This window comes from Mesorhizobium sp. M1142 (assembly GCF_040318565.1).
Taxonomy (GTDB): domain Bacteria; phylum Pseudomonadota; class Alphaproteobacteria; order Rhizobiales; family Rhizobiaceae; genus Mesorhizobium.
In genome coordinates this window covers 1-162,606 of sequence record NZ_JAMYMK010000013.1, presented here as the reverse complement: position 1 = coordinate 162,606, position 162,606 = coordinate 1, and the positions used below count along the sequence as shown (strand labels likewise).

The window sequence follows — 162,606 nt, the reverse complement described above, 5'->3', positions numbered from 1 at the left end:
AGCGCCCGTCGCTTCACCCGCCCAGCAGGGCACAACCCACGCCGGAAACGAACTCAAAACTGGATAGAAACTGGGGGCAACGTCAGCTGTACTGCCCCAACTGCGGGAATTCGCGCCTGACGCAGTTTCCGGCAAATCTCCCTGTGCCGATTTTTACTGCGATAAGTGCGATGATCAATACGAACTAAAAAGCGCAAAGAAACCGTTCGGCAGAAAACTCGCCAATGGTGCGTATAGCAGAAAAATCGAGCGGCTGAATTCGTCAACGAACCCCAACTTTTTTCTACTCAAATACGATTTTAACCAGCGACTGGTGGAGTCCGTCTGCGTTATCCCAAAACATTTTTTCACGCCAGCAATCGTAGAACGCAGGACGCCGCTCTCCCAAGCAGCACGCCGCGCCGGCTGGATTGGTTCGAATATCCTTCTTAGCCGGGTCCCTGAAGCGGGAAGAATCCACCTTGTCAGAAACGGTGTGATCACCTCGAAAGAAGAGGTTTTGGCAGCTTGGAAGCGAACTGTGTTCCTACGCGATGCGCCCCATGACACCAGGGGATGGCTCGTTGAGGTCATGCGATGTATCGAGTCGATCGGCACAGACGAATTTGACATCGACCAGGCCTACGCATTTGAGCCACAGTTGGCTCTCCTTTACCCGAACAACCAGAATATTAGACCTAAAATCCGTCAACAACTTCAGTTTCTTCGCGACAAGGGATATCTTAGGTTCCTGTCCCGTGGTCGATATCAGGTAGCGCGATAACGCAGGTGATCTACGTCAGATCGTTTTTGGTCAGGTCTAACAATGGCTTGGTATCTCAACAACTACAGATGTTATAAATGTCACAGGTATTGGGCTACTGATTGGTCCTGCGCCTGTGACGACGAGTGTCCATATTGCCAAGCGCGCAATGCGACAGCCATCGATAGCGTCGATCTGACCAACATTGTGGTTCAAGAGAACGACGCGTTTATAGTCCTTAACTCGCCACCGACGGCAGAACACCACCCCGACTACCGGGAAGTTGCGCGGTTCTCTTCAGCCAAACTCGCCGAGGACTTCATAGAGACACTCGACAGAGAATTCTAAACGAGGCGCACGGACTATCTTGTCAGCCGCTTATACGTCATGCGGTGCGGGTTGACGGCTTCCGGCCCGAGTCTACGGATCTTGTCCTGCTCGTAATCCTCGAAATTGCCTTCGAACCATTCGACATGGCTGTCGCCCTCGAAGGCGAGGATGTGCGTTGCCAGGCGGTCGAGGAACATGCGGTCGTGCGAGATGATGACGGCGCAGCCGGCGAAGTTTTCTAGCGCGTCTTCGAGTGCGGCCAGCGTTTCGGTATCGAGATCGTTGGTCGGTTCGTCGAGCAGCAGCACATTGCCGCCGGTCTTCAGCATCTTGGCCAGATGCACGCGGTTGCGCTGGCCGCCGGACAGGTTGCCCACCTTCTGCTGCTGATCGCCGCCGCGAAAGTTGAACGACGCACAATAGGCGCGCGTGTTGGCCTCGAACTTGCCGAGCTTGACCACTTCGGCGCCGCCCGAGATTTCTTCCCAGACGGTCTTGGTCGGGTCGAGCGCGTCGCGGCTCTGGTCGACATAACCGAGCTTGACCGTCTCGCCGACGCGAATGGTGCCGGCGTCCGGCTTTTCCTGGCCGGTGATCATGCGGAACAGCGTCGTCTTGCCGGCGCCGTTCGGGCCGATGACGCCGACGATGCCGCCCGGCGGCAGCTTGAATTCGAGGTCTTCGATCAAAAGCGTGTCGCCAAAGCCCTTCGACAGGCCCTCGACCTCGATCACTACATTGCCGAGCCGCTCGCCATGCGGAATGACGATCTGCGTGTCGCTCGGACGCCGCTTGTCGGCTGCATCCAGCAGATCCTGGAAGGCCTGGATACGGGCCTTCGACTTGGTCTGCCGGGCTTTCGGGCTGGACTGTATCCACTCGCGCTCGCGGCCGATCGCCCGCTGGCGGGCATCGTCCTCGCGGCCTTCCTGCTTGAGCCGCTTGGCCTTGGCTTCGAGATATTTGGTGTAGTTGCCTTCGTACGGGATACCGCGGCCGCGATCGAGCTCGAGGATCCAGCCGGTGACATTGTCGAGGAAGTAGCGGTCGTGGGTGATGATCATCACCGCGCCTGGATAGGCACGCAGATGCTTTTCCAGCCACGCCGTCGTCTCGGCGTCGAGATGGTTGGTCGGCTCGTCGAGCAGCAGCAAATCGGGCTGGCGCAGCAAGAGCTGGCAGAGCGCGACACGGCGGCGCTCGCCGCCCGACAGCTTGGTGACATCGGCCTCCTTGGGCGGACAGCCGAGCGCTTCCATCGCCATCTCGACCTGCTGTTCGAGATCCCAGAGGTTGAGCCGGTCCATCTCGTCCTGCAGCTTGGCCGACTCGTCCGCCGTCTCGTCGGAATAGTTCATCATCAATTCGTTGTAGCGCTCGATGATGGCGGTCTTGGCCGCGACGCCTTCCATGACGTTTTCGAACACGTTCTTGTTCGGATCGAGCGCCGGCTCCTGCGCCAGGTAACCGACGGTAGCACCCTCGGCCAGCCAGGCCTCGCCGCTCCACTCCTTGTCGATGCCGGCCATGATCTTGAGGATCGTCGACTTGCCGGCGCCGTTGGGGCCGAGGATGCCGATCTTGGCGTCCGGGTAGAAGGACAGATGGATGTTCTCGAGCACCTTCTTGGTGCCGTAGGCCTTGTTGAGGCCGGCCATGTGATAGATGAACTGGCGTGCCACGCGCGCTTTCCCTGAAAAGTCGACTGATGTCGGATTGAATGGAAGTTGGGGGCTATGTAAGCGATGCGGCCCCGAACGGCAAACAGTTTTGGCCCCAAGCGGATTTGGTCGCACCCACAAACGCTTAGCCGCTTCATTTCGTGCCGGCACCCAGGCGAAAGCTCCGGTTAACCATTCCGCGTCAAACAATGTTGGATAGGAAATCGCTGGCAGCCGCGATTTCGGGGAGAGAGATCGGGCCGTGTTGAACAGTTTCCTGCTTTTTGCCGAAGCGGTTCTCTATTTCGGCATCATGGTCACGCTTTTCCGGTTCAGGGGCCGCATCGGCCTCGGCGTCTTTGTTTGCGCCCTTGGCGTCATGCATTTCCTGGAAACCTATCTCGCCAGCGTCTTCTACGTCGCGCTGCCGTTCGGCATGGTATCGCCGGGCTCGGCTGTGCTGTTTTCCGGCAAGCTGGTCATGCTTCTGTTGCTCTACATCAAGGAGGACGCGGCGACCGTCCGCCAGCCGATCTACGGCCTGCTGCTCGGCAATGGCCTGATGATCGGGCTCGTGCTGATCCTGCGCCTGCACGACATCGCACCGCTGCCCGACGGCAAGCTTCCCGACATCGGCTTCATCGACGAGATGGGCTGGCTGATGGTGTGGGGCACGACGCTGCTGTTCGTCGACGCCATCCTGATCATCCTGCTCTATGAAAAGCTCGGCAAATATCTGCGCAAGGCGCTTTTCACCCGCATCCTGGTCTCCGTTGCGTGCGTGCTCACCTTCGACCAGGCAGGTTTTTTCACGGCGCTGCATTTCGTCACCGGTGCGCCGGTCGCCGTGTTTTTCGGCGGCTGGTTCGCCAAGATGGCAGCGGCCTTGGTCTACAGCACCATGCTGGTCGCCTATATCAGGTGGTTCGAGGCGCGGCAGGTGCCGGCGCCGCGCGGGCTTTCCGACATTTTCGACACGCTGACCTATCGCGAGCGCTATGAGGCGCTGGTCGAGCATGTCGGTCGCGACGGCCTCACCGGCCTGCTCCACAGGGGGCGCTTCGACAGCGACGGCGAGGCCGCCGTGGCCACCAGCCTGCGGACCGCCAGGCCGCTCAGCCTGCTGATCATCGATGTCGACCACTTCAAATCGATCAACGACCGCTTCGGCCACGCCGAGGGCGACAGGGTGCTGAAAGCCCTGGCAATTTTGCTTGGCGAACTTGTCGGGACCGACGATCAATTGTTCAGGATCGGCGGCGAGGAATTCGCCATCCTCGGCTGGCGTCCGCAGCCGCTCGCCAGACTGCTGGGCGAGACCGTCAGGCAAGCGGTCAAGACGTCCGCGAGCACCAGCCGGTTCGACATTACCGTCAGCGCCGGCATCTCGACGGTCAGCGAGACGACCCGTTGCCTTGCCGATCTCTTCGCGCTGGCCGACCAGCGTCTCTACAAGGCCAAATCCACGGGACGCGATCGCGTTGTCGGCGAACCGGGCGGCAACGAAGCAGACGGGCGCAACACATGGACCAGGCCGGAGCGCAGCGCCGGCGCGTAACGCTACCCTGGCCTGCGATTGGCTCAATCAGGGTTGTTTGCGCCGCTGCCATGCGCCGATCGCAACCGAAACCGCCATCAGCGCGATCGCCAGCCATTTCAACGCGGTAATAATCGGGCCGGCTTCGATGTCGTAGGCAATGAACAGAAGAATGCCCGGTACCAGCAGGCCGCAGAGCACGAGCGTGATCCGGTTGATCTGCCATGACACTTTTGCCGCAAGCGCCTGATCGCCGGGCACGGCGACAAGTGCGGCCCGCATTGCCTTCGGCGCCACCAGCGCGGTCGAAAGACGCAGCGAGATAGGCAGGCCGATGCCGATGATCAGCAAGGCGCATGCCGCCAGGAGCAGCGAAAACTTGAGCGCATTGGTTTCGGCCGGTAGCGGGAACAGCAGCGCCGCCAGCGGCAGGAAGATACAGAATATCCCGAACGCGGCGATGGCGATGAAGATCGCCGCGTTGACCAGCGTGAACAATTGGTACGTGCCGCCGTCGACGGGTTTGGCGAGCGTGGCCATGCGCGCCCACTCCACTTCGGTGTAGGAAAAGCCCGGCCACTCCATATGGCCGTCGCGGGTCGCCGTCATGCCCTTGGCCCAGAACGCCAACCGCGCCAGCGCGCCGCTCGTCACGCCACTCATCGCCACCCCCTGCGAATGATACCCCCCGGGATCATACCATCCCCGGTGCAAAGCGACAGTCGCGTACGGCCTGTTTACTGGAACCCGACGGCATCGACCGCGCCCTTCGGGCAGCCGGCCTTGGCTGTAGGCGCCGAGGCAAGCAGCAGGGCACCGAGCGAAGCGTTGGAAGCGATCGGGCCGGTCAGGCCGAGCGTCAGCTCGCCGATCAGCCGCCTGCCGTTCGAGGGATCGACCACGCAGGAAACGCGGACCCGGTCGCCCGCGCCTTTGCGGAAGGTAACGTCGAAGGTGCTGCGGATCTGATCGGATGTCAGTTGCTTGCCGATGTTCTTGATGAAGAGATCGCGCACCGGCGAAGCGTTCACCGCGCGCATCAGGTTCAAGGCGTCGGAGAAATACTCCTGCTGGCTCTTGCCGTAGCAGGTGCCGTGCTTGATCCACTCGTGCCTTTCGAGTGCGGACGCGGTGCCGGGCATCACCTGGTCGAGTTCCGATCGCGTTTTCGGGTCGAGGGTGACCGGCGGCAAATCCCGCCAGTGTGCCGGATCGTCGTTCGCCTTGTCGCTTGCCGCGACCTGGCAATAGAAATTTCCGTTCGGCTGCGGCCACAATCCATGCAAGGTGAAGTGGGTCGCATCGAAACCGGCGGCGGTCTGCGCCCGGCATTCGGTCTTGCTGGATTTGGTCTCGCAGAAAGCCGGCTGCCAGCTCAGCGCGAAGACATATTCCGGCTTTCCGGACGCCGATGGCTTGTTCGGCTCGGCAGGCGCCGGTGCAGCCGGCATCGTCGACGCGCTGTCGCCCGAAACATGACCGCAGCTGATCTTGACCCAGCGGCGCTCCGGATCGGCGCCCGGCACGCGAATGAGATAGTGCGTGGGCGCGTCCTTGTTGCCGGCCAGCAGATCATAACTCTGACCAGCCGCGGTCGAGACATTGCCGGGATTCTTGGCGCTCTTGATCGCCTGCGTTGCCGGACAGGCGGCATCGGCGACGAAAGAGCCGGTCATCTTCACATCGGCCCGCGCCGCGCTTGCGCCAGCAAACGCAAGAAACACCGTCCCCCATATCGCCCAAATCCGCATTCCGGCACTCCTCGTGATTCACGCCGCAAGCTAGAAACTTGCGACATGTCAGAATTACGATTTCTTTCGCCGGCCGTAAAAACAATCGCCAGCGCATTGAGAGGCTCCCGCGTGGTCGATCAGGATCCGCCCGCCTCCACCCGTTCCGTCAGGGTGCGCAGCAGATCAAGCGAGGCTTTCAGCGCGTCGGCGTCCATACCCTCCGAAATGCGGTTCGCCCAAACATGCTGGCGTGTGCCGATATTCTTGACCGCTGCCCGGCCGGCATCGGTTATCGACAACAGCTTGGCGCGGCGATGCGCCGGGTTGTCGGCGTAGACGGCAAGCCCCTCCGCAGCCAGTATGTCGGCCAGCCGCTGTACACTCTGACGGGCGAGACCCATGTCGCGGGCGATGTCGGCCACAGATTTCGGCTCCTTCAAAACTGCACCCAAAACCTGCCAGCGCGCTGCCGTCAGCCCGGTTGGAGCGGCCAGCCGGTCGGCCGCGTCCAGAAGACTGCCGTTCATCCTGAACACGGCAAGCACCAGTTCGGTGAGCACATTTGCCGCTTCGGTCCTGGTCGTCATTTCTGGCCGGCCTCGATGGTCGCGACGAAATTATTAACGGCTTCGGCTACGACCTCGGGCTTGTCAAGCATCACCCAATGGCCGCTGCCCGCCACGATCTGGCGCGGAATGTCCGTGCGCAGCCGGTGGAGCGCGGCTGGAGTGTCACTGGCCTCGGTAGCCAAAACGAACATAGGCCCGCGATACGCATCGAGTGCCGGCTCCGGGTTCCATTCGGCCAGCGCCTTGCCGACACCTGCCCTCGCCGCCGGATCGACCACTGCCGCATCGGCCAGAACACGCTGGCGAACAGCCGCGTTAGGGCCGGCAATCGACGTGTAATAGGCGTTCAGGACATCACGGCCTTGCGGACCGGCCAGATCGCGGACAAAGCCGTCACGAATCGCCTGCGGCAGCGCACGAGGATCGGTCGCCGGGTCGACGAGCAAGACACCGGCGACCCGGTCGGCATGGCTGGCGGCATAAGCGAGCGCCACGCCACCGCCGCCGCTGTGCGCGACAATGAGAAACCGCTTCAGGCCAAACGCGTCGGCCACGGCACCGACATCCATTGCACGACCGTCATAACCGTAGTCACCGTCCTGCGCCGGCGCGGAGGCGCCATGACCGCGAAAATCGAAGGCTACCGCCTCGCGGCCTTCGACGGAGAGCTGCATCACGCGGTCCCAGTGGGAAGCGCGGCTGCAATCTCCATGCAGGAACATGATCGGCAGGCCATTGCCGGCCTTGATCCTGTAAGTGGCAAGCTGGCCTTGCGGGCCTGGAACAGTGGACGTCATCATGGTCATCTCCCTGGTTTCCTGACTGAAAGCAGCAATCCCTGACAACAGGGTGGCCGTCGTGAAGGCGAAGCCCGCCAGCAAGATTGCACGCCGCGAAATGGCCCCGGTGGTTTTCACAGTCATACCGCCAATCTGCCGCTGACCATTTGACAGTATGCTGTCATGCAATCACATTGACAGCATGCTGTCAATTACGTCGAATGGGCACCTACGTCCCTTGACGTCGATCGCTGCGTCGCCCAACAGTCGCCGACGGGAGCGAGACATGCCATTTGACAAGCAGAGGATGCTGGCATCGCCGACGGGCGCCGAGCTCAACCTTTATGTGAAACACGCCAGCGGCCAACCGCACGCCATTGTCCAGATCAATCACGGGCTGGCCGAGCACGCGGCGCGCTATGCCCGCTTCGCCGATTTCCTCGGCGAGCGCGGCTACCAGGTCTACGCGCACGACCACCGTGGCCACGGCGCCACCAAGGCGCCCGATGCGCCACCGGGCAGGTTCGCCGATGCGGATGGCGGTGCCAAGGTCATCGCCGATGTCGCCGCCGTCCATGATCTCATCGCCAGGGAACAACCTGGCCTGCCGGTCATCGTCTTCGGTCACTCCTTGGGCGCGTCGGTCGCGCTGAACTTTGTCCTCCGCCACTCGCCACGCATCCATGCCGCCGCGATCTGGAACGGCAATTTCTCGGCCGGACTGCTCGGCCAAATCGCGCTGGGCGTGCTTGCCTGGGAAAGGTTCCGGCTTGGCTCAGACGTCCCGTCGCGCATGCTGCCCCGGCTGACGTTCCGGGCCTGGGGCAAGGCAGTGCCCGATCGCCGGACGCCATTCGACTGGCTGTCGCGCGATGCCGCCGAAGTCGAGAAATACATCGCCGACCCGCTCTGCGGCTGGGACGCATCGGTGTCGATGTGGCAGGACATCGTCAAGATGACGCTGCATTGCGGCAGCGACCGCAATTTTTCCGGCGTGCGGCGCGACCTGTTCGTCAATCTGGTCGGAGGCGAGCAAGATCGGGCCTCGGACAGCGGCAAGGCGGTCAGCCATCTTGCCGGCCGGATGCACATGATGGGTTTTTCGAATCTCGTTTCAAAGGTTTACGCCAAAACTCGCCATGAAAGCCTGAACGAGATCAACCGAGACGTCATCATGGAGGATTTTGCCGCCTGGGCCGACCGCGTGCTGAGGGCACAGTGATACTGGCCCATTGCAAGGGCCGTGACAGCGGCGCGCGGGATTGATAGAGGCTGCGCTTTCGACCAACCATGGTGATCCATGACTGAGCCGCCGCTCAAAGGCATCCGCGTCATCGAACTCGCACGCATCCTTGCCGGGCCATGGGCCGGGCAGCTGCTTGCCGACCTCGGCGCCGACGTGATCAAGGTCGAGAGCCCGGACGGCGGCGACGACACCCGCAAATGGGGACCGCCCTTCGTCATCGGCCATGACGGCGAGAACCTTTCAGCCGCTTATTACCATTCCTGCAACCGCGGCAAGCGCTCCATCGCTATTGACTTCTCGACGCCCGAGGGTGCCGAGACGGTGCGCCGGCTGGTCGCGACATCGGATGTGCTGATCGAAAACTTCAAGGTCGGCGGACTGAAGAAATACGGCCTCGATTATGACAGCCTGAGGAAAATCAACCCACGGCTGATCTATTGCTCGATCACCGGTTTTGGCCAGTCGGGGCCGTACGCGCCGCGCGCCGGCTATGATTTCATCATCCAGGGCATGGCCGGCATGATGTCGATCACCGGCGAAGCCGGGCGCGAACCGCAAAAGGCGGGCGTCGCTATATCGGATGTTTTCACCGGGCTTTATTCGGTCATCGCCATCCAGGCGGCGCTTCGCCATGCCGAGAAGACGGGCGAAGGCCAGCATATCGACATGGCGCTCTACGACACCCAGATCTCGACGCTCGGCAACCAGAACCTCAACTACCTCGTCTCCGGACAGTCGCCGGTGCAGATGGGCAATGCGCATATGAACATCGCGCCCTACGAAGTGGTGCCGGTGAAAAATGGCCACATCATCCTGGCGGTCGGCAATGACGGCCAGTTCGCAAAGTTCTGCGCTGCCGTCGGCCTCGACGAGCTGGCGTCGAATCCTGACTTCGCCACCAATCCCGCCCGCGTCGCCAACCGGGCAAAGCTGCGCGAGCACATGATAGAGGCGCTGAAGGCCTTCGATCGCGATCCGCTGCTGGCCAGGCTCGAAGCCGCTGGGGTTCCTGCCAGCCCGATCAATAACATCGGCCAGATGTTTGCCGACCCGCAGACCATAGCGCGCGGCATGCGGCTCGACCTCGATGACGGCCATGGCAATCTCTTGCCCTCGGTGCGGGCGCCGATGGTCATGTCCGGCACGCCGCTGGTCTATGAACGTCCGTCACCGCGTCTCGGCGAACACACCGAAGAAATCCTTGCCGAACTGGAGAGGTCAGGAAAATGAAGACCGGCGGACAACTCATCGTCGATGCGCTCGAAGCCAACGGAACGGACCGTATCTATTGCGTGCCCGGCGAATCCTATCTGGCGGTGCTCGACGCGCTGCACGACTCGCCGATCCGCACCATCGTCTGCCGCCAGGAGGGCGGTGCCGCGATGATGGCCGACTGCCACGGCCGCCTGACCGGCAAGCCCGGCATCTGCTTCGTCACCCGCGGCCCAGGCGCCACCAATGCCTCGGCCGGCATCCACATCGCGATGCAGGATTCGGTCCCCCTGATCCTGTTCATTGGCCAGGTCGCCAGCCACGCCAAGGGGCGCGAGGCTTTTCAGGAAGTCGACTACGTCAGGTTCTTCGGTGATATCGCCAAATGGGTGGTCGAGATCGACGACGCCGCACGCATCCCCGAATTTGTCACGCGGGCCTTTTCGGTGGCGACCTCCGGCCGGCCCGGCCCGGTCGTCATCTCGCTGCCCGAGGACATGCTGACCAGCCTCGCCGAGGCACCGCAAGCCCGGCATTACACCCCTGTCGAGACGCGGCCCGGCGAAGTCGAGCTCGACGCGCTGGAAGTGTTGCTCAACAAGGCAAAGCAGCCCTTCGTCATCCTTGGCGGTACGCGCTGGGATGCGCAGGCTGTTGCCCAGATGCGGACGATAGCCGAAGCCTGGTCGCTGCCGGTTGGCTGCTCCTTCCGCCGCCAGATGCTGTTCGACCATCTCCACCCGAATTATGCCGGCGATGTCGGCATCGGCATCAACCCCAAGGTAGCAACCGCCATCAAGCAGGCCGACCTCGTGCTGCTCATCGGCGGCCGTATGGGCGAGATGCCGTCATCCGACTACACGCTGCTGAAGAGCCCCTACCCCGACCAGACGCTGGTCCATGTCCATGCCGACGCGGGCGAGCTCGGCCGCGTCTACCGGCCGGCGCTGGCGATCAATGCCTCGCCTGCTGCTTTCGTCGAAGCCTTTGCCCGACGCAAGCCGGCTGCAACGCCGGTGTGGGCGGCTGAGGCAGCGAAGCTGCATTCCGCCTATCTCGACTGGTCGACGCCTCCGGAGAGCGGCCCCGGCGCCGTCCAGATGGGGCCGATCATGAATTATCTCGAAACGATACTGCCGGACGACGCCATCCTCACCAACGGCGCCGGCAACTACGCCACCTGGGTGCATCGTTACCATCGCTTCCGGCGTTTCGGCACGCAGGCAGCACCCACATCCGGCTCGATGGGCTACGGCACGCCGGCGGCGGTCGCCGCCAAGCAGCTCTATCCCGACCGCGACGTGATCGCCTTCGCCGGCGACGGTTGTTTCCTGATGAACGGCCAGGAATTCGCCACCGCCGTGCAATACGCACTGCCGATCATCGTCGTTGTCGTCAACAACGGCATCTACGGCACGATCCGCATGCACCAGGAGCGCGAATATCCCGGCCGTGTCGTCGCCACGGATTTGAAGAATCCCGACTTCGCGGCGCTCGCGCGTGCCTATGGTGGTCATGGCGAAACAGTCGAGAAGACCGCCGACTTCGCGCCGGCCTTCGAACGCGCCCGCGCCAGCGGCAAACCGTCGATCGTCGAGATCAGGCTCGATCCCGAGGCAATCACGCCGACGCGGACCATGACCCAGATACGGGACAGGGCCTGAGCGCCAACGGGAGGTCGAATCCCTTCCCAAGCTTCAACAGGTTGATCGCAGCGCTATGATCGCTGCGCTACATCGTCGACGGCGCCTTTTCTATCTGCCCGCGGATCTCGCCATCCGCGTGGGCCGCGGTGTGGATGTTGACGTAGTACTTGCCCGCCTCCAAATCGGTCGCCTGGGCATCGGTCAACGTCGCCGAGCCCTTGATCGGGCTCCTCAGCTTGCCTTCGAACGGTATCACCGGGTCGGCGTTTTCGCCCTTTGCCGCCGGGCCGTGAATGTGTGCGGCCTTCGCCGGCCCGCTGAGGCCGGAATATCTCACTGTCCAGCTGAGTTTCTTGGTTGTGGTGTTGAACCTGAGCGTGGCGGTGCCCTTGCCCTTCGTTGTGACGGGCGGGCTCTGCTGAGCACCATCGAGCGTCGCAGTCATCTTTATGGTTTCGGCCAGGGCCGGTGAAGCAGAGAAGATGGCTGCAGAAATGGCCAGCGCCGAAAGCATCGGCGTGAAGGACTGGATGCGCATGGAAACCTCCGTTGTGACACCCTTGAGGCGGATGCACCGGCACAACGATTTTGCAAGCGGATGTTTCCGCCGGTAACGTTCATTTTACATCCCACTAAAAAGGGGCGGTCGCCCGCCCCTTTTCCGCTACAAGCCAGTTTGACAGCCCTATTTGATGGCCTTGTCGGTGATCGCCGTCGTGTAGGCGCCGGTAGGCTCCTTGCTGATGATCTTCTGGTCGAGCAGCGCCTTGGCGGTGCGCTCGTAGGTCGCCGGATCGAGCTTGCCATCGGCATTGTCGATCAGCTTGGCGACTTCGCCCATCATGCGTTTCTGGTGATTCTCGTCCTGGCCGCCATTGTCCATGACGATGCCGGCCGCTTCGTCGGAATTGTCGACGGCGTATTTCCAACCCTTCATCGAAGCGCGCACGAAACGCACCATCTTGTCCTCGAAGGCCGGATCCTTGAGCTTGTCCTCCAGGGCATAGAGCCCGTCTTCGAGCAGATCGTTGCCCATGGCGGAATAGTTGAAGACGGTCAGCTCTTCCGGCTTGTAGCCGGCGTCGATGAGCTGCCAGTACTCGTTATAGGTCATCACCGAAATGCAATCCGCCTGCTTCTGGATCAGCGGCTGCACGTCAAAGCTCTGCTTGAGCACGGTGACGCCGTCCGGCCCGCCATCGGTCTTGAGGCCAAGCTTGTTCATCCAAGCATAGAATGGATACTCGTTGCCGAAGAACCAGACGCCGAGCGTGTGGCCCTTGAAGTCGGCTTCTGTCTTGACCGGCCCGTCCTTCGGGCAGACCAGCTCCATACCGGCTTTCTTGAACGGCTGGGCGATGTTGACCAGCGGCACGCCCTTTTCGCGGGCAGCCAGCGCGCCGCCCATCCAGTCGACGATGACGTCGGCGCCGCCGCCGGCGATGACCTGCTCCGGCGCAATATCAGGACCGCCGGGCTTGATCTCGACGTCGAGGCCTTCGGCCTCATAGAAGCCCTTGTCCTTGGCGACATAATAGCCGGCAAACTGGGCCTGCGTGACCCATTTCAGCTGCAGCGTCACCTTGTCCGCGGCCATCGCCTGGAACGCGGCAAGCGACATCGCGCCGGCCAGCATCGAAACAACTAGTCTTTTCATGTTTTTACCCTCTGAAGTTAGCGCCCTAAACCCACCGCCCCTATCCACCACGGACAGAGGGATGCCAAAACGTGATTGCTCTCTCGAAAAAAGCGACCACGCCATAAAAGACCGAACCCGCAAGTGCTGCAACTGCGATTTCGGCCCACACCATGTCGATGTTCATCCGGCCGACTTCCGTCGAAATGCGGAACCCCATGCCGACCACCGGGGTGCCGAAGAACTCGGCGACGATGGCGCCGATCAGCGCCAGCGTCGAATTGATCTTCAACGCATTGAAGATGAAGGGCGCGGCCGCCGGCAGCCGCAGCTTGAACAGCGTCTGCCAATAGCTCGAGGCATAGGTGCGCATCAGGTCGCGCTCCATATGGCCGGAGGCGGCAAGCCCGGCGACGGTGTTCACCAGCATCGGGAAGAAGGTCATGATGATGACCACCGCTGCCTTCGACTGCCAGTCGAAGCCGAACCACATGACCATGATCGGCGCGACGCCGATGATCGGCAGCGCCGATACCATATTGCCGATCGGCAAAAGCCCGCGCCGCAGGAACGGCACGCGGTCGGCGGCGATGGCAACGAGGAAGCCGGCGCTGCTCCCCACCACATAGCCGAAGATGACCGCCTTGAAGATGGTCTGCCTGACATCGGCCCCCAGCACCGGCAGCGAGCCGACGATGCGGGCACCGATGGCGCTTGGCGGCGGCAGCAGGATGAAGGGAATGCCGGCACCACGCGTCACCGCTTCCCAGATGATCAGGATCCAGGCGCCGAAGATGGCCGGAATGATCAAGCGCAGGGCGGTTGACGCCCAGCGCGATATCGGGCGAAACGACGACAAGACCGTGACGCAGCGCCAGGCCAAAAACCACGCGGCGGCGAGCAGCAGATAGAAGGATGCGCGAGCGCTGCCCTCATTGCCGGTTATGCCGGCGAGCAGCATCCACGCCGCGCCATGCGCGCCAAGGAACAGCAACACCACCCCGATCATCGGTGGAAAGTTGTCGGCCTCGATTGCCACGAGCAGCAGAATGAAAATCGAAACCGTAGTCGCCATGCCGTAACCGGGCGTAGCACTGACGAGCGGCAAAACAAGCAGCGCGCCGACAAACAGGACAAGCGCGGCATACCCCTGCCAGGATCGAGGCGTGATTGAGGAAAGGCTCAGGATGGAGCTCATGCCGGCCTCCCGCCCATGGCGCGGTCGACAAGGCGCCCGGCAATGCCGACCAGCATAACCAGCAGCGCCGCCACCACCGACCCGGCAACCAGCGCCGACCAGATGTCGATGGTCTGGCTGTAATAGGCGCCGGCGAGCAGTTTGGCGCCAATGCCGGCGACGGCGCCGGTCGGCAGCTCGCCGACGATGGCGCCGACCAGGCTGGCGGCCACCGCCACCTTCATCGAGGTGAACAGGAACGGCACCGAGGCCGGCACCCGCAATTTCCAGAAGGTCTGCGAAGGACTGGCATTATAGGTGTGCATCAAGTCGAGATGGGTAAGCTCGGGCGAGCGAAGCCCCTTCACCATGCCGACCGCCACCGGGAAGAACGACAGATAGGTCGAGATCAGCGCCTTCGGGATCAGCCCGGTGATGCCGACAGCGGCCAGCACAACGATGATCATCGGTGCCACCGCCAGGATCGGAATGGTCTGCGAGGCGATGATCCACGGCATCAGGCTGCGGTCGAGCGTCGCCACATGCACGATGCCGACGGCGATGACGATGCCGAGCGCCGTGCCGAAGGCAAAGCCGAGCAGCGTCGACGACAGCGTCACCCAGGCATTGTAGACAAGGCTGCGGTTCGAGGTGATGCTGCGCAGAAAGGTGTTTTCGAAAAAATTCACTGCCACCTGATGCGGCGCCGGCAGCGTCGGCTTCGGCTGCGCCAGCGTCTTGCCGATGAATTCCACAATACCCGGTGTCTGATTGGCGCGGCGGTCGAGATCGCGCTGGAACGGCGTGTTGAGGATGACAGCCATGACGTACCAGACGACGACAACGCCCAGAAGGATCGAGGTCACCGGAACGATCTTGTCGCGAAACGAGTCCATTCTAGCAGGCCTCGCCGGGTAAGCGCCCTCCTCTCCCCAACGGGGAGAGGGTGGCTGGAGCGAAGCGGAGGCCGGGTGAGGATGACCTCGCTTTCGTCATCCTAGGGCGCAGCAAGGAGCGAAGCGACGCGGCGCAGACCCTAGGATCCATGCCGTTACCTTCCCGCTCCGAAGCGGTGCTGAAAATAGCTCCCTCTCTGGAAGGAACGGCGCTTGCGGTGGCTTGCCCGGCGCTTATTCTCGACCGCTTGCGCGTTTCGGCCGACGTCACGGCATGGATCCTAGGGTCTGCGCACGCCGCTTCGCGGCGGCTCCGCCCTAGGATGACGAATGCACGGTTAGCGCCTCCCTCGCGAGGGCGATGCACCTCCTGTGTCGAACGCGCAAGCCCGTTCCGCGCCGCCTCAATCATCATAGCTGTGCCCCGCCCTCAGCCCGTCCCGCACCCGCGCGGCGATGGCCAGGAACTCCGGCGTCTCGCGGATATCGAGCGGCCGCTTTTTCGGCAGCGTCGATTCTATGACGTCGCTGACACGCCCCGGGCGCGGCGACATGACGACGATGCGCGTCGACAGATACACCGCCTCGGGGATCGAATGCGTTACGAAGCAGATGGTCTTGTTGGTTCGTTCCCAAAGCTCCAGCAACTGTTCGTTGAAGTGATCGCGCACGATCTCGTCGAGCGCGCCGAACGGCTCGTCCATCAACAAAAGGTCGGCATCGAAGGCGAGCGCCCGCGCGATCGAGGCGCGCTGCTGCATGCCGCCCGAGAGCTGCCAGGGGTATTTCTTCTCGAAGCCGCTGAGGTTGACGAGGTCGAGGGTTCGCTTGATACGCGCCGCCTGCTCCGCCCTAGACAGGCCCATGATCTCGAGCGGCAGCGCCACATTGCGCTCGATCGTGCGCCACGGATAAAGTGCGGCCGCCTGGAAGACATAGCCATAGGCGCGGCTCTGGCGCGCCTGCTCGGGCGTCATGCCGTTGACGGAGATGGCTCCCGATGTCGGCTTCTCCAGATCGGCGATCACGCGCAGCAAGGTCGTCTTGCCGCAACCGGACGGCCCGATGAAGGACACGAATTCGCCCTTGCCGATGGTCAGGTCGACATTCGACAGCGCCTGCACCGGACCATCGTTGGTCTGGAAGGTCAGGCCAAGCTTGCTTGCCGAAACAACGGCTGGCGATACTCCCGTCATCGGCCGTAGCCTGTCGCTTCCGGCCACTGCGGCGCCGGCCGGAATCCCATTGATTTTATCCCGATGTTGCTTTCCACTCGCCCAGTCCTACTCGCCCCAGTTTTACTCGCCTCAGTTCGACGCGCCCTTGTCCCATCACATAGACGCCCGGAGTTGCCCCGATGTCGCCCAAACCGACGTGCCATCTTATCCGCCCTGAAAGCTCTTATGAAGGCAAACAGGGCCTGAGTTATTTCGCCGGCATCGCCGCCGAAACAGTCGGCTCGTCCGGCATCTGCATGCATCTGCTGACCATGCCGCCGGGTGCCCGCGCCAAGGCGCATTTGCACGAAAACCATGAAACCGCGATCTATGTGCTCTCCGGCGAAGTCCATACCTGGTATGGCGACCGGCTTGAACAGCATATCGTGGTCAAGGCCGGCGATCTTTTCTACATTCCGGCCGGCGTGCCGCATCTGCCGGCCAATCTGAGCGACAGCCCCGCCTCGGCGGTCATTGCCCGCACCGATCCCAACGAACAGGAAAGCGTCGTCCTGCTGCCGGAACTGGACGGGTTGGTCGCCTGAAGCCGGCATCGAGGCGGCGGCCGTCATCGGCACCGTCACGAACATGATTTCAGCGGCCCTATCTCCTCAAGGCCGGGAATGGTCACGAAGAAACCGTCCCCTCCTTTGTTGACGACCTTGACGACATCCGTGGTCGTCCCGTCCTCGCCCTCGGCGAAACAGGTGGAGTTCAACAACTGGGTGCCAGGCATCGCCGTCAATCGCTGTGCGAACTCGCAGCCGCTGCCATAGGTTTCGACGCCGTCGGCGGTCAGCACGACATAATCGTCGCTGTCCTGATAACCGAGCCGTACGCCAGTGCAACCGACCTCATTGCCATAGGAACCGGCAAGGACGTCAGCCGCCGCCGGCCCGGCGGCAAGGATCACCGCGGCCAGTGAGATAATCGCACCGTGGCTCGCCAAGCTCAAACGCCCGTCGCCGGGATGCCTGTACGTTCCACCTTGCGCGGCGCGGAAATCTCCTTCCAGGTCGACAGTGCCCGGTTGACCGCCGCGTTGGGCTCGCGAGCGACGAACTCGCCATGGCCGGGCTTTGCCTTGACTTCGTTTTCCTCGATCGACAGTTCGCCGCGCGAAAAGACGAAGCGCGGCAGGCCGGTCACCTCGAAACCTTCGAAGACGTTGTAGTCGATCACCGACTGCTGCTTCTTGGCCGTGATCTTCTTCTTGCGCTTCGGGTCCCAGACGAGGATGTCGGCGTCCGCGCCTTCGACGATGGCGCCCTTCTTCGGGTACATGTTGAGTATCTTGGCGATGTTGGTCGAGGTCACCGCGACGAACTCGTTCATCGTCAGCCGGCCGGTGTTGACGCCGGTCGTCCACAGCACCGGCAAACGATCCTCGAGCCCGCCGGTGCCATTCGGAATCTTGGTGAAGTCGCCGACGCCGTTGCGCTTCTGTTTGGTGGTGAAGGCACAATGGTCGGTCGCCACCACTTGCAGCGACCCGGCCTGCAGGCCGGCCCACAGCGAATCCTGGTGCCATTTGTTGCGGAAGGGCGGGCTCATGACGCGGCGTGCCGCATGGTCCCAGTCCTTGTTGAAATACTCGCTCTCGTCCAGCGTAAGATGCTGGATCAGCGGCTCGCCGAACACTCGCATGCCTTTCTGCCGCGCGCGGCGGATGGCCTCGTGCGCTTGCTCGCAGGAGACATGCACGACATACAGCGGCACGCCAGCCATGTCGGCTATCATGATGGCGCGGTTGGTCGCCTCGCCTTCCACTTCCGGCGGGCGCGAATAGGCGTGCCCCTCCGGGCCGTTGTTGCCCGCCGCCAGCAGCTTCTGCGACAGGGCGGCCACCACGTCGCCATTCTCAGCATGGACCAGCGGCAGCGCGCCAAGATCGGCGCAGCGCTGGAACGACGAATAGAGCTCGTCGTCGTCGACCATCAGCGCGCCCTTGTAGGCCATGAAATGCTTGAACGAGGTAATGCCCCTGTCGACGACGGTGGCCATTTCGTCGAACACCTGCTTGCCCCACCAGGTGATCGCCATGTGGAAGGAATAATCGCAGGACGCCTTCGAGGTCTTGTTGTCCCACATCTGCAGGGCCTCGAGCAGCGATTGCTGCGGCGATGGCAGGCAGAAATCGACGACCATCGTCGTGCCGCCGGCAAGGGCCGCGCGGGTGCCGGATTCGAAGTCATCGGCCGAATAGGTGCCCATGAACGGCATTTCGAGATGGGTATGCGGGTCGATGCCGCCTGGCATCACATAGCAGCCGCTGGCGTCGAACTCATGGTCGCCATGCAGATCCGGTCCGATGCCGATGATCTTGCCGTGCTTGAACAGCACATCGGCCTTCCACGTCCGGTCGGCGGTGACGATGGTGCCATTCTTGATGACTTTGGTCATTTTCTTGTTCCCTTGTTCTCTCGCGCTTCTTGTGAGCGTCTTGTCGGTGTTACAGGTTGGGTCAGGACCAACGGGGCTGTAAATGGCCTCTACATGACTCCAACTTCCCGCAGTATCTCTTCGATACACCCGTCGAAAGATTCCGCCAGATCTCCGGTCGAAAACCGCAGCACACGATAGCCCTGCCGGCCAAACCATGCATCGCGTACTCGATCCTTGTCCATTTGCTCCGGCGTGAAGTGATGCTCTCCGTCTACTTCGATGACGAGGTTCTTCTCATGCAGAACGAAGTCCGCAATGTAAGGCCCGATCGGCGCCTGCTTCCTGGCATGCAGGCCGTAGAGATGACGGAACTCTTTCAATTCCGACCAGAGCTTGCGTTCGCCATCCGTCATGTTTCGGCGTAATGCCCTGGCACGTTTGATGGCGGCGGGGTCGATACCGGTCGGTGCCAAAACGAGTACCCCCACCCTCAATCTCTTCCCGCAAAGGCAGAGAAATCGCGTACGAATTTTTTGCGAAGAGGGACCCCCACCCTAACCCTCCCCACAAGGAGGAGGGAATGCTGCCGCGCAATCCGACTTACGACCTTGGCGTTGGAAACGTTGGTAATTTGCCGCAAATCGGCGCTGACAGGAGTTCCCTCCCCCTTGTGCGGAGGGTTAGGGTGGGGGTCCCTCTTCGCAAGAATCCGTCTGCTCCAGCCCAAACCTCTCACCCTACGATCGCCGCCGTGTCGACCACCGCATGGAACAGCACATCGGCGCCGGCCGCTGCCCATTCCTTGGTGATTTCCTCGGCCTCGTTGTGGCTGAGACCGTCGACGCAAGGGCACATCACCATTGCGGTGGGCGCAACGCGGTTGATCCAGCAAGCGTCATGGCCGGCGCCCGAGACGATATTGCGATGCGTATATCCCAAGCGCTCCGCCGCATCCCGCACAGCCTTGACGCAGCCCGCGTCGAAGGTGACCGGGTCGAAATGGCCGACCTGCTCGATTTGATATTTGATGTCGAGCGCGTCGCAGATCGTGTCGATGCCTTCGCGGATGCGCCCGTCCATGGCGTCCAGCACCTCCTTTTCCGGCGAGCGGATGTCGATGGTGAAGACGGTGCGCCCGGCAATGATGTTGCGCGAGTTTGGATAGACCTCCATATGGCCGACCGCGCCGACGGCGTCGGGTTGGTAGTCCATGGCGATCTCGTGCACCAATTCGATCACCCGCGCCATGCCGAGCCCGGCATTGCGCCGCTTCGGCATCGGCGTCGAGCCGGTATGCGCCTCCTTGCCGGTCAGCGTCACCTGCAGCCATTTCAACCCTTGCCCATGGGTGACGACGCCGATGTCGATGCCTTCATCCTCGAGGATCGGGCCTTGCTCGATATGCAGCTCGAAGAAAGCGTGGATCTTGCGCTCACCGACTTTCTCGGTGCCCTTCCAGCCTATGCGTTCGAGCTCCTCGCCAAATTGCTTGCCGTCCTTGTCGACATGTGAATAGACGTCGGCCTGGTCGAGCACGCCGGCGAATACCCCGGACGCCATCATTGCCGGCGCAAAGCGGGCACCTTCCTCGTTGGTCCAGTTGGTGACGACGATCGGGTGCTTGGTCTTGATGCCGAGATCGTTGAGCGAGCGCACGACCTCCAGGCCGCCGAGCACGCCGAGCACGCCGTCATACTTGCCGCCGGTCGGCTGCGTGTCGAGATGGCTGCCGACATAGACCGGCGGCAGGCTTGGGTCGGTGCCCTCGCGGCGGGCAAACATCGTGCCCATCTCGTCGACGCCCATTTCGAGCCCCGCCTCATCGCACCAGCGCTTGAACAGGTGCCGCCCTTCGCCGTCCTCGTCGGTAACGGTCTGGCGATTGTTGCCGCCGGCGATGCCGGGGCCGATCTTCGCCATCTCCATTATCGAATCCCACAAACGGTCTGAATTGATTCGCAGATTCTCGCCGGGGGCGGCCATTCAAGTTCCTCTCATTTACTCTCATATTAGGACGACGGTTCCCGTCGTCGCCCCTACATGTTGGGGAGTATCTAGTCCACCGCCCTCAACACTTCGCGCACATGGTCGATCAATTCGTTGATCTGGCCTTTGGTGATGATCAGCGGCGGTGACAGCGCGATGATGTCGCCGGTGGTGCGGATCAATGCACCGCGCTCGAACGCCTTCACAAAAGCCGAGAAGGCGCGTTTCGTCGGCTGGCCGGCGATCGGCGCCAGTTCGATCGCACCGATCAGGCCGATATTGCGGATGTCGATGACATTCGGCTCGCCCTTCAGCGAATGCAGCGCGTCCTCCCAGTACGGCGCCAGTTCCTCGCCGCGCGTCAGCAGCCCCTCTTCCTTGTAGGTGTCGAGCGTGCCCAGCGCCGCGGCGCAGGCGATCGGATTGCCCGAATAGGTGTAGCCGTGGAAGAACTCGATCATGTGCTCGGGCCCGGTCATGAAGGCGTCGTGGATTTCCTTCTTCACGAACACCGCGCCCATCGGGATGACGCCGTTGGAGACGCCTTTGGCGGTGGTCATGATATCGGGCGTGACGCCGAAATAGTCGGCGGCAAACGGCGTGCCGAGACGGCCGAAGCCGGTGATGACCTCATCGAAAATCAGCAAGATGCCGTGCTTGGTGCAGATCTCGCGAAGCTTCTGCAAATAGCCCTTCGGCGGCAGGATGACGCCGGTGGAACCGGCAACCGGCTCAACGATGACGGCGGCGATTGTCGAGGCGTCGTGCAGGGCAACGATACGCTCTAATTCGTTCGCCAGTTCGGCGCCATGTTCGGGCACGCCCTTGGTGAAGGAGTTCTTTTCCGGCAGATGGGTGTGTGGCATGTGATCGACGCCGCCGAGCAGCGTGCCGAACATCTTGCGGTTTGTAACGATGCCGCCAACCGAAATGCCGCCGAAATTGACGCCGTGATAGCCGCGTTCGCGGCCGATCAGGCGGGTGCGCGAGCCCTCGCCTTTTGCGCGGTGATAGGCGATGGCCATCTTCAGCGCGGTCTCGACCGATTCCGATCCAGAATTGGTGAAGAACACATGGTCCATGCCCTTCGGCGCGATATCGACCAGCCGATTTGCAAGCTCGAACACGATCGGGTGACCCATCTGGAACGCCGGCGCATAATCGAGCTCTGCCGCCTGGCTCTGGATCGCCTCGGTGATTTTCGGACGGCAGTGGCCGGCATTGACGCACCACAGACCGGCGGTGCCGTCGAGAACCTTGCGCCCGTCGCTGGTCGTGTAATGCATGTCCTTGGCGGACACGAACATGCGCGGCGCCTGCTTGAACTGCCGGTTTGCCGTGAACGGCATCCAGAATGCGCTGAGATCGTTCGGCGTGACTTTCAGCCGGTTGGACATGACCAAGACTTCCCCTTGTAACCCGTTTCGGTGCGGCTAACGCCTGGTCTTTCCAACACTTGGTCTTTGCTGCGTTTTCGTGCTACGCAAATTTTTGACCGGTTGGACAAACGTTAGCACCGCCTTATCAGCGGTCAAGGGATTACTAGCGGAAATGCGGCTTTCGAAGTGCGCTCCACAGGGCGGAGAAAAACTGGTCCAGAGAATTGGTCCAGACACGCCTCGCGGCGAGGGTTTTTCGAGGTGACGGGGGCGGTCGAAAGCTCCGCTCCTCGCCGCACCCGCATCCAGCTGGAAAAGCGCGAGCTCATCCTAGAGGCGGCGCTCGAAGTCTTCTCCACCAACGGTTTTCGCGGCTCGACCATCGACCAGATCGCCGAAGCCGCCGGCATGTCGAAGCCGAACTTGCTCTATTATTTCCGCCGCAAGGAGGACATCCACGAGACGCTGATGCAGCGGCTTCTCGACACCTGGCTCGCGCCGCTGCGCGAACTCGACGACATTGGCGATCCCTTGACCGAACTGCGCAGCTATATCAGGCGCAAGCTCGAAATGGCGCGCGATTTCCCGCGCGAGAGCCGGCTGTTCGCCAACGAGATCCTGCAGGGCGCGCCGCGCATCATGCCGATGCTGGAGGGCGAATTGAAGACACTGGTCGACGAGAAGGCCAACGTCATCAAGGGCTGGATGCGCGCCGGCAAGATTGCCCGCACCGACCCCTGGCACCTGATCTTCTCGATCTGGGCGACGACGCAGCACTATGCCGATTTCGACGTCCAGGTCCGCGCCGTGCTCGGCCCCGATCGCGGCGGCGACGGCCGCTTCGAGGATGCCGCAAGGTTTCTCGAGCAACTGTTCATTGACGGGCTGAAGCCGAAGGGCTGAGGCTTCAGCGAAGCGATGGGCATCACGCGCTGCGCCGCTCGGCCGGAAGCGTCTCCAGCAGTTGTTCGAGCTTGGCGATCGAGTTTTGCTCGGCGAGCGGCGTGTAGACGATCAGCTTCATGTCCGAGCCGTCGTCGATCGACAGGCTCATATGCTCGAACGCCATGGCGCCCGCTATCGGGTGCCGGACATGCTTCACACCCGATAGGTTGCGGGCCACGTCGCGTAGCGGCCACCAGGCGCGAAACTCCGGGCTCGAGCGCGTCATCAGCGCGATCAGCCGCTCGAAATCCGGATCGCCGACATATCTGGCGCTTTCTGCCCGGAATGACGCCAGCACGGCACGCGCCAGTTCCTCCCAGTCGACGAGCAGGCGCCGGTGCTGCGGGCTGGTGAAAACCATATGGACGATGTTGCGGGCATCGCCCTCCAGCAGACCATAGTCCCCGAACACGGCTGCCGCGGCAGAGTTCCAGGCCAGCACGTCCCAGCGCCGCCCAAGGACATAGGCCGGCTGCAGGACCAGGCTCTGCAGCATGTGCAGTAACGGGCTATCGACTTTTTCCGGCGCGTCGACGCGACGCTCCGGCTGCGGTCGGCCGGCAAGGATGAACAGATGCCGTTGCTCGGCCGTGTCCAGGCGCAGCGCCCGGCTGAGCGCCGTCAGCACCTCTGCCGATGGCCGAACGTCGCGGCCCTGCTCCAGCCAGGTGTACCAGGTCGTGCCGACGCCGGCGATCATCGCCACTTCCTCACGCCGCAGCCCGGGCGTGCGCCGGCGCAATCCGGTCGATATGCCGGTGGCCGAAGGCGTCAGCCTTTCGCGCCGCGAGCGCAGGAAGGCGCCAAGCTCGCGGCGGCGGCTGTCTTCGGCGGAATGCGTGGTGGAATCCATCGGCGCTATTATAGCAGTACCGATACCAGGATAAAGTTTGAACTGTTTGGCAAGTGGCTGGTGCCCCATCTTTCCGCTCAGAGCTACGAGATGGAGGCTCCGAACATGGAACTGAAAAACAAGACAATCCTCATCACAGGGTCTACCGACGGCGTCGGCCGCGTCGTCGCGCAAAGGCTCGGCGCCGGCGGTGCGCGCATCCTGGTGCATGGCCGCGACGCGACAAGGGGCAAGGCGATCGGGGCCGAAATCGAAGCCGCCGGCGGCAAGGCCGAGCTGCTGGTCGCCGATCTCTCCTCCCTGGCGGAAGTTCGCCGCCTCGCCGAGGCCGTGCGCGCAAGGACCAAGCGGCTCGATGTCCTCATCAACAATGCCGGCGTCGGCACCGCCGGCCCAAACGCGAAACGGCAGGTCAGCGCCGACGGCTACGAGTTGCGCTTTGCCGTCAACTATCTCGCCGGTTTCCTGCTCACCACGGAGCTGCTGCCGCTGCTCAAGTCCAGCGTGCCGGCGCGCATCGTCAACGTCGCCTCGGCCGGCCAGCAGGCGATCGACTTCGACGACGTCATGCTGACCCGCTCCTATGGCGGCGTCCGTGCCTACTGCCAGAGCAAGCTGGCGCAGATCATGTTCACCATCGATCTGGCGGAGCAGCTGAACGGCACCGGTGTCACGGTCAACAGCCTGCATCCGGCAAGCTACATGAACACTACGATGGTGCGGCAGGCGGGCATCACACCCTGGAGCTCCGTCGAAACCGGCGCCGAGGCCATCATCAACCTCGCCACATCGCCGGCGCTTGAGGGGCGAAGCGGCCTCTATTTCGACGGCCAAAGAAAATCCCGCGCCGATGCGCAAGCCTATGACGCTAAGGCGAGGCAGCAGTTGCGCGAATTGAGCCTCGGCCTTGTCGGGCTCGCACCCGCTTCCGCAACATCGAAGAAAGAAAATTCATGATCGAGAAAACGCAGCACGCCGTGATCGTCGGCGGCTCCTCCGGCATCGGCCTCGCCACCGCGACAAAGCTGCTCGGCCCGGGGATGAAGGTGACGATCACCGGGCGCAGCAGGGAAAAGCTCGACAACGCATGGCAAAGCCTTGGCGGCACAGTCGAAAAAGCTGCCTTCGACGCCGCGAAGCCGGACGAGGTTCGCCGGTTCTTCAGCGATCTCGGCCCTTTCGATCACCTGGTGCTGGCCGCCAGCGGCGGCAAGGGCCTCGGCGCGTTCGAAACGCTTGACCTGACCGACATCGGCGGCGGCGTCGACGAGAAAGTCCGGCCACAGCTCTCCTGCCTGCAGGCCGCCTTGCCGACGCTGAACAAGAGCGGCTCGGTGACTTTCATCTCGGCGGTGTCGGCGCAATTGTCGGCGCCGGGTGTCGCCGGCATCGCCGCCGTCAACGGCATGCTGCTGACCGTGGTGCCGATCCTGGCAATGGAGCTGAAGCCGTTACGCGTCAATGTCGTGGCGCCAGGTGTCATCGACACGCCCTGGTGGGACTTTTTACCCGATGAACAGCGCCATGCGGTGTTTGCCGATTATGCCGGCAGGACGCCGGTCGGCCGCATCGGCCGCGCCGAGGACGTCGCCGAGGCGATCGCGTTCCTGGTTTCGAACAGCTTCGTCACCGGCCAGATCCTGACCTGCGACGGCGGCTTGCGGTATGCGGCGTGAGCGGCTGCCTCCAAGAGGCATCAGTCGTTGTCAAAGCGACTGCGCGATCAGCGCCAGAAATCCTCCGGCCAGCGCGACGTTGCCGACAAAGCCATTGATGCGGGACGCGCGCTCCGGGCCCTGATGATCCCAGAAGTTATGGAACATCGGCGTGGCGACGATCAGGAACAGGATCAGGCATGCCGCCGCCGGAGCGGTCCAGATGCCCGCGATCACCAGTGCTCCGGCGATGATCTGCAGGACGATCCCCAGCCACAGCACCGGCCGTGCCTGCGGCACGCCGCGCGTCGTCATCAATTGGCTCACCAACGCCGCATTCTGGATGTTGCGCAGGCCGGCAAAGACAAAGGCGCCGCCAAGCAGCAGGCGGGCGGCGAATAGGATCTCACTATCAAAGTTTAAAAACATGCTGTCGGGGGTCCTTGGGCAGAAAAGAGGCGCGCGGCGCAAGGCCGCGCACCTTGTCCTCAGGCGGCCAAGACCGCTGGCATCGGATGGATTGCATGGAACGGAACGCAAAGCCGGTTCCAGGTGTTGATCATGCCGAGCGCCACCGAGAGCTTGACCAGCTCCTCTTCCGAGAAATATTCGAGCGTCCTTGCATAGAGTTCGTCCGACACACCGTTGTCGGCAATCCTGGTCAGCGCGTCGGTCCAGGCCAAGGCCGCGCGTTCGCGCTCTGAAAACAGCGGCGATTCCTTCCAGGCGGAGACGAGATAGAGCCGCTGCTCGCTTTCGCCGTCGCGGCGCGCTTCGCGGCTATGCATCTCGACGCAATACGAGCAGCCGTTGATCTGCGACGCCCTGAGCTTGATCAGATGCAACAGGCTTTTTTCGAGCCCGCATTCGTCGACTGCCTTGTTGAGCGCCGACACCGCCTTCATGATCTCCGGCGCCGCGCCGAAAAATTGCAGCCTCTGTTTCATCGTCTGTAGCCTTTCATGCTTGCTTGGTTGAACTTGATTTCTGCGGCCGCCGATGGCGCTCGACGAAGGCGCAGTTCGCGGCGACCGAACGGGGATCGGCATCGGCCGTGTATTCTGCAACGATGTCGGACAGCCGGGCGTCGGCGAGCGCGGCGCGATAGGCACGCTCGGCCTTCAGCATGGCTACGTTGATGCCGCAGGGTTTGACATAGACCGAGGCATCGAGCTTCGCTGGGCCGCGCTGGCGGATTTCGGCGCAGCGGAACGCCGGTTCACGCCCCTCGACGGCCAGCACGATATCGAGCAGCGTTATGCGCTCCGCCGGCCGCGCCAGCCGGTAGCCGCCGGACGGCCCCGGCACTGAATCCAGAATGCCGGACGCAGTCAGCGCGTTGAGATGCTTAAGCAGATAGCTCGGCGACAGCCCGAACGCTTCGGCCATGGCAGCACCTGGCAAGGTCGCGGCGCCATCAACGCCGGCAAGCATAGCGGCGCAATGAATAGCCGCCTCGACCCCTTCGCCCAGCTTCATTTCGCTCTCCTGTTCATGGATATAGATTATCGTGGATAACTTTTATCTGCAATAGGAAAGTTAAAAAGCGGCGCCCATGAACGCCGTTTTTTTTCCGCAATGCTACTCCGCCGCCACCTTGGCCATCGGATTGTTCGGATGCGTCGTCCAGTTGGCATAGATCGGCGACACCGGCCTGCCGGTGCGCTGGTCGATCACGCCGGCCGCCAGCGGCTCCATGGTGATGCAATTCTCGACCGGACAGACATTGACACAGAGATTGCAGCCGACGCATTCGGCCTCGATCACCTCGAAATGCCTGACGCCGTCGACCATGCTGGTGATCGCCTGGTGCGAGGTGTCCTCGCAGGCGATGTGGCAGCGGCCGCATTTGATGCAGGCGTCCTGGTCGATATGCGCCTTGGCGACGTAGTTGAGGTTGAGATACTGCCAGTCGATGACGTTGGGCGTGGCGCGGCCGACGATGTCGTCCAGCGAGGCATGGCCCTTCTCGTCCATCCAGTTTTCCAGGCCGGCGATCATCTCCTGCACGATCTTGAAGCCATAGGTCATCGCCGCCGTGCACACCTGCACATTGCCGGCGCCGAGCGCCATGAACTCGGCGGCGTCGCGCCAGGTGGTAATGCCGCCGATACCGGAGATCGGCAGGCCATGCGTTTCCGGATCGCGCGCGATCTCGGCCACCATGTTCATGGCGATCGGCTTCACCGCCGGGCCGCAATAGCCGCCATGCGAACCCTTGCCGTCGATCGTCGGCTCCGGTGCGAAACTATCGAGATTGACGCCGGTGATCGAATTGATGGTGTTGATCAGCGATACCGCGTCGGTGCCGCCGGCAAGGGCAGCGCGTGCCGGCTTGCGTATGTCGGTGATGTTGGGCGTCAGCTTGGTGATGACAGGCATGCGGGTGTTGGCCTTGCACCAGCGCACCACCATTTCGATGTACTCCGGCACCTGGCCGACTGCCGCACCCATGCCGCGTTCCGACATGCCGTGCGGGCAGCCGAAATTGAGTTCGATGCCGTCGGCGCCTGTCTCCTCGACTACCGGCAAGATCGCCTTCCAGGCATGCTCCTCGCAAGGCACCATCAGCGAGACGACGATCGCCCGGTCGGGCCAGTCCATCTTGACCTGCTTGATCTCGCGCAGATTGACCTGCAGGTCGCGGTCGGTGATCAGCTCGATGTTGTTGAGGCCGAGCAGACGACGGTCGGCGCCCCAGATCGCGCCGTAGCGCGGACCGTTGACGTTGACCACCGGCGGGCCCTCTTCGCCGAGCGTCTTCCATACCACGCCGCCCCAGCCCGCCTTGAAGGCGCGGATGACGTTATAGGCCTTGTCGGTCGGCGGCGCCGAAGCCAGCCAGAACGGGTTCGGCGACTTGATGCCGACGAAATTGTTGCGGATGTCTGCCATGCTCATGCCCTCCCGTTCGAGGTCAGTGCCCGATGAATGCTCTCCGCCGCATCGCGGCCTTGCGCGACAGCTGAAACAGTCAAGTCATCGCCGCCGAAAATGCAGTCGCCGCCGGCCCAGACGTTTGGCAGCGAGGTGCGCCCTTCCGCATCGACCTTGATGCGGCCGGCTTCCAGCGCGACCTCCGCACCGCTGCCGTTGAGCGCAGCCGGGACAAAACTCTGGCCGATCGCCTTGAACACCTGGTCGGCGGTCAACGTCAGCCGCTCGCCGGTGCCGACGAGCCGGTCGCCGTCCATCGCGGTGTATTCGAGCTCGATCGCCGACACCTTGCCAGCGTCGGCAATGACCCGCTTCGGCTGCAACCAGTGCCGGATGATGACGCCGTTGGCTGCAGCCAGATCCTGCTCGAATTCGGAGGCATTCATGTGCTCCGGGCCGCGCCGATAGCAGATCGTCACCTCTTCGGCTCCGAGCAGCTTCGATTGCACCGCCGCGTCGATCGCCGTCATGCCGCCGCCGATGACGACAACACGCCGGCCGACCGGCAGGCTGGCCAGATCACTGGCCTGACGAAGCTCGGCAATGAACTCGACAGCATTGCTGACGCCCGGGGCCTCCTCGCCATCCGCTCGCAAGGCATTGACGCCGGCAAGCCCCATGCCGAGGAACACCGCATCGTAATTCCTGGTCAGGTCCGACAGCTGGTAATCACGGCCGAGCGCCTTGCCGTTCTGGATGTCGATGCCGCCGATCGACGTGACATAGTCGACTTCGGCCTGGGCAAAATTGTCGACGCTTTTATAGGCGGCTATACCGTACTCATTGAGGCCGCCGGGCTTCGGGCGGGCTTCCAGGATGGTCACGTCGTGGCCATGACGGGCAAGCCGATGCGCGGCCGCAAGCCCGGCCGGTCCGGCGCCGACCACGGCGACCGTTTTGCCGGTCGGTTCGGAGCGCTTGTAGAACTGCTTGTTTTCGGCCATGGCGACATCGGTGGCGTAGCGCTGAAGGCGACCAATCTGCACCGGCTTGCCTTCGGCCACCTCGCGCACGCAGACTTCTTCGCATAGCGTCTCGGTCGGGCAGACGCGGGCGCACATGCCGCCCAAAATGTTTTGGTCAAAAATAGTCTTGGCCGAGCCGATCGGATTGCCCGTCGAAATCTGGCGAATGAACAGCGGGATGTCGATCGAGGTCGGGCATGCATTCATGCACGGCGCATCATAGCAGAAATAGCAGCGGTCGGACTCGACCAGCGCCTCGTGATGATCGAGCGGCGGGTGCAGGTCGGCGAAATTGTCGGCATATTGGTCCGGCGAGAGCCGCCCGCCGGCAATGCCTTGCTTGAACTGGCCTTCTGGCATCGTCAGTTCCCCATGTTCTTGTTTTGGGGAAGGCTAGCACGTTTTATTTTTTTATCAATTGGTCAATTTTCGGCGCAACTCGCTGAAACCTCTCGATAAAAACATGATAAATGCACTCATGTTTTTGAGCACCGTCCGTTGCGCCTCAATGGATGCGGCGCCCAGAATTGGCTACCAGTGGCGACAAGCTGTTCGAAAGCGCTTACGGGGCGGTAGGCGCTTGAGCATCGTGCGCGATTTTCAAACATTGGAGAAGGTGATGGACATTGTTCAGGAGGCGGTTCAGCGGTGGGAGCCTGTGGAAGATTTACCGCTGGCTGCCTGTCAGGTGTGACGTCTGAAATCCGACAACTACTTTGAATTGGCCGTCGAAGGCGACTTCTTCGTCGGGGCATCCGAACGAACCCTCAAGATCAACTTCCACGGAGTGCTAGCACTTTCGGCTCATGACGACATGTTGGGAGTGACCCATGTCAGCGCTAGCAGCTCAATCCCATTGATTGGCTCTGGCGGGCAAGCCTCCTATAGATGGCCCCTCCTCCGAGTCGAGAACTCGCACTGGTTGCGATCAATACCCGGGCCGACAGACGACTGTTCGCATTTCCTATTGCTCAGTCTCGAATGCACGGTAGAGGTGATTGCTCGTGAAGCCATAGCTGCTTGGATCTGACCCCTCGCTTCGCACCACGCCTTCCACAACCATTCCGGGCAGCGGGATAGGCCTTAGACTGGTGATGGTCCGCTCTGGTCAGGGAATGAGCGACATCCGGCGCATGGATCAACAACCCCTCGTTGACTGAGAGCAAAGTCGAAAACCGCAGGGCGCGCAACCCGGTAACATTTCCAATTTGCCGTCATCTTTTTTGGCCGCTGTCGGATTTTCGTCGTGAAGATCGTCCTAGAATGGATCGCGCATGATCGATGTACAAACCGCAAGGAGCACGACAATGCCACAGTCCCCCATGCCCTTCTTCTGGTACGAGCTGATGACCACCGATCTCGACGCCGCCGAGGCGTTTTACACCTCCGTGGTGGGCTGGAGGGGGCAGCCTTTCGAAGGGGCCCAGGGCATGCCGCGCTATATCGTCATGAATGTCGGCGAGCGCGGCGTCGGCGGGTTGATGACGCTGCCCGATGACGCGCGCAAGATGGGCATGCCGCCGGCCTGGGTCGGTTATATCCTCACCAGGGACGTCGATGCCGCAACGACCTCCCTCAAGAAGGCTGGTGGCGCGGTTCACCGCGAACCCGACGACATTCCTGGCGTCGGCCGCTTCGCCGTCGTTGCAGACCCGCAAGGCGCGATGTTCAACTTCCTGCAGCCCAGCGGCCCCGACCAGCCGCCGCTACCGTTGGCGACCCCCGGCAACATCGGCTGGCATGAGCTCTACACGTCAGACTGGAAGGCGGCGTTCGATTTCTATTCCAGCCAGTTCGGCTGGGAGAAGGGCGACGCCATGGACATGGGTCCGATGGGCGTCTACCAGCTTTTCGCCTTCGGCGGCGAGCCCGTTGGCGGCATGATGAACAAGCCCGAGCAGATCCCGGCGCCGGTCTGGCAGTTCTATTTCAACGTGCCCGGCATCGACGCGGCAGCCAAGCGCGTCACCGACAATGGCGGCAAGATCCTGATGGGTCCGATGGAGGTCCCCGGCGGCAGCTGGATCGTACAGTGCACAGACCCGCAAGGTGCCCATTTCGCGCTGATGGCGCCGGTGCGGTAGGCGTCCTGACCAACCGAGTGCTGCTGCTGGATCATTCCAGCATCAGCACCGCAACTTTGAGACCGGCCTTTTTGGCGCCGCTGAGTTGGACGGTCGCCGCACCCGCCGCAAGCGTGAAACGCACGCTTTTGCGAATGCCAGGACAGGGTTTCACGCCGCTGAAATCGACCGAGCGACGGCATAGCCGTCCTGAACGACATCGACCCAGCCCTCGCCGGACAGGCTGATCTGGAGCTCGCCTCCGGCGGCACTGTCACGCTTGCCGTCGCGCCGAACGTGCCGGCTGCGGGCGTATGTTCCGGCGGCACGGCAAAGCTGATCGTATTAACCGGCACGAGTGCCAGTGACCTGCCACTGAACTGTCATCCAGTGGCGATTAGAGCCTTGGCCGTTCTGTTACGCCTCTTGGCGCGGCGTGCGCGGCCGCAAACAGCGCCTGCTCACGCGCAACCTGCCATTTAAAGGTGGCGCAGCATCATCGGCCATAGCAAAGCTGGTGCTTGCAAGGATTGCGAATAGGCTGATGACGATTTGTGAAATAAATCAACCCTAACCAATGAGCTTTGGCCTGATCGGCCAAGGTTTTTTCCTTGTGCTTTTTGTTAACGTGTCCCAAATCGGTTACGGTTCGTTCGGCGCTTCGTATATTGTTGCGCCTGAGGTTTTGGGCGAGGCATTGAAGTTATGCTTGAATTCAAATTGGCGCGAAAGCTTGTGCTCGGCGCTTGCAACATTTTGGCCTCGCTAGGCCATTCTGAGTTTGATCAACTCATATTGGAGATTGGGCTCGACGGTATAGATGCTGGGCGAGACAAGGGAGGCCGTCTCGCGCGTGCAATGGCGCTGGCAAGATTTGCGGTAGCTAACTCATCCGAATTGACTTTGGACGGGGAGCGGTTGGATATTTTTCTTGTCCAGAAAGCGGGGAACTTGGACAGGAACTATCCCAACGGAATTTTGAACGACGTCAGTGCTCAAAACCGCATGGATTTTTGGATCGCGTTGGACACCGAAGGTTTGAAGATGCTCGACGGCAAACTGGTGCCAAAGAATGCGGTAAGCACAGGACTGGGCACGAGAATTCTTTTTGGCGACCCGGTGCGAAGTGTTCGCAACGTTCACCCAGCGCTATTTGACAAAGCCGTTGGTCAACTCACCGCTGATCAGGTGCGCGATTTGGGCGCGGCTCTCGGCTCATCTACAGCGATGCCCGTTAAGGAGCCACCAGAAGTGCCACAACCTAAATCGCGGAAGGTGTTTGTCGTTCATGGACGCGACAAAAGTTCGCTGAACGAAGTCGAGGTGTTCTTGCGACGCCTCAAGCTTGAACCGATTATCCTTCACCGGAGTGCTAATGCGGGCAGATCGCTCCTGACGAAGTTCCAAGAGGTAGCCGAGGGTGCTTCGTTCGCCGTCGTTCTCATGATGCCGGAAGACGTTGGTGGCTTGGCGGGTGCAACCCCAGGAAAGCGAGCCCGACAAAACGTAGTGTTCGAGCTAGGATTTTTCATCGGCAAGCTCGAATCAAAGAACGTCTGCGCACTCATGGGCGAGGGTGTTGAGAGACCTTCAGACTTTGATGGCATCGGCTATGTGTCGTTCGGCGACGGCAAGAATTGGGAGCGCGAGTTAGCGAAAGAGCTTCGGGGAGCCGGAGTACCATTCGATCCGGGTGACGTTCTTTAGGCGAAATCTATCGTGCCCATGGCGGCGGTTCGCCCGCATTTCGCGCTGATCGCGCCGGGACGCTGAACCAGCCCGATACCTATCAAAATTGAACAGCCGCACCGCACCGTTGGTGCGATGCGAGCAAATGAATTGTCTCAGGGCGCAAAGTCATTCCGGCGCCAGCACCGCAACCTTGAGGGTCTCTTTCTTGGCGCCGCTGAGCTGGATAGTCGCCGGGCCGGCGGCCAGCTTAAAGCGCACGCTCTTGCGGATCCCCGGACGGGTCTTCATACCACTGAACCCCGCCGACTTCACGGCTTTGCCGTCCTGAACGACATCGATCCAGGCCTCATTAGACAGGCTGATCTGGAGCTCTCCCTCCAGGGGCACGGCCACGCTTGCCGTCGCGCCGAATGTACCGGCTGCAGGCGCACGTTCCGGCGGAACAGCAAAGCCGATCGTATCGACCGCTGCGAGCGTGAAATCCACCGCCTGCCCGATCGTCAGGGCACCGCCGGACTGTGCGGAGGGCAATGCCGGAAACAATGCCTGCTCGCGTGTCACCGGCCATTTGAAGGCATCACAGCCGGCGTCCCCGGCCATGGCGAAGCTGGTACCTGCAAGGATTGCGAATAGGCTGATGACGACTTTTTTCGTGGCGAAGTGAACCCACGTGTCTGGAGTATCTATGCATCAATACAACCATAGATATGTAAATGCAACCATAGAGAGAGCACATATGAAAGTCAGACTGGGGAATCATTTTCAATCACCGATTGTTGATGGCAGGCCATGGGAAGTGAGTAGTCCATTTCCGGGCGATAATTTATGGCCGGTCCGGGAGGGGTAAAATGGAGTTTTAGATGAAGCTTTTTGACGGTCTTGCCAGATATCAGCCGCAGGCTTTGGCCGCATTGCGCATCATGACGGCGCTGCAGTTCATCGAGCATGGTACCCAGAAACTGTTCAATTTTCCCGTCAGCGATCACGCGGGCGCTCTGACCGGGCTGACGCTGACCGCTGCCCTACTTGAATTCGCCGGTGGCATCCTGCTGGCATTGGGGCTTTTGACCAGGCCGGTGGCGTTCCTTCTCTGCGGCGAAATGGCGATCGCCTATTTCATGGCGCACATGCCGCAGGGTTTCTTCCCGGTCAACAATGGCGGCGATTCGGCGATCTCGTTCTGCTTCATCTTCCTCTATCTGGTGTTTGCCGGCGCCGGCGCCCTGGCGCTGGACAACCGCCGCGGTGCCTGAAACGTCACCCTCTCATCCGTTCGAAATTCGCGTCGAACAGCGGGGTCGGCTGCATGCGCGCGGCGTGGCGTTTGCCCAGAAGCTCAATCTCGAAACCGTAGGCCTCGTCGGCGATCTCTTTCGGCACATAACCGATGGCGACAGATTTTTTGGAATGATGTGCGTAGCCGCCGGACGTGACCCAGCCGCGCACGGCGCCGCCATACCAGATTGGCTCGTCGCCGATGACGTCGGCATCGGCAGCATCGACGACAAAGGCCCGCAGCCGCAGTCTGCCGCCTTGCTTGCGCTCGGCCAGCGCCGCCTGCTTGCCGATGAAATCGGCCTGCTTGCCGTAGGCGACGAAGCGGTCGAGGCCGGCCTCCAGCGGCCCATAGATCGGCCGGTATTCGCGCGCCCATGAGCCGTAATTCTTCTCGAGCCGCAGCGCATTGAGCGCGCGCGAGCCGAACAGGCCGATGCCGAATTCCTCGCCCGCCGCCATCAGCGCCTGATAGGCGGCACGCTGATATTCCGGCGCCACCCAGATTTCGTAGCCGAGGTCGCCGGTGTAGCTGACGCGCCCGACCAGGCACGGCGCCATGCCGATATCCATCCTGCTGATGGCCATGAATGGAAAGGCCGTATTCGACACGTCAGATCGTGTGACCTTTTCAAGAAGCTTCCGCGCGCTCGGCCCGGCGATCGATAAGCCGGTGAGTTTTGCTCCCAGCGCCTCGATGCTGACAGAGCCGTCCTCCGGCAGATGCGCTTCGAACCAGCGCATATGGTACTGCTCGGCGACGCCGGAGCCTGCCAGGAACCAATCGTCACTTTTAGAATTGCCGAGATTGGCCAGCGTGAAATCGCCGATCAGCCTGCCGTCTTCCTTCAGCATCGGCGCCAGCGTCATGCGGCCGGATTTCGGCAGCTTGCAGGCAAGCAAGCGGTCGAGCCAGGCCGCAGCGCCCTCGCCGGTTACCCTGTATTTGGCGAATGACGAGATTTCCGACAGACCAACGCCTTGCCGAACCGTCTCCACTTCTTTCGCGACATGCTCGAAATCACTCGAGCGGCGCCAGGAGAATTCGTCCTTGACCCCTTCGGGCGCGTACCACAGCGGCACCTCCAGCCCATAGGCGACCCCCCATTGCGAGCCCTTCGCCGACAACAGATCGTAGACCGGTGTCGTCTTGAGCGGCCGGCCGGCCGGTAATTCCTCGTTTGGGAAGCGGATCGAAAACCGCCGCGAATAGTTTTCGCGCACCTTGGCGTTGGTGTAGGCCATTGTGGCCCAGTCGCCGTAGCGCGAAACGTCCATCGCCCAGATATCCGCGCCGGGATCGCCTTCGATCATCCAGTTCGACAGCGCCAGCCCGACGCCGCCGCCCTGCGAGAACCCCGCCATGACACCACAGGCCACCCAGAACCCCGGCAGGCCGCGCACCGGCCCGACCAGCGGATTGCCGTCCGGCGCAAAGGTGAAGGGTCCGTTGATGATCTGCTTGATGCCGGTGTTCTGGAACGCCGGGAAATGCCGGAACCCGACCTCCAGCGACGGTGCGATGCGGTCGATGTCGGGTTCGAGCAGTTCGTGGCCGAAACTCCATGGCGTCTGGAACTCGGACCATGGCTTGTTGGCCTTTTCGTAAGTGCCCATCAGCATGCCGCCGCGCTCCTGGCGCAGATACAGCTCGCCGTCGAAATCGACTGCATGGATGATCTCCGTACCAGTCTTCTGGTTCCAGGCGGCGACTTCCGGCATGTCCTCGGTGATCAGGTACATGTGCTCCATCGCCAGCACCGGCAGCTCCAGCCCGACCATGCGGCCGACCTCACGCGCCCACAGGCCGCCGGCGTTGACGACATGCTCGGCCACCACCTCACCCTTGTTGGTGATGACACGCCACAACCCGTCGGCGCGCCGCACGATGTCCTCGACCTTGGTGAAACGCTCGACCTCGGCACCAAGCTTCCTCGCGGCCTTGGCGTAGGCGTGGGTGACGCCGGAGGGGTCGAGATGACCGTCCTCCTTGTTGCGAACGGCGCCGACGAACTGCTTGGGGTCGAGCAACGGCATCAGCTCGGCCGCCTCATCAGGCGATATCTCCTCGAGCTCGATGCCGAGATAGCGGCCCTTGGCGACGACGCCGCGCAGCCAGTCGAGGCGCGCCTCGGTCGCCGCCAGCAAGACGCCGCCAGTCAGATGCACGCCGGTCGCCTGGCCGGACAGTTCCTCGATCTCCTTGTAGAGCGAGATTGTGTATTTCTGCAGCTTGGCGACATTGGGATCGCCATTGATGGTGTGCATGCCGCCGGCGGCGTGCCAGGTCGAGCCGGAGGTCAATTCATTGCGCTCCAGGAGCACGATGTCGGTCCAGCCGTGACGGGCCAGATGGAACAGCACGGAGCACCCGACAACGCCACCGCCGATAACCACGACCTTTGCATGCGATTTCATGGGATTCTCTCTGACGTCAACGAGTTGGATGGGAACGATGAATTCGGGGAGGAGCCCCACGAGCGCGAGCCTTCGATCATCACGGCTCGCTTTGCCCGATCGCTTCCTTGCGCTTGGCCACGTATGCCTCCAGCGCTTCGCGCCTGGAGATTTCCATCACCGGCTCGACATAGTCCTCCAGCGCCTTCTTCCACAGCCGCGTCGCCCGCGCCGTGGCATCGAGCCCGCCAGCCTCCTGCCAGGCCTCGAAATTTTGCCAGTTGGACAGCATCGGCTGGTAGAAGGCTGTGGCGTAGCGCTCCAGCGTGTGCGGCTCGCCGAAGAAGTGGCCGCCGGTCGGAACCGCACCCAGAGCCTCGACAGCAAGCTCGGCCTCGTTGACCTCGATCGGGCGCAAAAACTCCATCATGTGCTGGATCATCTCGACATCGATGATGAACTTTTCGAACGACGCTGTCAGTCCGCCCTCTTGCCAGCCGGCGGCATGGTAGACGAGGTTGCCATGGCCGAGCACCGCGCCCCACAGCGCCATCAGCGTCTCATAGGCGCCTTGCGCGTCGGCGGCATTGGAAGCCGAGCCCGGCGTTGTGCGATAAGGCAGGTTGTAACGCCGCGCCAACTGTCCGGACGCGATATTCGCCTTGGTGTTTTCAGGCGTGCCGAACGCCGGCGCTCCCGATTTCATATCGACATTGGAGGTGAAGGCGCCATACATCACCGGCGCGCCGGGGCGGACGAGCTGCGTCAGCACCACGCCGAACAGCGCCTCGGCATTCTGCTGGGCGAGCGCGCCGGCAAGCGTCACCGGGCTCATCGCCCCCATCAGTGTGAACGGTGTTACCGCGACCGACTGGCCGAACTCGGCCATGGTCATCAGCCCCTCGGCCATCATCTCGTCGAAGCGGCGCGGCGAATTGACCGAGATGATGGTGGTGACGCCGGGATCGTCGCGCATCTCGTCAAGCGTCAGTCCGCGCGCGATTGCCATCATCTCGATGCCGTCGAGCGCCCTGCCGCGGCCGATGGCCGAGACGTGAAAGCTTTTGTCGGTCAGTGTCAGATTGGCGAAATAGGTGTCGAGATGACGGGAATTCGCCGGCAGTTCTACCGGCGCGCAGACCTGGTTGCCTAGCATGTGGATGCAGTTGAAATGCTGCGCCAGCCGGACGAGGTCGGAATAATCGCGCAAATTGCCGGCACGGCGGCCGCGCTCCATGTCGTGCACATTCGGCGGCCCGGCGACGAGGGTGAAGTTGATGGTGTTGCCGCCGAGGTGGACGGCATGGGCGGGATTGCGCGGCGTAAGCATATAGCTGGACTGTGTCGTCTTCAGCGCTTCCTCGACCATGCCGCGATCGATGCGGACGTTCATCGTGGCATGATCGACCTTGGCCCCGGCCTTCTCGAACAGCGACAGCGCCCGCGGGCTCATCACCTCGATGCCGAAATTCTCCAAGATATGCATCGACGCCTGGTGGATCGCCTCGATCTGGTCGGCCGAGAGCATCGCCATCGGCGGATAAGGGTTTGTCACCCGCCTGAGCGGCAGTTGCGGGATGGCGGTCGGTCCCCTGTTGCTGGTTCGCTCGGCGCCGCGCTTGCGTCTTGGTTCGATCATGCGGCGCATCAAAGCGCCGGCACGAGGATCGAGCTGTCAGAAATCCGCCATTTGCGGGCGTGATTTTAGCCAAGGCGGCATTCTTGGCAGTCATCCACTATGAAAGCGACGAAACAGGTCGAAATATCGACAATTGATCCGCTGGCTGGCAGAGATGGCGAGCGTTAAGAAACGCCGCAAGATTCCTTTTATGTTTTCGGCCTAATGCTCTTCCGATGCGTAGGTCGAGTTTTAGTAAAATTGTAGCGATTGCCGTGCCGCTGACGCTTTCGGCCTGCGCGACGCCGCCGAACCACATCAACGATGTCTGCGCCGTTTTCGACCAGAATGACGGCTGGTTCGACAATTGGCAGGCGGCGGCACAACGCGCCGAGCAGAAATACGGTGTGCCGGTTCCCGTGCTGATGGCGACGGTGCGCAAGGAGTCCGGCTTCAAGAGCAACGCCAGGCCGCCGCGCACCAAGCTGCTGGGCTTCATTCCCTGGAAACATATCTCCAGCGCCACCGGCTTCTCGCAGGCGCTCGACGGCACCTGGGCGCAATACCAGAACGAGACCGGCAGCTGGGCGGCGCGCCGCACCCGCTTTGCCGATGCCGTCGATTTCGTCGGCTGGTACCATTCCAAGACCGCCGAGACCCTCGGCGTCGCCCGCAACGACACCTACAATCTGTATCTCGCCTACTATCTCGGCTGGAATGCCTATAAGCGCGGCAATCGCGGCGACGCCGACGTGCAGCGCTATGCGCATGCCACCGAACAGATGGCGCAGGACTACGCCGCGCAGCTACGGCAATGCGCGCCCTAGCCTATTAACGGCTCTCAGCCGCCCTTGGGTTTGCGCGGCTTGCGCGTGGCGTCCTCGGCCTGGCGGCCGTCGCCGACAGTCGGCGGCATGATTGGTGCCACCGGGCTGTCGGCAGAGCTTGAGGTGCCGGTCTCTGAAACCTCGTCGCGAACCTCGTGACGGCGGGCTTTGGCGACCGCTTCGGCATTCTCCACTGCCTGGCCCTCGGCATCGGCTTCAACGCTGCCAGTCTTGCCATGCGGGCGCTTGGGCGGATCTCCGGCAAAGCCCGGGCCAACACCGTGGTTTGCATCATCCGGCACGCCCTCATTCGCGGCGTGCTCCTTGTCGAATTTGATCACCGGCTCCATTTTCGCCAGCACGTCGTCGGACAGCCAGCACAAGCTCATATGGCCGTCGCCGAGATTTTTGACTGGCGGCACCGTGGTTTCGCAAAGGTTGTCCGGCACCAGTTTCTTGTAGCCGCAGCGCGTCTGGAACGGACAGCCGGACGGCGGGTTCATCGCCGAAGGGATGTCGCCCTCCAGCACGATGTGCTTCTTGACCACGCTTGTGTCGGCGATCGGGATCGCCGACAGCAATGCCTCGGTATAGGGGTGATAGGGCGGCGCGAATATCTGGTCGGTCGTGCCTTGCTCAACGATATAGCCGAGATACATGACGACGACGCGGTCGGCGATGTAGCGCACCACCGACAGATCGTGGCTGATGAACAGCATCGTCGTCCTGTTCTTGCGCTGGATGTCCATCAAGAGCTCGGTCACCGCGGCCTGGACCGACACATCCAGTGCCGAGACCGGCTCGTCGGCCACCACCACCTTGGCGTCGCCGGCAAAGGCACGCGCAACGCCGATGCGCTGTTTCTGGCCGCCTGAAAGCTGGCGCGGCTTGCGCGACTCGAACGCCCTCGGCAGCTTCACCAGGTCGAGCAATTCCAGCATCCGCTTGCGGCGGTCGGCCACCGTGTCGCCGACATTGAACTTTTCCAGCGTACGGATGATCTGCGAACCGACCGAATGGCTGGGATTGAGCGTGTCGAACGGATTTTGGAACACCATCTGGATCGATGACACCGTGTCGACGCTGCGCTTCTCGATCCCGGTCGACTGGATCTCCTTATTGCCGAGCTTGACGCGGCCGGAGCTTGCCGTTTCGAGGCCGAGCAGCACCTTGGCCAGGGTCGATTTTCCGCAGCCGGATTCGCCGACGATAGCGACGGTCTCGGATTCGCGCGCCATGAACGAGATCGTCTCATTGGCCTTGACGACACGGCCCTCGCTCGAGCCGAACACTTCGCTGCCGCCGACCTTGTAGTACTTCCGGAGGTCTTCGATCTGGAGCACCGGCGCACCGGGCACCACCCGCTCGTTGACCTTCTTGGCGCCGGGTGGCAGCGCCTCCCAGTCGATCTCGTTGAAGCGCACACAGCGCGAGAAATGCCCGTCATGGCCTTCGACCGCGATCATCGGAATTTCGGCGGCGTTGCAGACGCCCTCGACGAAATGGTGGCAGCGCGGGCCGAAATTGCAGCCCTTCGGCCGCTCGTGCGGCAGCGGCAACTGCCCCGGGATCGAGATCAGCGGCCGCGAATTCTTGTCGGCGCCGGGCAGCGGGATCGAGCGGAACAGGCCTTGCGTGTAGGGATGGCGCATCCGGTCGAAGACGTCCTTGATCTTGCCGGTCTCCACCGCTTCGCCCGAATACATCACCGTAATGCGGTCGCAGGTCTCCAGGATCAGCCCGAGATTGTGCGATACGAAGATCATCGAGGTGCCGAACTTCTCGCCCAGCCCCTTGACCAGGTCGACGATGCCGGCTTCCACCGTCACGTCGAGCGCTGTCGTCGGCTCGTCGAGCAGGAGCAGCGCCGGCTTCGACAGCAGCGCCATGGCAATGACGATGCGCTGCTGCTGGCCGCCCGAAAGCTGGTGCGGATAGGAACGCATCATGCGTTCGGGATCCGGCAGCTTCACCGCGCGCACCATTTCCAAGGCGCGTTTATAAGCTTCGTCCTTCGACACCTTGTCGTGGATCAGTGGCACTTCCATCAGCTGCTGGCCGACCTTCATTGCCGGGTTCAGACTGGCCATCGGCTCCTGGTAGATCATCGCGATCTTGTTGCCGCGGATGGCGCGCAGTTCCTCGTCGGACAGTTCTCCCATGTCCTTGCCCTGGAACTTGATCTTTCCGCCGACGATCTTTCCGATGTTGGAGAGGTCGCGCATGATGCCGAGCGACACGGTCGACTTGCCGCAACCGGATTCGCCGACAATGCCCATTGCCTCGCCGGGCATGACCGTGCAGGAAAAATCCATGACCGCCGGGATCTCGCCCTTGCGGGTGAAGAAGGAGATCGACAGGTTCTCGATCTCGATGATCGGCCCATTGGTCGGGCCATTGGTCGGCTTGGCGGGATTTCGAACTGCCTCATTCATGGGTCGCTCCAATCCTTGTTCTTCAGGCACGTCGGGCCGAACCCGGCATCGGTCTTCCCAGCGTCAATCTTTCCCGGCATCAATCTTTCCCGGCATCAATCTTTCATAGACTGTTCGCGCAGCGAATCCGCCAGGAGGTTGAGGCCGAGCACGAACGACATCAACGCGATCGTCGGCGGCAGCGCCGGGTGGATGAAGGAGCGCAGCAGCCGGCTTGCATCCTTGATCGCCGTGCCCCAGTCCGGGCTTTCCGGCGCTAGTCCCAGCCCGAAATAGCCGAGCGTGCCGAGCAGGATCGTAGTGTAGCCGATGCGCAGGCAGGCGTCGACGATCAGCGGCCCGCGCGCATTGGGCAATATCTCCCACAGCATGATGTACCAGGGCGATTCACCGCGCGTTTGAGCCGCCGCAACATAGTCGCGCGTTTTGATGTCCATGACCAGGCCGCGCACGATGCGGAACACGCCCGGGCTGGAGGCGAACACCACCGCCACGAAGATGTTGAGCTGGTTGGGATCGATGTGGATGATTTTGAACGGATCGGCATCGAAGACAAGGCCGGCATAGATCCAGCCGCCAAGCACCAACGTCAGGCCAAGCAGGATATAGAGGCGGTCGGGACGGTTCTTGTAGCGCGTCCAGAACAACACACTGAAGAAGATGATCGGAAACAGGAAGAACAGCCCTGCCATCGCGTAGGGGATCGGCGTGTCCATGATGCCCGGCGTCACCAGCAGGTAGAACAGCAGGATCACCGGGAAGGCCAGCACAAGGTTTGCGAGGAAGGACAGCACCGTATCGATCCTGCCGCCATAATAGCCGGCCGGCAGGCCGAGCGTAATACCGACCATCAGCGCAAAACCGGTCGCCGCCGGCGCGATGATCAGCACGATCTGGCTGCCATAGACCATGCGGGAGAACACGTCGCGGGCGAGCTTGTCGCCGCCGAAATAGTATATAAGTTTCGACGCCGGCTCGATCGCGCCCGGCAGCGCGTCCTTCATGATCGGCACCTGGGCAAGCGGATCGAAGGGCGAGATGGTCGACGCGAAGATCGCCGTAAACAGCCAGAACAGGCAGATGCCAACGCCGACGATGCCGACGCCGCTGTCGAAAAGCTGGCCGTAAAGGCCTAGTTTCTTCTTGTAGCCGAAGCTCGCTCCCATCACCAGGGCGAGAGCGATCCAGACCGGCCAGAAGCGGGCAAGCACGCCGAGTACGACGTTGAGGGCGCTGAGATATTCGACCTGCATCCGCCCGGTCTCCTATTGAACTCTGATGCGCGGATTGAGGAACGCGTAGCCGACATCGGAGATGAGCTGTGTGATCAGGACGATAAACACCGAGACCAGTGAACAGCCGAGCAGAAGATCGATGTCGTTGTTGCCGGCAGCCTCGACCAGCGTGTAGCCGAAACCCTGGTAGCGGAACATCACCTCGACGATAACGACACCGGTGAGCAGCCAGGGAAACTGCAGCATGATGACCGTGAACGGTGCGATCAGCGCATTGCGCAGAGCGTGCTTTATCACCACGCTGCCGAAGGAGAGGCCCTTCAGCCGGGCGGTTCGGATATATTGCTGTGTCATCACCTCCACCATCGAGGCGCGGGTCATGCGGGCGATGTAGCCGATGCCGTAGATCGCCAGCGTCATTACCGGCAAGGTGAAATTGTAGAAGGTGATGCCCTGGCTGGCCGAGGCCGCCGAACCGTTCAGCACGCCGAGCCAGGAGGCGAAGATCACGGTGAAGATGACGCCCGAAACGTATTCGGGCGTCGCCGTCGAGGCGATCGAAGCCACCGACAATGTACGGTCGGTGCGTGAGCCCTCGCGCATGCCGGCGAGAATGCCGATCAAAAGCGAGACCGGCACCATCACGGCCAGCACGCAGAGCATCAGGATGCCGGTGGCGCTGAGCGCCGGGAAGAGTTTCGAAGCGACCGTCGTCTTGAACTTCGTCGAGCAACCGAAATCGCCTTGCAGGATGCCGGAGAATGTCGGCACGACCGGATCGTTGCAGAAGGAGAAACGCTGTGCGGGCTTGCCGGTCGCCGGGTCGGTCACCGGCTGCTTTGGCATGATGCCCAGCCATTGGCCGTAGCGGACAAAGAAATTCTGCCGATAGCCATGGTTGACCAGCCAGGCCTCAAGCTGCTCGGCGGATGTGTGCATTTCGGTCTGGCTGATCGCCAGCTTCTTCAGATTGGGCCCGAGATTGACCAGGAAGAAGACGATCATCGTCAGGCACAGCATCGTCAATGCCATGGTGCCGAGACGCCTGATAACGAAAGAAAGCATGGCGGTCCCCTGCCGGTCGGGTTGGGGGTTGGAACCGGTTTGCAAGCCGCCCTGCCGCCACGGCAGAACAAGCCTTCAGACCAGTCCCAGATGCAATACCCTTTTTATTGCAGACCCCGGCCGAAGAGTCCGCAACTTTTTGCTGCGCCGACTTCCGGTCCATGGATCATGCAAAGAGCGACGGAAAGGGGCGAGACGCCCCTTTCCGGATCGTCCGGTCAGGCCTGCTCGAGCCAGACCTTGCCATAGTCGCGCTCGAAGGTCGGGTGCATCTTGTAGTTCTGCACCGCCTTGACCGAATGGCTGTAGAGCTTGCGCCAATAAGGCTGGATGATAATGCCGGAATCCTGCAGGATCTGCTCGATGTCCTTCATCATTTCCTTGCGCTTGGCGGCGTCGGCGACTGCGAGCGCAGCATTGAGCTTGGCATCCCACTCCGGATTCGACCAGGCCGTCTCGTTCCAGGCTTCACCTGTGCGATAGCCGATCGCCAGAACCTGGACGCCGAGCGGCCGCATGTTCCAGTTGGTCATCGACAGCGGATACTTCGTCCAGTCGTTCCAGAAGGTCGAACCCGGCAGCACGGTACGCTTCACCTTGATGCCGGCGTCGCGCATCTGCGCGGCGATCGCATCGCCTGTATTCTTGTGCCAGTCCTCGTCGACCGTGATCAGCTCGTGCTCGAAATCGGCCTGGCCGGCTTCCGCCATCAGCGCCTTCGCCTTTGCCGGGTCGCGAGCAATCTTCGGCAGTTCGTAGTATTCCGGATGGATCGGGGCGACATGGTGGTTTTCGGCAACCGTGCCGGCATTGCCGTAGCCGAGCTGGAGGACGACATTGTTGTCGACCGCGAGTTGCAGGGCGTTGCGAACCTTCTGGTCGCCATAAGGCTTGTTGGTTACATTGGTGCGGCAGACGATCGTCGAGGCGGTGACGATCTCCGACTTCACCAGGTCCATGCCGTCGAGGATCGACACATAGTCGGCCGACGTCTCGAAATTGGTGTGTACCTCGCCTGCTTCGAAGGCGCTGACCATGGCCGCCGGATCGGTGCCGTAGTCGATGAACTCGATGCCGTCGAGGAAGACGTCACCATCCCACCATTTGTTATCTTCGCGGCGCTTGTAGACCACTTTCTGGCCGACATCGTAGGAGACCAGCTCGAACGGCCCAGTGCCGATCGGGCAAGACTTGAAGTCGCCGCCTTTTTCATCGAACGTCTTGTGGACGATGAGGCCGGGATAGTCGCACACGTTGGGAATGAGGGCGATATCCGGCTTGCTGAGCGTCAGCTTGATCGTGTGGTCGTCGACCTTGGTCACGGCGCTCTCATCCAGCTTGTCGTCCTTGACCAGCGAACCGAGGCGACCCGGCATGGAATTGCCTTCTGCCTTCTTGTCGGCCCAACGCTTGAGGTTGAAGATGACGTCGTCTGCGGTGAACGGATCGCCGTTGTTCCAGGTGACGCCTTTGCGCACATGCAGCGTGTATTCGGTAGCGTCGTCATTCACGTCCCAGCTCTCCAGCAGATAGGGGCGGAATGTGTATTCGGTGGTATATTTGACCAGCGGCTCGAGCGCCTGGCGCTCGGCATTGGCGATTTCCGACCAGTCGGCCTTGCGCGGATCCTTCGGATCCTTGATCCATTGCGCGACCTTCAACACGCCGCCTTTCTTGCCCTGGACCTCTTCCGCCTTGGCCGGCGTCGGGTCTGCAAGGCCAAGCATGCCATAGGCCATCGCCGTCGAAGCTCCGAAGACGCTGGCGAGAGCCAGAAATTCGCGACGATCCATCTTGCCTGCCTTGGCGTCTTCGGCCATGGCCAGGATGTGATCGGGAACGCGGTCGCCGTTACTCTTGTAGATCGTCATGACTAACTCCCATTGTTGGCTTTCTGCCTTTTAACATTCCGCATCCGCGCCATGATGTCAAAGACGGCACGGATTGGGAACATGCCAAGGAATGTGCAACTTTGAAAGCAGGCCGGTTCGCGCGATAGCGACAGTCTTGGCGCAAATTTGCTACTGCGCCAGGGATTTCGCCCGAAATCTCCACGGGCAATTAAACCGGGACATTCGCTGCTACGCCGCTCGTTCTTCGGGCGACCAGTTGTTCTGCGCGAACGCCCGGTTTCAATATTCACGTTCGTAGAAAACACCGCCTTTGGCTTCGCCGGCGTCGGTTGCCTCGCCACGCAGCTTGACGCCGCGCCCAACGTCGAGATCGACGGTTGCCTTGCCCGAGCCCGGCCTGTCGCCCTTCTGGATCGTCACGTAAGTGCGGTCGTTGAGATATTTGCCCGCCGAGACGGCGGTGCCGCCCTCTTCGTCGGTGATCACGTCGAGGTCGTCGACGCCGATCGCGCTGCGCAGGTTCTGCAGCAGGGAGGTCGAGCCGCCGATGCCGGCCAGTTGTCCGGCAGCCTCGGCAAGCTGAGCGATCTGCAGCGGCGACAGGTTCGACATCGAACGGCCGAAGATCAGCTGCGCCAGCACCTCGTCCTCCGGCAGCGCCGGTACCGAGGAGAAGGTGAATTTCGGGTTGGTCGCCTCGCCCGACACCACGGTGGTCACGGTGGCGCTGGTCGTCTTCGATTGCGCAGTGAGATTGAGGTAGGGCACCAGAGAGCCGGAAAAACCGACCGTGCCTTCGGTGAAGGTCAGCCGCTTGGCAAGGATCGTCAGCCGCCCTCGCCGCAAGGTGAAGGTGCCGACCGCCTGGGGTGACGATGCCGGGCCGGTCAGCCGCAGCGACCCGCCGAGTTCGGCGTCGACGCCCCTGCCCTGGATGAAGATCTGGCTCGGCGCATTGACCGTGACGTCGAGAATGAGGCCGCTGCCGCCGCCACCGCTGCTTGCAGCGGCCGGGCGCAACGCCTTGTCCTGCGCACGCACGGCGGCCGGCGCATTCTTGTGCTTTACGTTGAGCTCGGCCAGCGAGCCGGGCAGCTTTTCGGGTACGGTGATGACGGTCTTGGCCAGGTTGATGGTACCGGAAATCACCGGCGCGGAGGTGAGTGGTCCCTTGACGGTCAGGTTGCCGCCAAGATTGGCGGTGACCACCTTGCCGTCGGTATAGCGGCCGTCGACGAGCTTGATCGACAGATCGGCCGGAAAACCCTTAGCCGGATCGATGCCGACGGTGCCGCTGGCCGAAAGGCTGCCGCGCGTCGACAGCGTGCCGGTCAGGCGATTGATCCTTGCCACGCCGCCACCGACGGCGACATCGGCAGTGATGTCGTTGATCGCAAGCCCCGAACGCGCGTCGAGCAGGCGGGCGCCTGACGTGCGGACTGTGCCTGAGATCACCGGCGACGTCGCCGGGCCGCGCACCTGTATATCGACGTCGGCCGTGCCGCTCAGGGACAAGCCTTGTGCGGCGAGTGTCCTGGTGAGGAAGGCGAACGGCACCTTGCCGGAAAAGTTGAGATCAAGGGTGGGCGCGCCTGATGTCGTCATCGTGCCGCCGCCCTTGAGGCCGAGGCCGGCGGCATCGCTCATGTTGGCGTCGAAGGTCAGTCTGTTGCCCGAATACGTACCTGAGGATAAAACGCCCATGGCGCCGAAGCCTGCACCACGGGTCTGCGACGTCTGAACGCCTGCTGCATCGATCTTGAAAGCAACGGCCGGATTGGCCGGCGCACCCGTCACCTTCACCGTGCCCGAGATGGAACCGGCGGCATCGAGGCCCGGCGAAAAACTGTTGGCTATCGAGATCGGGACGCGGGCCAGCGTCGCGTTGAGGTCGAGCGCCTGCCCAGCTTTGCCCGTGACCGTCGCCGTGCCGCCGCCGAGGTTGAGCACCAGCCTGTCGAGGCTGGGCACTCCATTGGCGATGTTGATGGTCGAGGCCTGGGCGATAGCCGCCTTGATGCCGCGGATGGTCGCCTCGCCGGAGGCAAGTTCGACCGTCGTCGTGCCGTTGACCGCCTTGACCCGCCCACCGGCTTTCAGCGGAATATCCTTGACGGTGGCGCCACCGGAAAAACCGGTCCATTCGCCGTCGCGCTTGAGATCGACGTCGACGCCACGGATAACCGTGCCGCCGGAGGTCACGCTGTCGGCACGGATTTTGCCCGAGATCACCGGTGCCGCCAGATAGTTGGCGATCAGCGCATCGATGCTCACGGCCTTGGCCGAGACATCGCCGCGCGAGATCGAGCCCGTCATCGCCTTGACGGCGACCTGCGGCACGGCGCCCGCCTTGGAGAAGGCGATCGTGCCGCGCACATCGCCGTCGGCCTTTTCCAGTGCCAGGGCAGCAAGCGGACCGATATCGGGCAGGTCGAGCGCTACCGTGCCGACCGGGACGAAGGCATCGTCGAGCGCCAGGTCGCCGGAAATACGGTTCTTGCCCAGCGACAGCAAAAGCCCATTGATGGCGCGTTTGCCGTCCGATGTCGCCAGCACGGCGCTGCCCTGCAGCGGTTGACCCGCGACGTTTCCGGTGAGTTGCACATTCGCAGCCGGGTTGGCGGCATCAGCCTTGCCGGTGGCAGTGAGCTTCAGGCCAGTGATCTCGCGCGCCGCGACCGAAAGCCTGTCGCTGTTGACAGTCAGGGACAGATCCGGCGCAGTGCTGGCGCCTTGCGCATTCAGCGCGAAAGAGATGGCGCCTTTGGCGTCCTTGGATACCAGCGAGACGTCGCCCAGCGCGCCTTTGACGTCGGCGCTGAGCTTGTTGGCGGCAAGGCTCGCCTGCCCGTCTGCCGTTAGCGAACCGGACGACAGCCTGACGGCGTTGGCGGTGACATTGCCGTTGGCGTCTCGCTTCAGCGCGGCACTGAGTTGTGTTCGCGCGGCGAGCACGCCACGTACCGCCGCCGGCAGCGCCGCCGACGCGGCATCCGCCTTGAGATTTAGATCGATGGCGCCGTCGGCCAGCGAGACCCGCCCGTTGAAGCCGCTGTTCAACGCGTCGCTGGTCACTGTGCCGCTATCGATGATGACAGCGTCGGCGGCAAGGCTGCCGGCGAGTTTGGCAGTGACCTTGCCGGCGATCAGCGGTGCGACTGTCGGATTGTCGATGCCGATTTTTTCAGCGGTCACGGTGCCGGAGATCGGCCCGCTCCGGGCTTTCACGTCGAAGCGATCGGAGTGCAGCGCCAGCGTGATGCCCTCGACCTTAGCCAGATTGGTGGCGGCCGATGGCAGCGTCGCGGAGATGTCGAGCTTCGGCTGCGTGCCCTGCCCGGCCGCCTTTAGCGATATCGCCTGCAGCTCGAGCTTGATCGGACTTGCCTTGCTGCCGAACGACAGCGGCAGGCTCGGACCGGTCGAGGCGAGGTCGAGCGAGAAATCGCTGGCGCCGTTCGGATTGATGGTGCCGGCTGCCTTGCCGGAGATTTTCTCGCCGGCAAGCGTCGCCTGCTCGATGGCCAGGCCGCTGACCGAGGAGAAGCGGCCTGCCGCATCGAGATCGAGCGGCCCGAGCCCGGCCCGCCGGGTCTGGTTGGTTTCGGCGCCGCTGAGCCGGGCGTTGAAACGGACGTCGGGGGCAGCCGACGATCCCGTGACCTGCGCGGTGCCGCTGAGCGCGCCCACGGCATCGAGACCCGGTGAAAAATCATTGGCAAGCGCTGCCGGCACCGCCGACAAGGTGGCAGCGAGATCGAGCGTCTGGCCAGCCGTACCCGACACGGCAACCGAACCGCCGCCGACACCGAGCGCCAGGTTCTCAATGCTCACCATGCCATTGGCGATTGTCAGCGCCGACGGCTGTGCGATCGCTGCCTTGATGCCGCGGATGATTGCCTCGCCCGAGGCAAGCTCGATGCTGGTGATGCCGTTCGCGATCCTGACCCGCCCGGCCGCGCTGGCCGGAATGCCGGCGACCGTGGCGCCGCCGCTAAAGCCGGTCCAGTCGCCGTTGCGCTTCAGGTCGACATCGATGCCGCTGATCACCGTGGTTCCGGAAGTGATCATGTCGGCCTTGACTTTGCCGGCGATCGCCGGGGCTTTGAGATAATTGGCGACCAGCGCGTTGACGGCGATTGTCTTGGCCGCCAGTTCGCCGCGCGAAATCGCGGTGCTCGTCGCATCGATCGCGACCGTCGGTGCTCCATTGTCGTTGGCGAAGCGGATCGTGCCACGCACGTCGCCGGCTAGCGTTTGGCCGGCAAGTCTGGCCAGCGGGGCAATATCGGCGGCATCGAGGGCCAACGTGCCGAGCGGCAGCAGGTTGTCGTCGAGCCCGAGGTCGCCGGAGACCTTGTTGTCGGCCAGCGAGACGGCAAGTCCATTGATGGAGCGCTTTCCGTCGGTCGTGACCAGCGATGCCTTGAGGTCGAGCGGCTGGTCGTCGACCGAGCCGGTCAGCGAGACATCGGCGGCGGGACTGGCGATATCGGCCTTGCCGCGCGCGCTCAGCTTGATCTGCTTCACCGCATGGCCGGACGCCGTCAGGCTGTCGCTGCTGGCCGAAACCGAGAAGTCCGGCGCGGTGCGCGCACCGCTTGCGGTCAGCGCGAAATCGACTGCGCCGCCGACCTTCGCGCCAACCAGCGGCGACAGCACCGACACGTCGCCGAGCGTTCCTTTGATATCGGCTCGGATATCGGTGCCCTGCGCGCTGGCGGTGCCGCTGGCGTTGAGCGTGCCGGAGGTGAGCTGCAGTGCATTGGCGGCAAACGCACCGTCCGGGTCGCGGGTCGCGGTTGCGGAAAACTGCACGCGCTGGCCGAGAACCGAACTGATCTGCGGCGGCAGCGCCGTCGAAGCCGCGTCGGCATTCATCTTGAGCGTCATCGACAGATCGGCCAGCACCACGGTGGCCGTTACGGACGCATTGAGCGCGTCGCTGCGCAGCGTGCCTTGGTCGACGACGACCTGGTCCTTGCTGACGGAGCCGGCGAGACCGGCGCTGACCCTGCCCGTTATCAGCGGCGCCAACGTCGCAACGTCGGTGTTCAGGCCGGCCGCCGTCAGCTTGATGGTGACAGGCCCGCTACGGTTCTGGATGTCGAAACCATCCGAATGCACTTGCCCGATCAGGTCGTCCACCCGCGTGCCGCCCGCCACCACCGAGACCAGCGACGCGCCGATATCGACCATCGGCGCCTTGCCATCGCCGAAAGCGCGGGCCGTGGCGTCCTTGATCGCCACGGTTATCGGCTGCGCCTCGCTGCCGAGACTAAGCACGATCGGCGGCCCCTTTGCGGCGAGCTTAACGGAAAGATCGCTGGCACCGTTCGGATCGACAGTGCCGGCGGCCGTCGCGTGCACGGCATCGCTGTCGATATTGGCGCGCTCCACGTCGACGCCGCCGGCCGCGGTCGCTGTGCCGGCGAGGTCGAAGCTGGTCTTGCCGGCAAACAGCGGCTTCAGATTTTCGGGCAGGAAGCGCTCGAACTCGCCGTCACCCTTGGCCTCGACATAATGACCCTTGTTCGTGAGCTGATGACGACCGGTAAGCTGGGTGACGATCCGGCGATCGACGACAAAGGTCCCGATGCCATTCCAGTTGGCGAGCGGTCCGGTGCCGGAAACGACAATCTCGACCGGCGGCGCGCCCGGCAGCTTGAGCAGGTTGGCGATGATGCCGCCGGCCGGCTCGGATGCCCTCAAGTCGAGGTCGAGCTTGTTGTCGGCCGGCGCGAATTGGGCTTTGGCGTCGACCGTGCCTTGCTTGCCGTCATGGCGAACGATGTTGAGATTGGTCTCGATAGCCAACGGCGAGGCATCCGCCTTGAGCGCTCCCTTGGCTGCGAGCTCGGCAACACCGCTGCCGGCCAGAGCCTGCCCGAGTGCGATTTCGGGAAGGTCGAGCTGCTTGACATCGATGGAAACCGGCAGCGTGGTCGCCCCGCTTTGGCGCGGCTGTGTATTGGCCATCGGCAGCCTTGCCAACTCGATACGCTCGGCCCCAATGCGATCGGCGCTGAAGCTCTTCGACAGGAGTGCCAGCGGCGACCAGTCGACGGCCACCTTGCGCGCCACCATCCAGGCGCCTTCGCGATCCTCCAGAACGACATGATCGACCCTCAGCGCGCCCGACCAGATACCGTCGATGCCGACGACAGTGACCTTGCGATCACTGGTCGAGGCCATGGTCGAGATGATGCCGGCAAGGTTTTCGCGGCCGCGCTCGGTCTTGGTCAGCACGACGAGCGCCCCCACCGCCGCTGCCACGACGATGAGCAGCGTGTAGAAAAGGATACGAAGGATGCGCCTGAATATTGCCATCAGAATGCCTGGCCGATGCCGGCATAAATGCCGAAATGAGGATCGTCGGGGCCGCGGTTGAGCGGCACTGCCGCGTCGATGCGGAGCGGCCCGAACGCCGTCAGATAGCGCAAGCCTACACCCGCGCCGACCTTCATGTCCGAAAAATCGGGAACCTGCCTCGTCGACACCGTGCCGGCATCGACGAACGGCACAACGCCGATCTTGTCGGTGACGGCGATGCGCATCTCGACCGAGGTCTCGAAGAAGGAAAGCCCTCCGATCGGCTCTCCATTGCTGTCCTTCGGGCCGATGCCTTGATAAGCATAGCCGCGCACCGAACCGCCGCCGCCTGAGTAGAAGCGGCGATCTGCCGGAACATCTTGAAGACTGGCGCCGATGATAGAGCCGATGGCGACACGTTCGGCGAAAACGAATTTCGAGGCCGAATCGAGCGACTGGTAGGCCGACCCCTCGCCCTTCAGCTTGACGAAGGCAGCCCCGCTCAAAATGTCGTAGCTCGGCTCGGCATAGGCCAGCACCCTGAAGCCCCGGGTCGGATTGAGCTTGCTGTCGCGATTGTCGTAGACATATTGCAGTGGAATGCTGGCGATCAGATAGGTGTGCTTGCCGAAAGCGTCGTGGATCCTCGAATAATCCAGCGCGACTTGCGCGGAAACCGTCTGCTTCTTGTCGAGTTCGTAGGATAGGCCGGTACTGCCCTTGACCGAGAAATGGTCATAGGCGTCGGGGTGCTCCAGCACAGCATTGACGCTGGCAATGAATTTCGACGCCGGCCCGACCACGCCCGGCTTTTCGAACATGACGCCGGCATTGTAATTGAGCTGGGTCAAGTCGTTGCTGCCGATGCCGCTGATCTTGCCGTCGATGCGCAGCTTTTCGGCGCGGCCAAACAGATTGCGATGCCCCCAATAGCCTTCGAGGCCCAGCCCTTCGGTGTTTGAGAAGCTGCCGCCAATGCCGAAATAGCGCGGCTTGCGTTCGCTGACCTGGACACCGATCGGGACATTGCCCTCGGCGTCGAGGGCGTCGGCTTCCTTCACCGTCACGCTGTTGAAGACCTCGAGGCCGAGCAGCCGGTCGCGTGCATCGTCGATCTCATCGGGCGAATACTGGCGGCCACGCTTCAGACCGGTCATATATTCGGTGAAGTCGCGGTCGACCTTTTCGGTACCCTCGACAGTGGTGTCGCCATAGCCGGCGACCGGGCCGGCCGCGACGGTGAGCGTCACGTCGAGCGTCGAACCGGTGTGCTCGGCGACGATCTCGCGGCCCGTCACCTTGGCCAGCGGCCTGCCTTCTTGCTTGAGTGCCCGCACGATCGCCGCCTCGGCCTTGAGCACGGCGCCCGAACTGGCGTCACCGCCGGCGATCAGACCGAAATCGGCACTTGCCAGCCCCGCTGCATCGCCTTTCAGTCTGATGTTGCCAAGCGTGAATTTCGGCCCGGCCGCTATGCTTATCACCACCGGAATCGGCTGCGGGCCGGAAAACTCGGCATCGGGCGGCAGATCGTCGAGCGGCTTGCCCTGAATAGTGATGGTGACGACCCCCTCGTAGCGGGCGTCCGCGTAGAGCGCGGCGACAAGTTGCTCACGGTCGCTGCGCGCCTTGGCCAAAAGACCCAGCGAACCTGATACCGGGTGTTCCTCGTCGGCTTTCAGCGCCGAGGCGTTTTCGAGCTTCTCGGCGAGATCCTTGTCGGCGTCGGGCGTCTCGATCGTCACGGCATAACGCAGCGGGTCAACGATGTCGGCATCTTCGTCCTTCGACGATCCCCATAGCTTGATGCCGAAAATCTCGAAGGCTGCCGCATTTCCGGTCTCGACAATAAGTACCGCCGAGCACAGCAAGGCGAAAAGCAGGGCGCGCGAAAGCGCGCGCCGTTGCGCGGTTCCTCCCGACATCTGCCTTTCATACGCCGGCATTACGCTCCTAGCCTAGCTCGCAAACCTAAAATTGGAATGAAGTTCTGAAGCACTCGTAAAGGGGCCACAATCCAATTGCTGAAATAGACAGGGCTTGGAACTCACACCTTCTGCGTCGCCGCAAGAAAGCGTGATCCCCTGTCCTATGGAGCTACTACCGGTCATCGGCCGGAAAGCAAACCGTTGGCAGGCGGATCCTGCCGCGTCCTGATGTTGACAAGCGCCACTGAAGCTTGAAGATTTCTGGACGTCAGCACTTGTCTGGAGGGGTTTATGGCAATGCGCGCGGCTCGTGGTCTATCGATTCTTTTCCTTCTCTTTTTTGCCTGGAGCGGTGTCGCGCAAGCGGCCGAAGCCCGGCGGGTGGTGACATCGGACAATTCCGACTATTTCGGTTTCGATCTCAGATCCGACCAGAATGTCAGCCTCGACCAGTGCAAGACCACCTGCCTCGGCGACCCGGCCTGCCGCGCCTTCACCTACAACCTCGAGGCCAAATGGTGCTTTCTTAAATCCGATTACAACTCGTTGAAACCCTTCAGCGGCGCCGTCGCCGGCAAGGTCGTCAACATCGATGGCGATCCCGACATCGGCGCGCCACCCGAACTCGCCTTCTTCCCGAACTGGATGGCAGACCAGGCCCAGCAATACCGCAACAAGCTCACTGGCCCGACCTACACCAAGCCGACCGAGGGGCTGACGGCGCTGAGGGCCGCCGCCGAACAGTCGGCGCTGACGGGCGATCATCGCGCGGCCATGCACAAATACGAGGCGGCGGTTTCGGCGTTGCCTGATGACGGCCAGCTCTGGCTCGAGCTGGCGCGCGAAACGCTTGCCGTCCATCCGACCGCCAACAGTTCGGAGCCGTCGACGCTGCCGGCGAACGCCACTTCCGCCGCCTTCAATGCCTACAAATTGCTGCGCACCACCAGGACGCGCGCCGACGTGCTGGCGCTGCTCGGGGACGGCCTTGATCGCCGCGATCTCTACAGGCCGGCCCTGCAGGCCTACGAGGCGAGCCTCGCTCTCGTCAATTCGCCGGCAGTCAGGGCCGCCTACCAGGATCTCAAGGCCCGCAAGGGCTTCCGCGTCATCGATCATACCGTCGATGCCGACACCAGCGCGCCACGCATCTGCGCGCAGTTCTCCGAGGAGCTGGTCAAGACCGGCGTCGACTACTCGCAGTTCGTTACTGTCGACAACGCCGCTCCCAAGGGCGTCGAAGCCAAGGACAAGCAGATCTGCGTCGAAGGGCTCGAGCACGGCCAACATTATGACGTGACCTTCCGCGCCGGCCTGCCGGCCGCCATTGGCGAGGTCACCGCGGCACCGGTGGTTCTATCGATATATGTGCAGGACCGCGCGCCTTCGGCCCGCTTCACCGGCGACAGCTTCGTGCTGCCCGCCGGCGCACGCCGCGGCATACCGGTCGTCACCGTCAACATGAATGCCGCCGAAATGAAGCTCTTCCGCATCGGCGACCGCTCGCTGGCCCAACTTCTGTCGGGATATCAGTTCCTGCGCCAGCTTGACGGCTACGACATTTCGAACATCTCCGAACAGATGGGCGAGCCGGTCTGGCAGGGCCAGCTCGACATCGCCAACGACCTCAACAAGGAAGTCACCACCTCCTTCCCAATCGATGAGGCGTTGCCGAAGCGCAAGCCCGGCGTCTATGTGCTGACCGCACAAGCCGTCGACGATCGCAGCGACGACTATGATTCGCACGCCACGCAATGGTTCGTCGTCTCCGATATCGGCCTGTCGACCTATACCGGACAGGATGGACTGAACGTCTTTGCGCGTTCGCTCGCAACCGCCAAGCCGATTGCCGGCGCCGAGCTGACGCTGCTGGCCAGGAACAATGAAATCCTCGGCACCGCGACCACCGACGCGGAAGGGCGGGCGGTGTTCAATCCCGGCCTGACGCGCGGCGACAGCGGCATGGCGCCGGCCGTGCTGATGGCCAAACAGGGCGACGACGATTTCGTCTTCCTCGATATGGGCCGCGCCGGCTTCGACCTGTCCGACCGTGGCGTCGCCGGACGGCCGGCACCTGGCGCGCTCGACGTCTATGCCTGGACCGAGCGCGGCATCTACCGCGCCGGCGAAGATGTCCATGTCGCGGCTCTTGCCCGCGACAGTGCCGCCAAGGCGGTCGAGAACCTGCCGCTGACCTTCATCTTCTCGCGGCCCGACGGCGTCGAGGACCGCCGCATCGTCAGCGACGGCGCGTCGGCCGGTGGTCACGCGGTCGACCTGCCGCTGGAACCCAACGCCATGCGCGGCACCTGGACGGTGGCGATCCATACCGATCCCAAGCAGGCGGCGGTTGCCAGCCAGATGTTCCTGGTCGAGGACTTCGTACCGGACCGCATCGAGTTCGACCTGTCCTCCGACAAGCAGGAGATCGCCCAGGGCGAGACCGCCAACATTACCGTCGACGGCCGCTTTCTCTACGGCGCGCCGGCCGCGGGCCTCGCGCTCGAAGGCGAATTGACGCTGTCGACCGCCCGCGATTGGGACCGCTTCAAAGGCTATTCCTTCGGTCTCGCCGACGAACAGTCGGCTGAACCGACAGTGACGCCCTTCACTGGCCTGCCGGTGGTCGGCGAGGACGGCAAGGCGACCTTCCCGGTCTCCGTCGATCAATTGCCATCCACCACCAAGCTGGTCGATGCCAAGATCACGGTCAGGATGCGTGAAACCGGCGGCCGTGCCGTCGAGCGCTCGCTGAATATCGGCATCCGCCCGCAGGGCCACATGATCGGCATCCGCCCGGATTTCGACGGAGACGAGGTGCCGCAAGGCGGCACGGCCAAGTTCAGCCTGGTCGCCGTCGACCCAGACGGCAAGCGTGAGGCGCTGAAGGGCGCACAGTGGTCGTTGGTCAAGGTCGAGCGCAGCTACCAGTGGTATCGCTCGAGCAACTCCTGGAACTATGAGCCGGTCACCTTCACCAAGGCGGTGGCCAACGGCCAGGTCGACCTGAGCGCCGATGGCGAGGCTACGGTGTCGCTGCCGGTCGACTGGGGCCGCTACCGGCTCGAGATCGAGACAGCGGATCCGGAAGGCCCGGCCACCAGCTATGAGTTCGACGCCGGCTGGTATGTCAGTTCCACCACCACCGAAACGCCCGACGGCCTCGAGATCGCCCTCGACAAGGATACCTATGCGGCGGGTGAAGTGGCCAAGCTCAAAGTGTCGCCGCACTTTGCCGGCGAGTTGCTCGTCACCATCGGCGCCGACAAGCTCCTGAAGACCGTCACCGCCAGCGTGCCGGCCGGCGGCAGCACTGTCGACATCCCGGTCGGCGACGACTGGGGCGCCGGCGCCTACGTCACGGCAACGCTATTCAGGCCGGGCGATGCGCAAGAGACACGCATGCCGGCGCGCGCCATCGGCGTCAAATGGCTGAAGCTCGATCCCGGCTCGCGGAAGCTTGCGGTCAGCTTGGCGACGCCGGGCAAGACCATGCCGCGCCAGCAGCTGTCGATCCCGGTCGCCGTTGCCGGCGTGCAGCCCGGCACCAACGCCTATGTCATGGTCGCGGCCGTCGACGTCGGCATCCTCAACCTGACCAACTACAAGGTACCGGATCCGGAGAACTGGTTCTTCGGGCAGCGCATGCTCGGTCTCGAGGTTCGCGACATCTATGGCCGGCTGATCGACGGCTCGCTGGGCACAACCGGTAAGCTGCGCACCGGCGGCGACGGCGCCAACATGCAATCGCAAGGCAGTCCGCCGACCGAAAAGCTGGTCGCCTTCTTCTCCGGCCCGGTCCAGCTTGACGCCGACGGCAAGGCGCAGATCGACTTCGACATTCCGCAGTTCAACGGCACCGTGCGCGTCATGGCCGTCGCCTGGACCAAGGAAGCGGTTGGCCATGCCCAGTCCGACGTCATCGTGCGTGATCCGGTGGTAATCACCGCAGGCCTGCCGCGCTTTCTGGCGCCCGGCGATTCCGCCGTCATGCGGCTCGACGTCGCCGACACCGACGGCCCCGCAGGGGACTACAAGCTGACCGTCAACACGACAGGCGACCTGTCAACCGGCAATGCCGCCTTGCCTGAAAAGCTGACGCTCGCCAAAGGCAAGCGGCAGACACTGACCGTGCCGTTGATTGCGCAGACCGCAGGCAACGCCTCGATCACCATCAGGCTTGCGCATGCCGACGGCACCGCCGTCGAGCAGACGCTCTATGTGCCGGTGCGCCCGGCGCAACTGCCGGTGACCACCCGCATGGTCGTTGACCTCAAGGGCAATGGCGGCGCGCTGCGCGTCGACAAGGAACTGCTGGCGGCAAGCCTGCTCGATGGCGCTTCGGTCAGCGTCGGCGTTTCGCAGGCGGCTGCCTTCGACGTGCCGTCGCTGCTGATGACGCTCGACCGCTATCCCTATGGTTGCGCTGAACAGACCACCAGCCGCGCCATGCCGCTTCTCTACGTCAACGACATGGCTTCCGGCATCGGCATGGCCAGCGACCCCGATCTGCATGGCCGCGTCCAGGACGCCATCTACAAGGTGCTGAGCTACCAGGCATCGGCCGGCAGCTTCGGCCTGTGGGGTCCGGGTTCCGGCGATCTGTGGCTCGACGCCTATGTCACCGATTTCCTGACCCGGGCGCGCGAGCAGAAGTACGACGTGCCGGCCTTGGCGATGAACCAGGCGCTGAGCAATCTGCAGAACGCGATCGGCTACGATCAGGACGTCCAGGATCGTGGCAGCGAGATCGCCTACGCGCTCTATGTGCTTGCCCGCAACAAGAAGGCCTCGGCCGGCGATCTGCGTTATTATGCCGACACCCAGCTCGAGGCCTTTACCAGCCCGATGGCCGTCGCCCAGCTGGCGGCGTCTCTCGCGCTCTACGGTGACACGCAGCGCTCGGAGGCAACCTTCCAGGCCGCGCTGCAACTGGCCAAGTCGACACCCGAATATGACTATTACCGATCCGACTATGGCTCGCCGCTGCGTGACGGCGCGGCGATCCTGGCGCTTGCCGCGGAAAGCAAGCCGGTGCCGACCATCGTGCCGGCGCTGATCCAGTTGGTGACCAGGGAACGCGCCGACGCTAGGTGGACCAGCACGCAGGACGAGTCCTGGATGCTGCTGGCGGCCCGGGCGCTGAAGGCCGGCAATGATTCGATCGCGCTGACCGTCAACGGCGCACCGCATGCCGGCGGCTATTCGGACCAGATCGCCGGTGGCGACCTGGCCGACAGTCCGCTGACCATCGTTAATACCGGCAGAAATCCGCTGCAGGCGGTCGTCACCACTGTGGCCTCGCCGATCCAGCCTCTGCCGGCCGGCGGCAACGGCTTTACCATCAGCCGTACCTACTACAAGCTCGACGGCACAGAGGCCAACGTGACGGAGGTCAAGCAGAACGAACGCTATGTCGTCGTGCTCAAGGTTTACGAGCAGAACACCTGGCCTTCGCGGCTGCTGATCACCGACCTGCTGCCGGCCGGCTTCGAGATCGACAATCCGGGCCTGGTCTCCAGCGCTCAGTTGACGAACTTCTCCTGGCTGGCTCAGACCGATGCCGCCCATCTCGAATTCCGCGACGACCGTTTCGTCGCGGCGTTCAATCCCAACGACGGCGACGGCGACCGCAACATCACGCTCGCCTACGTCGTGCGCGCGGTGACGCCGGGCACCTATGCCCACCCGGCGGCAACGATCGAGGACATGTACCGGCCGCAATATTCGGCCCGCACCGCCACCGGCATGATGGAGGTCAAGGCGCCGTAAGGCAAAAAAGGCGGATAGGAATATGGCGATGGCGCTGCCCCTCATTGCCCTGCCGGGCATTTCTTCCCATATAGAGACGGGGAGGAAGAGCCATGCGCCGAAGTTTTCGCCGAACTTTGACGCCGCAGAAAAGGCGCCAAGGGTCGCGACAGCCCCCTTCTCCCCATCACTAAACGGGGAGAAGGTGCCAGCAGGCGGATGAGAGGCGGCGCCATGCTCTCCAGAAAGTTCCTGCGCCGAGCGGCCATCACGGGCATTTCCTTGGCCGGTCTCGCTGCAATCACCGCCATCGCCCTCTGGCAGCTCGACCGCGCATTTCCGCCGCCGCTGCCGGCTGCTTTGACGGTCTCGACCGAGGTGCAGGACCGAGACGGCCAACTGCTGCGCGCCTTCGCTACGCCGGACGGCTACTGGCGGCTCGCTACCAGCCTGGACCAGGTCGACAAGCAGTTCGTCGACATGCTGGTCACCTATGAGGACAAGCGTTTCTGGGGTCATCAAGGCATCGACGTGCTGGCACTGGCGCGTGCCGCCGGCCAGTTCGCGACCAGCGGCCATATCGTCTCCGGCGGTTCGACGCTCTCGATGCAGCTCGCCCGCCTGATCGAGCCACGCGACAGCCGCAGCCTCGGCTCGAAGATCAAGCAGATGCTGCGCGCCCTGCAAATCGAACGGCGGCTTTCCAAGCGCGAGATCCTCGAACGCTATCTGACGCTGGCGCCCTATGGCGGCAATCTCGAAAGTGTGCGCGCCGCTTCGCTCGCCTATTTCGGCAAGGAGCCGAAACGGCTGACGGTCTCGGAGGCCGCCCTGCTCGTCGCCTTGCCGCAATTGCCGGAAAAGCGACGCCCTGATCGCAATCTCGAGATTGCCCACGCTGCCCGCGACAGGGTGCTGACCCGCATGGTCTCGGCAGGCCTGCTCGGCGAACGTGAGGCCGCGCGTGCCGCGCTCGACGATGTGTCGGGGCTGCGGCGCACTTTGCCGGCGCTCGCTGCCCATGCGGCCTATGCAATGCTGCCCAAGGCCATCCCCGGCCAGAAGCTGCAACTGACGATCCGCAAGAGTGTCCAGGAAGGGCTGGAGGAGGTGGCGAAAGATGCAGCCGCCAGGCTCGGCCCTCGCCTCTCGGTGGCCATGGTGCTGGCCGATGCCCGCACCGGCGATATCCTTGGCGAGGTCGGCTCTGCCGATTTCTTCGATGCCACTCGTTCGGGCTGGATCGACATGACCAAAGTCGTTCGCTCGCCTGGCTCGACGCTGAAGCCGTTCATCTATGGTCTCGCCTTCGAACAAGGCCTGGTGGCGCAGGAGATGCTGATCGAGGACAGCCCAGCCGATTTCTCCGGCTACCGGCCGAAGAACTTCGACATGGGCTATCAGGGCGATGTCAGCATCAGGCAGGCGCTGCAATTGTCGCTCAACGTTCCGGCGATCCGCGTGCTCGACGCGGTCGGCCCGGCCCGGCTGATGGCGCGCTTTCGCCAGGCCGATGTGACCCCTGTACTGCCCGTCAACGAGGCGCCTGGCCTGGCAATCGGCCTCGGTGGCGTCGGGATGACACTGCGCGACCTGGTTCAGCTCTATGCAGGCCTTGCCAATGGCGGCAAGGCACACACGCTGCGTGACGGCACCGAGCCGGAGAATGCCGAACGCTCGACCACCACCATCCTCGACGGACAGGCGACCTGGCAGATCACCGACATCCTGTCAGGCGTCAAGCCGCCTCCGGGTGCCGCCCAACGCGGCATCGCTTACAAGACCGGCACCTCCTACGGCTATCGCGACGCCTGGTCGGTCGGCTTTGACGGCCGCTATGTGCTCGGCGTATGGGTCGGCCGCCCCGACGCCGGCGCGGTGCCCGGCCTGTCCGGCTACATCTCGGCGGCGCCCATCTTGTTCGAAGGCTTTGTCCGTTCCGGCCTGGCCGCCGTACCACTGCCAAGCCAGCCGTCCGGCGTCCGGCGTCCCAAACGCGAGGAGCTGCCGGTGACGCTGACGCGCTTCGGCGCCGGCACCGATGGGCTGGTGCAGGCGACGCCGACCGAACCTGCGCCAACCATCATCTTTCCGCCCGACGGCGCCCGCGTCGATCTCGGCACTTCCTCGGCCGACGCCTCGCCGCTGGTCCTCAAGCTGCAGGGCGGCCGCGCACCATTCCGCTGGCTGGCCAACGGCAAGCCGCTGGTCGGCATCGACCGGCGGCGCACCGCAACCTGGCAGCCGGACGGCGCCGGCTATTCGACCCTGACCGTGATCGACGCGGCGGGACGCGCGGCTAGCGTAAAGGTTTTTGTCGAGTGAAAATTTCCCTTGAATAGATTTCGGCAGGTGATTCAGGAGATTGGGTTTTACGCCTTGCTTTCGGCCGCCGGTATTTCCTCGGCCTTTGCTGACACCCTCCCCGCCGGCTTTGTTCGGCTGGCCGACATCGATCCCAGTATCCGGCAGGATATCCGCTATGCCGGCCTCGAAAATTTCCTGCATCGCAAGGTAAGCGGCTACGATGCGCCGGTATGCGTCCTCACCAGGCAAGCGGCGCAAGCGCTTTCGGCAGTGCAGAAAGCGATTGCTGCCGAAGGGCTGACGCTGGTCGTGTTCGACTGCTACCGCCCTGCGCGGGCTGTCTCCGACATGAGTGAATGGACAAAAACGGGCGGGCCACCGGACCCGCAATGGTATCCAAAGGTCAAGCGCAAGGATCTCATCGCCAAGGGTTATATCGGCGAACTGTCCACCCATTCGCGCGGATCGACGGTCGATGTCGCGATCGCCGGGGTCAACCATAAAAAACAGGCCGGCCGCACGAGCGCTCCGAAACCGGCCTGCGGCGCGACCGATGCCGACACGCTCGATTTCGGCACCGGTTTCGACTGTTTCGATCCGGCGAGCGAAACGGCTCACCGAGCGATAGACGATGAAGCCGCGGCTAACCGCAAAAGACTTGTCGAGGCGATGCGCGCCGGCGGCTTCAAGAATTACCCACGCGAATGGTGGCACTTCACGCTGGAAAACGAGCCGTTTCCAAGAGAGCGCTTCAACTTTCCCGTTACCGGCGAATAAGCTGCCGAAACCTCGTTCAGACGACACGCAGCCATTGCCGAAGAGCTGGCCGTCTCTAGTTAATCGCGTCGGGAGCGCGATCATGGTCCATGCGGGAAAATAGTTCCTCGCATCGCCCAAACCAGGCGAAAAATTGCTTCAATGAGCCAAAAAAGGCAACATTGATTGCATCTAAATTCTATCAATTCGGTAGATTTGGCGCGAGTTCAACGGAGGCGGAAATGACCAAACCTCATTTCAGGAAACTGCTCGGCGCACTGGTCGCCACATCCGTCCAGTTCGGCACGCTCGGTTTCGCGTTTGCCGACACCACCATTCTCAACGTGTCCTATGATCCGACGCGTGAGCTCTATAAGCAATTCGATGAGGCCTTCATTGCCCACTGGAAGGCAGAGACAGGCGAGACGGTCACCGTCCAGCAGTCACATGGCGGATCCGGCGCGCAGGCTCGCGCCGTGATCGACGGCCTCGACGCCGACGTGGTGACGCTGGCGCTCGAAGGCGATATCAACGCCATCGTTTCGAAAGCGAAGAAGATCAATCCAGACTGGCGGACGAAATTCGAAAACAATTCGGCGCCCTACACCTCGACCATCATCTTTCTCGTCCGCAAGGGAAACCCCAAGGGCATCCATGACTGGGGCGATCTGGTCAAGGAGGACGTCCAGGTGATCACGCCGAATCCCAAGACCTCCGGTGGCGCGCGCTGGAACTATCTCGCCGCCTGGGCCTATGCCAGCTCCAAGGATGGCGGCGACGAGGCCAAGACCAAGGAATTCGTCGGCAATCTCTATGCGCATGTCCCGGTTCTCGACACCGGTGCGCGCGGCGCCACCGTGACCTTCGCGCAAAAAGGGCTGGGCGACGTGCTGCTCGCCTGGGAAAACGAGGCTTATCTGGCGCTCGATGAGTTCGGCGCCGACAATTTCGATATCGTCTACCCGCCGACCTCGATCCTGGCCGAGCCGCCGGTCGCCGTGGTCGACGCCAATGTCGACGCCAAAGGTACACGCAAAGTTGCCGAAGCCTATCTGAGCTATCTCTATTCCAAGGAGGGCCAGACGATCATCGCCAAGAACCATTATCGCCCTTCGAAACCCGACCTGGTGCCGGCGGAGGACCTTGCCAAGCTGCCTGAGATCAAGCTGATCACCATCGACGACCCGCTTTTTGGCGGCTGGAAGAAGGCACAGCCTTATCATTTCGGCGATGGTGGTATATTCGACCAGATCTACAAGCCGGCCCAGTAGCATTTAGATCAGGACGACATGACCACAGCACCCGCCAAGGCGGGGTGGCGGTTCAGACAGCCGAGCGTCATTCCGGGTTTCGGATTGACGCTCGGCTTCTCGCTTGCCTACCTCACCCTCATCATCCTCATTCCCCTGTCCGGGCTGATCTGGCGCTCGGCGGCGCTCGGCTGGACCGACTTTTGGGCGATCGTCACCGACCGCCGCACCATCAACGCGCTTGAGATCAGCTTCGGCACCGCCTTCATTGCCGCCGCTGTCAACGTCGTCTTCGGCACGATCGTCGCGTGGGTACTGGTGCGCTACAGCTTTCCCGGCCGCCGCATCGTCGATGCCATGGTCGACCTGCCCTTCGCGCTGCCGACAGCGGTCGCCGGCATTGCGCTGACCACGCTCTACGCACCGAACGGCTGGATCGGAAGCCTTCTGACGCCGCTCGGCATTAAGGTCGCCTACACGCCGCTTGGCATCGTAATTGCGCTGATCTTCATCGGCCTGCCCTTCGTCGTACGCACCGTCCAGCCGATCATGGAGGAGATCGACAAGGAGGTAGAGGAAGTGGCCGCCACGCTCGGCGCCAATCGCTTCCAGATCATCAGCCGCGTTCTGCTTCCCGGACTGGCGCCGGCCATCGTCACCGGTTTCGCGCTGGCCTTCGCGCGCGGCGTCGGCGAGTACGGTTCCGTCATCTTCATCGCCGGCAATCTGCCCTATAAATCCGAAATCGCACCGCTTCTGATCGTCATCCGGCTGGAGGAATATAATTATGCGGCGGCGACCGCGATCGCGGCGATCATGCTGGCGCTGTCCTTCGTGATGCTGCTGGTCATCAACCTGGTGCAGACCTGGAGCCGCAAGCGCTATGGCTGACCCGGAGATCAAATCCTACGCGCCGCACCATGAAAGCCAGTCGCCGGCGGTGACGGAAAGCCGCACGGCGAGAACCGTGCTGATGGCCCTAACGTTTGCGTTCCTTGCCATCTTCCTGCTCTTGCCGCTGATCATCGTCTTCAAGGAAGCTTTCGCCAAGGGCATCGAGGCCTACACACAGGCGCTAGGCGAACCGGATACGCGCTCGGCGATCCGCCTGACGCTTCTGGTCGCGGCGATCTCGGTGCCGCTCAACATCGTCTTCGGCATTTCCGCCGCCTGGGCCATCGCCAAGTTCGAATTCAAGGGCAAGGCGTTCCTGACCACGCTGATCGACCTGCCCTTTTCCGTCTCGCCGGTCATTTCGGGGCTTGTCTACGTGCTCTTGTTCGGCGCGCAAGGCCTGCTCGGCGCCTGGCTCAGGGCGCATGGCATCGTCATCCTGTTTGCGGTGCCAGGCATCGTGCTGGCCACGATCTTCGTCACCTTCCCCTTCGTCGCCCGAGAATTGATCCCGCTGATGCAGGAACAGGGCAATGGCGATGAGGAGGCGGCCCTGTCGCTCGGGGCCAATGGCTGGCAGGCGTTCTGGTACGTGACGTTGCCCAACGTCAAATGGGGATTGCTCTACGGCGTGCTGCTGTGCAATGCCCGCGCCATGGGCGAGTTCGGCGCGGTCTCGGTGGTGTCCGGCCACATACGCGGATTGACCAACACCATGCCGCTGCATGTCGAAATCCTTTATAACGAGTACAATGCCGCCGCCGCCTTTGCCGTCGCTTCGCTGCTTGCCGGCCTGGCGCTCGTCACGCTGGTCTTGAAAACACTTCTCGAGATGCGCTACGGCGCCGAGATCGCCGCGACGCGCGGACACTGACAAAATGCATGTCGCCCAAAAGTGGGAACCGGTTTTGGGATAACGACATGCATCAACTACAAAAGGGATTTGCATGGAAGTTCGCGTTGCCAACGTGCGCAAGGAGTTTGAGCGGTTTCCGGCCCTCCGCGACGTTTCGCTCGACATCAAGTCGGGAGAACTGATCGCTCTGCTGGGACCGTCCGGTTCCGGCAAGACGACGCTGCTCAGGCTGATTGCCGGATTGGAGCGGCCGACCCGCGGAAAGATCTTCTTCGGCGAAGAGGATGCCTCGCAAAAGTCGATCCAGGAGCGCAATGTCGGCTTCGTCTTCCAGCACTATGCGCTGTTTCGCCATATGACGGTCGCCGACAATATCGGCTTCGGACTCAAGGTCCGGCACGGGCCGTCGCGCCCGTCGGCAAAGGAAATCCGCCGCCGCGCCTCGGAACTCCTCAACCTCGTTCAGCTCTCCGGTCTGGAAAAACGCTATCCGGCACAGCTTTCGGGCGGCCAGCGCCAGCGCGTGGCGCTGGCCCGCGCCATGGCGATCGAACCGGCCGTGCTTTTGCTCGACGAGCCGTTCGGCGCGCTCGATGCCCAGGTGCGCCGCGAACTGCGCCGCTGGCTGCGCGACATCCACGACGCCACCGGCCACACCACGGTCTTCGTCACCCATGACCAGGAAGAGGCGCTGGAGCTTGCCGACCGCGTCGTGGTGATGAGCCAGGGCCGCATCGAGCAGGTCGGCACCGCCGACGAGATCTACGACACGCCGAACTCGCCCTTCGTCTACGGCTTCATCGGCGAATCGAGCTCGATTCCGGTCAAGGTCGAGGACGGCCAGGTCTGGATCGCCGACCGGCCGATCGGGCTTTCCGCGCCGCACGCACCGCAAGGCGAAGCGACGCTGTTCTTCCGCCCGCACGACGTCGATCTGGTGGAAGAATGCAACGGATGCATCGCCGGCACGGTCGCCGCCAGCCGCCGCGTCGCCGGCACCCGAAGGGTAGAACTCGAAATCGGCGGCGAGCGCCAGCGGGTCGAGATCGAATTGCCCGTCGACCATCCTGCGGCGCAGAAAAGTCGCGTGGCTTTTCGGCCGCGGCGCTGGAAGCTTTTTCCGGCTGCTTGATCTTCTATCAGGCGTTACACCAGCCAGTTCTCGACCTTCAGGCCTTTGATCCGGTTGAACTCCCCGGTGTTGGCCGTCACCAGGGTAGTTCCCAGCGCACGGGCGTGAGCAGCAATAAAAAGGTCGTTTTGGCCGATGGTCTGGCCCCTGCCTTCCAGTTCTGCGCGAATCGCGCCGTACTCGGCATCCACCGGCACATCGAGCGGCAAGACGGGAATCTCAGCCAGCAATTCCTCGACCTTCTTGTGCAACTTGGCCGATCTGTTCTTGACGCAGCCATATCGCAGTTCCGACGCGACCACGACGCTGGTACACACGGCGGCATCTCCCACGCGCAGGACAGCGCTTGCGGCTTTCCCGGCCGGATTTCGGATCATGTCGCTGACAATGTTCGTGTCCAGCATGAACCGCATCAAAAAAATTCCTCGGATTTGACAGGCATATCCTCGACATCGGGAAAGTCTTCCTCGACACCGGGCGGTGGCTCTTTCGCCCATTGCGCGAGCAGTGCGGTGAGGCCAGGCTTGCGGACCGGCTCGATGATCAGGCGGTCGCCTTCACGGCTGATCAAGACCTTTTCGCCGGGAAGTTCGAACTCGACAGGAATGCGCACCGCCTGGCTGCGATTGTTACGAAACAGCTTTGCCTCTTTCGGCGGGGTTGTTGAATGGCGGTGTTGAGGCATGACAACAGCTCCTTGTATATACTATTTGTATATGCCAGACAGCGGGGCGATGCAATCGCATTGCGCCGCGTTGGCCGGCCGGGAACCATCGTACACGCCGACGGCATCGGCACCCTGCCAAGCTGTCCTGAGACTCTGCTTGAAAGAAAAAACTAGAAATCGCCCACAGCGGGACTACTTTTTCTCGCGATAACGTCGAGGGGCCGCTCTGCGTGCCTCGTCGCGCACGAGGCCTTGCCGCTATGGTCCGGCAATAAGCGTACCGCATTGGAGCCCTGTTTTCATGAAGCGATTTTTGCTTGGCGTCGCCACATTGGCCGGCCTGGTCCTCGCATCCTCCCAAGCCTGGTCGGCCGACAGATTGCTGAACGCCTCTTACGATGTCGGTCGCGAACTGTTTGCGCAGGTCAACAAGGCGTTCGTTGCCGGCCACCCCGGCGTCACCATCGATCAGTCGCATGCCGGAACCTCGGCGCAGGCGCGCGCCATCGCCGAAGGCCTCGGCGCCGACGTGGTCACGTTCAACCAGGTCATCGACATCGACTTCCTGGTCAAGAAGGGCCTCATCTCCGCCGACTGGCAGAAGGACTTTCCGGATAACGCCTCGCCCTTCTATTCGCTGCCCTCCTTCCTGGTGCGCGCCGGCAATCCGAAGCACATCAAGGATTGGAACGATCTCGTCCGCGACGACGTCCAGGTGATCTTCCCCAATCCGAAAACCTCCGGCAATGCGCGCTATACCTATCTCGCGGCCACCGCCTACGCCAAGGAAGCCTTCAAGGGCGACGATGCCAAGGTGAAGGAGTTTGTGACAAAGCTGTTCAACAACGTGCCGATCTTCGACACCGGCGGACGCGCCGCGACCACCACCTTCGTGCAGCGCGAAATCGGCGACGTGCTGATCACCTTCGAGTCGGAAACGCGCGGCGTCCGCAAGGAGTACGGCGAGGACAAGTTCGAGCAGGTGACGCCTTCGGTCAGCCTGTTGGCGGAATTTCCGGTGGCGATCGTCGACACGGTCGCCGACGAGCATGGCACGCGCGATCTTGCCAAGACTTATCTCGACTTCCTCTATACGCCGGAGGGCCAGGACATCGCCGCCCGCAACGGCTTGCGGGCCCGCGACCCGGCGGTCGCCGCCAAATACAAGGCTGAGTTTCCCGACGTCCGGCTGCTGACGGTGGAGGAGGTCTTCGGCGGCTGGGCCAAGGTCCAGGCCGAGCATTTTGCAGCGGGCGGCCTGCTCGACCAGACTTACGGCAGCCGCTGACGTCGCCAACGATTGAAAGCCGGCGCTTGCCGGCCTTTCCTTCATTTTGCCCACCGAAATTGCAGCTTCCGCACGTTCCGGACCGCCCGCCCGCCAAAGCGTTACGAAGAATCAACGCGTTTGCGCGCAATATGTCGTCGGGCGGCCTGTCTGAGCGAACTGCATCGCACGGCCAAACCGTCATTATTTGCACACAAACAGCCGCCAGATGCGGGTGGTTGGGGCTTTATGGGTTGGTTCGGGCATGCTTACCAAAAAAGGCAAATATGGCCTCAAGGCCCTCGTGCATCTGTCGGGCCTGCCGGTCGGCCAGCTCGCATTCGTCAATGACATCGCGGTCGCCAACAACATCCCGAAGAAATTCCTCGATGCCATCCTGGGCGAGTTGCGCAACGCCGGCTTCGTCCAGAGCCGCAAGGGCAAGGAAGGCGGCTATCGCCTCGCCCGGCCGGCTTCCGAGATCAAGATCGGCCATGTCGTGCGCGTCCTCGACGGGCCGCTGGCGCCGATCCCCTGCGCCAGCCGCACGCAATACCAGCGTTGCGAGGATTGCGACGAGGCGACCTGCCAGGTCCGGCACATGATGCTGGAGGTGCGTCAGGCGATCGCCGAGGTGCTCGACAACCGTAGCCTCGCCGCCATGCGCGATGCCGACAATGACGATTTCCCGGTCGAACTGACGTCGCAGATCTAGCGCGCGAGCAGGCTCAAGGCGGTCGCCACGGTATCGGCGACCGGACGCGTGCCATCCAAGGTCATTGCCGCCTCGTCCGCCGCTGGCGCCTCAAGCGTGGCGAACTGGCTGTCAACCAGGCTTGCCGGCATGAAATGACCCTTGCGACTGCCTACGCGCTGTTTGGCCGTTGCCGGGTCGATCTCCAGGTAAACGAAAACGATATCCGCGCAAAAGCCGCGCAGGCGATCACGATAACTGCGCTTCAGCGCCGAGCAGGCGGCGACGACACCTCGCCCGCTTGCGACCGATGCTGCCATGCGCTGGCCGATCGCGTCGAGCCAGCCCTCGCGCAGCACGTCGGTAAGCGGCTGCCCGCTCGCCATGCGCGCGACGTTTTCGGGCGGATGCAGCCTGTCGCCCTCGATAAAGAGGGCGCCCAATGCCGCTGCAAGCGCTTCACCGACGACCGACTTGCCGCAGCCGGCAACGCCCATCACCACGATGGCGGGTGTCGCTCGTCCAGTGCTCGCCGGCTTATATGCCACATCCTTCCCGGTCATGCAGGTCAGCGGCTTGCCGGCGCGCGGCCATAGAGCAGCAGCATGGCGACGATGACGACGCCATAGATGATCTGCCGTCCCGCCTCCGGCATCTGCATGACGGAAAGAATGGATTGCAAAAGCGTGATCAGGATCACGCCAGCGACGGTGCCGAGATAGGAACCGCGCCCACCGAGGATCGAGGTGCCGCCGAGCACCACCGCTGCTATCGACGGCAGAAGATAGGCGTCGCCCATCGACTGTGCCGCCTTGGAGGCATAGCCGGCCAAAAGCACGCCGCCGAAGGCGGAGAGCCCGCCCGAAACCGCAAAGGCGATCATCACCACGCGCCTTGTGTCGATGCCGGAAAGATAGGCGGCACGCTCGCGGTTGCCGATGCCATAGACGGTGCGGCCGAAGCCGGTGCGGGTCAGCACGAACACCATTGCGGCGCCGATCAGTGCCCAGATGAGAACGGCGTTAGGCACGCCAGGAACAGCAAAGCCGGTCGCCAGATAGCGCATCGCACCGGTCGCCGAATCCTGCGGCGAGAAACCGCCCGTGTAGACCACCATCAGCCCCTGCGCGACGGCGTTGGTGGCAAGCGTGATGATCATCGAGGGAATGCGCAAATAGGCGACGCCGATGCCGTTGACGACGCCGATCAGAACACCGCAGAAGATGCCGAACGGAATGGCAAGCGCCACACCGACCGGCCCATAAGCGGCCGCGGCGCAGGCCATCATCGCGCCGGCCGCCACCGACCAGGGTACCGACAGGTCGATCTGGCCGAGCAGGATGACCAGCATCATGCCGGTGGCGATGACGCCGAGAAACGACGCCACCTTGAGCTGCTGCAAAAGGTATTCAGGCGACAGGAAGCTGCGCGAATAGAGGCTGCCGAGGAACAGCAGCAGCACGATACAGGCGAACGCCGTCAGTACCGCAGGGTCGGCGCGGCGGAGGAATTTCGGCATGCGGCCGGCGAGACCGCTCACAGTCGTTTCGCTCACAGGAACCACTCCAGCCGGTTGCGGACCCGAAACAGGGCGAAGGCGCCGAGGCTGACCGCGATCAGCAGGATGACGCCCTGGAATAGAGGCTGCCAGAGCGGATCGAAATCGAAGACGAACAGCAGGTCGCCGATGGTGCGGAAGGCAAGAGCGCCGAAGATCGCGCCGATGGCGCTGCCCTTGCCGCCGAACAGCGACACGCCGCCAAGCACGACCGCAGCGATCGAAAACAGCGTATAGGCGTTGCCGCTGGCGTAGGCCGCATCGCCGGTATAGGTGAAGAACGTCAGGAACAGCCCGCCGATCGCGGCAAGCAGCCCGGCAAGCGTATAGGCGGCGAACTTTCCACGCCGGATCGGCACGCCGGACATGTAGGCCGCCATCTCCGAGGAGCCGGCTGCATAAGCGGCGCGGCCGAGCACCGACCGGCTGAACGGCACCCAGACAACGAGCACGACCGCCAGCAGCGTCACCAGGCTCGCCGGCACAATACCAAACAGGCGCCCGGTCAGCGCATCGGCGAGCCCTTCATTGACCGAGCCGCCCGGAAACGGCCGAAGCAGCAGGGCGATGCCGAAATAGACCGCACCGGTGGCAATGGTGGCGACGATCGGCTGCAGGCGTCCATAGATGACGATGGCGCCGTTGATTGCCCCGCACAGCAGCCCGGTGCCGAGCACGGCGATGACGCCGAAGGCGGTCTCGAGGCCGGTGCCGACGACCAGCCACGAGGCCAGGCAATTGGTCAGGGTGAAGATCATGCCGACGGAGAGGTCGATGCCGGCGGTGATCACCACCAGCGTCTGCGCCATCGCAACGAAGGCGAGCAGCACGCCCTTGTTCGACGCCGTCTGCACGACATTGGCGGTGAAGCCCGCCGGATGGTTCGAGGTGTAAATGATGAACATGACAACGAAGATGCCGAACGCCAGCAGCGTTCCGCGCTGTTCGGCGAGCCAATAGCGCCAATCCTTCACGCGTCCGCTCCTTGCCTTGGCATCTCTTCGTGAATGTTGAGCGCGCTGGCAATCAGCGCCCTCTCGGTGATTTCGGCGCCGACCAGTTCGCGCTTGACCGCGCCGTCATAGAGCACCAGCACTCGGTCGCAGCAGCCGATCAGCTCGTCATAGTCGGTCGAATAGAACAGGATCGCCGCACCCTGGTCGGCAAGCTTGCGCAACAACTGGTACAGCTCCTGCTTGGTGCCGACATCGATGCCGCGCGTCGGGTCGTTGAGCAGGATGATGCGCGGCTGCCGCATCAGCCATTTGGCGATGACGACTTTCTGCTGGTTGCCGCCGGATAGCGCGCCGACCGGAATATCGAGGCCGGCCGTCTTGATCGCCAGAAGACCGACCATGTCGTCGATCAGCCGCTGCTCGGCGGCGCGATCGATGATGCCGGCCCTGGACAACCGGTCGAGGGCGGCGAAGGAGAGATTTTCGCGCACCGTCATCGGCAGCATCAACCCTTCCGTCTTGCGATCCTCCGGGATCAGCGCCATGCCGATCCGGTCGTCACGCGCCGCGGCCGGACTGGCGATCGCCACCGGCGTGCAGTCGATCAGGATCTGGCCCGACAGGCCACGCAGCACACCGAAGAAGGCGAGCAGCAATTCGCGCTGGCCCTGGCCGTCGAGGCCGCCGAGCCCGACCACCTCGCCCGCCCCGACCGATAGCGAGACATCGTGCAGCCGATCCGTCCAGGACAGGTTGCGCGCCTCTAGAACCGGCGTGGCTGCGGCAGCCGCCCGCGCGGGTTTGGGCGGAAAGATGTGGCTGTATTCGCGCCCGATCATCAGTTCGACGACCTCGTTGTCGCTCTTGGTGCCGGCCGCGTAGCTGGCGACATTGCGGCCATTGCGGAACACCGTGCACTGGTCGGCCAGCTCGGCGATCTCGTTCATGCGGTGCGAGATGTAGAGCAGCGCCAGCCCTTCCGAACGCAGCCGCTTCAACACGGCGAAAACCCTGGCGACGTCGGCCGCGGTCAGCGCCGAGGTCGCCTCGTCGAGGATCAGGATGCGTGGCTTGCGCGCCAGTGCCTTGGCGATCTCGACCATCTGCCTTCGTGAAAGAGGAAGATCCTTGACCAGCGCCAGCGGATGGATATCGGAAGCGCCGGCGCGAGCCAGGGCTTCTTCGGCGATGCGGCGCTGCGCCTTGCGGTCGATCATGCCGAAACGCTTCGGCGGATCGGAAATGACGATGTTGTCGGCAACGCTGAGTTCGGGGACGAGCGACAGTTCCTGGAAGATGCAGACGATGCCGGCCTGGTTGGCAGCGGCCGGCGAAGCGAAGCTCACTTCGTTCCCGTCCAGCATCATGCGGCCCTCGTCGGGCGCGACGACCCCCGCCATGACCTTGATCAGCGTCGATTTGCCGGCGCCGTTCTCGCCGAGGATGGCGTGGATGCTGCCTGGAGTGACCGACAGTTCGGCCTTCTCCAGCGCGCGCACGCCGCCATAGCGCTTGGATATGCCTTCCATGCGGAAGAGCGGAACCGCACCGTCCATCGGCCCTCCCCAGGCGCTTGGCAATCAGGATGTCGAGCGCCGGCGCCGCGGGATCGCCCGCGGCGTCGGGCTGTCGGAGTTTACTGGTTTTCCTTGCTCTGGCCCATGATTTCCTGCGCCGTGAAATTGATGCCGCAGGTCGGGAAGGAATTGCCGACGAAGAAATTGTCGGACTGGTCGGGGAAGTAGTCCTGGCCTTCCTTGAAGTTCGGATCCTCGACGATCGCCAGCGGCAGCTTGATCGATTGCGGCACGACCTGCCCTTCAAGTGCTGCAATCGCCGTCTTGATGGCAACCGCCACCTGAGCCGGGCCGGTGCCGGCCGACGAGCATTTCAGGCCATCAGCGGCGAACTTGGCGCAGAATTTGCGGAAGCCGTTCTCCGTCTCGCCGCCGAACGGCACGAACGGATGCTTGGCATCGATCATCGCCTGCACGATGCCGGTATCGCCGCCCTGTCCGGTAATGCCGTCGAAGGGGCCGTTGGTGGCAATAGCATCGGCCGTAGCCTTTTGCGCAACGCCGTCATCCCACTTGCCGACGACCTCGGTGACATCCCATTTCTTGCCGGAGGCGTCGAGAACCTCGTGGATGCCGTTATGACGGTCGGTATCGACGGATGTGCCGGCTACGCCACGCACTTCCAGCACCTTGCCGCCGTTCGGCACGTGCTTGACCAGCCAGTTGCCCCACAATTCGCCAAGGCCTTTCTGGTCGACATTGACGTTGATGGCATCCTTGGTGTCGAGGATGTTGTCGAAGGCGACCAGCACCACGCCGGCTTCCTTGGCCCGCTTGATGACAGGACCGAATGCGGTCGGGTTCTGGGCGTTGACGACAATCGCGTCATAGCCGGAATCGATGAAATTGTTGATTGCCGAAATCTGGGCCGGCACGTCTTCGCCGGTCGAGACCACCTTGAATTCCTTGAGCTTGGCCGCGACCTCCGGCTGCGCTGCATAGGCCTTTGCCGTCTGCACCATCTGGATGCGCCATGTGTTGGCGATATAGCCGTTGGCCAGAGCGATGCGGTACGGGCCGTCTTTCTTGGGGAACTTGAAGAACTGCGTATCGGCCGACCAGGGCGCGAAGCAGTCAGGCTCGGCCGATGGCCCCTTGACGATTTCAGGATCGGCGATCGCCGACGAGCTCAGCATGACGAAAGCAGTGGCGGCAACGATACCGCCAACGAGTGACTTGATCATCGATATTCCTCCCAGTTGCAGTTTTGTTTGTTGTTACGCCGATGAATTTGCGCTTTTCCGGCCCGGCACCTCCCGCCGTACCCGTCGCGCGTTCAGGTGGCCGAATGCCGACCCGATCCCCTCCTTTGTTGCCCGGCTAGTCCCGCAAAAACTATCATATTATACATAATAAACAAGCATGAGCTGTCGCTTATGTATAATAAACAGCCCCCCATCTTCTGAGCGAAGTACCGCCCGGCGATAATTGGTAGCGCTACCATGACGTAGTGTAAAGCGCCATTGCGTTGAAGCGCGCTTCAGCGCGCCGTGCTTTCACGCCGCTTGAGTTCGAAGCCGAGGTCGACGACCCGCTGTTCCGGCCTGTTGCCTTCGATCGCCGCAAGCGCCATGGCGACCGCCCGCCGGCCGATCTCGTAGCGATACGTCCGAACGCTGGTGACCGACGGAAAAGCCACCTCCATCATGTCGAGATCGTTGAAGCCGACGATGCCGATCGTCTTCGGTACGGCGATCGAAGCGCGGTGGCATTCGAACAGCACCCCGAGTGCTATATCGTCATTGTTGCAGAACACGCCGTCGAGGCTCGGCACCTTGGCCAGCGCGTCGCGGAACAATTCGCGGCCGAGGGTGACGCTGGAGGGCACCGGCGTGGTGGTGGTAAGCCGCGCATCGAACAGGCCGGCCGCCTCCATCGCCGCGCGATAGCCGGCCAAGCGCCGCTGCGAGCGCGGATCCATGCGCGCGCCGATGAAGCCTATCCGGCGATAGCCTGCCTCGATCAGATGTTCCGCAGCCGCCCTGCCGCCCTCGAAATGTGAGAAACCAACCATCATGTCGACCGGATCGGGCCCGGTCTCCATCACCTGCACCACCGGACAGCCCGCCGTTTCCAGCAGTTTTCGCGAGGCCGGCGTCTGGTCGATGCCGGCCACGATCAGCGCCGCCGGGCGTTGCGGGCCAAACACCTGCAGCAGCCGCTCTTCCTCAAGGCCGGAATAGTGGGTGTTGCCGAGCTGAATCCGGAAAGGGCCGTCCGACAGGCTGTCGTAGATGCCGCGCACCACTTCGGCAAAGACGTTGTTGGTAAGCGACGGCACCAGAACGCCAAAGACCTCGGCGCGCGCCGAAGCCAGCGCCCGCGCATTCGGGTCGGGCACATAGCCGAGCTCGTTCACGGCCGACTCGATCTGGCGGCGCAGATCTTCCGAGACACGCCCCGGCTCACGCAGGGCGCGCGATACGGTAATGGCGCCGACGCCGGCCTTGCGGGCGACGTCGGCGATGGTCGGGCGGCCGCCGCCGCGGCGTGAGCGCGGCTTGATCACCGTACTCGTCCGGACGCCGGGCAACCGCCCACACGCGACCGTGAAACGATGTTCAGCGTTTTTGAAACTGCTGCCATGCCAAACTGGCCCGTTGCCACACCTTGTCTGGCGTCGCGCAGCCTTCGGCTGTTGTCAAGCGACGGCCGGAGAGACTGTATCCGTACCGCTGTGCTTCAGGCCGCCACAGCAGCGCTGCGCCGGGCCTTCCACAGCAGCAGCACCATGGCAAAAATATTCAGCAGGTTCCAGGCAATGCCGTTGAGGAACGCGGCGGCATAGGAGCCGGTCAGATCGTAGATCCAGCCCGACATCCAGCCGCCGATCGCCATGCCGAAGATGGTCGCCATCATGACGATGCCGACGCGCTGGCCAGCTTCCTTGGCTGGCATATATTCGCGCACGATGATCGCATAACAGGGCACGATGCCGCCTTGCGACAGGCCGAAAACCAGCGAGACGACATAAAGCGAGGCAAGCCCGTCGAACGGGATATAGAACAACAGCGACAGGCATTGCAGCACCGAGCCGATCAGCAGGGTTTTCACACCGCCGATGCGATCGGCAAGGAAACCCGAGCCAAGCCGGCTGACGACGCCCGCCGCCAGCATGATCGACAGCATATCGGCGCCATGCGCCACGCCGTAGCCGAGATCAATGCAATAGGCGACGATATGGACTTGCGGCATCGACATCGCCACGCAGCAGCCGAGCCCGGCCACGATGAGCAGCGCCTGCAAGGCCGCCGGCGACAGGGAGATCGGCTGAACCACGCGGCTGCCCGGCGATCCCGGAGCCGCCTGGGGCGGTGCGCCGCGCCGGAGCAGCAGGATCAAGGGCACCATGGTGACCAGGCAGACGACGCCGATCGCGGCATAGGTGAAGCGCCAGCCTTGCGCCTGCATGACATAGGGCATCGCCGTCGGCCAGATCGCTCCGGCGAGATAGTTGCCGGATGCCGCAGCCGTCACCGCGACGCCGCGGCGCCGGTTGAACCAGTGCGAGATGTCGGCGATCAACGGCCCGAAGATCGCCGACGAGCCAACGCCGATCAACAGGCCCTGGACGAGGGTGAACTGCAGGATCGAACTGGTCAGCGACGCCAGCAGGAAGCCGGCGCCAAGTGTAATCGCAGCAATCAGCGCCGGGATCCAATACCCCATGCGGTCGATGGCGCGGCCGAACAGCACATTACCGGCGGCAAAGCCGACCATGGTCGCGGTGTAGGGCATCGAGGCAGCGGCGCGATCGACGCCGAATTCTGCCTGCACGGCAGGCAGCACCACGACCACCGCCCACATGCCGACCCCGCCGATCGTTGCCAGCAGCATCGAGATGCCCAGCCGTATCCAGGCATAGGCACTGTCGATGCCTGAACTTCCTGCCTGGCTTGAGACGATTGGGGTCAAGAGCGTTTCCTGTCCGCAGTTCTTGAATCGGCGGTTCTGACCACTATCGGCGCATTCGCATCGCCGAGCAGCGCCACGACAGGCAAATCCGTGGCTCCAGGGATTCGGGCCGAAGTGGAACAGGGGTGCGCCATAAGGCGTTTTCCCGGCAACGACCTAGTGAAGGAGTTTGCCATGACCGCGCAACGGAAATGGTCCGCCGACGTCACCGGGCATAGCGACGCGCTGGACCTCGAGGAACACATCTTCGAATCCCACGATCCCAAGAAGATCGCCGCCTCGTTGAAGCGCTCGGCCGAGCACAGCGACCGGCGCAAGGCAGGGCCGTTTCAATCCGCCATGTCGATGCTGAATTTCTACATCAACCGCGCCGGCAAGAACCTGCCGGCGGCGCAGAAGAAAGTGCTGGAGGACGCAAAGGACGAACTGCGCGCCCTTTTTGGCCGCCCAAAGGAAGACTAGAATCGGTCACCATTAATTGGTTCTGCCAGATTCGGCTGAACTGGACCTAGTGACAGGGCCTCTTTGTCGCCAGTTTGCAGGCTCGGCTTGTATTCCCAAGCCCGCAAAAGCCTGGCGTCATGACGGTCAAGATCGGCATCAATCCCATCACCTGGAGCAATGACGACGTTCCGGCGCTTGGCGGGGATACGTCCTTGGACACCTGCCTGTCGGAAACCGCGCTGGCCGGCTACCGCGGCACCGAACTCGGCGGCAAATTTCCGCGCCAGGCCGAAGTGCTTGGGCCGCTCCTGTCTTCCTATGGCCTGGAACTCGTCTCCGGCTGGTATGATGGCCGCATTCTCGACCGCACGGTCGACGAGGAATTCGCGGCGATCACCCCACATCTTCAGCTGTTGCGCGACCTTGGCGCCAGGATCGTCGTCTACGCCGACACCTCGCGCGGTCGCCATGACGGCATTTTCGCACCGATCTCCGAGCGTCCGCGCCTCGCCGACGGCGACTGGCCGTCCTATGGCGAGAAACTGACCGCCCTCGGCGACCGCATGGCCGCATTCGGGGTCGGCATGGCCTTCCACCACCACATGGGCACCATCGTCGAGACGGACGATGAAGTCGACAGGCTGATGGCGGCGACGGGCCGAAGCGTCGGCCTGTTGTTCGATACCGGCCACTGCCTGTTTTCGGGCGGCGACCCGCAATCGCTGCTGCAACGGCATCTCGACCGTATCGTGCATTTCCATTGCAAGGACGTTCGCAGGGCGGTGCTGGAACGGGCACGCCGCGAGGACATGAGCTTCATGGCGGCGGTAATGGACGGCATTTTTACCGTGCCCGGCGACGGCTCGGTCGATTTCCTGTCATTGCTGAAACCCCTCGCCGCGCGCGGCTATGAAGGCTGGCTCGTTGTCGAAGCCGAGCAGGATCCGGCCAAGGCGCATCCGCTGACCTATGCCAGCAAAGGCCATTTCTCGCTGCTCGCCACCGCCCGCGAGGCCGGCTTCGAAGTGGCGACGCGGCAGGTAAACTGACCGGCCCGCATTGCGAGCCGGAGGAACATAATGGGCGCGCGCCTCGATGGGGTTAGCGACGCGAAAGCGCCCGGCGATCCGCGCCGCCTTGCTCCCTACGCGGTGCGGATCGCAGAAACCCGGCTCTGGATTTCAAGCCACGACTTTCAAGCTTGAGGCCGGCCGGAAGCCGTGCCTTGATGCAACCGAGGAGGAGCGACATGGCTTTCGAAGCTGCGCTTGGCATAGAACGGCTTTGCACCATCCGCGAGATTGCCGAGAAGGCGGAACTTGGCGCCGCCACCGTGCATCGCGCGCTGAAGAACAGCCGCGAGATCCGTCCCGAAACCAGGCGGCTGGTGCTCGACACCGTCTGCCGGCTCAACGAGGAAAAGATCGCCCGCGCCGCCCGGTTCGTCGGGGGATAGTGCCTTGCCCGACCACATGCGCCTCTCCCTCGACATCATGTCGGTCGACCGCGCCTCGGAAGAACCGATGCATCGGCAGATCTACGGCGCCTTGCGACGCTTTATCCTTGACGGCCAGATCCCGCAGAACACTCTGCTGCCGTCGACGCGCTCGCTGGCCGAAGATCTGAAGGTCGGGCGCAACACCGTCATCGCCGCCTATGACCAGCTCCTTGCCGAAGGTTTTATCGAGGCGCGTGCCGGATCGGGCACCTGGGTGGCGCCGATCCAGCAGAACCGCCCAATGGCTTCCCTGCGCGCCGGACTGGCGGTGCCGCAAAAGCTGTCGCGGCGTGGCTCGACGCCAAGATGCTGCGCATAGCGGGCCTCGAAGCGGTCGCATTCGCTGTCCTTGCCGTAACGAAACAGCGCGCCAGAGCGGATCACCCTGGCAATGGCTTCGATTTCCTCTTCGCCGGCGGTGTACATGACAGGCCTCCAAGTTACTTGGTAGTTTGGGTCACTTGATGGTGTGGACAGCTGTAGGCTTGTCGGCACAGTTTGAAAGAACCACTCCGCCGCTATTCGACCAAGCCATCTGCGCCCGGAAAGACGGTTCCTATGAGTGGTTTTGAACCGTGATTGGGGAAATCGGTAGCTAAGTGTCTCAGCCGGCAGGCAAATCGTATCCATCCGAATTCGCCAAAGTGGCCCTGTCGGAAAGCCGGGTTTCGGCGTTCCATTCCGGCCAGTTGGGCAAACGGTTGGTTCCATGAAATACGGGACACACTTTGGAAGACCCTCGAAACCGGTATGCCGGCGGGAAGGCGGCCATTCGTGAACGCCGCCGGCTCCAGCAAACGGATCGTGCTCCACGAGGACGATGTCGGCATGTGCCACGGCGCCAACAGCGCCTTCCTCGAATTGAGCGGGCTGGGTGTCTGCAGTTCCGGCGCGGTGATGGTGCCGTGCCCCTGGTTCCTCGAAATGGCCGAAGGCGCCGCCGCCAACCCCAGCCTTGACCTTGGCGTCCACCTGACGCTGAACAGCGAGAAGCAGCATTACAAATGGCGGCCCTTGACCGCGCCGTCGCGGGCGGCCGGCCTGACCGACGAGTTCGGCTTCTTCTGGCCCGATGTGGCGACCACGCGCCGCAAGGCGGTGCCGCAGGCGGTCGAGGCCGAGCTTCGCGCCCAGATCGACACCGCCTATCGCGCCGGCATCGACGTTACCCATCTCGACGCGCATATGGGCGCGGCATTGTCGCCGGAATTTTGCGACATCTACATCAAGCTCGGGCTGGAATATCAACTGCCCGTGCTGCTGACCAAGACGCTGTCCGCCTATTCCCCCAACGACAATCTGGTCGGCGTTACCGAGGAGGCGTTCCAGCGCGGCGTGGCGCTGGCCCGCGCCGGCGGCTTTGCCATTTTCGACGCCGCGATCCAGACAACCTGGGGCCGGCCGCGTTCCAGGTCGATCGAGCCCGCTTACAAAGCGCTCATCGAGGGTGTGCGCGAGAGCCTGACCTTCTTTTGCCTGCATTGCAACGCGCCCGGTGAACTCGAGCTGATCGAGCCGCGCTCAGCCTATATCCGCACCGAAGAGTACGAGCTGTTCCGCGACCAGGGCTTTCGCGACTGGCTCGCCGCACAGCCGATCGACATCATCGGCATGAAGGCCCTGCGCGAGGAGCTTCGCGCCACGCTCTCGGCCGGGCGATCATCGACAACGGCCCGCGGCAGCAACGCGGGCGAACAGCGACTGGCGTCGGCAAAGGCCCGCAAAGCGGCCACCCGATCCGCGACGTGAGCCGATCGTCGCGGCCGGAAAACGGCGCCAGAGGGATTGGAAGAGAGATTGGAACTGCAACGACAAATGGGAGAATAAGATGAAAACTCTTCTGAAAGCGGCATTGGGCGCCTTCCTCTCGGCGGGCCTGATGACAGGCATTGTGTATGCCGCGGGCCTCAAGGATCCGAAGGACGTCCGCATCACCTTCGTGGTGCACGGGTCGGCATCCGATCCCTATTGGTCGGTGGTCAAGCGCGGCGTCGATGACGCGGCCGCCCTCACCGGCGCCAAGGTCGAATATTACGCGCCGCAGATCTTCGACGTGGTCGAGCAGGCCCGGCTTCTCGACGCCGCCATCGCCACCAAGCCGGACGGCATCGCCGTCTCCATCGCCGACGCCAATGCACTCGGCAAATCGGTCAAATCCGGGCTTGCCGCCAATATTCCCATGGTGGTTCTGGATTCCGGCGAAAAGGAAGGCGCCGAGCTCGGCACGACGCTCTATGTCGGCACCGTTTCCGAATATGATTCCGGCAAGAAGGCCGGCGAGCGGCTGGCCAAGGAAGGCACGCTGAAGGTCGTTTGCATCAATCACGAGGTCGGCAATGTCAGCCTCGACCAGCGCTGCCAGGGCCTCAATGACGGGCTGAAGCCATCCGGCGGCGGCACCGAGGTTCTGGCCGTAGCGCCCGATCCCGCGGACATCCAGCGCCGCACGGAAGCCTATCTGTCGGCACATCCCGACACGCAGGCCGTCTTCGCGCTTGGCGCCACTGCCGCCAACCCGCTGATCCCGATGTTCCGCGACAAGGAACTGTTCGGCAAGCTCAAGCTCTATACCTTCGACATCAGCCCGGAGGTTCTCGACTCTGTCGTCGCCGGCGAAATGGGCTTCGGCATGGACGCCCAGCAATATCTGATGGGCTATCTGCCGGTGATCTATCTGGTCGAGCAGGCGACGCACGGCTTCTGGCCGCAGAACAACGCCTATACCGGACCGTTGTTCATCGATACGCCGGAAAAAGCCAAGGCGATCCTGGCGCTCGCCAAAGAGGGCATCCGCTAATGCATGTCGCGCAAAAGTGTGCAGGGGTTTTGCGGTAACGACATGCATCAAAATTTAGGCCAGCGCTCCGACGGAACGGGAGAATGCGCCAAGCGCTCTCCCGTTCGTTCGAAGATTGCGATTTGAGCGATTGGAGAGCCTAGTGGCAGTCGTGGAAGACAAGGCGATATCTCCGGGTGAACTGAAGGCGACCGACCGCTTCGGCATGACGTCGAAGCGCGCCGCCGGCGCCGACGAACGGTTGGCCAGCACCGGCAAGCTGACCCAGTGGCTGCGCCGGCCGGAAGCCGGTGCCGCCGGTGGGCTGCTTGCGACGATCATCATCTTTGCGCTGCTGCCGGGCGCAGCGAACCTCTATTCGCTGCAGGGGTCAATGACCTTCCTGACGCTGTCGGCGGAGCTCGGCATCGTCGCCACCGCGGCAGCACTCCTCATCATCGCCGGCGAGTTCGATCTTTCGGTCGGCTCCATGGTCGGCTTCGCCGGTGTCGTCATCGGGCTGACGGTGAAGTACTGGGGACTGCCGCTATGGGGCGGCATCGCCTGCGCCTTCGCCGTTGCCATCCTCACCGGCTATCTCAATGGCCTGATCGTGGTGAAGACGCGCCTGCCCTCCTTCATCGTCACGCTCGCCACGCTCTATATCCTGCGCGGACTGTCGATCGGCATCACCCGCGCCGTCACCGGCCGCACCCAGATCCCCTACATACTCGAGGGCGCACCGGATCCGGCGACGGCCGGCATTTTCAACGGCCATCTGCTCACCGGCCTGTTCCACTGGATGGGCGCGCAAGGCTGGATCGCCACCCGCAGCGACGGCATCCCGTTCGTCGCCGGCATTCCGATGTCGATCGTCTGGTGGCTCAGCCTGACGGCGCTGGCCGGCTACGTGCTGACCCAGACGAAATACGGCAACTGGATCTTCGCCACTGGCGGCGACCTGATCGCAGCCCGCAACGTTGGCGTGCCGGTCGATCGCGTCAAGATCAGCCTGTTCATCTACACCGCCTGCGCGGCGACGCTGCTTGCCACCATCCAGGTGATGGAGGCGGGCTCCGCCGACACCACGCGCGGCCTGCTCAAGGAATTCGAGGCGATCATCGCCGCCGTCATCGGCGGCGTGCTGCTCACCGGCGGCTACGGCACCGTCTATGGCGTGCTGTTCGGCGCGCTGATCTTCGGGCTGGTGCAGATGGGCATCTTCTACACCGGCATCGACACCGACTGGTTCAAGGTCTTCCTCGGCATCGTCATCCTGATGGCCGTGCTGGTCAACAACTACATCAGGCTGAAGGCGCTCGGCCGCGGAGGTGGCAAATGACCGAACCGGCCCAAATGACCGAACCGGCCCAAATGACCGAACCGGCAATGGAACTGCGCGGCGTCAGCGTCAATTTCGGCTCGGTGCGCGCCCTCCAGAACATCGACATCAAGGTCTATCCGGGCGAGGTCCACTGCTTGCTCGGCGATAACGGCGCCGGCAAGTCGACGCTGATCAAGGTTCTGTCCGGCGTCTATCGGCCGAGCAAGGGCGAAATCCTGGTCGACGGCAAGCCGGTCACTTTCCGCAGCCCGCGCGACGCGCAGGAGCTCGGCGTGGCAACGGTGTTCCAGGACCTCGGCATGATCTCGCTGATGTCGATCACCCGTAACTTCTTCCTCGGCCGCGAGCCGACCAAAAGCAGCCTGCCCTTCTCGCGCATCGACAAGGAGCGCGCCAACACCATCGCCAGGCAGGCGATGGCCGATATCGGCATCGACGTGCGCGATCCGACGCAAGCCGTCGGCACGCTGTCGGGCGGCGAGCGCCAGTCAGTGGCGATCGCCCGCGCCGTGCATTTTGGTGCGCGCGTGCTGATCCTCGACGAGCCGACCTCCGCACTCGGCGTCCACCAGGCGGCGATGGTGCTGAAATTCATCATCGAAGCGCGCATGCGGGGCCTGGCCGTCATTTTCATCAGCCACAACATCCACCATGCCTATCCGGTCGGCGACACCTTCACCCTGCTCAACCGCGGCCGCAATCGCGGTACCTACGCCAAGTCGGAGATCTCGCGCGACGAGGTCATCTCGATCATGTCGGGCGGCGAGGATCTGAAGGCGGTCGAGGCGGAGATTGCCGGCCTGCTCGCCCAGATCGGCAACCGGCCGCCTGCGGCGCCTTGAGCTGACAATCGGACATTGCGGGGAATGATCCAATGAGCAGGATACGCGTCGGGGTCGTCGGCGCCGGCATGATCTCGCAGCTCGAGCATATTCCCAATCTGCTGCGCCTCAGTGAATTGTTCGAGCTGGTCGGGGTCGCCGATCCCTCCAGGATCTCGCGGCAGTTCGTCACCGACACGCATGGCATTGCCAATTTCGAAACGATCGACCAGCTCTTCGACCAAAGCCTCGACGCGGTGGTGATCGGCTCGCCGGACCCGCTACATCACGAACAGGTGCTGGCGGCGCTGGCGGTTGGCCTGCATGTCTTTTGCGAAAAGCCGCTCTGCTATTCGCTGGCGGAAATCGCCGAGATCATCGCCGCGCGCGACGCCGCCAGGAAAATCGTTCAGGTCGGCTATATGAAGCGCTTCGATCCGAGCTACCGGCTGGCGCTCGCTTCGCTGCCTGGAACATCAAGCACGCTGCGCGCGGTCTCGGTGGAAGTGAACGATCCCGACGCCTGGCCGTTCATCACCCACCAGCCCTACAGGCGCGGCACCGATATCCCCAACGACTTGATCGCCGCTGTTGCCGCCAAGCAGAAGCGCCAGGTCGAATACGCCATCGGTGTCCCCGTGACGAAGCTCGCTTTCCGTGGATTTATCGGCGCTTACAGCTCGGCCTTGATTCACGACGTCAACGCCGTCCACGGCCTGCTCGACGCGCTCGGCGTGCCGGACGGCGAGGTCGTCGGCGCGCAGATCTTTGCCAATGGCGACGGCGGCCAGGGCGCCGTCAAGTTGCTGGACGGGCAGGCGCTGTGGACCATGACCCATCTCACCGTGCCCAAGCTTGCCGACTACAAGGAACGGATCACGCTGTTCTTCGACGATGCCAGCCTCGAGCTCGAATTCCCCTCGCCCTGGCTCAACCATCATCCGACCCGGCTGACGGTGACGACCTCGGGCGGTCACATACTGTCGAAGCGTGATTTGCGGGCCGGCTACGCAGAAGCCTTCGTCGAGGAGATGCGTGGCTTCTGGGCGGCCATCGTCAATGGCGACCCCGTCGTCAACCCGCCCGAACACGCCGCCCGCGACCAGGAGCTGCTCCTCGGCCTGACATGGCAGCATCTGGCGACCGCACCCTTCGACTGAGCGCTCAACCTGTAGCCGAACGGCCGCTACCTGGACTTGATGACGCTGTCGGTATTGGCAAGCAGCTTGCGCACCGCATTGCGCGCCGCGTCCGGCCGCTGCAGGCGGATGCTCTTCTCGATTGCCTCGTGCAGCCTCTGCGCATGCTGCAAATCGTCGAGTTCCCGCGTCGTAAAAGCGAACAGATGATCGAAGGCCGATTCGATCAGCACGCCGAGCGGCACCAGCAGATCGTTGCCCGAGGCGCGCAGGATGGCGAGGTGGAACCGCGTGTCGGCGCGCGTGCGCTCCTGCAGATTGGTCGCCTCGCCCATCTCGCGGCAGGCCTGGCTGATCTCGGCCATCTGCTCGTCGGTGCGCCGCATGGCGGCAAAGGCGCTGGCCTCCGGCTCGATGATGTGGCGGAATTCCTGCACGGTCCTGAGGAACACCTCACGATCCGGCGAGGTCGCGTACCAGGCTAGCACATCGCGATCGAGCAGGTTCCAGCGCTCCTTCGGCTCGACCCAGCTGCCGATTTTGGGACGTGACGACAGCAGGCTCTTGGCCATCAGCATTTTGATGGCTTCGCGCACCGCCGAGCGGCTGACGTCGAAGGTCTCGGACCATTTGGCTTCGTTGGGCAGGATGGTTCCCGGCGGATAATCGCCGCGCACGATCCTCAGCCCGATTTCGTTGGCCAGCGACGCGTGAACGCTCGACCCGGGTATGCGCGCCGCATCGGCCCGGCGAATACCGCTCGTGCGTTCGGCGAACGCCTCGGCCGCTGTCTTTCCCTTGTTCGGCTTCGCGTCCTGCATAGCTCCACAAAGTCCGGATTTGGAGGCGTGTCAAGGAGATGAAATCGACTGCAATATCTCAGTTTGGTTTTCCGCCTCAGTCCCCTCCCCGACACCGCGCTTTGCCGAGCGCTCCCGCCGGAGCGGCACAAACAGCTTCTCTTTGTTCCGATTGAATTCCTCGATTAGGAAATCAAGGAAGACGCGGATTTTCGGGGCAAGATGCTGCCGTGCCGGATAGACCGCGTAGAGCGTGGTTTCGACCTTTTCCCAGTCATCCAGAGCCGATTTCAGCCGGCCTGCTTTCAGGTCGCTCTCGACATAGGGATAAGGGATCAGGCTGACGCCGAAGCCGGCGCGCAGCGCATCGCGCACGGCAAGGCTTGACGAGACCGTGTATCGTCCGTCGATGGCGATCCGCTCGACGCGGCCGTCCTTGCGGAATTCCCATATGTCCGCGTGTCCCGAGAGGCTGAACCGGATGCAATTGGCCGCCTTCAAATCGGCAGGCGTCTTGGGCCGGCCATGCTCCTCGAAATAAGACGGAGCTGCGCAAAGCACGTGCGGCATGACCGCAAGCTTTCTCGCGACCAGGCTGGAATCCTCGAGATTGTCGCTGCCGCGAATGGCCAGGTCAAATCCCTCCCGCACGATATCGACGCGCCTGTCGTCAAGATGCAGATCGAGTTTCAAATCGGGATAGCGCGATAGAAACGCGGGGATGGCAGCCGAAAGCCGCGTCAACGTGACAGTCATCGGCGCGCTGACCCGCAACGTGCCGCTCGGCGCCGTCTTGATCGGGCCGAGGACCTGGTCGGCCCTGGCAAGCGCATCGAGCCCCTGCGTGACATGCTCCAGATAGATTCTGCCTTCTTCGGTCAGGGCCATGCGCCGCGTTGTCCGGTTGATGAGCCGCACCCCCAGATGCGCCTCCAATTCGGCGATGTTCTTGCTGACCGCGGGAGGAGAGAGACCGAGCCGCCGTCCGGCTTCGGCAAAGCTGTTCAGTTCCGCCACATGGCGGAAAACCTGCAACGCAGTCAGGCGATCCATGTCATAATTCTCTTCTAGTAAACAATGTCTTTCAATTATCGCGCATTATCGCTCGTTGGTAAATTCTCTATCTGCTATCCGAACGGCTTGCTCAATTTCGGAATGACATGATGACCAACCCCACAATCTCCCTGATCGAGCGGCGCATGTCGGCCAATCGGTTCGATGCCTCGCACGCATTGACGGATGCCGAGGTCGAGGAACTGGCACGCCTCGCAACGCGCGCGCCAAGCGCCTACAACCTTCAGAATTGGCGGTTCATCGCCGTGCGGACGCCGGAAGCAAAGGCGCGGTTGCGCAGCGTGGCCCATGGCCAGGCCAAGGTGCAGGAAGCAGCGGTCACCTTCGTCATCTGCGGCGTACTGCCCGACCACGCTGCCCTCAATGCCAGGCTCCGTCCTTTCGTGGAAGCCGGCTTCATGCCGGCGGATATGACTTCGGGCTGGCGGGAGGGCGCCCGCGCCCAATATGCCGATCCTCTAGCGGCCCGCGACGAGGCGGTGCGCTCGGCAACGCTCTGCGCTGCAACGCTGATTTTCGCGGCCGAAGCGCTGGGGCTCGTCTCCGGTCCGATGGCCGGCTTCGATGCCGAAGGCGTGGCGCGCGAGTTTGGCCTTGGGCGCAATGAAGTGCCGGTGATGCTCATCGCAGTCGGCCGCGCCGCGCCCGGAAACTGGCCGCAAAAGCCCCGCCGCCCTCTTGCCGAAGTGCTGGAAATCTTATGAAAACGCGCCGTTTCGATCTGTTGCTTACAGCCATTGCGCCGGCGATATGGGGCAGCACCTACATCGTCACCACCGAGTTCCTGCCCAACTTTTCGCCGATGACGGTCGCAATGCTGCGTGCCTTGCCCGCCGGATTGCTGCTGCTGGCGATCGTTCGGCAACTGCCAACGGGCATATGGTGGCTGCGCAGTTTCGTCCTCGGAGCCCTCAACATCTCGATCTTCCTGAGCATGTTGTTTGTCGCCGCGTACCGGCTTCCTGGCGGGGTCGCCGCGACGGTGCTGTCGGTCCAGCCGTTGATCGTGATTTTCCTCGCTGCTGCCCTGCTTGCCAGCCCTGTCCGTCGGTTGGCGATCGTCGCCGCCCTTGTCGGGATCGCCGGTGTTGCATTGCTGGTGCTGACCCCGAACGCGACGCTCGATGCGCCCGGCGTTGCCGCCGGCCTCGCCGGGGCGGCCTCAATGGCCTTCGGCAGTGTGTTGAGCCGCAAGTGGCAGCCGCCAGCATCGCTGCTCGCCTTTACGGCATGGCAGCTGACTGCCGGTGGTCTCCTTCTCGTTCCGGTGGTCCTGCTTTTCGAACCACCCATCCCGTTCCCGACCGCGGCCAACCTGCTTGGACTGGTGTGGCTCGGCCTGATCGGTGCGGCGCTGACTTATGTCCTTTGGTTCCGGGGCATTGCGCGACTGGAATCCGCAGTGGTGTCATCGCTGCTTTTCCTCAGCCCGGTGACCGCCGTGCTGCTTGGATGGGTATTCCTGGATCAGACGCTGACCTTGCCTCAGATCGCCGGCGTCGTTTTCGTCATCGGCAGCATCTGGCTGGCTCAACGCCCCAATCGGAACGAGGCTTGAGCCTTCGTTGTGGTGGGTCAGTTTGAAATCAATCGCCAAATCGTCCAATAGTAGACTGCCACATGCGCCGCTTCGAATGCCGCCAGTGTAGCTGCAAAGACTCCGACTAAAGCGACGGAAGGATGCCGATCGAGCCATGACGGTGGCTTATCGCCATAGCTCTCCTTAAGCGCTGCGAAAATCGGTCTCCAGGTGGCCATGGCGCGAAGCCCCGACCAGATGGCGGCCCACGTCAAAACAAATTCAAGGGGGAAGCCCCGAGCGGCGAAATAAATCGGACCTATTACAGACACCAATGGAACAAGAATGTTCATTTAGCGGCGTGCTTCTTGTATAGGCCACGCTTCATCGGCTTTTCTGCCTCTTTGGCTTCGACTAACGCAACGATGTCGCAAATCTCCCAGAGCTTGCCGGTTACGCCAGCGGCCATCGCCGGGGTCATGCGAAGCGCAGCATGGATGCGGACGAAGTTGTAGTACATGAAATGCAGAGCCACGGCGTTGGCGTGAGCCTCCACTTTCTTTGAGAAGCCGTTGGTCAGGCGCGTGAAGCGGCGCATATGCATCCGCATGGTGAGGCTCTGACGATCGGCAAATGACGTGCTGACATGTTTGATGCCTGGGTTGCCCTCGATCCGTTCTTTCCGCGCACCAGTGCATTCGGCGGGACTGTAACGGCCCTTTGCGCTGTCAGGCGACGCGCCATAGAGCTTGATCAGCATGGCGTAGTCGATGTCGCCGCCGGCGCCTTCAACAGCCTCTAGATGGGCTCTATGGCCGTCGCTTGTCATCTGGACGCGGTTAGCGAGGCGGCGAGAAAGATCGTCTATGAACGCCATGGCGTATTCATTGTCGCGTCCGCCGACCAGCCAAGACATGACAAGCTTGGTATCGGCGTCGAGGGCCGTCCATGTCCACGTGTCGCCAGCGCCTTCCAGAGCCGCCTTAGCAGTCGCGACGTTCTTTTGCTTGGCGTAGGTGAATGACCAGATTTCATTGACCTGAATGCGCTTGCTGATCAGGTTGCGGAGGGCGCGGTCCTGATAGGCGGCGCACACCGCGCCTGCGTCCGACAGGAGCTTGGCGATGGTATTCTTGCTAGTACCCATGAGGCGGGTAATCGCGCGGATAGACTGACCTTCGCAGAGAAGGTGTAGGATACGTGCGCGGTCTGAAGGGGCAAGCTTGTGCATACCCCTCCGATATGGCACTTATGCTTGAGCGCCAAGCATGAAAGTCAATTTAAAATCAGCAATCCGCGTTTAGGAGGTCAGGCAGCTGTATCGCCGGCCTTCGATTTACGGGCGCCCGGTGATTGCCTCGTCTCACTTCCGAATCCGCCTTCTGCCGGTTCCTGATCGACTCGCCGATCTTCTTCCCCACCACCATCCACCGATGTTCCGCTGCCGTCCTGTTCACTACTTTCACCCTCGGTTCCTTGGTCATTTGCTGCTACTCCTGTTTGGTTGATGCGCGTCAACGCGATAACGACGCCGGGAGTTCCTTCTTCGTAAGCGGGGTCTCCAAGCAAGCCTGTGATTTGATAGAGTGCTTCAGAAGGAAATCGGACAGCGTCAAAAAGGTTGCTCGCTTCTTCAACATCAATGATGAAGTCATGCGATGGATAGCCGTAGACTAGCTTGAACACCGACTGCCCCGATGCATTACCTGAAGTTTGGACAAGCCGCACACCATATTCAAAGGCTACGTTGAGATCGCGGTTTTCGCTTCCGACGACCTCTGGGTTAATCTGGGCATACACTGGCGCCATCATTGTCGACGCCATGGACGCGGCTAGCTCTGAGGCCAGCTTAAAGCTTGCGTTTCCACCACTCCTCAGTGTGATGCTCATCATTAGACGTTCATAAAGTTCAAACGAAGCATCTGCCATGGCATCAAATGCTGATCGCGACAGGAGCCCGGATTTGCGGGAAGCTATTTCGTTTTGCTTGAACAATTGGACATCTAGCGGACCGAGTTCTGAGAACGGGTCCATAAAAATCATGCTCGCACCAAGCACAATCAACGTGCCGGCACTCTTGCAGCGACTAGGCGTAAAGACCGCAAAGTGCTTGTACTGGGTTTGGAATAGCCGGGCGATCTGATAGGCGGAATTGGCAAGACCACCGTTCGTGACCAGGATCAGTAGAGCGCGGTCCCGACGCTTGTTTTCCGTGACATGTTGCGTTATCGCTCCGAAGCCTTCGTCGTCGATAGGAGCAGAATAAAAATAAATGTCTGCGTCATACTCTGCCTCGGCGGCGTCGATAATCTCGTTCCATTTTTCAGCAACCTCATTACTCATTTTTTGGTGCCCTTTGTGCCCCAGCGCGCTTGCGCCGCCCGACGTGCGATATCTGCTCTCTGCTCTGGTGACAAAGCTTTAGCTCGTGCCTTGCCGCCCTTAAGGCCGCCTTTACGGCCCATTAGAACGGCTGCCAAATCCCTCCCATCATCCAACATAAGACGATCAGGCGTTTCGCCGGCCGCAATATCTGCTATGAGTTTGGCCAACTGATTGGGATCTCGTGGCCGTCGCGTGCGCTTTGTTTCATTCATAACGGGCATATGCACATGCTTGAGCGTGCATGCATAGTCCCTCAAGCATAAGTTCCAATTTCAAACTGAGACACTACCGCCCAAGCTGCCGACTTGTGTCGGCGGATTGTCCGGCACTATGTTCAAGCGGCATAGCCGGAGGATCTGCCGATGCCACAACGCCCCTATGATGAGCGCCTGCTCCGTCAGGCGTTCGAAGTCGCGCGCAAGGCCCGCGATGCCGGCGAACATCCCTTTGGTTCGCTGCTCGCCGACAAGGACGGCAATGTGTTGCGCGAGCAGCCCAACGCTTACAAAGCCGGCGGCGGCGACCGCACCGCTCATGCCGAAAGGCTGCTGGCCTCGTGGGCAGGGATGAATGTCAGCCTCGAAAAGCTGTCCTCCTGCACGCTCTACACTTCGGCCGAACCTTGCGCGATGTGCTCCGGGACAATCTATTGGGCGGGCATTGGACGGGTCGTCTTTGGGCAGAGCGAACACGACCTCAAGCGGGTGACGGGTGCACATGTCGAGAACCCCACACTCGACCTGCCCTGCAGGATCGTCTTCGAAGCCGGGCAGCGTCCGACTGAAGTCATCGGCCCGCTGCTTGCCGATGAAGCGGCGCAACTGCAGGCCGAATTCTGGAAAGACAACTAGCTCAATTGCCGCGCGGCAAACGAGCGGGTGCCAGCCGCAATTCGGGGCTGGCCCAGTGCCGGTTCGCGTCAGTTGCGCCCGTCAGGTCGTCTTGACGTATTTCCGCCAGCTGTGCTCCGGTCGAAAGCCGAGCATGTCGCGTGCCTTGCGGTTGGAGAGCAGCGTCTCGTATTCGCCAAGTTCCCCCTTGACCGGCACATCGGGATAAAACCGCTTCAGCAGTTCGGCTGTCGGCAGATCGGACGAGGTGTCGTCGTTGGCGGCGTTGAACACCTGATAGCCGAGCCCGTCCTTTTCGATGGCGCGCAGCGTGATCTGGCCGAGATCGCGCGCGTCGATATAGCTCCAGGCGATGCGCTTGCGGAAACCCGGATCGGCGAACCATTTCGGAAACAGCGAATATTCATGCGGCTCGATGACGTTGCCGATGCGCAAGGCATAAATGTCGGTGCCATCGCGTTGTGCAAACGCCCGCGCGGTCTTCTCGTTGACGACCTTGGACAGCGCGTAGCTGTCCATCGGGTCGACGTCGTACTCCTCGTCGAGCGGGAAATGGGTGGGATCGCGCGGCTCGTTGGCGAAGACCAGGCCGTAGGTCGTTTCGCTGGAGGCGATCACCACCTTGCGGATGCCGAGCTTCACCGCGGCCTCGATGACGTTGTAGGTGCCGAGCGCGTTGATGCGGAACACCTCATTGTCGGGCGTGATCATGATGCGCGGGATCGCCGCGAAATGCACCACGGCATCGACCGGCTGCGAGCGCAGCGACGAGTCGAATTCATGCAGGCCGATATAGCTCGACAGCGCATTGAACACCTGCCCGCTGTCGGTGATGTCGGTGATCAGCGTGCGCACCTTGGGATTGTCGAGCGGCTTGGTGTCGATGTTGAGCACCTGGCAGCCCTGCTCGACCAGATACTGCACGACGTGGCGCCCGGCCTTGCCGCTGCCGCCGGTGAACATGATCCGCTTCGTCATTTTGCTCTCCACATTCCCTAAGATTCATGTGTATTGTCAGACAATATCGAACTCTGCAATCGCCTGCCACGGCGAGCGGCAAAAACCCGCTTCAACAATTCGCCGGCAAGCTGCAGCGCCGTCATCCATCATTGCAAATAGGACGAAATGACATGAACACGACCGCCGCGAGCGAAAAGATCGGCTTCATCGGGCTTGGCCTGATGGGGCACGGGATCGCGAAGAACATCGTCGACAAGGGCTATCCGCTGACGTTTCTCGGCCGCAAGAACCGCGCGCCGGCGGAAGACCTGCTCGGCCGCGGTGCCAAGGAAGCGGCGACCTCGCGCGACGTCGCGGCGGCATCGACGGTTGTCTTCATCTGCGTCACCGGCTCGCGCGAGGTCGAAGCCATCATCCGCGGCCCAGGCGGTCTCAAGGAAGGCCTGAAGCCGGGATCGGTTGTCGTCGATTGCTCGACATCGGATCCTGTCTCGACGGTGACGCTGGCCGCCGAACTCAAGGGGCTCGGCGTCGATTATGTCGATGCCCCGCTCAGCCGCACCCCGAAGGAGGCTTGGGAAGGCACGCTCGACGCCATGGTCGGCGCGCCCGACGCGGTCTTTGCCCGGCTGAAGCCAGTGCTCGAAACCTGGGCCGGGCGCATCGTCCATATCGGCGATACCGGCGACGGCCATCGCATGAAGCTGCTCAACAATTTCATCTCGCTCGGCTACGCCGCGATCTATTCCGAGGCGCTGGCGCTGGCGCAGAAGGTTGGCATCTCGCCGCCGCGCTTCGACAGCGTCATCCGCAACGGCCGCATGGATTGCGGCTTCTACCAGACCTTCATGCGCTGGACGCTGGAAGGCGACCGCGACGCGCACAAATTCACCATCGCCAACGCCTTCAAGGATCTCACCTATCTCGAATCGATGGCGGGTGCTGCCGGCATCGCCAACCCGCTCGGCAACGCCACCAAGAACGCCTTCGCCGGCGCCTTTGCCACCGGCCCCGCCGATCAGTACGTGCCGATGCTGGCCACGCACATCGGCAAGGTCAACGGCGTCGACCTCATGCCGACAAAAGATGGGAAAAAGCAGACGATCTGAGAACGTTGGGATTAACGCCTGGGAGTGTCGCAACTGCAAACGTTCGCTGCCGACCAGCTACATCCGCCAATCTCCAACGCTGGCGATTAGCATATGACACCACACCTTCGTCATCCCAGGGCGGAGCAGGAGCGAAGCGACGTCGCGCAGACCCTGGGATGACGAAGGGAGGGTTTCGGCTAATCTCCTAAATTTGCGATTTGCGACTAACGGAAATGATCGACCTTCGTTGCTGGTTGACCCGACTTACACGCAGTTGGCCGAGAAACGATCGAATCAGCGCCGAAACCGGCCGATAACGTCGGTATTGGCGAGAAGTCTGTGCACCAAAGCACGCGCACTTCCGATCGGAAGAAGCCGGAAACAAAAACCCGCCTCGGCGGGCGGGTCGTTGGAGCCAATTGGCACCATACGCAAATTAGTAGCATAGCTGCCGGCACAAAGCAAGAACAAAATAGCTGCGAAGGCAAAAAAGTCCGAATTCCTGTCCCACCCGAGGTCGCCGCCCCTCATTGCTTGGCCCTAAGGTTGGTGATTGGCGAAAGCCGAAGTGGCATCCAATCTCCCCCTCTATTGCGCTGGGCAATCGCATTTGGATTCTTACGAAGATGGACCCCCACCCTAACCCTCCCCACAAGGGGGAGGGAACGCTGCCGCGCGCCCTTACTTCCCCTTTTGGCGCCGAAAGGCAGGCAATTTGCCGAGGTCAGCGCCAACGGAAGTCTCCCTCCCCCTTGTGGGGAGGGGTTAGGGGTGGGGGTACGTCGTAGAGCGAAAGCCTCGGCTTGCTATCTGCGATGGCCCCCTCGTGGGCGAGATGTCCGGCAGGACAGAGGGGGCGCGAAGGAATGCGAGTTTTGCAATCGTTCTGAGCAACGCCGCCCTGTGCAACCATCACCGCCGCGACCGGCCGATGACGTCGTCGGTGTTGGCGAGAAGCCTGTGCACCGCGGCACGGGCTGCAGCCGGCCGCTGCAGGCGGATGTTCTTCTCGATCGCCTCATGCAGCCTCTGCGCATGCTGCTGGTCGCTGGTTTCGCGTGTGACGAAAACAAACAGGTGGTCGAGCGCCGATTCGATCAGCACGCCGAGCGGCACCAGCAGATCGTTGCCTGAGGCCCGCAGGATGGCGAGGTGGAACCGCGTGTCGGCGCGGGTGCGCTCCTGCAGGTTGGTCGCCTCGCCCATCTCGCGGCAGGCCTGGCTGATCTCGGCCATCTGCTCGTCGGTGCGCCGCATCGCGGCAAAGGCGCTGGCCTCCGGCTCGATGATGTGGCGGAATTCCTGCACGGTCCTGAGGAACACCTCGCGGTCCGGCGAGGTCGCGTACCAGGCCAGCACGTCGCGATCGAGCAGGTTCCAGCGCTCCTTCGGCTCGACCCAGCTGCCGATTTTCGGGCGTGACGCCAATAGGCTCTTGGCCATCAGCATCTTGATCGCCTCGCGCACCGCCGAGCGGCTGACGTCGAAGGTCTCCGACCATTTGGCTTCGTTGGGCAGGATGGTTCCCGGCGGATAGTCGCCGCGCACGATCCTCAGCCCGATTTCATTGGCGAGCGAGGCATGCACGCTCGAGCCGGGAAAGTGTGCGGCGTCGGCACGCCGAACGCCGGCCGGCCGCCCAGGCTCTGCCTTCAACTTGGCGGGTCGCTTTTTTGATTTCGCGTCCGGCATTCGTATTCCCCGGCAGCTGCTTGTCGAAAGCCTGAATTCAGGGCACGACAAAGCAGCGGCCTACGCTCCAAAGCAGCGTCGCCTCGTGCGTTTGTATGGACGATGCGTAACGGGGCGCCCGACGGGCGCCCCGAAACTGCGAACCTACTTCTGGATGCAGGTGTCGACGGTGTCCTTGGTGCATTCGTCGAGGCCGGTGAACACCGGATCGGCGACCGGCTTGCCGTCGACCAGGTCGATCATCACCGAGGGCGCCTTGTAGCCCATCTCGAACGGCCGCTGGCCAACCAGTGCGGTCACCAGCCCGTCACGAGCAATCGCCACCTCGTCGCCGATCGTGTCGGCGGCGCCGATGACGAAGGCGTTGCTGGCGATCTTGTCGGCCATCGGCTTGAACAGGTCGCGGTAGGGCTGCGGAGCGCCGAACAGCGGCCAGCCGCCCATGATGCCGAAGGCGTCGAGATCGGGATTGGCGGCGAGGATGTCGGTCATCGCCTGCACGCCCTTGGCGCCGTCGTCATTGGTGAACACCGGGCAGCCGGCAACTTCCGTCCAGCCGCCTTCGCCCGCCAGCGCCGCGAGGCCGTCCTTGCCCGACAGCGCGTCACGCATGCCCTGCGCGCGGCGCAGGATGTTGTCGGCGGCCGGATTGCCTTCGATGGTGCAGATCTTGCCGCCATTCGGCTTGGCCTTCTTGATGTATTCGCCGATCTTGTGACCCATCAGGTAATTGTCGGTGCCGAGATAGGTCTTGCGCAGCGCCGCATCTTCCTTGCTGAGGTCGGCGTCGAGGGTCATGATCGGGATCGACGGATTGGCGCTTTTGATCGTCTGCGCGATCAGCGGCGCGTTCGATGGCGAAATCGCCATTGCCACCGTATCGGGCTTGCTCAGCATGTCCTGGACGATCTGGGCTTCACCGGCCTCATCCGAGGTCGATGCCGGTCCGGTGTAGAAGCACTCATATTCCGAGCTGGCGTTTTCCTTGTTCCACTTCTCGCAACCCTGGTGGATGGCCTCGAAGAATGGATTGTCCAGACCCTTCACCACGATGACGAGCTGTTTCTTGGCCATAGCCGGCCCGGCACCCAGCGCCATGACGGCGGCGGCAGCGAGCAATAGTGATTTCCTCATGTCAGTCCTCCCTTTGAAACAAACGGACACGGCGTGCCCGCCACACACAGACCGACCCGGAGCAAGATGACAGAGGACGTCGCACTCGTGTCGCCAAGCCAGGTCGATAAGCATTTTCATATTCAGTCTCAGACCGGCACCGACAGATATCGCTGGTTACCAAATCCCTGACCGACAAACCCTCACCGATTTCCTTCCGGCAACCCGGGGGCTCGGCGCAAGCTCCTCCGACACTTAGCTAATATCGCCTTGTCACCGACGTCAATGCTATTTGTCCTACAAAACTGATTTTTCGAAAGAAGCCGTGGTTGACGCCAAGGAGGCTTATGCGTAAATGGGCAAAATCGCTGCTTCCGGGAGGAACTGGGGAGAGCGAATGGCCGCGGCAGAACCGCAGGCCGCAAAGCACGGGGAGGCAAGAAGGCTGGTGGCGGTTCTCGAACTCACCAACATTTCGAAGCATTTTGGCGCCATCCAGGCGGTCAACGACGTTTCGTTGTCGATCGAGGCCGGACAGGTTGTCGGCCTGATGGGCGACAACGGCGCCGGCAAGTCGACGCTGGTCAAGATGATCGCCGGCAATTTCCCGCCGAGCCATGGCACGATGCAAATGGACGGCAAGGAGCTGATCCTGCACAAGCCGGTCGAGGCGCGCCAGCACGGCATCGAAATCGTCCATCAGGACCTGGCACTGTGCAACAATCTGACGGCCGCCGCCAACGTCTATCTCGGCCGCGAATTGCGCCGCGGCCTCGGGCCGCTTCGCATCCTCGACTATGCCGCGATGTACAAGCGTGCCGGCCAGATCTTCGCCGAGCTGAAATCCGAAACGCGCCCGCGCGACCTGGTCAAACAAATGTCGGGCGGCCAGCGGCAAGCGGTGGCGATCGCCCGCACCATGCTTTCGCAGGCCAAGATCGTGCTGATGGACGAGCCTACGGCGGCGATCTCGGTGCGCCAGGTCGCCGAGGTATTGAACCTGATCCGCCATTTGCGCGACCAGGGCATCGCTGTCGTGCTGATCAGCCACCGCATGCCCGACGTCTTTGACGTCGCCGACCGCGTCATCGTCATGCGGCGCGGCCGCAAGGTCGCCGACAAGACGATCGCATCGAGTTCCCCGGAAGAAGTCACCGGACTCATCACCGGCGCCATCGAACAGGTATGATTGACGCCTCAACCATGAGTAAAAAAGGTCGATAATGGCAGTCACCCTTGATCAGACGATCGCGCATAAGCAGCACACCTTGCTGAGCAAGGTGTTTGCCAGCCAGACCTTCTGGGTGGTGATCGCGGTCATCCTCGCCTGCCTGTTCCTGTCGGTGGCAACGGATTCCTTCGCCACGACCAAGAACCTCTACAACATCACCCGCAACGTCACCTTCGTCGCCATCGTCGCGCTCGGCATGACCTTCGTCATCATCACGGGCGGTATCGACCTGTCGGTCGGGTCGGTGCTTTGCCTTTGCTCGATGGTGCTGGCCGTGACCATGCATGCCGGCTACGGTATCGAGATCGGCATTGGCGCTGCGATCGCGACAGCGCTGATCATCGGCGCCTTCAACGGGGTTCTGATCGCCTATCTCGGCTTTCCGCCCTTCGTGGTGACGCTCGGCATGCTGTCGATTGCGCGCAGCCTTGCCATGGTCGCCTCCAACAACACCGTCGTCTTCCAGTTTGGGCCGGACCACGACAAGCTGCTGGCGCTGGGCGGCGGCGCATGGGTGTTCGGCATCGCCAATCCGGTGCTCTACATGATCGTGCTCGCGTTGATCACCGGCTTTGTGCTGCGCTGGACGAAATTCGGCCGGCACATCTTCGCCATCGGCGGCAACGAGCATGCGGCGACGCTGACCGGCGTTCCGGTGCGCCAGATCAAGGTCGTCGTCTACATGATCTCGGCACTGGCGGCTGGCCTTGCCGGCATCATCCAGACCGGCTGGCTGGGCGCGGTCACCACCAATCTCGGCAACGGCATGGAGCTTCAGGTGATCGCCGCCACCGTCATCGGCGGCGCCAACCTGGCCGGCGGCATGGGCACCGCTTTCGGCGCGGTCGTCGGCGCGGCGCTGATCGAGGTCATCCGCAACAGCCTCGGCCTGCTCGGCATCAATGCCTTCTGGCAAGGCGTGTTCATCGGCGGCGCCATCCTGCTCGCCGTGCTGTTTGACCGCATCCGCAATTTCAGGCGCAACGACTGAATATTCGGCCGGATCTCGACGCTGAAGCAGATCGTTCGCTAGTCGAATTGCCGGCCCCGAGGCCTCGCTGGCGCTGGTCGCCGGCCGACCGCATCGGTCTTGCCATAGCGGCCTGGAAACGCTCGCCTTCCTCCTATCGCCGAGTCTGAAAATCCGCCGGAGCGGCGCATGGCCGGCGCCCGGACGTGCACATGCGTCTTGACGCAAGCCCAAACTGAGCCGCACAATCGCCCGCAGCAGGCGAAGGGAGGCCAGTCGCCTGCGGGAGGATATACCCATGACGGAAGCGATCAGGCTCTACTGGGGCCGGTTCGGACATGTTTCTGTCCTGAACGTCGCCAGCGACTTCGTCACCCATGCCCATGTCGAGGCGCATATCATCATCTGGCTGGAAGGCACGGCCGGCGAGATGACCATCGGCCGCGAGACGGTGCGGCTTGGACCGGGCACCGCCGCCGGCATCAATTCCTTTCAGCCGCACAGCCACGCTTTGTCCCGCGACGGCCGGCCCGGCCTGTTCCTCGCCTTCTACATCGATCCGGACTGGGCGCGCCGGCGCCGCGACCTGCCCTCCGCTGCGCCGCTGTTCTCGACGCCGACGATCGTGCTGGAGCCATGGCTGCACAAGGCGGCCGCCAACCTTCTCGACCATCTCAGCGACAATGAAAGCATCGACGACATCGCCAATTACGAGATCGAGCGTTTTATCGACAGCGTGCTCGACGCCGCCGACGCTTCGGCCCCGCCGGTGACGCGCGCCCGTGTCCATACCATGCAGGACTTCCGCGTCCGCAAGGCGATCCAGCTGATGAAAGCCAATGTCTGCGAGCGCATCTGCTTCGACGACGTGGCGCGCAGCGTCGGCCTGTCGCGGCCGCATTTCTTCGCACTGTTCAAGGAACAGACCAATCTGACGCCCAACGTCTATTGGAACACGCTGCGCATGGAGGAAGCGGTGCGGCAATTGCAATGGTCGCAGGAGCCGCTGATCTCGGTCGCCTGCAATCTCGGCTTCACCACGCAGGGCAATTTCTCGCGCTTCTTCCGCGACCATGTCGGCGTCCCGCCGACGCTTTACCGCGAGGCGGCACGGGCGATCAGCTGAGCGCCCGTTTTTCAGACTATTTGATAGGCGTTCAAGACGCATTGATAAGCGCCGCCAAGTCCGCCGCCCTACCCTCCCAGGCAACTGATTTGCGAGGGAACGATCAAATGGCGAAAGTCACCATCTCCAGCGTCATAGACGCGCCGGTCGAAAAGGTCTGGGCACGCATACGCGACTTCAACGGCCTGCCGACCTGGCACCCGCGCATGGTCGAAAGTCATATCGAGGACGGCAAGGATGCCGGCACGATCGGCTGCGTACGCAATTTCCAGCTCGCCAGCGGCGCCCGCCTCCGCGAAAAGCTGCTCGATTTCTCCGACGAGAATTTCCTCGTCAGCTACTCCATCCTGGAGACGCCGCAGCCGCTCACCAACCACAAGGCGACGCTGCAGTTGCGACGGGTGACCGACGGCGACCGTACCTATGCCGAATGGACCGCCAGCTTCGACGCGCCCCCAGAGGAAGCCGACAAGCTGGCCGAAGGCATGGGCGCAAACGTCTTCCAGGGCGGCTTCAACGCTCTGAAGGCCCATTTTGCCGGCCAAGGTTGAACTGGACTGAGCTGACAAACAGGAGCGTTCCATGACGCTTGCACTGCAGACTTTCCCGACGGTGAAGGACGCCGGCGCGGCGCTGAAAGCCGCTGGCGCCCGCTATCTCGGTGGCGGCACGCTGGTCGTGCGCGCCGCCAATGAAGGCGATGTGTCGATCTCCGGTTTCGTCAGGTCGACCGAACCGGCGCTGTCGGCCGTCGCCGTTTCCGATAACGAGGTCCGCATTGGCGCTTCGGTGACCATGGCGGCGATCGCCCGCCATCCGGATCTCGCCCCCCTGGCCCACGCCGCGCGCGTCGTCGGCGGACCGGCGATCCGCAACATGGCGACGGTGGGCGGCAATCTCTTCGCGCCGACACCTTACGGTGATTTCACCGTTGCGCTGCTGGCTCTGGACGCAACCGTCAGCACCGGTGACGGCGAGCTGCCGATTGAGACATTCCTGGCAAAGCGCGAGAGCAATGACGCCATCGTCACGGCGGTCGGCTTCACGCTTCCGAAGGAAGGCGGCTTTCGCTTCCTGAAAGTGTCGAGGGTCAAGCCAAAGGGCGTCTCGGTGCTGAGCATCGCCACCGTGCTGGAACAGGCACCGGACGGCACCGTGTCGTCAGCGCGGATCGCGTTCGGCTGCATGGCCGACCGGCCGATCCGTGCCAGGGCGGCGGAGAAAGCCTTGATTGGCCGCAAACTCACCGCAGACGGCATTGCACCGGCACTGGCTGTTGCCCGCGACGGCACTTCGCCCCCAACCGATCCAATCGCCAGTGCCTGGTATCGCAACGAAGTCCTGCCGGTCCATCTCGCCCGGCTGCTGCTCGCCTGAAAGCCCATGGCGCGCATGTCCGTCTGGCTGCGGCGCAAGGAGTAAAAAGATGGCAAAGGTCCCGGTTCAGTTCACGCTCAATGGTGCGGAGAAAGCCGAGTTCATCGACAGCGGCACGACGCTGCTTCACGCGCTTCGCGACAAGATCGGCGACACCTCGCCGAAGGGCGGCTGCCATCAGGGCACCTGCGGTGCGTGCTCGGTCATCATCGATGGCGAACTCAGGCTCTCCTGCCTGACGCTGGCAGAGGCCTGCAATGGTGCGACTATCACCACAACATCAGGGCTTTCGGAAGGCGGCGTGCTGCATCCGCTGCAACGCGCTTTCCTCGATGCTTTCGCCACGCAATGCGGTTTCTGCACACCGGGCATGATCATGGCAGCCAAGGTGCTGCTCGATCACACGCCGAACCCCAGCCGCGAGGATGTGGTCGAGGCGCTGTCGGGCAATATCTGCCGCTGTACCGGCTACGAGCCGATCATCCAGGCGGTGCTGACCGCCGCGCAGTCCAATTCGCAGAACGCGGCTTGAGGGGGTTAAGAAAATGGAACTCCGCAAGAGCTATTTCGCCGACCAGCGCAAGGACGATCTGCACGAGATCGGCCAGCCGCGGCCACGTTCGGATTCACCCGGCCATGTCACCGGCAAGACCACCTATTTCGCCGACCGCAATTTTCCCGGCATGCTGCATTTGAAGATGGTGCGCAGCCCGCACCACCACGCCCGCATCCGCAGCATCGACATATCCGAAGCGGAAAAGCACCCAGGCGTCGTCAAGGTGCTGACCGCCAAGGATGTGCCACACAATGTCTACACCATCCTGATCCTGATCCAGATCGGGCCGGAGGACGAGACGGTGCTGGCCGACGGCAAGGTGCGCTGGAAGGGCGAGGCGGTGGTGGCGGTGCTGGCCGAGACCGAGCGTGCCGCCCAGGAAGCCGCCGCCAAGGTCAAGGTCGATTACGAGGTGCTGCCGGCCGTCTTCGACATGGACGAAGCGCTGAAGCCCGGCGCGCCGATCGTCAACGAATATCACGGCCGCAATTATTACCTCTACGACAGCGGCGAATGCCGCAAGGTGCGCTTCGGCGATGTCGAGGCGGGCTTTGCCGGAGCCGACCACGTGCTCGAACAGACCTACCAATCTTCACCGATCGAGCATGCGCCGACCGAGACGACAGGCTGCATCGTCGCACCCGAGGGTAACGACCGCTTCACCTGCTACACCAACACGCAGGCGATGTTCTTCACCCTCGACAACACCTCGATCATCCTGCAGATGCCCGGCAACAAGCTGCATTTCGTCGGCGGCACCGTCGGCGGCGGCTTCGGCGGCAAGGTCGACGTCATCGTCGAGCCGATCGCCATCCTTGGCGCCAAAATAACAGGACGACCGGTCTGTTTTATCTACAGCCGCGAGGAAGAGATGCAGATTTCCTCGCCGCGCGCCGCCGAGAAGGTCGTCATCAAGGACGGCGTCATGAACGACGGCCGCATCGTCGCGCGCAAAGTGACCGGCTACACCGATGCCGGCGCCTATTCGCGCCATTCGCCCTACGGCGCGCAGAAGGGCGCAGGCCACTATCCCGGCCCGTATACGATCCCGAACGTCTGGATCGACACTTATTGCGTCTACACCAACCGCACCCCGTCCTCGGCGATGCGCGGTTTCGGCGTCACCATCGGCGATTTCGCGCTGGAGGTGCAGATGGACAAGCTCGCACGGCTGATCGGCATGGACCCGCTCGAATTCCGCTTCATCAACGCCTACCGCGACGGCGACATGAAGGCGCATCGCCAGCCGACCGAGGGAGCGGCGCTGATCGAGTGCATGCAGGAAGCCTCACGCGCCGCCAACTGGCCGGTGGCGGAGAAGTTCATGGCGATGTCGTCTTACGCGAAGGGAGCTTGAGATGGCGATCAGGCGCGGACGCGGCGTTGCCGCGATCAACTATCCGACCGGCATGAATCTCGGCGGCGACCCGACCCAGGCGCTGGTTCATTCGACGCCGACCGGCAATTTCATGGTGACGCTGTCGAGTGTCGACCTTGGCCAAGGCATGAAGCAGATCATGGCGCAGATCTGCGCCGAGACGATCGGCGTGCCGACCGACCGTGTCGTCGTAGACACCGCCGACACCGACACTGGTCCGCACTGCATGGGCACCTTCGCCTCGCGTGGCACGCACCGCGCCGGCAACGCGGTCATCCAGGCGGCCAGGGAAGCCCGCCAGGTGATGTTGGAAGTAGCGGCCGAGGAGCTGGAGGTGAATGCGTCGGACCTCGAGACTGATGGCCAGGGCAACATCCTGGTCAAGGGCGCGCCGCAGAAATCGATCTCGATCTTCGATGTCGCGCTGTCGGCGCATTTCAAGCGCGGCCGCTCGATTTCCGGCCGCGGCATGTTTTTGATCCCCCGCTCCTATCCCGAAAAGGAAACCGGCGCGATGAAGCCGTCGACCTGCTACGCCCACGCCTGCACGGTTGCCGAGGTCGAGGTCGATGACGAGACCGGCGAAGTCACCGTGCTGACGGTGAAGAACGTCTTTGAGATCGGCCGCGCGCTGAACCCGAAAATGGTCGAGCAGCAGCTCGTCGGCGGTTCGTGGATGGGCATCAGCCATGCTCTCTACGAAACGACCGAGCCCTATTATCCCAACCGCGACCATGGCGGCACCGACTTCAACCAATATCTGATGCCGGGTCCTGGCGATCTCGCGCAAACCGAGATCATCGTGCTGGAGAGGCCCTCGGCCGACGGGCCGTACGGCGCCAAGGGGCCGGGCGAAATGTGCGCCAACCCGCAAATCCCGGCGGTGGCCAACGCCGTCTTCGACGCCGTCGGTGTTCGCATCGACACGCTGCCGATCACGCCGGAGCGCATCCTGCGGGCGCTGAAGGCGCAAGCATCGAACTGAGTGCTGGAAATGCCCAAGAGAAGCGCCCGGACTTCAAGCGCAGAGACAGTCGCGACCTCGCCGGAGGCGATGGCGTCCCGCCTCGCCGCCTCGCGCTATCTCGCCGATGAAAGCCTGGCCACCGCAATCTTCCTGGCGATCAGGCTGGGTAAGCCGCTGCTGCTCGAAGGCGCGCCCGGCGTCGGCAAGACCGAAGCGGCGAAGGCGATAGCCGAACTGCTCGGGCGCGATCTGGTGCGGCTGCAATGCTATGAAGGCATCGACGCCGCACATGCGCTATACGAGTGGAACTACCAGCGCCAGCTGCTCGCCATCCGCCATGCCGGCGAGCACGAGGTCGACATCTACGACGACCGTTTCCTGATCGCGCGGCCGCTGCTGCAGGTGCTGAAGGCGCCGGAAAAGCGCGTGCTGCTGGTCGACGAAATCGACCGTTCCGACCATGAATTCGAAGCGCTGCTGCTGGAGTTCCTGTCCGATTTCCAGATCAGCATTCCCGAGCGCGGCACCATTCGCACGACGGCGCAGCCGATCGTCATCCTGACCTCGAACCGCACCCGTGAGCTTGCCGAAGCGCTGCGGCGGCGCTGTGTCTATCACTGGATCACCTATCCCGACGCCATTCGCGAGGCCGAGATCATCATGCTGCGCGCCGGCGACGTCGCCGAGGCCACGGCGCGCGCCGTGGCTTCCGCCGTGCGCGACATCCGCGCGCGTCCGCTGGCCAAGCCGCCAGGCATCGCCGAGGCGGTCGAATGGGCCAATGCCGCCACCATCCTCGAAAAGGGCGGCAGCCCCTGGCCGGAAGCCTTCCGCCGCGCCATCGGCGTGCTGATCAAGGATGAGGAGGACCTTTCCTGCATCGCGCCCGAGCTCGGCAAGATTGTCGAGGAGGCGCTAGCGTGAGCGCGGCGGGCCTGCCTCAAGGGGCAGCACCCTTCCTCGGCTTCGGCCGGCTGCTGCGCCGCTACGGCTTCCCGGTGGCGCCCGAGCAGGTCTCCGGTTTCATGCAGGCGGTTACGCTGCTCGGCCCACGCTCGATGGCCGACGTCCGCGAAGCGGCCCTCGCCACGCTGGCGCCGCCGCCCGACCGCCGCGACGAATTCGAGGCGCATTTCCGGAGCCATTTCTACGGGGATGCCGCGGCGCTGGTCGAAGGCGACGCCGACGAGGAAGCCCGCATCAAGGACGACGGCAAAACCAGCAAACAAGAAATCGAAGTGGTCCGCCAGGAGGAAGGCGGCGAACTGTCTTCGGCCAGCGAACAGTTGAGCGTCCGCGAGTTCCAGCGCGATCGCGACGGGCTTGCCGCCTTCCGCCGCAAGCTCGCCACCGCTTTGCCCGCCCGCCGGTCCTTCCGCACCGTGCGCACGCATGCGCGCGGCAAGCTCGACCTGCGCCGCTCGCTGCGCGAAATCGTCAGTGCCGACGGCGATATCCCCTCGCCGCTGCTGCGCCGGCGGCAGACAGTGCCGCGCAAGCTTCTCATCCTGATCGACGTGTCGGGCTCGATGAAGCACTACACATCGGACTATCTCAAGCTGGCACACGCGGCGGTGCAAGGCGCCGACCGGGCGGAGGTCTTCACTTTCGGCACACGGCTGACCCGCATCACCTCGGCGCTGCGTATTCGCGACCGCGACCAGGCGCTGGCCCGCGCCGCTGCCCAGGTCGACGACTGGGACGGCGGCACCCGCATGGGTCCAACGCTGCTAGCCTTCCTCTCGGTGCCGCGCTTCTCCGCCTTTGCACGCGGAGCGGCAATCGTCATCCTGTCGGATGCGCTCGAGCGCGGCGATCATGCCGAGCTGGAAATGGCGATGCGCCGGCTGCTTGCCCGCGCCTTCCGACTCTCCCTGGCGACGCCGTTGGCCGGCGATCCGCGTTTCCAGCCGGCAACGGCAGCACTTCGCGCCATCCTGCCGATGCTCGACGACCTGGTCGACGGCTCGTCCATCGCGGGCCTCACCGATTTCATCCTGTCGCTCGCCCGCCCCGCCCCCGTGGCCGCGGCAATCTGGAAGAGGGTTTCGTGATGCAGAAGGCGATCGACGCGCATTTCCACATCTGGCGCCAAAAGGACCAGCCGTGGCTGGTCGGGCCGATGGTCCCGCGCATCTTTGGCCCCTACGAGCCGATCCGCCGCGACTATCCGATCGAGGAATTCCTTGCCGACCAGAAAGGCTCGGGCGTCGAGAAGGCGGTCTATGTCCAGACCAACTGGGCCAAGGAGGATTTCGAGAACGAGGTCGCCTTCCTGCAGAAGACCGCGGAAGAAACCGGCTGGCCGCACGCCATCGTCGGCTATGCCGACATGACCGTGGACGACGTGCGTTCCCAGATCGACCGGCTGATCAAATACCCGCTGCTGCGCGGCGTGCGCATGCAGCTGCACTGGCACGAAACGCCGGCCTTCCGCTTCGCCGCCTCGGCCGATCAGATCATCGACCCGAAGGTGCGGGCTAATGTCGCGCGGCTCAAGGATTACGGCCTGTCCTTCGACCTGCAGCTTTTCCCCGCCCAGATGAAGGATGGGCTGACGCTCGTCGGCGAGAACCCCGAGACCAATTTCATTCTCACCCACGCCGGCATGCTGACCGGCATGGAGCCCGAAACCACCGAGGCCTGGAAGGCAGGGCTGCGCACGCTGTCAGCGGCGCCCAACCTCTATGCAAAGCTGTCCGGCCTCGGCACCTTCGTCCACCGTAACGATCCGGCGCTCATCGGCTATATCGTCGACAATGCCATCGACATCCTCGGCAGCGATCATCTGACGTTCGGCTCGAACTTCCCGATCGAGAAACTGTGGACCAGCCACGCCGAGCTGATCAGGGCGCACCGGCAGGCCGTGGCAAAACACGGCGCGACCGCCGAGGCGGATGTCTTTTGGAACACGGCGGAGAAGATATATCGGCCGGTGTAGCGCCGCCCTTTTCTTCTCCCCTTGTTGTGGGAGAAGGAAAAGCTCCCCGCCTCCGCCGACACAGGACGGACAACTGCGGCCGATTTCAGCTCCGCAAAACATGGCCCGAGACCTCGGCGCCGGCAGCGTTCGGCAACGCCAGGAAGCGACACGAGGCGACGAGCCCGATTGCGCCGATCGCCAGGAAGGCAAGTCGGAAGTCGATCAGATCGAGCGCCGCAGCGCCCCTGGCGATCTGCGACAGGTTGAGCAGTGCCGCCGCCACCGCCACGCCGAACAGCATCGCCACCTGTTGCAGCATGCTGGACAATGTCGCCGCCGAGCTGCGCTGCGGTGAGGCCACATCGGCGAAGGCCAGTGTGTTGAGCGCGGTAAACTGCATCGAACGCGACAGTCCGGCGATCAGCATCAGGACCACCACCAACGCTTGCGGCGTCTGCGGCGAAAGCGCCGCGCAGGCCATGATCGACAAGGAGGCGATCACCCCGTTGACGATCAGCACCGAACGGAAGCCGAAGCGCCTCAGCGTCGGCGTCGTCACCGCCTTCATGCCGAGATTGCCGAAGAAATAGGCCAGGATCATCACGCCCGCATCGATTGGGCTCAGTCCGAAGCCGACCTGGAACAAAAGCGGCAGCAGGAACGGCGTGGCGTTGATGGCGATCCGGAAAATCGTGCCGGCCGACAGCGTCGAGATGGCGAAGGTCTGCACCTTGAAAGCTGTGAGATCGAGCAGCGGATGGTTGGCGCGTCGCAGATGCCGCACAGCCAGCCAGCCGACCAAAATGCCCGTGCCGAGCAGTGCCACGGTTGGCAAGGCACCGTCTTGCGGATGCGCGATGCGCTCGAGGCCGTAGAGCATCGAGGCGAGCCCCACCGAGGTCAGCAGGAAGCCCGGCCAGTCGAGCGGCTTGGCTCCGGCTTCGCGGTCGCCGGGAATAAAGCGGGCGACCAGCGCCAAACCGGCAACCCCAAGCGGGATGTTGATGAAGAAATTCCAGTGCCAGGAGAAATAAGTGGTGATGAAGCCGCCAAGCACCGGCCCGACCACCGGCGCAAACAGCGCCGGCCAGGTGATCAGCGCCGTGGCGTTGAGAAGCTCGGATTTCGGCGCATTGCGCAGCACCAGGATGCGGCCGACCGGCGTCATCAGCGCGCTGCCCAGGCCCTGCACCGCGCGGGCGGCAACGAACTCGGCCAGGTTCTGCGAGATGCCGCAAACGAGCGAGGCCAATGTAAACAGGGCGATCGCAACGAGGAAGATGTTGCGCGCGCCAAAACGGTCGGCGAGCCAGCCGGACAGCGGCACGAACACCGCCATGGTCAGCATATAGACGGTGATGCCGATGCTCATCGCCACCGCCGCCACGCCGAAGGATTCTCCCATCTGCGGCAGCGAGGTCGAGATGATGGTCGAATCCAGAAGCTGCATGAAAAAGGCGACGGCGACGATCAGCGCCACCCGCCGGGCTTGCCGCGCCGTCGCGGTTTCCGGCAAGGCTTTGTTTTCGGGAATGGCGGTCATGCGCAGAACTGTCCGAAGGGGAATTTTCACCCGCTCCATCAGCAACCGCGCAATTGTCCGGCAAACCGATGACGCACCGGTTTCAACAGCATCTGGCCGGTGCCGTCCAGACCTGGTCCAACAAACTTTCGTGTGGCATCGCAGCCGGCCAAGCGATGACCTGGCCCTGGCGCCGAACCGGCTTTTTACGATCCGCGATGGCGCTTCGCGCCGCAGGCGGCGTGTCTCATGCGGCTTCGATCTTCTCCATAAACAGGCTGAGCTGGTCCGGGTCCATGTGCACGACGTGCCTGTCTTCGGGATAGGCCAGGCTGTTCACATCGGCGACATATTCGGAGAAGGCAGCGACGCGTTCGGCCTGCAGGCGATCGTATTCGGCGGCGAAATTGCGATAGACCTTGGAATGGCGCGGCATGTGGCCACGGTTCTGGCCGAGGATGTCGTCGGCGAACAGGTATTGCGCATCGCAGCCGGTGCCCGCCCCCATCGACAGCATGATCAGCGACGTCCGCTCCGAAATCGCCTTGGCCACCTCGACCGGCACCACCTCGATCTCGGCGCCGATCGCGCCGGCGGCCTCCAGTTGCTTCACCGCGTCGAACACCTGCATGGCGGTATCGGCGGTCTTGCCGACGGCCTTGAAGCCGCCAGTCCAGGTGGCGCGTGACGGGATGAGACCGACATGGCCGATTACCGGAATGGCATCGTCGGCCATCCGCTTGATGGTGGCGTAGCCGGCGCTGCAATAGACCGCATCGGCGCTGGCCTTGTAGAGCCGAAACGCCCAGCGGACGAAATCATCTGCTGTGCCGATCTCGAAGAAATTCTCGCCCGGCATGGTGAACAGGCTGGGTGCCGCATCGCGGTATTGCGGATTGAGCACGAGCTCCGGCGGCACCGAGACGATATCGACGCCGGCGCGTTCGGCGGCCTCGGCCTCGTCCATCGTCAGCACGCGCAGCATCGTCAGCTGCCGCTTGCCCTTCATGGCACGCAGGTCTGCGACGGTCGGTCTTTTCCGGCTCATGGATTCTGGTCCCCTTTGCTACGTGACAGAAGGCCGGTCAGGCGATCTGGATCATCACCTTGCCAGCTTCCACCTTGACGGGATAGGTCTGCAGATTGACACAGACGGGAGCCCCTTTGGCCTGGCCGGTTTTGTAATTGAAGCGGCCATTGTGCTTTGGGCATTCGATGATGTCGTCCATCACAAGCCCGTCGGCCAGATGCGCCTTCTCATGCGTACAAAACCCGTCGGTGGCGAAGAATTGATCGTCCGGCGAACGGTAGATCGCGAAGGTGCGGCCGCCATGGTCGAAGCGGATGACGTCTTCCTCGTCGACATCGTCCACGGCGCACGCTTCGACCCAATCGGCCATCTCTGCTTCTCCCGAAATTTCTGCGTTGCGCTGCTGCGGTGCCTATTCAGCCGCCGCCGACATGTTCACTTCGTGGAACTCGCCACGATAGGGCCTGGCCGTTGGCGGCAGTTCGCGCTTGAGGAAATAATCCTCGTACTTGAGCTGCCTGAGCAGGACAGGCCAGACCTCGCGATAGGCATGCCATATCGACGGGTTCGGCTCCGGCAGATCGTGCTTGATCAGTTCGTGCAGCCTGGGCAGCGCGTGGTAAGGCACCATCGGAAACATGTGATGCTCGACGTGATAATTCATGTTCCAGTAGATAAACCGGCTGATCGGGTTCATGTATACGGTCCTGGTGTTGAGCCGGTGATCGACGACGTTGTCGGCCAGACCGATATGCTGCAGCAGGCCGGTCATCACCATGTGCCAGGTGCCGTAGAGGCGCGGCACGCCGATGAGCACCACCGGTATCCACGACCGCATGAAAAGGGCGAGTGCTATCGTGGCGATGTAGATGGCAATATGCCAGCGCGCCGCGATGACGGCCTTGTGCTGTTCCATCTCGGGAACGTAGCTTTTCTCGTCGGGCGTCAGCTTGCCGAACGCCTGGCGTACCAGTGCCGGAAGCGAATAGCGAAAATCGAGGATGCCGGTGAAAGCCAGCGCCGCACGCAAAAGGTCCGGCGGGCGCATCACGGCGATCTCGGCGTCGCGCCCGACGATGATGGTGTCGGTGTGGTGGCGGGCATGGCTCCAGCGCCAGGTCACCGGGTTGCGCATCAGCATGAAGCTGGCGATCTGGTAGACGACATCGTTCATCCAGCGCGTGCGGAAGGCAGTGCCATGGCCGCATTCGTGCCAGCGCGAGTCGCTGGACGAGCCGTAGAGCACGCCGTAGACGAAGAAGAACGGCACGCACCACCAGGTACCCCAGAAAAAGATGGCGCCAGCTGCGGAGCCGAGGATGGCGACGATCCAGATGATCGTGTCGCGGATCGCCGGGCCGTCCGAGCGCTGCATCAACTCCTTGATCGCCTTGCGGGGGACATCCGTGTGGTACCACTCCGCCGAGGCCAGTCCCGTCTCGATCGCCCTGCGCGTGCTTTCGCCGACCAGGCTGTAATCGCGCTTTACCGTGCCAGCCATTGTGACCTCCAATTCCCGATCGGCCGCCAACCCTCCCCGCTCCGGCCGGAACCAGCCTCCCAACTGGTGTCCCGTATCGTCTTCGCCATTATCACGACCTGCCTCCAAGAACAGGAAAACGGCCCGACGGCTGCGGATAATCCTGCTGCGGCTGCCTGGCGATTGCAGCGATCCGGCTTTCGGCGGCGGCGATCTCGCCGGCGCCGTCGAGGACCCGGAACGCCGCATCGTAGGAGCGGCTCTCGCCATGCTCCAGCCAGATCATCTCGCCGCGTTCGCGCGCCGCCAGATTGCCCAGCACATGATGCGTCGACGGCTCGATGCCCAGCGCGTACTGCCCGGCCTGGAAATTCTGCCATTCATAGGCGCAAGGCAACTGGTCCTTGCGCGTGACCACCTCGAAGCCAAGGCCGAGCCTGTCGTTGACCACCGCCACCGGGACTTCGCCGGTGCTGTCGGCGCCGAGTTCATGCTGCCAGACCTGTTCCTTGAATCCCGGTTGCGGCGCCGGCACCGTGCGGTAGCCGACCTTCTGCGCTTCATAGCGCTCGCCGGCATGCCCGGCCCAGACGACGTCGCGGATCGGCGCCAGGTAGCGCGATCCCTCGTCGAGCACCGGATGACTGACATTGATGTGGTAGAAATACATATGCGGCGTACGGTTGAAACCGTGATTGACGACACGGTCCGAAAGCCGGATCTCGTTGCCGCCGACATCGGCCTCGATCCGCCGCAGCAGGTGCAGATCCTCGCCGAATACAGTCGATTGCTGGACGATGCCTTCGGCCCACAACACGCAGCGGTCGCCGTCCCAGGTCTCGCCATAGCCGGTCAGCCGCGCTGGAATGGTGCTGACACGGCCGTGCAGCGAATGGCGTACCGTCTTCTTCGGCGGGTAGTTGTAGGTGTCGGCGGGTACCTCGTTCATGAACAATATATGGTCGAGGCCGCAGGTCAGCAGAAGGCCGGAAAACGACCGCGCCCACGCCAATCCCTCCTCGCCTTCATATTCGTGCAGGCCGGGATGGCGAAAACCGCTCGGCGAGTGCCAGCCGATCGCCTGGCCCCTGAAGTCGCAATCGGCGATATCGAGCGCCCGGTCGACCAGCGCGGTGAAGCGCAGGCCGGAGCCGGTGCGGAATTCGAGCATGCGGATGCCGCGCTCGACGCCGTCGCCAAGCGTCATCAGCCGCACGCCGGCGAACTGCGACAGCATGCCCGAGCGTTCCGAGACCTGCCGGCGCGACAGCGTCTTGCCGTAAAGCTCTACCATGTGACGGCCAGTTCTTTCACTTTGCTCCGGTCCTTCACTTCGCTCTCGTCTCCTTGAGCAGGGCCGATATGTCGGCACCGGTGATGATGCTTTCCACGGTCAGCAGATCGGTATCGGCGACCGTCTGCTCGGCGACGATCTCGCCGCGGCGCATGACGATGATGCGATCGGCGACCTGGAAGACGTGATGGATGTTGTGGGTGATCAAAAGCACCGAGTGACCGGCGTCGCGCACTTCCTTGACGAAGCGCAGCACGCCGTGCGTTTCCTCGACGCCGAGATTGTTGGTCGGCTCGTCGAGGATGATGACCTTGGCGGCGAACTGCATGGCGCGCGAGATGGCGATCGACTGACGCTCGCCGCCTGACAGCGTGCTGACCAGCGCATCGGCGTCGAGTTTCTTCGAGATGCCGACGCGCTTCAATAGAGCCGACGCAGCATCGCGCAATCGAGCGAGATCGAGCGGCGCGAACACGCCAAGCCATTTGAGATTGACCGGCTCGCGGCCGAGGAAAAGATTGCGCGCAATGCTGAGATCGGGAGCCAGCGAGGTGTCCTGGTGGATGGTCTCGATGCCGAGATCCATCGCATCGCGCGTCGAGCGGATGGAGACCTTCTGGCCGCGCACATAGATCTCGCCGCGATCGACCGGAAACACGCCCGAGATCGCCTTGATCAGCGTCGATTTGCCGGCGCCGTTGTCACCGAGCAAGGCCACCACTTCGCCCTCGTTGAGCGCGAAGGACGCGTTCTTCAGGGCGCGGACGCTGCCGAAGGATTTTTGCAAATTCTGCAGCCGAAGCACTTCCATGGTCAGCTCCTGGCGGCGTTCTTCTGCAGCAAAGCGTGCAGGATGAGCATGGCAAGGATGATGACGCCGACGAAGATGTTGTAGGCGAGCCCGGGCACGCCGATCAGCACGATGCCGTTGCGGATGCTGCGCAGCATCAGCGCGCCGACGATGGTGCCTAAAATGGTGCCGCGTCCACCGGTCAGCGCGGTGCCGCCAACCACCACCATGGCGATCACTTCGAGCTCGTACCCGGTGCCTGCCACCGGCGAGGCGGCAGAGATGCGGAAGGCGCTGATCATGCCGGCGAGACCGGCCAGCACCGAGGTCAGGATGAACAGCCAGATCTTGACCGCATCGGCCGGCACACCGCGCGCTACGGCGGCGTTACGGTTCGAGCCGATAGCGCTGATCCAGTTGCCGAGCTTGGCGTAGTGCAGCACATAGATCGCCAATAGCGACAGGCCGATGAACCACCACAGCGAGGTATAGAAACGGAACGTTCCGATATTGAAGCTGCCGGCCAGCAGCGTCACGAAGAAGCCTGGCTGGTTCCAGGATTTCAGCGGAAAGCCTTGGGTGATGTAAAGCGCTGCCCCACGCACGACGAGCAGCATCGACAGTGTCACCAGGAAGGACGAGATCCCGATCTTGGTGACGATCAGGCCGTTGATCGCACCGATCGCTATGCAGAGCAGCAGGCCGGCCAACAGCGCGACGCCAATATCAAACCCGCCGTTCTGCACCAGCAGCATGACGACGACCGGCGCCAGCCCGAACACGGCACCGACCGAAAGGTCGAACTCGCCCGCCGTCAGAAGCAGCGTCATGCCGAGTGCGATGATGCCGAGCTCGGGCAGGAACGCCATCATGTTGGAGATGTTGAGCGGCGACAGGAAATTCGCGTCGGCGATCGCGAACACCGCCAGCAGGACAATCAGGATGACGAGCGAAGAGAACTGCGGCGAGCGCATCAGGCTCGACCTGCGTTTGGCACGCGGCATTTCCTCTTCTGCGGCAATTGTCATGACAGTTCGAACCATACGCCAGGGTGACGCTCGCCGCCTGCGCGGCGAGCGTCAGTTTCAATCATTTGTTGTAGAGTTTCAGGATCGGTTCGACGCTCGAGGCGTCGTAGAGGCTGAACGTGTGAATGTCGTAGCCGATCGGTTCGCCCGCGGCGGCCAACCCGAGCAGCGCCACCGGCATGAAGCCCTGCGCTGACGGGAACTGCCAGGCAGCCGCTTTGATGAACCCAGACTTCACTGACTCGGCGGTTTCCTTCGAATTGCCCCAGCCGACGACCGGAATCTTGCCGGCCGGCACGCCGGCGCCGTCGAACACCCGCTTGACGCTGGCCGCGACGGAATCGCCGAGCGCGATGATCGCCGGCGGGTTGTTGGCGACCATGTAGTCGGTCATCTTGGCGATGATGCCGGCCGGATCGGTGCCGCAATCGACCACATCATATTTGATGCCGAGCGGATCGAAGACGCTGGCGATGCCTTCGGTCTCGAGCTGCTGGTAGCTGGCGCCCGGCACTTCGACCGGCAGGAACACTTTGTCGCCCTGCTTCACCATCTTGTGGTCGACCAGATATTTCGCCCAGATGACACCGGCTTCCTTAAGGTCGGCGCCGACATAGGCCTGCCGGCCGGTTGCCGGATCGTCGGTATTGAAGAACACGATCGGGATGCCGGCCGCCTTGGCTGCCTTGACCTCCTCGGTCCACAGGCCGGGCTGCGCCGAGGTGGTGGCGATGCCGTCCGGTTTGGCGGCAAGGGCCGAGTTGAAGGCCTCCTTCTGCGCCGCCATGTCGCCGCCGCTGAACGAGATCTTGCAGGTCACCTTGAGCTGGTCGCAGGCCTTGGGCGCGCCGGCATTCCAGTCGATCCAGAAGGCATCCGACGGGCCGCCATGCGACAGCAGGTAGAACGTCTTCTGGGCGTCCTGCGCCAGCGCCGGTGTACCCAGCGCCACACCGGCGAGAACCGTCGCCGCGGCAGCGATTTTCAACGCGAATTTCAACATTTCTCTTCCTCCCTTGTTTCGTAGCCGAACCGCGCCATCACAGTCCGTTGGCGCGGAATTTTCCGTCGAGGAATTTCTTGGCACGGGGCACGTCGTCTTCCGAAAGATGCTCGATGATGACCGGGATGTTTGGATGCTTTTCGGCCAGCCGCTTGAGATAGAGGTCGTAATTCAGCGAACCGAGGCCGGGGGCCGGCAGCTCGATCTCGCCGACGCCGCGGAAGGTGTGGCTCTCCAGCGCGTCCTCGTCGCCGATGTCTGCGTGTTTTTCCGACTTGTCGCCGCCGGAACGCTTGACGTCCTTGGCGTGGGCAATCTTGATCTTGTCGGCCAATGTGTCGAACACCTGGTTCAGGATCTGGTCCATCCTGTCGATGTTGTGCGTTTCGAAATAGTTGGTCGGGTCCATCAGCAGGCCGAGGCCTGGGTGGTCGACCTGCGCGAACATCCTCACCGTCTCTTCGACCGAGCCGACGACATTGTTGACATAGGTTTCGAGCAGGAAGACCGCGCCGTGGTCATAGGCGGTCTGGGCAAGGTCGGCGATGACCTTGCGGCATTCCTCAAAACCTTCCTCGGTCTTGTTCTTCGGGTGATGCACCCAGTCGGACTCGGTGTTGTAGGTACCGGTTTCCGAGATCACGTAAGGGGTGCCGAAATGGCGTGCGTTGCGGATGATCTCCTTCAAATAGCCGACGCGCCTCTCGCGCTCGCCCATATCCGGATGGATGATGTTGGTGTAGCCCGATACGCAGCAGATCGGCAGATTGTGATCGCGAAACGTATCGCGGACGGTCTTGGCCTTGTCCCTGGTGATCTGCCCGGCCGACAGATCTATGTCCTTGAAATGCAGGTCGAGCTGCACGGTGTTGAAATCGAGCGCACGGATCTTCTGCGCGGTTTCCTTGAGGCTATACGGGAAATAACCCGTGAAAATACCTGCCTGCATCATGGTGTGAAGTCCTCCCTGTAAGTAATTCAGTCAGTTGATATTTCGGAAAGTTTGACTGTCCGGCCCTTGTCGATCGAACGATAGCCGGCTTCGACCAGCGCCATAGTCTTGACGTTGTCGGCGACCGACAGCGCCGGCGGCTCGCCCGTCTTGACCGCGTGCTGGAGCTGCTCCATGACGCCGATGAAGGCATGCGGGAACCACATCGTGTCCCAGCTGGGTGTCACCCATTCACCACCGGTGGTCTCGGTCGAGGCGTAGGTCAGCGTCGAGGCAGCGCCAGTCGGCCAGCCGATGGTACCCTTGGCGACGCCCTTGGTGCCGTCGACGCGCCAATTGATGTGCTGGTCGTCCTTGTAGCCCTCCTGGCGCGGCCCGGACCAGACATCCTCCAGCGATACGGCGAGCACGCCGGACGGGAACTTGATCGTCGACACGGTGATGCCGTCCGAATGGTCGAAGCGGGTGCGCGGGTCCCTGCGGGTCAGGGTGGTGATCTCCAGGGGATCGCCGAACAGGAAGCGCAGTACGTCGAGATGATGGACGCTCATATTGGCGAGCGTCAGCCGGTCATAGTCCTCGAGGAAGCTCTGCCAGTGCGGGATCGCATGCATGTCGATCTGGGCGAAAACGATGTCGCCGAGCGCGCCGCTATCGATGACCTGCTTCAAGACGCGCATCGACTGGTCGTAACGCATGTTCTGGTTGACCGAGAGGATCTTGCCTGCCTTGGCCGCCTCGTCGCGAAGTTTGACGGCCTCTTCAAGGGACAGCGCCAATGGCTTCTGCGCCAGGATCGCCTTGATATGTGCCTGCTTCAGAGCATGGCGGATCAGCGCCGGCTGCTGGTCGGGCGGAAAGGCAAGGTCGATGATCTCGACGTTCTTGTCCTCGATGAGCTGTTCCGGCGTGTCATGGACGGTTGGGATATCCCAGCGTTTGGCGACCTTCTCGGCGCTGGCCTTGGTCCGCGAGGCAATCGCCACCACGGGGAAACCGGCTTCCTTGTAGGCGGCAAGGTGACATTCGGCCATGATCATGCCGGCGCCGACGCAGCCGATCCTGTATTCCCTGGTACGGACTTCGACGTCCGGCTCGAAGCCGTTGCCCGCCATTTCTTGGCTTGCCATATGTTCCTCCCGAAGCTCGTTCCTTGCCGCCGCCGTCATCTTGCCAGCGCTCCCCCGCTCTGTCCGAAATAATGCACCCTGCCGGGCTCGCAGGATATCGCCACCATCGCGTCCGGCCTGATGTCTGGCTGGCCGCGCAACAGCGCCCGCAGACGCGCCTGCCCGGCGGCGAGCGTCACAACGGTGTAGCCGCCGAGCGGCTCGACCTCGAACACTCGCGCCGGGCGGCCCGCGCCCCCCTCCGACCAGGCCTTGACCTTGATGTCTTCCGGCCTGAGTCCAATTTCCACGGCATCGGCCGGGGCGCCGGTATCCGCGATGCGGATCGTGCCTTCCGCCGCCTCCACGCCTTCGGCGCCGTGCACCGACTTCAATATGTTCATCATCGGCGACCCGAGCAGCCGCGCCACATAGGTGCTGGCTGGCCGGTCATAGATCTCGGCCGGCGCGCCGATCTGCCTGATCTTGCCGTTCTCCAGAATGGCCATTCGGTCGGCGACCGACATCGCTTCTTCCTGGTCGTGCGTGACATAGATCAGCGTCTTGCCGAGCTCGCGCTGGATGCGCTTCAGCTCGACCCGCGTTTCCTCGCGCAGCCGGGCGTCGAGCGCCGAAATCGGGTCGTCCATCAGATAGGCGGCCGGGTCGCGCACCAGCGCACGGGCGATCGCCACGCGCTGCCGCTCGCCGCCTGAAAGCTGTGCCGGCGGCTTGTGCAGGATATGGCCGATATGCAGCTTGGCCGCGACGTCGGCGACGCGCTTTTCGATCTCGGCTTCGGCGACCCGGCGTTCGACCAGCGGAAAGCGGATGTTGGCGCGCGCGCTCATATGCGGAAACAGCGCCAAATTCTGGAACACCATGGCGACGTTGCGCTCGGCCGGCGACACCGTGTTGACCGGCTTTCCGCCGATCAGGATCTCGCCCGCGTCCGGGGTTTCCAGCCCGAGCACCAGACGCAGTATCGTCGACTTGCCCGACAGCGGCGGCCCGAAGAAGCAGAAGAACTCATTGTCGTTGACAGTGAACGAGGCGTCGTCGACGGCGAGCGTGTTGCCGTAGCGTTTTGTCACATTATGGAAAACGATATCGGCCATCTCAACCTGCTCTCAATGCAAGACCGGTGGCGGCGTCGAAGACGCGCACCGCCTCCGCCGCCGGCGCGACGACAGCTGTCTGCCCGATCGCCAGCCCGACATCATTGTCGAACACCGCCTTCACCGCAGTCTCGCCGTCGCCAAGGTGGATGATGGTGCGCGCGCCGATCCGCTCGACGAAACTCACCGGCATGGACAGGCCACGGCCACCTTCAGCCAGCGTCACCTGCTCCGGTCGAAAGCCATAAAACACCTCGCCGCGCATCCTGCGTACGGCATCGGCGATCTCGACCGGCAGCGGCGGTGTCACGCCGAGCGGGCCGAGATCGATGACCAGACCACGGTCGCTTTCCGCCGGCCTGCCCTTGAGCAGGTTCATGCCCGGCGCGCCGATAAAGCGGGCGACGAAGACATTGGCCGGATTGTTATAGACCTCGAGCGGCGTGCCGACCTGCTGCAGCACGCCGTGGTCCATCACCGCGATGCGGTCGGCCATGGTCATTGCTTCAAGCTGATCGTGGGTGACGTAGACCATGGTCTGCCGGAACTGCCGCTGCAACTGCTTCAGTTCGGTCCGCATCACCGCCCGGAAGGCGGCATCGACATTGGACAGCGGCTCGTCGAGCAGGAAGATCGCCGGCTCCATGATCGCCGAACGGCCGATCGCCACCCGCTGCAATATGTTGACCGACAGTCTGTCCGCCTTGCGGTCGAGCAGCGGCGTCAGTTGCAGCATCTCGGCAATGGCGCCGACACGGCGGCCGATCTCGGCCTTTGGTGCGCCGCGCATTTTCGGCCCGTAGGCGAGGTTCTGCCGCACGCTCATATGAGTGAAGATCGCATAGTTCTGGAAGACGAAGCCGACGCCGCGCCGCCCCATCGGCACGCCGGCCATGTCGCGCTCGCCGAACAGGATCTTGCCGCTGGTAGGCTCTTCCATGCCGGCGATCATGTTCATCGTCGTCGACTTGCCGCAGCCGGACGGCCCCAGCAGCGCCATGAACTCGCCATCGGCAATGGCCAGATCCATCGTCTTCAGCGCGGTGAAATCGCCAAATTTCTTGACCAGGTTCTGCAGATGGATGGTGCTCATCAGGCCGCCACCTCGCGTACCCGAGCCATGCGTTTCATGGCAAACACCGCGGCGATGGACAGCACGATCAATATGGCCAGCGCGATTGCCGCCACATAGCCCCAGATCAGGTCCTGGGTGGTGAGCTTGTAGATGTAAACGGAGATGGTTTCGGTAGCGACGCCAGGACCGCCGCCGGTCATGATGTAGAGCGTGTCGAAGATCTTGAAGTTCTCGATCACCCTGATCGCCAGCGCGATGATGATGATCGTCTTCATCTTCGGCAGCACGATGGTGATGAATCGCTGCCAGGGGTTGGCACCGAGCAGCGTCGCCGCCTTGATCTGGTCCTCAGGCACGCCGACCAGGCCGGCAAGCAGGATCAGGAACATCAGCGGCGTCCACTGCCAGATATCGGCGACCATGACGGCGATGAGCGCCAGCGTCGGGTCCGACAGCCAGGCGATGGTGACGGGAAAGCCTGAGATCGCCGACAGGATGTCGTTGACCGGGCCGCCCGACTGAAACAGCATGAAGAACATGTAGCCGGCCACCGCCGGCACCACCATCATCGGCATCAAGAGGATCGAGTAGAAGATCCGCTTGCCGGGGAACTCGTCCGCAAACAGTGTCGCGAGCGCCAAGCCGAGCAGGAACTCCGCCGGCACGCAGACGATCATGACGATGGCCGTGCGCTTCAGCGCACTCCAGAAGCGCGCATCGGCGGCAAGATCGGTGTAGTTGGCGAAACTGTTCCACATCGACCAGGCGTTCCACCAGCCGGTGCCCGACAGCGGCGACCAGTCGGTCAGGCTGATGTAGAGCTGCATCAGGAGCGGAAAGACGGCGATGAACAGCACCAGGATCTGCGCCGGCAGCGTCAGCCGAAAGCCGAGCTTTGCGCCCTCGTCCGGCAGCACCGACGCCGCTTTGGAGGCTTGCATGTCGCCCTCCGAAATCGTCGCAGTCACCGCGCTCATTGCTTGAGCGCCCCGAAGGTCAGCCCGCGCACCAGATGGCGCTGGATGGCGATGCCCATGATGACAGGCGGCACTGCGGCTATCAGGCCGAGCGCTGCCTTGGCGCCGTAGAGTTGGCCGGTCATCGAGGAGGACAGCGAGGCCATGTAGACGGGGACCGTCACCCATTCGCGCGTCGTCAGAAGCAGCGCAATCAGATAGTCCGACCAGTTGAGGATGAAGACGAACAGCGCGGCACTGGCCAGCGGCGCGCGCATCATCGGCAGCGTGATGCGCGTGAAGACGCGCCACCGCGAACAGCCCTCGACCAGTGCCGCCTCCTCGATCTCGCGCGGCATGTCGTCGAAGAAGGTCTTCATCAGCCAGAAGGCGAAAGGCAGCGTGACGATGCCGTAGATCAACGACAGCCCCCACCAGCTGTCGGTGAAATTGAGGAAGGCCCACATGATCATCACCGGGGTCATGACCGCCATTGGCGGAAACAGGCGAAGCTGGATCAGCGCCAGCGGCAGGTTCTGGCCCGAGCCGAAGCGCGACAGCCCGTAGGCCGCCGCGGTGCCCGCCGACATGGCGATTGCCGTACCGAATGTGGCCGACAGCAGCGACGACAGGATCGGCTTCAAAGCTGTGCGGTCGAGGGCGACGATCAGATTGTTGGTCGACTCACCGAAGACGAAGCGGAAATTGCTGAGTGTCGGGTTCTTCGGCCACCATGTCAGGTCGGCGCCGGTCGCCGACCATTCGGCGATCGGCTTGAACGCCATCGACACCATCCACAGGATCGGCACCAGCGTCACCGCCATCGCCGCAAGGATCGCGGCATAGCGGAATATCTCGAAAGGAACTGAACGCTTCATCTTGCGGCTTTGCTGGGTCCTTCGTTGCCGAGGGGAAGAGCGACCGCTCCTCCCCTTCTTGGTAGGATCCTTGGAAGGATCAGGCGATCGGATCGAGGACGGTCGGCCAGGCCTCCTTGTTGGTCTTGATGGCTTCGAGAAGCTTCTCCTCGCCGGTCCGGCGGGCAATCTTCTTCCACTCGGCCTCGGTGTCGGCCATCGCCTGCTCGGCTGTCTTGGCCTTGGTCAACGCGGCGACGAGGTTCTCGTCCAGCGCGTTGTGGAAGGCGGTGGCGCCGGGATAGTTGATGGTGGGCACGGTGCGGGCGACCGTCTCGCGCACCACGTCCATGTGATAGGCGTGATAGGTCTGGCGAACCAGCGGATCGGAGAAATCCGACAGCCGGAACGGATCGAAATAGCCGCCCGGATTAGCGGTCATCCAGGCGTAGATGCGACTTGAACCCAGCCACTGCAGGAACAGGTAGCAGGCTTCCGGATTCTTGGCTTGCGAGGACACCGACGCCGACAGATTGAGCCACAGCACCGAACGGCTGACCAGTTTTCCGTCGATCTCGCGGCCGGGCGGCAGCATCGAGCCGATCTTTCCAGTGACAGCTGAATCCTTGTTGCCGGCATTGTCGAGGAATTTCGGCAGGTTGGAGAAGGCACAGGTCATGGCCGCACCGCCCTTGGCGAAATTGCCGTACTGCTCCGGCCAACCCCAGGAGATCGCATCCGGCGAATGGTGCGAAAGCGAAGCAATGTACTCGTTGGTCGCCGCGATACCTTGCTCCGAATTGATCAGCGGCTTGCCGGCATCGTCGAACAAAAACTGATTGGGCGAAGCCATTGAGACATAACGCTGATACCAGTTGGTGTAGCCCCAGCCCTGGTTGCGCAGATCGGTCGAGCCGAACAGGCCCTTGTCCGGGCGCTGGAAGAAGGCTGCGATCTCGTCATGCTGCTTCCACGTCTTCGGCGCCGCCAGTTCATACCCGTATTTGTCGGAGAAGGCCTTCTTCTCGGCTGCGTCGCCGAACAGATCGGTGCGGTAGACCCAGGTCTGGAAATCGCCATCCAGCGACACGCCGTAGGTCGAGCCGCGATACTGGTTGAGCAGCGAGACGCCCTTGGCGCCGTTGACGTAGCCACGCTCGGGATCGTCCCATTCCGGCTTATATTGTGCAACGAAGTCGTCGAGCTTGAGGATGCCGCCGGTTTCGGCGAGGTCGCCAAGACGGTTCCATTCGACCGCGTAGATGTCGTAGGCTCCACCCTTGGTGGAGATGTCCTGCATCGTCTTGGTGAATTCCTGGCCGTTGGGCACACCGACGATCTCGAGCGGAATACCGGTTTCCTTCTCCCATAGATCCTTGATCGACGGCGCGCCCGCCGGAAACGGCTGCGTCAGTTGGCCGATCGAACCGTCGGACAGGCCGAGCACGATCTTCGTCGGCGCCTTGCCGGCGCCCTTCATCGCCTTGGCTGCCTCGATGGCGCGGCCCTCGGGTGTGTCGGCGCCATACTGATAGCGCTCCGAGCCGTCGAAGCCGGTCGGGCCACCGATCATGCCGGGCGCCAGGGCATCGGCCGCATAGGCACGGCTTGGGCGAATGAATTTCGGCGCGATACCTGCGGCGGCAACAAGCACTGCCGCCTTTCCACCGGACGCCAGCAAACGGCGCCGCGACACGCGGATCAAATTCGACATTGGAACTCCTCCCTCAGGGCCTTGTTCCTCCACGGCCCTTATGATGGATATTGACGGCACCACACGAAGGCTGTCAACATCATAAATAATCAAGACACATCATAATATCTCAAGGGAGAGGAAAATGGCGTTCATCAAGGCTCTCACACCGAAGCCGGTGCTTGAATTTGAGGGAACCAGGCCTGCCCACCTCGCCGCTTTGGTCCGCTTCGGAATTGATCTAGCGCAGCGACTTGCGGATCGGCCAAGGCCGGTTACATCATTTCCCATCAGAATCGCGAGCGGCGATGCGGCCGCTCTTCGACATCGGACCTATGAAATGCGTAATCTCGATGCGCCTTTGGCACATTTTGGAATGAGGTGATCGACAGTGCGGTCCACCCTGACAGACATAGCTCGGGAAGCCGGCGTTTCCGCCGCTACGGTCGACCGTGTGCTCAACAACCGCGCCGGGGTCAGGGCGCGCACTCGCGAGGTCGTGCTCGAAACGGCACAGCGGCTTGGCTATATCGCTGAAAATTCAAATAATCCGAGCTCGCTCAACGCGCTGCGCGGTGAGATCATACGGCTCGATTTCGCCCTGCCCGCCGGCACCAATTCCTTCATCAAGATGCTGCACCGCCAGATCGAGGCGCAGGCGCAGTCGCGGCCTGACCTCGACGTCCGCGTCGCCACTATCGAAGGCTTCAATCCGGATCGGCTCGCCCGTCTGCTGCAGGAACTGCACGGGCAGACGCAAGGCGTTGGTGTGATCGCGCTCGACCATCCGACGGTGCGCGAGGCGATCCGCTCGCTTTCGGCCAGCGGCGTCAAGGTGGTTACCCTCGCTTCCGACATCCTGCATGTGCCGAGGGTTGCCTATATCGGCATCGACAACCGCGCCGCCGGCCGGCTCGCCGGCTACCTGCTCAACCGCTTCATGGGCGCAGAGCGTCCGGGCAAGGTCGCGCTGTTCGCCGGTTCGCTCTCCTACCGCGGCCACGAAGAGCGCGAGATGGGCTTCCGCCACATACTGACGGAAGAATCGCCCAATCTGCAGATCGTCGAGATGCGCGAAATGCTCGACGATCGGGAAAAAGCCTACTCTGAGGCCTCCGCCCTGCTGGACCGGCACCCGGACCTGGCCGCCGTCTACAATGTCGGCGCTGGCAACACCGGCATCGCCCGCGCGCTGAAGGAACGCGGGCGCGCGCTGTCGACGGTCTTTCTCGGCCATGAGGTGACGGAAGGCACCAAGGAGCTCTTGCTCGACGGCACGCTCGACGCGGTCATCGACCAGAACCCGCGCGTCGAGGCCCGCGAGGCGCTCAACACCTTGATCCACGCGGTCAAGGGCTTGCCTTACGAACTGCACCAGCCGAGGCTGCAAGTGATCTTCAGGGAGAGCATCCCGGAGATCTGAACCCAGGTGAGTGGCTGGGGTTTCGTGAATCTTGCGGGCGCGCTCTATTCCGGCCAGCCGCTGAACAACACGCCGCTCGACCGCTCGCGGCGACCGTCGGCTTCTGGATGCTGGAAGACCAGCTTACCGTTGGCGCGCAATATCTCAGCGTTGGCAAGATCACGCGCACCAACCGCAGCAAACCGGACGAACCGACGCTCGTCGATGACGGCTTCGATCTGGTCAACGTCTTTGCCAACTGGCGCATCAACGGCCACGCCAATCTCGATTTCAGCGTCGACCTGGCGGCGGGGCGCGGCGGGACGATGGCCGGCTAGAGCTTGCTCACCATCGCTTGCGCATCTTCGCCCAGACCGATAGCGATCCGGTCGCCGGAGGCAATGCCTGATATGTCGCAGACGACCAGCGGCATGCTGATTTCGTAGAGGAATTCGGCAACGATGGCGCCGATGGCAAGGATCGGGTCCGGCCGCTCCAGGATAATGCCGGCCGGCCCCGTCCCTCTGCGAATCGCTTCGGCCAGAACCGAAGACGAGGACGACGACCCCCGCCCGCTCGGCATCACCAGGATCCTGCCGGCGATATTGCCGCCCAGGTCCGGATGCGAATGGTCGATGATGTCGCCCGTTTCGACATCGATCCCGCCCCAGAAGCTGAGCGCCTGCGAAAGCACCAGCGCCGGGCCCTGTGCGGAGCCGGCAAGGTGGAATGTACCGGTTCTGGCCGGCGCCTTCATGGCGCGCCTCGCACGACGCGGCCGGCCGCGGCCGAGCGGACGCAGTCTTCCATGTCACCGAAGGCCACCGAGACACCGATATTGCCAGGTGCGTAATGCGCCCATTTGCCGGAATTGGTCATCACCACGCCGTCGAGACGCTCGAGGATCGACGTGACATAGGTGCAGGTGTCGGTGACCGGGACAAGGCCGAAGGCTTCCATGCCGGCCAGTGCGCCTTCGTCCTCCAGTCGCGTCAGCGTGGCACGCCCTGTGTTGACATAGATCGGGACGCCCCTGCCCGGCGCAACTTCGCGCAGCAGCGGCAACAGGCGCATCCACTCTTCATGGGAGAAATGCGGCGTGCCTAACGACACGGCTGCAAGCTGCACGCCGTCGGGGACGCTCGACAGCCTGGCCAGCGCATGGCGGACATCAGCGCTAGAGATCCGGATTTTTTCCTCCGGCACCAGGCCGTGCAACGCCTCATCCAGCGTCGTCGCCTCCGGCGTAATGCCGACCGCATGAAACAGCGCCACAGCGCCCGTCGTTGCCGCCGCCGCCCCCAGCGCCTTCAGTTGGTCCTCGTCGCGCGGCTGCGGCAGGCCTGATATGACAGGAATGCGGTCGCCGCTCTTTTGCCCGACAAGTAGTCCGACACCCACGAACAGGGCGTCGCTGGGCTCGAGACCGCCAGTCAGCTCGAACAGGATCTGGCCTCGTCGATTTTCACTCAGATGCAGCCCCCAGGCCGGCGCGCGTCCGGTCATTGCGCAGCATAAATCGATGAAATCGCCATAACGGTTGGTTCGCGCCCCGATCACCGAATTGGCAAAGACGATGGCGTTGGACTCACCCCAGGCGATCTGCTCGCCGAACCTTGGCCGGAATCGAGTCTGATAGGGTGCGCAGGTGAAGGTCGCCTGGCAGCCGAGGTCCAGATGCGCCATCATCAAGCGACGCGCCGGCGCTTCTTGCGACATCGGCATCTTCACCAATCCGGGATGGATGAGGTCGAACGAACCGACATTCAGCGTCGTCGGCACCCGAACGCGGCCGCCGCCCTCGATCAGCCTTTCGACGAAATCGAGGCTAGCCTGGCCGTGATAGAGGCAGCCGTCGATATGGGCACCGGCAATATTCAACAACTTGCGCGCGCCGACCGCCTTCGCGAAGGCGACCAGGATCTTCATGGCGGCAGCCGCTGCCGAGCCTTGCTCGCCATGCAGCATCGACTGGTCGCCGGCCGTCAATTCCAGCGTCATCGGCAAATTCCCGAGCCCGCACTATGCCGATCAAGCACTCCCTGATTGCGGAGCATCTGGCAAGACAGAGCTTCGGATCTCTTCTACTTCGCGGCGATCAGCAGACCAGACGTTCACAGCTCATCGCAAAGCGAGAGAGACGCGAAGCACGGTCGGAGAGCGGGCGATCCACGGCGGAAACGGCGCTATTCCTTCTGCGACGGTCGGTCGGCCGTGCTGCGGTCGCCATCTGCAGAATGCGGCAGGATGCCGAAGTCGCGCGACTTGGTCCCATGCGCCGCCGTCAGGAAACCATCGGCTGTGAGACCTCGCCTCAAAAGCTCACGTACCGCGGCCGACCGGCTCGGCATGTGCTTTTCGAAGCGCCAGTTCTCCAACGCCGCCAGTTCATCGACAGTCAGCATGATCTGCAGTCGTTCCGGGCGTTCCAGTTCGGACATCTCGGCCTCCAGTCATACCAGCCTAAGCGCAGCTGAGTTAGTATGTTCCTGATTTTGTGTAGAATTAGGTACGTGAGCAGAGTACGTCAAGACCTTCAGATGTGTGACTCATGCAGAAGTCCGATGAAGCGGATCAAGCATCAAATGGGCAATCAACAAAATACGCTAACTATTTGACACGAAGCGATTTTTCAAGGGTCTTCGCTTGCCAATCACGAGCCCTGGGCGCATGGTAGAACACGAGGGACAAACCGCCCCTGAAAGGAAGGTTTTCCATGCGCTACGGATTTTCGGTTCGCCTGCACGAAGACGTCGGTTCCCGAATTCGAGCTACATTGCGGTCCGGGATTGCCATCAATCTGACTGCTGTCGCCGAAGCCGTGCGACTGCAAAACCTCGCCGAGAATATTGCGCGCGAAGACATCGAATGGCTCGTCATGCAGGCAGCCCAGCTCCAAGGCGCAGCTATCGAGTTCGACGGCTTCGCGGAAGCCGATCTGGCGGAGTTTGCGTGCACTCAGCTGATGCAAAGCAGCCCCGCATTGGGCTGGGACGCCCTGGAAGGCGGGGTGGCCGTTTCGCCGGATCTTGGCCGTCAAACACATTGAAGCGCGTGCTCTTGTGAGCCCAGCCATGCTGCCGCCACGTGCTCGGCAAAAAAGCCCGCCGCAATGGCGGGCTTTGGACTGCTGGAGGTCTGGTGGACGAAGGCCTTTCGGCCCGGTCCGACATTTCATCCGATGTATTCGCCTTAGCGGCGCGCGATAAGCAGGCACAATTGGCGCAGATCGCTATCGTAAGTGCCTTCGCTACTCAGCACGTCGACGCAGCGCTTCTTCATCCTGGCCAACTTGTCGCCCGACATGTCGGCAACGACCTGGGGCAAGTTGGGATTGCTGGGATTGGGCGGGCTGCCCGGGTTGGACGGATTGCTCGGATTGGTACCACCGATCCCGACACCGGCGCCGACATTGATGCCGCTGCCGACCCCGACCCCCGCGCCAGCCCCAACGCCGCTGCCGATACCTACCCCCGCGTCGGCGGCAATGCCGCTCGAACCGCCAACCGTTGCGCCGGCACCAGCGTTGATGCCGCTTCTGCCCCCGACCGACGCGCCGGCGCCCGCGGCAATGCCGCTCGAACCCCCAACCGTTGCGCCGGCACCGGTGTTAATGCCGCTGCCGCCCACCAAGGCACCGAGGCCTGCCTTGATGCCGCCGCTGCCCCCGACCGTTGCGCCGGCACCGGCGTTGATGCCGCCGCGACCGCCAACCGTCGCGCCGAGGCCGGCTTTGATGCCGCCGTTGCCGCCGATGGATGTTCCAACACCAACGGCAATTCCGTCCGCTGCATTCACGGGCATCGAGAGCATGAAAAGCGCTACGCTGCCTGCCACTGCACCGGTGATTGTTTTGATGTTGATGGTCATAACATTCTCCCTGCTGTAGTTTCGCTGAGCAACCCGCGAACTCGCCGGTTGCATTACGCCCTAAGTGCAAGGAAGAAGATCGGTTTCTTTGCCGATCAACTTGCTGGTCCCATGGTGTATTTTCAAAGAACAGCCGCGTGAAATTTATATTGAAATTTTCCGAAAGTTTGAAGCGATGCGAGAGTCAGCTGGTCGGCGCCGCAACAGACGAACATCGCAACGGGTCGGCGGCCGAAAAGGCGAATTCCTAATCTGCAAACCACAACATCAAACCGACCCCTCGGCAATAGAACAATGGGCCGATAAGATCCGCTCTGCGCGGGTTTGCTTCACCGTGCTGCGTCATTTTTGACCTGTCTGGACTGTCTCTGCTGCCGACCGCGGACGAAAGTACAAAGCGCCGAACCGCGAGATCCAGCGATGGAATCAAATCCGCTCGAGTTCACGCTTTGCGTGGTCACGCCTTGGATTTGGTTTCCTCCTTGGCGGCGGGCGCCGTCTTAGGCTGACGTGGTGATGGCTTCGGCCGGCTGGCGGTCTTCTCTTTCGTGGCGATTTCTGCGTCGATTTCGGCGGTAGCCTGATCCCAATGTTGCTGATGCGCCCCGTCGGGCCTGCCTGCCCGTTCCCAGATCGCGTGTGCACGCTGGCGAATCCGTTCCTGTCTGTCCCTCACCGTTGCCTCCGTCGGTTTATGCGTAAGCAACTTTGTTCTAGCTGAAATTTCGACCGGCGTCTTGATCCCCAGGCAACACCGTCATTGAACCTCTCTGTCACACAGGACGGCGACGCCGAGGAGCGCCGCCTTCTTGATGATCAGCCCTTCAAGGTCGGCGTCCGAGCGCTCGGTTCCGGTGCGTTCGCGCAACAGTGCAATCGCCGCCTTCATCGACAGCAGCCCATCGCCTCGTTCAGCAAGCAGTTTGTCGACGGCGGCGGCCACGTTGGCCCGCTCGACATGCGGCAGCATGGGAATGGCTCCTTTCCTTGTTTCGCGACGACAGCGGCTCCATCCCGATCGCTCGGGATGGAGCTCTTATTCGATAATTTAGACCGTGACCTTTCCAAATCCGGTTCGCGGTTTGGAACGCCGATCACTCGATGACGTGCACGATCTTGCGGGTGCCTGGGTCGACGAGCACGGTGCGATTGCCGACGACGACGTATCTGTACTTCACGTCGGGAACATCGATCGGTTGCAGCTCGACCGTATCTGGCACCGTGGAACCGATATTGAGCTCCACGCCCAGAAGATTGATCGACGCCAACGGGTGCTTATGGACGTATTCGCGGATGACCGTCTGCTGTTCGGGCGTGACAATCACCTGGTCCGCGGTGGCCACGCCGACGCCGGCGAGCAACACCAATCCCGCCGCAGCAGGAACAAGGTGGATTTTCATCGTCTACTCCTGTTGTTACGGGCCTCGCCCTTACAGTTGCGACGCGGCTTTCCGGTCGAAGCGGCGAACCCTCTAGGCAAACGCCCACGCCACCTTGTTGTTCCGTAAGTGGCGGCTAATCGAATGGCGGTGAAGTGCCCGCGCGGTGCGGCGAATGAACTGCAAATGAGCTACGGTGGCCCGCGTCGCAAGACGCGGGCCGATCGGTTTCCCGATCAGCAGCGACACCGGAGGGGGATGATATCGGCTGCGCCTGAAACAACGTTTAGGACAAGCTAATGTTCCTGAGAGAGGGCAACAAACCTGCCGGTACAGCGCGACGTTACCGCCCATGGGCAAGCCCCTGTGGCCGCAAATGAAGCGGCTACTGCTTTGGCGGTTGTGGCGGCACCTCGCCGGGCTTGAGCACCGGGGTCTTGCCCTCGTTCGGCGGTGGCGCCGCCATGCCCTGATCGCCCGTTGGCGGCGGCTTCAGGACCCCACCGCATGGCTCGAGCGTGTCGGACAAATTGCTGCCGGCCGGCTTCTGCTGCTGGTTCTTCTGATCCTGCGGCTCAACCTTGCAGCGGTCGGATTGCGCCTGTTCGCCCGGCTGCGCGGCCGCCGGCGCCGCCAGCAGCGCACCTAGCATATACGGCAAGAAAATGAGCGGTCTCATGTCGAGCTCCTTTCGCGCCAGTATCTTCTGAATGTGAAGGCGGGCAGGCGCGATTGGTTCCGTCGTGCGGCAATGCGCCCGGACCGCAGCGGCCCGGAACCGGCCGCCAGACTTATGAGTTCAACCACTGAGCCAGTTCAGGGCCGCCGACATTATGGAGAACCAGCGATGGAACCGCGCAGGAAAGAACGAACCGACGACGAGACCGAGAGCCCGACGATCCAGCAGCAGGACTGGGATGCCATCCGGAGCGGGAAAATTCTCCCAGACGGCGTGCCGCAAAACGGCGACATCCGTTACGACGTCGAGAAAGACGGCGAACTGCCGGAGGAGGACGACGACAACGCCTACCAGGACAGCGACGAGGCCTTGCCGGACGATACTGAGGAACGCGTTATTTCACGCGATCTCGCACGCGAAGGTGGTCCTTTCGACGAGGAATGAGCGACTGCCTTTCGCACTGCGCTCGCTATCCGGGTAGACGGTCGGATGAGCCTCTGCTTTCAATTCGGGAGGTCGAAGACCGGCTCCTGGCAGCGATAGACCAGACATTGACCATCACGCGTCTTGATATACGCGGAGCGCGGCACTTGCGGCCAGTCGCATTCATTGCCGAATTGGCGGACGTAACGGTCGTAGGTGTTCTGGCCGGTGGTCAGCACCACCGAGCGATGCCTCTGGATCAGAAGCTGCGTCTGTTCGCATGTCATCGCGCGGCTGTCCGGCCGGGCGTCGGCCGTCGCGGCAAACAGAAGCGCCCCGGCTGTAAGGACTGCCGCTTGTGTCAGGACTCTGCCAAGCATGAGACCATCTCCCGTGAAGCCTAACGCGCATCTTGGTTTCGCAAGCGCCGGATCGAGCCGCCCTCGCAAAGAAAAGATCGTACAGATTGCCAGGAAAAATGCAAAAGCCCGCCGCACCTTTCGGCGCGGCGGGCTTCAACTGAACGTCACTCTTAGTCAGGCTTGGGCGGCTTACTCCTCCTTCACCGGCCCGAACCGGCGCACGATCATTTCGAAGACGATATCCGAGATCCACATCGCCGATACGCCAATCAGAAAGGCCGCGGCCAGCGTCGTGGTGTCGTCGTCCGGCGAAGGAAAGGGCAGGCCGGCGGCGCGGAAATAATGCACGACCGGCAGCGTCAGATAGGCCGCCGCCAGCGCGCCGCAGATCGGCGAGGCCACCATTTCGCGGACCTTGTAGCGGTGACGTGACAAGGCCCGCAAAATGCCGCCGGACAGGCCGGCGACCAATACCGGCGCCTTGATGCCCAGAACGTCGAGCAGCTCATGCATCATGGCGTCCACCCGCACCATCTGGCGCCCTGCCCGTTGAAGGCGTTCATCTCGTCGAGCTCGGGCCGGGTCATGGCGGCGACGACCGGGGCGGATGGCCGGCGTGGCTGACTTTGGTCGCACCAGACTTGCCGCGGATTGCCGGCCGGCGCGGTTGTCGTGCAGCCGGCCAGCACCAGGCAGAGGATCAGCGCCTTGCCCATTTCTCAGCCTCCGCTCTTGCTGCCGCATCGATCATGCCGGCGGCCTTCCGCCCTTCGGCGGAAGCCTCGCGGTTCATTTCGAGGCGGTCCTCGGCGGCCGCGATTTTTGCCTCGACCTGTTTGACCGCCTCCTTCTTCGCCCGGTTGAAGCCGCCTGCAATGTAAAGGCCGATGCCGCCGGCCACAGCAGCGAATACCGTCATGACGACCTTGTTGCCGATGATGGTGCTGAGAATGGCGAGGAGCGCGGTCATCACAAATCCTCGGCGCGGCGGCGGCGCAGGAACTCGGTCAAGACGCCGTTGATCACAAGAAACCAGGGGAACCATTCCCCTGGGATGACCGGCGAAAGAACCTGCGGGTCGACATAGGTGACGATGCTCGCGATGATGCCGATAGCCGCCTGAAGCCGCGCCCAGACAATTGTTTCGCTGTCGCGGAAGAAGCTCTTGATCCGGGTCCACATGTCATTTCCTTCCGAATAGTTTGAGGATTGCTGATAATTTGAGGATGGTGGCGATCAGCGCTGCCCAGAAGCCGGGCTTGGCGGCAGGCACAGGAGGCCCAGGAGGCGCGTGCGTGGCGGCCGCTTGTGGAACGGGAATTGGGCTGGCTGGCTCTGGCGGAGTTGCAGGGACGACCGCCGACGACAGCGGGCCGGCAGACGGCCAAGGCGTGTCCTTGATGCGCGACCATTTGCGATAGGCCTCTGCGAGCCTGGTATCGTAGGCGTTCTTGCGATAGCCGGCGCCGTTGTAGCCCTTGGCGAAGCCTGCCCAGTCATGGTTGCGCAGATTGTCGTCGAGCTTGTTCGTCTTGATGAAGTTGAACGCGGCCTCAAGCTGGGCTTCCTCGTCGGCCATCATGGCTTCCACCATGGCCTGCACTGTCGCGAACCCGGCGGCGGCGTGGTTTTCGCCGAGAACCTGGCCAAGACCCCATGACGCGGATTTGAGCGCCGCGGTTTCGTCGATCGCACAAGCTGCCTTGAGCCGTGGGTAGCCATCCCTGGGATAGGGCTTCTCGCCCCACTTCGAATAGGCGAGGCCAGCGGCTACCGCTCTTGCCCGCTTGGCACCCGACAGGTTGCGATAGAAGACGTGCGGCTCGAACAGGATGACCGGCCGGCCAAGGGCGTCGAAGCCGTGCCCGCTCGTTTCAACATCGAGGAACGCGTGCATCTCGTCCTCGCCGACGCCGATCCGGGCGCCGAGTTTCGGCAAGTCCATATCATCGAGGCGCCTGGCGGCGCCCTTGAACAAACGGTCCATAGGTTTCCTTTCCGCCCTCGCGGGCAGAGTTTTGAGCTTGAAACGGCACGTGCGTGGCGGCAGAGCAGAATTGGGCGGCAGCGCGCGCCGATGTGGCAAGCAAGGTTGATGTTTTCGACCCGCCATGTGAAATGGCCGCGGGATGGTGCACATGTCTGATGACGAACAAACCGCTGCGGCGCGCTGGACGGTGAAGTCCGAACTCCGCGCCGTCGGTCGCGACAAGCCGCTGCTGCTGGTGCTGGCGGCGATCCTCTGCCTCTATTGTGCGTTTATCGCCGGACCGATCGTCTACGCGGTGCTGGCCATCAACGGCATTGCGGATTTCTTCAAATGAAGCCGGTTCCGGCGATCTCGCTCCGGTCCCGGTTCCTGCGTCCACCGCGCCCGAAATTGCTCGACCTGGATGAAATTGCTTAGCCGGGATGAAACCGTTCCCGTCTATCGTTCGTACCTGTAGCGGGTACGGGAGGACACGTGACGATAAGAATCAGGCTTCCAGGCGGGACTTTGAAGATCAAGAAAAGGGACGAGCTGCGGCGGCGCGAGCAGAAGCGCGAGGTGCCGGTTTGGCAGGTCGGCAATTATTTCGTCATCTGGTGGCCGAGCGGCATGTCCGATCGCCGATCGTCGCCCAACAAGTCCTCGCCCAGGAAATAGCCCGGGCACCCGACGATCCCGACCCGGCACTGATGCCTCGGTGCCGGATCAGGAACCGCCGTGCGCGCCAAACTTCCGAGACCGCTCGACAAATCCCAGAAAAAGTCAGCGGACAGGCGTTGACTCTTCCGCCACGGAAGGTTTTGATGCTGCATTGCACAATCAGGCGGGGGCCGATGGCAGTACGTATCAGAATGCTAGGCGGCACGCTGAAGGTGAAAGTGTACCGCGAATTGCGCGATCGCGAACGCGCCCGCCGCATACCTGTCGTCAAGATCGGCCGGGTTTATTTCACCTGGTGGTCGAACCGCCAGCGACTCATTGACGACCAGTCGCCACGGTGAACGTCCCAATTCTTCCGACCTGGCATGCGCCTGGGAAGCCCGCTCAGCCTCCGCAGGCGAGCTCGCAAGATAAGTTGATGAGGCTGCTGTTGACTCTTCCGTGACGGAAGGTCTCGCATTGCACGAAAATTGCTGCGTTGCACAACGGGAGTTGGACCGATGGCGGTGCGTATCAGGTTGCCTGGCGGCACTCTGAAGATGAAGACCTATCGTGAGTTGCGAGCCCGGGAACGCGACCGCCGCGTGCCTGTGATGAAGATGGGTTCGCTTTATTTTATCTGGTGGTCGAAACGCCAGGAACCTCACCAGAAGCCGCAGGACAGCAGACGGTAGCGGCTCCGCCGGCGACGGGTCCGCGTCAGCGATGAACCCTGACAATTCCGAAATACAACTCCAGCTGTAGGAATTTTTGGTCGGCCGGGTGTGCCATTGTTGGTGCGCACAGCATCCCGAGCGGCCCTCGCAGAGCAATTCTTCCGACGTCTTTTCGGCGATTTTCAAACGGCGTCCAGACTGGCGGGCGCGGGTGTTTGCAACTTGCAAACCGTCGCCGCTTGTCGCAAATAATTGGCCGCGGGCGGGCGATCAGGAGTCATCCATTGATGAATGTCCAATCGCGCATGCATGCTTTCCTTCGCTCAAGTCCGCTCCGATATTATTTTCACCTCGCAAAGGCTCGCCTTGCCGGGTCTCCGCAATCAGACGAAAGTGTGATCCTGTCGCAGATTGTTGGCCAAAGCCCGAAAACGTTCTTGGAATTTGGTTTCCATCCGACGGAATACAACTGCATTGGGCTTAGTGAATTCAGGGGTCTGCTCGTCGACGGCGACGCAACGACCGTGCGGTTAGCGCGCTCGCTGCTTCCAAAGCGGATTGAAGTGCGCCAGAGCTTCATTGATCTCAACAACATCGAAAGTCTCGCCACGCATTTTCCGCAACTTGGAGTGCTTTCCGTCGATGTCGATGGAAACGACTACTGGTTTCTGCAAGCCTTGCTGCCAGTGCGGCCGGCCGTCATTGTGGCGGAGTACAACGCCAGTTTTGGTCTCAATCCTATCACAGTGCCGTATGATCACGCTTTCGATCGCACCGCCAAGCACGACAGCGGCTGGTATCACGGTGCATCGATCACCGCCCTGGCCAATCTCTGCAAGAAGTACGGCTACAAGCTCGTTGCCGTCTCGTCCGCCGGCGGGAACGCGTTCTTCTTACCTAACGGTTCGGACATGCCGGGATTGGAGCCGGCTCAGTCCTATCGAGAGAGCACCCTGCGCAACCGCTGGTCTGGAACTACCGCTAAGGATCAATGGGAGCGTATCAAGCATATGCCTTTTGTCGAAGCGACCTGAAACGGAGACGAGAAATGTACGCTGGATAACCGCATCGACATGTAGCCATATACGATGGCACGACGCTCATTGATGAGCGCGGCCAAAGGCATCACTTCACTAGGTCTGCTGGCCGCACCAACGAATCGGCCGGGACGTCGTGTCGAACAATCGACCCGGCCGAGATAATCGCCCGATCGCCGATGGTGACACCCTTCATGACCATAGCGCTATTGCCGATCCACACGTCATCTCCAATAGTGATCGGCGCCGAACGAATGCCCGGGTCGACACGCGGATGACCCTCACGAAAGATGGCTTGCATCTGAGCAAAACGCTTCTGCGGGTCCATCGGATGCGAATTGGTGTCGTGGATCGCCACGCCCCATGAGACGTGCACTCGCTTGCCGATCTTGATCCCCACCGGGTCTGACGACCAAATCGTCGAGCCTGGGCCAAGATAAAACCAATCATCGATTTTGATCCGACCCTCGTGGGCAAAGACCTGCAAATGCCCATCCAAATGGCTGTCCGCGCCGATCGAGACGCGAGACCGGTCCCCGCGGATATTGAAAATTTCCGCCCCGGCGCCAAACTTCGTGCGCGGCCCGATGACGGCATTTTCCCTAGCGGCGCCAGTGGCGATCCATGACCAAAAGCGGCGGCGAAGAGCTAGAACGGTGGAGAAGACGCGCATTCGCGAACATCTGCCACACAGGATCACTCCAGTCTAGGCTCCGAAGAAGCCCCGGCGCGAGAGACGACGAAGTTCCTCTGCATCGAAAGTTCCGTGCCGCAGGCTGCCGGCAGCAGTCGGATGAAGCTCATCGCTCATGTAAGCCAACGAGGTCAGGTAGCCGATACCGCTCTCGCCTCCTACATCAATTAACGGTATGGACAGCATATCGGCTACCTCCCGCTCCGCCTTCATGAACTGGACCAGCGTGTTGCCTTGACCGTTTATTCTTCCTATCCGGTGCGTCGCGTGTCCAGGGCCGCCGCTGTAGGTACCAATCATGACGATCTTGGCATTCGGCGCGCGCGCTCGGATGGCGGCGCAGGCCGCCCACAGCGAACCATAGTGAGTGGCGTAGGTCGTGTCGCCGAGAGCGCCTAGGGGCGTCTCCTGCGCGCCAAAGGCGTTCGGGCCCGGCTCCAAGATTACCAACTCCGCGTCGACTGGAATGTTGGCGATCGCATTGGACATTCCGTAGCTCGGATAGGCGGTGGTGCTCAGCCCCAAGGCCGAGCCACTGACCGCTAGATTGGTAGGAACCATACCGGTCAGACCGACGAGGACGGGAACGTAGTAGGCTCCGGCCGAAATGCTAGAGCCGATCAGGGTCAATTTTTTGCCAACCAGGGCGGCCGAGCCGTCGTCATATGGGTCGCCGCCGATGTTGGCCGGATCCGACAATAGGCCAAGATACAGAGCGCCATTGGCGACTGCCGTCACGCCGGCGCTTTTGGTCCAGGCCGAGTTGGAGAGGTTTTCCGAAGACGAGAAGACATTCGGCCCACCATTGATGCTTAGAGCCGACCTTTGGACATAGAATCCAGACACACCATCGCCGACATACGGGTGACCGCCAGCAGACGGGAAAATACGCTGTTGCCAGTTCGTCGCGGCCGTGGCTGTTGCCGTCTTCGTAACCGTGCATTCGTACCAGCCGTTGCCAAGAGCGACGATGCTCGCACCTGTGCCGGTCGCGGTCCCGGTGTCGAGATTGAAGGTGCAGTCGAAGATGACGGCGTTGTTGGAGTAGAGATTGAGACGATTGCGTTCGCCCTTTTTGGCGGTGACTTTCCAGACGATATTGTCGCCATTGACCACGGACCTGCCCTGATAAACGGAAGGATTGCCAGAGCCGACCATTTCGACAAGCTTCGATGCCGTCATTCGGCCTCTGACGGTCACGTCGAGGCCATCGACAAGCGGAGGCAGGGAGATCAGCACCGGTTCATAAGGGCTGACCGTGGTGGTAACCGTCACGTTCTGCTTCGTGAAGGCTGCGTTGGCGGGGTCGCTGCTCGGGAACAGGTTAGCCGGCAGGCCCTGCTTGCGAAGCACGACACTGCGAATGTACATACCGCTGGTTCCATCGCCGGTGAACGGAAAAACGCTAGCAGCCGACATACGTGCCTGCACATTGTTCGTAATATTTGCCGCAACCAGGACGACAGCCTTGCACTCGTACCAGCCGGAGCCAATATCTGTGATGGCAGCGCTGACGAGGTTCGCGCCTGAACTGCTTGAGACGATACCCTCCTCAAGATTGAAGTTGGCTGTATAGGCCGCACCAGGCCCCGCGTGGATAAGCTGCAGAATGCTTCGCTCTCCAGCTTTGGCAATGGCAATGTGCTCGATCGTGTCGCCCGACACAAAAGAGTAGGATCGATATATAGATGGGCTGACTGATCCGGCCGCCTCTGTTAGCCTGGCGGTCGGAACGCTAAGGCCTTCGATCATTGCTAGGCTATCGACGCTCGAAAGGAGAGCAGCCGTTGCCGCCCGGACACCCGTATCAGCTGCTACCGGTCCGGCCCCAACATTGAACAACCCCAAAGAACCTGTCGAAACTTCGGTCCAGAAATACTCACCGACATCGACATTCCTGCCCAGCACCGCCGCGGCGGCGGCGCCGGCCAGTCCTGCCGACGCCGCAAAGCTGAACGTCGGCGCCACTGTGTAGGAGCCCGGCGCCGTGATCAGTATCTGCGTCAGCACCCCGCCCGCCACCACGAAGCGGCCGGCAGCGCCCGACCCGGTGCCGCCGGTAAACGCCAGGTCGAACATGCCGTTGGCGCCGCCCGAGCCTGGCGTGATCGCACCGTTGCCGGCGACGCCGAAGCCGATTGCCGCGGCAGTCGTCGGGAAAATGCCCTTGCCGTAGAGCGAAGCGTCGCGTGCAGCCTGAGCGCTGATGACGGCCGCCGCGGCCGCGACGGCATCGGAATTAGTCGCAGCCCGGTCGGCTGTGGTTTGCCCGGCATTCGCTGCTGAAGCGGCAGCACTCGCGGATGCCTGGCCGGCGCTGGCTTCGGCAGCATCCTTCAGCGCCTGGGTTTCATCGCGCAGCGCTTCGACCTCATCGACCATCTCCGCGATGTCGGGCGGAACGGATGCGGCGACGGTGATGGCATCGGCGCCGACGGCCGGCTCGTCGGCCGTGAACTCGAACACGCGGCCGGCATTGACCGATCCGATCTGGGTATGGACGGTGGTGCCCTTCTGCAGGGTGCGCGTAGTGCGGGCATCGGCGGCGCGGAACCATTCGCCTGCGCTCGCGGTGTAGATGCCGTTTTGCGTCGGGTCGGCCTGGTCCTTGACCAGCACGCGGTCGCCGACCTCGGCCGGCACGCCGTCGATCGCCTGCAGGCCATGCAGGAGGATGTCGGCCGTGGTCGCGAGGCGCACGGGTTCGCGTTCGCCGGTCAGGAGACGAACGGCGGCAGTTGCAGGTCGGGACATGAGGGCTTGCTCCATAAAAAAAGCCCCGCACAAGCGAGGCTGGAAGGGGTTCAGTGCTGTCGGTGGGAAACTTAGCTACGCGGCCGGACACCGCCCTATCCGGCGCAGCCGGCGATTTTCCGGACAGAGAGCGGCAACGGGCTACAGCAATCCGCCAATGAGCCTTCTTGTGCCGCCCATTGCCGCCAGTCCGCAGGCCATGCCGGCGCAGTCGGCGACCCAGTCGAGGATATCCATATCGCGCGCGATCAGTTGGGCGCCCTGAAGAAGCTCGATCGCCGCGCCGGTGATGGCGAGGAGCAGGACCAGTCTCGTCTTGTGTTCCGGCCAGCCGAGGCTTCCCAGCGCCGCCAGCACCGCGAATGCCGCGGCGTGGTTGAGCTTGTCGTGGTGGAAGGTGAAGCCCAGGTCCAACTCCTGCAGGAAGCGCACCGGCGAAAGCGCGAGCAGGAGAACGCCGGTCAAGGTGAGCAGAAAAACGATCCTTGCCATGGTCGAAAAAGAGTCCGTGCGCAACAGGTCAATCCTTCATCTGAAATCGGAGACGATCCAGAAGGCACCACCGACTGGACCGCTCTGCGGTTATCAGGCCATAAGCCAGCATCGTGACCACAATCAGACCGCTGGCTACTTGCGGCACGCTCTACCCGGACCGTCCGGCCACAAAACGGATAGCGCATCACAGACCGCGGGGGTCGCACCCCTTCGGACCAGAGGCAAATACCGCTTCTAGCCATGCTTCGAACGGGAGTCCCGAGTGGCAGATCAGCGGAAACCCTGTTTTAGAGAAGGTCTCGGATATTGACAGGTGTTCCCGGTGGCAGGTCTTTCACCTTCGCAATAAGTTGGCCCATTATGTGCCAATAGACTTCCAGGTCCGACAGCTCCTGGTTTTTGATTTCGTCCTTCCCGTTGAGAAACAGCGGTATCTTATAGCCGACGCACTGGTTAAAGGCTGGCTCGGCGCCGCCGGCCTCACGCCAATCTGAGTAGAGATTGGCGGCCAATGCTGCATCTTCGTCCTCGATGACATCGACTTCGTGGAAGGTCCGGATGTTGGCAGGCACCTGAAGAGCCTCGCCCATGCCCGGCTCGAACATCACGACACCAGGTTCCCCTTGTTCCAGCCTTTGGCTATCGACTGCAAGCGCCGTCCCCAGCCAATCATAACCAAAGCAGGTGATTCGGCCGGTGAATTCCGGAAAACCCAGGCAGACACGTGCGTTCCAACGTGCCACGTCCTGCGCCCGGATAATCCTGTACAAACCGTGCTTGAACGAAGCACCGCCGAAACTGGCCAGCAGCTCGCTTAATCCAGGTACTTTCGTATCCAGGGAGATATTGCCGGTGTCCGCGGGCACCCTACTATCCACCGGGAAGTTTTGGCGAAATGTCTCGAACATTGCGATCTCCAATCGTTACTTTGTTAATTTTGGTTCCATAAGGCAAATGCTTGATCCGCTGCTGTATCTGAGAACCAAGGCTGGTGTTAACACTCGCATCCAATGTGGCCATATTGGATAGCTGGTCAGAACCTCCTAGTTGCAAATCAATTGTATGATCAACATGGCTGCTAGCGGGGACTTTATTACCGGCGGCAATAAACTTCATACGAGCTCCCTTGATGACCCGAACCGCGCGGCTCACGACGGTTTCAGCAGCAGTTAACAGCTGCACTTTGAGATCCGCGGCAGCCCGTTGCGCAACGTCCCATTCAGGCATGTAATATAGATGCAGGTCTTGACCAACAGAGATTTCGCTGGTGCCGCCACCGGTTGCTCCCACATCTGTAGCAAGCGGGTCTGGCATTGCCTCGGATATCCGAGGACCCGAGGCTTCTGGAGTTACAGCAGAACCAGCATTCGCAGGACGCTCCGCCAGCCTTGCCACCACCTGGCTGCCAACTGCACTGAGTCCCTCGGCAAGGACATTGCCGCCCGCCCCCCAAAGCGCGCCGTTGGCAATTCCCCAGGGAACGCTCTGTCCTGTGTTGAAGGCGTATGCCCCGCCATAAGTGCCACCCGCCACACCCGCTACGCCGGTTCGGGCACCAAGACCGATCACGCCGTTCTCCGCCGCCGCGCCAGCGCTTGCCCGACCCAGCAAACCGAACAAACCCGTCGCCAGGGCATATCCGCTTAAGCCTGCGCCGAGGGCCTCTGCCACCCAACCGGCCGAGGCGGCCCGGTCCTCGGCGTCCTCTGTCTCGGCCTGCTCATCTTCAAGAAGGTTCTCGTAGTTTCCGCTCGACCAAACGGAGTCCAGCCCGGCGGAGATCGCGTCCGCACCGTCGGCAGCCACGCCCTTAGCCGTGAGGCGGCCGACATCCGACAATGCCAAGCCGAATTGCTGCAGCAGCGGCATGGTGCTGTACTGGGCTCGGGCCGGATGTTCCCCGATCCACGCCAGCCCGTTCTTGAGCACTGCAACCTGGGCTTCCAACGACTCTGGCGCGAGGTTCGGATATTGGGCGGCCTTGGCTCGCCACTGGGCTTCCGCCGCCACAGAAATCTGTTGGGTTGTCGCCTTGCGGGCATCCGGATCGCGAACCGCCAGGACGATCGAACTCAACTCGGCAAAGCGGTTTTCGAACGGGACGCCTTGGTCGATGTATTTCGCCGCCTGCTGGCCAGCTACAGCCCAAGGCATTGGCAGTATTCGGTCGAAGCCCAACTCCTGCTGAGCAGCGACGGCCCAGGTGACGGCGGCCTTATAATCCTCAGGAGCTGTGATCTTGTCCCAGTCCGGAGCACGGTTCGGGAACAGTTGGCCGACGTAACCGGCGGGATCGGCGCGCCTGGCACCAAGCACCAATTGCGCGGCGCCGGCCCTTATCTCATATTGCTTGCGCTCTTCCGGCGCGCCGTAGCGGCCGGGCTCAAAATCCCGAATCTGGGCGTGTATCGCCTGGTTCGGGACGGGTCGCATGTCGAAAACCGCGCGACCGATATCAGCCGTTATGTTGAAGGCTCGGAGACGCTTGCCGCCATCTTCGGCGCCGTATACGGCAGTGAAGTCTTCGGCACCCGGGGTCTTGCCAGAATAGCTGCCGGTATTGGCAATGGCAGCCGGCGCATTCTGGTAAGCAAGGTCGATGTTGGTACGCGCATCGACCAGGCTTGCGGCAGTCGCTACCTGCGCCTTCTGGCCGAGATCCTGAATCGCGTCCGGCGACAGGTCGGCAATCCAGGGTCCTGCGGCAGCCCAGGCTCTATTTCCGACAGGCTCCATGGAACCCATGCGGATAGGTGGTTCGTCGGATGGAAGGCCACCTACGGGCGCTTCGCGCGTCGCCAGCACGCTGGACCCACTCGCCCGAGGTCCGCCCACAGCCTCGATGATATCGTCCTTAGTCCTGCCGTCCGTTGAGACCGGCCCAGTCCCCAGCATCCCCGCAGCGCGCTTCGGGTCTTGGGCGATCATCGCCTGGACGAGCGCCTTGGCCGTGTTGCTGCGCCAGGCGGCCTCGGCGGCCTGCCGGGCCACCGGATTGCCCATCTTGCCGATCAGGTCGAGCCCGCTCTGCCTGATCGCCTCGAATGTTTCTGTGTCGTTCGGGTCGCTTTGCGCGATCGAGCTGGTATAGATTTGCTCGACCTTGCTCCACTCGGCCTGCTCATAGGTCTGGCGCCGCGCGTGCTGCTGCGCGGCCATGCGCGCCGAGCCGGCCAGCCGCAACGCCTGCTTTTGCGCGAGGAAGTTGGCGCGTTCGCCCTCCGGCACTTTCGCCACGGTGTCGTCGAAGATCTGGTCGAACAGGCCGGGCTTGACGACGCCGTCGCTGCGCGGATCGAGCTGGCCATACATGAAGTCGTGCAGGCCGCCGCCGTCGGCCGGCGCGGTCTGCACCGCCACGGCCTCGGCGTGCGCTATGCGTGCGTTCAGCTCGCGGCCGATAATGCCGGCGTCGAACGCATCCTGCTGCTGCTTCTGCTGCCGGAAGCGTTCGGCAATCGCCGACAACTCGTCGCCAAAGCCTTGCATGGCGGCGCCCACCGGCGAGCCGTTGGGATAGGAGGCCACAGTGCCGGTGTCGAGGCGGCGCTGGGCAAGCTGGAGCGGGATGGTGGCCATCAGTAGAGGCCTCCGCCCGGCGCCGGCGGGAAGGCGCTTCTGCCGAACGTCACCGTCTTGGCCGGGTCGTAGAGGCCGGAGATGCCGGACACGAGACTGCCGCCGGCCTTGAAGATCGAGGCGCCCACCGCCTGCCTGCCGGAAAAGCGCGCGATCGCCGCTTGCGTGGCGAGACCGTTCTGGCGCAGCTGCGAGCCGTACCGGATCGCCTTGAGGTCGAGCTGGCCCTGCCTGGCATTGGCGGCCAGCACCTCGGTCGGCGAACCAGAAATGGCGACGCCCGAAGCGCCGGCCTGGGCACGCGCCTGGGCCTGCAGCAGATCCTGCTTATGGCGCTCCTGGCCCTGCTCGAAGGCCGAGCTTTGGGCGTCGGCCCGCGCCTGCTGTTCATAGGCCTTGGCCTGGTAGTCGGCCATCTGCCTGGACTGCTGGCCTTCCGCCAGCGCGCCGCCGACCGAAAGCGCCGTACCGATAAGAGCTAGTGTGCACATGGTCAGCCTCGTTCGCCGGCGGGAATGAATTTGCTTTTGATGCCGTCGACCGGCGCACCGATCGAAGGGCGCCGGTCGAGCACGCCGCCGGGGCTGAGGAAGGACAAAAGCAGCCGGTCGGCCTGGATTGCCGGGCGGCTGAGACGCGATGGCGGGGCGGCGCGCGGACCGGCCATGGCAATGCGCCGGATGGTAGTCAGGTTGACCTTCAGCCCGACGGCGCCGTCGGCATCGAAAAGGCCGTTGGCGGCGATGATGGCGCGGCTCAAGGCATCGGCCGCGAACAGCTCCTGCCGCAGCTGCTCGATCAGCTCGTGAACGCTCTTCCAGCGCTCACCGAGGGAAGCCGCCTTTGTTCGGATCTCGGCGCCAAGCGCTTCAATGTCGACGCGGGCTTCGCTTCGGGCGGCGGCGATGCGGCGCTTGTCCGCTGCCGCGATGGTCCTCTCGACGAGCGCAATTGCATCGTTGCAGTCGTCTAATGCGGCACGGGCTGCTGCCAGGTCGCCCTCGCCGAAAATCGCGCGATCCTCGGCCTGTTGCAGCTCCTGCTTGCGGGCGATCGCATTGTTGAGGTCGGTGTCGAGCAAGGCGCGGATGGCAGCGAAATCGGCAGCCGTCCGCGCCTTGCCGAGTTGCTCGGCATGGGGGATTTGAGTCACGGTAGGTTCCTTGGTTGGGGAAGCGATGGAGGACAGAGAAGTGATCTCCCCCCTCGAGGGGGAGATGGCCGGTAGGCCAGAGGGGGTCGTCTCGCGTGGAGCGCCAACCCCTTCAATTCGCGATGGGAGGCCGCGTCAGGACGTGCCGACCCCCTCTGTCGTCTTCGGCGACATCTCCCCCTCGAGGGGGGAGATTAACTAAGGCTCGGCGTCGAACACCGGCGTCATGGCCCTGATCGTGCAGGGCGTTGGATTGAGGTGGCGGATCTTCACCCGCCCCTGCCCTTCCCAGCTGTCGTCGATCGGCACCTCGACATTGCCGGTGAACAATTTCGCCATGCCATCGGGAGCAATCACGGACGGGATGCGAACCTGCTCCCAGCGGCCGCGGATGAACGACTGGACCTGAAGCCCGGTTGTGTCGGTCTCCAGCAGCGAAAGAATGAGCTTGGCCACCTTCTTGCGCCGGCCGACGATCGATCCGTCGCGGCCGCCGACATCGAGCTCCAGCGTGTTGGCTTCGGACTGGTAGCCGAGCCCGACCTGCCATTTGGCTGCCGTAGCTCCACCGGGCAGCGAAACCGCGCCAGCGGCCACAGCAAGGCCCATGTAGACCTTGCCATCGGCCAGGACGTCGACTGTTTCGCCGTTGAGATGATCAAGCCCTGAGACCGTGCCCACAGCGACGCCATCATAGGTGAGGCCGCAGTCGACTTCGAATGCATCGCCGATCCTGCCATACTCGAACGGCGCGGTCTTTATTTCGATATAGCGCCTGGTCACGCCGCCGATCGTGCGCTTGACGATCAGCCAGAGATCGTCGTTGCCGTCCTGGCCGGGCGTCACCACGGCGCTTTCGACAACGGCCCAGTTCGATCCTGCGAAGCTTCCGGCGATCTTGTGGACATGCATGCCGCGAACGTCTTGCGACGGCTGGTGCGTGTAGCCGCCGAGTTCGCCATTTCCGAGCGGGAACCACAGCAGTGGGTCGGGGTCGGTCTGGAAGGCGAGTTCAACGACGCCTTTCTTCGGAATGTGCTCGGAAATCTGCCCGACATCATCCGAGGTGAAGCGGCCGGTGGCGTTTTGCGTCAGCTCGGCAATCGATTTGCGGGAGCGGGTCACATAGAGGAACGACTGCCCGGCATCGACGGGACGCAGCGGGGCACAACCGAAAGTCCGGGACCGGCGGTTCTTGAACGAGGACGGCGTCAGCGCCTCGTCGATGCCGGAGCCCGACAGCGCCCTCACCCCGCCAAGCGTTCCGATGATCAGCGCACCGTCCGATTCCGCCACCCACGTAATGTCATTGGCCTGGCCGCCACCTGCCTGCACGAATTCCAGCGCGTCGGTGTCTTTCTCACCGGTGGCGAAGTTATCGAAATCGCCGGTTTGCGAGGCATAGACCGAGAATTTTCGGCTGAACGCCAGGCGCTCCTCGTAAAGCGAACCGCTCTGGACGTACTTGCCGGGCACGAACGTGCCGAGACGCCAGCGGATGATCGGGCTGAGATCGGGCAGAGCGTGCCCGTATAACTGGACCGTGACTACCGTCGTGCTGGGCCGGCCAACGACCTTGGCCCAGCGCCAGAAGCCATCCGCGCCAAGCAGACGAATGGCGCGACCGATATCGCTGGTCTGGAAGCCGATGCCGTCATTGATGCCGACGATCGAGGATGCCGAAAGATCGAACGGCGTTTGCGACGGCGCGTATTCGTGCAGGGCCAGTTCGGCGATAGCGGTTCCGTCGCTGCCGCCACCTGAAAACAGCAGCTGATAATATTCGTAGGCAACCGTGTTGTTGAAGCCGTCGAAGAAGCGGGTTTCCGACTTGGACCAGCCGGTCTCTCCGTCCCGGCTGTCGAGCGTCGTCCAGTCGGTGCCGTTGTGCGAGGCCTGGAATTGCCACTGGGTCGGCGATGCAGTGTCTGAGTGATCATTCGTGGCGGTAATCCAGTAGGCGTCGACCGTCTTGGTCCCGCCGCCGCCGAACTGGGAGCGCAGATACCCGCTCGGAAAGCCCGCTATATTCTCTCCCTTCTGCTTGTCGCCATCGAACACCTGCCACACGTCGGATGAGCCGTTGCTGTTGCTGACCGTGCCGCTTGGCAGCGTATTCGAGGCCATGACCGGCATGGCGTTGCCGGTTGCGGCCGGTGTCAACGTCGTGGCGGTGGTGTTGATCTTGTCGTATGGGCCGTCGAGAAAGACGAAATCGGCGAGCGTCCAGGTCGTGTGCGCGGTGCGCGTCAGCACTTTGACCGGATGATCCTTGTGGGTGATCCACATCTGGTCTGCCGACTGGACGAATTGCAGGTCGAACAGATCGGCCTCGAGATAAGGCGAAACGACTTCGACCGTGCCGACACGCGCACCATAGGCATAGACGCGGATGTAGAGATCGCCGAATTCGAGCGCATAGGCCTGGTCGGCCGAGAAGATGAACGGGATCAGCCGTGTCGCCTTTGACGGAGCCTTCACCTCAGCGCAAAAATACGTGCCGCCGCGCTTCCTGATGCCGCCATGCGGCAGCGTGACGAAATTGGTGCATTTCGACAGCGCCGCCCGGTAAAGCTCGAGCGAGGCGCGAGCATGCAAGCGGGGAGAAATCTCACCGCGGATGAAAGCGTCCTGGACCGGATAGAGCGTGGTCATCGGCCGACGAACCTGTTGTCGCCGCGCTGGAGAGCCCAGGAGGATCTGCAAAATCTGCCCCCGCGCTGGATGGCATTGGCCGAGTAGGCGGCATCCAGCGCCCTCTCATAGGCGCTGCGGGCGACGTCGATCATGCCGGCCTTGTGGGTCAAGGGATGCGCGATCTTGACGGCGAGCGCCGCCACCATCACTTCGCTGAACAGCGCATCCCAGTCGTTCGGGTCGGTCAGGTTGGCGACATAGCGGATGATGCGCGGGCCGGCCTGATCGGAATAGATCAGCCCGGCCTCCTGCCGCCATGAGAGCGGAACGCCGTCCGGCTCGCCATTCCCCGTCAGCGGCAAGGGCCGCAGGCAATCGGCGGGAAGCTCATAGGCAAAGTTCAGCGTGCCAGCACCGCTGCCGGTGTCGAAGCCGGCGACCGAGGCTGCCAGGATGGCGAAGACAAAGGCATGTTTGGTCAATTCGGCCTCGCGGGTCAGGTCGAAATGCAGATTGAGCAGGCGCGCCGCCTTGGCGTCCTGGTCGAGGCTGTCGATCGGCGCCTCGTCGAGCACGGCGAGCGCCATGTTGGCGATGTCGAGCGGGGTGATGGCCATGGCTCAGGCCTCCGGCTGTGTGATTGGTCGGGGAAAACGGGACATGGTGCCTCCACGGCAAAAAGGCCGCTTCGAGGCGGCTGGGGATTTCTTGTGATTTGTGGCTTGGGCAGATGTTGCACGTCTCGTGCATGAGGCCGTCACGCCACCAACCGCCCATCAGGAAATGGCGTGGCAGACGCTTCGTCAGTCGTCTTTTCCCATCGAGCAAGGAAGACGGCAATGCTTGGGCTATTGCAGTTTCACGACACCGCCGCGCAACGCGGCGATGTCTTGCCTTGATTGTGTCAGCCGACGCGTGCGCTGGTCGCGATCCACTGCCCTGTTTCGGCTGACTTGACAAAGGCGCCTGATTTCACCCTTCCGGCACCTCCTGCCATGGCCAAGCCCTTGTCCAGGGCATTCTGAAGACTTGGTGTGTAGTAGGCGGTGTTTTCCAGACCGCTGAAGAAGTTTATGCGATGAACGTTCCCCTTCTTGCTCATGACAATGCCCGCTTTTCGGAGCACTTCCTGAACTGTCTTGTACTTCATGTTCATAGTTACCTCCCTTGCCGAGACAGGCAGCATCGCCCTTTCTTGTAACTGTTTGGTGCCGTCGATTGACCAGAGGGCAACATGAATGTTGTAGCGAACCCCAAATTCACATCACTCTGACGCAGCGCGGCGGGTGAACTTGGGATTCGCCACAGTGGCCGACCTGGCGTCCCGAAGGGGCGAGACGTCGGACGCCCGCCCCTTCGCCGATCAGGACTCGGTCGTCTTCAGCGCGATGAACGTCATGTGCTTGACGCTTCGAGGCCGTGCGGTCCCAGTTTGCCGCCAGTGCCAACTCGACATCGGTGGCGAATTCGCCGGCCGAGGACGCGTCGAGAAAGCGGGTGCCCGGCACATGCGGCACGAAATGCCGGCGGCCGACCATTTCAGTGACGCCGCCGCCATGGCCCTGCCGCGGCTTGCGGTCGAACTCGAGCGGCCCGCCTTCGGTGTTTACCGGCAGCTCGTTCCACAGAATCGCCTTGTCCTTGAACATGAACGCGGTGTAGACGCCGCCGGCAACCGGAATGTCGTCATCGACGACGGCCCTCAGCCCCATGTAATAGGGGATCAGCGGCCCGCCCTGCTCGGACGACGGCACATAGTCGATGAGGTCGGCGAGTTTCAGCGCCTTCATCTGTTTCGAATGCATCCAGATCGTCTTGAACTTGTCGGCGCGGTCGCCCATCAGATAGGCGGCCTCGATGATGTCGGTGTCGACGATGGAGGCGCCGGTGACGCGCACCAGGTCGCCGGCGTCATTGGCGATGTTGTCGGCCAGCACGCCTTTCAGGATGCCGAGCAGCGTCAGCTTGTTGGCGCGCTGCCAGTAGTCGGTCTGGCGACGCACGATGAGCTTCTGCGGATCGTCACCGGCAAGGATCGAGGTCAGGTCCGGGATGCCCCAGGCCTGCGCACGCACATTGCGGGCCGCGACTTCGCGGCGCGCGCCGATCTTCTTCATCTCGATCGAGTCGGCCGGGTCGTCATTGACCGGCTCGGAGGGATCGTTGCCGAGGTCCTTCCAGCCGGGCATGTCGACCGAACGACCGCCCAGGCTGAGCTTCGAGGCGATCGACGGGTCGGAAAACAGGATCCCGGCCTGGTAAATCTCCAGCGACTGGACGTGCTCCTCGAACGAGTATTGCGCGTAGACGGACGGAACGATCGCGTCCGCGATACGGGTGTAGGCGTCTGCCATTTTTGTCTTCCTTCAGGTTTGGGGTCAAAGAGGGTTGTTGGGCATCCACAGGTCGGGGTTTTCGCCGGCCTCGCGTGCCAGCCGCCGGGCGCGGGCGGGGTCGCTTTTGACCAGGGCCGAGATGCCAGTCAGGTTGCGCTCGCCGGCGGCATTGCGCTTGAAGGGGTTGCCTCCGCTCAAGGCAGCATTGCCGTCGATCGTGTCTTCGCGGAACATCGCCTCGCCGATAGCGTGGAACGCCTTGGCGATCTGCGGGTCGGTCAAGGCGCCGTCCGGCAGAAGGATGCCCTTCGCCTTGTAGGCATTGACCAGGCCGAGCTTCTTCATCGCCCGGTTGGCGACCTCGAGCTTCTGGCGAAAGCCATCGCTCCCGGTCGGTCCCCAATCCCGCACGAGGTCGTCGTGCGTAGTCTCGACCGAGCGGGCAACGGCGATTTGCTGTGCCTTGGCCTGCTCGGCCATGTAGCCGACGAAGCGGTCGTGATAGGCCTGTGCAACCTTCGGGGTAGCACCTGCCTCGACCGCCCAGGCCTTGGACGCATTGGCGAGCTCGTCCGAATAGGCGAAGTTTTCGGGGAGCCCGTCGGGGCGCCGGTACTCGACCTTGTCGGGCGAGGTCAGCGGACGCATCGCCTCGGGCAGCCGGGCATGGAACCTGTTCCAGTCTTCCGCGGCTGCATCGGCTGCCGGAACGCGCAGGCTCTCACCCTGCTGCCGCTCCAGCTCCGCATAGGAGGCGAAAACCCGATCGAGGCTTTCAGGCTTGGTCCAGCCCTTGGTTTCAGCGAGCTTGCGGTTGCCTTCGGAAAGACCGTCAAACCAGCTTGCGGCCTTAGGCGGGGCGGACCCGTTGTCCCCGTTGGCCGGTGGCCGTGCAAGGTTGCCCGCCGGTGGCGCCGCCACCACGGACCCGGCGTCTGCCAGATCTGTCATGAGAAGATTCCTTTTGCTGAGAGTTTGAAGGCCGGTGATGAGAGCACTGGCGGTGAAACTTGGTATCTCCCCCCTCGAGGGGGAGATGGCCGGCAGGCCAGAGGGGGTAGCCGCGCGTGGAGCGCCGACCTCATCTGTCGCCGGGGGTCGCGCCCGGTCGAACCGACCCCCTCTGTCGCCTTCGGCGACATCTCCCCCTCGAGGGGGGAGATTAGCGCCTACGCATTGTCGCCCCAGTTCTCCCAGAGCAGCGTGATCGTGCCGGTAACGGCAATCGTGCCGTCGGCATCGATGTCGGTGCCCGTGGCAAACGCCAGATTGAGATAGAGGTCGACCGGCGTCACGGTGCCGTCGAGCGTCAAGGCTGCGGCAACATCGGCAATCGACGCGCTCGACGGCGCGGCACCGGCGCCATCCAGCGTGCGGCCGGTCGCGCCCAGCACATTGACCATGGTTCCGGCAAGCACAGCGCTCGACCCTGCCGCCGAGCCGAGCGACCAGGTCAGCGCGGCATTGTCGTTGATGGTCGACGCGCGGGTAGTCAGCACCGCAAACTGCAGCCGGGCCGTACCGCCCTTGATACGGATCTTGCCATCGATGAAATCGAACAGCTTCTGGCTGGCAAAGGCCTGCGCATCGGTGACCGGCACCGGCATGGCATTGAATGAAAAGACCGTGCGGTAGGTGCCGCCCTGTCCGCTCGTCCTGGCGGAAATTCCGGCCCTGGGCGGGGCAAGGCCGGCTTCTCTGGCGGCGGCACGCGAAAGCGTCCGGGCAAGACCTCGGGTCATTTGGTTTCTCCATTTTTGGGATTTGAGGAAGAGTTAGCCGCTGCGTAGAAAAAGCAGACCGGGCACATGGGCCGTCAAAGATTAGTCTCGTTTGGGCATCGTCTTGCCGAGCCGTCGTCTCCGGCCGTCAGACAAAAACAACCATGTCTTATTTCGTGAGGCACGGTGCCTATGTTCCGCCGCAAATGCGACCCTACTTGGCAAAATCAGCCTGCGTATTAGTTCATAGACTTCAAGGGAGTATCAGACGATGACCGTATCCAGAGCCATTGCCGCCATGTTCGTAACCGCCGCGCTGGCAGGCTGCGCGCAGACCGAAGCACAGCAGAGAACCAGCACCGGTGCGCTGCTCGGCGCCGGCGCCGGTGCGCTCGCCGGCCAGGCCATAGGCGGCAACACCAAAAGCACGGTTATCGGTGCAGCCAGCGGCGCCCTGCTCGGTGCGGTCGTCGGCAACGCCACCACCCCGCAACCGCGCGGCGAACAGCTCTGCCGCTATCAGGATCGCTACGGCCGCATCTACACCGCGCCCTGCGACGACCGTTATTATAACGGTAATTATTGAGCGTAACGAAGCGCCGGCGGCAGCCGATCTCCCCCCTTGTGGGGGAGATGTCCGGCAGGACAGCGGGGCGCCGTAGGCGCCAGCCATAACAGCAATTCCAATCAATGCAGAACATTCAATCCACGAAATTTTCGTCCACGAACATCTCGGCAAATTTCTGGGGTGGAGGGTTACGCCATTGACGCGAGCGATTTCGAGATTCCTTGCCACATATCCCGGATTGCTGCCGGCATCCCCTGCGGTATGTGGATAGCCTGGGCAATTGCGTCATGCCATTGTCCCTCGCCGCCATAGATAGATTGCAGTTTGGGGGCCATCCTTTTCAAGCCATCCTCCGACTCTTGAGAAAGTTCTCCGATCGCCCAGAGCACATAAACATCGAGCAGCCTAAGCAGCGGCTGTCCGTCATAACGTGGGTTAGTCAACATTTAACCTTTCACGCATCATAGGTGGCATAATAAATAACCCGTTCGCAGATGGCAGAAATGCTTGGCTTTTCTTTCTGCGATGCAACCAAAGCCTCGGTAATCTCGATCGCAAGGTTGATTTCGAGAAAGTATGCCAGGCCCTCTTTAGCTGCCTCGGGTGGTACCAACACCCCATCCTGCTGAGGCAGAACCATCGCGTCTGAATCCTCTGTCCAAGGCTCCGCCGCGTAGATTGTGGGCTCCGCTGCGTAGACCGGGTCCTCCTCGTCAAATTCCGACAACCGCCCAACGATATCCAGCAACTTCATTTTTTTCCCCATAGGGAAAATCCTCCTCGGCCATTCGGATGCAGTGCTTTCTGGAAGATACTCCCTCGATCATGTTGAGATCTAGGGACGAGTTGCATTACACCGGGTTCGTAAACTTGCACAATGATCGGCCGAAAGCGTCATGGCCTCCGCAAGGTCAGTGCTCCCCGCACCCTACCCATCCGCCGGTGCCGCTTTCTCCGGCGCCGCCTTAAGCAGAATCCCGATAGCTCGATTCCAGTAGCGCACCGCCTCAAAATGCCCTTGTCTGGTCAACCAGATCTTATTCTCCAAACTGACTGGATCGCCGATCTCAAACAGCTCCATGCCCTTGGGGCGCAAATATCTATTTTGGTCGGGCATTTTCAGTCCACCAACCGAGCAAATAGATCGGCGAGGTCACGCGCTATCGTCTCAGCGGATTGCCGATTCATACCTATGAATGGGATGCGTACGATTGGCATGGCCGCATCTTCAGTGTCGAAGCCATAGCCTTCACCTCCTCCGTCAGATGCGAATAAGAAGATGCCTGGCGCATATTTTTCAACCTCATATCCGCGGTTGAAGTCAGCCAGTTCTTCGGCTTTAAAAAAATAGTATAGTTATTGCCGATGAAACCTTCGCCTCCATTATGCTCTTTGAGGAAATCATGTAATCCTTGGCAGCACGACTCCCAACCGTGCGGACAGGCCGTCGACGACTGCGGATTCAGCCGGTGCGTCGAATGTCCCTCAGTTAAATATGTCCCATTGCTATCGTCCCAGGTCGCTCAGCAACTGGTTCCACCACGGCATACCCCTGTTGTCGGTGAACTGCCGCCAAACTTCACTGGATTGATTTCATGCACATCCACTACGGCGCGAACTATGGCAACAATAGCACTACCGACCGTCGTAGGGCTCAATCGTCGCTGACGGAATACCAAAGCGGTCGAGTAGATTCAGCACACGCTCTATATGACCACACGCAGATCGCCAGCAATGATAACATCGCCGAACCATCCTTCCATCTGGTAGGTGAGTTTGCTCACAACAGGGGGTGAACGCTTGTGTCCATGATGGTGCCACGGCCTATTCCGCCGGCGACATTGGGCTTTATGTAAAAATAGTCCACCATTCACCTAATGAGGATCAAAAAAATGAAAGCCCAACCTCATTGCTACTTACCATCGTAAGGCTCGATGACAGCAAACGGTATTCCCAATGATTCCAGCAAATCAAGAATGCGTTTCGAGATGACGAGGCGATAGTCCGCTGCGATCCCGAAATCGTCCCGGCCGGCCTTGCCATTCACTTTAAGCCAGACGAAGGGTGGAAGTTCCTGCCCAGGTTGATCCTCATGAAACTCTTCGGATGTTGTCACTTCGGCGTCGGCGAACGTCGCGCCTGAAAAACCCATCTTTTGCAGTGCGCGCTGGGTGTCTTCGGTGACGAGGTAACACGGGAACGTCGTAACGATCACATCGCCAAACCAGCCCTCTATAACGTAGTGAAGCTTGGTCACGATTGGCGGATGGACACTCGAGTCAAGAACGGTGTTTTCACCAAGTCCACCAGCGACGTTCGGCCATATGTAAAAATATTGCATCACTCACCTATTGGAGGATTGAACAGATGTCCGTATTGTTTGTCGATATAAGTCACGTAGTCCAGCACCTGCTGACGCGTTGGCTGGGGGTGCGACGCATAAAATTTATCCCATTCGAATCGGAAAACGATCTTGTGCAAAAGGTTATCTAATCCTTTTGGTATGCCGCGAAGATTTTGAAGAGAGTGCATCTCATCTTCAGCAACAAGGCTTGGATATCTGGTCCATAATCTGTTGCTCTGCAGCGTGATGGACGACAACCTCTCCCTTTAGATTCGGGTTCGCATCAAGAAATGTTTTGCGGTAATTTTTTGAAAGAGCTTTGCCAAACGATGCTCCCGGATGCCTAATCTTAGAGGGGTCTCTCGCGATCGACTTTATTATCGCAAGAAGCTCAGCCTTGTCAGGCTTGACGCCGGTGCTCAAGAGGTAAGCGGCCTCTTTTGCTGCATTTATTGCACGAGACTCAACCTCGGTCGTCTGGCGAACCGCCGCTCCCTCAACGGCGAGTTCTGATGTGGCCCGCGACCCACCGGCCGTAAGCTCCTCTAACGGCTTGGCAAACTTGCCCGTCCCGGCGCGGACAATGGCCAGTCCTTTTGCAACGGCTTGGCCGAGTGACTCGAACGCCAGGCTGCCCTCTGCAGCTAATCCGGAGGCAGAAGTGACCGGCAGTTGACTGAGCGCGTCCAAAGGATCGTCGCGCAGATCCTGAAGAAACAGCCCAATGTCGTGCGGGGCTCGGCCTAGGCCTTCAAAACCTTCGGTGAGGTAGTTGCCGAAGTCCTCCGCGGCGAGTTCCAGTTTCGATTGAGGCTTCCTGCGGTTTGAAGGAGCAGGCGGTTGATTCTGCTTCCCGGCGATCACAGGTGCAACAACGGGCCTAGCCGGTTGGCTTTCGACCGATTGAGGAAGCCCGGCTTGGACGAGCTGTTGGGATAAGGCTGCTCGGACCTCTGGATCGGACGCCCCACCAACGAGGCTGTACAGGATGGTGTGCTTGTCCGCCTGTGGCACGCTCCCGTCTTTGAATGTCGTGGCGATGTTCTTGAGAACAGACCATGGGAAAGGTTGATAGTTCTCGATGCCCAGTTGCTTTTGTGCTGCAACTGAAGCGGCGATTGCTCGGACATAAGTTCCTCGGTCGTAGGTGTCCGGCCCTCCTTCACGATTCCATGACTCGCTGTCGGGAGTGGTGATCTCGCTCCAGGCTGCGTCGACGCTCGGAAAGACCTTGCGAACGTATGCGGCAGGGTCCGTCCGTCTGGCGTCCAGCGTCTGAAGCGCGGCGGCGGCCGTGACGTGATACCGCGCCTGCTCCCCTTGGGAACCTGCAGGACCAGGTTCGGCATCGCGTAGCGCCGCATGGATTGCTTGGTTCGGCATGGTGCGCATGCCGAAGGCCTGACGACCAACATCAATCTTTCTGGCAAAATCCCCGTACTGCTTGCCGCCCTCCTCGACGCCATAGACAGCGATGAAGGCGTCCCGACCAGGCATCTTGCCGGAATAGGCGCCAGTCTGTGCGATGGCGCCCGGCGCGTTCTGCTCGGCGAGACCAATGTTGGTGCGAAACTCAACCTGCTGAGCAATGTTGGCCGCCTGCGCCTGTCGGATCAGCGCTGCCTGTTCCTGTTGCGGAAGGTCGTCCCTGAACGCCTGCGCCAACCTTTTATCCGGGGTCTGCATGCCGACGCGGTCACCCTTCGCTGCCGCCGCATTGGGCGCACCAAAGGCGCTGGAGCCGCCAACGACTTCGGTGGTGTCGTCCTTAGTTCGGTTTCCAGCCTGCGCGGCACCCAGCATCTCTGCAGCACGTTTCGGGTCCTGGGCGATCATCGCCTGGATCAGCGCCTTGGCCGTATTGCTGCGCCAGGCGACTTCCGCCGCTTGTCGGGCAAGCGGGTTGCGGAATTTGGCGATTAGGTCAAAGCCGTTCTGCCGGATCGCGTCGAAGTTCTCGGTGTCCTTGGGGTTGCTTTGCGCGATGGCACTGGTTGAGATGTTGTCGACCTTGGTCCACTCGGCCTGCTCATATTCGTCGCGCCGCTGAAGCTGCCTCGCAGCCATCCGTAGTGAGCCGGCCTCGCGCAATGCCTCTTTCTGCCTGGCGAAATTGGCGCGCTGGCTTTCGGGCATTTTCGGCAGGGCATCGGCGAACAGCGTGTCGAAAAGGCCGGTCTTGATCATCCGGCCGGTGCGCGGATCGACCTGGCCATACATCGCGTCATGCAGGCCGGCACCATCGGCCGGCGCGTTTGCCGCCACCTCGTCTTCCGCCTGCCCGATCTGGCCGTTGAACCGACGGCGCGCGAGGTCGGCGTCGAACGCCTCCTCCTGCTGCTTCTGCTGCTGGTAGCGTTCGGCGACGGCAGAGAGCTCGTCGCCAAAACCCTGCATCGCCCTGCCGACCGGCGATCCTTCGGGATAGGAGAGCACATTGCCGGCATCGAGCCGGCGCTGGGCAAGCTGGAGAGGTATGGTCGCCATCTATTTGTGTCCTGCCATGAGCGCGCCGGGGATCGTGGCGCGGCGCTGCCGCGCGCCGGCCCCGTGCCGCCGCCTTCGTCGGGTCATGAATTTTGGAGAGGTCGCCAATGAGAGTGTCGCCGGCACTGAAGATGCTGGCGGTCTGCGCCGTCGGCTAAATGCCCTCGGCAAAATATTGTCATTCCCTTATGAGTTGGCCGGGCTCGCGGACTCCCGCGAACGATCGGTCGGAGCAGGCCATGACTGTGGCAAGGCCGGCGCTCCTAAAGTCCCTACCCCTCCAGCCTCGCCGCCTTCTCCAGCGCCACCAGCTGCGCTTCGTCCAGCGTCAGGAAACCCATAATGTGCTGCACCACTTCGGCCCGCGCGTTGCTGAGCGCGCTGTGCAGCTCGAAGCCGATCGGCGTCTTGGTCTTGGCCAGCCATTCACCGTAGGACGGGCGGCGGTAATAGCCGGTCGCAGCCGTCAGGTCGGCCAGCACCATCTCGCCGTCCTGGCCTGAGAACACCCTGAGATAGGCCCTGGCCAGCGCATCCCGCGCCTTGGCCGGGCCGCCGGCCTGGCTGGAATGGGCGAAGCGTTTTTGGCTCATGCCCCGCCACCCTGTACGTCGCCACGCTGCACGTCACCGCCCTGCGGCATCCGCCCGCCGAGCCCATCGAGCAGGCCGCTGTCGCGCGCCTGCACGGCCGCCGGCACGGCATCCCTGGCCAGCTTGCCGGCGGTGGCGACCGCCGCCATGCCGGCCTGCGCCTGCTGCGCCTTGGCTCTGGCATCGCGGATGCCCGCCACTTCGTCCTGGCGGCGGAAGATGCGCTGTGGGCTGCGGCCGGCGCCCTGCACGATCTTCAGCGCCTCGTCGCCGTCGATATTGTCCATCACGCCGGGGTCGAACTGCGCCATCTGCATGGCGGTGGTGACAACCTGGATGGTGTCGCGTGCCTCGGCCGAGCGGCGCAGCACGTCGAGCGGGCCGGTGAAGGTCGGCCGCAACGCCTTGCCAGCAAGGCTCGCCGGCGGCAGGAAGCGGCTGTCTTCCTCGTAAAGTCCCTTGTCTTCCAGAATACCCAGCTCGCGGTCGAGATTTGAGGCAAAGCCGGCCTGGATAATCGAGCCGGAGGGGCCGAGCAGCGCGCCCTTTTCCTCTTGCCGGATCAAGGCCTCGGTCGCCGTCATCTGCGGGTTCTGTACCAGCGTCTGGAACAGATTGACGAACATCATGTCGCGGATCTCCTCGGCCCGGCTGTCGGCGTAATTGAAGGCATAGGTCGGGTTCTGGCCGGTGGCGATCGGCGCGATCAGCGGCCGGCCGGCATCGTCGATCAGGCCCGGGTAATTCTCGCCGGGATTGAGCACCGGCACATAATCGAGCCTGGCTTTCGAGGCGGTCGCCGGATCGGTGATCTGCTGAAGTGCGCGCAGGCCGGAGCGCCGCACGGCGTTCTCTTCGCGCACCGTCGTCAGTGCCTCGATGGTTGGCGAGATGCCGTAGGGATCGCCCTCATAGCGGCGCCAGTTGAAGCACGATACCGGGAAGGAGCGAAAACCGCTCTCCCTGACGATCGCCTCTTCGTCCTCGATCACATGATAGGACGCGAACGCCATGTCGAGATACTGGTAGGAGCCGCTCAGGCTGTACATCTTGCGCTCGTCGCGCGGCTGGATGCACTGGATCAGCGAGATTTTTGTCTCGCATTCGGCGGGGTCGTCGACCAGAACCTTGATCCGCGCCGGCAGTCTGTCGTAGCCGAGCAATTGCGCCGCCTGTCTTGCGGTGCGCTCGTAGCGGCGGTGGAAGATATCGACCTGGCCCCAACGGTTGCGCGAGAGATAGCCTTCGACCACCGGGATCGAGGCATAGCGGATCAGCGTGCTGCCAAAACCCTCCTCGGCGTAGAGATAGGCCGGGCCGTAGCGCACGACATTGCGCAGGCAGGCCTGCGTTGCCGGCACGAAGTTCGAGTTGGCGGAGTAGCGCAGCGAGAACAGGAAATCGCGCAGCGCTTCCGCCCATTCCTTCTCCTCGTCGGTCTCATCGTCGTTGATGGCCGCGGTCGACAGACCGTGCCATTTCTCGGATTGTGGAATGATCAGGCTTTCCAGTCCGGCGGCCAGCCGGTTGGCGGCCGAGTTGATGGTATTGGCGTAGACACGCGAACCGCGCCGCTCCTGCCGCTCGGCCTGCGAGTCCGCGCCGGCCTGCCGGCGGCCGCTCCACATGTCGGGCGCATCGGGATCGCAGAATTCGGACACCGCCTCCCAGACATGCTCGTACTGGCTGCGTTCGCTCTCCAGTTCTGCCTGTCGCGACAGAATATCGCGAGCACGGGAATCGCTCATGGTCAGCCTCGCTTGATGGAATTGATTGAAAAAAGAAAACGGCGGGACGCCGAAGCCGCCGATCTCCCCCCTCGTGGGGGAGATGTCCGGCAGGACAGAGGGGGTCGTCGCGCGTGGATCGGCGACCCCCTCTGTCGCCTTCGGCGACATCTCCCCCTCAAGCGGGGAGATTGGAAGCGCCTTATTCCGCCGGCGTCGTCTCCAGCGCGGCTTTGCGCCCAAAACGCTGGACCACGAAGCGTCCCATCTTCTGGCCGGGCACTTCGATCAGCGTATAGGTGATCCAGGACAGCAGGCACACCACCGGCAAGACGACGACAGTGACGATCGCGAAGCGCAGCGGCGCCGACAATTCGTGGCCGAACTGGGTGATGACCAGAGCCGCGACCGGCTGGAGAACAAGCAGATGGATCAAATAGATACTGAAGGAAAGCTCACCCATCAGATGAAAGAACCGGTTGGCGAGCGTCATGGCGATCTTTCTGGCGACGGTGCCCGCCATTCCCGGCAGCATCCGGTAGAGAACCAGCGCAACGAAACCCACAACGAGCGCTTCCCGCATCAAAAGCTTGCTCAGCCCATAGCCGCCGCCGAACGGCAGCGCGGCCAGCAGCATAGCCAATGTCAGATGCACGAAAGGCCGCTTTTGCCTTTGATGGACGATGCCCGCCAGCAGCATCCCGCAGAGGAAAATCTGCATCTTCAGCGGCAGGAACGACGGCATCGGAAAATGCACCGACAATTGTCCCATCAAGAACACGATCGCGCTGCCGGTCGCCGCGACCAGAATGGCGCTCCATACCCAGTCAAGCCTGCGGACCAACAGCATAATCGCCGGGAACACTGCATAGAATTGCATCTCCAAGCCAAGGCTCCAGTCGGGCAGCGGCGTGCGATAGGCGAAATTCGGCACCAGGCCAAACAGGAACAGGAGATGGGCGCCGATGTTTTTCAAGCCGCTGTCGAGATAACGTTCGGGCGCCTGCGGCGACCGCAGCAGGAACTCGTCGATGACCATCCTGGACTGGTAGAGATAGGGGCCAAGCGCCAGGGCGGCGAACAGCATGACGTAAAACAGCGGCGCAATCCGGAAATAGCGGCGGGTCCAGAACTTCAGCCAAGTTTCCAGCCTTTGCCAGGGCTCCTTGTCCTGGCGCAGCTGGTAGTGGAACACCATCAGGAAGCCCGACAGCATGATGAAGAGGTCGACGCCGAGATCGGGCTCGCCGAGAATAGGAATATTCCAGCCGGTCAACAGCAGGCAGTGTCCGATGAGCACCCAGATCGCGGCGAGCGCCCGAAGCCCGTCCAGGCACTCGATGCGCGATGACCGGGCTTCTGTCATGCCGGACTCCTCGATAGCCATGTTGCATTGCAGCATGGCTGCTGAGGAAGGAATGTCAACCGTGCCGAAGGAACACGAATTGCGCTCGGCTGTTACGGAAAACGCGGAAGCTGCGATCTCCCCCCTCGTGGGGGAGATGGCCGGCAGGCCAGAGAGGGGCGCGAAGGAACGCCAAGCTCAGTTTCGTCCCCACCGGAATGAGCTGATGGCGGCAATGCAAATTGATCACCAAGGCCGGTGGGGTAGCGCCCCCTCTGCCCTGCCGGGCATCTCCCCCACGAGTGGGGAGATCGGCAGCTTCACCGCTTCTTCACCAACCTTGCGTGCCGGCGCCAGTACCACCAAGCCAGCACCCGGTTGCGGAACACTCGTCTCATGGCGCCCATGTCAAACCCCCAGCAGCACGCGGCGCTGGCCGGTCAGATCGCCGGGCGACAAATCGGTCTTCACGGTTCCTGCAGTGCCATCATTGGCCGCAAGCTGAGCCCGTAACGCGGCTTCGCGCGCCTGCACGTCCTTGTCGGCAATGGTCGGTGTCGGCGGCAACGGCTTCAGCGCCGGCGGCTTTTGAAAAAGGCACATGGTTTTCTCCGAAATCAGAGCTTCTTGTCCAGTCGTAGAGCAGAAAGTCCTCGCCGTTCCGGCCATAACCCGGCAGGCGGCAGCGTTGCGTCGCGCCCAGCCTTGCAAGCCAGCGCAGCGCCAAACCGTTGGCGGCCAAGGCGCGGGCCTCGACCCGCCAGGCGCCGCGCGCGGCAACCTCCGGCCCGAGCACCGCGTGAAAGAACTCCGTAATAGCAGGCACGCAGCGCCTCATCCGGCGCGTGCCCCAGCTCCAGGCGATCCAAAGTCCGCTCCGCTGTTCGGCAGCGCCGAACCCGGCCTCCGGATTGCCGTCGAGCTCGACGACATAAGCAAAGCCCTGCAGCGCCGTCAGCGCCAGCAGCGCCGGCGACCAGTTGTCCAATTGGCAGTCGATTTCGGCCCGATCCTCGGGGCGCAGATTGGCGGCGATGTAGGAGAGGTCGCGCAACGTGGCGGGAATGATGCGGAGGGTCACCTGAACAACCCCAGCGGATCGGCCTGCCCGGCCTTCCGCCGCGCCGCCTTGAATACCGCCGGATCGACCACCGCCTCCCGCAGCATCATCACGCCATAACGGGTCGCGGCCATCAGATCGTCGCGCAGCTTCACCACCTGGCCGTCCCTGCGGTGATAGAGCCGGAACTCCTCGAACCAGGGCAGAAGCGTCGAGAACACCTTGAAGCGGCCGCTCTGCATGCGGTCCAGCATGTCCATCAGTCCGGCCTCGACCGAGACCGACCCGTCGGCGAACTGCGCATGGCTGGCGAGCATGTTCAGCCCATGTGCCGAATATTGCCTGGCAAGTGCGGTGCCGGCACCTTCCAGCGTCTCGCGGCGGCCGTCGCGCGGCCAGGCCCAGGGCAGCCATTCGCCCCACGGTTTCAGCGTCAGCGCCTGCATGGCGGGAGTCTGCTGCGAGGCACGGCAGGCCTTCGTGACATAGACGACATCGGCTTCCGTATCCCAGGTAAGCTCGACCGCGGCCGAGGGATGGTCCCAACCGAAATCGAGTGCGCCGAGCCGCGGCCAATAGCGCGGCAGCCGGAACGGCTCGCAGGCGATCAGCTCCTCGGCCACCGGAAAGATGCGGCCGGAGCCGAGCACCGGAATGCCCTTGGCCCGCGCCTCGCGCTCATGCGCCGGATAGGCGGCAATGATCTCGGCGCGCTGCTGCGGCGTGAGGTGCTCGGCGTCGTCGATGGTCATGAAGGTGACGTGACGGGTCATTGTTTTCACCCTCGCGGCATTGAATCATGGTGGCAGGTGGGACGTATGCTGCTGTTCGGTAAGATGTTTTCATGATGGTGGGACAGCGCCCCCCTCTGTCCTGCCGGACATCTCCCCCTCAAGGGGGTGTTTGGACCGGGGACATCGCGAACAGGTGTGCGAGGACATCGCGA

158 protein-coding genes are annotated in these 162,606 nt (G+C 62.6%); 58 read left to right on the top strand and 100 right to left on the bottom strand.

Annotation, left to right across the window (positions count from 1 at the left end; translation table 11 throughout):
* Positions 1-70 precede the first annotated feature (70 nt).
* Positions 71-763 carry a DpnI domain-containing protein gene (locus NKH42_RS21540; protein WP_352974413.1) on the top strand — a complete coding sequence of 231 codons (693 nt, stop codon included), beginning with the start codon at positions 71-73 and terminating at the stop codon, positions 761-763.
* A gap of 341 nt (positions 764-1,104) precedes the next feature.
* Here NKH42_RS21540 and ettA read toward each other — a convergent pair whose 3' ends face one another.
* On the bottom strand, positions 1,105-2,754 hold the full coding sequence (gene ettA / locus NKH42_RS21535; protein WP_352505574.1) for an energy-dependent translational throttle protein EttA: 1,650 nt from the start codon (positions 2,752-2,754) through the stop codon (positions 1,105-1,107).
* 241 nt (positions 2,755-2,995) lie between these two features.
* Between ettA and NKH42_RS21530 the strand changes: the two genes are divergently transcribed.
* Positions 2,996-4,291, top strand: a complete 1,296-nt coding sequence (locus tag NKH42_RS21530; protein ID WP_352505573.1) for a GGDEF domain-containing protein — start codon at positions 2,996-2,998, stop codon at positions 4,289-4,291.
* Between the two features lie 27 nt (positions 4,292-4,318).
* Here NKH42_RS21530 and NKH42_RS21525 read toward each other — a convergent pair whose 3' ends face one another.
* From NKH42_RS21525 to NKH42_RS21510, 4 genes are all read right to left on the bottom strand, one after another.
* Positions 4,319-4,933, bottom strand: a complete 615-nt coding sequence (locus NKH42_RS21525; protein WP_352505572.1) for a hypothetical protein — start codon at positions 4,931-4,933, stop codon at positions 4,319-4,321.
* A gap of 74 nt (positions 4,934-5,007) precedes the next feature.
* The gene (locus NKH42_RS21520; RefSeq protein WP_352974411.1) at positions 5,008-6,021 is read right to left on the bottom strand and encodes a ribonuclease T2 family protein; all 1,014 of its coding nucleotides are present in this window, start codon (positions 6,019-6,021) and stop codon (positions 5,008-5,010) included.
* A 119-nt stretch (positions 6,022-6,140) separates the two neighbouring features.
* Positions 6,141-6,590, bottom strand: a complete 450-nt coding sequence (locus tag NKH42_RS21515) for a MarR family winged helix-turn-helix transcriptional regulator (RefSeq protein ID WP_352505570.1) — start codon at positions 6,588-6,590, stop codon at positions 6,141-6,143.
* Positions 6,587-7,372, bottom strand: a complete 786-nt coding sequence (locus tag NKH42_RS21510) for an alpha/beta fold hydrolase (protein ID WP_352505569.1) — start codon at positions 7,370-7,372, stop codon at positions 6,587-6,589. The genes NKH42_RS21515 and NKH42_RS21510 overlap by 4 nt, the downstream gene beginning before the upstream one ends.
* Before the next feature lie 265 nt (positions 7,373-7,637).
* Here NKH42_RS21510 and NKH42_RS21505 point away from each other — a divergent pair, with 265 nt between their 5' ends.
* From NKH42_RS21505 to NKH42_RS21495, 3 genes are all read left to right on the top strand, one after another.
* On the top strand, positions 7,638-8,573 hold the full coding sequence (locus tag NKH42_RS21505) for an alpha/beta fold hydrolase (RefSeq protein ID WP_352505568.1): 936 nt from the start codon (positions 7,638-7,640) through the stop codon (positions 8,571-8,573).
* 78 nt (positions 8,574-8,651) lie between these two features.
* A complete protein-coding gene (locus NKH42_RS21500) occupies positions 8,652-9,827 on the top strand; it encodes a CaiB/BaiF CoA transferase family protein (RefSeq protein WP_352505567.1) in 1,176 nt (391 codons plus the stop codon).
* Positions 9,824-11,473, top strand: a complete 1,650-nt coding sequence (locus NKH42_RS21495) for a thiamine pyrophosphate-binding protein (protein ID WP_352505566.1) — start codon at positions 9,824-9,826, stop codon at positions 11,471-11,473. Before NKH42_RS21500 ends, NKH42_RS21495 begins: the two co-directional genes overlap by 4 nt.
* Before the next feature lie 67 nt (positions 11,474-11,540).
* Here NKH42_RS21495 and NKH42_RS21490 read toward each other — a convergent pair whose 3' ends face one another.
* The 5 genes from NKH42_RS21490 to NKH42_RS21470 form a co-directional block, all read right to left on the bottom strand.
* On the bottom strand, positions 11,541-11,993 hold the full coding sequence (locus tag NKH42_RS21490; protein WP_254819028.1) for a CHRD domain-containing protein: 453 nt from the start codon (positions 11,991-11,993) through the stop codon (positions 11,541-11,543).
* A 147-nt stretch (positions 11,994-12,140) separates the two neighbouring features.
* Positions 12,141-13,112 carry an ABC transporter substrate-binding protein gene (locus NKH42_RS21485; protein WP_254819029.1) on the bottom strand — a complete coding sequence of 324 codons (972 nt, stop codon included), beginning with the start codon at positions 13,110-13,112 and terminating at the stop codon, positions 12,141-12,143.
* Positions 13,113-13,152: 40 nt separating this feature from the next.
* Positions 13,153-14,289 carry an ABC transporter permease gene (locus NKH42_RS21480; protein WP_352505564.1) on the bottom strand — a complete coding sequence of 379 codons (1,137 nt, stop codon included), beginning with the start codon at positions 14,287-14,289 and terminating at the stop codon, positions 13,153-13,155.
* A complete protein-coding gene (locus NKH42_RS21475) occupies positions 14,286-15,164 on the bottom strand; it encodes an ABC transporter permease (RefSeq protein WP_254819031.1) in 879 nt (292 codons plus the stop codon). The genes NKH42_RS21480 and NKH42_RS21475 overlap by 4 nt, the downstream gene beginning before the upstream one ends.
* A 404-nt stretch (positions 15,165-15,568) precedes the next feature.
* Positions 15,569-16,360, bottom strand: a complete 792-nt coding sequence (locus NKH42_RS21470; RefSeq protein WP_352974409.1) for an ABC transporter ATP-binding protein — start codon at positions 16,358-16,360, stop codon at positions 15,569-15,571.
* 161 nt (positions 16,361-16,521) lie between these two features.
* On the opposite strand from NKH42_RS21470, the gene NKH42_RS21465 reads away from it, so the two are divergent.
* Positions 16,522-16,926, top strand: coding sequence for a cupin domain-containing protein (locus NKH42_RS21465; RefSeq protein WP_352505563.1), 405 nt, complete (start codon positions 16,522-16,524; stop codon positions 16,924-16,926).
* 35 nt (positions 16,927-16,961) lie between these two features.
* On the opposite strand, the gene NKH42_RS21460 is transcribed toward NKH42_RS21465, so the two are convergent.
* The 5 genes from NKH42_RS21460 to aptA all read right to left on the bottom strand — a co-directional run bounded on the left by NKH42_RS21460 (position 16,962) and on the right by aptA (position 22,149).
* Entirely contained in the window at positions 16,962-17,330 is a 369-nt protein-coding gene (locus tag NKH42_RS21460; RefSeq protein WP_352505562.1) for a hypothetical protein, read from the bottom strand.
* Between the two features lie 2 nt (positions 17,331-17,332).
* The gene (gene hydA / locus NKH42_RS21455; RefSeq protein ID WP_352475407.1) at positions 17,333-18,784 is read right to left on the bottom strand and encodes a dihydropyrimidinase; all 1,452 of its coding nucleotides are present in this window, start codon (positions 18,782-18,784) and stop codon (positions 17,333-17,335) included.
* A gap of 89 nt (positions 18,785-18,873) precedes the next feature.
* Positions 18,874-19,254, bottom strand: a complete 381-nt coding sequence (locus tag NKH42_RS21450; protein ID WP_352505561.1) for an endonuclease domain-containing protein — start codon at positions 19,252-19,254, stop codon at positions 18,874-18,876.
* A gap of 244 nt (positions 19,255-19,498) precedes the next feature.
* Positions 19,499-20,749 (bottom strand): Zn-dependent hydrolase, encoded by a 1,251-nt coding sequence (locus NKH42_RS21445; protein ID WP_352505560.1) that lies wholly within the window; start codon positions 20,747-20,749, stop codon positions 19,499-19,501.
* 71 nt (positions 20,750-20,820) lie between these two features.
* Entirely contained in the window at positions 20,821-22,149 is a 1,329-nt protein-coding gene (aptA, locus tag NKH42_RS21440) for an omega-aminotransferase AptA (RefSeq protein ID WP_254819041.1), read from the bottom strand.
* Positions 22,150-22,392: 243 nt separating this feature from the next.
* Between aptA and NKH42_RS21435 the strand changes: the two genes are divergently transcribed.
* Complete coding sequence (locus NKH42_RS21435) at positions 22,393-23,034, top strand: TetR family transcriptional regulator C-terminal domain-containing protein (RefSeq protein ID WP_254819042.1); 642 nt, start codon at positions 22,393-22,395, stop codon at positions 23,032-23,034.
* Between the two features lie 22 nt (positions 23,035-23,056).
* Here the strand turns inward: NKH42_RS21435 and NKH42_RS21430 are convergent, their stop codons facing one another.
* Positions 23,057-23,929 (bottom strand): helix-turn-helix transcriptional regulator, encoded by an 873-nt coding sequence (locus NKH42_RS21430; protein ID WP_352687538.1) that lies wholly within the window; start codon positions 23,927-23,929, stop codon positions 23,057-23,059.
* Between the two features lie 105 nt (positions 23,930-24,034).
* Between NKH42_RS21430 and NKH42_RS21425 the strand changes: the two genes are divergently transcribed.
* Entirely contained in the window at positions 24,035-24,886 is an 852-nt protein-coding gene (locus NKH42_RS21425; RefSeq protein WP_352505558.1) for an SDR family NAD(P)-dependent oxidoreductase, read from the top strand.
* Positions 24,883-25,605: an SDR family oxidoreductase gene (locus NKH42_RS21420; RefSeq protein ID WP_352505557.1), complete on the top strand. Its 723-nt coding sequence runs from the start codon at positions 24,883-24,885 to the stop codon at positions 25,603-25,605. The genes NKH42_RS21425 and NKH42_RS21420 overlap by 4 nt, the downstream gene beginning before the upstream one ends.
* A gap of 30 nt (positions 25,606-25,635) precedes the next feature.
* Here the strand turns inward: NKH42_RS21420 and NKH42_RS21415 are convergent, their stop codons facing one another.
* The 5 genes from NKH42_RS21415 to NKH42_RS21395 all read right to left on the bottom strand — a co-directional run bounded on the left by NKH42_RS21415 (position 25,636) and on the right by NKH42_RS21395 (position 29,846).
* Positions 25,636-26,013: a DoxX family protein gene (locus NKH42_RS21415; RefSeq protein ID WP_352505667.1), complete on the bottom strand. Its 378-nt coding sequence runs from the start codon at positions 26,011-26,013 to the stop codon at positions 25,636-25,638.
* A 59-nt stretch (positions 26,014-26,072) separates the two neighbouring features.
* A complete protein-coding gene (locus NKH42_RS21410) occupies positions 26,073-26,531 on the bottom strand; it encodes a carboxymuconolactone decarboxylase family protein (RefSeq protein WP_352505556.1) in 459 nt (152 codons plus the stop codon).
* A gap of 13 nt (positions 26,532-26,544) precedes the next feature.
* Positions 26,545-27,063 (bottom strand): RrF2 family transcriptional regulator, encoded by a 519-nt coding sequence (locus NKH42_RS21405; protein WP_352505555.1) that lies wholly within the window; start codon positions 27,061-27,063, stop codon positions 26,545-26,547.
* A gap of 102 nt (positions 27,064-27,165) precedes the next feature.
* The gene (preA, locus tag NKH42_RS21400) at positions 27,166-28,479 is read right to left on the bottom strand and encodes an NAD-dependent dihydropyrimidine dehydrogenase subunit PreA (RefSeq protein WP_352687536.1); all 1,314 of its coding nucleotides are present in this window, start codon (positions 28,477-28,479) and stop codon (positions 27,166-27,168) included.
* Between the two features lie 2 nt (positions 28,480-28,481).
* Positions 28,482-29,846, bottom strand: coding sequence for an NAD(P)-dependent oxidoreductase (locus NKH42_RS21395; protein ID WP_352505553.1), 1,365 nt, complete (start codon positions 29,844-29,846; stop codon positions 28,482-28,484).
* 947 nt (positions 29,847-30,793) lie between these two features.
* Between NKH42_RS21395 and NKH42_RS21390 the strand changes: the two genes are divergently transcribed.
* Both NKH42_RS21390 and NKH42_RS21385 read left to right on the top strand, forming a co-directional pair.
* Positions 30,794-31,570 (top strand): VOC family protein, encoded by a 777-nt coding sequence (locus NKH42_RS21390; RefSeq protein ID WP_352974406.1) that lies wholly within the window; start codon positions 30,794-30,796, stop codon positions 31,568-31,570.
* Between the two features lie 684 nt (positions 31,571-32,254).
* Positions 32,255-33,256 carry a TIR domain-containing protein gene (locus tag NKH42_RS21385; protein ID WP_352505551.1) on the top strand — a complete coding sequence of 334 codons (1,002 nt, stop codon included), beginning with the start codon at positions 32,255-32,257 and terminating at the stop codon, positions 33,254-33,256.
* A 150-nt stretch (positions 33,257-33,406) separates the two neighbouring features.
* Here NKH42_RS21385 and NKH42_RS21380 read toward each other — a convergent pair whose 3' ends face one another.
* Entirely contained in the window at positions 33,407-33,841 is a 435-nt protein-coding gene (locus NKH42_RS21380) for a hypothetical protein (RefSeq protein WP_352505550.1), read from the bottom strand.
* Between the two features lie 260 nt (positions 33,842-34,101).
* On the opposite strand from NKH42_RS21380, the gene NKH42_RS21375 reads away from it, so the two are divergent.
* Positions 34,102-34,494 (top strand): DoxX family protein, encoded by a 393-nt coding sequence (locus tag NKH42_RS21375; protein ID WP_352687533.1) that lies wholly within the window; start codon positions 34,102-34,104, stop codon positions 34,492-34,494.
* A 4-nt stretch (positions 34,495-34,498) separates the two neighbouring features.
* On the opposite strand, the gene NKH42_RS21370 is transcribed toward NKH42_RS21375, so the two are convergent.
* Together NKH42_RS21370 and NKH42_RS21365 are read right to left on the bottom strand one after the other, a co-directional pair.
* Entirely contained in the window at positions 34,499-36,934 is a 2,436-nt protein-coding gene (locus NKH42_RS21370) for a GcvT family protein (RefSeq protein ID WP_352703413.1), read from the bottom strand.
* A gap of 79 nt (positions 36,935-37,013) precedes the next feature.
* Positions 37,014-38,552, bottom strand: a complete 1,539-nt coding sequence (locus NKH42_RS21365; protein ID WP_352703411.1) for a trimethylamine methyltransferase family protein — start codon at positions 38,550-38,552, stop codon at positions 37,014-37,016.
* A 215-nt stretch (positions 38,553-38,767) separates the two neighbouring features.
* Here NKH42_RS21365 and NKH42_RS21360 point away from each other — a divergent pair, with 215 nt between their 5' ends.
* Entirely contained in the window at positions 38,768-39,358 is a 591-nt protein-coding gene (locus NKH42_RS21360) for a transglycosylase SLT domain-containing protein (RefSeq protein WP_352740674.1), read from the top strand.
* Positions 39,359-39,372: 14 nt separating this feature from the next.
* On the opposite strand, the gene NKH42_RS21355 is transcribed toward NKH42_RS21360, so the two are convergent.
* From NKH42_RS21355 to NKH42_RS21330, 6 genes are all read right to left on the bottom strand, one after another.
* Positions 39,373-41,793, bottom strand: a complete 2,421-nt coding sequence (locus tag NKH42_RS21355) for a dipeptide ABC transporter ATP-binding protein (RefSeq protein ID WP_352752280.1) — start codon at positions 41,791-41,793, stop codon at positions 39,373-39,375.
* A 95-nt stretch (positions 41,794-41,888) separates the two neighbouring features.
* Positions 41,889-43,046: an ABC transporter permease gene (locus tag NKH42_RS21350; protein ID WP_352475425.1), complete on the bottom strand. Its 1,158-nt coding sequence runs from the start codon at positions 43,044-43,046 to the stop codon at positions 41,889-41,891.
* A gap of 12 nt (positions 43,047-43,058) precedes the next feature.
* The gene (locus NKH42_RS21345; RefSeq protein WP_352475426.1) at positions 43,059-44,093 is read right to left on the bottom strand and encodes an ABC transporter permease; all 1,035 of its coding nucleotides are present in this window, start codon (positions 44,091-44,093) and stop codon (positions 43,059-43,061) included.
* A gap of 218 nt (positions 44,094-44,311) precedes the next feature.
* Positions 44,312-45,964: an ABC transporter substrate-binding protein gene (locus tag NKH42_RS21340; RefSeq protein ID WP_352740670.1), complete on the bottom strand. Its 1,653-nt coding sequence runs from the start codon at positions 45,962-45,964 to the stop codon at positions 44,312-44,314.
* 261 nt (positions 45,965-46,225) lie between these two features.
* Positions 46,226-52,276, bottom strand: a complete 6,051-nt coding sequence (locus NKH42_RS21335) for a translocation/assembly module TamB domain-containing protein (protein ID WP_352752282.1) — start codon at positions 52,274-52,276, stop codon at positions 46,226-46,228.
* The gene (locus NKH42_RS21330) at positions 52,276-54,204 is read right to left on the bottom strand and encodes an autotransporter assembly complex protein TamA (protein WP_352505542.1); all 1,929 of its coding nucleotides are present in this window, start codon (positions 54,202-54,204) and stop codon (positions 52,276-52,278) included. The genes NKH42_RS21335 and NKH42_RS21330 overlap by 1 nt, the downstream gene beginning before the upstream one ends.
* A gap of 273 nt (positions 54,205-54,477) precedes the next feature.
* On the opposite strand from NKH42_RS21330, the gene NKH42_RS21325 reads away from it, so the two are divergent.
* The 7 genes from NKH42_RS21325 to NKH42_RS21295 all read left to right on the top strand — a co-directional run bounded on the left by NKH42_RS21325 (position 54,478) and on the right by NKH42_RS21295 (position 67,132).
* Complete coding sequence (locus NKH42_RS21325) at positions 54,478-59,958, top strand: alpha-2-macroglobulin family protein (protein WP_352752284.1); 5,481 nt, start codon at positions 54,478-54,480, stop codon at positions 59,956-59,958.
* Between the two features lie 213 nt (positions 59,959-60,171).
* Positions 60,172-62,262, top strand: coding sequence for a penicillin-binding protein 1C (gene pbpC, locus NKH42_RS21320; RefSeq protein WP_352687530.1), 2,091 nt, complete (start codon positions 60,172-60,174; stop codon positions 62,260-62,262).
* A gap of 27 nt (positions 62,263-62,289) precedes the next feature.
* On the top strand, positions 62,290-63,021 hold the full coding sequence (locus NKH42_RS21315) for a M15 family metallopeptidase (RefSeq protein WP_352687529.1): 732 nt from the start codon (positions 62,290-62,292) through the stop codon (positions 63,019-63,021).
* A 221-nt stretch (positions 63,022-63,242) separates the two neighbouring features.
* Entirely contained in the window at positions 63,243-64,271 is a 1,029-nt protein-coding gene (locus NKH42_RS21310) for a sulfate ABC transporter substrate-binding protein (RefSeq protein ID WP_254819065.1), read from the top strand.
* Positions 64,272-64,289: 18 nt separating this feature from the next.
* Positions 64,290-65,141 (top strand): sulfate ABC transporter permease subunit CysT, encoded by an 852-nt coding sequence (gene cysT, locus NKH42_RS21305; protein WP_023720880.1) that lies wholly within the window; start codon positions 64,290-64,292, stop codon positions 65,139-65,141.
* Complete coding sequence (gene cysW, locus NKH42_RS21300; protein WP_352687527.1) at positions 65,134-66,018, top strand: sulfate ABC transporter permease subunit CysW; 885 nt, start codon at positions 65,134-65,136, stop codon at positions 66,016-66,018. The genes cysT and cysW overlap by 8 nt, the downstream gene beginning before the upstream one ends.
* A gap of 73 nt (positions 66,019-66,091) precedes the next feature.
* On the top strand, positions 66,092-67,132 hold the full coding sequence (locus NKH42_RS21295) for a sulfate/molybdate ABC transporter ATP-binding protein (protein ID WP_254819067.1): 1,041 nt from the start codon (positions 66,092-66,094) through the stop codon (positions 67,130-67,132).
* A gap of 14 nt (positions 67,133-67,146) precedes the next feature.
* Here the strand turns inward: NKH42_RS21295 and NKH42_RS21290 are convergent, their stop codons facing one another.
* Both NKH42_RS21290 and NKH42_RS21285 read right to left on the bottom strand, forming a co-directional pair.
* Positions 67,147-67,545 carry a type II toxin-antitoxin system VapC family toxin gene (locus NKH42_RS21290; RefSeq protein WP_502896130.1) on the bottom strand — a complete coding sequence of 133 codons (399 nt, stop codon included), beginning with the start codon at positions 67,543-67,545 and terminating at the stop codon, positions 67,147-67,149.
* Entirely contained in the window at positions 67,545-67,817 is a 273-nt protein-coding gene (locus tag NKH42_RS21285; RefSeq protein WP_254819069.1) for an antitoxin, read from the bottom strand. The genes NKH42_RS21290 and NKH42_RS21285 overlap by 1 nt, the downstream gene beginning before the upstream one ends.
* A 283-nt stretch (positions 67,818-68,100) precedes the next feature.
* Here NKH42_RS21285 and NKH42_RS21280 point away from each other — a divergent pair, with 283 nt between their 5' ends.
* Positions 68,101-69,087, top strand: a complete 987-nt coding sequence (locus NKH42_RS21280) for a sulfate ABC transporter substrate-binding protein (protein WP_352687523.1) — start codon at positions 68,101-68,103, stop codon at positions 69,085-69,087.
* Between the two features lie 244 nt (positions 69,088-69,331).
* A complete protein-coding gene (locus NKH42_RS21275; protein WP_006202816.1) occupies positions 69,332-69,781 on the top strand; it encodes an RrF2 family transcriptional regulator in 450 nt (149 codons plus the stop codon).
* Here the strand turns inward: NKH42_RS21275 and NKH42_RS21270 are convergent.
* The 7 genes from NKH42_RS21270 to NKH42_RS21240 form a co-directional block, all read right to left on the bottom strand.
* On the bottom strand, positions 69,778-70,257 hold the full coding sequence (locus NKH42_RS21270) for a gluconokinase (RefSeq protein ID WP_352752285.1): 480 nt from the start codon (positions 70,255-70,257) through the stop codon (positions 69,778-69,780). The genes NKH42_RS21275 and NKH42_RS21270 overlap by 4 nt on opposite strands.
* 71 nt (positions 70,258-70,328) lie before the next feature.
* Entirely contained in the window at positions 70,329-71,315 is a 987-nt protein-coding gene (locus NKH42_RS21265; protein ID WP_254819072.1) for an ABC transporter permease, read from the bottom strand.
* Positions 71,312-72,292, bottom strand: coding sequence for an ABC transporter permease (locus NKH42_RS21260; protein ID WP_352475436.1), 981 nt, complete (start codon positions 72,290-72,292; stop codon positions 71,312-71,314). The genes NKH42_RS21265 and NKH42_RS21260 overlap by 4 nt, the downstream gene beginning before the upstream one ends.
* Positions 72,289-73,830 (bottom strand): sugar ABC transporter ATP-binding protein, encoded by a 1,542-nt coding sequence (locus NKH42_RS21255; RefSeq protein WP_352687519.1) that lies wholly within the window; start codon positions 73,828-73,830, stop codon positions 72,289-72,291. The genes NKH42_RS21260 and NKH42_RS21255 overlap by 4 nt, the downstream gene beginning before the upstream one ends.
* An 80-nt stretch (positions 73,831-73,910) precedes the next feature.
* Positions 73,911-75,035 (bottom strand): sugar ABC transporter substrate-binding protein, encoded by a 1,125-nt coding sequence (locus NKH42_RS21250; protein ID WP_352687517.1) that lies wholly within the window; start codon positions 75,033-75,035, stop codon positions 73,911-73,913.
* 296 nt (positions 75,036-75,331) lie between these two features.
* The gene (gntR, locus tag NKH42_RS21245; protein ID WP_352687515.1) at positions 75,332-76,360 is read right to left on the bottom strand and encodes an HTH-type transcriptional regulator GntR; all 1,029 of its coding nucleotides are present in this window, start codon (positions 76,358-76,360) and stop codon (positions 75,332-75,334) included.
* 173 nt (positions 76,361-76,533) lie between these two features.
* Positions 76,534-77,766, bottom strand: coding sequence for an MFS transporter (locus NKH42_RS21240; protein ID WP_352752287.1), 1,233 nt, complete (start codon positions 77,764-77,766; stop codon positions 76,534-76,536).
* Positions 77,767-77,940: 174 nt separating this feature from the next.
* Between NKH42_RS21240 and NKH42_RS21235 the strand changes: the two genes are divergently transcribed.
* From NKH42_RS21235 to NKH42_RS21190, 10 genes are all read left to right on the top strand, one after another.
* On the top strand, positions 77,941-78,228 hold the full coding sequence (locus tag NKH42_RS21235; RefSeq protein WP_352473504.1) for a DUF3175 domain-containing protein: 288 nt from the start codon (positions 77,941-77,943) through the stop codon (positions 78,226-78,228).
* A gap of 119 nt (positions 78,229-78,347) precedes the next feature.
* Positions 78,348-79,259: a myo-inosose-2 dehydratase gene (gene iolE / locus NKH42_RS21230; protein WP_352687511.1), complete on the top strand. Its 912-nt coding sequence runs from the start codon at positions 78,348-78,350 to the stop codon at positions 79,257-79,259.
* 30 nt (positions 79,260-79,289) lie between these two features.
* Positions 79,290-79,415: a hypothetical protein gene (locus tag NKH42_RS21225; RefSeq protein ID WP_352687509.1), complete on the top strand. Its 126-nt coding sequence runs from the start codon at positions 79,290-79,292 to the stop codon at positions 79,413-79,415.
* Positions 79,416-79,459: 44 nt separating this feature from the next.
* A complete protein-coding gene (locus tag NKH42_RS21220; protein ID WP_352687507.1) occupies positions 79,460-79,666 on the top strand; it encodes a LacI family DNA-binding transcriptional regulator in 207 nt (68 codons plus the stop codon).
* 4 nt (positions 79,667-79,670) lie between these two features.
* A complete protein-coding gene (locus tag NKH42_RS21215; RefSeq protein ID WP_352974404.1) occupies positions 79,671-80,027 on the top strand; it encodes a GntR family transcriptional regulator in 357 nt (118 codons plus the stop codon).
* 455 nt (positions 80,028-80,482) lie between these two features.
* Entirely contained in the window at positions 80,483-81,457 is a 975-nt protein-coding gene (locus NKH42_RS21210) for a polysaccharide deacetylase family protein (protein WP_352687500.1), read from the top strand.
* Positions 81,458-81,536: 79 nt separating this feature from the next.
* On the top strand, positions 81,537-82,505 hold the full coding sequence (locus NKH42_RS21205; protein WP_352687498.1) for a rhizopine catabolism ABC transporter substrate-binding protein: 969 nt from the start codon (positions 81,537-81,539) through the stop codon (positions 82,503-82,505).
* Positions 82,506-82,710: 205 nt separating this feature from the next.
* The gene (locus NKH42_RS21200; protein WP_352687652.1) at positions 82,711-83,826 is read left to right on the top strand and encodes an ABC transporter permease; all 1,116 of its coding nucleotides are present in this window, start codon (positions 82,711-82,713) and stop codon (positions 83,824-83,826) included.
* A gap of 32 nt (positions 83,827-83,858) precedes the next feature.
* Positions 83,859-84,671 (top strand): ATP-binding cassette domain-containing protein, encoded by an 813-nt coding sequence (locus NKH42_RS21195; RefSeq protein WP_352647081.1) that lies wholly within the window; start codon positions 83,859-83,861, stop codon positions 84,669-84,671.
* Positions 84,672-84,703: 32 nt separating this feature from the next.
* Complete coding sequence (locus NKH42_RS21190; protein WP_352687497.1) at positions 84,704-85,810, top strand: Gfo/Idh/MocA family protein; 1,107 nt, start codon at positions 84,704-84,706, stop codon at positions 85,808-85,810.
* 26 nt (positions 85,811-85,836) lie between these two features.
* On the opposite strand, the gene NKH42_RS21185 is transcribed toward NKH42_RS21190, so the two are convergent.
* A complete protein-coding gene (locus tag NKH42_RS21185; RefSeq protein ID WP_254819087.1) occupies positions 85,837-86,610 on the bottom strand; it encodes a FadR/GntR family transcriptional regulator in 774 nt (257 codons plus the stop codon).
* 30 nt (positions 86,611-86,640) lie between these two features.
* Entirely contained in the window at positions 86,641-87,642 is a 1,002-nt protein-coding gene (locus NKH42_RS21180; protein WP_352687495.1) for a LysR family transcriptional regulator, read from the bottom strand.
* Between the two features lie 110 nt (positions 87,643-87,752).
* Here NKH42_RS21180 and NKH42_RS21175 point away from each other — a divergent pair, with 110 nt between their 5' ends.
* Both NKH42_RS21175 and NKH42_RS21170 read left to right on the top strand, forming a co-directional pair.
* Entirely contained in the window at positions 87,753-88,367 is a 615-nt protein-coding gene (locus NKH42_RS21175) for a nitroreductase family protein (RefSeq protein ID WP_352752291.1), read from the top strand.
* Positions 88,364-89,221 (top strand): EamA family transporter, encoded by an 858-nt coding sequence (locus NKH42_RS21170; RefSeq protein ID WP_352754512.1) that lies wholly within the window; start codon positions 88,364-88,366, stop codon positions 89,219-89,221. The genes NKH42_RS21175 and NKH42_RS21170 overlap by 4 nt, the downstream gene beginning before the upstream one ends.
* A gap of 17 nt (positions 89,222-89,238) precedes the next feature.
* Here NKH42_RS21170 and NKH42_RS21165 read toward each other — a convergent pair whose 3' ends face one another.
* From NKH42_RS21165 to NKH42_RS21150, 4 genes are all read right to left on the bottom strand, one after another.
* Positions 89,239-89,535, bottom strand: a complete 297-nt coding sequence (locus tag NKH42_RS21165; RefSeq protein ID WP_352752295.1) for a hypothetical protein — start codon at positions 89,533-89,535, stop codon at positions 89,239-89,241.
* The gene (locus NKH42_RS21160; RefSeq protein WP_352752297.1) at positions 89,532-90,413 is read right to left on the bottom strand and encodes a helix-turn-helix domain-containing protein; all 882 of its coding nucleotides are present in this window, start codon (positions 90,411-90,413) and stop codon (positions 89,532-89,534) included. Before NKH42_RS21160 ends, NKH42_RS21165 begins: the two co-directional genes overlap by 4 nt.
* 77 nt (positions 90,414-90,490) lie before the next feature.
* Entirely contained in the window at positions 90,491-91,525 is a 1,035-nt protein-coding gene (locus NKH42_RS21155; protein ID WP_352752299.1) for an SDH family Clp fold serine proteinase, read from the bottom strand.
* A complete protein-coding gene (locus tag NKH42_RS21150; protein WP_352974402.1) occupies positions 91,522-91,824 on the bottom strand; it encodes a histone H1 in 303 nt (100 codons plus the stop codon). The genes NKH42_RS21155 and NKH42_RS21150 overlap by 4 nt, the downstream gene beginning before the upstream one ends.
* A 105-nt stretch (positions 91,825-91,929) precedes the next feature.
* Here NKH42_RS21150 and NKH42_RS21145 point away from each other — a divergent pair, with 105 nt between their 5' ends.
* A complete protein-coding gene (locus tag NKH42_RS21145) occupies positions 91,930-92,418 on the top strand; it encodes a nucleoside deaminase (RefSeq protein ID WP_352752302.1) in 489 nt (162 codons plus the stop codon).
* An 81-nt stretch (positions 92,419-92,499) separates the two neighbouring features.
* Here NKH42_RS21145 and NKH42_RS21140 read toward each other — a convergent pair whose 3' ends face one another.
* Positions 92,500-93,396, bottom strand: coding sequence for an NAD-dependent epimerase/dehydratase family protein (locus tag NKH42_RS21140; RefSeq protein WP_352752304.1), 897 nt, complete (start codon positions 93,394-93,396; stop codon positions 92,500-92,502).
* 152 nt (positions 93,397-93,548) lie between these two features.
* Between NKH42_RS21140 and NKH42_RS21135 the strand changes: the two genes are divergently transcribed.
* Positions 93,549-94,487, top strand: coding sequence for an NAD(P)-dependent oxidoreductase (locus tag NKH42_RS21135; protein WP_352752306.1), 939 nt, complete (start codon positions 93,549-93,551; stop codon positions 94,485-94,487).
* 894 nt (positions 94,488-95,381) lie between these two features.
* On the opposite strand, the gene NKH42_RS21130 is transcribed toward NKH42_RS21135, so the two are convergent.
* Both NKH42_RS21130 and NKH42_RS21125 read right to left on the bottom strand, forming a co-directional pair.
* Positions 95,382-96,161, bottom strand: coding sequence for a FadR/GntR family transcriptional regulator (locus NKH42_RS21130; RefSeq protein ID WP_352974400.1), 780 nt, complete (start codon positions 96,159-96,161; stop codon positions 95,382-95,384).
* Positions 96,162-96,305: 144 nt separating this feature from the next.
* Entirely contained in the window at positions 96,306-97,295 is a 990-nt protein-coding gene (locus NKH42_RS21125; RefSeq protein WP_023675805.1) for a sugar-binding protein, read from the bottom strand.
* Positions 97,296-97,722: 427 nt separating this feature from the next.
* Between NKH42_RS21125 and NKH42_RS21120 the strand changes: the two genes are divergently transcribed.
* The 11 genes from NKH42_RS21120 to NKH42_RS21070 all read left to right on the top strand — a co-directional run bounded on the left by NKH42_RS21120 (position 97,723) and on the right by NKH42_RS21070 (position 107,820).
* A complete protein-coding gene (locus NKH42_RS21120; RefSeq protein WP_023675804.1) occupies positions 97,723-98,463 on the top strand; it encodes an ATP-binding cassette domain-containing protein in 741 nt (246 codons plus the stop codon).
* Positions 98,464-98,497: 34 nt separating this feature from the next.
* Positions 98,498-99,496 carry an ABC transporter permease gene (locus NKH42_RS21115; protein WP_254820532.1) on the top strand — a complete coding sequence of 333 codons (999 nt, stop codon included), beginning with the start codon at positions 98,498-98,500 and terminating at the stop codon, positions 99,494-99,496.
* Between the two features lie 277 nt (positions 99,497-99,773).
* Entirely contained in the window at positions 99,774-100,601 is an 828-nt protein-coding gene (locus tag NKH42_RS21110) for a helix-turn-helix domain-containing protein (protein ID WP_352752307.1), read from the top strand.
* Positions 100,602-100,708: 107 nt separating this feature from the next.
* Positions 100,709-101,152, top strand: a complete 444-nt coding sequence (locus tag NKH42_RS21105) for an SRPBCC family protein (protein WP_352752308.1) — start codon at positions 100,709-100,711, stop codon at positions 101,150-101,152.
* A gap of 31 nt (positions 101,153-101,183) precedes the next feature.
* Positions 101,184-101,978 carry an FAD binding domain-containing protein gene (locus NKH42_RS21100; protein WP_352752309.1) on the top strand — a complete coding sequence of 265 codons (795 nt, stop codon included), beginning with the start codon at positions 101,184-101,186 and terminating at the stop codon, positions 101,976-101,978.
* 49 nt (positions 101,979-102,027) lie between these two features.
* Entirely contained in the window at positions 102,028-102,510 is a 483-nt protein-coding gene (locus NKH42_RS21095) for a (2Fe-2S)-binding protein (RefSeq protein ID WP_352644876.1), read from the top strand.
* A 13-nt stretch (positions 102,511-102,523) separates the two neighbouring features.
* Positions 102,524-103,891 carry a xanthine dehydrogenase family protein molybdopterin-binding subunit gene (locus tag NKH42_RS21090; protein ID WP_352754517.1) on the top strand — a complete coding sequence of 456 codons (1,368 nt, stop codon included), beginning with the start codon at positions 102,524-102,526 and terminating at the stop codon, positions 103,889-103,891.
* A 1-nt stretch (position 103,892) separates the two neighbouring features.
* Positions 103,893-104,897, top strand: coding sequence for a xanthine dehydrogenase family protein molybdopterin-binding subunit (locus tag NKH42_RS21085; RefSeq protein ID WP_254820526.1), 1,005 nt, complete (start codon positions 103,893-103,895; stop codon positions 104,895-104,897).
* Between the two features lie 69 nt (positions 104,898-104,966).
* A complete protein-coding gene (locus NKH42_RS21080; protein WP_352505515.1) occupies positions 104,967-105,803 on the top strand; it encodes an AAA family ATPase in 837 nt (278 codons plus the stop codon).
* Complete coding sequence (locus tag NKH42_RS21075; protein ID WP_352505514.1) at positions 105,800-106,933, top strand: vWA domain-containing protein; 1,134 nt, start codon at positions 105,800-105,802, stop codon at positions 106,931-106,933. The genes NKH42_RS21080 and NKH42_RS21075 overlap by 4 nt, the downstream gene beginning before the upstream one ends.
* The gene (locus tag NKH42_RS21070; protein WP_352752312.1) at positions 106,933-107,820 is read left to right on the top strand and encodes an amidohydrolase family protein; all 888 of its coding nucleotides are present in this window, start codon (positions 106,933-106,935) and stop codon (positions 107,818-107,820) included. The genes NKH42_RS21075 and NKH42_RS21070 overlap by 1 nt, the downstream gene beginning before the upstream one ends.
* 85 nt (positions 107,821-107,905) lie before the next feature.
* Here the strand turns inward: NKH42_RS21070 and NKH42_RS21065 are convergent, their stop codons facing one another.
* The 15 genes from NKH42_RS21065 to NKH42_RS20995 form a co-directional block, all read right to left on the bottom strand.
* Positions 107,906-109,345 carry a DHA2 family efflux MFS transporter permease subunit gene (locus tag NKH42_RS21065; protein WP_352505664.1) on the bottom strand — a complete coding sequence of 480 codons (1,440 nt, stop codon included), beginning with the start codon at positions 109,343-109,345 and terminating at the stop codon, positions 107,906-107,908.
* Positions 109,346-109,571: 226 nt separating this feature from the next.
* Positions 109,572-110,372, bottom strand: a complete 801-nt coding sequence (locus tag NKH42_RS21060) for a 3-methyl-2-oxobutanoate hydroxymethyltransferase (protein ID WP_352687462.1) — start codon at positions 110,370-110,372, stop codon at positions 109,572-109,574.
* A 37-nt stretch (positions 110,373-110,409) separates the two neighbouring features.
* On the bottom strand, positions 110,410-110,724 hold the full coding sequence (locus NKH42_RS21055) for a MocE family 2Fe-2S type ferredoxin (RefSeq protein ID WP_352505512.1): 315 nt from the start codon (positions 110,722-110,724) through the stop codon (positions 110,410-110,412).
* A 42-nt stretch (positions 110,725-110,766) separates the two neighbouring features.
* Positions 110,767-111,855, bottom strand: a complete 1,089-nt coding sequence (locus NKH42_RS21050) for a fatty acid desaturase family protein (RefSeq protein WP_352505511.1) — start codon at positions 111,853-111,855, stop codon at positions 110,767-110,769.
* A 91-nt stretch (positions 111,856-111,946) separates the two neighbouring features.
* Positions 111,947-113,128, bottom strand: a complete 1,182-nt coding sequence (locus tag NKH42_RS21045; RefSeq protein ID WP_352686245.1) for an aldose 1-epimerase family protein — start codon at positions 113,126-113,128, stop codon at positions 111,947-111,949.
* Positions 113,129-113,162: 34 nt separating this feature from the next.
* Complete coding sequence (locus NKH42_RS21040) at positions 113,163-113,945, bottom strand: ATP-binding cassette domain-containing protein (RefSeq protein ID WP_352505663.1); 783 nt, start codon at positions 113,943-113,945, stop codon at positions 113,163-113,165.
* A complete protein-coding gene (locus tag NKH42_RS21035; protein WP_245274659.1) occupies positions 113,942-114,946 on the bottom strand; it encodes an ABC transporter permease in 1,005 nt (334 codons plus the stop codon). Before NKH42_RS21035 ends, NKH42_RS21040 begins: the two co-directional genes overlap by 4 nt.
* Positions 114,947-115,007: 61 nt before the next feature.
* Positions 115,008-115,949: a sugar ABC transporter substrate-binding protein gene (locus NKH42_RS21030; protein WP_352974397.1), complete on the bottom strand. Its 942-nt coding sequence runs from the start codon at positions 115,947-115,949 to the stop codon at positions 115,008-115,010.
* Positions 115,950-115,986: 37 nt separating this feature from the next.
* Positions 115,987-116,901, bottom strand: a complete 915-nt coding sequence (locus NKH42_RS21025) for a sugar phosphate isomerase/epimerase family protein (protein ID WP_352505508.1) — start codon at positions 116,899-116,901, stop codon at positions 115,987-115,989.
* A 26-nt stretch (positions 116,902-116,927) separates the two neighbouring features.
* On the bottom strand, positions 116,928-118,016 hold the full coding sequence (locus NKH42_RS21020; RefSeq protein ID WP_352687650.1) for a Gfo/Idh/MocA family protein: 1,089 nt from the start codon (positions 118,014-118,016) through the stop codon (positions 116,928-116,930).
* A gap of 50 nt (positions 118,017-118,066) precedes the next feature.
* The gene (locus NKH42_RS21015) at positions 118,067-119,128 is read right to left on the bottom strand and encodes an ABC transporter ATP-binding protein (protein WP_352505507.1); all 1,062 of its coding nucleotides are present in this window, start codon (positions 119,126-119,128) and stop codon (positions 118,067-118,069) included.
* Between the two features lies 1 nt (position 119,129).
* Entirely contained in the window at positions 119,130-120,221 is a 1,092-nt protein-coding gene (locus NKH42_RS21010) for an ABC transporter ATP-binding protein (protein ID WP_352505506.1), read from the bottom strand.
* A complete protein-coding gene (locus NKH42_RS21005; RefSeq protein ID WP_352505504.1) occupies positions 120,221-121,180 on the bottom strand; it encodes a carbohydrate ABC transporter permease in 960 nt (319 codons plus the stop codon). The genes NKH42_RS21010 and NKH42_RS21005 overlap by 1 nt, the downstream gene beginning before the upstream one ends.
* Entirely contained in the window at positions 121,177-122,037 is an 861-nt protein-coding gene (locus tag NKH42_RS21000) for a carbohydrate ABC transporter permease (RefSeq protein WP_254820511.1), read from the bottom strand. The genes NKH42_RS21005 and NKH42_RS21000 overlap by 4 nt, the downstream gene beginning before the upstream one ends.
* Positions 122,038-122,116: 79 nt before the next feature.
* Complete coding sequence (locus NKH42_RS20995; RefSeq protein WP_352505503.1) at positions 122,117-123,730, bottom strand: extracellular solute-binding protein; 1,614 nt, start codon at positions 123,728-123,730, stop codon at positions 122,117-122,119.
* Positions 123,731-123,854: 124 nt separating this feature from the next.
* Between NKH42_RS20995 and NKH42_RS20990 the strand changes: the two genes are divergently transcribed.
* The 3 genes from NKH42_RS20990 (at position 123,855) to NKH42_RS20980 (ending at position 125,449) form a co-directional block, all read left to right on the top strand.
* Entirely contained in the window at positions 123,855-124,094 is a 240-nt protein-coding gene (locus tag NKH42_RS20990; protein WP_352505502.1) for a hypothetical protein, read from the top strand.
* A gap of 6 nt (positions 124,095-124,100) precedes the next feature.
* On the top strand, positions 124,101-125,132 hold the full coding sequence (locus tag NKH42_RS20985) for a LacI family DNA-binding transcriptional regulator (protein WP_352505501.1): 1,032 nt from the start codon (positions 124,101-124,103) through the stop codon (positions 125,130-125,132).
* A gap of 107 nt (positions 125,133-125,239) precedes the next feature.
* Positions 125,240-125,449, top strand: coding sequence for a hypothetical protein (locus NKH42_RS20980; protein WP_352752319.1), 210 nt, complete (start codon positions 125,240-125,242; stop codon positions 125,447-125,449).
* On the opposite strand, the gene NKH42_RS20975 is transcribed toward NKH42_RS20980, so the two are convergent.
* The 3 genes from NKH42_RS20975 to NKH42_RS20965 all read right to left on the bottom strand — a co-directional run bounded on the left by NKH42_RS20975 (position 125,446) and on the right by NKH42_RS20965 (position 127,552).
* Positions 125,446-125,868, bottom strand: a complete 423-nt coding sequence (locus NKH42_RS20975; RefSeq protein ID WP_352505499.1) for an aconitase X swivel domain-containing protein — start codon at positions 125,866-125,868, stop codon at positions 125,446-125,448. The genes NKH42_RS20980 and NKH42_RS20975 overlap by 4 nt on opposite strands.
* On the bottom strand, positions 125,865-127,112 hold the full coding sequence (locus tag NKH42_RS20970) for an aconitase X (RefSeq protein WP_352505498.1): 1,248 nt from the start codon (positions 127,110-127,112) through the stop codon (positions 125,865-125,867). The genes NKH42_RS20975 and NKH42_RS20970 overlap by 4 nt, the downstream gene beginning before the upstream one ends.
* A 185-nt stretch (positions 127,113-127,297) precedes the next feature.
* Positions 127,298-127,552, bottom strand: a complete 255-nt coding sequence (locus NKH42_RS20965) for a hypothetical protein (protein ID WP_352505497.1) — start codon at positions 127,550-127,552, stop codon at positions 127,298-127,300.
* Between the two features lie 275 nt (positions 127,553-127,827).
* Between NKH42_RS20965 and NKH42_RS20960 the strand changes: the two genes are divergently transcribed.
* Positions 127,828-128,160 (top strand): hypothetical protein, encoded by a 333-nt coding sequence (locus NKH42_RS20960; RefSeq protein ID WP_352505496.1) that lies wholly within the window; start codon positions 127,828-127,830, stop codon positions 128,158-128,160.
* Between the two features lie 143 nt (positions 128,161-128,303).
* Here the strand turns inward: NKH42_RS20960 and NKH42_RS20955 are convergent, their stop codons facing one another.
* From NKH42_RS20955 to NKH42_RS20935, 5 genes are all read right to left on the bottom strand, one after another.
* Positions 128,304-128,981 (bottom strand): hypothetical protein, encoded by a 678-nt coding sequence (locus tag NKH42_RS20955; RefSeq protein WP_352752322.1) that lies wholly within the window; start codon positions 128,979-128,981, stop codon positions 128,304-128,306.
* 457 nt (positions 128,982-129,438) lie between these two features.
* On the bottom strand, positions 129,439-129,657 hold the full coding sequence (locus NKH42_RS20950; protein WP_352505494.1) for a DUF2934 domain-containing protein: 219 nt from the start codon (positions 129,655-129,657) through the stop codon (positions 129,439-129,441).
* A gap of 81 nt (positions 129,658-129,738) precedes the next feature.
* Positions 129,739-129,951 (bottom strand): hypothetical protein, encoded by a 213-nt coding sequence (locus tag NKH42_RS20945; RefSeq protein ID WP_254820502.1) that lies wholly within the window; start codon positions 129,949-129,951, stop codon positions 129,739-129,741.
* A gap of 124 nt (positions 129,952-130,075) precedes the next feature.
* Complete coding sequence (locus NKH42_RS20940) at positions 130,076-130,381, bottom strand: DUF1236 domain-containing protein (protein WP_352475486.1); 306 nt, start codon at positions 130,379-130,381, stop codon at positions 130,076-130,078.
* A 364-nt stretch (positions 130,382-130,745) separates the two neighbouring features.
* On the bottom strand, positions 130,746-131,039 hold the full coding sequence (locus tag NKH42_RS20935; protein WP_352505493.1) for a hypothetical protein: 294 nt from the start codon (positions 131,037-131,039) through the stop codon (positions 130,746-130,748).
* Between the two features lie 168 nt (positions 131,040-131,207).
* Here NKH42_RS20935 and NKH42_RS20930 point away from each other — a divergent pair, with 168 nt between their 5' ends.
* The gene (locus NKH42_RS20930; protein ID WP_352505492.1) at positions 131,208-131,483 is read left to right on the top strand and encodes a hypothetical protein; all 276 of its coding nucleotides are present in this window, start codon (positions 131,208-131,210) and stop codon (positions 131,481-131,483) included.
* A 59-nt stretch (positions 131,484-131,542) separates the two neighbouring features.
* Here NKH42_RS20930 and NKH42_RS20925 read toward each other — a convergent pair whose 3' ends face one another.
* From NKH42_RS20925 to NKH42_RS20900, 6 genes are all read right to left on the bottom strand, one after another.
* Positions 131,543-131,842 carry a hypothetical protein gene (locus NKH42_RS20925; RefSeq protein WP_254820498.1) on the bottom strand — a complete coding sequence of 100 codons (300 nt, stop codon included), beginning with the start codon at positions 131,840-131,842 and terminating at the stop codon, positions 131,543-131,545.
* 171 nt (positions 131,843-132,013) lie between these two features.
* Positions 132,014-132,337 (bottom strand): hypothetical protein, encoded by a 324-nt coding sequence (locus tag NKH42_RS20920; RefSeq protein ID WP_352505661.1) that lies wholly within the window; start codon positions 132,335-132,337, stop codon positions 132,014-132,016.
* Positions 132,337-132,540 (bottom strand): hypothetical protein, encoded by a 204-nt coding sequence (locus tag NKH42_RS20915; RefSeq protein ID WP_254820497.1) that lies wholly within the window; start codon positions 132,538-132,540, stop codon positions 132,337-132,339. Before NKH42_RS20915 ends, NKH42_RS20920 begins: the two co-directional genes overlap by 1 nt.
* Positions 132,525-132,794 (bottom strand): hypothetical protein, encoded by a 270-nt coding sequence (locus NKH42_RS20910; protein WP_352505491.1) that lies wholly within the window; start codon positions 132,792-132,794, stop codon positions 132,525-132,527. Before NKH42_RS20910 ends, NKH42_RS20915 begins: the two co-directional genes overlap by 16 nt.
* Positions 132,794-133,006: a hypothetical protein gene (locus NKH42_RS20905; protein WP_352740641.1), complete on the bottom strand. Its 213-nt coding sequence runs from the start codon at positions 133,004-133,006 to the stop codon at positions 132,794-132,796. Before NKH42_RS20905 ends, NKH42_RS20910 begins: the two co-directional genes overlap by 1 nt.
* Before the next feature lies 1 nt (position 133,007).
* Positions 133,008-133,811 carry an N-acetylmuramidase family protein gene (locus NKH42_RS20900; protein WP_352505489.1) on the bottom strand — a complete coding sequence of 268 codons (804 nt, stop codon included), beginning with the start codon at positions 133,809-133,811 and terminating at the stop codon, positions 133,008-133,010.
* A gap of 151 nt (positions 133,812-133,962) precedes the next feature.
* On the opposite strand from NKH42_RS20900, the gene NKH42_RS20895 reads away from it, so the two are divergent.
* The 5 genes from NKH42_RS20895 (at position 133,963) to NKH42_RS20875 (ending at position 136,164) form a co-directional block, all read left to right on the top strand.
* Positions 133,963-134,148 carry a hypothetical protein gene (locus NKH42_RS20895; protein WP_254820493.1) on the top strand — a complete coding sequence of 62 codons (186 nt, stop codon included), beginning with the start codon at positions 133,963-133,965 and terminating at the stop codon, positions 134,146-134,148.
* A gap of 173 nt (positions 134,149-134,321) precedes the next feature.
* A complete protein-coding gene (locus NKH42_RS20890; protein ID WP_352505488.1) occupies positions 134,322-134,471 on the top strand; it encodes a hypothetical protein in 150 nt (49 codons plus the stop codon).
* Between the two features lie 176 nt (positions 134,472-134,647).
* Complete coding sequence (locus tag NKH42_RS20885; protein ID WP_352505487.1) at positions 134,648-134,815, top strand: hypothetical protein; 168 nt, start codon at positions 134,648-134,650, stop codon at positions 134,813-134,815.
* Positions 134,816-134,974: 159 nt separating this feature from the next.
* Complete coding sequence (locus NKH42_RS20880; RefSeq protein WP_352505486.1) at positions 134,975-135,148, top strand: hypothetical protein; 174 nt, start codon at positions 134,975-134,977, stop codon at positions 135,146-135,148.
* Between the two features lie 269 nt (positions 135,149-135,417).
* Entirely contained in the window at positions 135,418-136,164 is a 747-nt protein-coding gene (locus NKH42_RS20875) for a hypothetical protein (protein WP_352475728.1), read from the top strand.
* 91 nt (positions 136,165-136,255) lie between these two features.
* Here the strand turns inward: NKH42_RS20875 and NKH42_RS20870 are convergent, their stop codons facing one another.
* The 13 genes from NKH42_RS20870 to NKH42_RS20810 form a co-directional block, all read right to left on the bottom strand.
* Complete coding sequence (locus tag NKH42_RS20870) at positions 136,256-136,840, bottom strand: acyltransferase (RefSeq protein ID WP_352505485.1); 585 nt, start codon at positions 136,838-136,840, stop codon at positions 136,256-136,258.
* A 33-nt stretch (positions 136,841-136,873) separates the two neighbouring features.
* Positions 136,874-139,615 carry an SGNH/GDSL hydrolase family protein gene (locus NKH42_RS20865; RefSeq protein WP_352752325.1) on the bottom strand — a complete coding sequence of 914 codons (2,742 nt, stop codon included), beginning with the start codon at positions 139,613-139,615 and terminating at the stop codon, positions 136,874-136,876.
* A 141-nt stretch (positions 139,616-139,756) separates the two neighbouring features.
* Positions 139,757-140,107 carry a hypothetical protein gene (locus NKH42_RS20860; protein WP_254820487.1) on the bottom strand — a complete coding sequence of 117 codons (351 nt, stop codon included), beginning with the start codon at positions 140,105-140,107 and terminating at the stop codon, positions 139,757-139,759.
* Positions 140,108-140,397: 290 nt separating this feature from the next.
* Positions 140,398-141,018 (bottom strand): DUF1851 domain-containing protein, encoded by a 621-nt coding sequence (locus NKH42_RS20855; protein WP_352752327.1) that lies wholly within the window; start codon positions 141,016-141,018, stop codon positions 140,398-140,400.
* Positions 140,981-143,689 (bottom strand): hypothetical protein, encoded by a 2,709-nt coding sequence (locus tag NKH42_RS20850; protein WP_352752328.1) that lies wholly within the window; start codon positions 143,687-143,689, stop codon positions 140,981-140,983. Before NKH42_RS20850 ends, NKH42_RS20855 begins: the two co-directional genes overlap by 38 nt.
* Positions 143,689-144,180, bottom strand: coding sequence for a hypothetical protein (locus NKH42_RS20845; RefSeq protein ID WP_352752330.1), 492 nt, complete (start codon positions 144,178-144,180; stop codon positions 143,689-143,691). The genes NKH42_RS20850 and NKH42_RS20845 overlap by 1 nt, the downstream gene beginning before the upstream one ends.
* A 2-nt stretch (positions 144,181-144,182) precedes the next feature.
* Positions 144,183-144,842 carry a hypothetical protein gene (locus tag NKH42_RS20840; RefSeq protein ID WP_352752332.1) on the bottom strand — a complete coding sequence of 220 codons (660 nt, stop codon included), beginning with the start codon at positions 144,840-144,842 and terminating at the stop codon, positions 144,183-144,185.
* 198 nt (positions 144,843-145,040) lie between these two features.
* Positions 145,041-147,497 carry a phage tail protein gene (locus NKH42_RS20835; RefSeq protein ID WP_352974395.1) on the bottom strand — a complete coding sequence of 819 codons (2,457 nt, stop codon included), beginning with the start codon at positions 147,495-147,497 and terminating at the stop codon, positions 145,041-145,043.
* Positions 147,494-148,096 (bottom strand): phage connector family protein, encoded by a 603-nt coding sequence (locus NKH42_RS20830; RefSeq protein ID WP_352687431.1) that lies wholly within the window; start codon positions 148,094-148,096, stop codon positions 147,494-147,496. Before NKH42_RS20830 ends, NKH42_RS20835 begins: the two co-directional genes overlap by 4 nt.
* 287 nt (positions 148,097-148,383) lie before the next feature.
* Positions 148,384-148,635, bottom strand: coding sequence for a hypothetical protein (locus tag NKH42_RS20825; protein WP_352687429.1), 252 nt, complete (start codon positions 148,633-148,635; stop codon positions 148,384-148,386).
* A gap of 103 nt (positions 148,636-148,738) precedes the next feature.
* Complete coding sequence (locus NKH42_RS20820) at positions 148,739-149,833, bottom strand: Coat protein (RefSeq protein ID WP_352974393.1); 1,095 nt, start codon at positions 149,831-149,833, stop codon at positions 148,739-148,741.
* Positions 149,834-149,857: 24 nt separating this feature from the next.
* The gene (locus NKH42_RS20815) at positions 149,858-150,766 is read right to left on the bottom strand and encodes a hypothetical protein (protein WP_352687425.1); all 909 of its coding nucleotides are present in this window, start codon (positions 150,764-150,766) and stop codon (positions 149,858-149,860) included.
* A 218-nt stretch (positions 150,767-150,984) separates the two neighbouring features.
* Complete coding sequence (locus tag NKH42_RS20810) at positions 150,985-151,557, bottom strand: hypothetical protein (protein ID WP_352752336.1); 573 nt, start codon at positions 151,555-151,557, stop codon at positions 150,985-150,987.
* A 250-nt stretch (positions 151,558-151,807) separates the two neighbouring features.
* Here NKH42_RS20810 and NKH42_RS20805 point away from each other — a divergent pair, with 250 nt between their 5' ends.
* Positions 151,808-152,122, top strand: a complete 315-nt coding sequence (locus NKH42_RS20805) for a YMGG-like glycine zipper-containing protein (RefSeq protein WP_352687421.1) — start codon at positions 151,808-151,810, stop codon at positions 152,120-152,122.
* A gap of 170 nt (positions 152,123-152,292) precedes the next feature.
* On the opposite strand, the gene NKH42_RS20800 is transcribed toward NKH42_RS20805, so the two are convergent.
* From NKH42_RS20800 to NKH42_RS20755, 10 genes are all read right to left on the bottom strand, one after another.
* Entirely contained in the window at positions 152,293-152,550 is a 258-nt protein-coding gene (locus NKH42_RS20800; RefSeq protein WP_352691822.1) for a hypothetical protein, read from the bottom strand.
* A gap of 8 nt (positions 152,551-152,558) precedes the next feature.
* Positions 152,559-152,858: a DUF7716 domain-containing protein gene (locus NKH42_RS20795; protein WP_164759187.1), complete on the bottom strand. Its 300-nt coding sequence runs from the start codon at positions 152,856-152,858 to the stop codon at positions 152,559-152,561.
* Between the two features lie 174 nt (positions 152,859-153,032).
* The gene (locus NKH42_RS20790; protein ID WP_352475512.1) at positions 153,033-153,221 is read right to left on the bottom strand and encodes a hypothetical protein; all 189 of its coding nucleotides are present in this window, start codon (positions 153,219-153,221) and stop codon (positions 153,033-153,035) included.
* Between the two features lie 795 nt (positions 153,222-154,016).
* On the bottom strand, positions 154,017-154,445 hold the full coding sequence (locus NKH42_RS20785; protein WP_352475513.1) for a hypothetical protein: 429 nt from the start codon (positions 154,443-154,445) through the stop codon (positions 154,017-154,019).
* 198 nt (positions 154,446-154,643) lie between these two features.
* On the bottom strand, positions 154,644-156,935 hold the full coding sequence (locus NKH42_RS20780; protein WP_352691825.1) for a hypothetical protein: 2,292 nt from the start codon (positions 156,933-156,935) through the stop codon (positions 154,644-154,646).
* Positions 156,936-157,207: 272 nt separating this feature from the next.
* Positions 157,208-157,528 (bottom strand): Bbp19 family protein, encoded by a 321-nt coding sequence (locus tag NKH42_RS20775; protein WP_352691827.1) that lies wholly within the window; start codon positions 157,526-157,528, stop codon positions 157,208-157,210.
* A complete protein-coding gene (locus tag NKH42_RS20770; protein WP_352974390.1) occupies positions 157,525-159,276 on the bottom strand; it encodes a portal protein in 1,752 nt (583 codons plus the stop codon). Before NKH42_RS20770 ends, NKH42_RS20775 begins: the two co-directional genes overlap by 4 nt.
* A 181-nt stretch (positions 159,277-159,457) precedes the next feature.
* A complete protein-coding gene (locus NKH42_RS20765; protein WP_352754540.1) occupies positions 159,458-160,621 on the bottom strand; it encodes an acyltransferase family protein in 1,164 nt (387 codons plus the stop codon).
* A 466-nt stretch (positions 160,622-161,087) separates the two neighbouring features.
* A complete protein-coding gene (locus tag NKH42_RS20760; protein WP_352752343.1) occupies positions 161,088-161,681 on the bottom strand; it encodes a hypothetical protein in 594 nt (197 codons plus the stop codon).
* The gene (locus tag NKH42_RS20755; protein WP_352752344.1) at positions 161,678-162,433 is read right to left on the bottom strand and encodes a phage terminase large subunit family protein; all 756 of its coding nucleotides are present in this window, start codon (positions 162,431-162,433) and stop codon (positions 161,678-161,680) included. The genes NKH42_RS20760 and NKH42_RS20755 overlap by 4 nt, the downstream gene beginning before the upstream one ends.
* Between the last annotated feature and the right edge of the window lie 173 nt (positions 162,434-162,606).

Coding starts and splice junctions, on each gene's coding strand:
- NKH42_RS21525 (WP_352505572.1), bottom strand. CDS start 4,933: ATGAGTGGCGTGACGAGCGGCGCGCTGGCGCGGTTGGCGTTCTGGGCC.
- NKH42_RS21520 (WP_352974411.1), bottom strand. CDS start 6,021: ATGCGGATTTGGGCGATATGGGGGACGGTGTTTCTTGCGTTTGCTGGC.
- NKH42_RS21515 (WP_352505570.1), bottom strand. CDS start 6,590: ATGACGACCAGGACCGAAGCGGCAAATGTGCTCACCGAACTGGTGCTT.
- NKH42_RS21510 (WP_352505569.1), bottom strand. CDS start 7,372: ATGATGACGTCCACTGTTCCAGGCCCGCAAGGCCAGCTTGCCACTTAC.
- NKH42_RS21505 (WP_352505568.1), top strand. CDS start 7,638: ATGCCATTTGACAAGCAGAGGATGCTGGCATCGCCGACGGGCGCCGAG.
- NKH42_RS21500 (WP_352505567.1), top strand. CDS start 8,652: ATGACTGAGCCGCCGCTCAAAGGCATCCGCGTCATCGAACTCGCACGC.
- NKH42_RS21495 (WP_352505566.1), top strand. CDS start 9,824: ATGAAGACCGGCGGACAACTCATCGTCGATGCGCTCGAAGCCAACGGA.
- NKH42_RS21490 (WP_254819028.1), bottom strand. CDS start 11,993: ATGCGCATCCAGTCCTTCACGCCGATGCTTTCGGCGCTGGCCATTTCT.
- NKH42_RS21485 (WP_254819029.1), bottom strand. CDS start 13,112: ATGAAAAGACTAGTTGTTTCGATGCTGGCCGGCGCGATGTCGCTTGCC.
- NKH42_RS21480 (WP_352505564.1), bottom strand. CDS start 14,289: ATGAGCTCCATCCTGAGCCTTTCCTCAATCACGCCTCGATCCTGGCAG.
- NKH42_RS21475 (WP_254819031.1), bottom strand. CDS start 15,164: ATGGACTCGTTTCGCGACAAGATCGTTCCGGTGACCTCGATCCTTCTG.
- NKH42_RS21470 (WP_352974409.1), bottom strand. CDS start 16,360: ATGACGGGAGTATCGCCAGCCGTTGTTTCGGCAAGCAAGCTTGGCCTG.
- NKH42_RS21465 (WP_352505563.1), top strand. CDS start 16,522: ATGTCGCCCAAACCGACGTGCCATCTTATCCGCCCTGAAAGCTCTTAT.
- hydA (WP_352475407.1), bottom strand. CDS start 18,784: ATGACCAAAGTCATCAAGAATGGCACCATCGTCACCGCCGACCGGACG.
- NKH42_RS21445 (WP_352505560.1), bottom strand. CDS start 20,749: ATGGCCGCCCCCGGCGAGAATCTGCGAATCAATTCAGACCGTTTGTGG.
- aptA (WP_254819041.1), bottom strand. CDS start 22,149: ATGTCCAACCGGCTGAAAGTCACGCCGAACGATCTCAGCGCATTCTGG.
- NKH42_RS21430 (WP_352687538.1), bottom strand. CDS start 23,929: ATGGATTCCACCACGCATTCCGCCGAAGACAGCCGCCGCCGCGAGCTT.
- NKH42_RS21425 (WP_352505558.1), top strand. CDS start 24,035: ATGGAACTGAAAAACAAGACAATCCTCATCACAGGGTCTACCGACGGC.
- NKH42_RS21420 (WP_352505557.1), top strand. CDS start 24,883: ATGATCGAGAAAACGCAGCACGCCGTGATCGTCGGCGGCTCCTCCGGC.
- NKH42_RS21415 (WP_352505667.1), bottom strand. CDS start 26,013: ATGTTTTTAAACTTTGATAGTGAGATCCTATTCGCCGCCCGCCTGCTG.
- NKH42_RS21410 (WP_352505556.1), bottom strand. CDS start 26,531: ATGAAACAGAGGCTGCAATTTTTCGGCGCGGCGCCGGAGATCATGAAG.
- NKH42_RS21405 (WP_352505555.1), bottom strand. CDS start 27,063: ATGAAGCTGGGCGAAGGGGTCGAGGCGGCTATTCATTGCGCCGCTATG.
- preA (WP_352687536.1), bottom strand. CDS start 28,479: ATGGCAGACATCCGCAACAATTTCGTCGGCATCAAGTCGCCGAACCCG.
- NKH42_RS21395 (WP_352505553.1), bottom strand. CDS start 29,846: ATGCCAGAAGGCCAGTTCAAGCAAGGCATTGCCGGCGGGCGGCTCTCG.
- NKH42_RS21390 (WP_352974406.1), top strand. CDS start 30,794: ATGCCACAGTCCCCCATGCCCTTCTTCTGGTACGAGCTGATGACCACC.
- NKH42_RS21385 (WP_352505551.1), top strand. CDS start 32,255: ATGCTTGAATTCAAATTGGCGCGAAAGCTTGTGCTCGGCGCTTGCAAC.
- NKH42_RS21380 (WP_352505550.1), bottom strand. CDS start 33,841: ATGGCCGGGGACGCCGGCTGTGATGCCTTCAAATGGCCGGTGACACGC.
- NKH42_RS21375 (WP_352687533.1), top strand. CDS start 34,102: ATGAAGCTTTTTGACGGTCTTGCCAGATATCAGCCGCAGGCTTTGGCC.
- NKH42_RS21370 (WP_352703413.1), bottom strand. CDS start 36,934: ATGAAATCGCATGCAAAGGTCGTGGTTATCGGCGGTGGCGTTGTCGGG.
- NKH42_RS21365 (WP_352703411.1), bottom strand. CDS start 38,552: ATGATCGAACCAAGACGCAAGCGCGGCGCCGAGCGAACCAGCAACAGG.
- NKH42_RS21360 (WP_352740674.1), top strand. CDS start 38,768: ATGCGTAGGTCGAGTTTTAGTAAAATTGTAGCGATTGCCGTGCCGCTG.
- NKH42_RS21355 (WP_352752280.1), bottom strand. CDS start 41,793: ATGAATGAGGCAGTTCGAAATCCCGCCAAGCCGACCAATGGCCCGACC.
- NKH42_RS21350 (WP_352475425.1), bottom strand. CDS start 43,046: ATGCAGGTCGAATATCTCAGCGCCCTCAACGTCGTACTCGGCGTGCTT.
- NKH42_RS21345 (WP_352475426.1), bottom strand. CDS start 44,093: ATGCTTTCTTTCGTTATCAGGCGTCTCGGCACCATGGCATTGACGATG.
- NKH42_RS21340 (WP_352740670.1), bottom strand. CDS start 45,964: ATGACGATCTACAAGAGTAACGGCGACCGCGTTCCCGATCACATCCTG.
- NKH42_RS21335 (WP_352752282.1), bottom strand. CDS start 52,276: ATGGCAATATTCAGGCGCATCCTTCGTATCCTTTTCTACACGCTGCTC.
- NKH42_RS21330 (WP_352505542.1), bottom strand. CDS start 54,204: ATGCCGGCGTATGAAAGGCAGATGTCGGGAGGAACCGCGCAACGGCGC.
- NKH42_RS21325 (WP_352752284.1), top strand. CDS start 54,478: ATGGCAATGCGCGCGGCTCGTGGTCTATCGATTCTTTTCCTTCTCTTT.
- pbpC (WP_352687530.1), top strand. CDS start 60,172: ATGCTCTCCAGAAAGTTCCTGCGCCGAGCGGCCATCACGGGCATTTCC.
- NKH42_RS21310 (WP_254819065.1), top strand. CDS start 63,243: ATGACCAAACCTCATTTCAGGAAACTGCTCGGCGCACTGGTCGCCACA.
- cysT (WP_023720880.1), top strand. CDS start 64,290: ATGACCACAGCACCCGCCAAGGCGGGGTGGCGGTTCAGACAGCCGAGC.
- cysW (WP_352687527.1), top strand. CDS start 65,134: ATGGCTGACCCGGAGATCAAATCCTACGCGCCGCACCATGAAAGCCAG.
- NKH42_RS21295 (WP_254819067.1), top strand. CDS start 66,092: ATGGAAGTTCGCGTTGCCAACGTGCGCAAGGAGTTTGAGCGGTTTCCG.
- NKH42_RS21290 (WP_502896130.1), bottom strand. CDS start 67,545: ATGCGGTTCATGCTGGACACGAACATTGTCAGCGACATGATCCGAAAT.
- NKH42_RS21285 (WP_254819069.1), bottom strand. CDS start 67,817: ATGCCTCAACACCGCCATTCAACAACCCCGCCGAAAGAGGCAAAGCTG.
- NKH42_RS21280 (WP_352687523.1), top strand. CDS start 68,101: ATGAAGCGATTTTTGCTTGGCGTCGCCACATTGGCCGGCCTGGTCCTC.
- NKH42_RS21275 (WP_006202816.1), top strand. CDS start 69,332: ATGCTTACCAAAAAAGGCAAATATGGCCTCAAGGCCCTCGTGCATCTG.
- NKH42_RS21270 (WP_352752285.1), bottom strand. CDS start 70,257: ATGGGCGTTGCCGGCTGCGGCAAGTCGGTCGTCGGTGAAGCGCTTGCA.
- NKH42_RS21255 (WP_352687519.1), bottom strand. CDS start 73,830: ATGGACGGTGCGGTTCCGCTCTTCCGCATGGAAGGCATATCCAAGCGC.
- NKH42_RS21250 (WP_352687517.1), bottom strand. CDS start 75,035: ATGATCAAGTCACTCGTTGGCGGTATCGTTGCCGCCACTGCTTTCGTC.
- NKH42_RS21235 (WP_352473504.1), top strand. CDS start 77,941: ATGACCGCGCAACGGAAATGGTCCGCCGACGTCACCGGGCATAGCGAC.
- iolE (WP_352687511.1), top strand. CDS start 78,348: ATGACGGTCAAGATCGGCATCAATCCCATCACCTGGAGCAATGACGAC.
- NKH42_RS21225 (WP_352687509.1), top strand. CDS start 79,290: ATGGGCGCGCGCCTCGATGGGGTTAGCGACGCGAAAGCGCCCGGCGAT.
- NKH42_RS21220 (WP_352687507.1), top strand. CDS start 79,460: ATGGCTTTCGAAGCTGCGCTTGGCATAGAACGGCTTTGCACCATCCGC.
- NKH42_RS21205 (WP_352687498.1), top strand. CDS start 81,537: ATGAAAACTCTTCTGAAAGCGGCATTGGGCGCCTTCCTCTCGGCGGGC.
- NKH42_RS21200 (WP_352687652.1), top strand. CDS start 82,711: ATGACGTCGAAGCGCGCCGCCGGCGCCGACGAACGGTTGGCCAGCACC.
- NKH42_RS21195 (WP_352647081.1), top strand. CDS start 83,859: ATGACCGAACCGGCAATGGAACTGCGCGGCGTCAGCGTCAATTTCGGC.
- NKH42_RS21190 (WP_352687497.1), top strand. CDS start 84,704: ATGAGCAGGATACGCGTCGGGGTCGTCGGCGCCGGCATGATCTCGCAG.
- NKH42_RS21185 (WP_254819087.1), bottom strand. CDS start 86,610: ATGCAGGACGCGAAGCCGAACAAGGGAAAGACAGCGGCCGAGGCGTTC.
- NKH42_RS21180 (WP_352687495.1), bottom strand. CDS start 87,642: ATGGATCGCCTGACTGCGTTGCAGGTTTTCCGCCATGTGGCGGAACTG.
- NKH42_RS21175 (WP_352752291.1), top strand. CDS start 87,753: ATGACCAACCCCACAATCTCCCTGATCGAGCGGCGCATGTCGGCCAAT.
- NKH42_RS21170 (WP_352754512.1), top strand. CDS start 88,364: ATGAAAACGCGCCGTTTCGATCTGTTGCTTACAGCCATTGCGCCGGCG.
- NKH42_RS21165 (WP_352752295.1), bottom strand. CDS start 89,535: ATGAACATTCTTGTTCCATTGGTGTCTGTAATAGGTCCGATTTATTTC.
- NKH42_RS21160 (WP_352752297.1), bottom strand. CDS start 90,413: ATGCACAAGCTTGCCCCTTCAGACCGCGCACGTATCCTACACCTTCTC.
- NKH42_RS21155 (WP_352752299.1), bottom strand. CDS start 91,525: ATGAGTAATGAGGTTGCTGAAAAATGGAACGAGATTATCGACGCCGCC.
- NKH42_RS21145 (WP_352752302.1), top strand. CDS start 91,930: ATGCCACAACGCCCCTATGATGAGCGCCTGCTCCGTCAGGCGTTCGAA.
- NKH42_RS21140 (WP_352752304.1), bottom strand. CDS start 93,396: ATGACGAAGCGGATCATGTTCACCGGCGGCAGCGGCAAGGCCGGGCGC.
- NKH42_RS21135 (WP_352752306.1), top strand. CDS start 93,549: ATGAACACGACCGCCGCGAGCGAAAAGATCGGCTTCATCGGGCTTGGC.
- NKH42_RS21130 (WP_352974400.1), bottom strand. CDS start 96,161: ATGCCGGACGCGAAATCAAAAAAGCGACCCGCCAAGTTGAAGGCAGAG.
- NKH42_RS21125 (WP_023675805.1), bottom strand. CDS start 97,295: ATGAGGAAATCACTATTGCTCGCTGCCGCCGCCGTCATGGCGCTGGGT.
- NKH42_RS21115 (WP_254820532.1), top strand. CDS start 98,498: ATGGCAGTCACCCTTGATCAGACGATCGCGCATAAGCAGCACACCTTG.
- NKH42_RS21110 (WP_352752307.1), top strand. CDS start 99,774: ATGACGGAAGCGATCAGGCTCTACTGGGGCCGGTTCGGACATGTTTCT.
- NKH42_RS21105 (WP_352752308.1), top strand. CDS start 100,709: ATGGCGAAAGTCACCATCTCCAGCGTCATAGACGCGCCGGTCGAAAAG.
- NKH42_RS21100 (WP_352752309.1), top strand. CDS start 101,184: ATGACGCTTGCACTGCAGACTTTCCCGACGGTGAAGGACGCCGGCGCG.
- NKH42_RS21095 (WP_352644876.1), top strand. CDS start 102,028: ATGGCAAAGGTCCCGGTTCAGTTCACGCTCAATGGTGCGGAGAAAGCC.
- NKH42_RS21090 (WP_352754517.1), top strand. CDS start 102,524: ATGGAACTCCGCAAGAGCTATTTCGCCGACCAGCGCAAGGACGATCTG.
- NKH42_RS21085 (WP_254820526.1), top strand. CDS start 103,893: ATGGCGATCAGGCGCGGACGCGGCGTTGCCGCGATCAACTATCCGACC.
- NKH42_RS21080 (WP_352505515.1), top strand. CDS start 104,967: ATGGCGTCCCGCCTCGCCGCCTCGCGCTATCTCGCCGATGAAAGCCTG.
- NKH42_RS21070 (WP_352752312.1), top strand. CDS start 106,933: ATGCAGAAGGCGATCGACGCGCATTTCCACATCTGGCGCCAAAAGGAC.
- NKH42_RS21065 (WP_352505664.1), bottom strand. CDS start 109,345: ATGACCGCCATTCCCGAAAACAAAGCCTTGCCGGAAACCGCGACGGCG.
- NKH42_RS21060 (WP_352687462.1), bottom strand. CDS start 110,372: ATGAGCCGGAAAAGACCGACCGTCGCAGACCTGCGTGCCATGAAGGGC.
- NKH42_RS21055 (WP_352505512.1), bottom strand. CDS start 110,724: ATGGCCGATTGGGTCGAAGCGTGCGCCGTGGACGATGTCGACGAGGAA.
- NKH42_RS21050 (WP_352505511.1), bottom strand. CDS start 111,855: ATGGCTGGCACGGTAAAGCGCGATTACAGCCTGGTCGGCGAAAGCACG.
- NKH42_RS21045 (WP_352686245.1), bottom strand. CDS start 113,128: ATGGTAGAGCTTTACGGCAAGACGCTGTCGCGCCGGCAGGTCTCGGAA.
- NKH42_RS21035 (WP_245274659.1), bottom strand. CDS start 114,946: ATGACAATTGCCGCAGAAGAGGAAATGCCGCGTGCCAAACGCAGGTCG.
- NKH42_RS21030 (WP_352974397.1), bottom strand. CDS start 115,949: ATGTTGAAATTCGCGTTGAAAATCGCTGCCGCGGCGACGGTTCTCGCC.
- NKH42_RS21025 (WP_352505508.1), bottom strand. CDS start 116,901: ATGATGCAGGCAGGTATTTTCACGGGTTATTTCCCGTATAGCCTCAAG.
- NKH42_RS21020 (WP_352687650.1), bottom strand. CDS start 118,016: ATGGCGGGCAACGGCTTCGAGCCGGACGTCGAAGTCCGTACCAGGGAA.
- NKH42_RS21015 (WP_352505507.1), bottom strand. CDS start 119,128: ATGGCCGATATCGTTTTCCATAATGTGACAAAACGCTACGGCAACACG.
- NKH42_RS21010 (WP_352505506.1), bottom strand. CDS start 120,221: ATGAGCACCATCCATCTGCAGAACCTGGTCAAGAAATTTGGCGATTTC.
- NKH42_RS21005 (WP_352505504.1), bottom strand. CDS start 121,180: ATGAGCGCGGTGACTGCGACGATTTCGGAGGGCGACATGCAAGCCTCC.
- NKH42_RS21000 (WP_254820511.1), bottom strand. CDS start 122,037: ATGAAGCGTTCAGTTCCTTTCGAGATATTCCGCTATGCCGCGATCCTT.
- NKH42_RS20995 (WP_352505503.1), bottom strand. CDS start 123,730: ATGTCGAATTTGATCCGCGTGTCGCGGCGCCGTTTGCTGGCGTCCGGT.
- NKH42_RS20990 (WP_352505502.1), top strand. CDS start 123,855: ATGGCGTTCATCAAGGCTCTCACACCGAAGCCGGTGCTTGAATTTGAG.
- NKH42_RS20980 (WP_352752319.1), top strand. CDS start 125,240: ATGCTGGAAGACCAGCTTACCGTTGGCGCGCAATATCTCAGCGTTGGC.
- NKH42_RS20975 (WP_352505499.1), bottom strand. CDS start 125,868: ATGAAGGCGCCGGCCAGAACCGGTACATTCCACCTTGCCGGCTCCGCA.
- NKH42_RS20970 (WP_352505498.1), bottom strand. CDS start 127,112: ATGACGCTGGAATTGACGGCCGGCGACCAGTCGATGCTGCATGGCGAG.
- NKH42_RS20965 (WP_352505497.1), bottom strand. CDS start 127,552: ATGTCCGAACTGGAACGCCCGGAACGACTGCAGATCATGCTGACTGTC.
- NKH42_RS20960 (WP_352505496.1), top strand. CDS start 127,828: ATGCGCTACGGATTTTCGGTTCGCCTGCACGAAGACGTCGGTTCCCGA.
- NKH42_RS20955 (WP_352752322.1), bottom strand. CDS start 128,981: ATGACCATCAACATCAAAACAATCACCGGTGCAGTGGCAGGCAGCGTA.
- NKH42_RS20945 (WP_254820502.1), bottom strand. CDS start 129,951: ATGCTGCCGCATGTCGAGCGGGCCAACGTGGCCGCCGCCGTCGACAAA.
- NKH42_RS20940 (WP_352475486.1), bottom strand. CDS start 130,381: ATGAAAATCCACCTTGTTCCTGCTGCGGCGGGATTGGTGTTGCTCGCC.
- NKH42_RS20935 (WP_352505493.1), bottom strand. CDS start 131,039: ATGAGACCGCTCATTTTCTTGCCGTATATGCTAGGTGCGCTGCTGGCG.
- NKH42_RS20930 (WP_352505492.1), top strand. CDS start 131,208: ATGGAACCGCGCAGGAAAGAACGAACCGACGACGAGACCGAGAGCCCG.
- NKH42_RS20925 (WP_254820498.1), bottom strand. CDS start 131,842: ATGCTTGGCAGAGTCCTGACACAAGCGGCAGTCCTTACAGCCGGGGCG.
- NKH42_RS20920 (WP_352505661.1), bottom strand. CDS start 132,337: ATGCATGAGCTGCTCGACGTTCTGGGCATCAAGGCGCCGGTATTGGTC.
- NKH42_RS20915 (WP_254820497.1), bottom strand. CDS start 132,540: ATGGGCAAGGCGCTGATCCTCTGCCTGGTGCTGGCCGGCTGCACGACA.
- NKH42_RS20910 (WP_352505491.1), bottom strand. CDS start 132,794: ATGACCGCGCTCCTCGCCATTCTCAGCACCATCATCGGCAACAAGGTC.
- NKH42_RS20905 (WP_352740641.1), bottom strand. CDS start 133,006: ATGTGGACCCGGATCAAGAGCTTCTTCCGCGACAGCGAAACAATTGTC.
- NKH42_RS20900 (WP_352505489.1), bottom strand. CDS start 133,811: ATGGACCGTTTGTTCAAGGGCGCCGCCAGGCGCCTCGATGATATGGAC.
- NKH42_RS20895 (WP_254820493.1), top strand. CDS start 133,963: ATGTCTGATGACGAACAAACCGCTGCGGCGCGCTGGACGGTGAAGTCC.
- NKH42_RS20885 (WP_352505487.1), top strand. CDS start 134,648: ATGGCAGTACGTATCAGAATGCTAGGCGGCACGCTGAAGGTGAAAGTG.
- NKH42_RS20880 (WP_352505486.1), top strand. CDS start 134,975: ATGGCGGTGCGTATCAGGTTGCCTGGCGGCACTCTGAAGATGAAGACC.
- NKH42_RS20875 (WP_352475728.1), top strand. CDS start 135,418: ATGAATGTCCAATCGCGCATGCATGCTTTCCTTCGCTCAAGTCCGCTC.
- NKH42_RS20870 (WP_352505485.1), bottom strand. CDS start 136,840: ATGCGCGTCTTCTCCACCGTTCTAGCTCTTCGCCGCCGCTTTTGGTCA.
- NKH42_RS20865 (WP_352752325.1), bottom strand. CDS start 139,615: ATGTCCCGACCTGCAACTGCCGCCGTTCGTCTCCTGACCGGCGAACGC.
- NKH42_RS20860 (WP_254820487.1), bottom strand. CDS start 140,107: ATGGCAAGGATCGTTTTTCTGCTCACCTTGACCGGCGTTCTCCTGCTC.
- NKH42_RS20855 (WP_352752327.1), bottom strand. CDS start 141,018: ATGTTCGAGACATTTCGCCAAAACTTCCCGGTGGATAGTAGGGTGCCC.
- NKH42_RS20850 (WP_352752328.1), bottom strand. CDS start 143,689: ATGGCCACCATCCCGCTCCAGCTTGCCCAGCGCCGCCTCGACACCGGC.
- NKH42_RS20845 (WP_352752330.1), bottom strand. CDS start 144,180: ATGTGCACACTAGCTCTTATCGGTACGGCGCTTTCGGTCGGCGGCGCG.
- NKH42_RS20835 (WP_352974395.1), bottom strand. CDS start 147,497: ATGACCACGCTCTATCCGGTCCAGGACGCTTTCATCCGCGGTGAGATT.
- NKH42_RS20830 (WP_352687431.1), bottom strand. CDS start 148,096: ATGGCCATCACCCCGCTCGACATCGCCAACATGGCGCTCGCCGTGCTC.
- NKH42_RS20825 (WP_352687429.1), bottom strand. CDS start 148,635: ATGAACATGAAGTACAAGACAGTTCAGGAAGTGCTCCGAAAAGCGGGC.
- NKH42_RS20820 (WP_352974393.1), bottom strand. CDS start 149,833: ATGGCAGACGCCTACACCCGTATCGCGGACGCGATCGTTCCGTCCGTC.
- NKH42_RS20815 (WP_352687425.1), bottom strand. CDS start 150,766: ATGACAGATCTGGCAGACGCCGGGTCCGTGGTGGCGGCGCCACCGGCG.
- NKH42_RS20810 (WP_352752336.1), bottom strand. CDS start 151,557: ATGACCCGAGGTCTTGCCCGGACGCTTTCGCGTGCCGCCGCCAGAGAA.
- NKH42_RS20805 (WP_352687421.1), top strand. CDS start 151,808: ATGACCGTATCCAGAGCCATTGCCGCCATGTTCGTAACCGCCGCGCTG.
- NKH42_RS20800 (WP_352691822.1), bottom strand. CDS start 152,550: ATGTTGACTAACCCACGTTATGACGGACAGCCGCTGCTTAGGCTGCTC.
- NKH42_RS20795 (WP_164759187.1), bottom strand. CDS start 152,858: ATGAAGTTGCTGGATATCGTTGGGCGGTTGTCGGAATTTGACGAGGAG.
- NKH42_RS20790 (WP_352475512.1), bottom strand. CDS start 153,221: ATGCCCGACCAAAATAGATATTTGCGCCCCAAGGGCATGGAGCTGTTT.
- NKH42_RS20785 (WP_352475513.1), bottom strand. CDS start 154,445: ATGCAATATTTTTACATATGGCCGAACGTCGCTGGTGGACTTGGTGAA.
- NKH42_RS20780 (WP_352691825.1), bottom strand. CDS start 156,935: ATGGCGACCATACCTCTCCAGCTTGCCCAGCGCCGGCTCGATGCCGGC.
- NKH42_RS20775 (WP_352691827.1), bottom strand. CDS start 157,528: ATGAGCCAAAAACGCTTCGCCCATTCCAGCCAGGCCGGCGGCCCGGCC.
- NKH42_RS20770 (WP_352974390.1), bottom strand. CDS start 159,276: ATGAGCGATTCCCGTGCTCGCGATATTCTGTCGCGACAGGCAGAACTG.
- NKH42_RS20765 (WP_352754540.1), bottom strand. CDS start 160,621: ATGACAGAAGCCCGGTCATCGCGCATCGAGTGCCTGGACGGGCTTCGG.
- NKH42_RS20755 (WP_352752344.1), bottom strand. CDS start 162,433: ATGACCCGTCACGTCACCTTCATGACCATCGACGACGCCGAGCACCTC.